Source organism: Streptomyces rubrogriseus (assembly GCF_027947575.1).
Taxonomy (GTDB): domain Bacteria; phylum Actinomycetota; class Actinomycetes; order Streptomycetales; family Streptomycetaceae; genus Streptomyces; species Streptomyces rubrogriseus.
Genome location: NZ_CP116256.1, coordinates 2,951,774 through 3,175,171 on the forward strand (window position 1 = coordinate 2,951,774; position 223,398 = coordinate 3,175,171).

Consider the following 223,398-nt stretch of genomic DNA (forward strand, 5'->3'; position numbering starts at 1 on the left):
GGGCGTCTCGTGCGGATCGTGCTCGTCCCGCACCTGGCCGACCACCTCCTCGACGATGTCCTCCAGAGTGGCCACCCCGGCCGTACCGCCGTACTCGTCGATCACCACGGCCATCGTGCGCCGCCCGGAGAGCCGGTCCAGGAGCCGGTCCACGGTCAGCGACTCGGGGACCAGCAGCGGCTCGCGCATCAGGTCGGCGACCGGCATCCCGGGCCGCCGCTCGGCCGGCACCGCCAGCACGTCCTTGACGTGCGCCGTCCCGACCACGGCGTCGAGGCTGTCCCGGTAGACCGGGAACCGGGACAGTCCCGTCGCCCGCGTCGCGTTCGCCACGTCCTCGCACGTCGCCCGGGCGTCGAGGGCCACGACCTGGACGCGCGGGGTCATCACCTGCTGCGCCGTCAGGTCGGCCAGGTTCAGGGTGCGCACGAACAACTCGGCGGTGTCGGCCTCCAGCGCGCCCTCCTTCGCCGAGTGCCGGGCGAGCGCCGCCAGCTCCTGCGGGCCGCGCGCGGACGCCAGCTCCTCGGCGGGCTCCACACCGAAGCGGCGCACGACGCGGTTGGCGGTGTTGTTCAGATGGGTGATGAAAGGCCGGAAGACCGCGCTGAACCAGCGTTGCGGCCCGCCCACCCGCTTGGCCACGGCCAGCGGCGCGGAGATCGCCCAGTTCTTCGGCACCAGCTCCCCGACGATCATCAGGAAGACCGTCGACAGGGCGGTGCCCAGCACCAGCGCCAGCGACGACGCCGCCGAACGCGACACCCCGAGGTCCTCCAGCGGCCCCGCGATCAGCGCCGCGACCGACGGCTCGGCGAGCATGCCGACCACCAGATTGGTGACCGTGATGCCGAGCTGGGCGCCGGAGAGCTGGAAGGTCAGGTTCCGTACGCCCTTGAGGGCGCTCGCCGCGCCCCGCTCGCCCCGCGCCGCGGCGCGCTCCAGTTCGCCGCGCTCGACGGTGGTCAGCGAGAACTCGGCCGCGACGAAGGCGCCGCACAAGAGCGAGAGCAGGATCGCCACCAGCAGCAGGAGCACTTCGGTCATCGGGTCACCTCGGATCCATGATCGGCCAGGACCAGGAGGTTCGCCCGATGTTCAAGCCTTCAACCTTTCGCCTCGCGGGCGCTCAGTCGGTGAGGTGCTTCACCCAGCGCCGCCACTGCTCCTGCGGCTCGTACCCGGCGGCCCGCCAGGCATGCTGGGCCCGCTCGTTGCGGACCAGCACCATCGCGTCGCCGCGGCGCCCACCGAGCCGGACGAAGCGTTCGTCGGCAGCCGTGAGCAGGGCCGAGCCGATGCCACGGCGCCGGTGGTCCGGGTGCACCGCCAGCCGGTACAGATGACAGCGCCAGCCGTCGAAGCCCGCGATCACCGTGCCGACCAGCTCCCCGGCGCGTTCGGCCAGGATCAGTGCCTCGGGGTCGCGGGCCACCAGACGCTCCACGCCGTCCCGGTCGTCGCTGATGCTCGTCCCCTCGGCGGCCGTCTTCCAGAAGGCCAGCACGGCGTCCAGGTCGTCGGCCACGGCGGGCCGTATGCGCAGATCCGTCATGCCGCGATCCCACCACGAGCGCCCGGCACCCGTGCCGGGTGTTCCGGGATGCGGACGGGCGCGGCACGCCCTTGCCGCCGCTAGCGTTCCGGCGCTAGCTTCAAGGTATGGCGAAGACCCGGAAGGCCCAGCTGAACGTGCGGGTGGACGAGGGCACCGCCCGGGCGGCCCGCGAGAAGGCCCTGGCCCGGGGGATGAGCGTCAACCGCTACATCGAGGAACTGGTCCGGCAGGACACCGGCGAGGCGGGCCACACCTTCGTGGAGGCCGCCGCGGACTTCATGCGCGAGTACGAGAAGGTGTTCGCAGAGGAGGCCGGCGAGGGCCGGCGCTGAGCCGTCGCACGCGTCCCGGATGAACGACCTCACCATCGACCTCGCCTGGCTGCTGATGCTCGCGGAGCGGCGCACCCCCGGTGACCCACAGGTCACCGACTGGGGAGCGCTCGTCGCCGCCGTCGCCCGCCACCGGGCCGAGATCTTCGACACCCCGGTCTACGACACCCCGTACGCCCGCGCCGCCGCGCTGCTCCAACTGCTGATCCACGTCCCGGCGCTGGAGCGCTCCAACGCCCTGTTCGCCTCCGCGGTCGCCTACGCCTACCTGGTCGCCAGCGGGGTCGAGGTCGTCACCACGCCGGAGCGGGTGCGGGACCTCGCGCTGCTCGTGAAGAAGGGCGCGGCGTCGGTCGAGGAGATCGCGGACGAACTGCGCGGCTGGAGCGGGTGACCGCGCCGGTCGCACCCCCTGTTCAGGACGGTCGCCAGGCCGTACCCAGGACGCAGTACGAACTCGGCAGGGCCGGCCCGTGCTCCGGCATCATCACCTGCCGGTAGGGCCCGAGGGTGAACCCCGCCTCCCGCAGCGCGGCCACCGGTTCGCGGGAGAGGTGGCAGCCGCCGGACAGCGGAGGCCACAGCGTTCGGTCCAGCGCCCGCTGGGTGAAGGTCATCGCCCGCCCGCCGCCCCGGCCGTGCTCGAAGAACCGCACCTGTCCGCCCGGCCGCAGGACGCGCCGCAGTTCCGCGAGTGCACGCGGCACGTCCCGGACACTGCACAGCACCAGCGAGACCACGGCCGCGTCGAAGGCCTCGCTCTTGACCGGCAGGGCCTCCGCCGCGCCCGGCGCCACGTCCACCGGAACCTCGGCGCGCAGCGCCGCCTCCACCGCCAACTGCCGCAGCACCCGCTCCGGTTCGATGGCGACGATCTCGGACACGGTGCCCGGATAGTGCGAGAAGTTGAGCCCGTTGCCCGCGCCGACCTCGATCACCCGCCCGGACAGTCCGGCGAGCATGCGTCGGCGCACCCGGGCCATGCCCATCCGGGTCTCGGCGCCCACACTGACGCGGGCGTAGTAGCGGGCGAACAGCGGATGGTGCACGGTGTCCCGCGGCACCCCGCGGGTCCGGGCGGATCGCAGCGGCATGGGACCTCCCTCACGAGGCGGCAGCCTTACCGCGATTCTCCCCCGCGCGGGCCCGGTGCACCCACCGCGCGGGCGACTCGCCCCGAGGCACTCGACCGACCGCATGGCCCTGGCCCCCGCGTCAGCAGCCGGGACCACTTGATCAGGGCGCGCGTGTCCACGCCGCGCCGTCGCCCGCCGGGTGCCGCCGAACGGCGCGATCCCGCACCCTCCCGGACTCTCCCGGCCCCCTCCCGCGTCCCCCGCGTCCTCCCGCGCCGCCCGTCGCGGACGGGAAACCGCCCTGGTCGGGTTGCCCGCGGCGCCCGTCCCGAATACCTGCCGGTCACGGCCCGTGCCGGTCGCCGAACGCGTCCGCGTCCCAGGTGCCGTCCAGGGGCGGCGCCAGCCAGCGCGGTGCCGCCGACCGGAAGCCGGCCGGGGTGAGGGACCCCGCCCCGGCCGGGACGGCGCCGAGGAGGGGAGCGCCGGAGACGTCCGGCAGGTCCGCGAGGTTGCAGCGGGCGGCGAGGTCCGGGGCCGCGGGCCAGCTGCCGATCACCAGCCCGGGCAGCTCCAGTCCCCGGGAGCGCAACTCGCGCGCCGTCAGCTCCGTGGTGTTCAGCGTGCCCAGCCCCGCCGACGTGACCAGCAGCACCGGTGCGCCCAGCAGACCGGCGACGTCCGCCAGCGTCCCGCCCTCCGCGTCGAAGCGTACGAGCAGTCCGCCGGCGCCCTCCACCAGCACCAGATCGTGCTCCGTGGCGAGTTTGGCCGCGGTCTCCGCCACCTCTCCCGGGTGCACCGGTGCCCGCCCGGCCCGGCGCGCGGCCGTGCCCGGCGCCAACGGCTCCGGGAACCGGGCCACTTCGGCGACCGTCGCGTTCCCGGCGAGGCGGGCCACTTCCTGGGCGTCCCCGGCCTCGTCCGGCCCGACGCCGGTCTGTGCCGCCTTGAGCACGGCCACCGTCCGGCCGCCCGCCAGGGCCGCCGCGGCCACCGCGGCGGTCACGACCGTCTTGCCGACCTCCGTGCCCGTGCCCGTGATCACCAGTACCGGCATGTCATCCCTCCCGTGCCGCCGCGCAGACCGCGCGGGCGATGCGTGCCACGTCCGCGTCGCCCGTGACGTACGGCGGCATGGTGTAGACCAGGTCGCGGAACGGGCGCAGCCACACGCCCTCGCGCACGGCCGCCTTCGTCGCCGCCCGCATGTCGACGGCGTGGTCGAGCTGTACCACTCCGATCGCGCCGAGCACCCGCACATCGCGCACGCCCGGCAGCTCGGCGGCGGGCGCGAGTCCCTCGCCGAGGCCCGTCTCGATCCGCTTGACCTCGGCGCGCCAGTCCTGGCCGAGCAGCAGCCCGATCGACGCGCAGGCCACGGCCGCGGCCAGCGGATTGCCCATGAACGTCGGCCCGTGGGCCAGCACCGGTACCTCGCCCCGGGAGATCCCGTCGGCCACCCGCGAGGTGCAGAGTGTGGCCGCCATCGTGAGGTACCCGCCGGTCAGCGCCTTGCCCACGCACATCACGTCCGGCGTCACCGCCGCGTGCTCCGCCGCGAACAGGGCGCCCGTGCGGCCGAAGCCGGTCGCGATCTCGTCGAAGACCAGCAGGACGTCGTGCGCGTCGCACGCCTCGCGCAGCACCCGCAGGTACGCGGGGGAGTGGAACCGCATCCCGCCCGCGCCCTGCACCACCGGCTCCACGATCACCGCGGCCAGTTCGCCGGCGTGCCGCTCGATCAGCGACCGCAGGTGGTCCGCGTACGTCTCCTCGTACTCCGCCGGCGGCGCGTCCGCGAAGACCTGGCGCGGCAGGGCACCGGACCACAGCTCGTGCATGCCGCCCTCGGGGTCGCACACCGACATGGGCTGCCAGGTGTCGCCGTGGTAGCCGCCGCGCCAGGTGAGCAGGCGGCGCTTGCCGGGGCGGTCGAGCGAGCGCCAGTACTGCAGGCACATCTTCACGGCGACCTCGACCGACACCGACCCGGAGTCGGCGAGGAACACGTGCTCCAGACCCTCGGGAGACATGTCGACAAGGAGCTTCGCCAGCCGTACGGCGGGCTCGTGGGTGAGCCCGCCGAACATCACGTGGCTCATCCGCTCCAGTTGCTCGCGCGCGGCCGCGTTCAGCACCGGGTGGTTGTAGCCGTGGATCGCCGACCACCAGGACGACATCCCGTCGACCAGTTCACCGGAGCCGTCGGCCGGCCGCAGCCGGACCCCGCTCGCCGACTCCACGACCAGCGGGTCCTGCCGGCCGGGCATGGGCCCGTACGGGTGCCAGACGTGCCGCCGGTCCAGGTCCAGCAGCTCGGCGACGCTCAGCGCGGGCTCAGGCATTGGGCGCGAGGTCCGTCCCGGCGCCGCGGCGGCGTACCGCCACCAGGTCCGTGCGGGGCTCCTCGGCGGGGCGCGGCGTCGTGGACGCGGGCGCGGGGGCGCACACTCCGCCACCTGCGTGCGAACCGCAACCCGCCTCGCCCTCGGCGCCGTCGTGCGAGCCGCAGCCGCCGCCACCCTCGTGCGAGCCGCAGCCCCCGCCCCGCACCGACGCGCGGTGCTCCGGCAGCGTGACCTCGCCGGCGCCCTCCACCTCGAAGCCGGCGTCGGCGATCATCTCCAGGTCCGCGTGGCCCGCCTGGCCCTCGCTGGTGAGGTAGTCGCCGAGGAAGATCGAGTTGGCCAGGTGCAGCGCGAGCGGCTGCATCGTGCGCAGATGGACCTCGCGCCCGCCGGCGATGCGCACCTCGACGTCCGGGCAGACGAACCGCGTCATCGCCAGGATGCGCAGACACCGCTGCGGGGTGAGGTGCCACTCCTTGGCGAGCGGCGTGCCCTCCATCGGGATCAGGAAGTTGACCGGCACCGAGTCCGGGTCCAGCTCGCGCAGCGAGAAGACCACGTCGACCAGGTCCTCGTCGCTCTCGCCCATGCCCGCGATGAGCCCCGAGCAGGCGGACAGCCCGGCCGCGTGCGCCTTGTTCACGGTGTCCACCCGGTCGGCGTACGTGTGCGTGGTGGTGATGTCGCCGTACGTCGACTCGGAGGTGTTGAGGTTGTGGTTGTAGGCGTCGGCCCCGGCCTCCCGCAGCCGCTCCGCCTGGCCGTCGGAGAGCAGCCCGAGGCAGGCGCAGACCTCCACGGACTCGTTCTGCTCCTTGATGGCCTTGATGGTGTCCGAGACGCGGTCCACGTCCCGGTCGGTCGGGCCGCGTCCGCTGGCCACCAGGCACACGCGCTTGGCGCCCCCGGACACTCCGGCCGCGGCGGCCGCCGAGGCCTGGTCGGGCTTGAGCCAGGTGTACTTGAGGATCTCCGCCTTGGAGCCCAGCCGCTGCGAGCAGTAGGAGCAGTCCTCGGGGCACAGGCCCGACTTGAGGTTGACGAGGTAGTTGAGTTTCACCCGTCGGCCGAACCAGTGGCGGCGCACCTTTCCGGCCGCGGCCACCACGTCGAGCAGGTCGTCGTCGGGAGTGGCGAGGACGGCGAGCGCCTCCTCGCGGGTCGGCGTCTCGCGCCGAAGCCCCTTGTCCACCAGCGTGTTCAGCAGGTCCATGAGAGCCGATCCTGTCCTAAGGGGCCGTCCGCGGCCAAGGAGACTTTGCACAACACTGACAGATCGACGTGTGGGTATTGCCACACCTCGCGGGGGTGGCCGGACCGCTAATGTCTGTTCATTGCCTACAAAACCCGGAGGACCGTGCCATGGCGTTCGGCTGGATCGAGGAACAGGACCGGGCGCGCCGCGAGGCCGGACTCGTACGGGTTCTGCGCCCCCGCCCGGCGGCGTCGTCGCTGCTGGACCTGGCGAGCAACGACTACCTGGGTCTCGCCCGGCACCCGGAGGTCGTGGAAGGGGCGGCCTCGGCCGCACGGACCTGGGGCGGCGGCGCGACCGGCTCCCGGCTGGTGACCGGCACCACCGCACTGCACGCCGAACTCGAAAGCGAACTGGCGGACTTCTGCGGCTTCGAGGCCGCGCTCGTCTTCTCCTCCGGCTACGCGGCCAACCTCGCCGCGGTCACCGCGCTGGCACCGCACGGCAGCCTCGTCGTCTCCGACGCGGGCAACCACGCCTCGCTGATCGACGGTTGCCGGCTCGCCCGCGGCACCACACAGGTCGTGGGGCACGCCGACCCGGACGCCGTGCGCAAGGCACTGGCGACGCACGACGGACCCGCCGTGGCCGTCTCCGACACCGTCTTCTCGGTCGACGGCGACGCCGCGCCCCTGGCCGCACTGGCCGACGGGTGCCGGGCGTACGGGGCGGGGCTGATCGTCGACGACGCCCACGGTCTCGGCGTCCTCGGCGACGGCGGCCGGGGCGCCCCGCAGGGCGCGGGCCTCGCGGGCCGCGACGACGTCGTCGCGACCGTCACGCTGTCCAAGTCGCTCGGCGCCCAGGGCGGCGCCGTGCTGGGCCCCGCCCGGGTCGTCGCCCACCTGGTCAACGCGGCCCGCACGTTCATCTTCGACACGGGACTCGCCCCTGCCGCGGCCGGGGCGGCCCTCGCGGCGCTCCGGCTGCTCGTCCGCGAGCCGGAGCGTGCGGCGCGGGCCCGTGCCGTCGCCGCCGAACTGCACGAACGCCTGACCACCGCGGGTCTGGACGCGGTACGTCCGGACGCCGCGGTCGTCTCGGTGCGCGCGCCCTCCCCGGAGCAGGCCGTGCGGTGGGCGGCCGACTGCCGAGCGGCCGGCCTGTCCGTGGGCTGCTTCCGCCCTCCTTCCGTGCCCGACGGCATCTCACGGCTCAGGCTGACCGCTCGCGGGGACCTCTGCCGGGAACAGATCGAGCGCGCGGTACGGGTGATCGGCGAAACGCGGCCATGAGTCGGCGGGACACGGCCGTGCGTCGTCCGGTGTCCGGTGCGGTCAGCCGCGGCCGAGGCGGGCGGTGAACGCCGTCCAGCTCCCGGGGGAGAAGAGCAGGGCGGGTCCGGCCGGGTTCTTGGAGTCGCGCACGGCGAGCAGTCCGGTGCCGGGGCCGGCCGACGGACGGGCCGTTTCCACACAGTTGTTCGCCCCGGTGCTGTAGCTGCTGCGCAGCCACCGGACACCGGGCACATCGGTGCTGACAGGGATGTTCCGGGGAAGTTCGGACATGGAGCCTGACATGGTGCCTCCTTACGCGCCAGCCGCGGTCGCGGCGATGAAGTCCAACGAGTCCTCGGGCGAAAGGGCATGGATCAGAAGGGCGTTGAAGGCCTCGGTGTAGGCCTCTAGGTCTTCTTTCCGTTCGAGGTGCAGGCTACTCGTCAAGTGGTCGAGAACCACCACGTCCAGATCAGAAGTGCTCGAAAATGAGAAGATTACGAAAGGGCCGGTGACACCGATGTGCGCCCCGGCGGCAAACGGCAGCACCTGGAGCCGGACGTGGGGGAGCTGCGCCGCCTCGACCAGCCTGGCCAGTTGACGGGACATCACCCCGGGTCCGCCCACCACCCGGCGCAGCACCGCCTCGTCCAGGACCGCGCTCAGCTCCAGCGGCGGCTCGCCCCGCAGCACGTCCTGCCGGGCCAGCCGGACCTCCACCAGCGTGTCCAGCCGTTCCGCCGGCATCCCGTCCACGGCGGCGCGCGTCACCGCGCGGGCGTACTCGGGCGTCTGGAGCAGGCCGGGCACCACCGTCGTCTCCAGCGTGCGCATCGCGCTGGCCTGCGACTCCAGACTGATGAAGTCGCGGTAGGTCGGCGGCAGCACCCCGCGGTACGCGTGCCACCAGTGGTTGCGTCCCCCCGCGTCCTCGGAGCGCGCCAGCATCACCAGCAGTTCCCGCAGCTGCTCGTCGGCCACGCCGTAGGCGTCCAGCAGTAACCGCACGTCGGCCGGTTTCGCCCCGCTCGTCCCGGTCTCGATCCGGCTGACCTTCGACTGGTGCCAGCCCACCAGCCGGGCCGCCTCGCCGCTGGTGATGCCCGCCGACGTGCGCAGGGCGCGCAGTTCCGCGCCCAGCTTCCGGCGGCGCACCACGGGACCGTGCTGCATGGGACAACTCCCTTACTCCTTATGAGTCGCCCAAATACGCTCTGCCGTCGCAGAGTTCACCGCTTCGAGCGACAGATATATGCATATCTTGGTGGATCGCCGCCCTTCGCAGGTCCGGTGATGGCAGTCTGGCGGCGAAGCACCAGTCCGGGACCGTACTCGAACCATCCGCTCCGTGTCGGGCCGCGGTCCCGTGAGAAAGGGACGGCGTCGCCATGGCAGACCATCTGGAAGCATCCGTCACTCTGCCGAGCGATCCCGCCTCGGTGGCGGCCGCGCGGACCTACGTGGTCGGCACCCTGGCGGAGTGGGGCTTGCCGGGCGACGCCGATCTGTCGGACACGGTGCGGCTCATCGTCTCCGAACTGGCGACCAACGCGGTCCAGCACACGTTCGGGCAGTCGCCCACCTTCACGGTGGACCTCGTCCTCGACCGCGACGAGCGGCTGCGCCTCGGCGTCACCGACAGCCACCCGCGCTTCCCCAAGCGCCTGCCCGCCGCCGTCCAGCAGGACAACGGCCGGGGGATGGTGATCATTCGCTGGCTGACCGCCGAGTGCGGCGGCAAGCTGAAGGTCAGGCCCACCCGCGAGGGCGGCAAGACCGTATCCATCGAACTGCCCTGGACGCCCCCGCGCGGACCGGCCGCGCCCGCGGGGGTGACGGCGGGGCAGAACGCCGTCACCCCCGCGGGCGGGCTACTTGACCCGGCCGTACCAGACGCTTGAGGTCCAGATCTTCTCCAGGCGCACCACGGCGCCGGTCTTCGGCGCGTGCCAGATCCGGCCCTTCCCGGCGTAGATGCCGACGTGGTAGACGCTGCTGCCGGAGTGGAAGAACACGAGGTCACCGGCCTTGCGGTTCCTCACGGAGACACGGCTGGTCTTGTTGTACTGCTGGGCCGCGGTGCGGGGCAGCTTCTTGCCGGCCTTCTTGAACGAGTACAGCGTCAGGCCGGAGCAGTCGAACCGGTGGGGACCGGTGGCACCCCAGCGGTACGGGGCGCCCTTCTTGGAGGCCGCGATCTTGAGGGCTTTCGTCGCATGGCTCGCCGCGGCCGCCTCGGCGGCGGCACCGGGGACCACGACGGAGCCGCCCACGGCGGCGAGGGTGAGAGCCGAGGCCGTGCCGGCACGGGCCATCAGCGACGGGACACGATTGAGCGCGGACATGCGCAACCCTTCGTCAGCCGCCTGTGAAGGATGACCTGTCGGATTCGGGCTGGCGAAGTTGCCCGGCCGCGGTGTGCGGCTTCACCCCAAGGACCGCCGGTCCCGGTGCCTCTCGCGGAGGCGGCCGTGCCGGCGACCCGTCGTGCTCGGGTCCTCCACTCCTGCCGATCCACTTCCCTTGCGACCGGTCGTCCGGACGGCGGCAGGACTCGGCGTCCGCCCGGACCGCCCCGCCGCTGCGGCGGGGGCTTGTCGTCAGTCACGGATCTTGTCCCGCCCCGAGGGGAATTCCCAACGGAACGTGCCCTTTGTGTTGTTACGTGCCACTCACCCGTTCGGGTCGACGCCCTCCTGTTCGAAGCGCCGCCGCAGGTGGTGACGGCCCCGGGACCAGCGGCGCAGCGGTGTGTCGCGCCGGTGGAGCGGACGGCTGCCGCAACTTCGACCGGTCGCGAATCGGGGGTGTTCCTACGCCGAAAGGGGGTACGTCGTTTGGTCCGTTTCGGCCCGGGGTTTCTCAGCTCTCGGAAGTGGGCGGGAGTGCGACCCGCGCCGTCCGCCGCTCACCGTCGAGCACGCGCAGCGCCCGGGCCAGGGTGGCGGCGTGCACCTCCGTCTCGCCCCGGTGGTGCATCAGCGTCAGCGCGTCACGCAGGGCCGTCGCCTTGCCGACCAGCGCCTGGGCGGCCCGCAGCCCGCGGTAGGTGTCACCGTCCCGCCCGGGGTTGATGCGTCCGAGCAGGTCGACGACGTCCAGATAGCGGTCGACGACCTCGGCCTCGGCGCGGGTCAGAGCGGGCAGCGGGGGCAACTCGGGTGGCAGCACGGGCGGATCACCTCGCGCCGGACGAGGCGGGCGGGGTCCTGCGGGCCGGCACGATCCGGTCCACCAGCCCGTACTCCAGTGCCTGCCGGGCATCCAGGACCGTGTCCCGCTCGAGGTCCGCGGTCACCTGCTCGGGAGTGCGGCCGGTGTGCCGTACGAGGATCTCCTCCAGGCGGGCGCGGGCGCGGACCAGTTCCGCGGCGTGGACGGCCAGGTCGCTCGCCTGCCCACGCACCGGTTCGGTGAGCGCCGGCTGGTGGAGCACCACCCGGGCGCCCGGCAGGGCGGCGCGCTTGCCCGGGGTGCCCGCCGCCAGCAGCACGGCGGCGGACGAACCGGCCTGGCCGAGGCAGGTGGTGGCCACGTCGCAGGCGACGTGGCGCATCGTGTCGTAGATCACGGTCATGGCGGTGAAGGAGCCGCCGGGCGAGTTGACGTAGAGCTGGATGTCCCGGTCCGGTGCCTGGTGCTCCAGGTACAGGAGCTGTGCCGTCACGTCGTTCGCGGAGGTCTCGTCGACCGCCGTCCCGAGGAAGACGATCCGCTCCTGGAGCAGCTTGGAGTACGGGTCCGAGGTCCGGGTCCCCGCACTCGTGCGCTCGGTGAACTCCGGCAGGACATGGCGGGCGGACGGTCGGGTCATGACGAACCCCTCCTCGTGGCAGAACCGACTTCGGCTGCGCAGTTTCTGTAAAAAATGTACAGGACGTACGTTCGCCGAGGGTGGATTCGGGCGGAACCGTAAGCTGGGGTCATGGCCTACGAGATTCCGGTGACGCAAGCCAGGGCCGAGCTGGCCGACCTGATCAACCGGGTGGTGTACGGCGGTGAGCGCGTCGTCGTGACGCGGCACGGCAAGCCTCTCGTCGCCCTCGTCTCCGCCGCCGACCTCGAGCGGCTGGAGGAGCTGCGCGAATCCCCTGACGCCCAGGTGGTCACCTCGGTCGCCGGGGTCCACGACGCGCCCGCCGCCTCGGTACCCCGCGAGCATCACCGCTTCGGCATCGCCGCGGAACACCGGGGACCGAACCCGTCCCAGTGAGGGCATGCCGGAAGCCGCCGACTGCATCGGTAATCAATCGGTCAAAACCGGGTGACGTGGCCGTAACACTCTAGCCCTAGTCTGCACCCCGATCCACCTGCGGTTTTCCACGGACCGGTAGGTGATTTCCGGCCGGTTCACGTGTGTTACATCTAGAGCCGTCGCGGTGGCCGCGGCAGCCGGACCGTCCGGTCCTGGCGTCATGCCCTGTGAGGTGGTAAATGCAACTGACCCCGCACGAGCAGGAGAGACTGCTCATCCATGTGGCCGCGGACGTGGCGGAGAAGCGCCGCGCACGAGGTGTCAAGCTCAATCATCCCGAGGTCGTCGCGCTGATCACCGCGCACATCCTCGAAGGCGCCCGGGACGGGCGCAGCGTCGGCGAACTCATGTCCTCCGGACGCAAGCTGATCCAGCGCGACGAGGTCATGGAGGGCATCCCCGAGATGATCCACGACGTGCAGGTCGAAGCCACCTTCCCCGACGGCACCAAGCTGGTCACCGTCCACGAACCGATCATCTGACGGGGAGACAGTCGTGATCCCCGGAGAGATCCTCTTCGCCGAAGGGCCGGTCGCCTTCAACGAAGGCCGCGAAGCCGTCCGCCTGACCGTGCTCAACACCGCCGACCGGCCCGTCCAGGTCGGTTCCCACTACCACTTCGCCGAGTCCAACCCCGGTCTCGAGTTCGACCGCGCCGCGGCGCACGGCAGGCGGCTGGACATCGCGGCCGGCACCGCCGTCCGGTTCGAGCCCGGCATCCCCGTCGACGTGCGGCTGATCCCCCTCGCGGGCGCCCGTGTCGTCGTCGGACTGCGCGGCGCGACCGGAGGTGCCCTCGATGCCTGAACTGTCCCGCACCGCCTACGCCGACCTGTTCGGCCCGACCACCGGCGACCGCGTCCGCCTCGCCGACACCGACCTCTTCGTGGAGATCGAGGAGGACCGGTCCGGCGGTCCGGGCCGCTCCGGCGACGAAGCCGTCTTCGGCGGCGGCAAGGTGCTGCGCGAGTCCATGGGGCAGGCGCGCACCACCCGCGCCCAGGGCGCTCCCGACACCGTGATCACCGGAGCCCTGATCATCGATCACTGGGGGATCGTCAAGGCCGACATCGGCATCCGCGACGGACGGATCACCGGCATCGGCAAGGCCGGGAACCCGGACACCATGGACGGCGTCCACCCCGACCTCGTCATCGGCCCCGAGACGGAGATCGTCGCGGGCAACGGCAAGATCGTCACCGCGGGCGGCATCGACACCCACGTCCACTTCATCGCGCCGGGCGCCGTCGACGAGGCCCTGGCGTCCGGCGTGACCACCCTCATCGGCGGCGGCACCGGCCCGGCCGAGGGCAGCAAGGCGACCACCGTCACGCCCGGGGCCTGGCATCTCGCGTGGATGTTCGCCGCCCTGGAGTCGAGCCCCGTCAACATCGGCTTCCTCGGCAAGGGCAGCACCATGTCGAAGGAGTCCATGCGCGACCAACTGCGCGCCGGCGTCCTCGGCTTCAAGATCCACGAGGACTGGGGCGCGACCCCCGCCGTCATCTCCGTCTGCCTGGACGTGTGCGAGGAGTCCGGCGTCCAGCTGGCCGTCCACTCCGACACCCTGAACGAGGCCGGCTTCGTCGGCGACACCTTCGACGCGGTCGCGGGCCGCACCCTGCACGCCTTCCACGTCGAGGGCGCCGGCGGCGGCCACGCACCTGACATGATCACGGCGGTATCGCTGCCCAACATGCTGCCGGCGTCCACCAACCCGACCCGGCCGCACACCGTCAACACCGTCGAGGAACACCTCGACATGCTGATGGTCTGCCACCATCTGAACCCCGCCGTCCCCGAGGACCTGGCCTTCGCCGAGTCCCGGATCCGGCCCAGCACCATCGCGGCCGAGGACATCCTGCACGACATGGGGGCGATCTCCATCATGTCGTCGGACGCCCAGGCCATGGGGCGCATCGGCGAGGTGATCCTGCGGACCTGGCAGACCGCGCACGTGATGAAGCGCAGGCGCGGCTTCCTGCCCGGCGACACCCGCGCGGACAACCTGCGGGCCCGTCGCTATGTCGCCAAGTACACCATCAACCCCGCGGTCGCCCAGGGCATCGAGCACGAGGTCGGCTCCGTCGAGACCGGCAAGCTCGCCGACCTGGTGCTCTGGGACCCCCGCTTCTTCGGCGTGAAGCCGCAGCTCGTCATCAAGGGCGGTCAGATCGCGTACGCGCAGGTGGGCGACGCCAACGCCTCCATTCCCACGCCGCAGCCGGTGCTGCCGCGCCCGATGTACGGGGCGCTCGGAACCGCTCCCGCCACCAACTCGGTCAACTTCGTCTCCGAGCAGGCCGTCGAGGACGGGCTGGCGGAACGGCTCGGACTCGGGCGGGCGTTCGTGCCCATCCGGTCCACCCGCGGCCGGACCAAGGCCGACATGCGGCAGAACGACGCGCTGCCCCGCGTGGAGGTCGCCGCGGACTCCTTCGCGGTGACCATCGACGGTGAACTCGTCGAACCCGCCCCCGTCGCCGAACTGCCGCTGGCCCAGCGGTACTTCCTCTTCTGAGCGCGGAGATGAGCCGCGCAGCACTGCTCGTCCTCGCGGACGGCCGCTTCCCCGCCGGAGGGCATGCCCACTCCGGCGGGGCGGAGGCCGCCGTCCGGGCGGGACGTATCACGGATGGCGCGAGCCTGGAGGCGTTCTGCCGGGGGCGCCTGCACACGAGCGGGGTCGTCGCGGCGTGCGTCGCGGCGGCCTCGGCCCTCGGTGCCGACCCCGGGGAACTCGACCGGGCCGCCGACGCCCGCACCCCGTCGCCCGCCCTGCGGGTGGCGGCGCGCAGACTGGGGCGGCAGCTGATGCGGGCCGCCCGCGCGACCTGGCCGAGTCCCGAACTCGACGCCCTGGCCGCGCTGTTCCCCAAGGGGGCGCATCAGCCCGTCGTGCTGGGGCTCGCCGCGCGTGCGGCCGGGCTCGGCGCGCTCGACGCGGCGTACTGCTCCCTCTACGAGGGGGTGAGCGGACCCGCGACGGCCGTCGTGCGGCTGCTCGGTCTCGATCCGTTCGACGCGACCGGGGTGCTGGCGCGGCTCGCGGACGAGGTGGACCGGGTGGCCCGGGAGGCCGTGGAGACAGCGGAGCGCGTCGTGACCGACGGGGTCGGCGCGCTTCCCGCGCGGTCGGCGCCGTTGCTGGAGATCGGGGCGGAGGCACATGCCGCCTGGCCTGTGAGGTTGTTCGCCTCGTAGGCGGGTTCGCCCCCGCCGCCCCTTCCCGTTCCCGACCCCAGGGGCGCTGCCACTTCCACCCCGCCAGGGGGCTGTGCCCCCTGGCCCCCCTTTCGGCCTGAACGGCCTCGTCCTCAAGCGCCGGACGGGCTCATTTGCCCCGACTTTGACAGGAGTTGCCGTATGCATCTTGACCACCACCTCGAATCCCCCGCCGCCGTCTCCGCCGACGCGCGTCGGCCCGACGGGTCGCGGCGGGCGCTGCGGATCGGGCTCGGCGGGCCCGTCGGGTCCGGGAAGACGGCCACCGTCGCCGCCCTGTGCCGGGCGCTGCGGGCGGAGCTGTCCCTCGCCGTGGTGACCAACGACATCTACACCCGGGAGGACGCCGAGTTCCTGCTCCGCGAGGCGGTGCTGCCGCCCGAGCGGATCACCGCCGTGGAGACCGGCGCCTGCCCGCACACCGCGATCCGGGACGACATCTCCGCCAACCTGGAGGCCGTCGAGGACCTGGAGGACGAGGTCGGCCCGCTCGATCTGGTCCTGGTGGAGTCCGGTGGGGACAATCTCACCGCCACCTTCTCCAGGGGCCTGGTCGACGCGCAGGTGTTCGTGATCGACGTGGCGGGCGGCGACGACATCCCGCGCAAGGGCGGGCCCGGAGTCGCCACCGCCGACCTGCTCATCGTCAACAAGACCGACCTCGCGCCGTACGTGGGCTCCGACCTCGCGCGCATGGCCGCCGACGCCAAGGCGGTCCGCGGTGAACTGCCCGTCGTCCTGCAGTCGCTGCGCGGCGAGGGCGGGGTGCGGGAGGTCGCCGACTGGGTGCGGGAGCGGATCGCCGCGTGGACCGCGTGACCACCGTCGCCGGCGGTGTCCGGGCGAGCGCCCGCGTCCTCGCCCGCGGTGACGGGCGCGGGGGCACCGTGCTGCCGGTCCTGGAGGGCGAGGGGCCCCTCGCCGTGCGGCGGACCCGGGGGAGCGGGGCCGAGGCCCGGGTGATGCTGGTCGGCGCGATGAGCGGGCCGCTCGGCGGCGACCACTTCGAGGTCGGGGTCCACGCCGAGAACGGCGCCCGGCTGCGGGTCGGCTCGGCCGCCGCCACCCTCGCCCTGCCGGGGCAGGACAAGGCCGGGGCCCGTTACGACGTCCGGCTCACCGTCGACGACGACGCGGCACTGTACTGGCTCCCGGAGCAGTTGATCTCCGCCGGCGGCAGCGATCTCACCGTCACCACGTCCGTCGACCTCGCCGCGGGGGCGCGGCTGCTGCTGCGCGAGGAGCAGGTGCTCGGGCGGGCCGGGGAGGAACCGGGCCGCCTGACCAGCCGTCTCACCCTGCGGATCGACGGGCGGTGCGTCCTCGACCAGGAGTTGCTGTGCGGGCCCGGTGCGCCGGGCGGCTGGGACGGACCGGCGGGGCTGGCGGGTCACCGTGCGGTCGGCCAGCTGGTCGTCGTCCGGCCCGGCTTCGCCACCGAGCCACCGGCGGCGCGCGTGTTCGAGGAGGGCGCGGCCGTCATGCCGCTCGCGGGGCCCGCGGCGCTGGTGACCGCCGTGGCGCCGGACGCGCTCCGGCTGCGACGGCTGCTGGACGGGGCGCTGGCCTCGCTGGACTGAGTCCCCGTCGACCGGCCGGCCGACGGCCCCGCCGAACGAACGCCCTTCTCCGTTTATCGGATTGGCAAAGAAGTAGCACTGGCCCTGTTCTCAGGAAACCCACAGCGGCGAGGATCCCCGTACTTGTCGCGAACACGTACGGGGAGGGCCACTTGAGGAAGAGCAGCATACGGCGGAGGGCGACCGCCTTCGGCACGGCCGGAGCGCTGGTCACCGCCACGCTGATCGCCGGCGCCGTCTCGGCACCCGCCGCGAGCGCCACTCCGGCCGACGGCCACGGGCACGGGCGGGGCTGGGACCGGGAGGCGCGCGGTGCCGCCATCGCCGCGGCCCGCGCCGCCCGGGCGGGCATCGACTGGGAGGACTGCGCCGCCGACTGGAACCTGCCCAAGCCCATCCAGTGCGGCTACGTCACGGTGCCGATGGATTACGCCAAGCCGTACGGCAAGCAGATCAAGCTCGCCGTCGACCGCATCGGCAACACCGGCACCAGGAGCGAGCGCCAGGGCGCCCTGATCTACAACCCCGGCGGTCCCGGCGGCTCCGGCCTGCGGTTCCCGGCCCGCGTCACGAGCAAGAGCGCGGTCTGGGCCAACACGGCCAAGGCCTACGACTTCGTCGGCTTCGACCCGCGCGGCGTCGGCCACTCAGCGCCCATCTCCTGCGTCGACCCGCAGGAGTTCGTCAAGGCGCCCAAGGCCGACCCCGTGCCCGGCTCCGAGGCCGACAAGCGCGCCCAGCGCAAGCTGGCCCGCGAGTACGCCGAGGGCTGCTTCGAGCGCAGCGGCGAGATGCTCCCGCACATGACCACGCCGAACACCGCGCGCGACCTCGACGTCATCCGCGCCGCCCTCGGCGAGCGGAAGCTCAACTACCTCGGCGTCTCCTACGGCACCTACCTCGGCGCCGTCTACGGCACCCTCTTCCCGGACCACGTCCGCCGCATGGTCGTCGACAGCGTCGTCAACCCGTCCCGCGACAAGATCTGGTACCAGGCCAACCTGGACCAGGACGTCGCCTTCGAGGGCCGCTGGAAGGACTGGCAGGACTGGGTCGCCGCGAACGACGCCGCCTACCACCTCGGCGACACCCGCGCCGAGGTCCAGGACCAGTGGCTGAAGCTGCGCGCCGCCGCCGCGAAGGAGCCGCTGGGCGGCGTCGTCGGACCGGCCGAGCTGATCTCCTTCTTCCAGAGCGCCCCGTACTACGACTCCGCCTGGGCGCCGACCGCGGAGATCTTCAGCAAGTACGTCGCCGGTGACACCCAGGCGCTCGTCGACGCCGCCGCACCCGACCTGTCCGACACCGCGGGCAACGCCTCCGCGGAGAACGGCAACGCCGTCTACACGGCCGTCGAGTGCACCGACGCCAAGTGGCCCGCCAACTGGCGAACCTGGGACCGGGACAACACCCGGCTCCACCGCGACCACCCGTTCATGACCTGGGCCAACGCCTGGATGAACCTGCCCTGCGCCACCTGGCCGGTCAAGCAGCAGACCCCGCTGAACGTGAAGACCGGCAAGGGACTCCCGCCGGTGCTGATCGTCCAGTCCGAGCGGGACGCCGCCACCCCGTACGAGGGCGCCGTCGAACTGCACCAGCGGTTCAGGGGTTCCCGCCTGATCACCGAGCGGGACGCCGGCTCCCACGGCGTCACCGGCCTGGTCAACCCGTGCGTCAACGACCGGGTCGACACCTACCTGCTCACCGGCAGGACGGACGCCCGCGACGTGACCTGCGCGCCGCACGCCACGCCCAAGCCGTAACCCGGGCCCAGGGCAAGCGGGGAGGGGGCGACCGGTCCGACCGGTCACCTCCTCCCTCCTCCTGTCGCTACCGTCCCTCGGCCCAGGCGTCCTCCGCCGCGTAGTCGAAGAGGTCGCCGTACGCCTTGAACATCTTCGGGTAGGCCTCCCGCCAGTCCCGCCCGGCCAGCCGCTCCTCGATGAATGCCACCGTCTCCGGCAGGGCGTCGGCGTACCGGACCACCGGGCGATAGCCCAGTTGCTCCCGGGCCGCGCCCATGTCGCACACCACCGGCGCGGGCACGCTCCACGGGGTGTCGCCCACACCGCCCACCGGCGCGCCGTCCAGCAGCGCGTCCTGCGTCTCCACGCCCATCACCGCGTCGACGGCCGCCGCGATCTCCGCCACCGTCGGGGCGTCCGGATCCACCGCGTTCAGGACGCGCGTGCCCGGTCGCGGGGCGGCCAGCCGGATCAGCTCGGCGATGTTGCGCACGCTCGCCGGGTGGAAGCGGCTCGCACCGCCGTACGCGAGCACGCGCCGGCGCCTGCCGTCGAGGTTGCGCTTGACGAAGTACAGCTCGCGCGGAGTGCGGCAGTACGGGCCGTGGATCGCGCCCGCCCGCAGCAGCGTCACCGGCAACCGGTCGCCCGCGGCGAGGAGTTCCCGCTCCAGCGCCGCCTTGCCGGTGCTGTACGAGCCGTCCCCAGGGCGGACGGTGCGCTGCGTCTCCGTGATCGGCACCGGGTACGCGGGGAACCCGTCGGGCTCGGCCTGGGTGTCGAAGTTGCGGCCCTTGTCGTCCTCGTAGACCGAGACGCTGGAGATCACCACCGCCGAGCCGACCCGTCCGGCCAGCGAGACCAACTGCCGTGCCTCCCGCTGCCCGTAGGCCACCATGTCCACCAGGACGTCGCAGCCCTCGCCGACCGCCGCCGACAGCGCCGCGTCGTCCTCCCGGTCGGCCCGGACCACCCGTACGTCCGTCGGCCACCGCGCGTCCCAATCGCCGCCCCGCGAGACGGCCGTCACCTCCCAGCCGTCCCGGGCCAGCGCGTCGACCGCCGCCCGCCCGATCTGTCCCGTCGCCCCGAGCACCACCGCATGTGTCATACGGCGACGGTAGGCGTCCGGACGCCCGCCGGGCACGTCCTTCTGCCGACGGCAGACGGAGCCTTCCCGGCTAGCGGTGCGGCAGCCGGGGGAACCTGCGGCCCTGTGCCGCCCGCTCGGCCTCCTCGGCCTTCACGTCCGCCGCGTACCGGTCGACGTACTCCTGACCGGAGAGGGAGAGGATCGCGTAGACGATCTCGTCGGTGACGGCGCGCAGTACGGCCTTCTCGCCCTCCATGCCCGCGTAGCGGGAGAAGTCGAGGGGCTCGCCGAAGCGGATGACCACCGGGTGCAGCTTCGGGATCTTCCGGCCCGGCGGCTGCGCCTCGAAGGTGCCGATCATCGCGCAGGGCACGACCGGCACCCCCGCCCTGAGCGCCATCACCGCCACGCCGACCTTGCCCTTGTACAGCCGGCCGTCGTGCGAGCGGGTGCCCTCCGGATAGATCCCGAGCAACTCGCCCCGGCCCAGCACCCCGAGCCCCTCGCGGATCGCGGCCTGCCCCGCCTCCTTGCCCGAGCGGTCCACGGGGATCTGCCCCGCGCTGCGGAAGAAGAACGCGGTCAGTCTGCCCTTGAGGCCCGGACCGGTGAAGTACTCCGCCTTGGCCAGGAAGGTGATGCGGCGCCTGAGCACCGCGGGCATGAGGAAGTGGTCCGAGAAGGAGAGGTGGTTGCCCGCGACGATGGCCGCCCCCGACCCCGGCACATGGTCGAGCCCCTCGATCCGGGGGCGGAAGACGACCCTCAGCAGCGGGCCCAGCAGTACGTACTTGAGCACGTAGTAGAACACGGTGTGTCTCCCAGTTCTCCGGGCTCCCGGCCGGTCGTCCGCGGCCGTTGATCGATCGTAGCCCGACCTCGCCGAAACCGGCCGGGACCGGTTCGGCCGCTCTTCGGTCAACTCGATTGACGCGGCACCGCCCCTCCTCTGTGCTGTCCCGTAGTGGAGGCGCGAAGCCCGGGCGGCGCACGGCCCGCGGCGGGGGCGCGACCGGGGGGAGGGCGGATGACCGGTGGATCGGCGCGGGCGGCCGGACCTGCGCGGGCGGCAGGGGCGACCGGCCCGGCAGGGGCGGCCGGGGCCCCGTGGGCCGAGTTCGGGCGGCAGTTGCGCTCGCTGCGCAGGGCGGCCGGACTCACCCAGCTGCAACTCGGCCTGCGCGTGGGCTACCACCACTCCCTCGTCAGCAGACTCGAGGCGGGCCTGCGCGAACCGCCCGTGGGGCTGGTGCGAAGACTCGACGCGGTGCTGGAGACGGGCGGTGAGCTGGCCGCGACCGTCGCCGCGCCGCGCGAGGTGCCGCCCGGGCCGGGCCGCCTCCCGGCCGACCCGGCGCTGTTCACGCCGCTGCCCGGCGCGGACGACCCCGCGGGGCAGGGCGCGCCGGACTCCCGGATGTGGCCCGCGCGGCTGCCCGCCGAAGGGCTGGCCTGCCCGCTGCACGGCACCGCGGGGTGCGCGGTGCCCGATCCGGGTGAGTTACCGGCCCTGCTCGACGGGCCGGGTCCGGCGGGCGGCCCGGCCCCGTCCTGGGGCACCGGCACCGGTGCGGCGGTCGCCGAGGCGGAGTTGCTGCACGGTCTCACCGCGGTGCTGGCCTGCCTGATCCGGGAGGCGTTCCGGCACGAGGGCCGCGTGACGGCCGTCGAGGGGCTGCTGCGGGGCCTGGCCCGCTGGGCGGGCGAGGTCAACTCCGCCGGGCGGCTGCCGTACGGGCAGTTGCGGCTCGGCGCGCAGTACGCCCAGGTGGCCGGCCGGCTGCGGATGGAACGCGGGCAGATCGGCGTGGCCATGGCCTGGTTCGGCCACGGACTGCGCTGGGCGGACGCCGTCCAGGACGCCTCGGCCCGCGCGACCCTGCTCAGCGACATGTGCACCCTGGTCCGGCTCGACGGGGACCCTTCCCTGATGCTCGGGTACGCGCAGGGCATCGGCGCGGTGGACGCGCGACGCCGGTGGATGGCCACCCTCTCGGACCTCTACCAGGCACGCGGCCACGCCCTGTCGGGCGACGCGGCGGCGTGCCGTCGGCACATCTCCCTGGCCCGGCGGGGGTTCGCCCGCCTCGGACCGCAGGACCACCTGGAAGCGCCGTGGATGGCCGGGGCCGAGGGAGCGATGCGGGTGGACTCGGCGATCGGCGGTGCCCTGCGCGACCTGGCCGTCGCGACCGGGGACCGGGCGGCGGCCCGACGCGCGGTCGACGCCACCGCACGCTCGCGCGCGCAGGTGCCGCCCCAGATGCGCGGTGCCCGGCTGCTGCTCACCCTGCGGCTGGCGGACAGCTGGGCGTGTGCGGGCGATCCGGGCGCCGCCGTCGCCCTCGCCTCGGAGGTCCTGCCGGAGGCGGTGCGCTCGCGCGAGTCGATGGTCACCGCCGAACTGCGCGGCCTGCACAGCCGGCTCACCGGGCAGTGGGCCGACCTGCCCGAGGTCAGGGCCTACCGGGAGCGGCTGCTGGACGCGGGGGAGTGAGGCGGGGGAAGGCCCCCGTTGCGCACGGGGCGTGACGGTGCGCGGCACCTCCGCGACGCGGCCGCGTACTTGCCGGATTTTGACAGGTCTGGACCAAGCTCGCGGAGCCGTTGATTCCGGTGCGGCGGGGTGTGAGGGTTCCGCCCAGCCCGCGACATGACATGCAAATGACACCTGATGGACGCGTCCCCGCACCCCAGGGTGCGCGTTCGGCATGGCACGGCCGGGTCGGCCCGCAAGGAGCCCCCCACTCTCACAAGGAGCCACGATGCTCAGACAGACCGCGGTGGCCGGGACAGTCCTGGCCATGACACTCGCAGGGGTGGTGGTACCGGCCTCCCTCGCCTCGGCCTCGGAGCGGTCCGCGCCCTCCGCGGCGGAACCCAGTCCCGTCGAGCGGGCCGTCGCAGCCGCCGACCAGGCCGTACGCAGCGGCCTGGACGCCCTCGTCGCCGGCGGCCCCGACGAGCAGTACGACCGCCACCAGGTCACCCCCTGGGACAAGGACCTGTTCTCCGTCGCCTACGAGCGCACCTACAACGGTCTGCCGGTGGTCGGCGGCGACGCCGTCGTCCTCGCCGACGGCAAGGGCAGGGTCCGCGCCGTCCGGTCCGCCACCGAGGGCGCGATGGCCGTGCCCACCGAGGCCCGGATCAAGTCCGGGCAGGCGGTGAAGACCAGCCGTGAACGGCTCGCGAACGTCGACAAGGTCGACTCCGAGCGGCTGGTGGTCCGGGTCAAGGACGACGTCCAGACCCTCGCCTGGGAGACCGTGCTCGTCGGCACGACCGAGGACCACGTGCCCAGCAAGCTGCACGTCTTCGTCGACGCCCGCACCGGCAAGGTCGTCGACAGCTACGACGACGTGAAGGCCGGCACCGGCCACAGCGAGTGGAACGGCCCCAGCCCGCTGACCATCGACACCTCCCGCTCCGGCAGCCAGTACGCCCTGCGCGACACCACCCGCCCCGGCCTGCAGTGCTCGGACTACAACGGCGGCCTGTTCACCGGACCGGACGACGACTGGGGCACCGGCAACGCCTCCAGCAAGGAGACCGGCTGCGTCGACGTCATGTACGCGGCGCAGAAAGAGTCGGACATGCTCCGCGACTGGCTCGGCCGCAACGGCCACAACGGCAACGGCGGCAGCTGGCCCGCGCTCGTCGGCCTCAACCAGCTCAACGCCTACTGGGACGGCTCCCGGGTCACCATCGGCCACAACAGCGCCAACAAGTGGATCGCCGGCATGGACGTGGTGGGCCACGAGTACGGCCACGGCCTGGACAGCTTCACCCCCGGCGGCGCCAACCACGAGAGCGGCCTGGGCGAGGCCACCGGCGACATCATGGGCGCCCTCACCGAGGCCTACGCCAACCAGCCCGCCGGGTACGACTCCCCCGACTACACCGTCGGCGAGGAGATCAACCTCCAGGGCCGCGGCCCGATCCGCAACATGTACAACCCGCAGCTGGTCAACAACGACCCCAACTGCTACTCCTCCGCCATCCCGGGGACCGAGGAGCACGCGGCCGCCGGGCCGATGAACCACTGGTTCTACCTCCTCGCCGAGGGCTCCAACCCCGGTGGCGGCAAGCCCTCCAGCCCCACCTGCGACGGCAGCCGGGTGACCGGCATCGGCATCCAGAACGCCGGAAAGATCTTCTACGGCGGCATGCTGCTCAAGACCAGCGGCATGACCTACAAGCGCTACCGCTCCGCCACCCTCACCGCGGCCAAGAGCCTGGACGCCTCCTGCGACCTGTTCGACGCCACCAGGGCGGCCTGGAACGCGATCGACATCCCGGCCCAGAGCGGCGACCCGACCTGCACCCGGCAGGAGACCGACTTCTCGCTGGCCCTCAGCCCGGCGAGCGGCAACGTCGAGGCCGGTTCCGCGGTCAACGCCACGGTCAACACGACCACCGTCACCGGCAGCGCCCAGCAGGTGTCGCTGACCGCCACCGGCACCCCGCCCGGCGTCAGCGTCTCCTTCAGCCCGTCCACGGTCACCTCCGGCTCCAGCTCGACGATGCGTGTCTCCACCACGTCGGGCACCGCCGCCGGAACCTACTCGCTCACGGTCAAGGGGACGGCGGGCAGCAAGAGCCACACCGCCCAGTACACCCTCACCGTCGGCGGCGGCAACAACCCCGGCACGCCGCCCGACGTCGACGTCGCCCAGGTCCAGGCCCACCTGGCCCAGTTCGGTTCCATCGCCGCGCAGAACGGCGGCAACCGCCGCTCCACCGGCTCCGGGTACGACGCCTCACTCGCGTACGTGAAGGGCAAGCTCCAGGCGGCCGGCTACACCGTCACCGAGCAGACCTGCACCTCCGGCTGCTCCGCGGGCGCCGGCAACAACCTGATCGCCGAGTGGCCGAAGGGCGACGCGAACAGCGTCTACATGTTCGGCGCCCACCTCGACGGCGTCTCGGCCGGCCCCGGCATCAACGACAACGGCTCCGGTTCCGCCGCGCTCCTCGAGACGGCGCTGACCCTGGCCGAGCAGAACCCGACCATGAAGAACCGCGTCCGCTTCGCCTGGTGGACCGACGAGGAGCAGGGCCTGAACGGCTCCGACTTCTACGCCCGGAACCTCTCGACGACCGACCGCTCCCGGATCAAGGCGTACTACAACTTCGACATGGTCGCCTCCGTCAACGGCGGCTACTTCATCAACAACCTGTCCTCCGCGGCCTCCGCCCCGATGCGGGAGTACTGGACCTCCCTCGGCCTCGCCCCGCAGGAGAACGTCGAGGGCCAGGGCCGCTCCGACGACTACTCCTTCCAGCAGGTCTCCATCCCCACCTCGGGCTACGCCACCGGCGCCTCCGCGATCAAGTCGTCCACGGAGGCCGCCAAGTGGGGCGGCACCGCCGGCCGGTCCTACGACCCGTGCTACCACTCCGCCTGCGACACCACCGCCAACATCAGCGCCACCGCGCTGAACCGCAGCGCCGACGGCATCGCGTACACGATCTGGAAGACCGCCGTCGGAGACGCACCGAACCCGCAGGACGACTTCTCGATCTCCGCGAACCCGTCCTCGGGCACCGTCGACCCGGGCAGCTCCGCGTCCGTCACCGTGAACACCGCCACGACCAGCGGCGACGCGCAGAACGTGCGGCTGTCGGCGTCCGGCGCGCCGACCGGTGTGAGCGTCGGCTTCAGCCCGGACTCGGTCACCTCCGGCCAGTCCTCGACCGCCACGGTCCAGGTCGCCGCGGGCACGGCCGGCGGCACCTACACGCTGACCTTCACGGGTACGGGCACCGTCACGCACACCACCACCTACACCCTCACCGTCTCCGGCGACGACGGCGGTGAGACCACCTGGCAGCTGGGAGCCACCTACGCGGCCGGTGACGTGGTGAGCTACAACGGCGTCAGCTACCGGTGCATCCAGGGCCACACCGCCTACCCCGGCTGGGAGCCGCCGAACGTCCCCGCCCTGTGGCAGCGCCTGTGACACACCGCTGAGAAGCGCCTGACACGCCGACGGGCGGTGGGGTTCGCACCGAACCCCACCGCCCCCGGCGTGCGCCCGCGACCGCGGCGTCAGAACTTCGGCGTGGGGGCCTGCGCCTCCACCATCCGGGCCGCCTCCTCCTCGGTCTGCACCGAGGGCGGGGAGCCGGCGAGCGGCTTCTGCGCCGTCTCCTTCATGCAGGCCACGGCCACCACACCGATCAGGGCCGCCGCCATCGAGTAGTAGGCGGGCATCATGTCGGAGCCGGTCACGCTGATCAGAGCGGTGATCACCAGCGGCGTGGTCCCGCCGAAGATCGACGCCGACAGGTTGTAGCCGACCGACAGGGACCCGTACCGCACGTTGGTCGGGAACATCGCCGGGAGCGCCGCCGACATCGTGCCCAGCAGACAGACCAGCGACAGGCCGAGCATCAGCATGCCGCCCGAGACCGCGAGCAGACTGCCCTCCTGCACCAGCACGAAGGCCGGTGCGGACAGCACGAAGAACCCGATCATGCCGGTCATCAGGACGGGCTTGCGCCCGAAGCGGTCGGACAGCCGGCCGACCTGGTTGATGATCAGCATCAGCAGCACCATCGTCGCCACCAGGATCATCAGGCCGTGGCTCTCGCTGTAGTCCAGCTCGTCCGACAGATACGTCGGCATGTACGACAGCAGCATGTAGTCGGTGATGTTGTACGCGCCGACCAGCGCGATGCACAGCACCAGCGCCCGCCAGTGGGTGCGGAAGATCTTGGCGAGGTCGCCCCGTGCGGTGGTCTCCACCGCCGTCGCGGCCTCCGAGACGTGGACGTTGGAGTCCTCCAGCTTCAGGTACGCGGGCGTGTCGTCGAGCCGCAGCCGCAGGTAGATACCGATCATGCCGAGCGGAAGCGCGGCGAGGAACGGGACGCGCCAGCCCCAGGAGTCCATGCCGTCGCTGCCCAGGACGGCGGTCAGGGCGGTGACCAGGCTGGCGGCGGCGGTGTACCCGGCCAGCGTCCCCAGCTCCAGGAAGCTGCCGAAGAACCCGCGCCGCTTGTCCGGCGCGTACTCGGCGATGAAGGTGGACGCGCCGCCGTACTCGCCGCCGGTGGAGAAGCCCTGGAGCAGGCGGAACAGGATCAGCAGCAGCGGCGACCAGAAGCCGATGGAGTCGTAGCTGGGGATGAACCCGATGGCGGCGGTGCCGATCGCCATGAGGATCATGGTCAGCGCCAGCACCTTCTTGCGGCCGATCTTGTCGCCCATCGGGCCGAAGACCATGCCGCCGATCGGCCGCACCAGGAACGCCACGGCGAACGTGGCGAACGAGGAGAGCAACTGCGCGGTGTCACTCCCGGAGGGGAAGAACACCCGGCCGATCGTGCCCGCCAGATAGGCGTAGATGCCGAAGTCGAACCACTCCATGGCGTTGCCGAGGGAGGCGGCCTTGACGGCTCGCTTGACCGCGGCCTCGTCCGTGACGGTGATGTCCGACCGGCGCAGCCGGGGGTTCTGCCGGCGCTTGACCGCCCGGAAGAGGGCGGGGTGGCGGCGCACCGCCGCGGCGTCGGTCTCCGGTCCGTTCTCGGTGGGGGACGTGGCGGCCTCCCTTTCCACGCGCAGACACTCCGGACGGAGCGCTGCTCGGTCGTACGTCTCTCAGGTCGTACCCGTTCCCCCGATCATGCTGGGTATGGTCGTGACTTCGGTCATGTGGTTGGGCCGATGAGGTGAGCGGTCGGTGAGTACGCTTCGCACATGCGTATCTCCGTCTCCTCCGACATGGACGAACCCGTGGCCCGGCTCCTCGTCGAGGAACTGCGCGCACGCGGTCACGAGGTGCGCGCGTACGGCGCGCTGAGCCCCGGGGCGGACCCGCGGTGGGCCGCCTGTTCCGAGCGGGCGGCGAGCGAGGTCGCCGAGGGACGGGCCGACCAGGCCGTGGTGTGCTGCTGGACCGGCACCGGCGCGTCCATCGCCGCCAACAAGGTGCCGGGCGTCCGCGCGGCCCTGTGCGCCGACGCGTACACGGCCGACGGGGCCCGGCGCTGGAACGACGCCAACGTGCTCGCCATCGGCCTGCGGCTGACGTCCGCTCCGGTGCTGCGCGAGATCCTCGACGCCTGGTTCGCGGGCGGCCCGAGCGAGGACGCCGAGGACCGGGACAACGTCGCACACGTGGAGCGGCTCGACGAGGACCGCCGAGCCGCTCGGTGAACCCCGGGGTGCGGGTCAGGAGGTGAGGACCTTCTCCAGCGTCGCCAGGGCGCCCGTCAGCTCCTCGGCCGTGACCGTCAGCGGCGGCGCGAGACGGATCGTGGAGCCGTGGGTGTCCTTGACCAGGACGCCCTCCCGCATCAGGCGCTCAGTGACCTCGCGCCCGGTGCCCAGCGCCGGGTCCACGTCCACGCCCGCCCACAGCCCCCGCGCCCGGAAGCCGACGACGCCCCTGCCGACCAGGGCGGCGAGCCCCTCGCGCAGCACCGTGCCCAGCTCGGCCGCCCGGCGCTGGAACTCGCCCGTCTCCAGCAGCTCCACCACCGCCGTGCCCACCGCGGCGGCCAGCGGATTGCCGCCGAACGTCGAACCGTGCTCGCCCGGGTGCAGCACACCCAGCACGTCACGCCGGCCGACCACCGCCGACACCGGGACGATGCCGCCGCCCAGCGCCTTGCCGAGCAGCACCACGTCCGGCACGACCGACTCGTGCTCGACGGCCAGGGTGTGCCCGGTGCGGCCCAGACCGGACTGGATCTCGTCCGCGACGAACAGGCAGCCCCTGCGCCGGGTCAGCTCCCTGACGCCCGCCAGATAGCCGTCGTCGGGGATGTTGACCCCCGCCTCGCCCTGGATCGGCTCGATCAGCACGGCCGCCGTCGTCTCGTCGACCGCCGCCTCCAGCGCCGCCAGGTCGTTGTACGGCACGATCCGGAAGCCCGGGGTGAAGGGGCCGAAGCCGGAGCGGGCACTCTCGTCGGTGGAGAAGCTCACGATCGTCGTCGTACGGCCGTGGAAGTTGTCCGCGGCGACCACGATCGTCGCCCGGTCGGCCGGGACGCCCTTGACGTCGTAGGCCCACTTGCGGGCCACCTTGATGCCGCTCTCCACCGCCTCCGCGCCGGTGTTCATGGGCAGCACCATGTCCGTGCCGGTCAGTGCGGCCAGCCGCTCGGCGAAGCCCGCGAGCCGGTCGTTGTGGAAGGCGCGCGAGGTGAGCGTGAGCCGGTCCAGCTGCCGGTGGGCGGCCTCGACCAGTGCCGGGTGGCGGTGGCCGAAGTTGAGCGCCGAGTAGCCGGCCAGCATGTCCAGGTAGCGGCGGCCCTCGACGTCCTCGACCCAGGCGCCCTCGGCGCGGGCCACGACGACGGGCAGCGGGTGGTAGTTGTGCGCGAGGACGGGCTCCTCCGCGCGGATCAGTTCCTCGGAGCCGCGGGCGGTGCGGGCGGGTGCGGTCATGAGCGGGTCTCCCGGATCTCCTGGGTGCAGCACTTGATGCCGCCACCGGCCTTGTGGAACTCGGACAGGTCGACGGGGACCGGCACGTAGCCGCGGTCGGCGAGCCGGTCGGCCAGCCCCCGGGCCCCGGGCGCGATGAACACGTGCCGTCCGTCGGACACGGAGTTGAGCCCGAACGCCATCGCGTCCTCGCGGGTGGCGAGCACCGCGTCCGGGTAGAGCCGCTCCAGCACCTCGCGGCTGCCGGGCGAGAAGGCGCCCGGGTAGTAGGCGATGTTCCCGTCGCTCCCCCCGCTCCGGCCCTCCCCGCCGGTCCCGTCGTCGAGCACGAACAGGGCCGTGTCCAGGTGGTAGAAGTACGGGTCCACCAGGGTCAGCGAGATCACCGGCACGCCGAAGAACTCCTGCACCTCGCGGTGGGCCGCACGGGTGGTGCGGAACCCCGTGCCGGCCAGGATCCAGCGGCCGGCCGGGACCAGGTCGCCCTCGCCCTCGCAGACCGACTCGGGGTGGTGGACCTCGAAGCCCTCCGTCTTGAACCACGCCTCGAACGGCACGGACTCGGGACGCCGCTCGGGCGCGTGGAAGAGGGAGCCGAAGACCCGGCCCTCGACGACGACCGCGCAGTTCGCGGCGAAGACCATGTCGGGCAGTCCGGGGACCGGCGCGACGGTGTCCACGGTGTGGCCGTGGGCACGGTAGGTGCCGACCAGCGCCTGCCACTGGTCGAGGGCGCGGACGACGTCGACGGGTCGGCCGGTGCTCATCCACGGGTTGATCGCGTACTGCACGGCGAAGTGTCTGGGTTCGCAGACCACGAAGCGCCGCCGGCGCGGCACACGGGATTCGGTCACAGAGGGGTACCTCCGCTTTTCACGGTGTGTGACGGGGTGTTGACACCACGGTAAGAAGTGGCGACCGCGCCCGACAAGCGACGAAAGCTGCGTGTTCCCGCAGGATCGCTGCGTTGTTCCCGTGGTCAGCGCACGTCCGCTGCGTCCTCGGGAGCGAGCAGGGCCGCCCCTGCCTCGGGACTCTCCGGGATCAGGTGGGACAGCACCATCACACTGATCGTCTTCCGGATGAACGGCTCCGCACGAATCCGCTCCAGCACCTCCTCGAAGTGCTCCACGTCGCGCGCCCGCACGTGCAGCAGCGCGTCCGCGCCGCCGGTCACCGTCATCGCCGCGGTGATCTCCGGGTAGCCCCGCACCACCTCCGCGAGCCGCCGCGGCGGCGCCGCCCCCTCGCAGTACACCTCCACGTACGCCTCCGTGCGCCACCCGAGCGCGGAGGGCCGCACCGTCGCCGTGAACCCGGTGATCACGTCGGTCTCGCGGAGCCGGTCCACCCGGCGCTTGACCGCCGTGGAGGACAGTCCGATCTCCGCGCCGATCTCGGCGAAGGACGTCCTGGCGTTTTCCATCAGGGCGGTGACGATCTTCCGGTCGAGTTCGTCGAACGAAGCGGGCCTGCTGTTCATGCGGGCACTGTATCCAGGGGATACCGGCACGTCGCAGGCGTGTGCAGGCGCCCGGATCGCCCCTACACTCCACGTTCATGCTGCGCGCCCTGGCTGTCGACGACGAACGCCCCACACTCGAGGAACTCGTGTACCTCCTGAACGCCGACCCCCGCATCGGCACCGCCGAGGGTGCGAGCGACGCGACCGAGGCGCTGCGCCGCATCAACCGGGCCCTGGAGTCGGGCCCCGGCGGTCCCGACGCCATCGACGTCGTCTTCCTCGACATCCAGATGCCCGGTCTCGACGGACTGGACCTCGCCCGGCTGCTCACCGGGTTCGCCCGGCCGCCGCTGGTCGTGTTCGTCACCGCGCACGAGGACTTCGCCGTGCAGGCCTTCGACCTGGACGCCGTCGACTACGTCCTCAAACCCGTGCGCCGGGAGCGGCTGGCCGAGGCGGTGCGCCGCGCCGCCGAGCAACGTGGCGCGACACTGCCCTCGCCGCGGATACCCGTGCACGGGCCCGACCCCGACCACATCACCGTGGAACTCGGCGGGGTCGCCCGCTTCGTCCCCGTGGACGACATCACCCACGTCGAGGCCCAGGGCGACTACGCCCGCCTGCACACCGTCAAGGGCAGCCACCTCGTCCGCATCCCCCTGGCCACCCTGGAGGAACGCTGGCGGGCGCGCGGCTTCGTCCGCATCCACCGCCGCCACCTCGTCGCGCTGCGCCACATCGGCGAACTCCGCCTGGACGCCGGCACCGTCAGCGTCCTGGTCGGCACCGAGGAACTCCAGGTCAGCCGTCGCCACGCCCGGGAGCTGCGGGACCTGCTCATGCGGAGGCCGTGACGGCATGCCCCAGGACCCCGCCGAACGGCGCGTCACCGTCACCGGCCCGCCCAGGCGCGCACGCCGGGCCTCCGGCTACTACCGCCCGCGCACCGAGATCGACGAGCAGACCACCCTCGGTCACACCTACGTCCGCTCCCTCATGCGCAGCCAGCTGCGCGCCGGGCTCACCGCCCTCGCGGTCCTCGGCCTCCTCATCGGACCGCTGCCCCTGCTCTTCGCGGCGCTGCCCGACGCCCGCGGCCTGGAGTGGGTCGTCCTCGGCTTCGGCCTGTACGCCCCCCTGGTCCTCCTTGCCCGCTGGTACGTGCGCCGCGCCGAGCGCAACGAACGCGACTTCGTGCGGCTCGTCGAGGACCGGTGACCATGCCGGACGAGGCCGTGAAGGCATGAAGGCACCATGAACTCCAGCTACGCCATACCCGCCGTCGCCCTCGTCGTCGTGGCCACCGTCCTCGTCGGCGCCTTCGGGCTGCGCATCTCCCGCACCACCTCCGACTTCTACGTCGCCTCCCGCACCGTCGGCCCCCGCCTCAACGCCGCCGCCATCAGCGGCGAGTACCTCTCCGCCGCGTCCTTCCTCGGCATCGCGGGACTGGTCCTCGTCCAGGGCCCCGACATGCTCTGGTACCCGGTCGGCTACACCGCCGGCTACCTCGTCCTGCTGCTGTTCGTCGCCGCCCCGCTGCGCCGCTCGGGCGCCTACACGCTGCCCGACTTCGCCGAGGCCCGGCTCGCCTCCCAGGGGGTGCGGCGGCTCGCGGGGGCCTTCGTCGTCGGGGTCGGCTGGCTGTACCTGCTGCCCCAGCTCCAGGGCGCCGGGCTGACGCTGACGGTGCTCAGCGGGGCGCCCGACTGGCTGGGCGGGGTGATCGTCGCGGTCGTTGTCGCCGCCATCGTCGCCGCCGGTGGCATGCGCAGCATCACCTTCGTCCAGGCCTTCCAGTTCTGGCTCAAACTCACCGCCCTGCTCGTCCCCGCCCTCTTCCTGGTGCTGGCCTGGCAGGGCGACGGCGCCCCCGGCCGCCCCTTCGACGAACCCGCCACCTTCCGCGAGCAGCGTTCCGTGCGGGTCGACGACAGTCTCACCCTCAAGCTGGAGGAGCCGCTGACCGTCACCGTCGACGGCACCGTGGACGGCCGCGCCCACGACGGCGACCGCGTCGCCCTGCCCGCGGGCACCCACCGCATCGAGGCCGGCGCCCGCCTCACCTTCGCCGCGCACACCCCCGTCCCGGCCGCTGGACGCGGCGCCGACGACGCCCTGTCCCCCTCCCGGGCCGAGAGCCGCACGGAACGCCCGCTGTACGCCACGTACGGCCTGATCCTCGCCACCTTCCTGGGCACCATGGGCCTGCCGCACGTCGTGGTGCGCTTCTACACCAGCCCGACCGGCGTCGCCGCCCGCCGCACCACCGTCGCCGTGCTCGGCCTCATCGGCGCCTTCTACCTGCTGCCGCCCCTCTACGGCGCCCTCGGCCGCCTCTACGCCCCCGAGCTGACCCTCACCGGGGACGCCGACGCCGCGGTCCTGCTGCTGCCCGACCGGGTGATCGGGGGAGTGGGCGGCGACCTGCTCGGCGCGCTGGTGGCGGGCGGCGCCTTCGCCGCGTTCCTGTCCACCGCGTCGGGGCTCACCATGGCCGTCGCGGGCGTCCTCACCCAGGACGTGCTGCCGTCCCGCGCCGTGCCGCACTTCCGGCTCGGCACCCTGCTCGCCATGGCCGTGCCGCTGGCGGCGAGCGCGCTGGTCGGCGGGCTGCCGGTCGCCGACGCCGTCGGCCTCGCCTTCGCCGTGTCCGCCTCCTCCTTCTGCCCGCTCCTCGTCCTCGGCATCTGGTGGCGGCGGCTGACCCCGCCGGGCGCTGCCGCCGGGATGCTGGTGGGCGGCGGTTCCGCACTGCTCGCCGTGGCTGCCACCATGGGCGGCTTCCCGGGCGGCGGGGGCTCGCTGCACGCGCTGCTGGCCTGGCCCGCCCTGTGGTCGGTGCCGCTGGGCTTCCTCACCATGGTGCTGGTGTCCCTCGCCACCCCGGGCCGGGTACCGGCCGGGACGGCGGCGATCCTGGCCCGCTTCCACCTGCCGGAGGAGCTGCACGCGGAGGAACTGCGCACGGACGACCTGCGTACGGACGACCTGCGCACGGACGACCTGGGGACGGCGGCCGACCCGCGCGAGGAGCCGACGCGGTGAGCGGCTCCGTGGGCGGCTTCCTGGCGGGTCTCGCCGTGGCCCTGCTCCCGCTGCTGGCCGCCGGATTCTGGCTGGGGCGGCGCACGGCCCGCCCGCAGCACCTCGGCGGTCTGGGCACCCCGGTCGAGCACGCCACCTTCCAGACCCTGCACACCGCGTCCCTGGCCACGCCCCCGCTGCGGGCGGGCCTGACCGAGGAGACCGCCGGGAAGTCGGCCCGCAAGCTGCGCTCCCTGCTGGGCACGGACGCGCTGTGTCTGACGGACCTCGAAGAGGTCCTGGTCTGGGACGGCGTGGGCAACCACCACCGCACCGAGATCATGGAACGCCTCGCGGGACCCCTGGGCACCGGCCGCGGCGAGGCCTTCCGGCTCTCCTGCGACACCCCGGACTGCACAGTGCGCTGGGCCGTCGTCGCCCCGCTCACCGTCGACGACCGGGTGCACGGCGCCCTCGTCGCCTGCGCGCCCCGCGAGTCGGCCGTCCTGGTCCGCGCCGCCGGGGAGGTGGCCCGCTGGGTCTCCGTCCAACTGGAGCTGGCCGACCTCGACCAGTCCCGCACCCGCCTCATCGAGGCCGAGATCAAGGCACTGCGCGCCCAGATCTCCCCGCACTTCATCTTCAACTCGCTCGCGGTCATCGCGTCCTTCGTGCGCACCGACCCCGAGCGCGCCCGCGAGCTGCTCCTGGAGTTCGCCGACTTCACCCGCTACTCGTTCCGCAGGCACGGCGACTTCACCACCCTCGCCGACGAGCTGCACGCCATCGACCACTACCTGGCGCTCGTGCGGGCCCGCTTCGGCGACCGGCTCGCCGTCACCCTCCAGGTCGCCCCCGAGGTGCTGCCGGTCGCGCTGCCGTTCCTCTGCCTCCAGCCACTGGTGGAGAACGCCGTCAAGCACGGCCTGGAGGGCAAGGCGGACCGGTGCCGCATCCAGATCACCGCCCAGGACGCGGGCGCCGAGGCCCTGGTCGTCATCGAGGACGACGGCGCCGGAATGGACCCCGACCTGCTGCGCCGCATCCTCGCGCGCGAGGTCAGCCCGTCGGGCGGCATCGGGCTGTCCAACGTCGACGACCGCCTCCGCCAGGTCTACGGAGACGACCACGGCCTGGTCATCGAGACGGCCGTCGGCGCGGGCATGAAGATCACGGTCCGGCTGCCGAAGTACCAGCCGGGCGTGCACTCGGCGGGCCGGCTCGGTCGCGACTGAGCCGGCCCGCCGAGCGGGCGGGGGCGCCCCATGTGGGGCTCAGGCGCTGCGGGTGGCCACCAGCCCCAGGGTGATCAGACCGAGCACGACCCAGCCGAACCACAGCCAGCCGTTGCTCCCGAGCGCCACCGTGTACGCCGTCACCGCGACGAGTCCGCCGATGGTGAGCGCCCCCATCGTCTTCGTCGAACTGTCCGTGGAACCGGGCATCGCAACACCCTCCTCGTGTCCGTTGCCCTCCATGGTGCCCCGTTCAGCCGCCGCGTGTGTTCAGTGAGGCCAGGTAGGCGTTGTACGCCGCCAGCTCCTTGTCGCCGTCGCGGTCGGCGGCCCGGTCGCTGCGCCGGGCCTGGCGCTCCTCCGAGGCGTACCACTGGAAGAGCAGCGCGAGCAGCACAAGGACGGACGGGACCTCGCTGAAGGCCCAGGCGATGCCGCCGGCCGCGTTCTGGTCGGAGAGCGCGTCGATGCCGAGCGAGGCGGGCGGGTTCCTGAACGTCTCGACCATCGGGGAGGAGGCCATCATCAGCGCGATGCCGAAGAACGCGTGGAACGGCATGCCCGCGAACAGCTCCAGCATCCGCATCAGGTAGCCCGGCCGGTGCGGGCCCGGGTCGACGCCCATGATCGGCCAGAAGAACACCACACCCACGGCGAGGAAGTGCACCATCATCCCGATGTGCCCGGCCTGCGAGCCCATCAGCGTGTCGAAGAGCGGCGTGAAGTACAGCGCGTACAGGCTCGCGATGAAGAGCGGAATGGTGAACGCCGGGTGCGTGATGATCCGCATGTAGCGGCTGTGCAGGAGCATCAGCAGCAGCTCGCGGGGACCCTTGCGGCCACGGCCCGCGGGGGGCAGTGCGCGCAGGGCCAGCGTGATCGGGGCGCCGAGCAGCAGCAGGATCGGCGACACCATGCTGATCACCATGTGCTGCACCATGTGCACGCTGAACATGACCATGCCGTAGTCGTTCAGCTTGGTGCACATCATCAGGGCGACGCTCAGCACACCGGCCGCGAAGGCCACGGTCCGGCCGACCGGCCACTTGTCACCGCGCCGCACCAGGCGCACGACGCCCCACCCGTACAGCGCCAGTCCCAGCAGGCAGGCGACCAGGAAGAAGGGATCCGCCGACCAGGCGAGACCCCGCCCCAGCGTGAACGGCGGCAGATCCATCGTCATGCCGTGCCCGCTGTGATCCATCCGCCCGCTCCTGTTTCGTGGGGGTTGAGCGCGGTTGAACGCCGCTTGTCCGAAGCAAGCGTAGAACCGCCCCCGGCGACATTTTTCACCGGGGGCGGTACAGCGCCCCGTCAGGGGCGCGGGGAACTGCGCGAGCAACCACGGACTACCCGCGGACGGAGTACCGCAGCAACCTCAAAGAACACACTCCGCCTCCGCGTACCGCGCGTCCGGCACCGTCTTCAAGGACTCCACCGCGTCGGCCAGCGACACCATCTCGATGTCCGTCCCGCGCAGGGCCGTCATCATCCCGAACTCCCCGCGGTGCACCGCCTCCACCGCGTGCCACCCGAACCGCGTCGCCAGCACCCGGTCGTACGCGGTCGGCGTGCCGCCGCGCTGGACGTGCCCGAGTATCACCGGCCGGGCCTCCTTGCCGAGCCGCTCCTCCAGCTCGATGGAGAGCTGGCGGGCGATCCCGGCGAAGCGCTCGTGGCCGTAGACGTCCTTGCCGCCCTCGTCGAAGTCCATGGTCCCGGCCTTCGGCTTGGCACCCTCCGCCGCCACCACGATCGCGAACCGCTTGCCCGCGGAGAAACGCTCCCCGACCTTCGCGGTCAGCTCGTCGATGTCGAAGGGCCGCTCCGGGACGACGACGGCGTGCGCACCCGCGGCCATGCCCGAGTGCAGCGCGATCCAGCCGGTGTGCCGGCCCATGACCTCGACGATCAGCACCCGCTGGTGCGACTCGGCGGTGGTCTTGAGCCGGTCCAGGGCCTCGGTGGCGACGGTCACCGCGGTGTCGAAGCCGAAGGTGACGTCGGTGACCGCTATGTCGTTGTCGATGGTCTTCGGCACGCCCACGATCGGCAGGCCGTTGTCGGACAGCAGCCGGGCCGCCTTCAGCGTGCCCTCGCCGCCGATCGGGATGATCGCGTCGAGGCCGAGTTCCGCGACGTGTCCCCGGGCCCGCTCCACGCCGTCCCGCAGGTGTTCGGGGCGGACCCGGGAGGAGCCGAGGATGGTGCCGCCGCGCGCCAGGATGCCGCTGACCGCGTCGAGGTCGAGCTTGAGGTAGTCGCACTCCAGGAGGCCCTTCCAGCCGTCCCGGAAACCGATGACCTCGTCGCCGTGGTCGACGACGGCGCGGTGCACGACGGACCGGATGACGGCGTTCAGGCCGGGGCAGTCGCCGCCGGACGTGAGGACACCAATGCGCATAGCCCGAAATACCTTCTCAACGTGGCACGGGTCCGGACCGCGCTGTCCGGCTCGATCCCCGCCACCCTAGCGGTACGAGGGGGCGGGGCCGAACCACGCGTCCGCCTACTGGACGCACCCGCTCACCTGTGCGGATGCGTCATCAGACGGGCCCCCGGGAGGGGCTCAGGCAGGCTGCTGCGCAGCTGTACCTACGCAGGCTGCTGCGCAACTGTACCTACGCGGGTGCTGCGCAACTGTACCTACGCGGGCTGCTGCGCAGCCGCGATGCGCTCGTTGCGGAGCGCCTCGTACCAGCGGTCGTCGGTCGGCGGCAGTGCGTTCACGTCGAGGGCCAGCTTGAGCAGCAGGTCCGCGATCTGCGGGTTGCGGGCCAGCACGGGGCCGTGCATGTAGGTGCCGAAGACCGTGTCGTTGTACGCGCCCTCCGTGCCGTCCCCCGTGCCGTTGCCGTTGCCGAAGCGGACCTGGGCGAGCGGGCGGGCGTTGGGCCCGACGTGGGTGACGCCCTGGTGGTTCTCGAAGCCGGTCAGCGGGGGCAGGCCGAGGCGCGGGTCGATGTCGCCGAGGACGTCGCCGACGCACCGCGCGCCCTCGCCGCGGGTGGAGACCACGTCGAGCAGGCCGAGGCCCGGCTCGCGCTGGCCGAGGTCGTTGATGAACTCGTGGCCCAGGATCTGGTAGCCGGCGCAGACCGAGAAGACGATCGCGCCGTTCTCCACCGCCCGGTACAGGCCGCCGTCACGGCGCAGCCGCTCGGCCGCGAGCCGCTGCGGCCGGTCCTCGCCGCCGCCGACGAGGTAGATGTCGCCGGAGGTCGGGATGGGCTGGTCGCTGCGCACGTCGAGCCGGGCCACGTCGAGGCCGCGCTGGCGGGCCCGGCGCTCCACGACGAGGGCGTTGCCCTGGTCGCCGTAGGTGCTGAGCAGGTCCGGGTAGATCCAGACGATCCGCAGTTGGTTGTCGCTCACGAAAATCCCCTGAAGTCTCGCGGTCAGTTGCCGACGCGGCGGCGCAGGTCCTGGAAGGCGGTGTAGTTCGCGATGACCTCGATGCGTCCCGGCGGGCACAGCTGCACCGCCTGGTCGAGGTCCTCGCACACCTGGAACTGCTGGTTCGCGACCTCCAGGCGCACCGCGAGGTCCAGCTTCCGGTCCCCGACCACGCAGATCGGATGGCCGGACAGCCGGGTGTAGTCCACGTCCCACAGCCAGGAGGTGTCGGTGCCGTCGGCGCCGCGCGCGTTCACCGACAGGATCACCGGGGCCGGCGGCGGGTCGATCAGGGAGAAGGTCTCCAGCCAGCCCGCCGGGTTCTTGGCGAGCAGCAGGCGCAGGTCGCGGCCCTGGAACTGGACGACGTCGTAGCGCCCGGCGACCGCCTGCACCTGGTACATGCGCTCCAGGGCGACCTGCGGCGGCACCCCGAAGACGGCGGCGACGGCGGCCGAGGAGGCGGCGTTGGCCTTGTTGGCGCGGCCCGGCAGCTGGAGGTGGATGGGCCAGGCGGAACCGTGCGGGTCGAGCACGTGGTCGCCGGAGAGCGCCCAGCTCGGCGTCGGGCGGCGGAAGCCGCACTCGCCGCAGAACCAGTCGTCGCCCGGGCGCTGCATCACGCCGCCGCAGGACGGGCAGGACCAGGCGTCGTCCTTCCACATCTGCCCGGCGGCGACCCAGATCACGTTCGGGGAGGAGGACGCGGCCCACACCACCAGCGGGTCGTCGGCGTTGGCGACGACCACGGCCTTCGAGCCGGCCAGGCCCTCGCGCCAGTTCTCGGCGAGCATGCGGGTCTCGGCGGCGCGGTCCAGCTGGTCGCGGGAGAGGTTGAGCAGCGCGATGCACTTCGGGTCGGTCGCCTGGGCGACGCCGACGAGGTACTTCTCGTCGACCTCGATGACCCCGTAGCGGGCGTCCGCGCCGCCCGCGAGAGCCGAGGTGATGCCGGCCGGCATGTTGGCGCCGAGCGCGTTGGAGACGACCGGTCCGGCAGCCTTGAGCGCCTCGGCGATGAGCCGGGTGGTGGTGGTCTTGCCGTTGGTCGCCGAGACCAGGGTCACGTCCAGGTGCCCGGCGAGCCGGCCGAGGAGGTCGGGGTCGAGTTTCAGCGCGACCCGGCCGCCGATCACCGAACCGCTGCCGCGCCCCGCGGCGCGGGATGCCGCAGCGACCGCCTTGCCCGCGGTCACGGCGATCTTGGCCCGCGGCGTGAGCGGGTCCGAGTTGCCTGCCATCAGTTCTCGATCCTCCTTGCCGTACGCGCCGCGCCTGAAGCCTGTGAAGCCTGACGGCCACGTGGTGTGGACCTCAGCCTATCGAGATCCATTCGCACTCCCGAATCGCGGCACCGGCCACCGGTTCCGGCGGTGGGCGCGTGCCGCCGGGGGACACAGGGACCTTACTCTGACCGCCATGCGACAAGGCTCCATCCCGGGCGCCCACGGGCGCGTCCGTCCCCTCGGCCTCCTCGGCGACCCCGTCCTGCACGCTCCCTGCGCGGAGGTGACGGACTTCGGTCCGGAACTCGCGGCGCTCGTGGAGGACTTGTTCGCGACCATGTACGCCGCCCACGGCGTGGGCCTGGCCGCGAACCAGATCGGCGAGGCGGTGCGCGTCTTCGTGTACGACTGCCCGGACGACGAGGACGAGCGGCACCTCGGGCACGTGGTGAACCCCCGGCTGGTGGAGACCGGCGGGGTGGTGGTGCGCGGTCCCGAGGGCTGTCTGTCGCTGCCGGGTCTGGAGGCGGGGACCGAGCGGCACGACGAGGCGGTGGTGACGGGCTTCACGGCGGCCGGTGAGCCGGTCACCGTACGCGGGACGGGGTTCTTCGCCCGGTGCCTCCAGCACGAGTGCGACCACCTGGAGGGGCGGATCTACGCCGATCGCCTGACCGGCCGGCGGCACCGGAAGCTGATGCGCCAGGCGGCCCGGGCGTCCTGGCACCGCTGAGCGCCCGCCCCGGCGACGGACCGGGGGCGCGCAGGGCCGGGGGTCAGAACCCGGGACCGCCCGCCTTGTCGCCGGCCTCGGCGAGGCGGCCCCACAGCAGGTCGGCCAGGGTGCGTACCAACTCCTCCCGGGGGCAGGGGCGTTCACCCAGCCACCAGTCCCCGGCGGCGTGCATCATGCCGACGATGCCGTGCCCCCAGACCCGGGCCAGCTGCTGGGTGCCCGGTCCGACGTCGAGGCGCTCCTCGATGACCTGGGCCAGTTCCTCGCCCATGCGGCGCAGCAGCGGCGCCGAGTGCCTGCCGACGTCGAAGCCCTGCTCGGACTGGTCGCCCGGGGTGCCGGCGCTCTCCGCCGGATGCATCAGGAAGCGGTACACCTGCGGGCGGGCCTCGATGGCCGCCAGATAGGTGTCCAGGGTGGCCTCCACGCGCTGCCGACGCTGGGCCGGGGCGTCCAGGGCGGCCCGCAGCGAGGCGAGGAGGGCGTCCGTGTGGCGGACGGCGAGGGCGGCGTAGAGTCCGCCCTTGTCGCCGAAGTGCCGGTACAGGATCGGCTTGGTGATGCCCGCCTCGGCGGCGATGGCGTTCATCGAGGCGTGCGGGCCGTCGCGCAGCACCACCCGGTCGGCGGCCTCGAGCAGCTCGCGCCGTCTGCGGTCGGCGGACGTCTGCTGATCGGCCCGCTGCGTGGTGTTCATGTGCTCTCCCCACCCGTGCTGTTTCGGTGACGCCTGCGCAAACTAACACTCACGGGACGAGGCCCATCGAACGGGAGGGCGAGGTGGTCCCGGGAGTTGACTTTTCCTACCCACGGGTAACAGACTCGGTGTTACCGCAAGTAACATGCACGGGCGTCACTGGAGGGGACATGGCCGAGTTCACCATGGAGCTGAGCGACGAACAGAAGGAGGTCCGGGACTGGCTGCACGGCTTCGCGGCCGACGTCATCCGCCCCGCGGCCGCCGAATGGGACGAGCGCGAGGAGACCCCCTGGCCGGTCATCCAGGAGGCCGCCAAGGTCGGCATCTACTCCCTGGACTTCTACGCCCAGCAGTACTTCGACTCCACCGGCCTCGGCATCCCCATGGCGATGGAGGAGCTGTTCTGGGGTGACGCGGGCATCGCCCTGTCGATCGTCGGCACGGGCCTCGCCGCCGTCGGCGTCCTCGCCAACGGCACCGAGGAGCAGATCGGCACCTGGATCCCGCAGATGTACGGCGACGCCAACGACGTCAAGGTCGCCGCCTTCTGCTCCTCCGAGCCCGACGCCGGCTCCGACGTCGCCTCCATGCGCACCCGTGCCGTGTACGACGAGGCCAAGGACGAGTGGGTGCTGAGCGGCACCAAGACCTGGGCGACCAACGGCGGCATCGCCAACGTCCACGTCGTCGTCGCGGTCGTCGACCCGGACCTCGGCTCCAAGGGCCACGCCTCCTTCATCGTCCCGCCGAGCACGCCGGGGCTGTCGCAGGGCCAGAAGTTCAAGAAGCACGGCATCCGCGCCTCGCACACCGCCGAGGTCGTCCTCGACAACGTGCGCGTGCCCGGCTCCTGCCTGCTCGGCGGCAAGGAGAAGCTGGACGCCCGCCTGGCCCGTGCCCGGGAGAAGGCCAAGAAGGGCGGCGAGCGCGTGAAGAACGCGGCGATGGCCACCTTCGAGGCGTCCCGCCCGGCGGTCGGCGCGATGGCGGTGGGCACCGCGCGTGCCGCTTACGAGGTGGCGCTGGAGTACGCGCAGACCCGGGAGCAGTTCGGCCGCCCCATCATCGACAACCAGGGCGTCGCCTTCCAGCTCGCCGACATGCGCACGTCCATCGACGCGGCCCGGCTGCTGGTGTGGCGGGCCTCCTGGATGGCGATCAACGGCAAGCCGTTCACGGCGGCCGAGGGCTCGATGTCCAAGCTCTTCGCCAGCGAGACCGCGAAGACGGTGACCGCCCAGGCGGTCCAGATCCTGGGCGGCAACGGCTACACGCGGGAGTACCCGGTGGAGCGGATGCACCGGGACTCCGCGATCTACACGATCTTCGAGGGCACGAGTGAGATCCAGCGGCTGGTGATCGCGCGGACGCTCGCGGGGATGCCGATTCGCTAACCGTGTCGCAGCGGCGTCAGCTGCTCGATGTCGTACTTCGCCCGCAGCGCCTCGATCGCCTCGTGGTCCGGTGGGCCGCCGTCGCCGAGGATCTCCAGCAGTTCCTCGAAGTAGCGCTCGTGGTCGGGGGGCGGGCTGGCCTGGAAGAACATCTTGGCCGGCTCGCCCGTCGGGTTCGCGAAGGCGTGAGGACAGCCGGGGGGTACGACGATGACCGTGCCCGGGGTGGCGCGCACCACCCGGTTGCCCGAGGCCGACTCCCACTTCCGCCAGCTGTCCGGCGTACGGACCCGCGGCTCGAAGGCGAGCACGTCCAGCTCGCCCTCCAGCACGTAGAACAGCTCCTCGCTGCGGGTGTGCACATGGGCGCCGACGTCGAACCCCGGCGGCACGATCACCTCGAAGGTGGACGCCATGCGCGAGTGTGAACCGGTCACCTTGAAGGTCACGTGCTGGGCCGGCGCCTGCACCACCCTGCCCTGACCGGGCGGCACCAGCAGCCCCTCGGCCGCCGCGACCAGGCCGCTCACCACGTCACCGGCAGGGCCTCGGGACCGCGGATCAGCGCACCCTTCTTGAAGGGCACGTCCTCCGGCGCCACCGCGAGCTTCAGCCCCGGCACCCGGTCCAGGACCGCGTCGACGAGCAGCTCCGACTCCAGCCGGGCCAGCATGCCGCCCGGGCAGTAGTGCGGGCCGAAGCCGAAGGACACGTGCGGGTTGGGGGAGCGCTCGAAGTCGATGGTGTCCGGGTCGGGGAACACCTCCGGGTCGCGGTTGGCCGCCAGGTACGAGACGTAGACGGCGTCGCCCGCGCGGATCCGCACCCCCTTGATCTCCACGTCCTCCAGGGCGATCCGGGACAGCCCCACGGCGTTGCGGTGCGGGATCCAGCGCAGCAGCTCGTCGATGGCCCGGGGGCGGATCTCCGGCTCGGAGCGCAGGCGTTCGGCCAGCTCCGGGCGGGTCAGCAGCAGGTGGAACATCTGCCCGCTGTTGTTGGTGACCGCCTCGCCGCCGATCTGGAGCAGCACCGCGAGCCCGACGGCCTCCGTCAGCGTGATCTCGTCCCGCCCCACGGCGGCACCCAGCAGCGAGGTGACGTCCTCGCCCGCGCTGTCGGACCGGAGCCCGATGAGATCCGAGAAGTAGGCGTTCATCTCGTTCTTGGCCCGCTCACTGACCTCGGCGCCGTGCGAGGAGGACAGGATCAGCTGGGTCCAGGTGTGCATGGAGTGCCGGTCGGTGGCCGGCACACCCATCAGCTCGCAGATCACCGCGATGGGGAACGGGCTCAGCACCGCCTCGGTGAGGTCGGCGGGCGGACCGGCCCTCAGCATGGCGTCGACCAGCTCGTCGAGCATGCCCCGGGACCGCTCGCGCACCCGCTCCACGCCCCGCGCGGTGAAGGCCGCGGCCACCGAGCGGCGCAGCCGGGTGTGGTCGGGCGGGTCCAGGAAGCCGACCGCGCCGCGCGCCGGGATGAAGTGCGGGGCCAGCCGGGTGACCTGGCGGTCCATGACGGCCTCGCGCCCGAACCGGGGGTCGTTGGTGACCAGGCGGACGTCGTCGTGGCGGGTCACGAGCCAGGCCCAGCCCTCGCCGTTGGGCAGCGAGATCCGGGTGACGGGACCCTCGCGCATCAGCTCGGTCAGCACCGGGTCGAAGTCGCTGCCGGGCAGGTCGACGGCCGGCCAGTCCCGGACGGGCGGCACGGCCTGGGAGATCGTCTCTTCGCTCATGGCTGCCTCACACTTCGCGTCACACCCTGTGCCGCGGTCCGCGTCACGTCCTGCCGCACGCTGCGCCGCACGTCCGCGGTCCGCCAGCAGCCCAGGGACATCTCGGCGGTGATGCCCGGACCGAAACCGGCCAGCAGCCCGCGCGCCCCGTCGGTGACGCCCCCTTCGTCGAACAGCCGGCGCAGCGCGTCCAGGACGACGGCGCTGGCGATGTTGCCGTACTCGGTGAGCGTCGCCCGGCTGAACCGGAAGGCGTGCGGATCCACCTGGAGGAACTTGCTGAGGTCGTCGAGGATCCGGGGGCCGCCCGCGTGCACGATGTAGAAGTCCAGGTCGGCGGCGTCCCAACCGTGGTCTCCCGCCAGCTCCTTGAGTGCCGGCGCGAGCGGCTCCATGGTGGCCGGCACCCGCTTGTCCAGCAGGAAGTGGAAACCGGTCGCCTTCACGTCGTACATGATCCAGTCCTCGGTCTCGGGGATCAGGTACGAGCCGTTGCGCTCCAGGCGTACTCCGGTGCCGCCCCGGCCGCGGACCACCGCGGCGGCGATCCCGTCGCCGAAGAGGCCGTTGCAGAGCAGGGAGCCCACGCCGAGGTCGGTGGGCTGGTAGCACAGCGAGCAGAACTCGCAGGCCACGATGAGGGCGTTGGCCTCGGGGTAGGCGGTGCAGAAGTCGTGGGCCCGGTTGATCGCCGCACCGCCGGCCGCACAGCCCAGCTGGGCGATGGGTATCTGGCGCGTGGTGCTGTCGAAACCCATCTCGTTGATCAGCCACGCCGTGAGCGAGGGCATCATGAAGCCCGTGCAGGAGACGTAGATGATCACGTCGATGTCGGTGGCGAGCAGCTCCGCGTCGTCCAGAGCGCGCTGGATCACGGCCGGGACCCGGGACTTCGCCTCCCGTTCGTAGACCTTGTTGCGGTCCTCGAAGCCGGGGTGCTCCAGGGTGTCCTCGATGGGCTGCACGATGTGCCGGGTGCGGACCCCGGTGTTCTCTATCAGCCGGAGCGCGAGCGGCAGTTGAGGATGGCCCGTGTGACGCCGACGCGCCAGCTCCAGCGTCTCCTCCATCGTGATCACGTGCTCCGGGACGGACACCGAGGGTCTGCACAAAGTCGCCATGAACCGTGCCTGCTTTCGCCTCGCGGAAGGCTTGCGGCCCCCCGGCCGGAAAGTGGTGCACCTTTCAGGGGTGCCCATCCACGATCACTCACCGGGGCAGTGATCTCTCGCCGGGTTACTCCGTCTCGGGGAGCCGGGCGGCAGGCGTCAGGAGGAGGGGCCGCTGCTGTGGGCGATGCACGCCACGTCGATCCGGTCGGCCAGCTTGGCCAGCTCGATGGTGAGGGCCGCGACGGTGTCCTCGTCCAGGCTCTCCTCGCCGGTCTCCACCAGCCGCAGCCACCGTCCGCCGACCGTGCGCAGCAGCTTGCTCACGTCGGACGCGGCGACCTGGAGCGTGCCGCGGTCGTCGACGATCAGAGGCAGGGTCACTTCGCGGTTCACAAAGGGGATCGTAGTCGCGGAAGGCTCACCCTCCGTGCCATACGGTGGTGATGTTGCAGAACTCGCGGATTCCGTGCCCGGACAGCTCACGCCCGTAGCCCGACCGCTTGACCCCGCCGAACGGGAACGCCGGGTGGGACGCCGTCATCCCGTTCACGTACACGCCGCCCGCCTCCAGGTCCCGGACGAATCGGTCCACGTCAGCGTCGTCGCGCGTCCACACGTTCGAACTGAGGCCGAAGTCGGTGTCGTTGGCGATCAGCACCGCCTCGTCCAGGTCGGCCGCCCGGTAGAGCGTGGCGACCGGTCCGAAGGCCTCCTCGCGGTGGATGCGCAGCTCGCGGGTGACGTCCGCCAGGACGGTCGGCGGGTAGTACCAGCCCGGCCCGTCCGGACGTTCGCCGCCGCACAGCACGCTCGCCCCGCCGCGCACCGCGTCGTCGACCAGCTCCACCAGGTCGTTCAGACCCTGCTCGCTGGAGAGCGGGCCGACCTCGGTCCCCTCGTCCATCGGGTCGCCGACCTTCAGCGCCCGCATCCCCTCGGTGAAGCGCTCGGCGAAGGCGTCGTAGACGTCGGTGTGCACGATGAACCGCTTGGCGGCGATGCACGACTGCCCGGCGTTCTGCGTGCGCGCGGTCACCGCCACCTCGGCGGCCCGCTCGACGTCGGCGGAGGGCATGACGACGAACGGGTCGCTGCCGCCCAGCTCGAGCACCGTCTTCTTGATCATCTCCCCGGCCGTGGCGGCCACCGCGCGGCCCGCCGGTTCGCTGCCGGTGAGGGTGGCGGCCCGCACCCGTTCGTCGCGCAGGACGTCGTCGACCTGGGCGGAACCGATGAGGAGTGTCTGGAAGCAGCCCTCGGGGAAGCCCGCCCGGTGGAACAGGTCCTCCAGGTAGAGGGCGGTCTGCGGCACGTTCGAGGCGTGCTTGAGCAGCCCGACGTTGCCCGCCATCAGCGCGGGCGCCGCGAACCTGATCACCTGCCAGAGCGGGAAGTTCCAGGGCATCACCGCGAGCACCGGGCCGAGCGGCCGGTAGCGGACCAGGGCCCGGGAGGCGCCGGAGTCCTTCACGTCGGCCTCGGCGGGCTCCTCGTCGGCCAGCAGCTCCGCCGCGTGGTCGGCGTACCAGCGCATCGCCTTGGCGCACTTGGCCGCCTCCGCGCGGGCCTGCTTCACCGGCTTGCCCATCTCCGTGGTGATGACCTTCCCGATCTCCTTCTGATCGGCCTCGAGAAGGTCGGCGGCGCGGCGCATCAGCCCGGCCCGCTCGTAGAACCCCGTGGTCCGGTAGGTGCGGAAGGTGGCCTCCGCGAGCTCGATCCGGCGCTCGATCTCCTCCTCGCCCATGGCCTCGTACGTCCTGAGCGTCTCGCCGTTCGCCGGGTTCACCGTCGCGATGGGCATGGCCGACCTCCCTGGGTGCCTTCGTGCTTCGACCTTGGCGCGCGGCGCGGAGTGCCGCAACGCGGACGGGTCCCGCAGGTGGCTCCCGCGGCCCGGCGCGCGTCCGGAAGCCGCCGTCCGTCTTCGCCTCTCGTCAGTGCGAGTGCTCAGCCAGCCGGTCGAGAAACGCGGTCTGCGCCTTCACGATCACCTCGCGGGCCCGGTCGAGGCCGAACCACGCCACCCGGTCCAGCTCGGGGAACTCCTCGGTCCGACCCGACTTCGGCGGCCACTCCATCGTGAAGGTGCCGGGGACCACGGTCGCCGGATCGAGGTCGGCCTCGACCGCCCAGACCGTGACGAACTTCCCGCCCGCCTGGCGGACCTCGCCGAGCGGGACGGCCCCGCCCTCGGGCGGCGGCAGCCCCAGCTCCTCCTCGAACTCCCGCCGGGCCGCCTCCCAGGCCGGTTCCCCGGAGTCGTACTCGCCCTTGGGCACGGTCCACGCCCCGGCGTCCCGGCGGGTGTAGAACGGGCCGCCCATGTGCCCGAGGAGCACCTGGAGCTCGCCGCCGGGAGCGCGCCGGTGCAGCAGCAGACCCGCGCTGCGCCTCACGGGGCCACCCCGGGGTGCGCGGCGAGCAGGGTGTCCACGGTGTCCGCGTCCGCGGGGCGCTTGTCCTCGCGGTAGCGGACCACGCGCGCGAAGCGGAGGGTGACGCCGGCCGGGTAGCGGGTGGAGCGCTGCAGGCCGTCGTAGGCGATCTCGACGACGAGCTCGGGGCGTACGGTCACGCCCCAGCCGTGCTCCTCGACGGCCAGCTCCCCGAGGCGCTCGGTCTGCCAGGTCAGCAGCGCGTCGGTCATGCCCTTGAAGGTCTTGCCGAGCATCGCGAAGGAGCCGTCGGCGGTGCGGGCGCCCAGGTGGAGGTTGGAGAGCTTGCCGGTGCGGCGGCCGTGGCCCCACTCGGCGGCCAGCACCACCAGGTCGAGCGTGTGGACCGGCTTGACCTTCAGCCAGGACGCGCCGCGCCGTCCCGCGCTGTAGGCGGCGTCGAGCCCCTTGACGACGACGCCCTCGTGCCCGCGCGCCAGTGTCCGGGCGAGGAACTCCTCCGCCGCACCGGTGTCCTCCGGGCCGTGTACCGGAGTGCGCCGTACCCGCAGGGGTTCGGGGACCAGCCGCGCCAGCTCCGCGTGCCGTTCGGTCAGCGGCAGGTCGAGCAGGTCGCGGCCGTCGACGGAGAGTGCGTCGAAGAAGACCGCCGAGACCGGGACCGCCCGCGCGGCCGTGGCCACGTCGGTGCGGGAGCCGACCCGGCCGGCCGTCTCCTGGAAGGAACGGGGGCGCCCGTCCGCGTCGAGGGAGATCGCCTCGCCGTCCAGGATGAACCGCTCGCCGGACAGCGCCAGGGCCGCCTCGGTGACCTCGGGGAGCCGGTCGGTGATGTCGTCCAGGGTGCGGGTGTAGATCCGCACGGTGCCGCCGTCCCGGTGCACCTGGACGCGGATGCCGTCCAGCTTCTCCTCCACCGCGGCGGCGCCCAGCTTGCCGACCGCCTCGGCGACCGAGGACGCGCTGTGCGCCAGCATCGGCAGCACGGGCCGTCCGACGGTGAGCCGGAACCGGTCGAGGGCGCCGGGTCCGTCGGCCAGCAGGGCTTCGGCCACCGTCTGGAGCGACCCCGCGAGCATCACCGCACGCCGTACGTCCGCCGGGGGAGCGTCCGTCGCCGCGGCCAGGCCCTCGACGGCGGCCGCGTCCAGGGCGCCCTGGCGGACCTCCCCGGTGAGCAGCCCGATCAGGAAGCGCTGCTCGTCCTCCGTGGCGGCGCCCATCAGCTCGCCGACCAGCCGGGTCCGCTCGGCCTGCGAACCGGCGCCGGAGACCGCGCCGAGCCGGGTGAGACGGGCGTCCACGTCACGTACGGTCAGGGTCGGTGCGTCCGCGGGCGGGACGCGGCGGCTCAGCACCTTCCAGCCGACGCCGATCCGGCCCTGCGGGAGCCGTCCCGCCAGGTACGGGATGACGACCGGCACGTCCGCCGCCTCCGCCTCACGGAACAGCTCCGCGAGCAGGACGGTCTTCCGGGACCGCGCCGACGTGGCCGCGACCTCCCGGGACACCTGGGCCAACCGGGCAAGCAGCATGCAGTCATGGTGCACCGGAGCGGGCGGGCGCACACCCCGCGGCTGCCGCGCGAGTCCGCGTACGCCCTTCCCGGCTGCTCCGGAGTGCCCTCACTCCGCGAGGGCGGCGTCCAGGTCCGACATGATCAGGTCGCCGACGATCGCCGACGCCGCGCGGTACCCGCCGCTCGCCGCGTGCACGACCTGCTCGGCGAAGCCCATCGCGTTGCCCGCGGTCCACACGCCCGGCACGCTGGTCCGGCCCGTCGGGTCCACCACCGGGTAGGCGCCGAACGGCGTCTCCTGCAGCTCCGCCCCCAGCCGCTCCATCAGGCCGGTCTGCGGGACCGCCTTCGGGGCGACGAACACCACCGTGCGGTCGTGCGCCGTGCCGTCCGCCAGCCGCACCCCGGTCAGCCGGTCGTCCTCGACCCGCAGGGCGGCCACCTCGCCGGGCACCACCTTGACCCCGGCCGCGGCGAGCCGCCGCAGGTCGTCGTCGGACAGCTCCCGCTCGGCGACCGTGTGCAGGAAGAGCGTCACGTCGTCCGACCAGCCGGACACCATCAGCGCCTGGTGCACGCTGAGCGGGCTGGTGGCGAGGACGCCGAAGCGTTCGTCCCGCACCTCCCAGCCGTGGCAGAACGGGCAGTGCAGCACGTCCCGGCCGTACCGCTCGGCGACCCCGGGCACGGCCGGCAGCTCGTCCCTGAGACCGGTGGTGACGATCAGCCGGCGGGCGTGCACGGTGTCCCCGCCGGCCAGCTCCACCGCGAAGTCTCCGTCCCTGGACACGTCCACCGCGCGGTCGCGTACCAGGTCCACCCCGTAACGGGCGATCTCCTCCCGGCCGAGGGCCAGGAACTCGGCGGGGGACATGCCGTCCCGGGTCAGGTAGCCCTGCATGTGGTCCGAGGGCGCGTTGCGCGGCTCACCGGCGTCGACCACCAGCGTGCGCAGCCGGGAGCGGCCCAGCACGAGCGCGGCGGAGAGCCCGGCCGCGCCGCCGCCGACGACCACCACGTCGTACGTTCCGGACGGGTCCTTCAGATCCTTCAGATCGTTGAGGTCCGTGTTCTGGGTCATGGTGACCACCTCCACGTAGAAGGTCGCTCGGGTCCGACGGGATTGACAAATGAGTTTGCCGGAACTGCAATAAACGCATGACGACCGCAGACGATGTCCTCGCCGGTGTCGGGCCGAGGCTCCGCCAGGTGCGCAAGGAGCGGGAGGTGACCCTGGCCGCACTGTCCGAGGCGACCGGCATCTCGGTCAGCACCCTGTCGCGGCTCGAGTCGGGCCTGCGCAGACCGAGCCTCGAACTGCTGCTGCCGATCGCCCAGGCCCACCAGGTGCCGCTGGACGAACTGGTCGGTGCGCCACCGGTCGGCGACCCCCGGGTGCGCGCCAAACCCATCGTGCGCCACGGCCGCACCCACTGGCCGCTCACCCGCCAGGCGGGCGGCCTCCAGGCGTTCAAGGTGCTGGAGCCCCAGCGCCGGGAGGAGCCGGACCCGCGCACCCACGAGGGGTACGAGTGGCTGTACGTCCTCTCGGGGCGGCTGCGGCTCGTGCTCGGCGAGCACGACGTGGTGCTGTCGGCGGGGGAGGCCGCGGAGTTCGACACGCGGGTGCCGCACTGGTTCGGGTCGACGGGGGAGGGGCCGGCCGAGTTCCTCAGCCTCTTCGGGCCGCAGGGGGAGCGGATGCACGTACGGGCGCGGCCCGCGCAGGCGTGAGCCCGCACCCTGTTCCCTGATCGGCAAGCGACCGCTTAGTATGCGGATGACCCGGTCGGACGACGCAGTCGGTGGAGGCCCCGCATGCAGGCATGGCAGGTGCACGAGAACGGCGAGCCGGGCGAGGTGATGCGCCTCGCGGACGTGGCGCCGCCGACGCCAGGCGAGGGTCAGGTCCTGCTGAGGGTCCGCGCCGCGAACATCAACTTCCCGGACGCCCTGCTGTGCCGCGGGCAGTACCAGGTCCGGCCGCCGCTGCCGTTCACGCCGGGCGTGGAGATCTGCGGCGAGACCGAGGACGGGCGACGCGTCATCGCCAACCCCGCGCTGCCGCACGGCGGCTTCGCCGAGTACGCCCTCGCCGACGCCCGCGCCCTGCTGCCCGCGCCGGACTCCCTGGACGACGCCGAGGCGGCCGCCCTGCACATCGGCTACCAGACCGGCTGGTTCGGCCTGCACCGCCGGGCCCGGCTGGAAGCCGGCGAGACCCTGCTCGTCCACGCCGCCGCGGGCGGCGTCGGCAGCGCCGCCGTGCAGCTCGGCAAGGCGGCCGGCGCCACCGTCGTCGGCGTCGTCGGCGGCCCGGAGAAGGCGGCCGTCGCCCGCGAACTCGGCTGCGACGTGGTCGTCGACCGGCATGCCGAGGACGTCGTCGCGGCCGTGAAGGAGGCCACCGGCGGCCGGGGCGCCGACGTGATCTACGACCCCGTGGGCGGCCAGGCCTACGCCCAGTCCGCCAAGGTCGTCGCCTTCGAGGGCCGGATCGTCGTCGTCGGCTTCGCGAGCGGCACGATCCCCAGCCCGGCACTCAACCACGCGCTGGTGAAGAACTACGCGATCCTCGGCCTGCACTGGGGCCTGTACAACACCAAGGACCCGCAGCTGGTCCGGCACTGCCACGAGCAGCTCACCGAGCTGGCCGCACGGGGCGCCGTCAAGCCGCTGGTGAGCGAGCGGGTCCCGCTCGACGGGGCGGCGGACGCCGTGCAGCGCGTCGCCGACGGCAGGACGACCGGCCGGGTGGCCGTCGTACCCGAGAAGGCAGTACCGCAGACCACGAACACGCAGGCCACGGAGAAGGGAGCCGTCGCATGACCGACGCAGCGGAACTGCGCCGCCGTACCCAGGAGTTGCTGGCCGCCCACCCGCCGGCGACCACCGGACGCCTGGACTTCCTGCGCGCCCGCTTCGACGCGGGACTCGCCTGGGTGCACTACCCGGAGGGCCTCGGCGGCCTCGGCGCCCCGCGCGCCCTCCAGGCCGTCGTGGACACCGAGCTGGCGGCGGAAGGCGCCCCCGACAACGACCCGCGCCGCATCGGCATCGGCCTCGGCATGGCCGCCCCGACCATCCTCCAGTACGGCACCGAGGAGCAGAAGCGCCGGCTGCTGCGCCCGCTGTGGACCGGCGAGGAGGTCTGGTGCCAGCTCTTCAGCGAGCCGGGCGCCGGATCCGACCTGGCCGCCCTCGGCACGCGCGCGGTACGGGACGGTGAGGACTGGGTCGTGGGCGGGCAGAAGGTGTGGACCTCCAGCGCGCACCTCGCCCGCTGGGCCATCCTCATCGCCCGCACCGACCCGGACGTGCCCAAACACCGGGGCATCACGTACTTCGTGTGCGACATGACCGACCCCGGCGTCGAGGTGCGGCCGCTGCGCCAGATCACCGGCGAGGCCGAGTTCAACGAGGTGTTCCTCACCGACGTCCGCATCCCCGACTCCCGCCGCCTCGGCGAGGTCGGCGACGGCTGGCGGGTCGCCCAGACCACGCTGAACAACGAACGCGTCGCCATCGGCGGCACGCCGATCCCCCGCGAGGGCGGCATGATCGGCAAGATCGCCGAGACCTGGCGGGAACGCCCCGACCTGCGCACCCACGACCTGCACCAGCGGCTGCTCGGCCTGTGGGTCGAGGCCGAGGTCGCCCGCCTCACCGGCGTACGCCTGCGCCAGCAACTGGCGGCCGGGCAGCCCGGCCCCGAGGGCGCCGGCATGAAGCTGAACTTCGCCCGGCTCAACCAGGAGATCAGCGGCCTGGAGGTGGAACTCCTCGGTGCGGAGGGCCTGCTCTACGACGACTGGACCATGCGCCGCCCCGAACTGGTCGACTTCACCGGCCGCGACGCCGGATACCGCTACCTGCGGTCCAAGGGCAACAGCATCGAGGGCGGGACCAGCGAGGTCCTGCTGAACATCGTCGCCGAGCGCGTCCTCGGCCTGCCCGCCGAGCCGCGCACCGACAAGGACGTCGCATGGAAGGACCTCGCCCGATGAGCGCACAGCCGGAACCCGCCCTGCTCCTCTCGGAGGAGGAAGAGGCGCTGCGCGCCGCCGTCCGGGACCTGCTCACCGACCACTGCGACCCGGCGGGCGTCATCACCCGCACCGAGTCGGCCGCCCGTCACGACGTGCCGCTGTGGAAGGCCCTCGCCGACTCGATGGGCCTCGCGGGCCTGCTGATCCCGGAGGAACTGGGCGGGCAGGGCGCCACCCACCGCGAAGCCGCCGTGGTCCTGGAGGAACTGGGCCGCGCGGTCGCACCGGTGCCGTACCTGACGAGCGCCGTCGTCGCCACCGAGGCGCTGCTGGCCTGCGGGGCGGACGACCTGCTCGGCGAGCTGGCGTCCGCCACCACCGTCGCCGTGCTCGCCGTCGGGCTGCACGTCGCACCGGGCGGCGACGTCCCGCGGGTCCGGCTCGAAGCAGGCGCGCTGCACGGGGAGTTGACCGGCATCGCCGACGCGTCCGTCGCCGACGTGCTGCTCGTGCCCGCGGACGACGGGGGCCTGTACGCGGTCGGCGCCTCGGACGCCGCGGTCACCGAGCAGGTGTCGCTCGACTCGACCCGGCCGCTGGCGCGCGTGACCCTCGACGGCGCCTCGGGGCGTCGCCTCGGCGACGCGGAACCGGCCGTACGCCGTGCCCTGCGGGCCGGTGCCGGGCTGCTCGCCTCCGAACAGCTGGGCCTCGCCGACTGGTTGCTGACCGAGACGGTCCGCTACCTCAAGGAACGCAAGCAGTTCAACCGCCAGGTCGGCGGTTTCCAGGCGCTCAAGCACCGGCTGTCCCGGCTCTGGCTGGAGGTGGCGGGCCTGCGCGCCGCGGCCCGGAACGCGGCCGACGCCCTGGCGACCGGCGCGGACACCGACGTGGCCGTCGCCGTGGCCCAGGCGTACGCGGCCCAGGTCGCCGTGCACGCCGCCGAGGAGGCGCTGCAACTGCACGGCGGCATCGGCATGACGTGGGAACACCCGGTCCACCTGTACCTCAAGCGGGCCAAGGCCGACTCGATCGCCTACGGAGCGGCGGGCACCCACCGCGCGGCGCTGGCCGAACTGGTCGACCTGCGGGCTCCCTGACGCACCCGCCCGCGCGCGGGTGCGCCCGGTGGGGGAAACACGCGCGGGTGAGGTGAACGACCGAAGTGAACGACCGGCGGCGGTCCGGCCAACTCGCCGCACGGCTCTGCTCCCTGGGCCGTCGGGACCCCATACTCACAGGCGTCCCGTACGGCACTTCCAGGGAGGCAGAGCATGGCCCTCACCACCCGACGCAGAGCCCTCACCACTCTCGGCGCCGCCCTCGCGGGCGCGGTCGCCCTGCCCGCCGGCTCCGCGCTGGCGTCCCAGGGCGGCCACGGACCGCGCCCGCTGTGGCGTGCGCACGCCCACAACGACTACGAGCACCCCCGGCCCCTCCTCGACGCCCTCGACCACCGCTTCGGCAGCGTCGAGGCCGACATCTACCTGGTCGGCGGCCAACTCCTGGTCGCCCACGACCCCGAGGACCTCGACCCGTCCCGCACTCTGGAGTCGCTCTACCTCGACCCGCTCGCCGCCCGCGTCCGCGCGCAGCACGGCCGGGTCTACCGACGGGACCGCGGCTCCCTGCAACTCCTGATCGACATCAAGACCGAGGGCGAGGCGACCTACCTAGAACTCGACCGCCGACTGCGCCGCTACAAGCACCTGTTCACCTCCTACGCCCACGGGCGGGTCTTCCCGGGAGCCGTCACGGCGGTCGTCTCCGGAGACCGGGCGGCCCGTGCGCCGATGGAGGCCCAGCGCAGCCGCCGCGCCTTCTACGACGGCCGCCTCACCGACCTCGGCACCTCGGCACCGGCCTCGTTCGCCCCGCTGATCAGCGACAACTGGACGCTCAACTTCACCTGGCAGGGCGTCGGCACCTTCCCGGCCGCCGAGCGGCGCAGACTGCGGGACATCGTGGGCGCGGCCCACGCGCGCGGGCAGCGGGTGCGCTTCTGGGCCACGCCCGATGTGGCGGGACCGCCGCGGGACGCAGTGTGGGGCGAACTGCTCGCCGCCGGTGTCGACCACCTCAACACGGACGACCTCGCGGGCCTCGAAGCGTTCCTCGACGCGCACCGGGAGGCGTAGGACAGCGTCTCGACACCACTCGTTCGGAGGACAGGTCAGCCGCCCGGACGAACCCTCCGCTACGCCACACTTACGGCCGAACGCCGCGAAGTGGACGTGGCGGAGGAGGTTGACGATGGCCGTTTCCATCTCTGTGGTGCTCTTGCTGTCCATCCTGGCGGTGCTCTTCCTGCGCAACGGCGGACTGAAGGTCTCGCACGCCCTGGTGTGTCTGCTGCTCGGCTTCTACCTGGCGAGCACGAGCATCGCGCCGACCATCAACAGCGGACTGACCGCCACGGCGGACATCGTGGGCAGCCTCAGACCGTAGGGCGGCGGGGATCGACGGCCTCGCCGGTCGGTGCCGTCCGGGCGGGGGGCGGGGGCTGCGGTCGGCCGGGCAGCAGCAGACACAGCGGGACGGCGAGAGCGGTGAGGGCCGCCGACCACCAGAAGGCCCGGTCGAAGGCGCCGGCCAGGGCGCTCGGGCCGTGGGCGCCGGCCGAGGCGTGCTGCAGGACGACGGCGAGCACGGCGATGCCCACGGAGCCGCCGATCTGCTGGGCGACGCGGGTGATGACACCCGCGTCCGGGATCTCCTGGTGCCGCAGCCCGACGTAGGCGGCGCCCATCGGCGCGACCATGGCGGCGCCGAGCGCGATGCCGCGGACGAACAGCGCGACCGTGAGCACGGCCCCGCCGGTGCCGGCGGTGACGAAGGCGAACGGCACCGTGGCCACGGCGACGAGGGCGAAGGCGGTGACGGCGACCCGGCGGGGGCCGACGCGGTCCAGGTACTGGCCAGGGCGGCCGTCGCCCATGTCCTGGAGGAAGCCCGCGTCGACACCCCCGACACGGGAAGCCTGCGGGGGGACCTCCTCGCCCTCATGCGGGAGATCGGCACGGCCAACGCCCAGCTCGTCATCCTCATGTACGCGCACCTGGCCGGCTACTGCCAGGAGACCGGCACCAGCCCCGGCGAGCTGCTCGACGCGGCGCGCGGGAAGTCCGCGGACGCGCTCGCCGAGGTCTACGACCGGGCCGTCGCCCGCGGCGAGGCCGGGCCGGAACGGCTCACCGGGCGCGTCAGGTCCCTCCCCTTCGACCTGCTGCGCCAGGAGATCCTCGCGACCCTCGCGCCGGTCCCCGAGGACGTCGTCGAGGAGATCGTCGACACGATCTTCCTGCCCCTCGTGCGCTGACGGCCGAAGGGGACGGGCTCTTAGACGTCCACGACGCGGGAGCGGATGAGGAAGCGCACCCCCTCGGGTGCCTCCAGGGAGAAGCCGCTGCCCCGGCCCGGGACCACGTCGACGATCAGCCGGGTGTGGCGCCACGCCTCGTACTGGCTGCGGGACATCCAGAACTCCACCGGCTCCTCGACGCCGTCGACGGCCAGCTCGCCGAGCAGGATGTCCGAGGCGCCGGTGCGGAACTCGCCGGCCGGATAGCACATGGGCGCGCTGCCGTCGCAGCAACCGCCGGACTGGTGGAACATCAGCGGGCCGTGCGCCTCGCGGAGTCGCCGCAGCAGTACGGACGCCTCGGGGGTCAGCTCGACGCGCGGGGTCTCCTCGTATGTGTCGCCCATACCGCACATGCCAGCACGGGGAACGTTGCGAGTGCGTTGCGCGGCACCCGTGGCGGGGCGGCTCCCGCCGCCTCGGCCAGAAACCTCTTTTGACATACCTATCTGACCATATCTATTGTCTCGGGGTGACCACCTCCAGCACCCCTCGCCGGGACATCGACCGCATGGCCTCCGGGCTCGCGGCGTGCCTTCCCGTGCTGCACCGGGCGCTGGACCGGCAGGTCACCGCCCGGTACCCGCACCCCAAACCCCCCGAGGGGCAGCTCGCCCTGCTGCGGTACGTCGCGCAGCACGAGGGCGTCACGGTGCGCGAGGCCGCCGAGGCCCTGCTGATGAAGCCGAACAACGTCAGTGCCCTGGTCTCCCAGCTCGTCGAGCAGGGTGACCTGGAGCGCCGGCGGGACAGCGCCGACAAGCGGGTCGCCCACCTCCACCTCACGGCCACGGCCCGTGAGCGGGTGTCCGAGGTGCGGGAACTGGAGACCGCGTTCATCCGCCACGCCCTGACCTCCCTCACCGAGGGCCAGCAGGGCGCGCTGGGCTCCGCCCTGGACGCCCTCGACGCGTTGACGCGGCACCTCCACCCCGGCGTCCGCTGACCCCTGTGCCCGCCCTCGCGGCGCGCCGTTCCCTTCCCGCACCACCCCTGAAACCGGAAGAGAAGCTCCTCCATGCCCTCCACGTCCGTGGATCACCCCGCCATGCCCGCGGCCGAGCCCGCCCCCGCGCCGGGGGCAGCCGGCCGCCTGCGGTCCAACCCGTGGCTGACCCTCCTCGCCGTCGCGTTCGGCCTGTTCATGGTCCAGCTCGACGGTTCCGTCGTCGCCATCGCCAACCCCGAGATCGGCAGCGACCTGCACGCGTCCACCGCCCAGCTCCAGTGGGTGACCAACGCCTACCTGCTGGCCCTCGCCGCCACCCTCATCCTGGGCGGCAAGCTCGGTGACCGCTTCGGCCGCCGCACCTACTACCTGGTGGGCGTCGCAGGCTTCACCCTCGCCTCGATCGCCATCGGCCTGGCCGGTTCGATCGAGGGCGTCGTCGCCTTCCGCGCCCTCCAAGGCGCCTTCGGCGGACTGCTGATGCCCAACACCCTCGGCCTGCTCCGCTCCGTCTTCCCGCCCAGGAAGTTCGGCATGGCCGTCGGTATCTGGGCCATGGTCTCCGCCGTCGCCACGGCCCTCGGGCCCATCGTCGGCGGCCTCCTCGTGGAGCACGTCGACTGGGAGTCCGTCTTCTACGTCAACGCCCCCATCGGCGTCGCCGCCATCGCCTTCGGCGCCCTCGTCCTCCCGGAGAGCCGCAACGCCGCGAGCCGCGAGCGCTTCGACATACCCGGGCTCGTCCTGCTCGCCCTCGGCCTCCTGGCCGTCGTCTTCGGTGTCGTCAAGGGCGAGACCTGGGGCTGGACCTCCGCCGGCACCCTCGGCGCCGTAGCCGCCGGTCTCCTGCTCCTCCTCGTGTTCGGCCGGTACGAGACCCGCGTGGAGCACCCGCTGCTGCCGATGCGCCTGTTCCGCAGCCGCGCGCTGACCATCGGCGCGATCGTCACCGCGCTGAACTTCTTCGTGATGCTCGGCGTGATCTTCTTCGTCATGCTCTACCTGCAGAACGTGCGCGGCTTCACGCCGGTCGAGGCGGGCGTGCGCACGCTCCCGCTCAGCCTCGCCTCGCTGGTCGCCTCGCCACTGGGCGCGGCCCTGACCCAGCGCTTCGGGCCGCGGCTGACCATGCCGCTGGGCATGCTGCTCCAGGCCGCCTCCTGCTTCGGCATGCTCACCTGGCAGACCGACTCCGCCTACGCCACGATGTGGCCGCCTTTCATCGCGCTCGGCCTCGGCGTCGGCATGGTGATGGCGGCCTCCTCCGACGCCATCGTGGGCAACGCCCCCGTCCGGGACGGCGGGGTGGCGGGCGGTCTCCAGGCGACGACCCTGCAGATCGGCGGCGCGCTCGGCACGTCCGTGCTGGTCTCCCTGATCAGCGCCGAGGTGGGCGCCACCCTCACCGGTGAGCTGACCGGCGCGGGCGTGCCCCCGGCCGTGGCCCACGGTCTCCAGGAGGCCCGGGACGCCGTGGCCATGGGCGTGGCGCCCGTCTCCGGCGAGATGCCGGCCGGGCTGCGGGCCGCCGTGGTGGAGGGCAGCGGGCAGGCGTTCATGAACGGCGTGCACGTGGCCGTGGTCGTCACCGGCGTCCTCTGCGTTCTCGGTGCTGCCCTGGCGGCGGCCGGACTCAGGCCTCCCCGGCCGCGGCCCGCGGAAGCACCGTGACCCGGTGGAAGTTGCACCCCGGGGGTGCCGACAGCGCCGTCGGCCCCGGCGGACCCGGGGCGAGGTCGGCCGGGGGCCGGGACTGATGCGCCTTCAGGGCGATGCTCACCAGGCTCAACAGCAGATCCACGTCCGCGTCGCAGTCCAGGTGCACGGTCACCCAACGGGAGCCGGGCACCAGACGGATGGCGGTGGAGCCGCCCAGGTCGTACTGGAAACGCTGGATGGCCCGGTGGGTGAGGTGGAGGTCCACGTCCCGGTCCGAGTGGAAGTGGACGATCTCGTCGCGGACGGAGCACAGTGCCCGTCCGGTTCCGCAACTGGCCGGACCCGCCGAGAGGTCGGGCCAGGCTTGCAGCCGCTCGAAGGCGCGCTGGGCCGGAGTCATGGCCCTATCGTCGCCCGCTCACCGCTTCGCAACCAGAGGTTGAGCGATTTGTAACCGGCACGTGAGGTCGGCGGGAGCCCTGGCGCCCCCGCCGACCGGGTGCCGACGCCTGCCCCGACGCCTTTCCTGGCGTGCCTCGGGGCGTGCGTCGGTGCGTGCGTCGGCTGTGCGTCAGGGTGCCACGCAGCCGATCGAGTCGACCGGGAAGTCATTGCCCGTCGACGTGGCGGTGAAGCCGAAGGTCACGCTCCCGTCCGGTGGTACGACGCGGTTGTGGTCCACGTTGCGGACCGTGACCGTACCGTCGGAGCCGCTGGTCAGCGAACCGTTCCACACCCCGCCGAGCGTGGTCCCGCCGCCCGGCCGCCACTGCACGGCCCAGCCGTTCAGCGGCTCGGTGCCGTGGTTCATCACCTCGACCGAACCCTGGAAGCCGCCGCTCCAGGAGTTCTCCACCGAGTACACGGCCATGCAGGAGCCGGTGTGCGTGGGCGGGGTGGTCGGGTCCGTCGGGGTCGGTGTCGGATCCGGGTCGGGGGTGCTGCCGGAACCGCGGATGCCGGTGACCTCTCCGTTGCCGCCGTCGAAGACCACGTCCGAGCAGGAGAAGAAGTTCTCCTGGCTGTCCGAACGCACCCACTGCATGAAGATCAGCGCGTTGCCCGAGCGGCCCGACGGCAGCGCGAGGTCCCAGTAGTAGTGGCCCCCGTCGGTGCCCGGCGAGCCCTGCTGGGGCGGGTCGGTCACCGTCTGGATCAGCTCCAGGTCGTCCCAGCCCAGCTCGGACGTGGGCGACCAGCCCGGCTTGGTCAGGTACACCCGGAAGTCACCGGGATGAGCTGCCCAGTTGCTGTATTCCACCGGGATCGTCGCACCCGACGTCAGGTGCGTGCGGGGCCAGTCCGAGCGGGCGGCGTTGTAGGCGGAGAAGTCGTACGGGGAACGGTCGCCGGCGCTGCACAGGGTGCCGTCGGGCACGTAACCGGCGCCGCGGCCGCCCGCGTTGGAGTCGAGCACGGCGAACCAGTTGTACAGGGCCGTCGCCCCGCTCTGGTCGAGGGCGGCCTGACAGGCGGGGTTCGTCGGGTCGAGGGCGCCGGTGCCGGTCTTGGCGTCCAGCTGGCACAGGTAGGTGCGGGAGCCGGGCATCATCGCCACGCCGTGCGCCTCGGCCCGCCCCTGCCCGAGCAGAAGGGTCACGCCGAGCGAGCCGAGCAGGGTGGCCAGCACCGCCGCGAGGGTGAGGAGTCTGGTGCGTCGAACCATAGGGGGTCTCCTGGTTGCGGTCCGTGAGTGGGCTGACAAGTGTCTGAACGAATGTCTGAACGAGCGCTTGGATGATCAGTTCATGACAAGATCGGGGACGGCCTGCCGTGGAACCCCCGCCCGTCCGGGGCGGGCGCTTCGACCGGACGGGCGGGGAGGCGGGGCCGTTACGCCGTGGTGCAGGCGGTGGCGTTCAGGCGGAAGCCGGTCGGCTCGGCGAACGCGCCGCCGTAGGTGCCCTGGAAGCCGAACGACAGGCTGCCGCCCGGTGCGATCCGGGAGTTGTGGCTCGCGCCGGTTGCCGTGACGGACCCAGAGGAGGGTGTCAGGGACGCGTTCCAGGCGTTGGTGATCCGCTGACCGGAGGGCAGGGTGAAGGCGAGTTGCCAGCCGTCGACGGGAGCCGTGCCCGTGTTGGTGACGGTGACGTCCGCGGTGAAGCCGTCCTGCCAGACGTTCGTGCCGTACGCCACCGCACACGCCGACGGGCCGCCCGGGCCGCCGGGGTCGGGGTCGGTGCCGCCGGGAGTGCCGGTCTCGATGGTGGAGGAGAAGGAGTTCACCGCCAGTCCGGCGCCGTTCTGCCACGGCTCGAACCCGGCCTGAACGCTCGTCAGGTACCAGTCGTTCTCGGCGAGTCCGCGCGCGACGGTCGCCCGGACGAAGTCCATGACGTCGAAGCTCCAGCCGGTGATGGCCGACGGTGCCACGAACGACAGCACGTCGTTCGAGCCGTTGCCGCCGCTCCACACCTCCCAGGTCCGACCGCCGACGGAGGCCGTGCCCACCGGTGAGCCGATGGGCTGGATCGGACCCACCCTGTTGAACCAGATCATGATCTCGGTCTGATTCACCCCGTCGGTACGGGCCGTCGGGTCCAGCCAGATGTCGTACGAGGCGTTGTAGACGGCGCTGTCGACGAAGCCGTACGAGATGCTGGACGGCGCCGCGGAGACGGTGTCGAGCCGGACGGGGAGGTCCGTGCCCGGTGAACAGGTCGTGTAGTGGCAGCCGTTGAAGACCGACGGGTACGACTTCGGCGCCCCGTTGGTCGGTGCCGAGCCGTCGGCCTGCGTGACCCGGAAGCCGGTGTCGGTGGCGGTGACGCACTGGGTGGCGGTGGAGCCCCAGCGGTTGTTCTGGACGACGTATCTGCCCTGGATCGTCGTCGTCCCGAACGGTTCGCAGATCGTGGTGTCCGCCTGGGCGGGCGCGGCGGCTGTCACCAGGGACGACACGAGGGCGAAGGCCGCGAAGGCCGCGCCCAGGGCCGCCAAGAGGCCGCGCGGGGCGCGGGCACGGGGCCGTAACGTTCGCATGGGGGCCTCTCCGGAAGGGTGGGGGAAAGAGGGGCCGGTGCGGGAGCGCTCCCAACTCCCCACTGATGGGAGCGCTCCCACTTACCGGTTGATGGGACTGTAGAAGCGGTTCATGTTCCTGACAAGACTGTGCGCGCCATAGTTGTCGAACGAATCTCGAAGCCGCAGGTGGGAGGGGTCCGCTCCGGGAGCGCTCCCGGCGGCCAGGTTCCGATCGCTCAGGCGGAGTCCCGGAGTACCAGCTCGGTACGGAGGATGACGTGCCGCCAGGCGACCGGGGCGTCCTCCATCTCCTCCAGCAGCAGCCGCACCATCGTGCGGCCGATCTCCTCCAGCGGCTGCCGGACGGTCGTCAGCGGCGGGTCCGTGGGCCGGGCCGGGTGGAAGTCGTCGAAGCCGATCACGGCGACGTCCTGCGGCACCCGCCGGCCCGCGGCCCGCAGTGCGTTGAGCGCCCCGGCGGCCAGCGTGTCCGAGGCGGCGAAGACCGCGTCCAGGTCCGGGTGCCGGGCCAGCAGGTCGGTCATCGCCCGGTGCCCGCTCTCCTCCGTGAAGTCGCTCCCCTCGACGACCAGCGACGGCCCCGCAGTCACGCCCGCCTGCTCCAGCGCCTCCCGGTAGCCGCGCAGTCGGCACTGGGCGACGTACATGTCGAGCGGTCCGCTGATGGCCCCGATCGTGCGCCGGCCGGCGTCCAGCAGATACGTCACCGCGCCGCGCGCACCACCCGCGTTGTCCGCGTCGACGTAGGTGACGCACTCCTCGCCGGAACGCCGCCCCAGCATGACGGTGGGCAGCCCCGCGTCGGCGAGCATGTCGGGCAGCGGATCCTTGGCGTGCACGGACATGAGCAGCACCCCGTCGACCCGGCCGCCGCGCGCGTACTCCACGAAACGCCGCCGCTCGGTGTCCGTGCGGACCAGGGTGAGCAGCAGCTGCAACGGGGTGTCGGTGAGGGCGTCGCCGACGGCGTGGACGATCTCCGTGAAGAACGGCTCCCCGAACAGCCGCCAGTCCGGCTCCGTCATCACCAGCGCGACGGCGTCCGCACGGTGGCCGGCCAGCGAACGGGCCGCGAGATTCGGCACGTACCCCAGCTCGGCGATGGCCCGCTGCACGGCGCGGCGCGTCGAGTCGCGCACACCGGCCGCGTTGTTGACGACCCTTGAGACGGTGCCTCGCCCCACGCCTGCGCGGGCGGCCACCTCCTCCAGCGTCGGCGTACCCGGACGCTGCCTGCCCATGTCCGCCCGCCTTCCCCCACGAGATCGTCCGATACTACGGTGACCCGCCGGGTCGCCCGCCTGCCGGGACGGCGGATCATGGAGAGGTGAGGCCGGGGAGCCTCGCGCCCCACGCGGCGGCACACAGAGCACGGTCCACCTCCTCCGTGTAGACGGCCGCGCCCAGCCACGCGCGGGCGAAGCGCCCGGTGTCGGCCGGAAGGAGCCGGCCGAAGGGGTCGCGCGTCCGTTCCGCGGCGGTGGCGTGCAACTCGGCGAGCAGCTCACCGGCGGTGCCGAGGCCGTACCGACGCAGACGCGCGGCCTCGGACCCCCGGCTCCCGGGGAAGGCCAGCACGCGGCGGCCACCGGACGCGGCCTGGTGGACCCGGCGCCGCAGCAGATGCACGGGGGCCTCGTCCGCGGCGGTCGCCGCCGGTGCGGACGGTGCGGACGGTGTGGTCGGGGTGTCGCCCGCGGGGCCCGACGCCGCTTCCGCGGGCAGGTCCGCGCGGCGGAGCCGGTCGAGACCGAGGTCGATCCGGCTGTCCGGATCGGTGGGATGGCTCGCCGCCAGCAGCAACGCGCGGGCCTGCGGGGCCGGTGTGAGCCGGGCGACCACGCGGAGCCGGGCACTGCGCGCGAACGCGAGCCGAGCGAGGAGGCGCAGGTTCTCGCGGTGGGGCAATGCGGGGTCGTCGTGGGCGGCGGCCAGTCGGACCGTCAGCCCGTCGCAGTCGGCCAGCAGACACTCGCCCGCGGCCTCGCGGACCGTGCCGACGAGCGTGACGTCGAGGAACAGCAGGTCCTGGCCGTCTCGGCCGTTCTCGCCGTCCCGCTCGGTCCGTCCGGTGGTGTGGGGAGTGCGGTGCGCGTTCGGTACGTCCAGGTCGCTCGCCAGTGCCCGGGCGACCTGCTCGGCCACCGGTACCGCCCACAGCCGGTCGAGCGGCTCGGCGTACCACGAGGCGCCGGGCGCGCGGACGGCCCGCACCCTCGTTCCCGCCCCCAGGCGGCCCGTCGGGGAGACCGTCGCCCCGGACACGGCGAGTCCCGCGCGCGAGAGTTCACGGGGCGTCAGGGAGGTGTCGCCGATGCGCACGGCACGGTCCGCCGAGCCCGTGGCCCGTTCGGCGCCGCCCGGGGCCACGTCCGGGACCGTGTAGAGCCGCCCCGCGGTATCGACGGTCCAGGTGACGGTGCCCGCGTAGCCGGTCGTCGTGAGGACCGGCTCGGCGAAGAGCCCGTACAGACGCAGCGACCCGTCCGGTGAGTACGGCTGCCGTACCCTGCCGCGCAGCCCGGCCAGCTCGGGCCCCGTGGCGTCCGGGAGGCGGTGCGCGAGGAGGAGGACGTCGCGCAGGGCCGCGCCGAGATCGCTCAGACGGTGTGCGGGGTCGGCGGCACGGGCCGCGCGCAGCGCCGTGACCACGGCGACGGCACGGCCGGAGGCGCGCGGGAGGCCGGCGAGTCGCGCGGTGTGCGCGGCCCGCAGCAGCTCCGCCTGGAGCACGGCCCCGGCACCTTCGATGCCTGCCTCCAGCACGGCGGCCGCCGCGGTGTGCAGCGCCGCCGAGGCGGCGCACTGGGCGGGGGTGGCCGATTCCGGGGCCGGGACGTCGCCGGGAGCGGCGCCGGGGGCCTGGGCGGCGGACGGGGCAGGGGCCGGGGTGAGGCCCGGGGCGGGCGCTGCGGCCGGTGCTGCGGTCGGTGGTGAGACCGGTGGTGAGGCCGCTGTTGAGGCCGGTGTTGAGGCCCCGGCCGGTCCCGGAGCGAACTCCTGCGGTGGCTCCGTGGGTGACGGCTCCCCGACCGCCGGTTCCGTGGGCGACGGCTCCCCGACCGCCGGTTCCGTGGGCTCGGCGACCGGGGCCGCCGATGCCGCGGCGGCCCGGTGAAGGCAGTCGGGCGCGAGCAGGCACCCGCAGCGGATCGCCCCGGCACTGGACACGATCCCGTCGGGAGCGTGCAGTTCGAGGTCGGTTTCGGCGTCGACCGCGATGCGCACGATGTCGCCGTCCCGGACCACCGGCCGCCCCGAGACCTTGGCGACCCCCGCGTCCAGTCGCTTGCGCAGCCGGGGCGTGAGCGCGGCGACGAGCTCGGCGGTCACCGAGGGGCTGACCGGCGGAAGGAGCGGGCTCATGCGATCTTCTCCCCTACCCAACGGGCGAGTTCGAGCGGACTGAGCGCGGCGACCGGCATGCCCGCCGCGACGAGCCGGCCGGCCACTCCGGTGGAGTAGCGCGGGCGGCCCGCGTCGTCGAGGCTGGCGCAGCCCAGCACATGGCAGCCAGCGCCGACGAGAGCGCGGACCTCGGCGAGCAGTCCGCCCAGCGGATAGCCCTCCTCGAAGTCGCTGACGACGACCACGAGGGTGCGGGACGGCACGGTGACGAGCTCCCGGGCGTGCCGCAGCCCCGCGGCGATGTGGGTGCCGCCGCCCACGCTGACCTCGAGCAGCAGGGACAGCGGATCGTCGACGTGGTCGGTGAGGTCCATGACCTCCGTGGAGAAGGCCAGGAAGTGCGTCGACAGGGTGGGCACACCCGCCAGCACCGACGCGGTCAGGGCGGCCCAGACCGTGGACGCCTCCATGGACCCCGACACGTCCGTCACCAGGACCAGCCGCCAGTCGGACGATCTCCTGGCCCGGGTGCGGAAGACGGGGTGCTCCGGAAGGACCCGGACCGTGCCGTCCGGACCGCGGTGTGCCGAGGCCAGGTTGGCCCGCAGGGTGCGGGGGAGGTCGAGGCCGCCGCCCGGCCTGCGGCTGGGGCGCGGAATCACGGTGCCGTGCAGCGCGGGGCGCAACCGGGTGGCCAACTCCCGGGTCAGCGCCTCGACCAGGTGCCGCACCAGCGGCCGGAGCGCGGCCAGCCGTGCCTCGGGCAGGCCTCCCGCATGCCGCAGCACGGTGCGCAGCAGATCGACCGAGGGCCGCACGCTGTCCGGGTCGAGTTCGGCCAGGACGTCCGGCCGGCCCGATGCGGCCGCGGCCGCCAGGACCTCCTCACGGATGCCCGGCCCGAACAACGCCGCGAGTTCCTCCGACCACTCACGCACACCCGGGTACGAAGGCTCCCGGCCGCCGCCCGAGCCGCCCCGGCCCGGACGGGTCAGGTCACCCCGGCTGCCCTCGCCGCGTCCGCTGCCGTACAGCTCGTCCAACGCGGTGGCCGGGGCGGCCGCCGCCGGGGACAGCCGGTCGGTACGGCGACCGAGCACGAGCCGCCAGCGGTCGGCGGGCGGGAGGCGGTGATCGGCGGCGCCGACGGACCCGGCGAGGGGCACGGCGCCGCCGGACGGGGCGGTCGACGGGGTGGGCGACGGGGTGCTGACGGCAGCCGTGGCGGTGCCGTGGGGCGGGTCGGCGTCGTCGGCCGGGGGCTGGAGCCGGTCCGGATTGGAGGCCGACCGCGCTTCCGTTCCAGGGCCAGGGCCAGGGCCAGGGCCAGACTCAGGACAAGGGGCAGGATCACGAGGGACCGGGGCCGGGCCCGGTCCCGGGATCGGTTCAGGGGTCGGGGGCAGCAGCCTCAACCCGTCGAGGGCGGCCCGCGCCATGAGGTCGGCGCGGGTAAACAGGGCGAGGGCCGTGGGGTCCACCCCGCCCGTGTCGGCCGGCCGGTCCACGCCGACGCGTTCCTCGACGACGGACAGCAGACGGTCGCGGGCGGCCGGGCTCAGGGTCTCGAAGCCGCCGCGCAAGGCCGGCAGCCGGTCCAGGAACTCCCGGTCGGCCAACTCCGACACCCGGTCGAGGAGCGGCTCGAGCGCCGGGGCCGCCGACTCCAGCAGCGGCCCCGCGGCCGTCAGCAGCCCGGTGAGCCTGGCCGTGAGCGCGGAGCGGGACGCGCGGTCGCGGGCCCCGTCGACCCAGGACGCGACACGTTCGCCCAGTACGTCGGGATCCTCGTGCCCGAGGAGCACTCGGACGGCTCCCGCGGCGCCGCGCATCAGGGGCGAACCCTCGCGGGCCAACCGGGTCAGCGCATCGGCCAGCCGGACACCGCCGAGCACGTCCGCGCGGTGGGCCAGTTCCAGCAGGGCGTGCGCGTCCGCCGGGTCCTCGGCACCGCTCAGCCCGTCCACCTGACGCACCGCGGCGGCGGTGAGCAGCTCGGCCACGGCGGCAGCCCGCAGCGCACGGTCCTCGTCGGCACCGAGCCCCGGGACGTGCCCCGCCCGCAACCGGTCCAACAGGCCGAGACCGGTGAGCAGTTCAGGCAGGGCGGCGGCAGCGGGCAGCACGTCGGCGCTCTCCGTGAGCCGCGCGTCCGCCAGGTCCGGCAGACCGCACTCGGCCGCCTGCCGGAGTCCTTCCAGGGTCTGCGCGGCGGTGGGACCGCCCTCGTCCCGCTCCGTCCGCCACCGCTCGCGCAGCACCCCCTCGGCGGCCTGCGCGGGCGTGACACCGTGCACGCCGACCGCGGACAGCATCGCCGCGGTGGCCGGCGTCCAGCGCACCTCCCACCGTGTCGTCAGCGTCTCGACGCCGCCCGCACCGACGGCGCCCCGCGCCTCGGCATAGGGCACGCCGCACACCGTCAGGCGGCGAAGCAACAGGTCGCGCGCGCGGTCCAACTCGGACCGCAGGGGGTCCAGCCGCAGATCCCGGGCGGTCGCCGACGCGGTGCCCCCCGGGGCGTCGCTGCCCCGTCCGGTGCCCCCGTTCCCGCCGACCCGCCGCCGTCCGACGCCGGGCCCGGCAGCCCCAGGGCCGTCAGCTCGGCCTCGACCGCCGGAGCGAGGCCGCTGCGCGGTGCGTCCGGGGCGGGGCGACCGCTGCGGGTGCCGACGAGTACCTGTTCCATCGCCCTGGCGACGGCCCGCCCCCTGCCGTACGGCTCGCCCTGCGCGAGTACGGTCTGGACCGCCTCGACCAGCTCTCCCCGGCCGGCCGCCGGCAGCCCGCGCAGCCGTGCCAGGTCCGAGGCCAACCGCACGATCTCGCGTGCGTCGGCCGGACCCGACGGATGCCCGAGGCCGCGCAGCGCCGCACACACGCGTACGGCCGCCTGCGTCAGTGCCTCCTCCAGCGCCCCCGGGTCACCGGCCGCCCGCAGCACCAGGTGCTGCCACTCGGGATCCCGGATGCCTGCGGGGTAACCGGACCGCTCGTCCAGCAGGGCGTACGTGTACGGAATGAGGGACGTGGTCCACCCGGGCCGGCCGGTCGGCCCGGCGGGGGCTCCGGAGCCGTCCTGCCCGGGTTCGGCCGCGTCGGCCGGGGAGACGAGTGCCGGCGCGTGGAAGGCGCCCACGACCAGCGCGGCCCGCGCACGGTCAGCGGTGGCGGCGGCCAGCCGGGAGCGCATCCACGCCTCGCGCCGCAGATCCAGCTCGGGTACGCCGCCGGACGCCACGGCCTCCTCGCGCAGGGCCCAGCCGGTCAGGAGCGCGGCGCGGCGCAACGCCTCCGGCCCGGACCCCGGAGCCGCGGCCTCGACGAGGCGGTCCCACAGATCCTCACCTGGACGACCGGTGAGCCGCGCCCGCAGTGCCTTGCTGAGCCCGGAACGGTCCGAGAGGTCCGGCCGCGGCTGCGATTCCGGCGCGACGGGTGCCGTGCGCGTGGTGGTGGGCGCGGTGGTGGGCATGGTGGGCGTGGCTGGGGCTCCCGAGCGCCTCCCCCCACGCCACGCCCGGTCGGCCAGCGGCAGGTCACAGGCGACGACCGGAACGCCCCGCCGGGCGGCCCAGCGCACGGCGGCCAACTCGGGGGAGAAGTCGGCGAACGGATAGAAGGCCGGTCCCGCCCCCTCCTCCCCGCCGGCCGCGGCCAGCGCGACCGGCGCCCGCGTCTCCTCGTGGCCCAGCCAGGGGAGCCACTCCTGCATCTCGGCGGGCAGCTCGACCAGCAGGACGTCCGGGGCGGCCCGGTCGAGCAGCGTCGGCACGGCCGCGGCCAGGGACGGCGCGTGATGCCGTACGCCGATCAGGAACGGCACCCCGGGACCGGTGAGCGCCGCGATCGCCTGGTCCGCGGACAGGGGCGAAGCGGGGGAGTGGCGGCCGGGCGAGGACGGGGGGCGGCCGTCGGGGGAGGACGGGGAGCGGGACACGGCGGTCAGCCCTCCAGGACCGTGCGCAGGTCCCACAGGGTGCGCCAGGTGGCGGAACCCTGCTCGGCGCGGCGCCGGACCGGCCCGTCCCAGTACCCGCGCAGCCGCGCCGCGTCCGCGGGATCGTCCTTGCGGACCACACCGAGGAGATGACCCGGCAGCAGGCCCAGCACGTCGCGGTCCCCGGGGAAGTACGCCGCGGCCAGCCCCAGCGCCCCCGCGACCGACACCGCCTCCGCGGTGCTCATGACCGTGGAGGGGCGCTCGACCTCCCAGCCCTCCGCCGACCGGCCCTCGCGCAGGTCGCGGAAGGCGACGACCAGGGCCTCCAGGACCGCCTCGTCGACCTTGAAGGGCGCGCCGGCCCGTTCGACCGAGGCCCGGGCCTGGCTGCGGACCAGGGCCGTCTCGGCGTCGAGGTCCGGAATGGGGCCGACCGTCTCGAAGTTGAAGCGCCGCTTCAGCGCGGCGGACATCTCGGAGACGCCCTTGTCGCGGAGGTTCGCGGTGGCGATGAGGTTGAAGCCGGGTGCGGCGTGCGCCAGGGCGTCGTCGGTGCCCGAGAGTTCGGGAACGGCGATGCGCCGCTCGGAGAGCAGGGAGACCAGGGCGTCCTGCACCTCCGGCAGACAGCGCGTCACCTCCTCGACGCGGGCGATGCCGCCGCGGGCCATCGCGGTCAGGACGGGGGAGGGCACGAGAGCCGTCCGGCTGGGGCCCTGGGCGAGCAGCAGGGCGTAGTTCCAGCCGTACTTCAGCTGGTCCTCGGTCGTACCCGCCGTGCCCTGCACCACTAGGCCACTGGTGCCGCACACGGCCGCCGACAGCAGTTCGGACAGCATGGACTTGGCGGTGCCGGGCTCTCCGACGAGCAGCAGTCCGCGCTCCCCGGCGAGGGTGACGACGCACCGCTCGACCAGCGACCGGTCACCCACGAACTTGCCCTCCACCGTCAGTCGGCGGGGCACACCCTCCGGCGTCTCGGCGCCCTCGGGCAGCCGCAGGGCACGGCCGTCGCTGCCCATGACGAAGGTGACCACGGCGCGGGGGGTGAGCCGCCAGGCGGGCGGGCGCGGACCGTCGTCGTAGGCGGCGAGGAAGGCCAGTTCGGCGGCGTACCGCTCCTCGGGCGGCACGATCTGGCGGGCGGTGTCGGGGGAGAGGGTGGTGGTCATCGACGGATCTTCCGGTCGGGTCGGGCGGCGGTCACTGGGGCGTCGAGCGGGGTCATCGGCGGCGGCCCCCGCGCGTGGCACGGGTGGTGAGCTCCTCGTAGGCGGGCGCGTCCCGGTCGCGCACCCGTGCCCAGGCGCGCGTGAACAGCTCGGGCACCGGGAGCAGCGGAACGGAACGGAACCCCTCGCCGACCGGGTACAGCCCCTCCTTCCACGTCTCCACCGGCAGGGCGGGCGACTTGAGGTCGCGCCAGCCGCAGGGCAGGAAGAGGGAGCGGCCGGCCCGCGGCCGTTTGGCCTCGACGACCAGGTCCGTGGCGGTCAGCTCGGCCCGGGCCTTCTTCGACCGCGCGGGCCTCCAGCCGGTCCAACGGGCGCAGTTGCGGTCGGTCGGATCGGGCAGGGCGAGCAACTGCAGGTAGAGCGCCGCCGCGTCCTCAGTCAGGCCCTGGGTCCGGGCCACCTCGGTGACGAGCGCGGGAACACTGATCGTGGGGTCCTGGGCGAATCCTTCGGCCCCCGCGGGGTCCAGCCCGGCATCGAGGCTGCGCGCCAGCTCGTCGCACAGGATCGTGCGCAGGGCTCGCACTCTGGTGCCGCGCGCGGTGCCCACGAGCCCTTCGAGCAGGCCGAACACGGCGTCGTCCGGGCCGGTGAGACCGGCCGGTCGCACCAGGACGGTCTCCCGGTCGCCGTGCCAGGGGCGCAGGACCAGGGCCTCCCCGATCCGCGTCGTGCCCTCCGCGTCGGCGCCGCCGGAGGCGGGCAGCCCGTAGGCCTTGCGGAGTTCGGCGGCGGTGGTGCCACCCTTCTCCGTCCACCCCACGTCCAGATCGAGCAGCAGTCCCGGATCGGCGAGACGGCGGCGCACGGCGGCCAGGCCCTCGGGCAGGGCCGCGCGCAACGGGTGGCCGTGAGGGAGGGCGTAGGCGAGCGAGGCGAGAGCGTCGACGGCGCCGGTCAGGGTGTAACGGTGCGGCACGGCGGCGGGATCCTCCGCGACCAGCCGGCCGTTCTCGTCCGGTCGTTGGACCGTGGTGCGGCTGAGCCAGGGGGTGCGCTCGGGATTGAGCACGGCCTCGGCGGATCCGACCGGCAGACCGTCGAGCGTGACGGCCAGCTCCTCGGGCAGGCGGACGAGGGAACCCAGACGCTCGGACCAGACCCGGCCCACGGCTTGCGTGTCCGGTCCCGCCGTCCACAACTCGGCCGGATCGTCGGGCAGCAGCGAGCCGATGAGCGCCGCCCGATCGTCGGCGAGGAGGGAGTTCAGCATGCGGTTGCCCGCGTCCAGTTGACGGGGCTTGAGCCCGGTCGTGGCGAGGGCGCCGGCTTCGAGGCGCTCCGGTTGCGCGGCAAGGAGCACGGTGGCCTGGAGCGGTCCGAGGCCATGGCCGGTGGCCGCGGCGAGGTCGGCCGGAGCCTCGGGCTGCCAGGGCGGGGCCCCCTTGTCGCGGGTCAGCCGGGCGACCGCGGGGAGCGCGCCGGCGGGGAGCGCCGGGGCGTGCCGGGTCTCCTTCTCCAGCGTGAAGTGCGCGACGGCGCCGAAGACGCCCGCCGGATCGTGTTCGAGCGCCAGCCAGTTGACGCGGTCCCGGGCGGTGTCGACGTTCTGGCAGCCTAGGACGACCACGGTGCGGCCCTCGCGTCGCAGTACCTGCCCGGCACGCTCCCGCTGCCGGTGCTTGTCGTGCGGCTCGCCCAGGACGATCTCCCGGAGGCCGTCCCCGGGTGCGGCGAGCGGTCCTTCGGCGAGCGCCTCGAACAGGAGGAGCAGCGCCTCCCGTTCCGCCGCCGGCAGCGTCGGTACGGTGGCCCGGTAGGCCAGCGGCCGCAGCGCGCCCAGCAGCTCCGGCCAGGTCATGCCCATGCGGGGGACGGTGTGCTCGTCGCTGTGCCACCCGTCGCCGAGCGAGGACCTACGGGTGCGCTCGGGCAGGCGCATGCCGTCGGCGGGCTTGCCCGAGAGCACGTGGTTCACGGCACGGATCTGCCGGAGCGCGGTCCACTGGCTCTCGCCGCCCCACGACCCCCACATGCGGGCCAGACCGTCGGCGGCCGCGCGCAGGGTGCGGTCGTCGCCGTGCTCGGGCCGGTAGTCCGCGAACATCCCCTCGGTCCGGTTCCGTTGCGGCTCCGGCTGCTCCACGGGCGGGGTGACGAAACGGGCGACCGCGTCGGCGATCTGGACCGTGGTGCGGACCAGAGCCGTCACACCGACGAGGAGCCGCTTGTCGGTGAGCGCAGGAAGCGCACGGGCCACGATCCGTCGTACCACCTCGTCGGCGGTCGGCACCACGGGCCTGTTCGCGGCGGTCGCCCCGCCGACAGTCCCGCCGGTCGCCCCGGTGGCCGCTCCGGAGTCCGCGCCGTGTTCACCGGCCGCCTCGTCCGCGGCCTTCGCCGCGTTCACCTGCGCCTGGCGCTCCGCCAGCGCCCGCACCGCCGTGCGCAGCAGGTCGGCCGCCTGCTCGTCGGTGAAAGCGCGCAGGGCGGCCGACGACCGCTCGTCGCGGGGCCGCAGCGCGTGCCAGAAGGAGACCGGCGGGACGAACGGGGTGCCGGCGGCGAATTCCCCGCCCCGCTCGTTCGGTGTCACCCGGCCGAGCACGCCCGCCTCGCTGCCGTCGTCCGGCGCGTACAGGGCGACCTGGCGTCGCGTGCGCGCCACGACGGGCGCTGCGCCTCCGGGCAGGCGCAGCGCACCGAGCGGGGTGACGCGATCGCCGCGCCCGGAGGTGCGCAGCGTGACGGTCCGGCCGTCGGGCGTTCCCGCCGTGGTCAGCGCCTCGCCCGCCGCCTCCTCGGCGCGCACCCAACGCCCGAGCACCGTGCCGTCGGTGCCGAACGGGCTCTCTTCAAGACCGGGTTGCAGCGGCAGCACCTCGCACTGGTCCTGCAGCAGTGTCGCGTCGTCGCCGATGCCGGAGCGGAGGAAGGCGGGCAGCGACGCGCGACCGTGCGTGCCGGTCGCCGGGTCGTACTCCAGCCACACGTGTTGCCGGCCCTGCCTGCCCTGCCGCCAGTACGACGTGCCGTCGCCGATGACGGGCCTGCTCGCGGGCAGTACGGCGTCGCCCGCGTGCAGGGTGCGCGCTCCGGTGGCCCGGCCGCCGTCGGGCAGCGGGATGGACGGGGCGGCCTCGTCGTTGCGCCACCAGTGGGAGATCTGCTCACCCGTGAGCGTGAGGACCTCGGACGGCCGGGTGGACCAGTAGCCGCGCTGCTTGCCGTCCTGCCACCACACCACGAGCAACTCCCCGTCGGCGTAGCGGAACTGCGGGCGCTGCCAGCGGTCCAGGTCGGCCGGGAGCCGCAGGTCGTGGTCGAGCAGAATCCCGTCCGGGCCGACGACGACCGCCTTGTGCCCGCGACTGAGGATCAGGCAGGGCCAGGCCTCGTTCACGATCAGCGCGGTGTCGCGGTCCCCGCGGGTCCCGGCCCCGTTGCCGTTGCCGTTGCCGTTGCGGGCCCGGGTCTCGGCGTCGAGCAGCCGCAGGGCCTCGTCCAGGGCGGGCCAGCCCAGCTCGTCCAGGAGGCCGGTCCGCAGGGTGCGCCCGAGTAGCGGAGCCGCCTCGTACCCGGCGGCACGGGCGACGGCCTCGGGATTGACCCGGGGGGCCACCGACCGGTAGGGGCTCAGCCGGTTCAGCGCCTCGCGGGCTCCGGGCAGGCCCACCGCGCCGCCGAGTTCACCGACGGCGCCGTCCAGCCACTCGCGCAGTACCCCGCTCAGCACGCGATGGTCGGCGAGATGGTCCAGTACCCGGCTCGACTGCCGCTCGTGCCCCGCGGTACCGACCGCCCGCAGCAGCAGGGGGCGCAGCCGCGGGTCCGCGGCGACGGCCGCCAGCTCACGCCGCTCCGGCCGGGTGTCGCGCACCCAGCGGTCCAGCCCGAGGTGGACCTCGGCGCCGGGGCCGGGCAGGGCGAGGGGGACGTCCTCCGCCGCGCACAGGTCGAGCAGGGCGATATCGACGCCCATGTGCCGACGGCCGGTGAACAGGTCGACGGCGCGGCCGTCGGCCCGCAACCGCGGCGCCATCCGTGCGACGAGGTCCAGCGTGGCCGGGGAGCTGTCGCACACCGTGGCGCCGCGCTTGCGATGGGCGGCCCAACGGCTCAGCCAGTCCGCCGCGTCGACACCGCCCGCGGCCTCGGCGGCCGAGCCGCTTCCGGCCGCCGTCCCGCCGTCCTCGCCGGTCAGCAGCCGGTCGGCACCGCACTCGGCCAGCAGCTCCAGCCAGAACTCGTCGCTCTTGGTGCCGTGGTCCAGCCCGGCCGGCATGATCTCCAGCATCCGCTCCCGGACCGCGGGCCGCCGCTCGGCGAGGACGGCGAGCGTCGCCCGGTAGGCGGTCCAGAAGGAGGCGGGCGCCCGCACGGCGGCGGGCGAGGCGACCAGGTCGGCGACGAGGTCGCACTCCGCCTCCACGCGGGGCAGCCCGGCCGCCTTGATCAGCACACGCGCGTCCTGCGGCAGCGACGCGTACGGCGGCATACCGGCCGCGCAGCGTTCCACGGCCAGCTGACGGAACTGGGCCCAGGCCTCGGCGGCGTCCAGCCGGGCGGCCAAATCCTTCACATGCTGCTTCAGCGCCTTGACCGTCAGCGCCCCGGCGAAGGCGAACTCCAGAAACACGGCGCGCTGCCGCTGCTCGTCGACGGCGAGCGCGTGCACCCGCTCCGCCTCCCGGGCCTTGCCGAAGAAGGCGGCGGCGTAGGTGGTGTTGTCGAACTGGAGGAAGATCCGTGCGGCCTGCTCGAAGAAGGTCGGCAGGAAGTGCGGCACGGCCCGGCCGAGCCGGTCGCCGAGCTTCTCGAAGCCCTCCTTGGCGGTGCCCGGCCGGGACTTGGCCTGACGGGCGAGCCGCTCGACGTCCTTGACCAGGGCCAGCGCGTGGTGCCCGTTGGCCGGGTCGTTGACCAGGGCCCAGGCGGGGAATCCGAGGGTCTCCCGCCTGACCTGCCCGACCTCGGGAGTCTCCGCGTCCCGCACGAGGCCGAGGAAGTCCAGAGCGAGGTCCTCGGCCTCCCCCAGGGTGCCCGGCACCAGCCGGACGACGCTGCGCTCGCCGAGCGCGGCATGCGTGTACGTACGGACCGTGAGGGTGTCGGCGTCCTCCCGGCCGCTGCTGCCGGGCGGCAGGAGCGCGCCGGCCTCGAGCAGTGCCGAGGCGGTGGCGCCGTCGGGGCCGGTGACCTCGCGCGCGCCGGTGGCGCCCTGGAGCGCGGTGGTGGTGTCCATGGCGTTCACGCGGCCCGCTCCTCGTCCTCGATGTCGCGACCGGCGTACAGTGCGGCCGCCATGCGCATCCCTTCCGACCAGGCGACCGGCCCGACCCGGCCCAGCTTGAGCACCCGTCCGGCGGCGTCCGTCCACATGAGGGGGCCGGTCTCCGTCTCCTCGTAGCCGTCGTAGTCGCCGACCCAGACGCGAGCCTCCACGGCCCGGCCGTCCTCCCAGGCGGAGCAGACCGCGTATCCGCCCCGCACCCGGTGGCCGAGCTGGGTGACCCGGCCGTGCAGGAAGCGCAGCTCCTTGAAGGCGCCGCCCGCGTACTCCTCCACCGAGGCGGCCTCGGCGTCGAGTCCCGCGGGGCGGTGCCACACCTCGCGGAAGAGCTGCTGAGCGCGCTGTTCGACGCCGAGCTCGACGGCGAACTCCCGCAGCTCCTCCAGGTCCTCGAGGAGCACCGGATGCGGGAGACGGACGAGGTCGGGGGAGACCCGGACCGTGTCACCGTCGAGGTCGACGAGGCCGAGGCCGCGCTCGGGGTCGGCGTCGCGCAGGAATCCCGCGACCTCGCCGTCGGCACCGGTGACCACGAGGTCGCGCAGGGCGGACCGCCAGGCCGGGTCGGGCCACACCCGGGTGAGCACGGCGAGGGGAACGGGCAGCGACCGCACCATCCACCGCTCGACGTCGCTCAGGCACTGGCGTTCGTGCCGCTCCAGCCACTCGACGAGCTGCCGCAGCCCGACCACCGCGGGATCGTCCGCGAGCTTGGCCGGCACCGATTTCAGCCGCCGTCCGGTGGCGTTGCGGCACACCACCTTCCCCTCGTCCAGGGCGACCTCGTAGTCCCCGGCCGTCACCCACCCCATGAGTGCCTCCCCGCACCGCAGTGATCAAGTGCTGACGACTGTAGGCGAGCCCACTGACAACGCCGTCGGCGCGGGGGACGCGGGACGGGGGAGGGCCACGGGGCGGGCGACCGGAGAGCCGTCAGTCGTCCAGGCGCACCGGCATCAGCACCGAGAACGCCCCCTCGTCGTCCACCCGGCGGATCGCCAGCGGCGCGGTGGCGGCGGGCCCGAACTCCAGGACGAGCCGGTCCCGGTCCGCGGCGGCGAGCGCGTCCAGCAGGTATCCGCGGTCGACACCGACGCGGTGCGCGGCCCCGTCCGTCTCCTTGTCCGGGGCGCCGTCGCCGCAGACGACCACCGTGTCGTCGTCCACCGTCGAGAGCACGCTGACGTCGCGGGCCTGCCGACCCGGCTCGAGGTCCTCGGCCACGCGGACGGGGCCGGACTCCAACGCCTCCCGGAACTCGGGCACATCGACGACGACGCGCCGCCCGGGCGGCAGCTGGACGAGACGGCGGTAGTCGGGGAAGTCGTGGGGCAGGCGCCGCCCCGACGCCTGGCGCTCCGCTGCCTCCAGCGTCACGCGGTCACCCTCCACCGCGAAACGGGCGGGCCCGTCGTCGCCCAGCAGCGCGCGCATCGCGTCGACGAGCGGCGCTGGCACGATGACCTGCTCGCGCGCTCCCCCGTGTCCGACGGCGGTCAGCCGCGCGACGGCCATCCGGTAGCGGTCGGTGGCCACGACGTGGAGCGCGTCGCCCTCGACGTCGAACAGGACGCCGCCGAGCATCGGCAGCTCGGGGTCCCGGCCCGCGGCGAAGCGGACCGCGTCGAGCGCGTCCGCAAGCGCGGGCGCGGGAAGGGACAGTCGGACGGTGCCGGTACGCGGCGAGGCGGTCATGGGATTCTCCCTGTGATCGAGTAGCGCTTCGAGCGTGGAGAACTCGCTGCGGGCCTCGGCCAGCCCCCGTTCCAGACGGCGCAGATGCGCCTGGAGCAGCCCCCGCACCAGGTCGGCGTCCGCCCCGGACCAGCCGGCCAGGACCAGCCGGATGTCGGCCAGCGGCAGGCCGGTCCGCCGCAGCCGGGCCAGCACCCTGGCCTCGTCGAGCTGGCCGGGGGCGTACCAGCGGTAGCCACTCGCCGGATCGACCCGGGCGGGGACCAGTACACCGGCACGGTCGTAGAACCGCAGGGCGCTCACGCCCAGTCCGCTCTCGCGGGCCATCTCCCCAATGCTGCGCATCTCGTTCTCCACGTCGGGGACTCTGCTCCCTGAACCAGGTCGAGGGTCAATCATGAGGGGATTCCCCGCAGGAGCGGCCGGTGTCCCCGTACGGCCGTCCGTCTGCCATCCTTGCGCCGTGCAGCAGCCCAGCGCCGTCACCCCGGACGCCCCCGCGGCGATACGGTCGCCGCTCCTCACCCAGGAGTGGCTCGACCTCGCCTTCATCCACTGGGCCGTCGAGCCCGCCGCCGTGGCGGGACTCCTGCCGCGCGGCACCGTCCCCGACACGCACGACGGACTCACCTACGTCGGGCTCGTCGCGTTCCGCATGCACCGGGTCGGATGGTTCCGGCTGCCCGGGGTCCCGTACCTGGGCTCGTTCCCGGAGACGAACGTGCGCCTGTACAGCGTGGACGCGCACGGGCGGCGCGGCGTGGTGTTCCGGTCGATGGACGCCTCGCGGCTGATCCCGGTGGTGATGGGGCGCGTCGGCTTCCGCCTGCCCTACCTGTGGTCCCGCATGACCGTCCGCTCCGCGGGCGACACCGTGACCTACACCAGCTCCCGCCGCTGGCCGGGTCCGCGCGGCGCCCACAGCCGCATCACCCTGCGGACCGGCGAACGCATCCACGAGCCCACGCCCCTGGAGCACTTCCTCACCGCCCGCTGGGGCATGCACAACGTGTTCTTCGGCGGAGCGGCCTACCTGCCCAACCACCACCCCCGCTGGCCCCTGCACCGGGCCCGGCTCCTCTCCTGCGACGAGGACCTGGTCGCGAGTGCCGGGATACCGACGACGGGAGAGGGCCCGGTCAGCGTCCTCTACTCGCCCGGGGTCCCGGTCCGTCTCGGTCGTCCCGCCCTGCCGGTCTCCGCCGTCCGTGCCGCCCCTTGACCTCAAGCGTGGTCGAGGTACGACGGTGATCCGCATGAACACACAGGGCTCACCCATGGAAGCCGGCACCCGGCACATCGACGGCATCGACGACATCAAGGCCATCGAGCGCGTCGTGGCCACCGTCGAACGCACCCAGCGGGACAAGGACGCCGAAGGGTTCCTCACCCTCTTCCGGCCCGACGCGCTCTGGACGACCGGACACGGCAAGGTGCTCCTGGGCCTCGACGCGATCGCCGAGTTCACCCGCGCGGTGCTGCCCCAGGCCGCGTGGGACGGCGACGTCACCTACGAGGTGATCCACACGCAGTTCCTGCGCCCCGACGTGGCGGCGGTCAAGGTCCGGCAGGTCTACCACTCGGCCGAGGGGGAGACGGAAGGCGCCCCGCTGTACGTCATGACCAAGCAGGAGGACGGACGCTGGCTGTTGCACGCCTGCCAGAACACCGAAGTCCGCAGCGGGTGAGGCGGGCAGCGCGGGGACGCGGCCGGCGAGGTCGTGCGGCACCGCCCGGCATTCCCCGAGACCGGGCGATCTCGTCCTCGGCGGCTTCGACGATGGCCAGTACGGTTGCCGCCGGCGTCGAGCAGCGCCCGATGGAAGGCGCTGTCGGCCTGCTTCCAGCGCGGCACCTCGCGGTCCAGGTGGTTTCAGTGCTCCGGGGACAGCACACGTGCGCCGGTGCGCGGGCGCACGTGGAGCATCCAGAGGCGCGGTGATCAACCGGGCGGTGTGACAGGCCCGTCGTTCCCGGTTGGAGCGGGTGCCGGCGGCGGACTGAGGCAGTGGCTGAGCCCTTCGAGGGCCTGGAGGAGTGAGGGGTAACGCCCCCTCCAGGCCCGACTCGGGGCTCTAGAAGAACCCGAGTTTCTTAGGACTGTAAGAACAAAGAATGTTCTTGGTCTGCTGGTAGTGCTCCAGCATCATCTTGTGGTTCTCCCGGCCGATGCCCGACTGCTTGTAGCCGCCGAAGGCGGCGTGCGCCGGGTAGGCGTGGTAGCAGTTCGTCCACACGCGTCCCGCCTGGATCGCGCGGCCCGCGCGGTAGGCGGTGTTCATGTCGCGGGTCCACACCCCGGCACCGAGGCCGTACAAGGTGTCGTTGGCGGTCTTGACGGCGTCGTCGAAGTCGTCGAAGGACGTCACCGACACCACCGGGCCGAAGATCTCCTCCTGGAAGATCCGCATGCGGTTGTGGCCCTCGAAGATCGTCGGCTGGACGTAGTAGCCGCCCTTCAACTCGCCCTCGTGCTCGATCCGCTCACCACCGGTGAGTACCTTCGCGCCCTCCTGGCGGCCGATGTCCAGGTAGGAGAGGATCTTCTCCAACTGGTCGTTGGAGGCCTGGGCGCCGATCATCGTGTCGGTGTCCAGGGGGTGACCGGGCTTGATCAACTCGGTGCGGGCGACGGCCGCCTCCATGAACTCGGCGTAGACGCCCCGCTGGACGAGCGCGCGGGACGGGCAGGTGCAGACCTCCCCCTGGTTGAGCGCGAACATGGTGAAGCCCTCGAGCGCCTTGTCGCGGAAGTCGTCGTCCCGCGCCCAGACGTCCTCGAAGAAGATGTTCGGCGACTTGCCGCCCAGCTCCAGCGTGACCGGTTTGATGTTCTCCGAGGCGTACTGCATGATCAGCCGCCCGGTGGTGGTCTCGCCGGTGAACGCCACCTTCGCCACCCGGGGGCTCGACGCGAGTGGTTTGCCCGCCTCCACACCGAAGCCGTTGACGACGTTCAGGACCCCGGGCGGCAGCAGGTCCGCCACCAGGCTCAGCCAGTAGTGGATCGAGGCCGGGGTCTGCTCCGCGGGCTTCAGGACCACGGCGTTGCCGGCGGCGAGGGCGGGCGCGAGCTTCCAGGTCGCCATCAGGATCGGGAAGTTCCACGGGATGATCTGGGCGACGACCCCCAGCGGCTCGTGGAAGTGGTACGCCACGGTGTCGTCGTCGATCTCGCCGAGTGAGCCCTCCTGGGCGCGCACCGCGCCCGCGAAGTAGCGGAAGTGGTCGATGGCGAGGGGGATGTCGGCCGCCAGCGTCTCGCGCACCGGCTTGCCGTTCTCCCAGCTCTCCGCGACCGCCAGGCGCTCCAGGTTCGCCTCCATGCGGTCGGCGATCTTCAGGAGGATGTCGGAACGCTCGGTCACCGAGGTACGGCCCCAGCCCGGAGCGGCCTCGTGCGCGGCGTCGAGCGCCCGCTCCACGTCGTCAGCCGTGCCGCGCGCGATCTCGGTGAACGGCAGGCCGTTCACCGGGGACGGGTTCTCGAAGTACTGCCCGCGCGCCGGTGGCACGTACTCGCCGCCGATGAAGTGGTCGTAGCGCGACTGATAGGAGACGATCGCGCCCTCGGTGCCGGGCGCCGCGTAACGGGTCATCCTGTCTGCCTCCCTCATCGAGCGCTGTCCGCCGTTGGACAGCTCTGCGCGCGAGGCTAGGAAGCGGGACGTTGCAGACACGTTGCGCGCGTCGCGGGCGGCGCCCGGTCTCCCGGCCCGCCGCTCGGCGGAGGGTGCTTCACCACGGGTTGGGCGCGGCCAGCTCTGACTCCAGCGCCGCGAGCCGGGAGCTCGTGGCCGCCGTGGGCCGCACCGCGGCGAGCGCACGCCACACGTCGAGATCGTCCTCCCCCCAGGGCGCGTGAGCCCAGTCGGCCAGCAGGTCGGGGTCACCGCAGGCGATCAGCGCCGCGCGCAGACCGTCGGCGAGCCGGCGCCTGAGCCGTCCGACCGCCGGAGCCTGGGAACCGGGCAGCAGCGGACCCGCGTACGCCGACGCGGCCGCCGTGATCGCACCGGCCCGCAGCCGGCGTTCGACGACGGAGGCGTCGGACTCGACGGGCATCGTGAGCCGGTACGGCCGGGAAGCCAGTCGGCCGGGTCCCAGGATGCCGCGCAGCCGGGCCAGCTCGGCCCGCAGCGTCACCGGCGGTACCGTCTCGTCCTCGTACAGGGCGCACAGCAACTCGTCGCCCGTCAGACCCTCCGGATGGTGGGCCAGCAGCACGACGATCTCGCTGTGCCGCCGGCTCAGCCGGACCCTGCGACCGTCCGCGCTCAGCAGGGCCTCGTCGCGGCCCAGCGCGGTCAGCTCGGCCGCCTCCGGCGCGGACCGCTCCGGAGTGAGCAGCGCCAGCTGGGACTCCGCGGCACGCGCCACCGCCTGCACGAAACCCAGACTGTGCGGGTGCGCCAGACCGTCCCCGCCGGTGATGTCCACGGCGCCGAGCACCCGACCGGTGCGGGGATCGTGCACCGGAGCGGCGGCGCAGGTCCACGGCTGTACCCGGCGTATGAAGTGCTCGGCCGCGAACACCTGCACCGGACGGCCGACGGCCACCGCCGTGCCCGGCGCGTTCGTCCCGACGGCCGACTCCGACCAGCGGGCCCCTGGCACGAAGTTCATCCGGCCCGCCCGGCGCCGAGTGGCGGGGTGTCCCTCGACCCACAGCAGTCTGCCGTGCGCGTCGCACACCGCGAGCAGGTGCTCGCCGTCGGCGGCGAACGTGCCCAGCAACTCACGGACCAGCGGCATCACCCGCGACAGGGGGTGTTCTGCCCGGTAGGCCCCGAGGTCTCCGTCCATCAGCTCCACGCTCGCGGTACCGTCCGGGCCGACCCCCGCCCGGACCGACCGCCGCCACGAATCCGCGACCACGGCCCGCACGGGCCGCGGCACCGTCCCCGCTTCGGTGAAGGTCTCGTGGGCGCGGCGCAGTGCCCGCGCGCGCTCGACGGGGTCGGCCCCCGGTTCCAGAGCCAGCCATGCGTCAGTCAACTCGGCCTCCCCGGACGGTGTTGCGGTGTGGGACATCGTGACCCCGCGGATACGCGCCGACAACCACTTCGACCAGCCGGACACCCGAATGTGGCGTTCCGAGTGCACCGGCGAGGAGGCCGGACGAGGGCCGGGCGTGGGGGTCAGGCGAAGTTGACCAGTCTGATGTAGCGGGTCCAGTCCCAGAACGGCCCCGGGTCGGTGTGGTCGCTGCCTGGAACCTCGTGGTGCGCGATGATGTGCGTGCGGTCCTTCGGGATGCCGTAGGCGGTGCAGATCGCCGCGGTGAGCGCGGCCGACTGCTCGTACATGGCGTTGGTGAAGTATTCGGGCCGGTCGACCCATCCCTCGTGTTCGATCCCGATGCTGCGGGTGTTGTAGTCCCAGTTGCCCGCGTGCCAGGCGATGTCCGTCTCGCGGACACACTGCGCGACGTGCCCGTCGGAGGACCGGACGACGTAGTGCGCGGACACCTGCTTCTCGGGGTCGCGGAAGATGGACAGCGTGTCCGCGTACGTCTCCTGCGTGACGTGGACGACCACGAAGTCGACGGGGTAGGCCGTGGGCCGGCTCGACCGGCTGTAGTTCGACGTGCTCGCCGGCAGCCACTCGGCGGAGGGGTAGTCGACGGCACGGACCTGCGCGGCGGCCCGTGTACCGGAGAGCAGGGTGTAGGGGACGGTGGCCAGCGCGGCGCCCTTCAGGAGCCGCCGCCTGGTCGGAACGGGTGCTGTCCTCTCCCTTTCCATGGGATTGCCCTTTCGTCGGTGGGCCCTGGGCCCGGTGGGGGGTGAGTGCTCAGCCGTTCGGTATGACGGGGCGACATGACGGAGCGACATGTCAGAGCGCACGACAGAGCGAAATGACTGCGGAGCGGAATGCCGACGCGGACGTCCGACCGCCCCGTGGGCGAGGTGCGTCCGCGTGAATCACCGTACGGGGAGCGGGGGTTGCGCAGTAGAGCGCCGCGCCGTTCCGTGGACAGCCACCGCCTTGTGGACACCGCGCTCACTCGATCGAGTGAACGCGAGCGATGGTGCGGATTGTCGGTGACCTCCCGACGGGCGAGTGTCAGGCCCGTTCCGCCACCGCGCCCGGGTCGTCCAGGACCGCCCGGACCACGGAGTGTGCGGCGCCGAGCAGCGGCCCCTGCGGACCCAGCTCCGACACCGCGACCGGGCAGGCGGGGCCCGCCGTGCGCCGGGCCAGTTCGTCCCGCAGCGACGGCAGCAGCCAGGGCGCGAGTCCGGCGAGGGCGCCGCCCAGCACCACGCCCTCGGGGTCCAGCAGGTTCACCGCACCGGTCAGGGCGATGCCGAGCGCCGTGCCCGCCTCGCGCAGGGCACGCCGTACGTCCTCGTCACCCTCCGCGGCCCGGTCGGCGAGCAGGCCGACACGGTCTTCCCCCGGCTCCACGCCCGCCGCGCGCAGGACCGCCTTCTCACCGGCGTACTGTTCCAGGCACCCGCGCCCACCGCAGGCGCACCCGGGCCCGTCGGGATGGACGGGCACATGCCCCAGCTCACCGGCGAACCCGCGGGTACCGCGCAGTAGCCGACCGTCGAACACCACGGCCGCGCCGATGCCGATCTCGGCCGAGACGTGCAGGAAGTCCCGGGGAGTGCCGTCGCCGAGCCAGAGTTCGGCGAGCGCGCCGAAATTGGCCTCGTTGTCCACGGTCGGCGGCAGATCCGCCGGCAGCAGGGCGCCGAGGTCCGCGTCGTGCCAGTCCAGGTTCGGTGCGCGGACGACGGTCCGGCCGTCCCGGGCCACCAGACCGGGCACGGCCACCGCGAGGCCGGCCGGCCACAGTCCCTCGGTCTCCGCCTGGGAGACCACCTGACGCACCAGGCCGGTGAGCTGCTCCAGTACCGGCTCCGGCGAACGGCCCCGGTTGCTGCCGTACCGCACCGCACGCGCGCGTACGCGGCCGCGGAGGTCCACGGCACAGACCGCGAGATGGTCGACGCCGACCTCCGCCCCGATGCCGGCCGGGCCCTGTCCGCTGACGGCGAGTGCGGAGCCGGGACGGCCCACGCGGCCGGGGCGCTCGGGACCCAGCTCCTCCAGCAGGCCCGAGCGGATGAGTTCGTCCACGAGGGTCGACACCGCGGCCCGCGTCAGCCCGATCCGCGAGGCCACGGCGGCCCGGGACAGCGGGCCCTCGGCGCTGACGGTGTGCATCACCCGCGACAGGTTGCGGCGGCGCATCCCCTGCTGGGTGTCCGGCAGCGCGCGCCCGGGGCGGGCCGGCTGGGCTTCGTGCGGCGGTGCGGTCATGCCTCCGTCAGTCCTTGGTCTGTCGTCGCTCGGTCCGGTCCCGGCCGACCACCACGGGCGCGGTCGGGCCGCGTGCGGGCCGTCCGAAGCCGGAGGCGACGGGAGATGCCTGAGACGCCCCTCGTCATGTCCCGGTCTGCTGTGCGACCCGTCCGCGGCGGCTCCGCGGGGAGCGGACTGTCCGCCGGTGGCCCGCGTGCGGGCGCGTCCTCAGCGGGAGGCCGTGTCCCGTTCCAGCAGCGGTGCCGCGTCGGAGAGTACCCCGGTGATCCGGTTCAGCGTCGCCTCGTCCCGTTCCACGGCGTCGAGCACCGGCCCGGCGGCCGTGTTCCAGCGTCGGGCGACCGCTGCCGCGTCCTCGCCGGTCAGCAGACCGGCCGCCTGCGCCGCGGCACCGAGCGCGACCAGCTCCCTGGCGTCCGGGATCTGGACCGGGCGCCCGGACAACCGCCGTACGGTCTGCTGCCAGGCCGTCCCCCGGGCACCGCCGCCGATCAGCAGCAGGGGCGCGGACGGGTCCGCGTCGGCGTCGAGGACGAGGTCGAGCGCGCCGAGCAGCGAGTGGACGGCGCCGTCGTACGCGGCCTGGAGCAGCTGTCCGGCGGTCGTGTCGTGGCGCAGCCCGTGCAGGAGGCCGGAGGAGTGCGGGAGGTTCGGTGTGCGCTCGCCGTCGAGGAAGGGCAGCAGGGTGACGTCGGTGCCCGGCTCGACGGCTTCCCGGTCCAGGCCCAGCAGGGACGCGACGCGGTCCACGGCGAGCGTGCAGTTGAGGGTGCAGGCCAGCGGCAGCCAGTCGCCGCGCGCGTCGGCGAAGCCCGCCACGGTTCCCGTCGGGTCGGCGGGCCGGCGCTGCGACACGGCGTACGCGGTGCCCGAGGTGCCGAGGCTCATCACCGGGACGCCGGGGCGCAGTCCGAGACCCAGCGCGGCGGCCGCGTTGTCGCCGGTGCCGGCGGCGACCAGGGTCCCCTTGGAGAACGGCAGGCCGTGGCCGTCGCGCACGGTGCCGGCCACCTCGCCGGGCCGGACGACCCGGGGCAGCAGCGCCGGATCGAGCGCTACGCGCGCGAGGATCTCCTCGTCGTAGGCCTCCGTGCCCGCCGCCCACCAACCGGTGCCGGACACGTCGCCGCGGTCGGTGGTCCCCTCGCCGGTGAGGCGCTCGGTGAGGTAGTCGTGGGGGAGCCGTACGGCCTTCACCGCGCGGGCCGCCTCCGGCTCGTGCTCGGCCAGCCAGGCCCACTTGGTGACCGTGAAGGAGGCGCTGGGCACGCTCCCCGTGCGCTCCGCCCAGGCCTTCGCCCCGCCCAGCTCGTCGATCAGCCGGCGGGCCTGCGGAGCTGAGCGCACGTCGTTCCAGAGCAGGGCGGGGCGCACCGGCTCGCCCTGGGCGTCCAGCGTGACCAGACCGTGCTGCTGCCCGCCGACGGACACGGCCGCGGCCTCGCGGGCGGCCTCGCCGCACTGGCTCAGGGCCTCGCCCAGCGCATCCCACCACTGGCGGGGATCGCTCTCGCGGCCGGCCCCTGAGGACACGGTGTGGGGCGCCTGGCCGCTCGCGACGACCCGGCCGGTGGCCGCGTCGACGACCAGCGCCTTGGTGGACTGGGTGGACGTGTCCACGCCGACGACGAGCGGACCCTCGGCTGCTGACATCGGGCTTCTCCCTCTTCCGCGGGTCCCGCGACCCGGCCTTCACTCCTTCGGGGACACCTTGTCCCTTCCCAGGACCGTGTGTGCATACTAATTTGTAAAGCGCCATGACGAAATAGTCGGCAGCGATTGATCGGCACGAGTGAGGAGCCGCGGAATGAACTACCAGCCCACTCCCGAGGACAGGTTCACGTTCGGTTTGTGGACGGTCGGCTGGCAGGGCCGTGACCCGTTCGGTGACGCCACCAGGCAGGCCCTGGACCCCGCCGAGTCGGTACGGCGTCTGTCCGAGCTGGGTGCGTACGGCGTCACGTTCCACGACGACGACCTGATCCCCTTCGGGTCGAGCGACACGGAGCGGGAGTCGCACATCAAGCGGTTCCGGCAGGCGCTGGACGCGACCGGCATGAAGGTGCCGATGGCGACGACGAACCTGTTCACGCACCCGGTGTTCAAGGACGGCGCTTTCACGGCGAACGACCGGGACGTGCGGCGGTACGCGCTGCGCAAGACGATCCGCAACATCGACCTCGCGGTCGAGCTGGGCGCGAGCGTCTACGTGGCCTGGGGTGGCCGGGAGGGCGCGGAGTCCGGCGCGGCCAAGGACGTGCGGGACGCGCTCGACCGGATGAAGGAGGCCTTCGACCTGCTGGGCGAGTACGTCACCGAGCAGGGCTACGACCTGAAGTTCGCGATCGAGCCGAAGCCCAACGAGCCGCGCGGTGACATCCTGCTCCCGACGGTCGGCCATGCCCTCGCCTTCATCGAGCGCCTCGAGCGGCCGGAGCTGTACGGCGTGAACCCGGAGGTCGGCCACGAGCAGATGGCCGGCCTGAACTTCCCCCACGGCATCGCCCAGGCGCTGTGGGCGGGCAAGCTCTTCCACATCGACCTCAACGGCCAGTCGGGCATCAAGTACGACCAGGACCTGCGGTTCGGTGCGGGCGATCTGCGGGCCGCGTTCTGGCTCGTCGACCTGCTGGAGCGGGCCGGGTACGCGGGTCCGCGGCACTTCGACTTCAAGCCGCCGCGGACCGAGGACTTCGACGGCGTGTGGGCGTCGGCGGCGGGCTGCATGCGCAACTACCTGATCCTCAAGGACCGGGCGGCGGCATTCCGCGCCGACCCGCAGGTGCAGGAAGCGCTGGCCGCTGCCCGGCTGGACGAACTGTCCCGCCCGACCGCCGAGGACGGTCTCGCCGCCCTGCTGGCCGACCGGAGCGCCTACGACACCTTCGACGTGGACGCGGCCGCCGCGCGAGGCATGGCCTTCGAGCACCTCGACCAGCTCGCCATGGACCACCTCCTCGGCGCCCGCTGACCGCTCCGGCACCCGTGAGAATGCTCCGGCCCCGTCCTTCGCGGACGGGGCCGGATCTCGTGCGGGGCGTCACCCGGCAGCGCGGGACGGGGCCGTCAGGGCTCGCAGTCGGTCGCGAGGGCCGCTGAGGCCAGCGCCGTCGCCGGGTCCTGGCTCGGTCCGCCCACGGGGACCCATCGGCCGTGCTCCCTGCGGTACGGCCACCAACGCCCCTGGCGGTCCAGGCGAAGCTGGTGAGGCGCGCCGACGACCGTCCACCGGTTGGCCCGCGCCAGCAGCGAGGGCCGCTCGTCCTCCTCCCAGGCCGACTCCAGTGCCGCACGCGCGCGTGCGAGCGTGTCGCCCTCCACCGCCCATTCCTCCTCGAGCACGGACAGGGCGGCTCCGCCTCCGAGGCGCCATGCGCGTACGGCCGCGGCCAGTGCCTCCCGCGTGCGCCCCGAACCGTCGCCGAGGCGGTCCAGTACGTCCGGTCCCGCATCCCCCGCGGCCAGGCGCACCGCATCCTGTGCCGGGGTCGGCTCCGGGGCCACTGCGTGCTCTCCGTGCCCGCCGCGCAGGGCCTCGGCGAGCAGGCGGTGGGCCTCCGCCGCCGTCCGCGAGGCGAGAAAGGACAGGCCGGAAGGGTCGACGCCCGGCGGAGGTGCCGCCTCGGTGTCCAGGGACGGCGGCACGCCCGGGCCCTCCCCGAGGCCGGGCGGCTCGGGCAACGGGGGCAGCACCTGGCCCGCCGCGTACGCCTCCGTGGCGTCCACACCCTCCGGCCGGGACGTGACGTCCTCCGCGGGCGCGGAACCGTGTGCCTGGAGGGCGTCGAGTACGGCATCCTCCGCGCGTCCCCGCATCAGCAGCAGGACGAAGGGATCCTGGTCCAGCAGCCTCGCGACCTGGTAGCAGAGCGCGGCGGTGTGCCCGCAGTGGTCCCAGGCGCCGCAGTCGCACTCCGGTTCCAGGTCGCCCATGCCCGGCAGCAGGACGATGCCGGCGGCCGCCGCGTCCTCCACGAGGTGCGGTGGCATGTCGCGGTCCAGCAGCGCCGCGACATGCCCCGACCGCTCGGTCGCCATGTCGACAAAGCGGTCCCACTGTGCGTCGGAGAGCTGCTCCAGCAGGACGTCGGCCCGGTGCGCCGTACGGTCCCGGTCCTGCACGACCGCGGTGATGCGCCCCGGCCGCACCGACACCGCCCCGACCGCTCCCGCGCGCGCCAGCCGGCGCCCCGTCTTCACCTGCGCCGCGTCCATCGCCGCGTCCTCCAGCGCCTTCAGCCAGGCGCGGCCCCACCAGGTCTGCGCGAAGCCCCGCCCCTGTGCGGGCGGCAGCGCGACGAACGTCCGCTCCGCCTGGTCGTCGTACCGGGTCATCGCGTACCCCCTCGCAGCTCGACCAGGTCGGCCAGTTCCGCGTCCGTCAGTTCCGTGAGCGCCGCCTCGCCCGAGCCCAGAACGGCGTCGGCGAGTTCCCTCTTGCGGTTCAGGAGGGCGGCGATGCGGTCTTCGATGGTCCCCTCGGCGATCAGCCGGTGCACCTGCACGGGACGGGTCTGGCCGATCCGGTAGGCACGGTCGGTGGCCTGCGCCTCGACGGCCGGGTTCCACCAGCGGTCGTAGTGAACGACGTGCTCCGCGCGCGTGAGGTTCAGTCCGGTGCCCGCGGCCTTCAGCGACAACAGGAAGACCGGGGCATCGCCGTCCTGGAAGCGTCGCACCAGCGACTCCCGGGCGGTGACGGACGTGCCGCCGTGCAGGAACAGCGACGACACGCCGCGCGCGGCCAGGTGCTGCTCCAGGAGCCGCGCCATCTGCACGTACTGCGTGAAGACCAGCACGCTCGCCTGCTCGCTGAGGATCGTGTCGAGCAACTCGTCCAGCAGTTCCAGCTTCCCCGAGCGACCGGTGATCTTCGGCCGGCTCTCTTTGAGGAACTGCGCCGGGTGGTTGCAGATCTGCTTGAGGTTCGTCAGCAGCTTCACGATCATGCCGCGCCGCGCCATGTGGTCGGCCCCGGCGATCTCCGCGAGCGCCTCGCGCACCACCGCCTCGTACAGGCCCGTCTGCTCCGCGGTCAGCGACACGGGATGGTCCGTCTCGGTCTTCGGCGGCAGTTCCGGTGCGATTCCGGGATCCGATTTGCGGCGCCGCAGCAGGAAGGGCCGTACGAGCCGGGCCAGTCGCTCCGCCGCCGCCGGGTCCTGCCCGCCCTCGACGGCCTGGGCGTAGTGCCGCCGGAAGCCGCCGAGCCGGCCCAGCAACCCGGGGGTGGTCCAGTCGAGAACGGCCCACAGCTCCGAGAGGTTGTTCTCCACCGGGGTGCCGGTGAGCGCCACGCGCGCGCGTGCGCCGATGGAGCGCAGTTGTCGCGCGGTCTCGGAGTACGGGTTCTTCACGTGCTGCGCCTCGTCCGCCACGACCATGCCCCACGACACGGCGGAGAGCCGTTCGGCGTCCAGGCGCATGGTGCCGTAGGTGGTCAGGACGAACTCGCCGTCCGCGAGGCCGTCGAGTTCGCGGCGAGGCCCGTGGAAGCGGCGCACGGGAGTGCCGGGCGCGAACCGTTCGATCTCCCGTTGCCAGTTGCCCATCAGGGAGGTCGGGCAGACCACCAGGGTGGGACCGGCGGCCTCCGCGTCCGACTGCCGGTGCAGGTGCAGGGCGATCAGCGTGATGGTCTTCCCGAGCCCCATGTCGTCGGCGAGGCAGCAGCCGAGGCCCAACGACGTCATGCGGACCAGCCAGTTGAGGCCCCGTCGCTGGTAGTCGCGCAGCGTGGCATCGAGGGCGGCCGGCTGCGCCACGGGCTCCTGCGTCTCGGGGTCGGCGAGGCGCTCCCGCAGGGACGCCAGCCATCCCGTGGGCCGCACCTCCACGCGGTGTCCGTCGACCTCCGCCGAGCCACACAGGGCCGCGGCCAGGGCGTCGACCGGCGTGACCTTGTGATCCTGACGGGCGCGGGCCCGGTGGGCCTCCTCCGGATCGACGAGCACCCACCGGTCCCGCAGGCGTACGAGAGGGCGATTCGCCTCGGCGAGCAGATCCAGCTCCTCGCGCGTGAGGGCCTTGTCGCCCAGGGCGAACGTCCAGTTGAAGGCGAGCAGCGCGTCCGCGGACAGGAACGACGGTCCGGCCTCGGGCCCAGCCGCACGCGACGCCGGGCCGCCGTCGGGCGGTCCCACCTCGGCGCGCTCGGTCAGGTCGCGGGCCAGCTCCCTCGGCCAGTGCACGTCGACTCCGGCGGCGGCGAGCGCCCGGGAGCCGGCTCCGAGCAGTTCGGTGATCTCTTCGTCGGTGAGCTCGACGGCGTCCGGTACGGTCGCCGAAAGCAGGGGCGTGAGCGAGGGCCAGGCCCGTGCCGCCCGGCGCAGGGCGAGCAGGGCGTCCATCCGCGCGCGCGTGCCGAACGCCTCTCCCACGCTGCCGCCCCACACCTGAGCGGTGTCGGCGACGAGCCCGGGATCGCTGACGCTGTGCACCTGTGGCACCGCCCGGAACACCGGCCGGGCGTCCTGCGGAGCCGCGGCCGAAAGTCCCCGCACCTCGACACGCAGCGACAGCCGGACGCCCGTGTCGTGTCCCGCGGCGACGTCCAGGGCCCACTCGCGCAGCTCGGGCGAAGGCCGGGGCGCCCGCGAGGCATAGGCGGGCCCGGCCGTCAGGAGCTCGGCGGCGGGGGAACGGGGCAGTGTGTCCGCGACGGCGTCCAGGAAGGACCGCACCAGCAGTTCCGGGTCGGGCAGCCGCAGGGGACCGGCGCCGTTCACCGGGACCGCGTGCGCCTCGGGCGGCATGGCGGCGGCGAGGTGCCGGACCCGCTCGGTCCCCTCGGCGTCCAGTGGACCCACGCGCCAGGCGTCGTGTTCGGCCGCGGACAGGCCGGGCAGCAGCAGGCCGCGCGCCACGAGGTGAAGGGCCTCGACGGCGACCGCTCCCCAGAACACCGACGCCCGGTGGCCTGTCGCGCGGGCACGCGCGCGTGTGAGCACGGGCAGGGCGGCCCGTACCGGGAGCAGTACGGCCGGCACGCTCACCGCCTCCACACCGTTGCCGTCGGGCAGAGCGACCCTCAGGCTTCCCGCGGCTCCCGTCGGTACGGTGCCGGGCGCTTCGCCGTCGGGGCGCCAGAACGCGACCGTGCCGGTGCGTGCCGGGTCGCCGGGCAGGAAGACGGCGCAGCAGTCGGCGAGTGCGGAGATCTCGGTGGGGGCGGGAGGAGTGTTCTGCGCAGCGATGACGTATTCCTCAAATTTGACTAGCCAGGATGCGGCGGCCGAGTGTACACGGAGGTCGAGGCCGTGAACTGCGGCCTGGGTGTGGCATGGGTCACTATTCAGTGGGGGAGGTGTTCTGCCGATGCCTTCCCGGACTCAGTCGCCGACGAGCTCTCAGGGGCGCGTAGGGGTCGGTCCTCAGGGTGTTCTCAGGGTCGCGCTGCGGAACCGCCACGAGCGCGGATCCGTTTTCAGGACAGAGAGCGGCAGTGGCCGCGAAGGAGGCGACATCATGTCGAAGAACGCCAAGGTCGCAGCAGGTGGCGTGGCGGCCGGGCTCATCCTGCTGATCTGGCTGCCCTGGTGGGCCGCCCTGCTGATTGTTCTGGGAGTCCCGGCCGCCGCCTACCTCACGCTCGACCCCTCACAGCGTCGCAGGCTGCGCCGTGTCTCCCGCAAGGAGATAGGCCGTTGAGGCGCTGACGCCTCCGACGGCCGGCTCCCGGCGGTGGGACGCCTCCCGTGTCCCTGGTCAGCTGGGCCGTACGGCTATTTTGTCGAGGGCCTCCAGGAGTCCGGGCAGCGACGGCCCCCGCCCCACCGGCAGCACCTCACCGGGCTCCTCGTCGAGCAGGATGAACGCGATGTCGTCGGTCCTGGCGACGAGCGACCAGCCGGGGCCGTCCGCACGCAGTGTCCGCGCGTCCCCCGGTGCGAACGACGACCGGACCCGGCCGAGCGGCGGTGGTGTGTCGACGTAGGCGCGGGCCTCCGCGAGGACCCGCCGGACACCGCCGTGCCGGGAGACCTCCGCGCCGGACCGTCCGTCCGTGGCCACGCTCCGGTCCGCGGCGTCGGCCGGTGCGCCCGCGCCAGTACCCGCGCCGTCGCCCGCGCCGCGCTCTCCGCCGTCGCCGGGGGCACCTTCCACCGAACCGGCGTCGCCGCCCGGCGTCGAGAAGTCCGCGTCGTCGATCTGCTCCCGCCACTGTGCCCACTGCAGGGCGATCTCGTCGGCTCCCAGGCGGCGCTGCGGCGGCCCCCAGACGGTGGTGTCCGGCGGGCACAGCGCGGGCTGGTCGGTGGCCTCGGGTCCCGGGTCGTGCGGCACGGGCACACCGGGTGCCGCCACGGCGACCGCGAGGGGCCAGCCGGGCAGTGCCGTGACGACCGTTCGCTCGTCAGGCGACAGGTCGTACTCCATGCCGCAGTCCCAGGACGCCACGGCGACGGCCACCAGCGAGACGTCGTCGATGACGACCGTCCACCGGGCGCCGTCACCGTCCTGCCCCAGCACCAGGCCGTAGCCGTCGGCCAGCGGGGGGAGACCGAGCGCGGCGCACGCCTCCGGATAGTCGTCGCCCAGCACACTCGGAAACTTCGCCGGCGTCAGCAGTACCGCCGTGAGCACATAGAGCGCATCATCCGCGGCGGCGACGGCGTCCTCGTCCGTCCCGGCCATCCCAGCCTCCCCATCGGTTCGTCCAATGGCGGGCACCCTAGTGCGCCCGAGAAGCCCTTGTCACGACTCCCAGACGCACCCGAGCTGCAGTTTTCCGGTTGGACGGGGGCGAATCGACCACCCGGCGCCGGGGCCGGGATCAGGTCGCCGGCAGCCCCAGGAGCGCGCGGGCCACGTCCCCCGGGGGCTCGTCCCGTTCCCGCGCGAGCGCGATCACGGCCCGGCACGCCAGTTCGTTGACCCCGAACGACAGGGCCTCCGGCGACACGCGGCCCGCCGCCTCTTCGATCCGGTCCTGGTCGTCGTCCACACACGCCGAGACGTACGCGGCCGCGGCCTCGAACAGATTGTGCGAGCGGGGCCCGCCGCCCGCCTCCCCCTGCTTGCCTTGCCTCGTGCGCCGAGCGGTGCGGGATCTGTCCCAGGCCTCGCGGATCCTGCCGAACAAGCGGACCACCCTCCCCATTCGATCACTCTGGCTGACCGTACATCTCCCGCTACTCAACGTAGAGTTGAAGTCCCGACGGCAGAAGGGGGCGGCCATGGCAGGGCGCTTCGAGCGATTGGCACGGATCCGGCGCATGGATCCCCACGAGGACGCCTCGGAGATCTATCGGCTGTGCTCGGCCTACGAGTTCCCCTGGGACTTCGCCCGCGCCCTGGAACTGGCGCTCTACCGCACCTACGCCGTGCCGAGCATCGGCCGACTGCTCGCCGAGACCGCGGAGTTCACCGACCGGCCCCAGAAGCGGTACGACGACACGGCGCTGCTGCTCGACGCCGTGGTCGAGCACGGCTTCGACAGCCGGCAAGGCCGCACGGCCATGCGGCGCATCAACCAGATGCACCGCAGCTACGACATCACCAACGACGACATGCGGTACGTCCTGTGCACGTTCGTGGTGATCCCCAAACGCTGGATCGACGCCTACGGATGGCGCAGGATGTCGCGCCACGAGACCGTTGCCTCCGCCGTGCACTACCGCACGCTGGGGCGGCACATGGGCATCAAGGACATTCCCGGGTCCTACGAGGAATTCGAGGCCTGTCTCGACGCCTACGAACAGGCCCACTTCGCCTGGGACGAAGGCGGGCGCCGCGTCTCCGACGCCACACTCGACCTCATGGCCTCCTGGTATCCGCGCCCACTCGCACCGGTCCTGCGGGCCGGGACCCTCGCCCTGCTCGACGAACCCCTGCTGCGGGCCTTCGGCTACGCCCCGCCGAGCCCCGTCACCCGCGCGGTCGTGCGTCGCGCCGTCAGGCTGCGCGGGCGCGCGGTCCGCCTGCTGCCGCCGAGGCGCGCCCCGCACCATGCCCGTCAGAACCGGGAGATCAAGGGCTATCCGAACGGCTATCGGCTGGCCGATCTGGGCACCCGCCCGGCCCCCGGCCTCCGGGGCTGCCCGGTCCGTCACATCGACACGTCAGCCGCCGAGTGAAGCGATCGTCCAACTCCCCGGCGCCCACGTAGTCGCTCTCCGTCGTAGAAGAAGCTCGTTTCCGTCCACCGGCGGCCACGCGCGCGGGGGCCGGCGGACGTCGGCCCCATGGGCGGCGACGATGCGGCTGACGGATCCCCACGCCCTGAACCGTTCCACCGCAGGGCTCCGCCGCGGATCGGACGCGGTCGTGCGCACCCTCCTCGGGGAGTTCGCGGTGGAGCGTGCCCGTCGTCGGGGCGAACTCGGCGGCGAACTGCCGGGCCGGGAGGCCCCGGAGGCGGCGGGAGTGCGCCGGAGGACCGTGCCGGGCGCCGGGGCACCGCGTCATGCTCGACCGCCCCGACGCGTTCGTGGCGGTCGCCGGGCGGGACCGACTCAGCCCGTGCGGGTCGCCAGAGCCAGGAACCGATCGTCCTCGTCGACGTAGGCAGTCATCGCCCACCCGGAACCGGCCAGCAGCGGCCGGAGGCTGGCCTCGGCACGAAGGTCGTCCGGCGTGAGCCGGCGCCCCTGCCGTGCCGCGAGCGCCGCCCGGCCGATCGGGTGGAACAGCGCCAGCACACCGCCGGGCCGCACCACACGGGCCAGCTCCCGCAGGTTTCCGGCCGGATCCGGCAGGTGCGCGACGAGACCCGCCGCGAAGACCGCGTCGAGCGTCCGGGAGCGCAGCGGCAACGCGGCCACGTCGGTCAGCAGCAGCCGTCCGTCACGGTCCCTCCCGGCCCGTACGGCGGCCCGGAGCATCTCAGGCGTCAGATCCGCCCCGACAACCAGTCCCGACGGCCCCACGGCCGCACGCAAAGGCGGCAGGGCGCGACCGGTGCCGCATCCGGCATCGAGCACCCGATCGCCCTCGCGCAGCCCCAGACCGGCGACCGCGGCGGTGTAGGCCGGCCCGTCGTCCGGGAACCGGCGGTCCCAGTCGGCGGCCCGGGAGCCGAAGAATTCCTGGACGTGCGTGTGGTCGTCGCTCATGCTTCGCATGATCCCCCAAGAGCCCGCGGAGCACGCGGAGCACAGAGAGAGCCGCAGTGCACACGTTCGAGCGTGACGCGATCGTTCCCTCTCCCCTCTGTGTCAGATAGCAACACCTTTCGAAATGCGCCCCCGTTGTGCGCCCCGTTCGGGACTAGCGTCCCGGGGCCATGGGACACCTGGACCACGCCGCTCTCGGCTGGCTGACCCCCGCGCTGTCGTACGCGATGGCCTGCACCGGCGCGGCCCTCGGGCTGCGCTGCACCGTGCGCGCCCTGGCCGCCACCGGGCGCACGCGCCGCAACTGGCTCCTGACCGCGGCCTCGGCGATCGGCACGGGCATCTGGACGATGCACTTCGTCGCCATGCTCGGCTTCCGGGTCAGCGGCACGGACATCCGGTACGACGTACCGCTCACCCTCGTGAGTCTGCTCGTCGCCGTGCTCGTCGTCTGCGCCGGCGTCTTCGCCGTCGGCTACGGCAGCAACCGGGCGCCGGCGCTCCTGCTCGGCGGACTCACCACCGGAATCGGCGTCGCGAGCATGCACTATCTCGGCATGGCGGCCATGCGCCTGCACGGCGAGGTGAACTACGACCCGGTACGCGTCGGACTCTCGGTGCTCATCGCCGTCGCCGCCGCCACAGCCGCCCTGTGGGCGGCGCTCAACACCCGTTCGCCCCTCGCCGTCGCCTCCGCCTCGTTGATCATGGGGGCGGCGGTGAGCAGCATGCACTACACCGGCATGTTCGCCGTGAGCGTGCGCGTCACGCCCTCCGGCGAGGCGCTGCCCGGGGCCACAGCGATGCAGTTCATCTTCCCCCTCGCCGTCGGCCTCGGGTCCTACCTCTTCCTGACGTCCGCCTTCGTCGCGCTGTCGCCGCCGGCCCGGGAGCGCCAGGCGCCCGCCTCGGCCCGGCAGCAACCCGCCGGGAGCACCGCCCCGTAACGGCGGACCGGGCGTCAGGACCCGGCGACCACGCACCGCACACCGTCCCGAGCGAGGAGGCCATGCGTCCACCCCGTACCACCCCCGCCCGCCCCACGGCCGAAGCCGGCGCCGAGACCCCGGCCCAGCCGTCCGTGCGCGGCCGTCGTGCGCACGCCGGACCACCCGCCGACGAGGGCCCGGCGGAGCCCGCGGGCGAGGCACCCGACCCGCCCGCCACGCGCGCGTGGCGCGGGCGCATGCAGCCCCGCACCGTGCGCGCCCGGATCATCTGCCTCCTGATGGTGCCCGTCGTCTCCCTGCTGGCCCTGTGGGCGTACGCCACCGTCACCACCGCCCAGGACATCTCCCGGCTGCGGCAGGCCCAGCGTGTGGACGCCCGTGTCCGGGCCCCCGTCAGTACCGCCGTCGCCGCCCTGCAGGCCGAGCGGCTCGCGGCAGTGCGCCACGCCACCGACCCGTCGTCGGTGCCGGGTTCCGACTTCCGGGAACTGATCGCGCGCACGGACCGCGCGGTGGGAAAGCTGCGGCTCGGCGATCGCCACACCGTGGCCGACAGTGAGGAACTGCCTTCCGGAGTGGCCCGGCGGCTCGAGGCGTTCGTCACCGGCGCCGAACGGCTGGGGTCGCTGCGTACCGCCGTCCTGGACCACCGGGCGGACTGGGAGGAGACCTATCGCCGCTACACGGCGGCCGTCTCGGCCGCCTTCCACGTGGGTGGCGCGCTGAGCGGGGTCCAGGACGTCGACCCGGGATCCGACGCGCGCGTCCTGGTCGAGTTCGCCCGCGCGGGCGAGGCACTGGCCCAGGAGGACGCCCTGCTGGGGGGTGTCCGCCCGGCCGACCGACTCGCCGGTGAGCGGCTGCGCCTGTTCACCGGCGCCGTTGCCACACGCCGGACGCTGACCGAGTCCGCCGTCGCCGATCTGGGCGGCTCCGAGCGCGCGTCATGGCAGGAGCTGGCCGGCAGCGGTGCCTACCTGACCGTGGGCGCGACGGAGGACCGACTGCTCGACAGCGGATCGCCGCAGCGGCCGGCCGAGGCCACACCCCGGGCCGCCTGGGACGGGGCCCACGCGCGCGTGCGTGACGGCATGCGGGCCATCGAGCGGGACGCCGGACGTTCGGTCGCCGACCGGGCCGACCCGTTCACCCGCGGGGTGCTCACTCCGGCCGGGGCCGCGGTCCTGTTCGGGCTCCTCGCCGTCGCCGCTTCGCTCGTCGTCTCCGTCCGCATCGGCCGCGGTCTGGTGGTCGAGCTGGTGAGCCTGCGCGACAGCGCCCTGGAGATCGCCCGGCGCAAGCTCCCCGAGGCGATGCGCAGGCTGCGCGCGGGCAACGAGATCGACATCCGGACCGAGGCACCGCCGCGTCCTCCCGCCGACGACGAGGCCGGTCAGGTCGCCGAGGCCCTGGACACCGTGCACCGGGCCGCCCTGCGCGCCGCGGTGGAACGTGCCGAACTCGCCGGCGGCATCGCCGGGGTCTTCGTCAACCTCGCCCGCCGCAGCCAGATCCTCGTCCACCGCCAGCTGAGCCTCCTGGACAGCATGGAACGCCGCTCCGACGACCCGAACGAACTCAGCGACCTCTTCCGGCTCGACCACCTCACCACCCGCATGCGGCGCCATGCCGAAAGCCTGATCATCCTCTCCGGTGCGGCACCCGGACGGGCCTGGCGCATGCCGGTCTCCCTGACCGACGTCGTCCGTGCCGCCGTCTCCGAAGTCGAGGACTACGCGCGCGTGGAGGTACGGCAGCTCCCCGAAGCGTCCGTCCAGGGCGCGGCCGTCGCCGACGTCACCCATCTCCTGGCCGAGATCATCGAGAACGCGGCCCAGTTCTCACCGCCCCACACACGCGTACGGGTCACCGGCGAACCGGTCGGCAACGGCTACGCGCTCGAGGTCGAGGACCGCGGCCTCGGCATGGGCAGGGACGCCCTCGCCGAGGCCAACCACCGCATCGCGCGGTCGGAGACGCTCGACCTGTTCGACAGCGACCGGCTCGGTCTGTTCGTCGTCAGCCGGCTCGCCGCCAGGCAGGACATCAAGGTGCACCTCAAGACATCCCCCTACGGAGGCACCACCGCGGTCGTCCTCCTGCCCACGGCACTCCTGCACAGCGAAACGGCCCCATCTGCTCCCCGGGCCGCCCACGAGACGGCCCGATCCGAGGAGCATCCGCACGCGCGCGTGCCCGGCGTCGGGCAGCAGGAAACCGTGTCCGCACCTGTCGGCCGGCCGGCGCTGACATCCGCCGTACCGGCGGCGACGCGCACCACCACATCGGACCGGTCTCCCGGAGCACCCGCACTGCGACTGCACCGGTCCTCCGACCTTCCCGATCCCGCCGAAGCCCCCGCGCAGAGCGACGTTCCCCGCCCGCAGCAGCCGACGGGGGAGCCCGACGACCTTCCCCGACGGGTACGCCAGGCGAGCCTCGCCCCCCAACTGCGTGACGGCAGGCCCCCTGAGCCGGCCCGGTCGCCCGGTCCGGCGCACGACGACGAGCAGCGCACCCCCGAGGCCGTACGGGACCGCATGACCGCCTACCGCGACGGCTGGTCGCGCGGCGGTGGCCGTCGCCCCGGCCACCCCGCACCGCCGGTGCCGCAGAGCGGCGACAGCACCGAAGGAGACCCCGCATGATCCAGAATCCCGGCACCGGGACCGCCCGGCGGGCCCGCGAACTCGACTGGCTCCTGGACGACCTCGTCGGCCGCGTACACGAGGTGCGGCACGCCGTGGTGCTGTCGAACGACGGACTCGCCGTGGGCGCCTCGCACGGACTCGCCCGCGAGGACGGCGAACACCTCGCCGCCGTCGCCTCCGGCTTCCACAGCCTGGCCAAGGGGGCGGGCCGGCACTTCGGCGCCGGGGGCGTACACCGGACGATGGTCGAAATGGACGACGGCTACCTGTTCGTGGCCGCGGCCGGAGACGGTTCCTGCCTCGCCGTCCTCACCGCCGTGACCGCGGACATCGGTCTCGTGGCCTATGAGATGGCGCGGCTGGTGCGACGCGTCGGCGAGCACCTCCGCACCGCGCCACGTGCAGCCGCACGACCACCCTTCGGCGCATGACCCGGAAGGGCCCCAAGGATGACCGACGACATCACGGGCGGCGGCCGGGAAGGGCCGGGCAGCCAGTGGTACGACAACGAGGCCGGACCTCTCGTCCGCCCCTACGCGATGACCGGCGGCCGCACCCGGCCGGGCCCCGCGGGAGTGCGGTTCGACCTGATCGCCCTCGTCACGCGCGCAGTCGGCGCCCCGGACGTCGACGACACCGTGCTCGGACCGGAACACCGCACGCTGATCGACCTGTGCCGAACGGAGACCCAGTCGGTGGCGGAACTCGCCGCCGACGCCGACCTGCCCGTGGGCGTCGTCAGAGTGCTCCTCGGCGACCTGGCGGAACTGGGGTGCGTGACCGTCAGCCGTCCGGTGCCACCGGCGCAGTTGCCGGACGAACGGATTCTGCGCGAAGTGATCGACGGACTGCGCGCTCTGTAGAGAAGGCCGAACGAACGACCGTGACCGGCACGCACGTGCACGACCAACCGCACCGAGAGAAGTGATCCATGCTCTCCGAACGCTCCGAACGCTCCGACGCCACGGACGGCGACCCGACCGCGCTGGCGTTGAAGATCCTGGTCGCCGGAGGTTTCGGCGTGGGCAAGACCACCCTGGTGGGCGCGGTCAGCGAGATCAGACCGCTGCGCACCGAGGAACTGCTCAGCGAGGCCGGACGGCTGGTGGACGACACCGACGGCATCGACCGGAAGGTCACCACGACCGTCGCCATGGACTTCGGACGCATCACCATCCGGTCCGGACTCTCCCTCTACCTCTTCGGTACACCGGGTCAGGACCGGTTCTGGTTCCTCTGGGACGAACTCGCGCAGGGGGCGCTCGGCGCCGTAGTCCTCGCGGACACCCGGCGCCTGGCGGACTGCTTCCCGGCGGTGGACTACTTCGAACACCGGCACATCCCGTTCGTGGTGGCCGTGAACTGCTTCACGGGAGCACGCCGCCACGACGAGTGCAGCGTCCTGCGCGCCCTCGACCTCGATCCGGGAACGCCGGTAGTGCTGTGCGACGCCCGGGACCGCGACTCGGGGAAGGAAGTGCTGATCCGGCTCGTCGAGTACGCCGGGCGGATGCACACCGCCCGGCTCCTCGACTCCGTCCGCTGACCGGACCGGCCCCCGGGCAGGGGGCTCTCAGTCGGCGACCGACTTCTGGGCCAGGACCTTGTCCACGGTCACCCGGACGAGGAGTTCCCCCGGGACACCGTTGCGTGCCCCGAACTCCTCGGCGCGCTCCTCACCCATGTACCGGGCGCCGATGCGCCCGGCCCAGTGCCGCAGTTCGCCGAGGTCCTCCGAGATGCGCGCACGTCCCTGCAACACCACGAAGTGGAAGGGTGGCCGGTCGTCGTCCACGCACAGGGCGATGCGGCCGTCACGGAGCAGATTGCGCCCCTTCACGGTGTCCTTGCCGGTGTTGAACACCAGATCGTCCCCGTCCAGCAGGAACCAGATGGGCGCGATGTGCGGGCTGCCGTCGGCCCGGACGGTCGAGAGTTTTCCGGTGCGGGTGCCGTCCGAGACGAACACCCGCCATTCCTCATCGGTCATCTTCTGTGCCATGCCCCCATCCTCCTTGCCCGGAGCACGGGCGTGGTGAAGGCTGGCGGACGGATCCCCCGGCCAGGGGGAGGCAACGCGTACGGGGAGACACGGGGAGATCGGATCATGGTGCAGAACCAGGGACTGGGCTGGCTGCTGGACGACCTGACCGCACGCGTCGAACACGTGCGGCACGCGTTGGTCCTGTCCAACGACGGATTGGTGACCGGGGCGAGTACGGGCCTGCGACGCGAGGACGCCGAGCACCTCGCCGCCGTATCGTCCGGACTGCACAGCCTGGCCAAGGGCTCGGGCCGCCACTTCGGCGCCGGCCAGGTACGGCAGACGATGGTCGAGTTCGACGACGCCGTCCTGTTCGTCACCGCGGCGGGTTCGGGCAGTTGCCTGTGCGTGCTCAGCGGGGCGGAGGCCGACATCGGGCAGATCGCCTACGAGATGACGCTGCTCGTGAACCGGGTGGGCGAGCACCTCGACGTCGACGCGCGGCAGCCGGGACGAATATCGCCCACCGAGCCCTGACCTGCGCTTTCGGTGTCCCTGGCAGTCGGTCGCGGAGTTATCCACAGGCTCGCCACGGACGCCGCGGTTGCGGCTACGGTTTTTGTGTCGGCGGGCGCGGACGGCGCCGGCCACACACTCCACGGGGGAGACGAACCATGTCCGGCAACACCATCACGCAAGATGTCGCAGCGGTCGGCGAGCGGACCGGGGCCACCCGGGACGCCTCGGTCACCCACCACCGCGCGGCCCGGGAGCTGGGCCTCAGGCGCAGCGAGTTCGACCTCGCCGTGCACCTCGGCCGGGTCCGCACGGTACCCGACGACGCCGGAGGCGGGCGGCGCGTCCCCCGCGACGAGATCGACCGTGTCCGGGCGGCGGACGGTTTCCCCGAGGCGCTGCGGGCCGCTGTCCGGGCCGTCGGGACCACGGAGGGCGCGGCTCTGATGGACGTGACCACGGCCCGGTTCACCCGTCTCGCACGGCTGGGTCTGCTGGTGCCGGTGAAGTTCTACGTCAATCGGTACCGCGCCGTCGTCTGGCTGTATCTGGCGGAGGAGCTACAGCAGTTCAGCACGGACGAGCGCAACACCGCACTGCTGAAGGGCCGCACGCCCGAAGGCCTGCGGGACCAGCTCGGGGAGGGGCTGGACCTGCGTCCCCGCAACTGGCGGGGAAGGCATCTGGGATTCCTGCTCCGGCAGGCGGACGACCCGTGGGCCCGGGCCGCGGCGGTGGCGTCGCTGCTCGACGCCGCCGAGATCTCGGACGTCGTCACGGACCCCTACGAGCGATCCCATCTGCGCCGGTTCCGACCCGCACGCGCCACGCACGGGTCGCCGGGCTCCCCTGCCGCGCAGCTTGCCGAGGAGATCGTCACGGCCGGTGACCCGGACGAGGTCGACTGGCTCCGCTCGGACCTGGCGGCCGCGGTGGCCACGGCCCGCCGCCATCGCCCGGCGCCCCGACCGGCCACACATGGTGTGCCGCGCCCGCCCGGTCCGGAATCCCTGCCGCGCGAGACGGCGGAACAGGTGCCGCCCGAGGCGGAGAACGCCGCACCGCGCCCGGCGCGGCAACCCGGACGGCTGAGTGGGCTGTTCGGACGGCTGTGGCGCAGAGACTCCTGACCTACAGGGCCCGGAAAAGCCCTTCCTGGACGACGGAGACCAGCATCCGTCCTTCCCTGTCGTAGATCCGTCCACGGGCCAGCCCACGCCCGCCGGTCGCGATCGGCGACTCCTGGTCGTACAGAAACCACTCGTCGGCCCGGAACGGCCGGTGGAACCACATGGCGTGGTCCAACGACGCCATGTCGAACCCCCGAGGGCCCCACAGCGGCTCCACAGGGATGCGCACGGCGTCCAGGAGCGTCATGTCGCTGGCGTAGGTCAGGGCGCAGGTGTGCACGAGGGGGTCGTCGCCCAGCGGCCCGACGGCGCGCATCCACACGGCGCTGCGGGGCTCGGCTCCCTCGACGTCCTCGGCGCTCCAGCGAAGGCGGTCGACGTAGCGGATGTCGAAGGGCTGACGGCGGGCCATCCGCTCCAGCTGCTCCGGCAGAGCGCCGAGGTGCTCCCGCACCTCGTCGGCGACCGTCGGCAGGGACTCCGGATCGGGGACCTTGCGGGCCGGTGGCAGCTGGTGCTCGAAACTGCCCGGCTCAGGCTTGTGAAAGGAGGCGGTGAGCGTGAAGATCGTGCGGCCCTGCTGCACGGCGGTGACCCTGCGGGTGGTGAACGACCTTCCGTCCCGGTCCCGTTCGACCTGGTACACGATGGGCACTCCCGGGCGCCCCGGACGCAGGAAATACGCGTGCAGCGAGTGCACCGGGCGGTCACCGTCGGTGGTGCGGCCCGCGGCGACCAGGGCCTGGCCGGCCACCTGGCCTCCGAAGACCCGCTGCAACGACTCCTCGGGGCTGCGGCCACGGAAGATGTTGACCTCGATCTGCTCCAGGTCGAGCAGGGCGACGAGGCTCTCGGCCGGATTCGTCATGAGTGGGCTTCTCCTGTGCTCACAGCTGGCCGACATCGGTGACACGGACGACCGCACGGCCCTCCGCGTCGGAGGCGGTGAGGTCGACCTCCGCACCGATGCCCCAGTCGTGGTCGTCGTTCGGGTCGTCGAAGATCTGCCGCACGCGCCACAGCCCGTCCTGCGGCTCCTCCTCGATGATGAGCAGCTTCGGACCGCGGGCGTCCGGGCCGGTGCCCAGGTCGTCGTACTCGTCCCAGTACTTGTCCATGGCCTCGCCCCACGCGTCGGCGTCCCAGCCGGCGTCGGCATCCATCTCACCCAGCTCACCGACCTGGTCCAGGGCGGCAAGCTCGACCCGGCGGAACATGGCGTTGCGGACCAGCACACGGAAGGCGCGCGCGTTGGCCGTGACCGGCCGTACCTGATCGGCCTTCTCCTGAGCCTCCTCGGCGGTCATCTCCTCCGGGTTGGCGAGCTGCTCCCACTCGTCGAGGAGACTGGAGTCGACCTGGCGCACCATCTCGCCGAGCCACTCGATCAGGTCCTGCAGGTCCTCGGACTTGAGATCGTCCGGCACGGTGTGGTCGAGGGCCTTGTAGGCGCTCGCCAGGTATCGCAGCACGATGCCCTCGGTGCGGGCCAGTTCGTAGTGGGAGACCAGCTCCGTGAAGGTCAGCGCCCGTTCGTACATGTCGCGGATGACCGACTTCGGGGACAGCGGGTGGTCACCGACCCAGGGGTGGCTCCTGCGGTACGTGTCGTAGGCGTGGAAGAGCAGCTCCTCCAAGGGCTTCGGGTACGTGATGTCCTGGAGGCGCTCCATGCGCTCCTCGTACTCGACCCCGTCCGCCTTCATCGCGGCCACGGCCTCACCGCGGGCCTTGTTCTGCTGGGCGGCGAGGATCTGCCGCGGGTCGTCCAGCGTGGACTCCACGACCGACACCATGTCCAGCGCGTACGAGGGCGACTCCGGGTCCAGCAGTTCGAAGGCGGCCAGGGCGAACGTCGACAGCGGCTGGTTCAGCGCGAAGTCCTGCTGCAGGTCGACCGTGAGACGCACGATGCGACCCTCCGCGTCCGGCTGGTCGAGCTTCTCCACGATGCCGCCGTCCAGCAGCGAGCGGTAGATGGCGATCGCCCGCCGGATGTGCCTCAGCTGCTGCCTGCGCGGCTCGTGGTTGTCCTCCAACAGGTGCCGCATCGCGGAGAAGGCGTCGCCGGGACGGGCGATCACCGACAGCAGCATGGTGTGGGTGACCCGGAAGCGGGACGTCAGCGGCTCCGGCTCCGAGCCGATGAGCTTGTCGAACGTGCTTTCCGACCAGGCGACGAACCCCTCGGGAGCCTTCTTCCGGACGACCTTCCGCCGCTTCTTCGGGTCGTCACCCGCCTTGGCGAGCGCCTTCTCGTTCTCGACGACGTGCTCGGGGGCCTGGGCGACGACGAAGCCCTCCGTGTCGAACCCGGCCCGCCCGGCCCGCCCGGCGATCTGGTGGAACTCCCTGGCCCGCAGCGTGCGGACCCGGGTGCCGTCGTACTTGGTCAACGCGGTGAACAGCACGGTCCGGATCGGGACGTTGACGCCGACGCCGAGCGTGTCCGTTCCGCAGATCACCTTCAGCAGGCCGGCCTGCGCGAGCTTCTCCACCAGCCGCCGGTACTTCGGCAGCATGCCGGCGTGGTGGACCCCGATGCCGTGCCGCACGTACCGGGAGAGATTGCGGCCGAACTTCGTGGTGAAGCGGAAGTTGCCGATCAGCTCGGCGATCCGTTCCTTCTCCTCGCGCGTGCACATGTTGATGCTCATCAGCGCCTGCGCCCGCTCCACGGCCTGCGCCTGGGTGAAATGCACGATGTACACGGGGGCCTGCCGGGCCGCCAGCAGATCGGTGAGCGTCTCGGTGAGCGGGGTGTAGCGGAATTCGTAGGACAACGGCACCGGACGGGTGGCCGAGCGGACCACCGCGGTGGGACGGCCGGTGCGGCGCGCCAGATCCTTCTCGAAGAAGGAGACGTCGCCGAGCGTCGCCGACATCAGGACGAACTGGGCCTGCGGCAGTTCCAGCAGGGGGATCTGCCAGGCCCAGCCGCGGTCCGGCTCCGCGTAGAAGTGGAACTCGTCCATGACGACCTGGCCGATGTCCGCGTGCTTGCCGTCACGCAGCGCGATGGACGCCAGGACCTCGGCGGTGCAGCAGATGACCGGGGCGTCGGAGTTCACCGAGGCGTCGCCGGTCAGCATCCCCACGTTCTCGGTGCCGAAGATCTTGCACAGCTCGAAGAACTTCTCCGACACCAGCGCCTTGATCGGAGCCGTGTAGAAGGTGACCTCGTCCCGGGCCAGGGCGGCGAAGTGCGCGCCCGCCGCGATCATGCTCTTGCCGGAACCGGTGGGAGTCGACACGATCACGTTCGCGCCGGAGACCACCTCGATCAGCGCCTCCTCCTGATGGGGGTAGAGCGTGAGACCGCGCTCCTGCGCCCACGCCTCGAAGGCTTCGTACAGGGCATCGGGGTCGGCGGTCCGCGGCAGCTGATCGATGAGGGTCACGCCACCATCTTGCCTGTCCCGGGTCGTGATGGGGGAATCGGCTGTCCGCATGAAGATCACGAACGCTACGCTGGGTCGCCGACGCGGCAACCACGGACGCGGACAACTGCACAGCGGCACACGAGGAATGGGGCGGGCAACGGCGATGATGGGACCAGCACACTCACTGTCGGGCGCCGCGGCGTGGCTCGGCGTCGGGGCGGCGACCGCCGCCGCGGGACACCCGATGCCCTGGCCGGTGCTGCTCGCCGGAGCCCTGATCTGCGCCGGAGCGGCGCTCGCCCCCGACCTCGACCACAAGGCGGCCACCATCTCCCGGGCCTTCGGACCGGTCTCACGGGGGCTGTGCGAGATCGTGGACAAGCTGTCCTACGCCGTCTACAAGGCCACGAAGAAGCGGGGCGACCCTCGCCGCACCGGCGGGCACCGCACGCTGACGCACACCTGGCTGTGGGCGGTCCTGATCGGCGGGGGCACCTCGGTCCTGGCCATCACGGGTGGCCGGTGGGCGGTCCTGGCGATCCTCTTCGTGCACATGGTGCTGGCCATCGAGGGCCTGCTCTGGCGGGCCACCCGCGGCTCCAGCAGCGACGTGCTGGTCTGGCTGCTGGCCGGGACCAGCGCATGGATCCTCGCCGGGATCCTGGACAAGCCCGACGGTGGCGCGGACTGGCTGTTCACCGCGCCGGGCCAGGAGTACCTGTGGCTGGGGCTGCCGATCGTGCTCGGCGCGCTGGTGCACGACATCGGGGACGCGCTGACCGTCTCCGGCTGCCCGATACTCTGGCCCATACCGGTGGGCCGCAAGCGGTGGTACCCCATCGGCCCGCCGAAGGCGATGCGGTTCCGGGCGGGCAGCTGGGTGGAGCTCAAGGTGCTGATGCCGGTGTTCATGCTGCTCGGGGGAGTGGGCGGCGCGGCGGCGCTCAACTTCATCTGAGCGACCTGCGGCCGGCCGGGTCAGCCGGCTTCCCCGGTGTCCTGTTCCTCGCCCGCGCCGTAACGCCGCTCGAAGCGGGCCACGCGCCCCTCCGAGTCCACGGTTCGCGCCTTGCCGGTGTAGAAGGGGTGGCTTTCCGAGGAGATCTCCACCTCCACCACCGGGTAGGTCTCGCCGTCGTCCCACACGATGGTCTGGTCGCTGGTCGCGGTGGACCGGGTGAGGAAGGCGTAACCGGCACCGCGGTCACGGAAGACGACGGGCCGGTAGTCGGGATGCTTGTCCTGCTGCATGGCTGCTCCTCGTACGGCACGGTTCATCGGGGCGACGGCAGGTGCCTGCCGTCGCGAGTGGCGTCAGCCGGGCAGGGAGTCCTCGTCGACCACGTGCATCGCGGCCTCTTCGGCGGAGGCGGCCGCGCCGTCGATGCCCACGTCCATGGCGACCAGCGCCGGCTCCTCGTCCTCGTGCACCCCTTCATCGGGTGCCACGAGCCGGCCGGAGCGGTCCGCGCCGACCTCGTTGTCCAGCAGTTCCCCGTCGGTGCCCTCGGAATCGCCCAGCCCGTCTCCGTCGGGCGCGAGCTCGTCCGGCCGCTCCTCGGCGAGCCGCTGGTCCAGCGTCTCGCCGCGGCGGCGTTCGGCGGCCGTCACACCGGTGTGCTCCACCGCCCAGGGGCGCTCGGGCGGGGACCAGCCCCGGTCGAGGGGATCGTCGACACCGTCCTCCTCAAGGGTGTCCTCACCGTCGAGCAGGCCGGTGTCCTCCCGCTGCTCGGATCCGTCGGGCTGGTAGACGTCATCTCCCCATCCGTCGACGCTGTTCACGGATACCTCCAGGGGGTGGGGACCGGCCCCTTCTCACCGTGGACGGCGGCGGGCCGCCGCTGCACGGGGCACAGGCCTCACCCGTCGGAGAACCGCGCGGTTCCCGGGCCTGCCTCGAGCCGGTGCCTTCTCCCAGCCTTCCACTCCCGTTCGGGACCGCGCAACGGCACGGACGCCGTCGGGGTAACCGCCGGGCCGGGCTCCTCTCCTCCCCTCTCGAGCAGCGTGACGTGGCTACCCGTGCCAGGACCGCCACAGTGCCGCATAGGCACCGTCCGCCGCGACGAGTTCGTCGTGGCTGCCCAGCTCACTGATCCGGCCGTTCTCGACCACGGCGATGACGTCCGCGTCGTGGGCGGTGTGCAGGCGATGGGCGATCGCGATCACCGTGCGACCGTCCAGGACCCGGGCCAGGGACCGTTCGAGATGGCGTGCGGCCCGCGGGTCGAGCAGGGACGTCGCCTCGTCCAGCACCAGGGTGTGCGGGTCAGCCAGTACCAGGCGGGCCAGCGCGATCTGCTGGGCCTGCGCCGGGGTCAGCGCGAAGCCGCCCGAGCCGACCTCGGTGTCCAGGCCCTCGTCCAGCCCACGGGACCAGTCGTCCGCGTCGACCGCGCCCAGCGCCGCCCACAGCTCGGCGTCGGTGGCGCCGGTCCTGGCCAGCCGGAGGTTGTCGCGCAGGGAACCCACGAAGACGTGGTGCTCCTGGTTGACCAGGGCGACGTGCGAGCGGACCCGTTCCGCGGACATCCGGGAGAGTTCCGCCCCGCCCAGGGTGATCCGGCCCTCCCTCGGACCGTAGATGCCCGCGAGCAGCCTGCCCAGGGTGGATTTGCCGGCGCCCGAGGGGCCGACCAGGGCGAGCCTGGTGCCCGGGGCGACCTCCAGCGACACCTTGCGCAGGACGTCCACGCCCTCGAGGTAGCCGAAGTGCACGCGGTCGGCGTGCACACGTCGTCCGTCGGGGACCAGCGTGGCGTCACCGGCGTCCGGCTCGATGTCCCGCACGCCCACCAGCCGGGCCAGGGACACCTGGGCCACCTGCAGCTCGTCGTACCAGCGCAGGATGATGCCGACCGGGTCGACGAGCATCTGCGCGATCAGGGCGGCCGTGGTCAGCTGACCGACCCCGATCCAGCCCTGGAGGACGAAGACACCGCCGATGAGCAGGACGGAGGCGAGCACGGTCACGTGGGTGACGTTGATGACGGGGAAGAGCACCGACCGCAGCCACAGGGTGTAGCGCTCCCAGGCCGTCCACTCCCCGATCCGGCGCTCGGACAGCTCGATGCGACGGGCGTCGAGGCGATGGGACTCCACGGTGCGCCCGGCGTCCACCGTCTCGGCGAGCGCGGCGGCCACCGCGGCGTACCCGGCGGCCTCCGAGCGGTATGCGGCGGGCGCCCTGCGGAAGTACCAGCGGCAGCCGATCACCAGCAGCGGCACCGCGATCAGCACCGCGGGCGCCAGCGGCGGCGCCGTCACCACCAGGCCACCGAGCAGCAGCACCACCCACACGGCGCCGATCGCGAGCTGGGGCACGGCCTCGCGCATGGCGTTGGCGAGCCGGTCGATGTCCGTGGTGATCCGGGAGAGCAGGTCGCCCGTGCCGGCCCGTTCCAGCACGCCGGGCGGCAGTCCGACCGACCGCACGAGGAAGTCCTCGCGCAGATCGGCCAGCATCCGCTCACCGAGCACGGCCCCCCGCAGCCGCACCTCGCGCACGAACACGGCCTGCACGACGAGGGCGAGCACGAAGAGCGTGGCCGTGAGGCCGAGACGCAGCTCGCGCGCGTCGTCCGCGACCCGCTCCACGAGCCCGCCCAGCAGGTAGGGGCCCGCCATCGAGGCGATCACGGCGACGGTATTGACGGTGACGAGGAAGAGGAAGGCCCGGCGGTGCCGGCGCAGCAGTTCTCCCACGTACGCGCGCACGGTCGGGCGCGCGCCGACGGGCAGGGTGTTCGCCGTCGTGGGAGCCGCCGGGTCGTAGGACGGTGGGGCGACGCCGATCATGCCGTTTCCTCGATCTCTTCCAGTCGGTGCAGTACGTCGTCGTCGCTCAGGGAGCCGTCCCGGACCTCGGCGCGGCCGTCGTCGGCCAGGGGCTTGGCCGGTTTCCCGCCGGCCGGTACGGCGTCCGGGTGCGCCACGGTCCCCTCGTCGGTCTCGCGGGTCACCACCGCCCGGTACCGGGGCTCGGTGTGCAGCAGCTCCCGGTGCGCGCCGACCGCCGCGACCTCGCCTTCGTGCAGGAACACGATCCGGTCCGCACGGTCCAGCAGCAGCGGCGAGGAGGTGAACACCACCGTGGTGCGCCCCGTGCGCAGTGCCCGTACGCCTTCCGCGATCCGCGCCTCGGTGTGCGAGTCGACCGCCGAGGTCGGTTCGTCCAGGACCAGCGCCTCCGGGTCCGTGATCAGGGACCGGGCCAGCGCCAGTCGCTGGCGCTGGCCGCCCGACAACGAACGGCCGCGCTCGGTGATGCGGGCGTCCATCGCGTCGCCGGCGCCGAGCGAGCCCTGCGCGAGCGCCGTCAGTACGTCACCGCACTGGGCGGCGGACAGCGCGTCCTCGGCGCCGACGGCACCGGACGCGGGCACGTCCAGCAGCTCCCGGAGCGTTCCGGAGAGCAGCACCGGGTCCTTGTCCTGCACCAGGACGGCGGTGCGCGCGGACTTCAGGGGAAGCTCGTCCAGCGGGACCCCGCCCAGCAGGGCCGACGTGCCCTCTTCCGACGGGTGCCCGCCGAGCCGCTCCGCCAGCCGCCCGGCCGCGTCCGGGTCACCGCACACCACGGCGGTGAACCGGCCCGCCGGAGCCAGGAGACCGGTGGCGGGGTCGTACAGGTCGCCGGTGGGGATCTCGGCTGGGCGCGAACCCTCGGTGTCCGTGGCGCGTTCCAGGGACAGCACCCGTGCCGCCCGTTTGGCCGAGGGCCGGGAGAAGGAGTACGCCATGGCGATCTCCTCGAAGTGCCGCAGCGGGTAGGTGAGGATCATGACGGAGCTGTAGACGGTGACGAGTTCGCCGACGTCGATACGGCCCTCGCGGGCCAGGTGGACGCCGTGCCACACCACGGCGATCAGCAGCAGCCCGGGCAGCAGCACCTGGATGGCGGAGATCAAGGACCACATGCGGGCGCTGCGCACGGCAGCGTGGCGCACCTCCTGGGAGGCGTCGCGGTAGCGGTCGAGGAAGAGTTCCTCGCCGCCGATGCCACGCAGCACGCGCAGTCCGGCGACGGTGTCCGAGGCGAGTTCGGTGGCGCGGCCGGCCTTGTCGCGCTGGACGTCGGCCCGCCGGGTGGCGCGGGGCAGCAGGGGCAGTACCGCGAGGGCCAGCACCGGCAGGCCCACGAGCACGACGACGCCGAGCGCGGGCTGGTAGACGACCAGCGCCACGCAGACCAGCACGATGGTGAGCGCGGCCGCGGTGAAGCGGGAGACCGCCTCCACGAACCAGCCGATCTTCTCGACGTCGCCGGTGGACACGGCCACGACCTCGCCGGCCGCGACGCGCCGGGTCAGTGCCGAGCCCAGCAGCGCCGTCCTGCGGGCCAGCAGTTGCTGGACGCGGGCGGCGGCGGTGATCCAGTTGGTGACGGCCGCGCGGTGCAGGAAGGTGTCGCCGAGCGCGTTGCCGACACAGCACAGGATCATGACGCCTCCCGCGAGGGCGAGCCGGCTGCCGGAGCGGTCGACGACCGCCTGGATGGCGAGACCGACGCAGAAGGGCAGGGCGGAGACGGAGGCGAAGTGCAGCAGGCCCCAGGCCAGTGACTTGAGTTGCCCACCGAGCTGGTTGCGGAACAGCCACCACAGGAATCGGGGGCCCGAGCGTGCGTCCGGCACACCCGGGTCGGGATACGGAAGGTCTTGGATCTGCATGACGTCCCAGTGGCTCGTGTCAGGGGGTGCCGTCGCTATGCGGCATCAAGAGGCTGCAAACCGTGAAAGGTTCGCGTCGCGACGTGCCCAAAATCAAGCGGTTTTCCGCGATGGGGCACGAATCCGGCTGCGGTCCGCCACACGGCCTCCACACCACCCGCCGCGGCGCCCGCGCTGCTTCGCGCCCGTCCTGACGGAATGTCCGAAGGGAGTGCGACCATGGACGGATGGCACGTGGTGGTGGACGGCGTACGGCGGTCGCGATGGCGGCCCTTGGAACCCTGCTGGCCGGAACGGCGCTGTCCGCCTGCGGCGGCCCGTCGGGGAACGGCGGGGACTCCCGGGCGGGCGAATCCCCCGGCGAGGCGGGCCGGAGCAGCGCCTCGGCGGACCCGACGAGGATCCCCGGTGTCGGCGACCGGCTCCAGACCCGCATCCCGGGCGACTCGCGCCAGGTGGTCGCGGTGTACGGGGACGGCAGCGATTCCGCCGACTCCACGGTCGTGCTCTACACCAAGCAGGGCTCCGCCTGGCACCGCGACCGGAGTTGGGCGGGGCACAACGGCACGAAGGGGTGGACGACCGACCACCACGAGAACGACAAGCGCAGCCCCGTCGGCGTGTTCACGCTCAGCGACGCGGGCGGCGTGCTCCCGGACCCGGATCCGGCCCCCGGCACAGGGCTGCCGTACAGCAGGTCCGCGAGCTTCGCGGCACCGCGGTGGTGGGCGAAGCCGTACTGGCACGACTTCGACTACGTCATCGCCATCGACTACAACCGCGTCAAGGGCACCCCGCCGAACGATCCGACCCGCCCCGAAGGTGCGTCCAAGGGCGGCTCGATCTGGCTGCACATGGACCACGGCAGCGGTACCTCGGCCTGCGTCAGCCTGCCCAAGCCGGCGATGGAGTACCTGCTGCGCACGCTGGACCCGGACCAGCACCCGGTGGTGGTGATGGGAGACAGGGCGCACCTCAAGGCTTGAGAGCCCGCGCGGGCCGGGGGTCACGCCGTCCGGTGGCCCTCGCCCGTGTCGGGCCCGTCGATCAGGGTGTCCAGCAGTCCGCCCAGCACCGCGCGCTGCTCGTCCGTCAGCGGGGCAAGGATCTCCTCGGCGGCGGAGCGGCGCGCACCGCGCAGTTCCCGCAGGGCGGCGCGTCCGTCGTCGGTCAGCTCGATCCGGATGACCCGGCGGTTGGCGGGGTCCGGGACACGGCGTACCTTCCCGGCCGCCTCCAGCCCGTCGACCAGGGTCGTCACCGCCCGGGGCACGACTTCCAGCCGCTCGGCCAGGTCGGCCATGCGGGGAGGCGAGCCCCAGTGCGCCAGCGTGCGCAGGAGCCGGGACTGGGCCGGGGTGATGCCGAGGTCGCGGTGCTCGAGATGGCGCTTCTGGATGCGGTGCACCCTGCGGGTGAGCCGCAGCAGCTGCTCGGCGAGCAGGCCGTCGGGATCGGGGGCGGTCATACGGGAACAATAACAGGATGATGTTCATTGTGAGTATAGGTAACAATGACCTATGATCCGTAAGGTTGGCGAAAGTCCGCCGCAGGCCCAGCAGGCCTGCCGCCCGAGGATTCCGCCGGCCCTCCTCGCCGCCTCCGAAGGAGCCCATGCACCCCGATCGCGAATCCGCCTGGACCGCACCCGCCGACGCCGTGGAACAACAGCCCCGGCAGGTGCGCCGCATCCTGAAGCTGTTCCGCCCCTACCGCGGCCGCCTCGCGGTTGTCGGCCTGCTGGTCGGTGCCGCGTCCCTGGTGTCGGTCGCCACGCCCTTCCTGCTCAAGGAGATCCTCGACGTCGCCATCCCCGAGGGGCGCACCGGCCTGCTGAGCCTGCTCGCCCTCGGCATGATCTTCGGTGCCGTCCTCACCAGCGTCTTCGGCGTGCTGCAGACCCTGATCTCCACGACCGTGGGCCAGCGCGTCATGCACGACCTGCGTACCGCCGTCTACGGCCGGCTCCAGCAGATGTCCCTCGCCTTCTTCACCCGCACCCGCACCGGCGAGGTCCAGTCCCGCATCGCCAACGACATCGGCGGCATGCAGGCCACCGTCACCTCCACGGCGACCTCACTGGTGTCCAACCTGACCAGCGTGGTCGCCACGATCGTCGCCATGGTCGTCCTCGACTGGCGCCTCACCGTCGTCTCGCTGCTCCTGCTCCCGGTTTTCGTGTGGATCAGCCGTCGCGTCGGCAGGGAACGCAGGAAGATCACCACCCGGCGCCAGAAGCAGATGGCCGCGATGGCCGCCACGGTCACCGAGTCGCTCTCCGTCAGCGGCATCCTGCTCGGCCGCACCATGGGCCGGTCCGACTCGCTCACCCGAGCCTTCGCGGACGAGTCCGAGAGCCTGGTCGACCTGGAGGTGAGGTCGAACATGGCGGGCCGGTGGCGGATGGCCGTCATCACGATCGTCATGGCCGCCATGCCGGCCGTCATCTACTGGACCGCGGGCATCGCCCTGCAACTCGGCGGCCCCGACGTCTCCCTCGGTACGATCGTCGCCTTCGTCTCGCTCCAGCAGGGGCTGTTCCGCCCGACCGTGAGCCTGCTGTCGACCGGAGTGCAGATCCAGTCCTCGCTCGCGCTCTTCCAGCGCATCTTCGAGTACCTCGACCTGCCGATCGACATCACCGAGCGAAAGGACGCCGTCCACCTCGACCACATCAAGGGCGAGATCCGTTTCGAGGGCGTCGGGTTCGGCTACGGCGGCAAGGGCGGTCCGGTCCTCGACGGCATCGACGTGACCGTTCCGGCCGGCAGCAGCCTCGCCGTGGTCGGTCCCACCGGCGCCGGCAAGTCCACGCTCGGCCATCTGGTGCCGCGGCTGTACGACGTGACGGACGGCCGGGTCACCCTCGACGGGGTCGACGTGCGCGACCTCGACTTCGACACCCTCGCCCGCGCGGTCGGCGTCGTCTCGCAGGAGACGTACCTCTTCCACGCCTCCGTCGCCGAGAACCTGCGCTTCGCCAAGCCGGACGCCACGGACGCCGAGCTGGAGGCGGCGGCGAGGGCGGCCCAGATCCACGATCACATCGCCGCCCTGCCCGACGGCTACGACACCGTGGTCGGGGAGCGCGGCCACCGCTTCTCCGGCGGCGAGAAGCAGCGTCTGGCCATCGCCCGCACCATCCTGCGCGACCCGCCCGTCCTCGTCCTGGACGAGGCGACCAGCGCCCTGGACACCCGTACCGAGGCCGCCGTGCAGGGCGCCATCGACGCCCTGTCCGCCAACCGCACCACGATCACCATCGCCCACCGCCTGTCCACCGTCCGTGACGCCGACCGGATCGTGGTCCTCGACTCCGGACGCCTGGCCGAACAGGGCACGCACGAGGCACTGCTGGCGCAGGACGGGAGGTATGCCGCGCTGGTCCGCCGGGACGCCCGACTGGAGCCGACAAGATGAAGATATGCCGGGTTTGTGTGCATACGGCGGTTACCGTGCCCGCATGCAGATGAACACTCCGTCACGGAGCGCGAGAAGCACCAGGAGTGCCAGGAGCGCCAGGAGCACCAGAGGCCCGAGAAGGAGCCTCAGGAGCCCCACAGGCCTCAGAGTCCCTGGAAGTCCCAGAAGTCCCAGAAGCCCCAGGAGAGCGGTCCGGCTGACCCGTCGGGGCCGTATCGCCCTGATCGCGGCCGGCGCCGTCGTGGCCGGTGCCGCCGTGGCGGTGCCGCTGCTGACGACGGACGACGAGGGCGAGTCCCGTCCCGCGTCCCTGGTGATCCCGGAGGGCTGGCGCGCGACCCAGGTCTACGGAGCCGTCGACAAAGCCCTCGCGCTGCCCGCGGGCACCACCAAGAAGTCCCTGGCCAAGGCCAACCTCAAACTGCCCAACGACGCCGAGGGCAACCCCGAGGGCTACCTCTTCCCGGCGACCTATCCGCTCGGCGCGGAACCGACCCCGGAGAAGCTGCTGACGGCCATGGTCGACACGGCGAACAAGAAGTTCACCGGCGCGCCGGTCGCCGCGGGCGCCCAGCGCAACGCGCTGAACGTCTATCAGGCGGTCACCATCGCCAGCATCGTGCAGGCGGAGGCCGCGGCCAACGAGGACATGGGCAAGGTGGCCCGGGTGATCTTCAACCGGCTGGAACGCGGCATGCCACTGCAGATGGACTCCACCATCAACTACGCGCTGGGCCGTAGCACCTTGAAGACCACCACCAAGGACACGAAGATCGACAGTCCCTACAACTCGTACCAGCGCATGGGGCTGCCGCCCACCCCCATCGCCAATCCGGGCGACGAGGCGATGACCGCCGCGATCAACCCGACCCCCGGTGACTGGCTGTACTTCGTCACGGTCAAGCCGGGCGACACGCGCTTCACCGCCGACTACGCCGAACACCGCCGCAACGTGGACGAGTTCAACCGCCTCCAGCAGAGCGCCTCGAAGCAGGCCGGGGGCGAGGCCGAAAAGTGACCGGTCGGGGCGTCACGCGGCGACCGGCTCCTCCTCGGCCAGCAGCCGCCTGATGTCCCGAACGGCCGCGCGTCCCGCCCGGTTGGCGCCGATGGTGCTGGCGGAGGGCCCGTAGCCGACGAGATGGATCCGCGGGTCGGCGACCGCGCGCGTCCCCTCGACCCGGATCCCGCCTCCGGCCTCCCGCAGCCGCAGCGGCCTCAGATGGTCGACGGCGGCCCGGAACCCGGTCGCCCACAGGATGACGTCCGCGGCCACCCGCCGCCCGCCGTCCCACTCCACCCCCTCGGGCGTGATCCGGTCGAACATGGGCTGCCGGTCCAGTACGCCCGACTCCAGCCCGGCCCGGACCGCGTCGTTCAGCGGCAGCCCCGTCACCGACACCACACTCTTCGGCGGCAGCCCCTGCCGCACCCGTTCCTCCACGAGCGCCACCGCGGCCCGGCCCGCCTCCTCGTCGAAAGGGCCCTCGCGAAAGACCGGGGGCCTCCTGGTCACCCACGTGGTGGCCGCGGCGTACGGTGCGATCTCCAGCAGGTGCTGCGTCCCCGAGGCGCCGCCGCCGACCACGATCACGCGCAGGCCGGTGAACTCCTCGGGCCCGGCGTACTGCGCGGTGTGCAGCTGCCGTCCGCGGAAGGTCTCCTGCCCCGGGTAGCGCGGCCAGAAGGGTCGGTCCCAGGTGCCGGTCGCGTTGATCAGCGCGCGCGTCGACCAGGACCCGGCCGACGTCTCGACGAGCAGCCGCCCGTCCGCCCCCTCGCGTACGCCCTGGACGTCCACTGGCCGCCGTACCCGCAGGTCGAAGGTCCGCTCGTACTCCGCGAAGTACCCGCTCACCACCTCGGCGGACGGCCGCGCCGGATCCGCCCCGGTCAGCTCCATGCCCGGTAGGGCGTGCATGCCGTGCACCTTGCCGTACGTCAGCGACGGCCAGCGGAACTGCCAGGCGCCGCCGGGACCGGGGGAGTGGTCGAGCACCACGAAGTCGCGCTCCGGCTCGAAGCCCGTGCGTCGCAGGTGATAGGCGGCGGCGAGTCCGGCCTGACCGGCCCCGATGACGACGACCTCGACCTCGCGTGTGTTGTTCACGCTTCTACCAACGGCGCCGCAGGCCCCGATCTTCCCCCGGTGTCAGGATGGGGTCATGCCAGATGCCTTCACCACCCGAGTCCTCAGCCTCGCCACCGGCTCGGCCGAGCGGGTCGCCGACATCACCGGTGACTGCGAGTCCTTCCTGCGCGACGTGGCGTCCGGCCGCGACGGCCTCCTCAACGTCTTCGTCCCGCACGCCACCGCCGGGATCGCGATCATCGAGACGGGCGCCGGCAGCGACGACGACCTGCTGTCCGCCCTGCACACGCTGCTCCCGGCCGACGACCGCTGGCAGCACCGCCACGGCAGCCCCGGACACGGCCGCGACCACGTCCTGCCCGCCTTCGTACCGCCGCACGCGACGCTGCCGGTGATCGCCGGCCGCCTGGAACTCGGAACCTGGCAGTCGGTGTGCCTGGTGGACACCAACCGGGACAACCCCGACCGCCGGGTCCGGCTGAGCTTCCTGGGCTGAACGGGTGGCGGTGTCCTGCGCCACCGCCACCTCGCCGTGAGCCGCGCCGCCGGAGCGGACCGGGTATCAGGCGTTCACCCGCGTCCGTCCCCGGCCCAGCAGCCGTTTCACCAGCGGCCAGGCCAGCAGCAGCACGATCACCGCGTACACCGTCACCGAGAACGGCGTGTTGACCAGGCCCGACACGCTGCCGTCGCTGATCTGCAGGGCGCGGCGCAGCTGCTGCTCGGCGTTCGGGCCGAGGATGACGCCGATCACGGCCGGCAGGATGGGCAGCCCGTAGCGCCGCATGCCGAACCCGATCAGACCGATGACCAGCAGGATCACCAGGTCGACCACCTCACCGCCGACCGCGTAGGCGCCGACCGCGGCGAAGAACATGATCCCCGCGTAGAGGTACGGCCGCGGGATCCGCAGCAGCTTCGCCCACACCGGTGCCAGCGGCAGGTTCAGGGCGAGCAGCAGCACCATGCCCACGAACAGCGAGGCGATCAGACCCCACACCAGCTCGGGCTCGCGTTCGAAGAGCAGCGGGCCCGGCTGGATGCCGTACTGCTGGAAGGCGGCCAGCATGACCGCCGCGACCGCGGTGGTCGGCAGGCCCAGCGTCAGCATGGACACCAGCGTGCCCGCGGCCGAGGCCGACGCCGCCGACTCCGGGCCGGCCACGCCCTCGATGGCGCCCTTGCCCCACTCGTCCTTGTGCTTGGAAAGCCGCTTCTCCGTGACGTACGACAGGAAGGTCGGGATCTCCGCGCCGCCCGCCGGGATCGCGCCGAACGGGAAGCCGATGAGCGGACCGCGCAGCCAGGACTTCCAGGTGCGCTTCACGTCGGCGCGGCCGAGCCAGGGACGGCCCACCGGAATCGGTTCGGCCGCCCCGCGCCGCAGATGGGCCGCCACCCACAGCGCCTCGCCGATCGCGAACAGACCGACCGCCACGATCACCACGTCCACACCGTCGGCGAGTTGCAGCGAGCCGAAGGTCAGCCGCTGTTGGCCCGTCATCTGGTCCAGGCCCACCAGCCCGATCGTCAGCCCGATCAGCAGCGAGGCCAGGCCTCTGATCCGCGACGAACCCAGCACCGACGTCACGGCGATGAACGCCAGCACCATGATGGCGAAGTAGTCCGGGGCACCGATGTCCACGGCCAGGTCGGCGACCGTCGGGGCGAGGGCCACGAGCAGGACCGTGCCGATCATGCCGCCCGCGAAGTGGCCGATGGCGGCGGCGGCCAGCGCCTGCGCGCCGCGTCCCGCCTTGGCCATCGGGTTGCCCTCCATGGCCGCGACCACGGCGGCGCTCTCGCCCGGCGTGTTGAGCAGGATGGAGGTGGTAGAACCGCCGAACATCGCGCCGTAGTAGATGCCCGCGAACATGATGAACGCCGCGACCGGGTCAAGGCCGTACGTCACCGGCAGCAGCAGTGCCACCGCCATCGCGGGGCCGATGCCGGGCAGGACGCCGATGGCCGTGCCGAGCAGCACACCGAGCGCGGCCCACAGCAGGTTGAGCGGGGTCAGGGCCGTGCCGAACCCGTCCATGAGGGAGTTGAGGGCGTTCATGTCAGAGCACTCCCATCAGCGGACCGCCGGGCAGCGGCACGCCGAGCAGCTTGTCGAAGACGACATAGGTGATCAGGGACAGCACCGCGGCGATCAGCGGATCGCGGTCCACGCGGCGGCTGCCGAGGGCGAAGGCGGCGCCCCAGAAGAGCAGCGCCCCGGCCACGGGGAAGCCGGCCGGCTCGATCAGGGCGGCGGCGCCGAGGAAGATCCCGGACAGCAGCAGCACCGTGCGCCAGTCGGCCGGTTCGGACAGGTCGACGTCCTCGCCGCCCTCGGCCTCGCCCCGGCCGCCGCGCAGCACGTCGACGGCGAGCAGCGCGGCTATCACCAGCAGGCCGACGCCCACCACGACCGGCACGGTCTTGGGGCCGACCGGGCCCCGCTGGGTGATGTCGACGTCCATGGCGAGCGCGTCGGTCAGGACGAGCACGCCGAGCGCCAGCAGCAGGACGCACACGCCCAGTTCGGAGTGGTCGCGCAGCCACGAGCGCCGGCCGGCGGCCGCTTCCCCGGGCTCCTCGGTGAGTTCGGTCCGCGTCGTCACAGCCCCAGCTCCTTCAGCACCGACACCACGCGCTCGTCCTGGGCGTCCAGGAAGTCGCCGAACTCCTCACCGGTCAGGAAGGCGTCGTCCCAGCCGTTCTGGTCCATGGACTTCTTCCACTCGGGGGAGTCGTGCAGTTCCTCGACGAGGCGGGTCAGCTTGTCGCGCTGGGCCTCGGACAGACCGGGCGGAGCGACGATGCCCCGCCAGTTGGTGAAGTTCACGTCGTAGCCGGACTCCTTGAGCGTGGGCGCGTCCTTGAGGTCGTCCACCCGCTCGGGACCGGTCACCGCGAGCACCCGCAGCTCGCCCGCCTTGATCTGGTCCAGGTACTCGCCGACGCCGGAGACCCCGAAGCCGACCTTGTTGCCGAGGATCGAGGCGAGCAGCTCGCCGCCGCCGTCGAACGGGATGTAGTTGACCGACTTCGGCTGGATCCCGGCGGCCTGCGCCATCAGCATCGGCGCGAGGTGGTCGGGTCCACCCGGGGACGAACCACCGCCCACCGGGATCTTCCCCGGATCCTGTTTCCAGGCGTCGATCAGCTCGTCGATCGTCTTGTACGGCGAGTCCTTGCCGACCACGACGACGTCCTGCTCCTCGGTCAGCCGCGCGATCGGCGTGGTGTCGGCGAGGGTCTTGGGCGCGTGGTTGGAGCGGACGGCGCCCACGACGCCGAGACCCATGGACATGGCGAGCTTGCCGTTGCCGTGCTCGCTCACCAGCCGGCTCAGGCCCACGGTGCCGCCCGCGCCGGGCAGGTTGAACACCTCGATGTTGTGGGTGAGCCCGGCGTCCTCGGCGTTCTTCGCGGCCGTGCGGGCGGTGATGTCGTAGCCGCCGCCGGGCGTGTTGGGAACCATGAAGCGCAGGCCCGGAATCTGGGTGCCGGAGTCCGAGTCGTCGCCCGAGGAGAGCAACGGCGGTCCGGCCAGCACGAGCACGGCGGCCCCTAGCAGGGCAAGGGGGGTGCGCAGGCGCACGTATGACACCACCTGTCGGTTGGGTAGTTCGTTGGGGAGGCCCTGTGGGGGAGGGTGACGTGGGCCACATGGTGCCCGCGCGCCTGTCCCGTGTCTTCCTTGCGGAACCAAGGGAGGTTGTGTTCATTGCGGTCGCCGAGACCGCGTGACCGGTTCAGGGCGTCGCATCGCTGTCGGGTCGCCGTTTCGGGGCGTCACATCGCTGTCGGGTCGCCGGTTCATTGCGAAGCAGGCACATCCCTTTCCCTCGCCGCAGGTGGGCGCCATGATGGCGACCCGGCACACCCACCGGTCAGCCCGCCGGTCACCGCAATCCCGTCCCCGCCCCCCGCCCCTCCGTGAGCCGAGAACGAGTCCGCCGTGGCCCCCACCTTCCGCCGTCAGACCCTCGCGGGCGAGATGCTGGTCCTCCAGCTCGCCATCGTCGTGGTCGTCCTGCTCGCGGTGGCCGCCGTCTCGCTCGCCCAGTCCAAGGCCACCTTCAACCGCGTCGAGGGCCGCCGGGTCACCGCCCTGGCCGAGCAGCTGGCCGCCACGCCGCTGGTGCGCAGCCAGCTGCTGCGGCCGGTGCCGCAGGAGGCCCTCGCCCCGCTGGTCAACTCCACGCAGACACAGTCCGGGGTCACCTCCGTCACGGTGGCCGACGCCCACGGCCGGGTCGTCAGCTCCACCGACCCCACGCTGATCGGCGCCCGGCTGCCGCGCGCGAAGGGCGCCGGTGCCACGAGCGGCTGGTCGGGGCCGCTGACCGTGCAGGGCAGCCGGGAACTGGTCGCCCAGGTCCCGGTGCTCGGGGCCACCCGGCAGACCCTCGGCCGCCACCTCGGCACGGTGATGGTCGGCGAGGCCGATCCCACCGTGTGGCAGCGGCTCAGCGGCGCCTCCTCCTACCTCCTCGCCTACCTCGGCGTCGCCAGCGGTCTCGGCGTGGCCGGTTCCTGGCTGCTGGCCCGGCGGGTCAAGCGGCAGACCCTCGGCCTGGAGCCGCGCGAGATCGCCGGCCTCGCCGAGCACCGGGAGGCCATGCTGTACGGCATCGCGGAGGGCGTCGTCGCCCTCGACCCGCAGCACCGGCTCACCCTGGTCAACGAGATGGGCCGGCGTCTGCTCGACCTGCCCGCCGACTGCGTGGGCCAGAGCCTGGACGGCCTCGGCATCGACGGGCGGCTGCGCGACGTCCTCGCGGGCGCCGCCCGCGAGGCGGCCGAACCGCGCGACGAGGTCGTCGTCCGCCACGGCCGGGTCCTGGTCATGAACCGTATGACCGTCACCAAGGACGGCCGCCCGCTCGGCTCGGTCACCACCCTGCGCGACCGCACCGAACTGGCACGTCTGGAGCGGGAGATCGGCTCCTTCCGCTCCACCTCCGAGCTGCTGCGCGCCCAGGCCCACGAGTTCGCCAACCAGCTGCACACCATCTCCGGCCTCATCCAGATCGGTGAGCAGGAGGAGGTGGTGCGCTACGTCCGCGGGCTCAACCAGCGCCGCCAGTCCCTGGACGTCACCCTCAGCCGCCGGGTCCGGGACACCGCCGTGGCCGCGCTGATCACGGCGAAGTCCTCCCTCGCGGCCGAGCGCAGGGTCGCGCTGCGCGTCTCGGACCGCACGGCGCTGGACCGGCTGGAGCCGGCCGACGCCGCCGACGTGGCGACCGTGGTCGGCAACCTCGTCGACAACGCCGTGGACGCCGCCGCGGCCCCGGGCGACGCGCCCGAGGCCTGGGTCGAGGTCGAGCTGCGGCAGGACGCCGCCAGCGTCGAGATCGTGGTCCGCGACTCCGGGCCCGGTGTGGCGCCCGAACTGGCCCAGGAGGTCTTCTCGCACGGCTTCACCACCAAGGCCGCCCGGCAGGGCGAGCGCGGCATCGGCCTGGCGCTGACCCGGCTGGTCTGCGAACGTCACGGCGGTGAGATCTCGGTGACCAACACCCCCGAGGGGGCGGTGTTCACCGCACGCATGACCGTCAGCCACCTCACCGACGCGGTGGCGGAAGGAGCAGCACCATGACGGCTACGAGCGGCACGCCCGACGCGACCGCCCCGACCGCCGCACCCCTGGAGACGTCCCCGGGCGCCGCCCCGATCGGCGTGCTCGTCGTCGACGACGACTTCATGGTGGCCCGCGTCCACCGCGCGTTCGTCGAACGGGTCGAGCCCTTCCGGGTGCTCGGGGTCGCGGGCACCGGGGAGCAGGCGCTGGCCGCCGTCGGGGAGCTGCGCCCCGACCTGGTGCTGCTCGACCTGTACCTGCCGGACGTCTTCGGCCTCGACGTCATCCCACGGCTGCGCGCCGCGGGCCACGACTGCGACGTCATGGTCATCAGCGCCGCCCGGGAGGCGGACGCGGTGCGCGGCGCCGTGCGGCACGGCGTGGTCGACTACCTCCTCAAACCCTTCGAGTTCGAGGACCTTCGGGTCCGGCTGCAGCGCTACGCGGTCCAGCGGGGCCGGCTGCTCGGCACGGTGGTGCGCAGCCAGGCCGACGTCGACCGGGTACTGGCCGGGGCCGCGGCACCGGCCGGGCCGGCCCCGGGGCTGCCCAAGGGCATGAGTGTGGAGACCGCCGAACTCGTCGAGCGCGCCCTCCGCGGGGCCGACGGCACCCTGTCCGCCAGCGAGTGCGCGGCGCTGACCGGCATCTCCCGGGTCAGCGCGCGCCGATACCTGGAGTACTTCCACACCGTGGGCAGCGCGGAGGTGTCCCTGCGCTACGGGGTCGCGGGACGCCCCGAACGCCGCTACCGCTTCCGGGGCGCGGTCACCGGCCCGGAGCTCCGGCGCGCAGGCCGTCCATGACGAGGTCCAGGAACCGGGTGACCCGCGGCTGCCAGTTCTCGCCGGGGTCGATCAGCCACAGCCCGCCGAGGACGAGGAAGAAGTCGTCCCCGGTCACTCCGGGCCGAATCGTGCCGGCCTCGTGGTTGGCACGGAGCAGGAGTTCGGCCGCGTCCTCCAGCGGGGTGGGGCGCGGCTTCTCCGGCGCCCCGGGTGCGCTGGTGACCAGCCGGATCGCGTCGGCCAGACCCGCCTTGGTCATCGCGAACTCGGCGAGACGGTCCATCCACTGGCGCAGGGCCAGGTCGGGTTCCCCGGCGGCCAGCATCTCGGGTGCCGCCTCGGCCACCTGCTGCATCCCGTAGCGGTAGATCTCCAGGACGAGCGCCTCGCGGTTGGGGAAGTTGCGGTAGAAGGTGCCCTGCCCGACGCCCGCCTTCTTGGCGATGGCGCTCAAGGGGGCGTTCGCGCAGTGCGTCAGCTCCTCCGTGGCCACGGCCAGGATGCGCTCGCGGTTGCGCTGGGCGTCCGAGCGCAGCGGAGTGTCCGGCTTGTCCTTCTTCGGCTGCGGCACTCGTCCTCCTTTCGGGTTCGTGGCCGAATCCCGACCTTGCTAAGCGGACAGCTGTCCGTTACGTTTTCAGTGAATGGACAGTTGTCCGGTTGTCCGCCCACTCTACCGGCGGACAGCGGCCCCCCCCACCCATGCACCCACTGCCTACAGCCAGTTTTCCCGGTATCCAGACACCAAAGAAGGCTGATCATGGCCCCAGTACCCCCGTCGACGTCCAGCGCCGTCACCCTGAACATCAACGGCGAGAAGCACCAGCTGACCGTCGACCACCGCACCACCCTGCTCGACGCCCTGCGCGAGCGTCTCGACCTCACCGGTACCAAGAAGGGCTGCGACCAGGGGCAGTGCGGCGCCTGTACCGTCCTGGTCGACGGACGTCGCGCCGTCTCCTGTCTGAACCTCGCCGTCGCCGCCGAGGGGCGTGAGATCACCACCATCGAGGGCATGGCCGAGGGCGACCGGCTGCACCCGGTCCAGCAGGCCTTCCTCGACCTCGACGGCTACCAGTGCGGCTACTGCACCCCCGGCCAGATCTGCTCGGCGATCGCGGTCATCGAGGAGCACGCGGCCGGCTGGCCCAGCGCCGCCACCGAGGACGTCCGCCCCGAGGCCGGGCCGCCACCCCTGACGCCCGACGAGATCCGCGAACGGATGAGCGGCAACCTGTGCCGCTGCGGCGCCTACGTCTCCATCGTCCAGGCCGTCACCCGCGCCGCCGAGGCCCACCAGGCCGCGGCCCAGGACGACGACCGTGCCGACCAGGACCTGACCACCGAGGAGACGGCCGCATGAGGGAGTTCGGATACCAGCGCGCCGACGACGTCTCCGGCGCGGTGGCGCTGCTCGCCGCCGACCCGGACGCCCGCTTCCTCGGCGGCGGCACCAACCTCGTGGACCTGATGAAGACCGGCGTCGAGCGTCCCGCCCGGCTCGTCGACGTCCGTGAACTCCCCCTGGACGCCATCGAGGAGACCGCGGACGGCGGACTGCGCATCGGCGCCACCGTCACCAACAGCGACCTCGCCGCCCATCCCGAAGTGCGCCGCCGCTACCCGGCACTGACCCAGGCGGTCCTGGCCGGTGCCTCCGGCCAGCTGCGCAACATGGCCACCGTCGGGGGCAACCTGCTCCAGCGCACCCGCTGCGGCTACTTCACCGACCTGAGCAAGCCCTGCAACAAGCGCGCCCCCGGCAGCGGCTGCTCCGCGGTCACCGGCGAACACCACAACCACGCCGTGCTGGGCGCCTCCGACCACTGCGTCGCCGTGCACCCCTCGGACATGGGGGTGGCCCTCACCGCCTTCGACGCCGTCGTCGGCTACGAAACCCTCGACGGCCCCGGCGAGTTGCCGCTCGCCGACTTCTACCTCCCCGTCGGGGACACCCCGCACCGGGAGACCGCACTGCCGGCCGGCGCGCTGATCACCGGAGTCACCCTGCCGCCCGCCCCGGTCGCCGCCCGCTCCCGCTACCGCAAGGTGCGCGAGCGCGCCTCGTACGCCTTCGCGATCGGCTCGGTCGCCGCCGCGCTCGACGTCGAGGACGGCGTCGTACGCGAGGCCCGGCTGGCCTTCGGCGCGGTCGCCTCGCGGCCCTGGCGGGCCCGCGCGGCCGAGGCCGTCCTCACCGGCGCACCGGCCGACGGCGACACCTTCGCCGCCGCCGCGGACGCCGAACTCGCGGCCGCCAGGCCGCTGCCCGACAACGGATACAAGGTGACCCTCATGCGCAACCTCGCGGTGGCCGTCCTGACCGAACTCGCCGAGGAGACCGCCCGATGACCACCGCCACGACCGGCCGTACGGCGCTCCGGGGCGTCGTCGGCACCGCGCACACCCGCGTCGAGGGCCGCGACAAGGTCACCGGAGCGGCCCGCTACGCGGGCGAGATCCCCTTCGCCGACCTCGCGCACGGATGGCTGGTCCTCTCCACCGTCGCGCGCGGCCGCATCCGCTCCCTCGACACCGAGGCCGTCCTCGCCATGCCCGGCGTGCTCACCGTCCTGCACCACGGCAACGCCCCGCGCGTCGACACCGACTACGTCGGCCTCCTCGGCATCCCGCCGGACCCCACCGCCGCCGTCTTCCAGCAGGACCGGGTGCACCACGTGGGCTGGCCGGTCGCCCTCGTCGTCGCCGAGACGTCCGAGCAGGCCCGGGAGGCCGCCGAGGCCCTCGTCGTCGCCTACGACGAGGAACCGCACGACACCGCCCTCACCGCCGACCACCCGGGGGCCCACCCGGCCGGCGGGGTCATGCCCGGCGAGACCGCCAAGGGCGACCTCGCGGCCGGACTCGCCGCCTCCGCAGTGGTCGTGGACGAGGAGTACACCACTCCCGAAGAGCACCACAGCATGATGGAGCCGCACGCCGCCACCGCCCGGTGGGACGGCGGCCGGCTGGAGGTCGTCGACTCCAACCAGGGCACCACCTGGATCCAGACCGAACTGGCCAGCCTGTTCTCCCTCGACGCCTCCGCGGTACGGGTGCGCTCCGAGCACATCGGCGGCGGCTTCGGCAGCAAGGGCCTGCGCGCCCACCAGGTCGCCGCCGTGATGGCCGCGACCGAACTGCAGCGGCCGGTGCGCGTGGTCATGACGAGGCGGCAGATGTTCTCGCTGGCCGGCTACCGCAGCCCCACCCTCCAGCGCGTCCGGCTCGGCGCCGACGCCGACGGCCGGCTGCGCGCCCTGGAGCACCGCTCGCTGAACCAGACGTCCACCGTCTACGAGTTCGTCGAGCCCAGCGCGGGCGTGGCCCGGGTCATGTACGACGCCGAGGCGCACCACACGGCCAACGAGGTCGCGCCCCTCGACGTGCCGTCGCCGACGTTCATGCGCGCGCCGGGCGAGGCACCGGGCTCCTTCGCCATCGAATCGGCCCTCGACGAACTCGCCGAGCGCGGCGGCATAGACCCCATCGCCCTGCGCCTGCGCAACGAACCGGAGGTCGGCCCGGTCTCCGGTCTGCCCTTCAGCAGCCGCAACCTGGACGCCTGCTTCCGCGAAGGAGCCCGGCGGTTCGGCTGGGCCGGGCGCGACCCGCGACCCGGCGTTCGCCGTGACGGGCGCTGGCTGCTGGGCACGGGCACCGCCGCCGCCTCCTTCCACTCGGGTGCCGGTCCCTCCACGGCCGTCGTGACCGCCGAGGCCGACGGCGGGTTCACGGTACGGATCGCCGCCGCCGACATCGGCACCGGCGCCCGTACGGCGCTCACCCTGGTCGCCGCCGACGCCCTCGAGGTCGCGCCCGACCGGGTCCGGGTGCGCATCGGTGACAGCGACTTCGGCCCCGCGATGATCGCGGGCGGCTCGATGGGCACGCGGTCCTGGGCCTGGGCGGTCACGGAGGCGGCCCGCGAACTGCGGGAGCGGCTGGCCCTGGGCACGACGATCCCGCCGGAGGGCATCACCGTACGGTCCGACACCACCGCCCTGCTCGGCGCCCTCGCGCAGAAGGAACGGCACTCCTTCGGCGCGCAGTTCGCCGAGGTCGCCGTGGACACCGCCACCGGCGAGGTGCGGGTGCGTCGGATGCTCGGCATCTTCGCGGCCGGCCGGATCGTCAACCCGCTCACCGCCCGCAACCAGCTCGTCGGAGGCATGGTCTGGGGCATCTCCATGGCCCTGCACGAGGAGGCGGTCCGGGACCGGACGAGCGGCGGCCTCTACGCCCCCGACCTCGCCGGCTACCACGTGGCTACCAACGCCGACGTGGGCGACATCCAGGCCGACTGGGTGGACGACCCCGACCCCGACGACCCGGTCGGCATCAAGGGCGTCGGCGAGATCGGCATCGTGGGCGCCGCGGCGGCCGTCGCCAACGCCGTCTGGCACGCGACCGGCGTACGCCACCGCAACCTGCCGATCCGGCCGGACCGGGTGCTGTCGGCGGTGCCCGCGAGCTCGGGAGCGGCGGATGCTTGACATCGCCGAGGAGCTGGACCGCTGGCTCGCCGAGGGCCGGGAGTTCGCGGTCGCCACCGTCGTCGCCGTGGGGGGCAGCGCGCCGCGCGGTCCCGGCGCCGCCCTCGCCGTCGACAGCGCGGGCACCGTGATCGGCTCGGTCTCCGGCGGTTGTGTGGAGGGCGCGGTGTACGACCTGTGCGCCGACGCCCTGCGCACCGGGGAGACGCTGCGCGAACGCTTCGGCTACAGCGACGAGGACGCCTTCGCGGTCGGACTGACCTGCGGCGGGATCGTCGACGTACTGGTCACGCCGGTCGGCGCCGACGCGCCCTCGCGCGAGGTGCTCCGGGCGGCGCTGGCCACGGCCGCCCGGAGCGGGACCGCGGCCCTCGCCCGGGTCGTCGAGGGTCCGCCCGAGCTGCTGGGCAGGGCGCTGCTCGTCCGGCCCGACGGTTCGCACGCGGGAGGCCTGGGCGGCCACCCCGACCTGGACCGCACCGCGGCCGCCGAGGCCGGTGCCCTGCTGGACGCCGGGCGCACCGGCACGGTCGGACTCTCGGAGGACGGTTCGCACTGCCCCGGCGGGCTCACCCTGCTCGTCGAGACCAGCGTGCCGCCGCCCCGCATGATCGTCTTCGGCGCGGTCGACTTCGCCGCCGCGCTGGTGCGGGCCGGGAAGTTCCTCGGGTATCACGTCACGGTGTGCGACGCCCGGCCCGTCTTCGCCACCCCGGCCCGTTTCCCCGAGGCCGACGAGGTCGTCGTCGACTGGCCGCACCGCTACCTGCGGGACACCCCGACCGACGGGCGCACGGTGCTGTGCGTGCTCACCCACGACGCCAAGTTCGACGTGCCACTGCTGGCGGAGGCGCTGCGGATGCCGGTCGCGTTCGTCGGCGCGATGGGCTCGCGCCGTACCCACGAGGACCGCGACCGCCGACTGCGCCAGGCCGGTCTGAGCGGGGACGAGCTGTCCCGGCTGCGTTCACCGATCGGCCTCGACCTCGGCGCCCGTACCCCCGAGGAGACGGCCCTGTCCATCGCGGCGGAGATCGTCGCGGCCCGCCGCGGCGGTACGGGCGTCCCGCTGACGGGCGGGGCGGCACCGATCCACCGGGAGGCGGCGGGGCGGCCCCCCGAGGAGAAGGCGAGGGAAGCGGCTGCCTGAAAAAGGGAGGGAAGCGGCTGCCTGAAGAAAGGGAGGCGGCTGCCTGAGGAATCCGGACAGGGCGGTCGCCCGAGAAGGAGGCTCAGGGCAGCGCCGACTCGCCGGCCAGGCGCACCGAGCACTCCAGCAACATGGCGTGCACGAAGGCCTGCGGGAGGTTTCCGCGGAGCTGGCGCTGGCGCACGTCGTACTCCTCGGCGAACAGCCCGGTCGGCCCGCAGGCCGCGCGGGTGCGCTCGAACCAGCGGAACGCGTTCACCCGGTCGCCGACCCGGTGCGTGGCGAGCGCCATGGCGAAGCCGCACAGCAGGAAGGCGCCCTCGGCCTCGCCCAGCGGCACCCCGGGATGTTCGAAGCGGTACAGGTACCCGTCCTCGGACAGGCGGGATTCGACGTAGGCGCGGGTGGCGGCGTCGCCGTCGTCCCCGAAGGTGCAGCCGCGGGCCATCGGCACCAGCAGCGCGGCCTCGGGCCCGTCGTCGTCCTCGGCCCGCCGCCAGCGGCCGTCCGCGTGCAGGCACCGACGCCGGGTCTCCCGCAGCACCGTGTCGGCGAGGTCGGCGCACCGGCGCCCCGCGACCCCGGGCAGCACCTCGGCCATCCGCCGCAGACCGCACACCACGCTCAGCCGGGAGTGGGTCCACCACCGGTCCTCCAGCTCCCACAGACCGGCCTCCGGCTTCAACCACTGCCGCTCGACGACGTCCACGGCGACGGCGGCGGCCCGTTCCGCCTCGTCGGTCAGGCGGTCGTGCGCGGCCGCCGCCGCGAACAACTGCAGCGCCTCGCCGAAGGTGTCCAGCTGGAACTGGGCGCCCGCGTCGTTGCCGACGTGGTCGTTGCCGCCGGGATAGCCGGGCAGCCGCAGGGAACGCTCCTTCCCGACCGGCCGCCCGTCGACGGTGTAGGCGGGCCGCACCCGGTCGCCGTCCGCGAGGATGCGCTCGGCGACGAAGCGCACGGCGTCGTCGACCAGCGGGTGCGGCCCGTGCGCGGCGACCGCGAGAGCGGCGTAGCACTGGTCGCGCAGCCACGCGTAGCGGTAGTCGTAGTTGCGCCCGCTGTTGGCACGTTCCGGCAGGGACGTGGTCGCTGCGGCCACCATCCCGCCGGAGACGCTGGTCAGCCCGTGCAGGACGGCGTACGCGTGCCGGGCGTCGCGGGGCGCGACCAGCCGGGAGCAGTCGGGCACGGCCCGCCGCCACTCCTGTTCCGTGGCTCGCCACAGCGCGTCGGCGTCGAGCGGTTCGGTCTCCCGCCCCGAGGACAGTTCGAGGACGAGGTCGTGCGTCTCGCCCTCGCGCAGCCGGAATTCGCCGCGCAGCCCCGCCTCGTCGCGCCACACCGCGTCCGGGGCCCCGGCGAGCCGCATCCGCAGCCCCTGCGCCCCGGCCGTCCACACCCCGTGTTCCCGCCGGCGGTCGCCCATCCGGACCTGCCCGAAACCGGGCCGCGGGTCCAGGTCCAGGTTGAGGCGCGCCTCGCCCCGCTCCACCCGCATGCGGCGCAGCAGCACGAGCCGGTCCGTGCGGGCCGGCAGGGCCAGCGCCTCGCGGCACTCGATCACACAGTCGGCGGTCACCCACCGGCTGATCCGGATCAACGTGCCCTCCTCGTAGGAGCCGCCCCAGACGTGCCAGGGGTCCGCGGGCTCCACCGTGAAGTGCCCGGCCCCGCCGATCAGCGCGGAGAACACCGCGTCGTCGTGCCACCGCGGGGCGCACAGCCACACGATCCGGCCCCGGGGGTCCAGGACGGCACCTCGTTCACCGTCGGCGAGCACGCCGTACTCGCGCAGGGCCCAGGGCGGACAGGACGTGTCCGGTGCCGCCGTGCGCCGATCGTCGCTGTCGTTCATGACGCTACGGCTATCCCGGCGCCGGTGACCGAAACGACGACGCCGTCCCTGCGGTCCCCGTCGCCCCTGCGGTCCCCGCCGTGCCCGCCGTCACCGTCGTCCCCGCCGCCGCTGCCGTTCCCGGCGTCCCCGTGGCCCCACCTGCGCCGTGCTCGCCCAGCGGGCCCACCGCCAGCCCCGCCTCGCGGCAGTCGCGCACGATGTCCGGCAGCGCGCCGAGCGTGGCCCGCCAGCTGCCCGGGGCGGAGGCGTGGTCGGTGTCGTGGAGGAGGACCGTGCCACCCCCGCACAGATCGGCCGCGACGGTCGCGCGTACCGAGGCGGGCGTGGCGTCGTGCCGCCAGTCCTTGCCCCACGCCGTCCACAGCACGGGGCGCAGCCCGGCCCGCCGGGCGGCCGCCCAGCGACCGGAGGTGAGGATCCCGTAGGGCGGCCGGTACCAGCGCGGCACACGTCCGGACACCTCGTCCACCACCCGGACGGCACGCAGCAGCTCGCGCGTGTCCCGCGCCGGCGACGGCCACCAGGGGCGGTCGTGCGTCCAGCCGTGGACGGCGAGTTCATGTCCGCGCCGGACCAGCTCACGGGTCAGCGCTGGGTGGCGTAGGGCGTTCTCGCCCAGGACGAAGAACGTGGCCCGTACTCCGAGTCCGTCCAGCGCGTCGAGGAACTGCGGCGTGGACGCCGGGTCCGGGCCGTCGTCGAAGGTGAGCGCGACATGGCCGGGGCTGCCCCGGCCGGCCAGGCCAGGGAACCGTCGGCGGCGCAGTTCCGGCAGCCAGGTCGCGGCCGGACCGATGTGGGCCAGCGCGGCGGCGACCGGAGCGAGGGCGTACACCGCCCGTCCGGTGGGAAACGCGTGACGCATCCGTGGTGCCTCCGGTCCGTTCACCCAGCTCCGTCCTGGTCACCGCTTCTCCGCCCGCGCGGGACCGTCCCGAGCTGCCGGGGCCGTGTCCCAGGCGCCGTGCACCGACGGTGCCCGGGCCAGCCCGACGCTGCCGATGCCGATCAGCGCCACGCCGATCAGCTCGGGCAGCACCCGCACCCCGAGCAGGATCTCCTCGCCGAACAGGGCCCAGCCCAGGGCGACGCTGGTCAGCGCGTCGCCGAGGGTCAGCGCGGGCTGTGAGGCCGCGAGGGTCCCCGCCCGCAGGGCGCTCTGCAGCAGCAGGAAGCTGGCCACGCCCAGGACGGCCGTGGCGTACGGCGGCCACTGGGTCAGCACCTCGCCCACCCCCTGGGAGAGCCGCCCGGTGAGTTCCTTGAGCAGCGCCGCCGTACCGCCGAACCCCACCGCGGACGCCGATCCGAACAGCGCCGCGCGGGGCGCGCCGTGCACCAGGCTGCCGACCGAGGCGAGGACCGTCATCAGGACGAACAGCGCCAGCCCCGCCCAGACCCAACGGCCGGCGGTGGCGGTGTCGTGACCGGGCGCCGGGGCGGCCGCGCCCAGGAACAGTGCGAGCCCCACGGCCAGCGCCACGAACGCCAGCCACGTCCGCGAGTCCGGACGCCGATGGAAGACCACACTGCCGACCACGAGGGTGAACAGCAGTTCGGTGGCCATCAGCGGCTGGACGACGGCCAGGCTGCCCACCGCCAGCGCGGCCGCCTGCAGCACCGTCGTCAGCGCGAGCAGCGCCGCCCCGCCGACCCAGTACCGGTCGCGCACCAGCCGCAGCAGTGAGCGCAGCATCGTGTGCCGGGCCCCCGCCCGGTCCTCGTCCTGCGCCGCGGCCCTGCGCTGCAGTACCGACGCCGCCGCGTTGGACAGCGCCGCGAACAGGGCTAGGACGACGGTGAGGACACTCACCGCGGCGTGCTCCCGGTCATCCGAACCGTGCGGCCAGCCGCCGGTACAGTCCCGGGGCCGCGCCCCGCACCCGGCAGGGCAGGCGCAGCCACGAGGGCACGTACACCTCGTCCCGGCCCCGCAGCACCGCGGTCCGCACCGCCTCGGCCACGCGCTCGGGAGGTACCGGGCGCGGCCTGGACCGCCGGTAGGGGGCGCCCCGGCGCTCGAAGAACGGGGTGTCGACGACGCCCGGCACCACATGGGTGACGCCGACGCCCGTGCCCCGCAACTCGTAGCGCAGCGAGTCCGCGAAGGCACCGATCGCGGCCTTGGCGGCGGAGTACACGGCCTCGTCGCGCACCGCGACACTGCCCGCCAGCGAGCCGATGAGCACCACCCGCCCCGACCCCGCCGCCACCATCCCCGGCAGCAGCAGCCGCACCAGCCGCAACGTGGCCAGCACGTTGATGTCGAGCACGTCGTCGATGGTGCGCGGGGGCATGTCCAGGAACTCCCCGGCCCAGCCGACCCCGGCTCCCGCCACCAGCAGATCCACCGGCCCCGCGGTGGCCAGCGTGAAGTCGGTGAGCTGCCGGCCGGCGCCGGGGAGGGTGAGGTCCGCGGCGAACGCGGTGGCCGACGTGTCGTCGGCGACCTGGCGCAGCCGCACCGGGTCGCGGCCCGTGAGCACCAGCCGCCAGCCGTCCTCGTCACCCAGACGGCGGGCCACGGCCGCGCCGATGCCGGAGGACGCCCCCGTCACGAGCGCCGTACGGGTCCGCGGGTCCCGGTGTCCGACGGGCTGCCGCCGGGGCCTCGCACGGTCCGCGTCGGGTGCGACGACCTGCGGTCCGGGGACGGACCGGGGACGGGAGAACGCATGGACCATGGGGACCACCTTGGCTCGGGGCGGGCACCGGGAAGCGGCCGACCTCGCGGTCGGGCTCCCGGCATCCGGCCGGACGGGCGGTCACGGAGTATCCCCCAGGGGCCGCCCGAAACGCCCGCTTGTGCGATGGTTTGGAACCCGTGGCACCGGCAACTTGGTCCGTCGTGCATCCTCGCAGCTCATCAGTGCCCCGGCGCCCCGGCACCCCGCGCGGCCCGCAGGGCGGCAGACGTCTGCTGGTGATCAGCGCGAGCATGGGTGCGGGCCACGACACGGTCGCCGCCGAACTGGTCCGGCGGGCCCGGGAACGCGGTGACACCGCCCAGACCGTCGACGTCCTCGCCCTCCTGCCGTACGGCCTGGGCACGATCCTCAGGTGCTTCTACCGCGGGTCCGTACGGCACTTTCCGTGGGCGTACGCCGCCCTCTACCGCCTCTTCCTGCGACCCGGCGCCGGACGCCGGCCGAGCGGGACGCCCCTGGCCCGGCTCGCCGGAGACCGGCTGCGACAGTTGGCCGCACGCACCGGCGCGGACGTGGTCGTGCCCGTCTTCCACCTGGGTGCCCAGCTCACCGGGCACCTACGGGACCGCGGGCTGCTGCCCGTGCCCAGCGTCGTCCTCGTGATCGACTTCGAGCTCCACCGGCAGTGGCTGCACCCCGGCAACGACCACTGCCTGTGTCTCACCGAGCAGGCGGCGCGCGAGGTGCGGGGGAGCACCGGCACTCCGGCGGGAACGTGCGGTCCCGTCGTGGCGCCCGAGTTCTCCGCCGACCACGTTCCCGGGGCGGCCCAGTGGAGGGAGACTTTCGACCGGCTCGGCCCCGGGCGGCCCGCCGTGCTGCTGTCCGCCGGTGCCTGGGGCGTCGGCTCGCACCTGGACGCCACCGTCCGGCACCTGGCCGACCACGGCTATCTGCCGGTCGTGCTCTGCGGCGACAACCGGCGGCTGCGCCGCACGCTGTCCGGCACACCCGGTGTCCTCGCCCTGGGCTGGGTGACGGACATGCCGGGCCTGCTGCACGCCGCCCGTGCCCTGATCGACAACGCGGCCGGTCAGACCGCCGTGCAGGCGCTCGCGGCCGGACTGCCGGTCGTGGGCCATCGCCCCATACCCGGTCACGGCGCGGACGGCGTCCGGCGGATGGCCGCGCTGGGCGTCTCCGAGGTCGCCGAGGACCGGACCGCGCTGCTCGAAGCCCTGGCGCGGCTCACCGCACCCGGCCGGGACCGGCGCCGGCGGATCGCCGCCGGACGCGCCCTGTTCACCGGCAACGCGGACGCCCTGACACTGGTGACCGACCTCGCCGACGCCGCACGTGCGGGCGTACGGCGGTGAGAGAGCGCCGCGAGCACGGCGGGGGAGCGAGGCGGGGGAGCGAGCGGGGAGCTTACGCCCGTTTTCCCGGACGTACACAGGGCACCCGCCCGGGGCGCGAACCGGCACAAGGAGGCGACGCCGTGCGGCTCGACGAGTTCCTCACCAGGGTCCGCGACCGCGGTGAGTTCCACGGCGACGACGAGGCCGAGCAGGTCGCCACGGCCGTGCTGTGGGTGGTCGCGTCCCGCATCCCGCCGGGGGAGGCCGCCGACCTGGCCCGCGACCTGCCCGCACCCCTGGACGACGCGCTGCGCCTGGAACGCGGGCGCCCCGAGACCTTCGGGCGCGAGGAGTTCCTCCGGCGGGTGGCCCAGCAGACCGGTGCCCGGCCGCGCACCGCCGAGTGGGACGCGGGCGCCGTGCTGTCCACCCTCGCCGAGGCCGTGCCCCGTGAACGCCTCGACCGACTGCTGGCCGACCTGCCCGCCGACTGTGCCGACCTCTTCGGCGGTCCGGCACCCCACTGAGAGCGGCCCCGGAGAGACAGGGCACCGAGACCGAGGAGACACCCATGACGGACGTTGAGCAGCGCTACGCCGACGGCGAGGAGACACCTCTCCTCGGGTACGCGGCGCTGGCCACGACCTTCGCGGCCGCTGCCGGCGCGTTCACGGTGACGGCATGGCGCCGTGGGGTCCGGCTGCCCGACTCCGTCCCCGCCTGGGACGTGGTCCTGCTGGGAACGGCGACGTTCAAGGCCTCTCGGCTGCTGACCAAGGACAAGGTCACCAGCTTCCTGCGGGCCCCCTTCACCCGCCGCGAACGGGAGGGCAACGCCAACGAGGTGATGGACGCCGGGCGCGGGACCGGTCTGCGCCGTGCCGTCGGTGACCTGATCTCCTGCCCGTTCTGCACCTCCGCCTGGGTGGCCGGCGGGCTCGTGGGCACCTACGCCGTCGCGCCCAGGGCGGGGCGGCTGGTGTGCGCGGGCCTGAGCGCGGTCGTGGTGTCGGACTGGCTGCAGTACGCGTGGAGCCTGACGGCGCAGAAGGCCGAGGAATGAGCCGAGGAAGGTGCCGGGGAACGAGCCGGGCAGGGAACGGAACGAGGCCCGGGGCCGGGCGGCCGGTCAGTCGCGCTCGGCGCGCTCCGCCCGCTCGGCGTGCAGCTTCTTCACCCGGACCGCCTCCTTGCGCACGTCGGCCTGGACCGCCTGCTCCCGCTCCAGCCACTCCGGGCGCTCCTGCTTCAGGGCGTCGATCTGCTCCGTGGTCAGCGGCTCGGTGACCCCGCCCCGGTGCAGGCCCGCGATGGAGACGCCCAGCTTCGCCGCCACCACCGGCCGCGGGTGCGGACCGTCGCGCCGCAGCTCGCGCAACCACGCGGGCGGGTCGGCCTGGAGCGCGTTCAGCTCGGCACGCGTGACGACGCCCTCCCGGAAGTCGGCGGGTGTGGCCTCGAGGTACACACCCAGCTTCTTCGCCGCGGTCGCGGGCTTCATGGTCTGGGTGTTCTGGTGCGACGTCATGCGGTCAAGGGTATCGATCGTGTGAGTGGCTCCCGACCACGACCGGTAACCTGGCCGGGTGACAGGCTCGGAAGCTCCCCCTTCGTTCCGGCTCGCGTACGTCCCGGGGGTGACGCCCGACAAATGGGTGCGCATCTGGAACGAGCGGCTGCCGGACGTCCCCCTCGCCCTGACCCAGGTCCCCGCCGCCGAAGCGGCGGGCGTGCTGCTGGGCGGCGACGCCGACGCCGGGCTCGTACGCCTGCCCGTCGACCGTACGGCGCTCAGCGCCATCCCCCTCTACACCGAGACCACGGTCGTGCTGGTCCCCAGGGACCATCTGGTCACCGCGGCCGACGAGGTGACCGTCGGGGACATCGCCGACGAGATCGTGCTGCACCCCCTGGACGACGTCCTGGACTGGGAGCGGCTGCCCGGCAGGCCCGCGCTCGAGCGCCCGGCCACCACCGCGGACGCCGTCGAACTGGTGGCGGCCGGGATCGGGGTGCTGCTCGTGCCGCTGTCGCTGGCCCGCCTGCACCACCGCAAGGACCTCACGTACCGCACGGTCGCGGACGCCCCGGAGTCGAGCGTGGCCCTGTCCTGGCCCGAGGACGCGCACACGGACCGGGTCGAGGACTTCATCGGCATCGTCCGGGGCCGGACCGTCAACAGCACCCGGGGCCGACAGCCGGAACCGGCGGGCTCCAAGGGCGGACGCACCGAAGGGGCCCCCTCCGCGCGTCGCAAACCGGCGGCCGGGAAGGCGGGCGGCAGGACGGGCGGAGCCGCGGGCGGCAAATCCGGCGGGAAGCAGACCGGGAGTGCCCGGCGCGGCACCGGCGGCAGCCACCGGGGCGCGAGCGGCGGCAAGGGCAAGGGCGGCGGACGCGGCGGCAGGCCGCGTCAGCGCTGACCCCGACGGCGGACCGGCCACCGCCGGTCCTCGGCGGACCGGCCACCGCCAGCCCTCGGTGGACCCGTCACCGGTCGTCGGCAGACCCGCCACGGCCGACCCATCCCCCCCAACACGTCAGCGGACCGTCGGGCTGGGCGTCGGTGCGGAGGTGTTGACCTCGAGCCCGGGCGGCGCGGTGAGCGAGAGCACCGGCTCGCCGGGCTGCGGGGCCGGCGGTGTGAGCTGTGCCTTGGGCAGGTTCGGTGGCGCGGTCTGCTGGAAGTTGACCTGGTCGAAGTTGACCAGCCCGGTCTTCTCCAGCACGGTGATGTGGTCGAGGACGGTGTCGTTGGCCTGGTCGGCGAGCTGCCGCACCAGGGAGTTCTTGGTGTTGGCCCGGATGTTGGCGATGGCCGGGAAGATCTGGCCGTGCGTGATCCGCATGATGTTGACCGCGGTGGTGTCGAACTGCTTGCCCGTCGTCCCGTTCACGGTCGAGACGAACTGCTGCTGCTGCGGTGAGGCCAGGTTGGGCAGGGTGATGCCCAGCTCCGGTGCGATCCTGCGGCAGGTGGCGTCCAGCCGGGAGTGGCCGACGACCAGGTGCTCACCGGCCTCCTTCATCTCCGGTGTCGTCCCCCGCTCCATGGCCATCAGCCCGAGCGGATGCTCCCACAGCCCCGCGGCACGCACCTTCACCACGAAGTCCCGGTCCTGCTCGGTGAGCGGCCCGTACCGCGTGTTGGTGACGACCCGGGCCTGGTCACTGCCCGCGTTCTGCACCCCGAGCATGGCCGGGTAGGCGAGGGCGGTGAGGGTGAGGACCAGGGCACCGGCCACGAAGGCGGTCCCTGCCGTGGTGCGCGTGATGCGCATCGTGCCTCCTGGGGCGAAGACAGGCTCGGACACCAGGAGATACGGATTCGAGAAGCGATCTGATCACCGTTTCGAGCACTTGCTCATATCGTTTCCCCCACATCGTTTCGGTCGGTCCGCAGCCAGTCGTGTGCCGCCCGCGCGGTGAACTCCTCCTGGCCACCGCGCACCAGCAGTTCCGCGGTGGCGAACTCCGGTGCGTCGGCCTGCCCCGCGACGTACGGGATCGCGATGCAGCGCATTCCGGCCGCGTGCGCGGCGGCGGCACCGGGAGCGGCGTCCTCCAGCACCACGCAGCGGGCCGGGTCCGCGCCCAGCCGGCGGGCGGCCTCCAGGAAGACGTCGGGGGCGGGTTTGCCGCGTGCCACTTCGTCGGCCGAGACGACCGTGCGCAGGTGTGCGTCCAGGCCGGTGCGCGCCAGGATCGTCGCGATGGCCTCGGGCGAGGATCCCGAAGCCACCGCCATCGGTACGCCCTCGCCCGCCAGCAGTTCGACGAACTTCCGCATCTCGGGGTACGCGCGGGCCGAGGTGCGGGCGAGCCCGAGATAGTGCCGGTTCTTCACGGCGAGCAGTTCCCCGACCGTGGCCCGCAGCCCGTACCGCCGCTTCCAGTCGGCGACCGTCTCCTGGGTGCTGATGCCCACGTACGTCTCATGATCGGCCCAGGTGAAGTCCGGGACACCGTACTCGGCGAGGGTGCGCCGACCCGCTTCGTAGTAGTTCGGCTCGCTGTCCACGAGCGTTCCGTCGAGATCGAAGATGACCGAGATGCCGCCCCGGGGGCCCATGGTGCTCATGGCGTCCAGGATGCCAAGGATCACCTGCGGGCCGAGCGCCCGATCGACTCCACCAGGGGCAGCAACCGGTGCGGCACGCGCTCGCGCAGCGCCACCTCGCTGCGGGTGCGGACCACGCCGGGCAGACTGATCAGCTTCTGCACCACGTCTTCCAGGTGCGCGTTGTCACGGGCCACGACGCGGGTCAGCAGGTCCCCGCCACCCGTGATGGAGAAGGCCTCGACGATCTCCGGCACGGCCGCCAGCGCCTCGCCCACCTCGTCCAGGTGGCCCTGGGTGACCTCGATGTGCACGAACGCGAGCACCGGATGGCCCAGGGCGGCGGGGGAGAGGGACGGAGCGGTACCGGTGATCACGCCGTCCCGCTCCAGGCGGTCGAGGCGGGCCTGGAGAGTGCCGCGGGCGATCCCGAGGAGGCGGGCGTACTCGCGCACGCTGGTGCGCGGCTGCTCCAGCAGCAGCCGCAGGATGCGGGTGTCGAGTTCGTCGACGGCCATCGCGGGTCCGGCCCCCTTCAGTCGGCCATTGGCTCTCCGGTGGCCGCAGGCATGCCGTGATCACAGTACCAATGGCCCACTCCGACGGCAGCCTGTTGAGCCACTGGCGTCCGGGATGCTCCTATAGACGTGTCGATGGCGCTGCGGACCCCGCGGCGCCTTTTGCGTGTGGTGACTTCCGGGCCGGTGGCGTGAGCGAGCGAGGGGGCGGTAATCAGTGCTGAAGAAGGTGTTCGTGAGCCCGGACCCGGGACGGTCCCGGCTGCGGTTCGCGGCCCGGGCCGTCCTCGGCATCGGGCTGGCCGTCGTGGTGTGCGGACTGGCCGGTACGTCCCTGATCGGCGCGATCATCGGGGGCCTCGCCGCCCTGCTCGCGCTCTTCACCGTCACCGACGCCACCGTGCGCGGTCAGGCCTTCACCACCGCGCTGCTGCCGGTCGCCGGGCTGCCCGTGCTCACCGCGGCCGCCGCGCTGCACGACCTCCCGGTGGCCCGGGATCTCACCTTCCTCGCCGTCGTCGGCGCCGGCGTGTACGCGCGTCGCTGGGGCCCGCGCGGGCACAGCCTCGGCGTCTTCGCCTTCATGACCTTCTTCATCGCCCAGTTCCTGCACGCCACCACGGACCGGCTGCCCGAGATGTTCGCCGCCGTCCTGCTGTCCGTGGCCACCGCCGCGGCGGTGCGGTTCGGACTGTGGTGCTACGAGCGCCGCCGGCCCGCGCCCGCCGTCCCCGCGCCGCCCGCCGGCACCGGACTGGCCCGCATCACCACCCGGCAGGCCGTGCAGGCGACCGCGGGCGCCGGTTTCGCCCTGGTCGTGGGCCAGCTGGTGTCCGGCGACCGCTGGTACTGGGCCGTCGGCGCCACCTGGTGGGTGTTCGTCAACACCACCTCGCGCGGCGAGACGCTGGTGCGCGGCTTCCGCCGGGTCCTCGGCACGGTCGTCGGCATCGGGCTGGGCTTCCTGATCGCCGTGCCGGTGGCCGGAGCGCCGGTGCCCACCGCCGTACTCGCCGCCGCCTGCGTCTTCGGCATCTTCTACACCGCCGCGGTCTCCTACACCTGGATGATGCTCTGCGTCACCCTGCTCGCCGAGCTGCTCTACGGCCTCCTGGGCGTCCTCGGCCCCGGCCTGCTCGCGCTGCGGATCGCCGAGACCGGCGTGGGTGCGCTCGGCGCCGCGCTCGCCGTGCTCTTCGTCCTGCCCGTCACCACGCACGCCGTCACCGACGTCTGGATCCAGCGCGCCCTGCGCTGCGTGCACGCCTGCACCGCGGAGGCCGCCGCCCGGCTCGCCGGAACCGAGGGCGCCGATCCGGCGCCGCGCGTGGCGGAGCTGGAGCAGCTGCTGGGCCGGGTACGGCTGTCGGTCGCCCCGCTCGTGCACCCGCTGAGCCCGATGCACGGCCGCAGGCGGCGGGCCCGCCGGGTCCTTGACCTGCTCGACGACTGCGCCCGGGAGATCCGGGGCCTGGTCGCCGTGGCCGCCGACCCCGAAGCCTCGCACGACGCACGGCTGGCCGCCGCCTGCTGGCGTGTCGAGGCCGCGGTCGAGGCACTCACCGGCGGAGGCGCAGTGCCCGCCCGTACCGGCGGACCGCGCGCCGCCGAACCCGCGCTGGCGCACCTCCACGACCTGGAACAGGCCCTCGCCGAACTCGCCACGCCCCTGCGCACCCCCTCCGGTTCGCGCCTGGCCGGCGCCTGACCCGGCTCGCCCGCCGCCCCCGCGACACCCGTTTGGTCTAGACCGCGCGTGATCGACTGCTACCGTCGCTCCCGGGCGGACGATCAGGCCGGGCGACCGGGACGGCACTCGACGCGACGCAGGACGAAGCAGGCAGTCGAAGCGGGCAGACGAAGCAGGGCGAGAGGGGCAGCGGTGACGGACGGCGGCAGGCGGCAGCGGCGGGCATACATCGGGTCGTTCACGGCGGCCGGCGGCCCCGGGATCCTGACGGCGACCGTCGCCCCCGACAGCGGCGCCCTCACGGTCGTGAGCGGTACGGACGGTCTGGCCGACCCCTCCTACCTGGCCCTGGCGCCCGACGGGGACACGCTCTACGCCGTCAGCGAGACGGCCGAGGGCGCGGTGGCCGCCTACCGGGTGAGCGGGGACCGGCCCGAGCCCGCCGGGCGGCCGGTGTCCGTCGAGGGCGACGGGCCGACCCACCTCAGCCTGTACGCCGGGCACGTGCTGACCGCCAACTACGGCTCCGGCACCGTCACCGCCGTACCGGTCCGCGCCGACGGCACCCTCGCCCGCTCCGCCTCCGGCGTGCTGCGGCACACCGGCTCCGGCCCGCACGCCCAGCGCCAGCAGGGACCGCACGCCCACCAGGTGCGGCCCGACCCCAGCGGGCGCTGGGCCGTCAGCGTGGACCTCGGCACCGACTCCGTGCGGATCTGCACCCTGACCGACGGTGCCCCCGCCGTGCACCGGGAGGTGGCGCTGCGGCCGGGGTCGGGACCGCGGCACCTGGCCTTCCATCCGGACGGTTCCCAGGCCTACGTCGTCAACGAACTGGCGCCCACCGTCACCGTCTGCCACTGGGACGCCGACGACGGCGTGCTCAAGCCCCTCACCGAGGTGCCGCTGCTGCCGGGGGCCCCGGCGGGCGACGCCTACCCGTCCGGCATCGCCGTGTCGCCCGACGGCCGCTTCGTGTGGACCGCGACCCGCGGCGAGGACGTCCTGTCCGTGTTCGTGGTGGAACCGGACGGCCTGCGGCTGTCCGCCACCGTGCCCTGCGGCGGGCACTGGCCCCGCGACATCGCCGTGTCCGGCGGCTTCCTGTACGCGGCCAACGAGCGCTCCGGAGACGTGACCTGGTTCGCCCTGGACCCGGCCACCGGCATCCCCCGCCGCACGGGCTCCCTGGCGGTCCCGGCGGCCTCCTGCGTGATCTTCGCCCCCGCGTAGCTGCCGGCAGCCGTGCCGCCCCGGCCTGCGGGCAGTCGTGCCTCCCCCAGCCCCTGGAACACCTGGGAGGCACCCCGCAAGCGCCGGGCAGCGCGCCCCACGCCGCGCCCGCACCCACGCCGGACGCCATCCCGACCGACGGCCCCGTACCCCCGCTGCCACGCCGAAGGGGCCCGCTCCTCACCAGGAGCGGGCCCCTTCACACACGCCTGGAAACGCAAGCGCACGCGCCCCTCACCGAACCGGCGCCCCCTGCGCCTGCTGCGGCGAGATACCGAGCGCCGTCGTGTACTTGGCCAGCGCCAGCTTGCCGATCGCCGGGTACGGGCCGAGCGGCTCGGCGGTGGAGCAGCCCGCCTCCTTGGCCGCCTCCTCCAGCACGGACGCCTCGATCTCCGGGCCGATCAGATACGGCGCGAGCGCCAGCTGCTGCGACCCCGAGGAACGCAGCTGCTCGGCGACGGACGCGATCGAGCCCTCCTCGTCCAGCGCCGCCGCGATCACCGGCACGGCCAGGCGCGCGGCGAGCAGCATGCCGGTGATCCCGGCCGCCTGCACGGCCTCGTCACCGCCGACGGAGGCGAGGATGATGCCGTCCGCGGCGGTCGCCACGGTGAACAGCCGGGCGCGGTCGGCCCGGGCGAGACCGGCCTCGGAGAGCCGCACGTGCAGCGCCTCGGCCAGCAGCGGGTGCGGCCCCAGAACGTCGGTCAGCTCGGCCGCGATCTTGCTGTCCATCACGGCCTGCCGGATCCGGCGCAGCAGCGCGTTGTCCGGCCCGGCGAGCAGCGGCACGACGACCGCGACGGGACCCTCCGGCTCCTTCACGTCCAGTCCGGCGGCGCGCGCCTGCTCGAAGCGGGCGGCGCGCTCCTCGGCGGCCCGGACGAGCACGGTGGTCAGGGAGGGGAACTCGGCGTCGTCCTCCCCGTCGAGGTGGCCGATCCGGGCGTCGAGCCCGGGCAGCTCGGAACGGGCGATGCTGATGACCTCGTCGGCGAGGCCCCGGGTGGCGCTGCTGGGCGTCCCCGGCACCGCGAGGACGAGCGCCGGCGCGCCCTCGGGAGCCACCAGGGGTTCGGGACGGCGGTGCCGTCCGGGCTGGCGGGGGCGCGGCATTCGTACTGGCAGGCCGGACGCGGGCCCAGTGGGGGAGCTCATGGCGCCGCATGTTACTGGTTTCCGGGGTTTCCCTGTTCGGGGAGGGTGCAGGTGAGCGGTATCCGTCCGGTTTTGTCTGATGAGTGATGTACGGATCGGCCGACATCGGCACGATTCACCTCGTCGGCGGACCGGTTCTCAGCCGTCCGGCGCGGTCGTCACCCACAGCATCCTGTCGTCACCCGGAAGCGTGAACGAACCGGTCGCCAGGGCGGTCGCGACCCGGACCGAGCCGTCCAGCGGATCGCCCTCTGCGGCCGTCCACCGGGCCTGCGGCAGGCGCTTCGCCAGCTCGTCTCCCAGCGGTACGAGGAGCGGGTCGCCCAGCCGCGTCAGCCCGCCGGTGACGGCGACGAGGGGCTCACCGGCGGCCGGACAGACCGCGGCGGCCGAGTCGGCCAGGTGCCGGGCCGCGGCCCCGAGGATCTCCGCCGCGACGGGGTCGGTGGCCGCGCACGCCGCCACCTCCGGAGCGAAGGAGGCCAGGACGGCCGGACGGTCGGGCCGCGGATACACCTGTCCGGGCAGTCCCGCCGCCGGGCCGAAACGCTCCTCGGCGCGGGCCAGCAGCGGAGCGGAACCGCCCTCCCGCCCGTCGTGGGCGCGCAGCGCCGCCTCGAGACCGGCCCGCCCGATCCAGGCACCGCCGCCGCAGTCGCCCAGCAGATGCCCCCAGCCGTCCGCCCGGCGCCAGCGGGTCAGGTCGGTGCCGACCGCGATCAGGCCGGTGCCGGCGGCCATCACCGCTCCGGCCCGTGGCCCGAGGGCGCCCACGTACGCGGTGACGGCGTCGGCGACCAGGGCGACCGTCCGCACGCCCAGCTCCCGGGCCAGCGCGCCCGGCAGCTCGGCGCGCAGCGCGTCGCCCAGCGTGGCCAGCCCGGCGGCCCCGACGACGACGGTGTCGATCCGGGTGACGCCGCCTTCGGCGGTCAACGCCCTGGCCATCGGCAGCAGTTGCCCCAAGAGGTGCCCGGGGTCGATCCCGTGCGCACCGGTGCGCACGGGATCCCGCGAAGCCCGCCGACCGAGCGGCCCGTGTCCGCCGCCGCCGTCGCCGATGGTGCCGACGACGACGCGCAGCCCCGAGCCGCCGGAGTCCACGGCCAGGAAGCCGGTGCTCACGGCAGGCGCCAGTCCACCGGCTGACCTCCCAGGCGCATCAGCAGGTCGTTGGCCCGGCTGAACGGACGGGAGCCGAAGAAGCCCCGGTCGGCCGACATCGGGGACGGGTGCGCCGACTCCACGGCCGGCAGGTCGCCGAGCAGCGGCCGCAGATTGCGGGCGTCGCGGCCCCAGAGGATGGACACCATCGGCTTGCCGCGTGCCGCCAGCGCGCGTATCGCCTGCTCGGTGACCTCCTCCCAGCCCTTGCCGCGGTGGGCCGCGGGCTTGCGCGGGGCCGTGGTGAGCGCCCTGTTGAGCAGGAGCACCCCCTGCTGGGTCCAGGGCGTGAGATCGCCGTTGGAGGGCTGTGGCAGGTTCAGGTCGGTGTTCAGCTCCCGGAAGATGTTGAGGAGGCTGCCGGGCAGCGGGCGTACCTCGGGCGCGACGGAGAACGACAGCCCGACGGCGTGCCCCGGAGTGGGGTAGGGATCCTGTCCGACGATCAGGACCCGGACGTCGTCGAAGGGCTGTTGGAAGGCCCGCAGGACGTTCGCCCCCGCCGGGAGGTAGGTGCGTCCGGCGGCGATCTCCGCGCGCAGGAACTCACCCATCGAGGTGATCCGCCCGGCGACGGGCTCCAGGGCCTTCGCCCAGCCCGCTTCGACGATTTCATTCAAGGGTCGTGGTGCCACGGGCGTCACCCTACTGCCGTACGGGTGACGCCGATCAACCGGTGGCCAAGGCCCGTCCCCCCGGTCCGGTTCACCCGACGACCGCTGCCCGCACGCACAGCACGTCCGGCAGGTGGGAGGCCAACTGCCGCCAGCTGTCGCCGTCGTCGGCCGACGCGAACACCTCGCCGTTGCGGTTGCCGAAGTACACGCCCGCCTGCTCCGCGTCATCCGTGGACAGCGCGTCGCGCAGCACCGTGCCGTAGTGGTCCTCCTGGGGCAGGCCCGCCGAGAGCGGCTCCCAGCTCTTGCCCGCGTCCGCCGTGCGGAAGACCCGGCACCGATGGTCGGCGGGCACCCGGTCGGCGTCGGCGTTGATCGGGAAGACGTACGCCGTGTCGCCGCGGTGCGGATGGGCGGCCACCGCGAAACCGAACGTGGAGGGCAGGCCCTCGCCGATGTCCGTCCAGTGCGCACCGGCGTCGTCGCTGCGGTACACCCCCCAGTGGTTCTGCAGGTACAGGCGGTCCGGGTTGGCCGCGTCCCGCGCGACCTTGTGGACGCACTGGCCGAACTCCGGGTCGGGGTCCGGCAGGAAGACGGCGGAGACACCGGAGTTCGACGGTGCCCAGCTGGCGCCGCCGTCGGCGGTGCGGAACACGCCCGCCGTCGAGACGGCGACCGTCACCGACCTGGGGTCACGGGCGTCGGTGAGGACGGTGTGCAGCCCCTCGCCGCCACCGCCCGGCACCCACTTCGACCGGGTGGGGTGCTCCCACAGCGGGCGGACCAGCTCGAAGCTCTCACCGCGGTCCTCCGAGCGGTACAGCGCCGCCGGTTCCGTGCCCGCGTACACCACGTCCGGCTCGGCGGCCGCCGGGTGCAGCTGCCACACCCGCTCCAGGGAGGCGCCGGTGTCCTTGGGGAACTTCACGGCGGGTGCGGCCGGTTCGGTCCAGGTCCGGCCCAGGTCGTCGGAGTGGAACACCGACGGCCCCCAGTGCGCGCTGTCGCCGCCGGCCAGCAGCCGCGGGGCGTCGCCGCGGGTGTCCAGGGCGACCGAGTAGACCGCCTGCGCGTTGAAGTAGGGACTCTCGTCGAACTCCCAGGTGCCACCCCGCCGGCGCCCGATGAACAGGCCCTTGCGGGTGCCCACGGCGAGCAGTACCTCGGTCATGCCGATCACCTCCGCGGCGTCCTCGTCGACGCCTTCGTCTCGGACACGGGCCAGTCTGCACCCAGCCACTGACAGTCACCCCTGGAAAGGGAGTCGTACCAGGTCAGGACGGTGATGTCGGTTCCGCGGAGGTGTCTTTCGCGCGGTCTCGCTCAGTCCTCGCCCGGCAGCGCCCGCGCCAGGATCCCGTCGAGGTCGGCCGTGTCCGGCAGCGTGCCGAACGCGTGCCCCCAGTCGCCGCCGAGCCGGGTGGCGCAGAAGGCGTCGGCGACGGCGGGCGGGGCGTGCCGGACCAGGAGGGAGGCCTGGAGGGTGAGGGCCATCAGCTCCACCAGGCGGCGGGCACCGGTCTCGGACGCCTCGGCGAGCCCCGCCCGAAGCCGGTCCGCCGCCGTGTCCAGCCGGGCGTCCGCCCCGCGTGCCAGGGAGAGTTCACCGAAGAGCGCGTGCGCGGCGGCGGGGGAGCGGCCCAGCGCCCGCAGCACGTCGAGGGCGTTGACGTTCCCCGAGCCCTCCCAGATCGACAGCAGCGGTGCCTCCCGGTAGTGGCGGGGCATGCCCGACTCCTCCACGTAGCCGTTGCCGCCCAGGCACTCCAGGGCCTCCGCGGTGAACGCCGGCCCCCGCTTGGTCACCCAGTACTTCCCGACGGCGGTGGCGATCCGCCGGAACGCCGCCTCCCCCTCGTCGCCGCGTACGGCGCGGTCGGCCGCGCCGGCCAGCCGCAGGGTGAGGGTGGTCGCGGCCTCGGACTCCAGCGCGAGGTCGGCCAGGACGTTGCGCATCAGCGGCTGGTCCACCAGCCGGGCGCCGAACGCGGTGCGGTGCCGTACGTGGTGCCCGGCCTCGACCAGGGTCTTGCGCATCAGCGTCGCCGAGGCCATCACGCAGTCCAGCCGGGTGCAGTTGACCATCTCGATGATCGTCTTGACGCCCTGCCCCTCGGGCCCGACCAGCCAGGCCACCGTCCCGTCGAACTCGGGCTCCGAGGAGGCGTTGGACCGGTTGCCGAGCTTGTCCTTGAGGCGCTGGATGCGGAAGGTGTTGCGGGTGCCGTCGGGCAGCACACGGGGCACCAGGAAGCAGGACAGGCCCCCGGCCGCCTGGGCCAGGACCAGGAACACGTCGCACATCGGCGCCGACGTGAACCACTTGTGCCCGCGCAGCGTGTAGACGCCGGGCTCGGCGGTCGCGGTGGCCGTCGTGCTGTTGGTCCGGACGTCCGATCCGCCCTGCTTCTCGGTCATCCCCATGCCGGCCAGCAGCCCGCGCTTGTCCGTGGGCGTCCGCAGCCCCGGTTCGTACTCGCGGGAGGTCAGCAGCGGTTCGTAGACCTTCGCCAGTTCGGGCTGCGCGCGCAGCGCCGGGACGGCCGCGTACGTCATCGAGGTCGGGCATCCGTGCCCCGCCTCGGTGTGACCCCAGACCAGTCCGCCGGCGGTCCGCGCCACGTGGGCGCCGTGCCGGTCGTCGGCCCACGGCGCGCCGGCCAGACCCTCGCCGACCGCGACCCGCATCAGGTGGTGCCAGCTCGGGTGGTACTCGACCTCGTCGACCCGGTTGCCGTACCGGTCGTGGGTGCGCAGCACGGGCTCGTGCCGGTTGGCGAGGTCGCCCCACTCCTGCGCCTCGGCGCTGCCCGCCCGCCGGCCCAGCCGTCGCAGACCGTCCTCGGCCCACCCGGCGCCCTCCCGCCGAACGCCCTCCAGCAGGGCGGTGTCGTCGGACGCGTCGTAGGGGGCCAGGGGAGGCGGCTGATTGGTGACGTCGTGCGTCGCGTACCCCTCGGGGCCGCCCCAGGGCTCGTCGGACAGCTCGTGGGACTCGTACGGCGGCTCCTGTGCGAGTGTCGTCATGACCCGAGTGTTGCACTCTCCCTGCGGCCGCAGCAATAGTGCAACACGATGGGCGCACGTACAGTACGTGCTCATGTGGACGAACGACACGTGCCCGCGCGGATGAGCGATTCCGGGGCCCCCGACGGGCTCGCCCTGCGTCCGCTGTCCGCGCGGTCGGTCGTCCTGAGCCTGCTGCTCGGCACCCACCCGCCGGAACTGCCGGCGCGGGACCTGGTGCGGCTCGTGGCGGGGTTCGACGTCGGCGCCTCCACCGCGCGCGCGGCGCTCAGCCGGATGGCAGCCGCCGGGGACCTGCGCCGCACGGACACCGGATACCGGCTCAGCGAGCGGCTGCTGGAGCGTCAGCGGCGCCAGGACGAGGCCCTGCGCCCGCACACGCGCGCGTGGGACGGTGACTGGGAGACGCTCGTGATCACCGCGACGGGGCGCGGTCCCGCCGCCCGTGCCGAACTGCGGACCGGGCTCACCGCCCTGCGCCTGGCCGAACTGCGCGAGGGTGTCTGGCTGCGCCCCGCCAACCTCGACCGCCCGCTGCCCGTGGGTCTCGACGGGGTGACCGAGCGGCTCGTCTCCCGCCCCGAGGCCCCGGCCCGCGAACTGGCCGCGCGCCTGTGGCCGCTGGGCGAGTGGGCGGACACGGCGCGGGTGCTGCTCGCCCATGTCCACCGGGCCCGGCGTCCGGCGGAGGGCCTCACCGCCTTCGCGGCCGTCGTGCGGCACCTGCTCGCCGACCCGGTGCTGCCCGCGGAGCTGCTCCCCGCCGGCTGGCCGGGGACGGCCCTGCGGGACGCCTACGCGCGCTACCAGCGGGAGCAGTCCGGACAGGTCCGGGCGCACGGCACCCGGACCTGACGTGTCACTTGTAGGTGATGTCGGACGAGGAGTACTTGCAGTACGTGCCGTCGGCGCCCGAGCCGTTGGAGTCCGGCTCGTCGCCGTCGTCGTTGCCGATGTACTTCTGGCACGGGACGATCTTCTTGCTGCTGTCCCCGAGGATCGTGATGCCGCGCAGGGTCGCGCTGTCGCCGTAGTTGGTGTTGATCCCGGCGATCCGGCCGCCCTTCCAGCTCACCTCGATGTTGCTGAGGTTGATGGTCCGCTTGTACTGCGTCGAGCAGTTGCCGCAGGACCGGACGAAGGTGCCGAAGTTCTTGACGGCGAAGCCGGAGACGTTCAGGGTGCCGGCGCCGTTGAACTGGAACACCTTGTCGTCGGCCTCCTTGGCGCCACCGCCCGAGACCGTGTAGACGTTCGACGACGAGGAGCCCCGGAAGGTCGCCGCGTCCTCGCCGACGTCCTCCCACCAGACGTTCTGGAGCGTGCAACTCCCCTTGCAGTGGACGCCGTCCGCGGCCGGGGCGCCGATGATCACGTTCTTGAGGACGGCGCCGGGCGCCAGTTCCAGGATGGGGCCCTGGTCCTCGTCCTGGCCGTCGGAGCCGAGGTCGCCGGTGCCGTACAGGCGCTTCATCCCGTAGTCCTTGGTGCCGGACACCGAGATGGTGGAGGAGACGCCCTCGCTGCCGTTGGGGGTCGGCCAGGTGGCGGCCTGCGCGGAGGAGGCCCCTGAGGTCATGAGCATGCCAACGGAGAGTCCGAGGGCGGCCAGCGCGCCGGTCGCCGCGCGCCGGGCGGGCGGTCGTGTCGCAACGGTCATGTTCTGATCCCTTCCATAGGGAGTGGGGGTGGAACGGAACATGTACGTGAACGATGTTCTTCAGCATGGTCATGAATGCGAACACGCGGCCCCACTTGTGGGGAAGAGTGGAGCCGCGGCATTCACGGAGGTCATGCTGATGAACGGACCGTAGAGGGCAAGCGCTTTCTAGTCAACGCCCCGCGCGGAACCCCGCCTCACATGCCCCAGCCGTACTGGTCCGGCATCCGGGCGCCCACGCCCAGCTCCCGCGCCGCATGCTGGGCCCAGGACGGGTTGCGCAGCAGCTCGCGGCCCAGCAGCACCGCGTCGGCCTCGCCGTTGGCCAGGATCTTCTCGGCCTGCTCGACCTCGGTGATCAGCCCGACGGCGGCGACCGGCAGTGCGGACCCGGCCTTCACGCGCGCGGCGAACGGCACCTGGTAGCCGGGCCCGGTGGGGATGCGGACGCGCGGGACGTTGCCGCCGGTGGACACGTCGAGCAGGTCGATGCCGTGCGCCTGGAGGTCGCCGGCGAAGCGGACGGTGTCGTCCGGCGTCCAGCCGCCCTCCTCCAGCCAGTCGGTCGCCGAGACGCGGAAGAACAGGGGCTTGTCGTCGGGCCAGACCTCCCGTACCGCGTCGACGACCTCCAGGGCGAACCGGGTGCGGTTCTCGTACGAGCCGCCGTAGGCGTCGGTGCGGTGGTTGGAGTGCGGCGACAGGAACTCGTGGATCAGGTAGCCGTGGGCACCGTGGATCTCGGCGATCTCGAAACCGGCGGCCAGCGCCCGGCGGGCGGCGTCGGCGAACTGGCCGACCACTTCCTGGATCTGCGCGGCCGTCAGCTCGGTCGGAACCGGGTGCCGCCCGTCGAACGCGAGCGCGCTCGGGGCCAGCGGCTGCCACCCGTGGGCGTCCGCTCCCACCGGCCCACCGCCCTTCCAGGGCTGCGCGGTGGACGCCTTGCGGCCGGCGTGCGCCAACTGGACCGCGGGAACCGTCCCCTGGGAGCGCACGAAGTCCGTGATCCGGCGGAACGCCTCGACCTGCGTGTCGTTCCACAGCCCGAGGTCCTGCGGGGAGATGCGGCCCTCGGGCGACACGCCGGTGGCCTCCACGACGATCAGGCCGGTGCCGCCCACCGCGCGGGCGCCGTAGTGCGCGAAGTGCCAGTCGCCGGGCACACCCGCCGACGGGCCTTCCGGTGCCGCGGAGTACTGGCACATCGGCGGCATCCAGATCCGGTTCGGGATCGTGGTGTCACGGAGCCGGAGGGGCTCGAAGAGGGCGCTCATGGCGGGCTGCTCCTGGGTCGCGGCGGGTCGGGACGACTCGTACGGTAACTCTCGTAGTACGTCGAGTGTCAAACTACGGCGTCCTTCGTACAATGGGAACCCCCTCCTGACCGGTGGGACCCCCGGAGAACTGGAGCCGCCGTGACCCCCGCCGCCACTGCCGCCGGCACCCGCGAGCTGCCGCATCCGACGCGTGCGGAGATCCGGCTGGAGGGGGTGCTGCACGCGCTCTCCGACCCGGTGCGGCTGCGGATCGTGCGGGACCTCGCCGCCGACAGCGGCGCACTCTTCTCCTGCTCGCACTTCGACCTGCCGGTCACCAAGTCCACCACCACGTACCACTTCCGGGTGCTGCGCGAGAGCGGGGTGATCCGGCAGACCTACCGGGGCACGGCGAAGATGAACGGCCTGCGCAGGGACGATCTGGACATCGTGTTCCCGGGGCTGCTCGACGCCCTGCTGGACGCGGCCGCCCGCCAGGCCGCCGCGTCCGGGCGCGACCCGCTGCGCTGACAGGGTGCTGCATCCGAGGAACGAACCCGATGAACGAAGCGTGTTCCGTTCGTATGGAATGTGATCATTCGGTTACGTTGCGTATGTGCTCGAAGCATCCTTCGTTGATCGTTCTCTTCAGCTTTCCGACCGCTGTCCGGACGACGGTGAGATGTCCGTGCGGCACGCCTGGGTGGTGAGCGAGGGCTCCACCACGACCTCGTGGTTCGACGTCCGGCTGGCCTTCGCCGACGGCGCGCGGGTGGACGCCCTCGCCGTGCTGTCCGGTGCGGACGTGCGGGTCGAGGACGTACGGGCCCGGCCGCCGCTCTCCCTCGACGACCTGGCGGTACTGGCCGAGTGGCTGGAGGATCCACTGTTCGAGGCCTGCGTCGCGACCCCCGCGCGTGGCGCGCCGGCCGTGCCGCGGCGGGCCCGGGCCGCGTGGCCGCGCGGGCGGGAGGGGCGCAGGCTCGTCGCGCAGGAGTACCGGACGGCCCGGGAAGAGGGGGGCGATCCGGTCCTCGCGGTGATGCGCGCGACCGGGCACAGCAGACGCAGGTCGCTCAGGCTGATCGGCCAGGCGCGCGACGAGGGGTTCCTGGCGCCCCGTCGCGCGCGCCGCTGAGGCGCCTCACTTCCGCGGGCGCGTCCCGGCACTGGACCCCCGCGTCGTCACAGCATCGCGCGCATGCGTGAGATCTCGCTGGTCTGCTGGGCGACCACGTCGTCCGCCATCTCCTCGATCAGCACGTTGTTGCCCCCGGACTTCACGTCCGTGGCCATGCTGATCGCCCCCTCGTGGTGAGTGATCATCAGGGTGAGGAAGAGCCGGTCGAAGGCCTTGCCCTCGGCCGCGCGCAGCTGCTTCAGCTGTGCCTCGGTCGCCATGCCCGGCATCGCGGCGTGGTCGTGACCGCCGCCCGTCACCTTCTCGCCGTGCGTCTCGAGCCAGCCCTCCATCGCCTTGATCTCCGGACCCTGCGCGGCCGAGATCCGTTCGGCCAGCTTCTTGACCTGGCCGGACTCGGCCTGTTCCGGCGCCAGTTCGGTCATCTTCAGCGCCTGGGCGTGGTGCTGGATCATCATCCGCGCATAGGAGACGTCCGCGGAGTTGGGGGAGTCGTCGTCGGCGCGCTGCTTCTCGGCGTCCTCGGCGGACAGGGTCCGGTTGCCCTCGCCCGGCTTGCCCGGCGCGATCACCGAGGGGCCGGCGGCGGCCGCCGAGCCGGTGTCCGGTCCCGAGTCGCAGGCTCCCAGCCCGAGCACGGCCAGCGCGGTCAGCGAGGCCGTGACGAGTGACGCGCGGGACATCGCGGGGCGAAAGGACACAACGACCTCCTGTGGCTGCGGGTGCCCCTCTGGGTGGAGGGAGGCGGAGCACCTTGTGGGTGCGGTGACCGTCCTAGCACGCTTCCGCGCACCACTGATCAAAAAACTTCATTGCGAGTTTGTTGCCCCCTGTTGAGATGTGCATGGCGAAGACGATACTGCGGGGTGCGTGAACCGTTCCGACGGGAACGGACGTTGGGAGGAAACAGTGACCCTGTTGAACGACCCGCGAACGCGGCGCAGACGCCTGGGAGTCGCGGCCGCCGCCGCCGGACTCCTGTCCGCGCTGCTCACCGCCGGCCCGGCCGTGGCGACCCCCGACCCCGGGGACGGTCCGGCCACGTCGAAGGAGGTGTCCAAGAGCGCGCGCGCCGAGGTGCGCGACGCCATCGAGAGCGGCGAGATACCCGGCCAGGACGAGATCGTCCACTCGGACAACATCGAGCACCTCACCAACATCCCGAAGGACGCACTGCCCGGCACCAACTCGGACCTCGCCTTCCAGGGCCGGTACGCCTTCGCCGGGAACTACGACGGCTTCCGCATCTTCGACATCAAGAACCCGAAGAAGCCGAAGACCGTCGCCCAGGTGCTGTGTCCCGGCTCGCAGAACGACATCTCCGTCTCCGGGGACCTGCTGTTCCTGTCGACCGACTCCTCGCGCAGCGACAGCAGTTGCAACAGCACCACGCAGCCCGCGACCGAGAAGTCCTCCTGGGAGGGCATGAAGGTCTTCGACATCAGCGACAAGCGGAACCCGAAGTACGTCGCCGCCGTCGAGACCGCCTGCGGCTCCCACACCCACACGCTGGTGCCCGAGCGCAAGAACGTCTACATCTACGTCTCCTCCTACTCGCCGAACGCCGCCTACCCCGACTGCCAACCGCCGCACGACGGGATCTCCGTGATCAAGGTGCCGCGCAAGGCGCCCGAGCGGGCGGCCCTCGTGGGCTTCCCCGTGCTGTTCCCCGGTGAGGGCCCCGACGGCGGCGGCAACCCGGGCGGGCCCACCAACCCGGGCGTCTCCAAGACCACCGGCTGCCACGACATCACCGTCCTGCCCTCCGAGGACCTGGCGGCGGGCGCCTGCATGGGCGACGGCATCCTGTTCTCCATCAAGGACCCCGAGCGCCCGAAGGTCATCGACCGCGTCCAGGACAACGTGAACTTCGCGTTCTGGCACTCGGCGACCTTCAACCAGAAGGCGAACAAGGTCGTGTTCACCGACGAGCTGGGCGGCGGCGGCGCCGCCACCTGCAACGCGGAGATCGGCCCGAACCGCGGCGCCGACGGAATCTACGACATCGTCGGCCGGGGCGACCACCGCAAGCTGGTCTTCCGCAGCTACTTCAAGATCCCTCGCCACCAGGCGGACACCGAGAACTGCGTGGCCCACAACGGCTCGCTGATCCCGGTCAAGGGCAAGGACATCATGGTCCAGGCCTGGTACCAGGGCGGCATCTCCGTCTGGGAGTTCACCGACTCCTCGCGGCCCAAGGAGATCGCCTACTTCGAGCGGGGTCCGCTGACCACCGACACGATGACCACCGGCGGTTCCTGGTCGGCGTACTACTACAACGGCTACATCTACTCGAACGACATCGCCAAGGGCTTCGACGTCCTCAAGCTCAGCGACCGGCGCACCGACCCGGCCAAGCGGGTCCACCTGCGGGAGCTCAACACGCAGACGCAGCCGGACTACTTCGACTGAGGACTCCGGTCCGTCCGGTCCTGCCGGTCGGGCACACCGGTCGCGAAGAACCGCGACAGGTCCGGGTCGCACATCGTCCCGCCGGGCGCTTCGGCGTCCGGCGGGACACCCAGCTTCCAGTCCAGCCGGTAGCGCTCGAACAACTCCGCGCGCAGCTCCGGCACCGGCATCGGCACCCCCGGCACGAGAGCGGCGAAGACGGCTCCCATCAGCTGGGCGCGCAGCATCGGGTAGTCGCGGTCGACGTCCCGCGAGCCGTGCCGGGCCACCGTGTCCCGCAGCAGCTCCGCCAGCCTCCGCTGCTCCGGGCACGGCACGAAGCCCACCTCCGCCTGGAGCAGGCCCGCCATGTGCTGGCGCATGAGCACCGGCCGGTCCCGGGCGAGCCCCAGGATCGCGTCGACGGCCCGCGCCAGCCGCTCACGCCCGTCGGCGGTGCGTGGCTCGCGCTCCAGGGCCTCCTCCAGGGTCCGGTGCATCAACCGGTGCACGGCGGACTGCACCAGCTGGCGCTTTCCGGGGAAGTAGTACGAGACCAGTCCCCGCGCGGAGCCCGCCCGGTCCGCGATGTCGCCCAGCGTGGTCGCCTCGTACCCGCGCTCGCCCACCAGCTCCACGGCGGCCTGCAGGAGACGCTCCTTCGAGCGCCGCCGCAATTCTTCATTGACCGAGGCGCTGCGCGGGGACATGCTGTACTCCTGCGTTGACTGGCTGCCAGCCAACTATACTCAACGCAGACGGAGGGGCCCCTTGGGGCCGCTCCGGCTACGTCTGCCTCGGGCGACACGGGGGATCGTCCGAGGCGGGCGGAACCACCCGGTGGTTGCCTCGGGCTACGTGGCCAGGTCCAGCACCGGCCGCAGTCCCGCCGGGCGCTCGGCGACCGGCAAGTGGTCGACGAAGTGCACCCCGCACCCGAGTGCCGCCGCGCCACCGTCCGCGCTCCGGTCGTCGCCGACCATCAGCGTCCGCTCCGGCTCCACGCCCAGCGCCGCGCAGGCGACGCCGAACAGCCGGGCGTCGGGCTTGCGGATGCCGTGCTCGTACGACAGGACGTACGTGTCCACGTACCGGTCGAGGCCGTGGGCGCGGAAGACCGGCCGCAGGTCCCAGCCGATGTTGCTGACCACCCCCACGGCGATTCCGCGCCCGCGCAACGCGCTCAGCACCTCGGCGGCGTCGGTGTAGGGACTCCACGCGTCCGGCGACATGTGCCGCTCGTACAGCACGTCGTGCAGGCCCGGGTCCGGCAGCGGCACCTGCCGGGAGAGCCCGGTGTACGCGGCCCGGTGCAGCGCGGAGCTGTGGTCGCGGGCCTCCCACACCTCGGCGAGTTCCTCCGGGACCCGTAGCGGCGGTGCGCCGCCGGGCAGCGCTCCCACCCGCTCGAGAGCCTCGGCCTTCTCGGCCAGCTCCGGCGCGGCGAGCTCCAGTCCGGCACCGTCGAGCGCCGCGCGCAGCCAGGCCTCGGTGGATTCGATCCGGAACAAGGTCCCGGAGAAGTCGAACAGAACGGCGGTCATGGCCGGATCCTAGGGGGCGAAGGATGCGACGGGGGCGATGCCGCGGTGCGGGCTGAAACCGGCCCGGCGGGTCGGAGCGCCGCTCACGGATGGCCGCGCCGGTGCACCAGCACCGCGAGCGCCACGACCAGACCGCCCAGGAGCCAGCCGCCGAGCACGTCCGTGGCCCAGTGGACGCCGAGCCACACCCGGGTCACGCCGACCCCGGCCACGGAGACCACGGCGACGGCCGTACCGGTGCGGCGCGGGACGCGCCCGGCGCCGTAGTGGTGGAGCAACCACACCAGCAGGCCGCACACGAACGTCGCGGTCATGGCGTGCCCGGAGGGGAAGGCCGCGTAGTGCGCGGAGTCCACGGGGTCCGGCCAGACCGGGCGGGGGCGGTCCACCGCGGCCTTGAGGACCTGCTGCAGCAGGCTGCCCAGCAGACACGTCGCTCCCAGCCACACGGCCGTCCACCGGTCCGCCCGGCGCCACCACAGCCACAGCACCACCACCGCGCACAGTAGGCGCATGGTCCAGGTGTCCCACACCCAGTCGGTGAGGATCCGCATGGCGTGGGTGAGGCCGTCCTCCTCGACGGCCCAGCGGTGGGTCGTGCCGGCGATGTCCTCGTCCAGCCGCACCAACGGACGCCATTCGACGGCCACCAGGGTGAGCAGGAGCGCGGAGCACACGGTCAGTACCCAGGTGACACGGAGGGCGGTGCGTGGCTGCGGCGGGGCGGGCGGGGAGTCGACCGGCGGCGTCTGCATGCTGCGATCCTCGCCGAACGGGTGGCTCTGGGGCCAATGCCGTGGTGGGAAGGGCCTAGCCCAACGCCCGCAGCCCCGGCGCGAACGCCAGCAGGACCGGGACCACCGGTACCAGCGCGGCCGCCGCGGTCAGCCGCAGCCTGTGGGCCGCCGTCAGCCGGTTCGGCGGGGTGAGCAGGCGGTGCACCCGCTGCGGGACGTCGGCCCGGGCGGTCGGGCACGGACCGAAGACGCCGCGGTCCTCGTTGAGTTCGACCAGCGCCAGGGCGGTCGTCAGACGGCCGAAACGGCGGGAGGCCACGTCGTCGGCGGCGAGTTCGACCAGGCGGTGCATCTCGTCGCGGAACCCGGCGAAGACCGGAACCTGCGGGAACCCGTCCGCCAGCGCGGCGGAGCAGTGCAGCAGCCAGTCGTGCCGAGCCTGCGCGTGTCCCTTCTCGTGGGCGAGCACCGCGTCCAGTTGCCGTCCCTCGAGGCGGCGCAGGGCCGCGGTGGTGACCACCAGCTGCGGGGGAGAGCCGGGCAGCCACCAGGCGTCCGGCCGCTCGCCCTCCAGTACGACGAGCCGCCCCGGGCCGGGCTCCTCGCCGGGCAGCAGCGGAGCGCGGTGCCGGAGTTCCGCGCGACGCAGCCGACGCCGGGCGCGGGCCCGTGCCACCTCCCGGACCAGCATCAGCGCGCTCCACAGTCCGCCGCAGGCCAGCGTGACGGCCGTAGTGTCCGCCCAGAGCCCGGACGTCCCCAGGGCGTAGGCCTCGACCACCGGGCCGGGAGCGGTCGCGAAGACGGGACCGCCCACCGCGTGCCAGGCCGCCGCCGCGCTCAGCGTCATCGACAGCGCGCAGCACACGATCACCGCCGCCACCGCGCACTGCCAGACCCACAGGGCGACCACCGGTTCGCGATCCGGCCAGTCGGCACGGGCGAGCAGCCTGGGGGCGAGCACGGCGGTCAGCGCACCGAGCAGCAGCAGTGCCGCGGGGAGAATCATGGGGGCAGCCTATGAGCGCCGTGCCGTCGGCAGTACGGGCCGACGCGCAAAGTGACGCAGGCAACGATTGCGCGCCGTGAACGCCGGGCAGCCCCGAGCCCGGCGGCCCGCGCCCCCGGTCTCGCCGGAGTCACAGGGGGAGCAGCATGGCCAGCATCGCGATCGCCATGGAGAGCCGGCAGGCCCGCGCCAGCTCCGGCCGGTCGCCCCACCCGGCCGCCGCACGGCCGTCGGCCCCCGCACCGCCCCCCGCCACCGCCACGACGGGTATGAGGCGGACGCCGGTCAGCAGCACGTAGCCCGTGAAGTAGAGCAGCAGCGCCCCGGTCAGCACCGGTGTGCCCGACGCGCCGTGCGCGTGCCCGTGCCCGTGCGCGGGGGCAGCGGCCATCACCACCGCCATGTAGACCATCGCCGCGGCTCCCACCGCGTGGTGCAGGTGGTGGCGCCCCGACCGGGCCGCCCACAACGCCCGCAGTCCCGCGGCGCCGAACACCACCGCGTAGGCGGGCCAGACCCAGCCAGGCGGGGAGAAGACCGCCGCGGGCACGGCCATGGCGGCCATGCCGAAGCCCATGAGGGCCTCGCCGCCCGCGGCCCCGCGCTGCTCCTCGACACCGCTGCGCATCCGCAGCAGGCAGTAGGCACCGGTCGCCGCGCACAGCGCGACCAGCAGCCATCCGGGTGACGCCGGTCCGTGCACACGCACCTCCCCGTTCGGCGGTCCACGGTCTGTCAAGAACTGCCCGGGCCGTGCGGCGCGCACGCGAGCGCAAGGGTGTACGCGGGGGCACCCGGGGGAGCGCGTGCTCCCACCGCGAGGGATCGTCGCTGGTCGATGATGTCGGACGACACATCCCCGCATTTGATTTACAGGTAAAACACTTGTTAATCTTAGGTCCATGAGCAGTGCGACCCCCACCGCCGGCACCTCCCCGGCCCGACGTCTGTCCCTGGCAGGCGTGCTGCGCCTGCGCCGGCCCTCCGAGATCTGGTTCAAGCCCGCTCTGAGTTCGGTCGCCGCCGTCGCCCCTCCCAACCTCCTCCTGCTGGCGCTCGGCCGGCTCGACCTGGCGATGTACACGATGGCCGGGTCCCTGTGCGCGCTCTACGCCCACAACCGCCCCTACGCCGCCCGGGCCCGCACCCTGGCGTGGGTCGTGCTCGGCATGCTCGGCGGCGTCGCCGTCGCCCTGGTCACCGCCTCGCTCACCCGGAACGCCGTCGTCCTCGTCACCGTCGGCGCGCTGCTGGCCGCCGTGCAGAAGGCCCTGTGCGACGCCACCCGCGTCGGTCCGCCGGGCAACGTGGTCCTGACCTTCATCAGCTCCGCCGCCCTCTTCGTCCCGCAGACCCTCGGCCAGGTCCCCGGCCACCTGGCGCTGGCCGCCGCCGCGGGCGCCTGGGCCTGGCTCGTCGGCATGGCACCCGCCCCGGTCCGTCCGCACGGCCCGGAACGCCGGGCCACCGCCCAGGCCCTGAACGCGGCGGCCGCGTACGCCGTCGCCTGCCGCGGCACCGGTGAGCGCGGCACCGGCGAGCGCGGCACCGGCGAGCGCCGCTCCGGCGAGGGCGGCCCGGGGAGGGCGACGTCCACGCCGGCGCCCGCGCCGCCGGGTACGCCGCCGTACAGGCCGCCTGGCAGACGCTGCTGGCCCTGCCGACCACGGGCGCCCGCGCCACCACCCGGCACGCCCTGGAACGCCTCGTCGTCCGCGCCGAGGTCGCCCTCGCCGCCCCCGCCGACACCGACCCGGAGCGGCTGCGTGCCTGGGCCCACGCCCTGCGCGGCGGCGGCCGGATCCCCCGCACCGGCGACGCCCCGGGTGACACCGACGAACTCCTCGGCGTGGACGCCGAACTGGTCGCCCGCCCCGCGCCCCTGTGGCGGCGGCTCGGCCCGCTGACCCCGATCGCCGCCCGCACCGCCCTCGGCTGCGCGCTGGCCGGGTACGCCTCCCTGGCCCTCGGTATCGGCCGCCCCTACTGGGCCCTGGTCACCGCCGCCGCGCTCTACCAGGCCAACGTCACCCTGACCTGGAGCCGGGCCGTGCAGCGCGTGGTCGGCAACCTCGCCGGAGTGCTGCTCTTCGCCGCCATAGCCCCGCTCGCCCACCTCGGGCAGGCGCTGCTCGTCCTGTGCTGCCTGGCCCTCAACTTCGGCGCCGAGGCCCTCATCACCCGCAACTACTGGCTCGGCAGCGTGTGCGTGACCCCGATGGCCCTGCTCGTCACCGAGTTCGCCGGGTACCAGGCCCCCGGTGACCTGATGACCGAGCGGGCCGTGGACACCCTCGTCGGCGCCCTGGTCGGATTCCTCGCCGCCGTCGTCGTCACCAACCGGCGCGCCGGGAACCGCGTCGAACAGGCGGTGACCGCGGCCGACCGGGCCCGGGAGCGCACCGCGCGCCTCCTCGCCGGGCCCGCGCCCGTCCCCGGCGCCCTGGAGGCCGCGCGCCGTGGCCTGGCCGCCGCGCTGACCGACCTGCGGGCCACCGCCGACGGGGCGGCCGGTGAATGGTGGGGACGCGCACTGCCCCAGGAGAGGGTCGTGCTCGCCGAGCAGGCCGGACACCGTACGCTCGCCGAGGCGGTGCGACGCCAGGCAACGCGTCCGGACCGGGGCGCGAGCACGAGAACGGAGGACGTACGGCCATGACCGCAACCGACGGGGGAGCGCACGAAGCGCACGACGGGGGAGCCGGGCCCGGGTCCGGTGACGGCGGGACCGGGCCGGGCGGGGACACCGTGGCCGCGGTCGTGCGTCAGTGGCGTGCCGTCCACCCGGACCTCGACACCGGGCCGATGGAGATCATCGGCCGGATCAACCGCTGCGCCGCCCTCCTCCAGCAGGCCGAGGACGCGCCGCTGCGCCGGGCGGGTCTCAGCCGAGCCGAGTTCGACCTGCTCGGCGCGCTGCGCCGCACCGGACACGAGCTGACTCCCGGGGAGCTGGCCCGGGAGACCTTCTCCTCCGGCGCGGCGGTGACCAAGCGCCTGAAGCAGCTCACCGAGCGCGGCCTGGTCGAGCGGCGCGGCGACACCCGCGACCGCCGGGTCGCCCACGTCCGCCTGACGGACACCGGACGCGACCTCGTCGACGGCATCCTGCCCGAGCAGCTCGCCTACGAGTCGGCCGTCCTGTCCGGCGTAACCGGGTCGCGGCAGGGCGAGCTGGCGGCGCTCCTCGGCGGGCTCCTCGGCCAGTTGGAGGGCCGTCTGGACGCGCTGCGGGCCTGAGCACCACCGAGGGTGGGTGCCCGGGTGCCGTTACCGGTGCGTGGCCAGGAACGGCAGGAGGACGTCGGCCATCTCGTCGGGTACTTCTTCCGCGAGATCGTGACCGGCGTCGAAGACGTGCCCGGTGACGTCATGGGCCATGAGCCGCATCCGGGACTCGTTGCGGTCGCCGATGAACGCGGATCCGCCGAGCGCCAGGACCGGGATGTCCAGCTTCTTCTGCGCGGCCCGCCGGTTCTGTTCGGCGTCCACGAGCATCGCCCGGTAGACCGCGAGCATCGCGCGGATGCCGCCGGGCATGGAGTAGCAGCGCACGTATTCGTCGATCGCGTCGGGAGTGGCGCTGTCGGGCCGGCTGCGCTCGAACTTGATCATGTAGGTGATCAGCTCACGCTCGTGACCGGCGATCAGCATCTCGGGTACGTCCGGCTGGAAGTAGAAGCCCAGGTGCCACAGGTGCATGCCGCCGGCGACGTTCTCCGGGGTGAGGGCCGTGTGGTCCTCGAAGCCGAACCCGGGGAACAGCGCCTCGGCGAACACGAGAGCCGTGACGCGGTCGCGGTGACGGGCGGCGAGCTGGTAGCCGATCACCGCTCCCCAGTCCTCGCCCACCACGGCGTACGTCTCGTGTCCGAGGTGGTTCATCAGCTCGGCGATGTCGTCGCTCATCGTCGCGGAGTCGTAGCCGTCCGAGGGGCGGGCGGAGTCGCCGAGACCGCGAAGGTCGGGGGCGACGACGGTGTAGTGGGGTGTCAGCTTCGGGACGAGGTGACGCCAGTGGTAGCTGGTCTTGGGCACGCCGTGCAGGAGCACCACGGCGGGGCCGGACCCTGCGGCGCGGTAGTGCAGACTCGTTCCGTTGACGGCGGCCCGGCCCGTGCGGACGGGCGTTCCGTCATGGTCGAGCATCATGTTCTTCCACCTTCCTGGTGTGCTTCGCGATCTGGGTGTCAGTGGGCTTGCGGAGGGTCGACGAGGGTCACCAGGCGGCTCGGTCCGCTGCCGCCGGAGGGCGTCGGAACGGCGGAACGGCCGGCGGGGCGCAGGACGACGTTCTCCGGGTAGAGCCGGCCGAGCAGGGCCAGCACGACGAGGTCGTCCTGACCGGTGGCGTCCAGGACGGCCTCGCCCGCCCGCGTCCACACCAGTCCCGGCGCGCGCAGCGCGGACCAGACGTCAACGCTGCCCGGTGCGTCGCCCGCGGCGGGATCCTCACGCCGGGCGAAGCGGTGGCCGCGCAGGGCTTGGCCGAGGTCGACGCGGGCGGTGGTGCCGTCGTGGGTGACCTCGACGCGGGCGGTGCGGGCCCCGTCGGCGACCGGCGCGGTGCGGGTACGGGCGGTGAGCGGGCCGGACGTGGCGGTGGCGGGCGGCAGGTCCTCGACGAGGGTGCGGGGTGCGGCGTAGTAGTCCGGTACCTCCGGGACATACGTGGCGGCTTCACCGACGGCCGGGTCGGGGCGCCAGGTCAGCAGGTACCGGGGTGCGGTCAGGGGTGGCCGGCCGAGGACGGCGGGCAGGGCGGTGCCGCCGCTCGCCTCGAAGCCGTAGCCGGCCGGGCCGGAGGCGCCGGTGACGGCCTCGCGGGCGAAGGCCACGACGCTGGAGTGCCGGATCTGCCGGACCAGGAGTTCGGTGAGGAACGCGTCGCGGGCCGGTTCGGTGTGCCGTAGTCCGGTCGGGGTGATCAGGAGCGGGACGTCCTGCCAGTTGGTGAAGGGCAGCAGCGCGTCGCGCAGCAGGACGATCTGGTGGAGCCACTCGTTGTAGAGCTGCATCGTGACCGGTCCACCGCGACGCCCGAGGAGCAGACCGGCCGCAGGAGGGGTGAGCAGGTGGCCGTAGCAGTGGCTGCGGACGACCAGCGGGCCGGCGGGCAGCGGTACCGGATCGGTGAGCAGCCTCTCCAGAGCCTCGGTGGCCCAGGATGCGAGCTGCCGGCCGATCGCCTCGGCCTGCGCGCCCAGTTCGCGCGCTGCCGTGGCGCTGTCCGGGCCGAGGAACAGCGGAAGGGAGGTCTCCCGGGTGCCGAGGGCGAGTGTCGCGTGGATCTGGTCCTCCAGCACCTCGCTGTCGGCGCTGGTGAGGGCGTTGTCGTCGATGATGCCCTGGAGCAGCGGCTCGGTGGCGGTGAAGAAGTGGCGGGCGGTCAGGGTGGTGCCGGCCGCGGGGAAGGTGTTCCAGCGGCTTCCGCCGAGAGCGGGGGTACTCGGGGTGGCTGCGGTGGGCATGGGTCCTCCGAAGGCTTCGATTGCAGCGCGGCGGGGTCGCCGGATCTCGTGTCCGGGCGAGCACCGCGATTTTCTGGATCGTCTGTTACAGATTCCGGGCATGAAAAATTCAGTCGAGGGCGGCCAGCGCGACCTCCACGAGGGGTTCGAGGGCTCGGGCGTCCGGCGTGATCTTCGAGGAGACCAGTAGGCCGTTGAGGAAGGTGACGAGGAAAGCGGCGAGGGTGTGCGGGTCGTGCCCATTCGCGATCTCGCCCCGCTCTGCCGCGACCCGCAGTACTTCGGCGAGCGCGTCCCGGCTGGCGTCCTGCATGTCGCGCACGGTGCGCCGGGTCGCCGCATCCTCCGGCAGGCGCTCGCAGGCGGCGTTGACCGCCAGGCAGCCCCGGCCGTCGTCGCCCACCGCGATCCGGACCCGCTCGACCAGCATGGCGCGGATCGCCGAGCGGGCGTCCGTCCCCTCCTCCAGGCTGCGCAGGGCGGCCGCCGCGAGGGTGGTGCGGTAGTGCTCCAGGGCCGCCCGGTACAGGCCGTCCTTGTCGCCGAACGCGGCGTACAAGGACCCCTGTCCGATCCCCAGGTGCCCGGTCAGGTCGCGCACCGAGGTGGCCTCGTAGCCGCGCGTCCAGAACAGCTCCATCGCGCGGCTCACCGCCGCCTCCGTGTCGAACTCCCGGGTCCTTGCCATGACCTCACCGTAACCTATCTGGATCGCCCGCTCAAGAAAGGGGTCCCGTGACCGCCCGGGATCGTGGCCGCCCGGCCGTGCTGCCCATCTGCCCGTCCAGCGGCGGCGGCACCCCGTGCCGGGCGGATCAGCGCTCGTCGCCCGCCCGGTACACGCCGAACATCGCGCCCTGCGGGTCCCGCAGCACCGCGATCCGGGGGCCGTCGGACACGGAGGTCGGCTCCATGAGCACGGTGCCGCCGCCGTCCGTCGTGTCGACCGCGACGGTGTTCACGTCCGCCACCGCGAAGTACGGCAGCCAGTGCGCCGGGACCTCGTGCGGGAACTTGTCGTCCATCGTCACCATGCCGCCGAAGTCCGCCCCGTCGATCCCCCACTGCGGATAGCGGTCCGAGGCCCCGACACTCCAGCCGAACACCGTCGTGTAGAAGTCGGCGGCCCGGTCGGGCTCCCGGGTCAGCAGCTCCACCCAGCCCAGCGAACCGGGTGCGTTGAACAGTCCGGCCCCGGGGAACGCACGCCCCTGCCACAGCTGGAACACCGCCCCGGTCGGATCGGCGGCCACCGCGAACCGGCCCGCGTCGAAGACGTCCGCGGGCCCCTGGAGGGCCACCCCGCCGGCCGCCGTCACCTGCCGTACGGCCGAGTCCGCGTCGCGCACGGCGAACGACACGTTCCACGCGACCGGCTGCCCCTGCTGGTACAGCGGAGTCAGGGCGGCGACCGGCGCGCCGTCGATCCGGGCGATCGTGTAGCCGCCCGCCCGCTGCCGCGGGTCCGTCTCGGGACGCCAGCCGAACAGCTTGGTGTAGAACCGCTTGGCCGCCTCCAGGTCGGTGGTCCCCAGCTCCGCCCAGCAGGGCCCGCCGGTCACCGGTTCGTGGAGCTTCATCGTGCTGGCGTCCTTCCGCCGGGGCCGCAGACCGTCCGTCCCCCTCCAGCACGCTAAGGCCGGGCCGGGGCCGCGGCCATCCGGCACGTACGCACCCCGGTCGCGTGGCCGTCCGTCCGCTCAGATCCCGGGCCGGTAGCGCAGCGGATGCTCCGCGGGCACCTCCACCAGCACGATCCGGGTGCCGTCCGGGTCCGCGATCCACATCTCCACCAGCCCCCACGGCTCCTCGACCGGCGGTCGAACGATCTCGACCCCCTTGGCTTCCAGTTCCTCGTGGGCCGCCGCCACGTCCTCGACCTGGATCCACAGGGCGAGCCCGGGGGCGAGGGGAGCGTCGGAGCGACCGGGGACCTCCAGGAATCCGCCGCCGAGGAAGTAGACGGTGCCCCGCTCCGGACCCGTGCCGAACTCCCGGTGGACGGCGAGGCCGAGCTGTTCGCCGTAGAAGGCGCGGGAGCGGTCGGGATCGGTGGGGCGGAGCAGGGTCCGGCTGCTGAGTACGTGCACCATGCGTCCCGACCCTAGTGGCGGCCTTCGACGGCGTTACGCTCATCGGTGCCCGCGCCGCGCCCAGAACGAACCGGAGACGCCCCATGGACACCGCCGCCAGCCCACTGACCTACCGCGACGCCACCGACGCCGACGTGGACGCGCTCGTGGCGCTCATAGAGTCCGCGTACCGGGGTGACTCCAGCCGGGCCGGATGGACCACCGAGGCCGACATCCTCCAGGGGCAGCGCACCGACCCGCAGGGTGTGCTGGAGGTCGTCAAGGCGCCGGACAGCCGGCTGCTGACGGTGGAGCGGGACGGTCGGATCGTGGCCTGCTGCCAGCTGGAGCACCGCGGGGCGCACGCCTACTTCGGGATGTTCGCCGTCAGCCCGGCGCTCCAGGGCGCGGGACTGGGCAAGGCGATCATCGCGGAGGCGGAGCGGCGGGCCCGTACGACGTGGGGCGTCACGGAGATGCACATGACCGTGATCTCGGTGCGCGAGGACCTCATCGCCTGGTACGAGCGCCGCGGCTACCGCCGCACGGGAGAGACGACACCCTTCCCGTACGGCGACGAGCGCTTCGGCATCCCGCAGCGCGACGACCTCCGGTTCGAGCTGCTGGTCAAGCCGCTGGTGTGACGCGAGTCCGCCGGATTTTGCCGCTCGGCCCGCTCGGCCCGCTCAGGCGGTGAAGCGCCCGGTGCGCTTGATCTCCGGATAGTCGGTCGTCGCGCCGTCCAGGCCCAGGGCGCGCACCAGTCGCAGGTGGTCCTGGGTGTTCACGGTCCAGCAGAAGACCCGCAGTCCCGCCTTGCGGGCCTTCCGCACGATCTCCAGCGTGACCCTGTTGATGTCCAGGCACAGGGTCTTGGCGCCCGCCTTCACGGCGCGGTCCACGACCTCGGGGCCGTAGTACTGCGCGACCAGGGCCGTCCGCACCCCCGGCACCAGTCGGGCGATCTCGACGATGGCCTCGTCGTGGAACGAGATCACCTCCACCCGGTCCACCAGGTCCCGCCGGAGCATCACGTCGGCGAGGAGGCGCGCGGCCGCCGCGTCCTTGATCTCGGCCTGCAACGGCACCGAGACCGCGTCCAGCACCTCCTCGAAGACCGGGATCCGCTCCCCGCGGCCGGCGTCCAGGGCGCGCAGTTCCTCGAGGGTCTTGTCGGCGATCGCACCGGTGCCGTCGGTGGTGCGGTCCACGTCCGCGTCGTGCATGACGACGAGCGCGCCGTCCTTGCTCAGGTGCAGGTCCAGTTCGACGACGTCGAGGCCGGCCTGCTCGGCGGCGACGAAGGAGCGCAGGGTGTTCTCGGGTTCGACACCCATCGCTCCGCGGTGACCGATGGTGAGGAAGTTCAAGGCTCGACTCGCTTCCGTCGACGTCGGCGTGGCAGGGCGGCAGCCTAACGGCCCTGCCGGACCGTTTCCCCCGTGCCGCGCCGGGTATACGAATCCGGCGTCCGACAGGAAAAAGTGCGGCGAAGCCCGGGGTGAGGCAGGATAATTTACGGAGTCTCCCCTTGATTGGAGAAACGTCGTATGCCTACGGTGTCTTGACGCAAGCTTCTCCCGTGGAGGATGGGACATGACGGAAATTCTTGTGCAGGTGGGTGTGGAGGGCGACGTTCCTCCGGCGAGCAGGGTGGTGGAACACCCGGCGTGGCCCGTGCTCAAGGATGCCGTGGAGCGGATCCGGCCATGGCAGTCCAAGGACGGGTCGATCGACTTCGACGCCGAGGGCGCCCCCGAGCGGGCCGCCGCCGAGGACGCCGTACGCCGCGTCACCGAGGCCGTGCGCGAGCTGTCCCCCCTGCTGCCGCACGACCGCGCCTACCACGAGGCCCTGGTGACCGACCTCGGCCGCTGGGCCGACGGCGGCTTCGAGGTGCCCGACTTCCTCGACTCGCTGCTGGCCTTCCAGCCGGCCGCCAACCGCGCGGACGGCCTCCAGCACCTCGTCGTCTTCCCCATGTACACGCAGAACGGCAACCCGGACCGCAACCTCGAAGCGGTCGTCCTGCGCATGGTCTGGCCCGACTGGCTGGCGGAGCTGGAGCGCACCCGTTACGACAACCCGCTGTTCTGCGGCATCACCTTCGAGGACTTCACGGCCGGGTACGACACCAACTCCGCCGTCCTCTTCCCGGAGACCATCGCCGTGCGCGAGGCCCCCGAGCGCTTCTCCTGGGGCGGCATCTTCTGCGACCGCGAGGCCGCCCGCTTCCGCCGCGTCACCGAGGCCGCCGTGGACCTGCTGGGCCTGGAGCTGCCCGAGGACGTCGCGGCGCTGGTCGACGACCAGAAGCGCTGCGAGGAGGCGTTCGTCCTGTGGGACATGGTCCACGACCGCACCCACAGCCACGGCGACCTGCCCTTCGACCCGTTCATGATCAAGCAGCGCCAGCCGTTCTGGATGTACGGCCTGGAGGAGCTGCGCTGCGACCTCACCGCCTTCAAGGAGGCCGTGAAGCTGGAGGCGGACGGCGTCCCGCAGGCCCGCGACGTGCAGTACGCGGTGCTCTTCGACCGCATGTTCCGCTTTCCGGTGACCGGCGAGCGGGTGCGCAACTACGACGGTCTCGGCGGCCAGCTTCTCTTCGCCTATCTGCACAAGCACGACGTCGTCCGCTGGACCGACAACAAGCTCTCCATCGACTGGCAGCGCGCCCCGCAGGTCACCAACCAGCTGTGCGCCGAGATCGAGAAGCTGTACAAGGACGGCATCGACCGCCCGAAGATCGTCCACTGGTTCGCCGGCTACGAGCTGGTCTCCACCTACCTCGCCCCGCACCCGGGCTCGAAGTGGGCCAAGGGCCCCGACGCCCTGGACCTGACCCTGCCGCCGCGCAAACTCGTCGACGACGTGCTTCCGGACGAGTTTCCGCTGAGCATGTTCTACGAGGCCCTGTCCAAGAAGCTGAAGAAGGTGATCGCCTCGACCCGGGGTATCACCGCGGCCGCGGACGGCGCCGAGCGGGCCGCCGCGTGAGCGACCGCGGCGACGGGCAGGAACACGCACGGCAGACACAGGCTCAGCAGGCTCGGGAGGCGAGGACCATGGGGAACGGGGCGCTCGACGGCGCGGTGATCGCGGTGGCCGGGGCGGGCGGACCCGCCGGACGGGCCGCGCTGCTGCGGCTCGCCGAGGCGGGTGCGACCGTGGTCGGCGCGGACAACGACCCGGAGCGGCTCGCGGAGGCGGTGGACGCGGCGCGCTACGCGCACGGCGGCGCCACCGTCACCGGCGAGACCGTCGACCTGCTCAACCTGGACTCCACCCGGGCCTGGGCCGACCGCACCGAGCAGGAGTTCGGCCACGTCGACGGCATGGTCCACCTCGTGGGCGGCTGGCGCGGCAGCAAGACCTTCACCAAGACCGAACTCGGCGACTGGGACCTCCTGGAGAAGCTGCTCATCCGCACCGTGCAGCACACCTCCCTCGCCTTCCACGAGGCACTCCAGCGCAGCGACCGCGGCCGCTACGTCCTGATCAGCGCCGCCGGCGCGTCCAGTCCCACCGCGGGCAACGCCGCCTACTCGGCCGCCAAGGCCGCCGCCGAGGCGTGGACGCTGGCCATGGCGGACTACTTCCGCAAGGCGGGGGGCGAGCAGGGGCCGACGTCGGCGGCTGCGATCCTGGTGGTGAAGGCGTTGGTGCACGACGCGATGCGCGCCGAGCGCCCCAACGCGAAGTTCGCGGGCTTCACGGACGTGAGTGACCTCGCCGAGGCCGTCGCCGGTGTCTGGGACAAGCCCGCCGCGGAAGTGAACGGAAACCGTCTGTGGCTGACCGAGAAGCCGTGAACCCCCCGAAGACCGACGCGCGTCGCCACCACGACCCCGAGGTCCGCGGTTTCGCCAGTGACAACTACGCCGGGGCCCACCCGGAGGTGCTCGCCGCCCTGGCCCTGGCCAACGGCGGACACCAGGTCGCGTACGGCGAGGACGACTACACCGGGAACCTCCAGCGCGTGATCCGCAGCCACTTCGGTTCCACCGCCGAGGCGTTCCCGGTCTTCAACGGCACCGGCGCCAACGTCGTCGCGCTCCAGGCGGTCACCGACCGCTGGGGCGCGGTGATCTGCGCCGAGAGCGCGCACATCAACGTCGACGAGGGCGGCGCCCCCGAGCGCATGGGCGGCCTCAAGCTGCTCACCGTCCCCACCCCCGACGGCAAGCTCACGCCCGAGCTGATCGACCGGCAGGCGTACGGCTGGGACGACGAGCACCGGGCGATGCCGCAGGTCGTCTCGATCACCCAGAGCACCGAGCTGGGCACCCTCTACACGCCCGACGAGATCCGCGCCGTCTGCGAGCACGCCCACGCGCACGGCATGAAGGTGCACCTGGACGGCTCCCGGATAGCCAACGCCGCCGCCTCGCTGGACGTGCCCATGCGCACGTTCACCAACGCGGTCGGCGTCGACCTGCTCTCGCTCGGCGGCACCAAGAACGGGGCGCTGTTCGGCGAGGCGGTCGTGGTCCTGAACCAGGACGCGGTGCGCCACATGAAGCACCTGCGCAAGCTGTCCATGCAGCTGGCCTCCAAGATGCGCTTCGTGTCCGTGCAGCTGGAGGCGCTGCTGGCCAAGGACCTGTGGCTGCGCAACGCCCGGCACTCCAACGAGATGGCCCAGCGCCTGGCCGAGGGCGTGCGCGCCGTGCACGGCGTGGAGATCCTCTACCCGGTGCAGGCCAACGCCGTCTTCGCCCGGCTGCCGCACGACGTGAGCGAGCGCCTGCAGAAGCGGTTCCGCTTCTACTTCTGGGACGAGGCCGCCGGCGACGTGCGCTGGATGTGCGCCTTCGACACCACCGAGGACGACGTCGACGCGTTCGTGGCCGCCCTGAAGGAGGAGATGGCGCGCTGACGGGGAGACCTCCCGCCATTGCATAGGTATGCGGTCATCTGAAAAGTCATTGACTGACGGATGATCGCTTTCCTATGCTCTGCGGGCATGGAGCTGATCCAGAAGACCCCCGACCTGTCCGCCTACCTGGCTGCCGACGAGGCCATCGACCATGACCATCCGCGCGTGCGGGAGGTGGCCGGCGGACTCGCCAGGCAGGCCGAGGACTCGTATGCCTATGCGCGCCTGGCCTTCGAGTTCGTGCGCGACACCATCCCGCACTCACAGGACTCCGGGGACCCGCGCGTCACCTGGCGGGCCTCCGACGTCCTGGAGCAGCGCACCGGCATCTGCTACGCCAAGGCCCACGCGCTGGCCGCGCTGCTGCGGGCGGAGGACATCCCCACAGCGCTGTGCTACCAGCGGTTCGACGTGGTGCACGGGCTGGTCGCCGTACGCCTCGACGGCGCCTGGCACCGGCAGGATCCGCGCGGGAACAAGCCCGGCGTGAACGCGCGGTTCTCCCTGGGCAGGGAACAGCTGGCCTTCACACCGGACCGCGCGGCGGGTGAGGAGGACTACCCGGAGCTGTACGCGGCGCCGCATCCCGCCGTCCTGGACGTCCTCAAGGCGGCCACCGACCGCCCGCACCTGTGGGAGACCCTCCCCACCGCGCTCTGAAACGCCCGGCTCAGTGCGCCTGGGCGGTGCGCAGCTGCTCGGGCGTCGGGGCCGTGCCGCCGAGATGGGCCGGCATCCACCAGGTGTCGTCGGCTCCCTTGGGGCGCACCGGGTAGGCGCGCTGCGCGGCCTCCAGCAGCTCCTGCACCCGCTCGCGCAGCCGCCGGGTGATGGCACCCGCGTACTGCTCGCGCGAGGCCTCCATCGCCTCGCCGACCCGGATGGTGATGGGGGTGTGGCTGCGCTTGAAGTTGCGCGGGTGGCCCTTGGTCCACAGGCGCTGGGTGCCCCACAGGGCCACGGGGACCAGGGGGACGCCCGCCTCCTGCGCGAGTCGCGCGGCACCCGACTTGAAGCTCTTCAGGGTGAACGACTCGGAGATCGTCGCCTCGGGGAAGACCCCGACGATCTCACCCGACTTCAGCGAGTCGAGGGCGTGCGCGTAGGCCGCCTCGCCCTGCTTGCGGTCGACCGGGATGTGCTTCATCCCGCGCATCAGCGGACCGGAGATCCGGTGCCGGAAGACCGACTCCTTCGCCATGAAGCGCACCAGCCGCTTCTGCGGCAGCGCGGCCAGGCCGTCGAAGATGAAGTCCAGGTAGCTGATGTGGTTGCTCACCAGCACGGCGCCGCCCGAGCGCGGGATGTTCTCCGATCCCTGGCAGTCGATCTTGAGGTCCCACGCCTTGAACAGGGTGCGGGCGAGACCGATCACCGGGCGGTAGACGAGTTCTGCCATGGGCGGGTCGAACCCTTCCTTGTCAGCCTGGGAAGGGGGCTCCCAGTCGAAAGTTACGCACCCGTAGGTTTACGGGCTTGTCGCAGATCGTGCCCCAAGAACGGCCGGTGTACCAGCCTTGGTGCCCGTGTGCGGCGAGATCCTCATCACTTGCCGGACCCTCGCGTGGCCGAAATGCGACGGTGGGCGGGAATCTCCGCGGCTCCGCGGACGCTGCAGCTTCGGAGTACCGAACCGGTGGCGTGCGGGGTACGCGCGCCCAGGAGTGCCGCGATGGCGGCGGAACGGGGGCACGCCGGTGCGCGGCCAGGACGACGACGGGCGGGCGGCGGCCGCCGCCCCGCGGCTGGATGCGGCCGACCTCGGCGCGGAACTCGGCGCCCGCGCGACGCTCGTACAGTTCTCCAGCGCCTTCTGCGCGCCCTGCCGGGCCACCCGGCGGGTACTGGGCGAGGTGGCGGGCCTGGTGCCCGGCGTCGCCCACGTCGAGATCGACGCCGAGGGCCATCTGGACCTCGTCCGTGCGCTCGACGTGCTCAAGACCCCCACGGTGCTGGTCCTGGACGCCGACGGCCGCGTCGTGCGGCGAGCCGTCGGGCAGCCGCGCAGGGCGGACGTGATCGCCGCGCTGGGCGCGGCGGTGTGACAAGCGCCACGCCACCGGTGAGGTCCTGTCCACAGCCCCCACATCCCTGGACGTAATTGACTGTGCGTGCCACCCGTCGTCAGCCCGCCCCCATGCCCCGCTCGCCGTTGCCGGGACCGAGGCGCACCGCAGAAGGGCCATCCCGTATGACGGCCACACCCGACCTGGCCGCACCCCGGCCCGCCACCGACGACCTGCTGCGGTCCGTCTTCCGGCGGCACGCTGCGGGTGTCGCCGTGATCACCGCGCGGGGCCCCGGCGGCCCGGCCGGTTTCACGGCCACCTCCCTCACCTCCGTCTCCGCCCGCCCGCCGCTGCTCTCCTTCGGCATCGGCACCGGCTCGTCGAGCTGGCCCGCGGTGTCCGAGGCGGAGCACGTCGGCGTCCATGTGCTCGGCGAGCACCAGGAGGAGCTGGCGACCACCTTCGCCCGCAGCGGCGCCGACCGTTTCGCCGCACCCACCGGCTGGCGGGAGGGGCCCGAGGGGGTGCCCGTGCTGGACGGCGTGCTCGCCTGGCTGGTGTGCCGGGTGGTCGGACGGGTGCCCGCGGGGGACCATCGGATCGTGCTGGCGGAAGTCCTCCTGGGCGACCCCGCCGGAGCCGGCGAGCCGCTGCTGTACCACCAGGGGCGTTACCGGGGTCTGCGCGACTGACCGGTCGGCGGGACGGCTTCTGCGAAGGTGTCGGGTTCCGGTTACGCTGCGTTGCGAAGGTCACAGTTCAAAGCGCTTGCTTAGCGGGCAGGAACTGGATGTACTGACGAGTAATATTCCGGGCGGAGCGCAGGTCGCCCCGACCGGGATCGGCCGCTTGGGGCGCCTATGCTGCCTGCAAGAGGCAGCACTGAAATGTCGACGCAGTAGGAGAGCCGGCGTGAGCTTGAGGATCGTTGTCACTGTGAAGTACGTGCCCGACGCCACTGGCGACCGGCACTTCGCCGATGACCTGACCGTCGACCGGGACGACGTGGACGGTCTGCTCTCCGAGCTGGACGAGTACGCGGTCGAGCAGGCGCTGCAGATCTCCGAGAATTCCGACGACGACGTCGAGGTCACCGTCCTGACGGTGGGCCCCGAGGACGCCAAGGACGCCCTGCGCAAGGCGCTGTCCATGGGCGCGGACAAGGCGATCCACGTCGAGGACGACGACCTGCACGGCACCGACGCCATCGGCACCTCCCTGGTGCTGGCCAAGGCCGTCGAGAAGGCCGGTTACGACCTGGTCGTCTCCGGCATGGCCTCCACGGACGGCACCATGGGCGTCGTCCCCGCGCTGCTCGCGGAGCGCCTGGGCGTGCCGCAGGTGACGCTGCTGTCCGAGGTCTCGGTCGAGGGCGGCGTCGTGAAGGGCCGCCGGGACGGCGACTCGGCCACGGAGCAGCTGGAGGCGTCGCTGCCGGCGGTCGTGTCGGTCACCGACCAGTCGGGCGAGGCGCGTTACCCGTCCTTCAAGGGCATCATGGCGGCCAAGAAGAAGCCGGTTCAGTCCTGGGACCTCTCCGACCTCGACATCGACGAGGACGAGGTCGGTCTGGAGAACGCCTACACGGTCGTGGAGTCGGCCGCCGAGCGTCCGGCGCGCACCGCGGGCACGATCGTCAAGGACGAGGGCGAGGGCGGCAAGCAGCTCGCCGAGTTCCTCGCGGGCCAGAAGTTCATCTGAGGCCCCGCCGCCCCAACCGCCCCTCATCTTTCGCAAGCAGGAGAGAAGAAGTCCCATGGCTGAAGTTCTCGTCTACGTCGATCACGTGGACGGTGCCGTCCGCAAGCCGACCCTGGAGCTGCTGACGCTGGCCCGCCGGGTCGGCGAGCCCGTCGCCGTCGCGCTGGGCAACGGCGCCGGTGACACCGCCGCCGCCCTCGCCGAGCACGGCGCGGTGAAGGTCCTGACCCACGAGGCCGCCGAGTACGCCGACTACCTGGTCGTGCCGAAGGTCGACGCCCTCCAGGCCGCCGTCGCCGCCGTCTCCCCGGCCGCCGTGCTGGTCCCGTCCTCCGCCGAGGGCAAGGAGATCGCCGCCCGCCTGGCGCTGCGCCTGGGCTCCGGCGTCATCACCGACGCCGTCGACCTGGAGGCCGGCGACGAGGGCCCGGTGGCCACCCAGTCGGTGTTCGCCGCCGCCTTCACCACCAAGTCCCGCGTCTCCAAGGGCACCCCGGTCATCACGGTCAAGCCGAACTCGGCCGCCGTCGAGGCCGCCCCGGCCGCCGGCGCCGTCGAGGCCCTGTCGGTCACCTTCTCCGCCGCCGCCACCGGCACCAAGGTCACCTCGCGCACGCCTCGGGAGTCGACCGGCCGCCCGGAGCTGACCGAGGCCGCGATCGTCGTCTCCGGCGGCCGCGGTGTCAACGGCGCGGAGAACTTCGCGATCATCGAGGCGCTCGCCGACTCGCTCGGCGCGGCCGTCGGCGCCTCGCGCGCCGCGGTGGACGCGGGCTGGTACCCGCACACCAACCAGGTCGGCCAGACCGGCAAGTCCGTCTCGCCGCAGCTGTACATCGCCTCCGGCATCTCGGGCGCGATCCAGCACCGCGCGGGCATGCAGACCTCGAAGACGATCGTGGCGATCAACAAGGACGCCGAGGCCCCGATCTTCGAGCTGGTCGACTACGGCGTCGTCGGCGACCTCTTCGACGTCGTCCCGCAGCTCACCGAGGAAGTCAAGACCCGCAAGGGCTGACCTCCCCGCCGCACCGCACACCGAGGCCCCCGGTGACGTCCACGGACGTCGCGGGGGCCTCGGCGTGCGCGCAGGATGGTGTTGACCGGTGAAGACTCGCCAGATAACTTCACTCTACGGATAACCGATTCCGGTCAGCGGAAAAATGAACATCAGGAGGGTGTCGAATGGGTCAGCAGGAGAAGGTGGCAACGAGCCTCGCGGGCGCCGTCGGCGAGGAGATCAGTGCCTCCCTCGCACCGGTCGACGCGGAGCTGGAGCGCCGCTACCCCGGAGACCCGGGCACCCGCCAGCCCGTCCACACCGTCTACGTCCCCGGTGACGTCTTCGCCGCCGACACGATCCGCTCCTGGGGCGACAAGGCCCTCGCCGCGCTCGACGAACACGCCCCGGACGCCGCCTCCTTCGCCGCCGTCCTCGGTCTCGCCGACGACCTCGCGGAGCCCGTGTACACCCGCGTACGCGCCAAACTGGAGCGCGAGCCGATCGAAGACCTGCGCGTCGACTTCGAGGACGGCTACGGCAACCGTACGGACGCCGAGGAGGACGAGGCCGCCGCCCGCGCCGCCCGCCTGGTCGCCGAGGCGTACGGGCAGGGCACGGCCGCCCCGTACATGGGCATCCGCATGAAGTGCATGGAGGCGCCGGTGCGCGCCCGGGGCATCCGCACCCTCGACGTCTTCCTCAGCGGTCTGATGGAGGCCGGCGGCCTGCCCGACGGGCTGGTCCTCACCCTGCCCAAGGTGACCTACCCCGAGCAGGTCACCGCCATGGTGCGGCTCCTGGAGGCCTTCGAGAAGGCGCGCGGCCTCACGCCCGGCCGGATCGGCTTCGAGATCCAGATCGAGACCAGCCAGTCGATCCTCGCCGCCGACGGCACCGCCGCCGTCGCCCGGATGATCCAGGCCGCCGAGGGCCGCGCCACCGGCCTGCACTACGGCACCTTCGACTACAGCGCCTGCCTCGGCGTCTCCGCCGCCCACCAGGCCAGTGACCACCCGGCCGCCGACCACGCCAAGGCGGTCATGCAGGTCGCCGCCGCCGGCACCGGCGTACGGGTCTCGGACGGCTCCACCAACGTCCTGCCGGTCGGCCCCACCGCGCAGGTCCACGACGCCTGGCGGCTGCACTACGGCCTCACCCGCCGCGCCCTGGCCCGCGCCTACTACCAGGGCTGGGACATGCACCCCGGCCACATCCCCACCCGGTACGCGGCCGTCTTCGCCTTCTACCGCGAGGGCTTCGAACAGGCCGCCGCCCGCCTCGCCCGCTACGCCAACCGCACCGGCGGCGACGTCATGGACGAGCCCGCCACCGCCAAGGCCCTCAGCGGCTACCTGCTGCGCGGCCTGGACTGCGGCGCCCTCGACATCGGCGAGGTCGCCCGGCTGACCGGCCTGACCCGCGCCGACCTGGAGGGCTTCTCGGGCCCGCGGCGCGGCGACCTCACGGCGTCGGCGCAGTAGGCCCGGCCGACGGCGTCCGGCTCCCGGCGAAGGGGTCCTCCGGCCCGGAGCCCACGTACCGCTCCAGGCCGGACGCCGTCACCCGCTCCTCCTCGGCGAACAGCCGCGTCCCCCGGTCGCACAGCCGCCGGTCCGCCCGCGCCCGTGCGCTGAACTCCTCGGGCGTCGTCCCGAACAGCTCCCGCAGCCGGGCCGACCCGTGCAGCAGCTCGGTGATCAGGGGCCGCTGCGCCCTCGGATGCCGTCGCGGCGCGCCGGTGCCGTCGTGCAGGACGCCGTGGCGGTTGACGTACGCGTACGCACCGCCCAGCACCGAGCCGTCGCCCGGCTCGACGCGCACGTCGGGCGCGGGCAGCCAGACGCGGTCGAAGTTGCCGCCCGCCATCGGGACGCCCTCGCTCGCGTCGATCACCGCGAGCTGCTCGGCGTCGAGCCACAGCACGAACAGCTCCCGTACGGTGCCGGGGGCGCCCACCGGCGACGCGGACACGTAGCCCATGCGGCTCACGTGCGCGGAGACGCCGATGTCCAGTCCGGTGACCCGGGACCTGACCATCGGGATCGGCGAGTCGATCCCGAACTCGGCCATCTTGTGCCGCAGCTGTGCCGGGCTCGCGTTGGACCCGATCGCCAGCACCGGGACCCGGCCGTCCTCCTCGTCGTACACCGGCCGGTCCAGCGGCAGCAACCGGTCCCCGTCCAGCAGCCCGGACTCCCGGGGCCACGCGCCCGGGTACAGCAGCGGCTCCTCGCGCGGCACCCCGGCCAGCCCGAGCGCGCGCAGCGTCCGGTCCTCGCCGGGAGGTTTCGACACGGTGTGATGCTCCTCGTGGCTGTGGCTGTGGCTGTGGCTGTGGCTGTGGCTGTGGCTGCGCGGTCAGGCCGACGGCGGCAGCTCGCCCGAGCCCCGGGTGACCAGCCTGGTCGGCAGTTCGATGCGGTCGGGGGCGAGGAGGGAGCCGTCCAGCTGCCGGAAGAGCCGCTCGGCGGCGGTGCGGCCGAGGGCGGCCGCGTCCTGCGCGACCACGGTGACGCCCGGCTGGAGCAGGTCGGCCAGCTCGATGTCGTCGAAACCGACCAGTGCGACGCCCCGGGTGTGCTCGGCCAGGACCCGGATCACGGTGACCGTCACCCGGTTGTTGCCGGTGAAGATCGCGGTGACCGGCTGCGGGTCGGCGAGCATCTCCTCGGCCGCCCGGCGCACCCGCACGGGATCGGTGACACCCAGGGACATCCAGGAGTCCTCGACCGGTATGCCCGCGTCCTCCATCGCCGCCCGGTAGCCGCGCAACCGCTCGGCGGCGGTGTGGATGCGGGGCATGTCGCCGATGAAGCCGATCCTGCGGTGCCCGTGCGCGATCAGGTGGGCCACCCCGTCGCGAGCACCACCGAAGTTGTCGGAGACCACCACGTCCGCGTCGATCTGTCCCGCCGGACGGTCCACGAACACCGTGGCGACGCCCGCCTTCAGCTCGGGCTCCAGATACCGGTGGTCGTCCCCGGCGGGGATCACCACGAGACCGTCCACGCGCCGCGCGCACAGGGCGAGCACCAGCTCCTGCTCGCGCTCCGGGTCCTCCGCGCTGGACCCGTTGATCAGCAGGGCGCCGTGGGCGCGGGCCACCTCCTCCACGGCGCGGCTGAGCGGCCCGTAGAACGGGTCCGCCAGATCCTCCAGGACCAGGCCGATGCTCGCGGTGCGGCCCTTGCGGAGCACCCGCGCGCTGTCGTTGCGGCGGAAGCCCAGCGCGTCGATGGCCTCCTGGACGCGGCGCTCGGTCTCCGGGGTGACGCCGGGCTCACCGTTGACCACCCGGGAGACGGTCTTGAGGCCGACTCCCGCCCGGGCGGCGACGTCCTTCATGGTCGGGCGGTTGCCGTAACGGTTCCCGGGGAGGCGGTCTGCGCGGCGGGTCGTGTCGGGCACGATGCGGTGTCCTGTCCTGTCGTCCACGGGATTGCGTCGGCTCCTGCTGTCCGGGGGGATGTGTCGGTCATGGGCTTGTATGAGGATGTGGCGTCGAGCATAGAGCCTGGACAACGTTGTCAGATGCGGGAGACACTGTCCAACGCACTCTCCGGCCCTCGTCCCCACCGCGGGGCCGGTCGCCGCGCGCTCTTGTGTACGGCTTTTTCGCTTTCGGTCCGACGGGGAGATCCGACTCTGATGCACACCGACCTAGTGGCAGCGCTGGACATCGGCGGCACCAAGATCGCCGGCGCGCTGGTGGACGGCGACGGCCGCATCCAGGCGCGCGCACAGCGTGCGACACCCGCCCGGGAGGACGGTGACACCGTGATGCGGGCCGTCGAGGACGTGCTCGCCGAACTGACCGCGTCGCCCCTGTGGGGGCGGGCCTCGGCGGTCGGCATCGGCAGCGCCGGCCCGGTGGACGCCTCGGCCGGCACGGTCAGCCCGGTGAACGTGCCCGGCTGGCGCGACTACCCGCTGGTCCGACGGGTCCGGTCCGCCGCCGGCGGCCTGCCGGTGGAGCTGATCGGCGACGGGGTGGCCATCACGGCGGCCGAACACTGGCAGGGCGCCGCCCGCGGACACGACAACGCGCTGTGCATGGTGGTCTCGACCGGCGTCGGCGGCGGACTGGTGCTGGGCGGCCGGCTGCACCCCGGACCGACCGGCAACGCCGGCCACATCGGCCACATCAGCGTCGACCTGGACGGCGACCCCTGCCCCTGCGGCGCGCGCGGCTGCGTGGAGCGCATAGCGAGCGGCCCCAACATCGCCCGCCGCGCGCTGGAGGCCGGCTGGCTGCCCGGACCGGACGGCGACACCTCCGCCGCCGCGGTCGCCGCCTCGGCACGCCTCGGCGACCCCGTGGCCGTCGCCTCCTTCGAACGGGCCGCGCAGGCACTGGCCGCCGGCATCGCCGCCACCGCGACCCTCGTCGAGATCGACATCGCCGTGGTGGGCGGGGGAGTGGGCAAGGCGGGGGACGTCCTCTTCGCCCCGCTGCGCAAGGCCCTCACCGACTACGCGACGCTGTCCTTCGTCCAGCGCCTCGCGGTCGTCCCCGCCCAGATGGGCACGGACGCCGGACTGGTCGGCGCGGCCGCCGCGGCCCTGGCGAGGACGGCGGACGTGACCGCCGCCCACGTCTGAGCCCCGCGCCACGGCGGCCCGGCGGACTCCGGGGCACGCGGCGACTCCCGCGGTCCTGCCCGTGACCCCGGGGCGGCGGCGTAGTTGAACGGGGCATGAAGAAGCGCAGCATCCTCGCCCTCGCGACCCTCGCCACCGGCTTCGTCGTCGCGGCCGTCAGCCCGTCCCACGCCGCCCCGGGCGACCTCCCGCTCAATCTCGGGGTGGACGACACCGTCAGTACCCTGGGGGACACCGTCGCCACCGAGAGCCTGACCCTCGACGACGACGCCCTGGGACAGCTTGGCTGACACCCCGGACCGGGCCGTCGCGCCCGGTCGGGTCCACACGGCGCCGTCGCCCCCGAGGGGGCGTCGGCGCCGCTGTCATATGCCCTTTCCCACGTCACCGGCCGGGCTGGTTTCCGTGGCGGGGTGAAGCGGGCAAGCCACAGTGGGCCAACAGAAGAGGGGGACCTGTGACCGTCGTCTGGATCAACGGCGCGTTCGGTGCGGGGAAGACCACCACCGCACGGGAACTGATCGAACTGATCCCGAACAGCACGCTCTTCGACCCCGAGGTCGTCGGCGGGGCACTCGCGCACCTGCTGCCGCCCAAACGCCTGGCCGAGGTGGGCGACTTCCAGGACCTGCCGATCTGGCGCCGGCTGGTGATCGACACGGCGGCGGCGCTGCTCGCCGACCTCGGCGGGACGCTCGTGGTCCCGATGACCCTGCTGCGCCAGGAGTACCGGGACGAGATCTTCGGCGGTCTCGCCGCTCGCCGGATCGAGGTCCGGCACATCCTGCTGGCCCCGGCCGAAACGATCCTGCGGGAGCGAATAGCGAGCCGCGAGGTGCCGCGGGACCTCCCGGACGGCGAGCTGCGGACACGGCAGTGGTCCTACGACCACATCGAGCCCTACCGCGCGGCCCTCGCCTCCTGGCTCACCGCCGACGCCCACCCCGTCGACACCGGCGCCCTCACCCCCTACGAGGCCGCCGCCCGGGTCGCCGAGGCCGTCGGCTCGGGTGCCGTGCCGGCCTGCGAGATCGTCCAGACCCCTGAGCCCACCGGCGAGACCGTCGCCGCCGGCGTCCTGCTCTTCGACGAGCGGGACCGGATCCTGCTCGTGGACCCCACCTACAAACCCGGCTGGGAGTTCCCCGGCGGCGTCGTCGAACCCGGCGAGGCGCCCGCCCGCGCCGGCATCCGCGAGGTCGCCGAGGAGACCGGCCTCAGCCTCCGGGACGTACCGGCCCTGCTGGTCGTCGACTGGGAACCCCCGGCCCCTCCCGCCTACGGCGGTCTGCGGCTGCTCTTCGACGGCGGCCGGCTCGACGCCGCGGACGCCGGCCGGGTGCTGCTGCCCGGCCCCGAGCTGCGCGGCTGGCGCTTCGCCACCGAGGACGAGGCCGCCGACCTGCTGCCCCCGGTCCGCTACGAGCGGCTGCGCTGGGCGTTGCGGGCCCGGGAACGCGGCGCCGCCCACTATCTGGAGGCGGGCACGCCGGTCGGCTGACGCCGGGGCCCCACCGGGTGGCGAGGCCCCTGTGCCGACGGCAGAACGCGGGACGGGAGCGGACTCAGCTCGCCGCGTAGTTGCGCAGGAAGTGCGCCTCCGCCACCGACAGCCGCTCCAGCTCCTTTGGGGACACGCTCTCGTTCACGGCGTGGATCTGCGCCTCCGGCTCGCTCAGGCCGATCAGCAGGATCTCCGCCTCCGGGTAGAGGGACGCCAGGGTGTTGCACAGCGGGATGGAGCCGCCCTGACCGGCGTACTGCATCTCCTCGCCGGGGTACGCCACCGCCATCGCGTCCGCCATGGCCTGGTACGCCGGGCTCGTGGTGTCGGCGCGGAACGCCTGGCCCTGGCCGATCTGCTCGACGGCGACCCGGGCGCCCCACGGCGTACGCGTCTCCAGGTGGGCCTGGAGGAGCTTGGTGGCCTCGGCCGCGTCCACGCCCGGCGGCACCCTCAGGCTCACCAGCGCCCGCGCGCCCGCCTGCACCGACGGGGTGGCGCCGACGACCGGCGGGCAGTCGATGCCGAGCACCGTGACGGCCGGCCGCGCCCAGATCCGGTCGGCGACCGAACCGGAGCCGATCAGCTCCACGCCGTCCAGCACCCGCGCGTCCCGGCGGAACTGCTCCTCGTCGTAGGCGAGCCCCTCCCAGGTGCTGTCCGCCGCCAGACCGTCGACCGTCGTCGAGCCGTCCGCCGCGCGCAGCGAGTCCAGCACGCGGATCAGGGCGGCCAGCGCGTCGGGCGCCGCGCCGCCGAACTGCCCCGAGTGCAGGTTGCCTTCGAGCGTGTCGACCTTCACGCGCAGCAGCGTCATGCCGCGCAGCGTGGAGGTGACCGTCGGCAGGCCGACCCGGAAGTTGCCTGCGTCGCCGATGACGATGGTGTCCGCGGCCAGCAGCTCGGGGTGTGCCTCGGCGTACCGCTCGAGGCCGCCCGTGCCCTGCTCCTCGGAACCCTCGGCGATGACCTTGACGTGCACCGGCACGCCCCCGTTCGCCTTCAGCGCGCGCAGCGCGAGCAGGTGCATCAGCACGCCGCCCTTGCAGTCCGCGGCGCCGCGCCCGTACCACCGGCCGTCGCGCTCGGTCAGCTCGAACGGCGGAGTGGCCCAGCCCGCCTCGTCCAGCGGCGGCTGCACGTCGTAGTGGGCGTAGAGCAGCACCGTCTTCGCGCCCTCGGGCCCCGGCAGGTACCCGTACACCGACTGCGTGCCGTCCGGCGTGTCCAGCAGGGCCACGTCCTGGAAGCCCTCGGTGCGCAGGGCCGCCGCTATCCAGTTGGCGGCACCCTCGCTCTCACTGCGCGGGAACTGGTCGAAGTCGGCCACCGACTTGAAGGCCACCAGCGCGGCCAGTTCCTCCTTCGCGCGGGGCATCAGCGAAGCGACGGTCTCGGCGACCGGATTCGACGACATGGGCACGCTCCTTGTGGGTGCGACGTTGTACCAAGGAGTACTTGGAATGACGGGCCGATCCTCCCACAGTGGCCTGCGGCGATGCCCGCCGTAGGATGCGGGGGTCAGGTGCGGCATGCGGTTTGATCGGAGCAGTAGACCATCGTGAGCAGCGAGAACTCTTCGGCGGACGACGCGCGTCAGGTCTGGGACGTGGTCGTGGTGGGCGCGGGACCGGCGGGGGCCTCGGCCGCCTACGCGGCGGCGGTCGCGGGGCGGCGCGTCCTGTTGCTGGAGAAGGCCGAGCTGCCCCGCTACAAAACATGCGGCGGCGGCATCATCGGGCCCTCGCGCGACACCCTCCCGCCCGGCTTCGAGCTGCCCTTCCAGGACCGGGTGCACGCGGTGACCTTCTCGAACAACGGGCGCTTCACCCGGACCCGGCGCTCCCGGCAGATGCTGTTCGGGCTGATCAACCGGCCCGAGTTCGACCTGCAGCTCGTCGAGCACGCCCAGAAGGCGGGCGCCGAGCTGCGCACCGGCGCGACCGTGACCCGGGTGGAGCAGCACGGCTCGGCGGTGCCGGACCGGCGTACGGTCGCCGTCGTCCTCCAGGGCGGTGAGACGCTGCTGGCCCGGGCCGTGGTCGGCGCGGACGGCAGCGCCAGCCGGATAGGCGCCCACGTCGGGGTCAAGCTGGACCAGGTCGACCTCGGCCTGGAGGCGGAGATCCCGGTGCCCGAGACGGTCGCCGAGGACTGGAAGGGCCGGGTGCTCATCGACTGGGGCCCGATCCCCGGCAGTTACGGCTGGGTCTTCCCCAAGGGCGACACGCTCACGGTCGGGGTCATCTCGGCGCGCGGCGAGGGCGCGGCGACCAAGCGGTACCTGGAGGACTTCGTCGCCCGGCTCGGGCTCGCCGGATTCGAACCGAGCGTCTCCTCCGGCCACCTGACGCGCTGCCGCGCGGACGACTCGCCGCTCTCGCGCGGCCGGGTCCTGGTGTGCGGGGACGCGGCCGGGCTCCTGGAGCCGTGGACCCGCGAGGGCATCTCCTTCGCGCTGCGCTCGGGACGGCTCGCGGGGGAGTGGGCGGTGCGCGTCTCCGAGGCCCACGACGCGGTGGACGCGCGCAAGCAGGCCCTGAACTACGCGTTCGCGATCAAGGCCGGACTGGGCGTGGAGATGAGTGTCGGCAAGCGGATGCTGACGGTGTTCGAGCGCCGGCCCGGCCTCTTCCACGCGGCCCTGACCGGTTTCCGTCCGGCCTGGAAGGCGTTCAAGGACATCACGCAGGGCTCGACCTCGCTGGGCGAGCTGGTCCGCAGCCATCCGCTGGCGCAGCGGGCGCTGGGGGCGATGGACCGCCGGTCCGAGGCGGCCGAGACGTCCACCCGGTCCGCGTCGCCCGCGGGTGAGGAGACCGGCGCCTGACCGCGGGCACCCGGCCGTCGGCGGCGGACCGTCCGAGTCCGTCCGAGTCCGGCCGTCGGCGCCCGCCCAGTCAGGACCTGACCGCGCGGCACACCGGGGCACGGGCCCGGCCGAGCCGGCACTGCCCACCGAGCCGCGGCCCATCGGACGGACGCCGGTTTCCCTCCCCCTCGACGACCTGCCGTCCGGGACCGTGACGGCCAGGGCGGCTTGCGGGGCCGAGCCGTCTGCCCCCCGGCGGGCCGCCTCGCCCGTCCGGTCGGCCCGGCGTGCCCCGAGCATCCGGCCGCGAGTCCGCGCCGTGGCGGCTCACGGGCCGTGGAGGGCCGTACTTCGCCGGGAGTACGCGTGATCACCACGCGCGGGTGACGCCGCCCGCCCGGCCCGGCGTCTAGCGTGGCGGTCATGGACGGACAGCGCGAGCGCGCGGGCCGGGTGCCGCAGTGGTGGTGGCACGGGCCCCCGTGGTGGAACCGGCGGGGCGACGAGGAACAGCGCCCCGCCTGGCCCTGGCGCTCCACCGTGCTCGTCACGGCGTTCGTGCTGGTCGGCTCCAACTTCGCCGCCCACGCCCAGGAGGCGGAGCGGGCCGCACTGGACCCCTTCGCGCGCGTGCTGCTCTTCGTGACGGGAGCCGCCCTGCTGTGGCGGCAGCGGTACCCGGTGCCGGTCGTGTTCGGCACGGCGGTCACCACCCTGGTCTACCTCGGCGCCGGATACCCGTACGGCCCGGTGTTCGCGGCCGTCGCGGTGGCCTGCTTCAGCGCCGTCGTCGCCGGGCACCGCAGGGCCGCGTGGGCGGCGATGGGAACCCTGTGGGCCGGGCACGCCCTGGTGGCGCACTGGCTCTACCGGTGGCTGCCGCCGTCCGGCGACTCGGCCGCCTCCTGGGGGCAGGAACTCGTGATCGCCACCTGGGTGGTGGCCATCGCGGCCCTGTCGGAGCTGGCCCGGGCCCGCCGTGAGCAGTGGGCGCGGGAGCGGGCGGAGCGGGCCCAGGCGGCACGCCGGCGCGCGGACGAGGAGCGGCTGCGGATCGCCCGCGAGCTGCACGACGTCCTCGCGCACAGCATCTCCGTCATCAACGTGCAGGCCGGTGTCGGACTCGCCCTCCTGGACACCGACCCGGAACAGGCCCGCACCGCACTCACCACCATCAAGGACCAGAGCAAGGAAGCGCTCGGCGAGGTGCGGCAGGTACTCGACACCCTGCGCACCCCCGGGGACGCGCCGCGCGCTCCGGCCCCCGGCCTGGACCGGCTCCCGGAACTGGTCGAGCAGGCGGCGAGCGCGGGCCTCACCGTCGAGGTGGAGGGGAAACCGCCGCGCCTGTCGCCCGGTACCGACCTCGCGGCCTTCCGCATCGTGCAGGAGGCGCTCACCAACGTCGTACGGCACTCGGGTTCGCGGCACGCACGCGTCCGTCTCGGCCGGGACGGCGGCACGCTGCTGCTGCGCGTCGACGACGACGGTCCCGCGACGGGCGCCGAGGCGGGCGGCAGCGGCAACGGGCTGGCCGGGATGCGGGAGCGCGCGGCGGCGCTGGGTGGCACCATCGAGGCGGGCCCGCGCCCCGACGGCGGCTTCCGGGTCCTGGCGGCCCTGCCGATCGACGTGAAGCACCCGAACCGTACGAAGGAGGACGACCGGTGATCCGCGTACTGCTCGCCGACGACCAGTCACTGGTACGGGCCGGTTTCCGGGCGCTGCTGGACGCGCAGTCGGACATCGAGGTGGTCGCGGAGGCCGCCGACGGTGAGGAAGCGGTGCGCTCGATCCGCGAACTGCGCCCCGACGTCGTCCTCATGGACATCCGCATGCCCCTGCTCGACGGCCTCGCCGCGACCCGCCGGATCACCGGCGACCCGGGGCTGCCCGACGTGAAGGTGGTCATGCTCACCACCTTCGAACTCGACGAGTACGTCTTCGAGGCGATCCGCTCCGGTGCCTCCGGCTTCCTGGTCAAGGACACCGAACCCGAGGAACTCCTGCGCGCCGTGCGGGCGGTGGTGGACGGCGACGCGCTGCTGTCGCCGGGGGTGACGCGGCGGCTGATCGCCGAGTTCGCGGCCCGTTCCAAGGAGCCCGCGGCGGCCGGCGAGATGGCCCGGCTGACCGAACGGGAGCGCGAGGTGATGGCCCTGGTCGGCATCGGACTGTCCAACGACGAGATCGCCCGCCGACTGGTCGTCAGCCCGCTGACCGCCAAGACCCACGTCAGCCGGACCATGGTGAAACTCGGCGCCCGCGACCGTGCCCAACTGGTCGTCCTCGCCTACGAGTCGGGACTGGTACGACCCGGCTGGCTCGGCTGACCGCCGTGCGCGAACCGGACCAGCACGCTCACCACCCGGACGGCGAACACCACCACGGCGAGTACCACGCCCGCCCCGACGAGCGCGGTGCGCGGTGTGCCCGTCAGGTCGAACAGGTACGCAGGACCCGCCAGCGCGCCGAACAGCACGGCCGCCGCGAATGCCGCGCTGCACAGCGCGTAGCCGATCTCGATCGTGATGGCGTCCCGTTCGCCCTGCGTGCGCCGTCCCCCGTGGGTCCCCATGGTGCCAAGTCTCCCAGAACGGTCGGGGTTGCGTCAGCGCGGTGACCGCCGCGAGGGGCTCTGCTACGGTGCGCGGATGGCGGCGAAGAAGGCCGAACAGGCGCTTGTGACCCGGTGGCGCTCGATCCTGGTCCTCCATGCCCGCGTCCAGTGCGAACTCGACCGTGCGCTGCATGGCCACGGCCTGTGCGGAAGCGACTTCGAGGTTCTCGACGTCCTGGCCGGCACCCGGGACGAGGACGGCTCCGGCTCCTGCGGATACCGCGTCCAGCAGATCTCCGAGCGGGTCCACCTCAGCCAGAGCGCGCTGTCGCGGCTGGTCGCCCGGCTGGAGAAGGACGGTCTCGTCGAGCGCTCCCTGTGCCCCGAGGACCGGCGGGGCGTGCGGGTGGCGCTCACGCCGAAAGGACGCGCCCGGCACGGTGCGGCGCTGCCGGTGCAGCGGGCGGTGCTGCACCGGATGCTGGCCGGCTGACCGGCCGCCGCCGGAACACCCGCCTCAACTCCAGGTGACGGCCGACCGCTCGCACCACAGCGCGGCGAGCGAGCCGTCGCCGGTCACCTCCGGGAAGGGCCGGCGGTTCCACAGCGCCGGGTAGAGCTGTGCGGCGGGGCCGGACAGTTCGCAGTCGGCGGCCCCGGCGGCCTCCCGCACGGTCACCGGTGGCTGCGCGGACAGCCGTACGGTCCACACGGCGTCCGGCGCGTCCGTCGCCCGTACCCGGAGCGTGCGGGGTTCCTCGGTGCGCACGGCGCTCTTCGGGCGGGCGTGGAAGGCGCACAGCAGTTCGTCGATGCCGTCCACCGCGAAGTCCACGCCGATGCCGGTGGCCTCACCGCCGCGCGCCGACTCGGCGTCGAGCCGGTGCACCGTCGTCTCGTGCGCCTGCCGCCTGGCCCAGAAGGCCAGCGGCGACGGCGCGGGCAGGAACTGCCAGCACCGCACGCCGGGCGCGGCGCCGCTGAGGGTGTCGACGAGCCGTGCGTGTCCGTCCCGGAACCAGCTCACCAGCCGGGCGCCGTCGAGGGTGGGCGGGTCGTCGGTGCGCCGGGGACCGGTGTGCCCCTCGGCGACGAACGCCGTCGCCCAGCGGTGCACCATCCCCGTGTGCCGCAGCAGGTCCCGCACGCGCCAGCCGGGGCAGGTGGGCACCTCGGCGTCGCTGCCCGCCGCCTCGGCGGCCGCAGCCAGCAACGTGCCTTCACGGTCCAGGGTCTCGACGTACGCCGCGGTCTTCATGGCAGGGAGTGTGCCGCATGGAGCGCACTCGACGGCAGGCCTCCCCGGCACACGTTTCCGTTCCCGGGCGGTGCCCGGCGCAGCCGGGCACCGCCGCGCGCCGCGTGGCGACCGCTACCAGCACCGCCACCGCCGCGAGCACCGCCACGCTGGTGAGCGCGGCCGGCAGGGAGAACCAGTCGGCCATGAAACCGATCGCGGGCGGACCGAGCAGCATGCCGCCGTAGCCCAGCGTGGACGCGGTCGCGACCCCGCTCGGGCCGCCGAGCGCGCCGGCCCGCTCGATCGCGACCGGGAAGATGTTGGCGAGCCCGAGGCCGGTGATCGCGAAGCCGAACAGCGCCGCCCACACGGACGGGGCGAGCGACCCGAGCAGCATGCCGGCCACCGCGGTGGTGCCGCCCGCCACCACCGTGGCCGTCCGACCCAGGCGTTCGAGCAGCGTGGTCCCCGTGAGCCGGCCCACGGTCATGGCCAGCGCGAAGCACGAGTAGCCCGCCGCCGCCAGGCCCGGGGAGGCGTCGAGGTCCTGCTCCAGGTGCAGGGCGCCCCAGTCGGCCATCGCGCCCTCGCCGTACGCCGTGCACAGGGCGATCAGGCCGAAGGTGACGACGAGGCGACGGGTACGGCGGTCCGGGCGGCGCGGGGTGCCGTCCTCCTCGGGTGTGCGGTCCGGCGGCGCGGCGGGCTCGCAGCGCAGCAGGGCTCGGCCCGCGACGAGGGTGACCAGCAGGCCGGTCACGGTGAGGGCGAGCAGGTGCCGCGTCGGCGACAGCGCCCCGGCGACGAGACCGCCGAGCCCCGCGCCGACCATGCCCCCGAGGCTGAACGCCGCGTGGAAGCTGGGCATGATCGGGCGCCCGAGTACGGCCACCAGGTCGACTGCGGCGCTGTTGAAGGCGACGTTGATCCCGCCGTACGCGCTGCCGAAGACCAGCAGGACGGCGCCGAGGGCGAGCGCGGAGTGGGTGAGCGGGGGCAGGGCGATGCTGAGGCAGAGCAGGACCGCGCAGGCGACGGTGACGGGATGGCTGCCGTAGCGGCGGACCAGCCGTCCGGTGAGCGTCATGGTGACCACGGCGCCCGCCGAGACACCGAGCAGGGCGAGCCCCAGGGCGCTGGCGGAGGCGCCGGTCTGCTCCTTGATGGCGGGGATCCGGACCACCCAGCCGGCGAAGACGAAGCCGTCGAGGGCGAAGAAGGCGGTCAGGGCGATTCGGAGACGGGTGAGGTCGTCGCGGGAGCCCGGCACCACGTTGTGCGATCGGGCTTTGTTTATTTGCGGCACAAAGTCAGGCTAGGTGCGGGACCGGGGACGCGGCAAGGGTGGCTCCGCGGAGACGCGGAGACGCGGAGGCCGGGAAACGCGGAGACGCGGAGACGCGGAGACGCGGAGGCGTGCGAGAGCCCGCGCGCCGTCAGTCGGCCGGTGCCCCTGCCGTGCTCTCCCGCACCACCAGCCGGTGCGGCGCCTTGGTCTCCGTCGGCGCGGGCGCCGAACCGTCGATCACGCCGAGCAGGGTGCTGACCGCCGTGCGCGCGATCGCGGCCTTGTCCGGGGCGACGGTGGTCAGTGACGGCGAGCTGTACCGGCCCTCCTGGATGCCGTCGACCCCGACGACGGCGATGTCCTCGGGCACCCGTACACCGGACCGCGCCAGCGCGTGCATGGCGCCGATGGCCAGCAGGTCGTTGTAGCAGAAGACCGCGTCGGGCGGCTCGGGCAGGGCGAGCAGCCGCTCCATCGCCTCGGCGCCGAGGTGGCGGTGGAAACGCGGGGTGGGGACGATCAGCTCCTCGTCCACGGTGAGTCCGGCACGTTCCAGCGCCTGGCGGTAGCCCGTCGTACGCAACTGCGCGGTCTCGCCGGTGCTGTAGGGCTGGTCGCCGATGGCGGCGATGCGCCGACGGCCGAGCCCGAGCAGATGCTCCGTCGCGTCCCGGGCCGCGGCGACGTTGTCGATCGCCACGTGGTGGAAGCTTCCGTTGAAGATGTGCTCGCCGAGGAGCACGACGGGCACCCGGTTGGTGCGCCGGCGCAGCTCGTCCGCCGAGATGGACAGCGGGCTCAGCAGCAGGCCGTCGAACATCGTGGCGCGGGACTCGCGGCCCAGCAGTTCCCGCTCGCGCTCGCCGTCGCCGTCGGTCTGGTCGAGCATGACCACGTACCCGTGGGTGCGGGCCGCGGTGATCACCTCGCGGGCCAGCTCGGCGAAGTAGGGCACGTCCAGCTCGGGGACGACCAGCGCGATCATGCCGCTGCGGCCCCGACGGAGGTTGCGGGCCACCAGGTTGGGCCGGTAGTCGAGTTCGTCGAGCGCGGCCTGCACCCGTACCCGCAATTCGTCGGAGACGGGCACCGACCCGTTGACCACGTTGGACACGGTGCGAATCGAGACTCCGGCGCGTCGGGCGACGTCGCGGAGCGTGGAGCCGGCCATCCAGTTCCCCCTCACGGCCCCCGCGGGGCCTCGGTCGGCAGCATCTCGTGTTCGCGCCGGTGTGGACCAGCGCAGATGCAGGTTGATGTTACTCAGCTATTGCATCGTTGCAAAAGGCGACGCATCATCTCTGCATCGTTGCAAAGCGTGGGCGGTGGTCGAGGCCTCGTGCCTGCCGGCGCGCCGCCGACGACGCCTGCGCGCGTCCACGTCCACCCCTGCTCAGCCACTCCCTCTCGCGTACCCCAGCCAGCATTCCCGACCGAGGAGCCGTGCTCATGTCCAGATCATTCGTCCCGCGGCGCAGCGTTCTGCGCGGCGCGCTCGGCGCCGGCGCGCTCGCCGCGGCCGCCGGTCCCCTCGCGGCGTGCGCCCCCGGCTCCTCCGGGTCCGAGCCGCGCAAGCTCACCGGGACGCCCAGCGCGTCGGCCAAGGGCGAGATCACCATCTGGAACCGCTCCGGCGACCTGTTCAAGGTCTTCGACGCGGCGATCGACGCCTTCCGCAAGGCCTACCCGGACATCAAGGTCAACCACCAGGCCGTCGACATCGACGCCAAGCTCGCCAACACCCTGATCAGCGGCACCGACCTGCCCGACGGCAGCTTCTGGGACGACGCCAAGATCGGCGGCCAGGCGGAGCACCTGTACGACCTGACGGACCTGATAGCGCCCTACCGCGACAAGACCTCGGCGTACAAGCTCTCGGTCAACACCGTCGACGGCCGGATCTACGGCGTGCCCTGGGACCTCGACCCCGGACTGCTCTGGTACCGCGAGGACCTGCTGGAGGACGCCGGTGTCGACCCGGCCGGGCTGAAGACCTACGACGACCTGCTGGCGGCGGCCCGGTCGCTGCGGGAGAAGAACCCCAAGGCCCGCCCCCTGCACATGGAGAAGGACCCCTTCCTCGGCCAGCTCTGGCTGGAGATGCTCGCGGGCCAGCAGGGCACCAGCCTCGCCGACGCCGACGGGCAGGTGCGGCTGGACTCCAAGGAGTACCGCAACATCCTCAACTGGGTCCGGGACGCCGTCGACGACGACCTGGTCACCCACGCCGAATACCTCAAGCAGGCCGACCTCGCCGCCCTGGAGAACGGACAGCAGGCCCTCGTCCCGTGGGCGGTGTGGTGGTCCTTCGCCCCCCAGCAGCTGCTGAAGAAGGGCAAGGGCAAGTGGCGGGCCGCACCCCTGCCGGCCTGGACCCCCGGCGGGGCGCGCAGCGGCGCCATGGGCGGCAGCAGCTTCATCATCCCGGCGAAGGCGAAGAACCCCGAACTCGCCTGGCTGTTGTACGAGTTCCTGTGCTTCAAGGAGCCCGGCTACAGCGCGGTGTACGGGCCGAGCGAGGTCTACCCGGGCGGTCTGACCACCTCCGTGCCGAGCTACGGCCCCGCCCGCCGCCCCGACAAGCCGCTGTTCGAACCGGTGGCCGCGCTCGGCGGACAGGACCTGTGGAAGGTGGCCGTGGACGCCGCCGACACCATCCCGTCCGCCGCGCCGATCCCCGCCTGGTGGGCCAAGTCCGTCGACTACCTCGGCAACAACCTCCAGCGGCTCATCGAGGGGAAGATGGCCCCCGACGACGTCATCGACGACTCCACCAAGAAGATCCAGCGCAACCTGGTGGACCGCGCATGACCTCCGGCACCCTCACCCCGCCCCGCAAGGAACGGGCGGCACCCGACTCGCCGCGCCCCACCCGCTCCCGCCGCAAGCCCTTCCTCGCGCCCTACCTCTTCGTCGCGCCGTTCTACATCGTCTTCGCGGCCTTCGGCCTCTACCCGCTCGTCTTCGCGCTCCAGTTGAGCTTCACCGACTGGAAGGGCGCGGGCCGGGCGAACTTCATCGGCCTGGAGAACTACACCTACCTGCTCACCAGCGAGGAGTTCTGGTCCTCGCTGGGCAACAGCGCGGTGATGTGGCTGCTGATCGTGCCCCTCCAGATCGTCGGGGGCCTGGCCGCCGCGGTGCTGCTGGCCAACGCGCGGCTGCGGCTGCGCGGCATGTTCCGGGTCGCCTTCATCGCGCCGTTCGTCACCCCGCTGGTGGCGATGGCCCAGGTGTGGATCGTCGCCTTCGACACGGACTACGGGCTGGTCAACCACCTGTTCAACCTGGTCGGTCTGCCGGACATCGACTGGCTCCAGTCGACCGTCTGGGCCAAACCGACGCTCGCGCTGCTGTTCCTGTGGAAGACGACCGGGTTCGCGATCATCATCCTGCTCGCCGGACTCCAGGCCGTGCCCGGCGACGTGTACGAGGCCGCCGCCCTCGACGGTGCCTCCCGCAAGCGGCAGTTCTGGTCGCTGACCCTGCCACTGGTCCGGCGCAGCATCGCCTTCCTTGTCGTGGTGCAGACCCTCGCGGTGTTCCAGATGTTCGCCGAACCGTTCGTCGTCACCCAGGGCGGCCCGTACGGCTCGACCACCACCGGCGGGCTGTACCTCTACAACCACATCCTGGCGTCCGACCTCGGGACCGGCGCCGCGAACTCCTTCCTGCTCGTGCTGCTGGTGTTCGCCCTGTCCCTGCTGTCCGTGCGCCTGCTCCGCTCCCGAGACGAGTGACCATGACCAGCCTCATGACCAGCCGGACCGAGAAGCCAGGCAGGAGCCTGTCCCAGCCCCGGCCGGGGCCGCTCCAGTACCTGGTGCTGGGCCTCCTCGCCCTCGTGTTCGTCTATCCCATCTGGTGGGCCGTCAGCTCCTCGCTGAAGCCGCCGACCGACATCGTCCGCGACCCGCTGTCCTTCTCGCTCGGCTCGGCCACGCTCGACAACTACCGGGCGATGTTCGACGACGTGCCGATCGGCACCGGCTTCGTCAACACCGTGCTCGTCGTCGCCGTCAAGGGCGCGATGACCATGTTCTTCTGCCCGCTGGCCGGCTACGCCTTCGCCAAGTACCGCTTCCCCGGCAAGAACCTGCTCTTCGGCGTGCTGATGCTCACGCTGATGCTGCCGACCCTCGTGCTGGTCATCCCGCTGCTGCTCGAGATGAGCCAACTGGGCTGGGTCAACACGTACCAGGCGCTGATCCTGCCCGGCAGCATCGACGCCTTCAGTATCTTCTGGATGCGGCAGACCATCGCGGCCGTGCCCGACGAACTCCTCGACGCCGGACGCGTGGACGGGGCGAGCGAGTTCGGGATCTTCGCCCGGATCGTGGTGCCGGTCATCCGGCCGGGCATCGCCGCCCTCGGCGTCCTGACCGCCATGAACATCTACAACGACTTCGTCTGGCCGGTCGTCGCCGTCAACGACGAGAGCCACCAGACGCTCCAGGTCGTGCTCTCCACCCTCGCGCAGAACGTCACCGGCAACCGCGTCGGCGCCGACTTCGCGACCGTCTGGGGCGAACTGCTCGCCGCCGGCAGCATCGCGATGCTGCCCGTGCTGGCTCTGTTCGTCCTGCTGCAACGCCACTTCATCAACGGGATCCTCGCGGGCAGCGTCAAGGGCTGACCGCCCGCCGTACACCGCTGACTCTCCCCACAGCCGCACCGAATCGGAGCACTCACGCCCATGACCACCCCCCGTCCCGAATACCCCCGGCCCCACTTCGACCGGTCCCACTCCTGGCTCACCCTCAACGGCGCCTGGGACTTCCGCGCCGACCCCGCCGAGCGGTACTCCGCCGACGCGTCCGACGGCTACGACCGCGCGATCACCGTGCCCTTCGCCTGGGAGACGCCCGCCTCCGGGATCGCCGAGCACTGGCTGCGGACCGCCTGGTACCGGCGGACGTTCACCGTGCCGGCCGACTGGGCCGGACAGCGCGTCGTCCTCCACTTCGGTGCCGTGCACCACGCCGCCACGGTCTGGGTGAACGGCACCGAAGTCGCCCACCACGAGGGCGGCTACACCCCCTTCGCCGCCGACGTCACCGACGCCCTCGGCGACGGCGGCGACCACCTGCTGACGGTCCGGGTCCACGCCCCCGCCGACAAGCGGGACATCGCCCACGGCAAGCAGCGCAGCATGCCCCGCGACGACTACGACGGCGTCTGCTTCACCCCGTCCTCCGGCATCTGGCAGAGCGTCTGGCTGGAGGCCCGACCCGCCACCCACCTCGCCGCACTCCGGCTGCGCCCGAACGACGACCTGACCGGCATCACCGTCGAAGCCGTCGTGCACGGTCCCGCGGCGGACCGCGCCGAACTCCGGCTGCGCGTACGCGACGAGGACACCGCCGTCACGGCGACCGTGGACCCCGATGGACGGCTCGCTACCGAACTCCCGCTCTCCGCGCCCAGGTTGTGGACGCCGGAGGACCCGCACCTCTACCACGTGGACGCGGAGCTGATCTCCGCCGACGGCACCGACCGGGTCGCCGCCTACACCGGACTGCGCACCATCACCGTCGACGGCGAGTCCCTGTACCTCAACGGGCGGCGGCTGTTCGTACGCGGCGTGCTCGACCAGGGCTACTGGCCCGAAACCGGCATCACCGCCCCCGACGACACCGCCCTGCGCCGCGACCTCGAACTCGCGGCCGAGGCCGGCTACAACCTCGTCCGCAAGCACCTCAAGCTGGAGGACCCCCGCTTCACCCACCACGCCGACACCCTCGGCATGCTCCTGTGGGCCGAGCCCGCCTCGCCCGGCCGTTTCTCGCCCGCCTCCACCGCCGCCTTCGCCGAGCAGATCGAGCCGATGGTCGAACGCGACGGCAACAGCCCCGCCATCGTCATCTGGGGCCTGTACAACGAGGAATGGGGCCTGGACTGGGACATCCCCGGCGACCCGGCCAAGCAGCGCGCCACCGCCGACGCCTACGACCGCCTCAAGGCCCTCGACGCCACCCGCCCGGTCGTCGACAACTCCGGCTGGACCCACGTCAAGACCGACCTGCTCGACTGGCACTACTACGACGAGAGCGCCGCCTCCTGGGCCACCACCGTCGCCGACCTGCTCTCCGGCGAACGCGACGACTTCCCCGTCAAGCTCGGCCCCGACTTCGTCGTCCACAAGAAGCTCGCCGTCCCCGGCCAGCCGCTGCGCGGCCTGCCCAACCTCAACAGCGAGTACGGCGGCGGCTTCACCGGCCTGGACCGCGCCTGGCACCTGCGCTGGCAGACCCAGGAGCTGCGCCGCCACGACCGGCTCGCCGGGTACGTGTACACGGAGCTGTACGACATCGAGCACGAGAGCGCCGGACTGCTGGACTTCGGGCGCGGCACGAAGGACCTCGCGGGCGTCGACCCGGCCCACGCCAACGCGCCGACCACCCTCGTCCTGGACGTCACGCCGGTGGCACCCGGCCGCGACCTGCTCACCTCCGACCGCGACTTCACGGTCGACGTCCACGTCTCCCACCACGGCGCCGACCCGGTCGCGGGCACCCTGCACACCACCTGGACCCCGGTGTACGCCAGGACGCCCGACGCGCCCGGCGACGCCGTCCCCGGCGGCCGCGCGGAGACCAAGCCGTACGTCCTCGGCGCCGCCGTCACCGTGCCCGCCACGCTGCCCGACGGCTGGGTCAGTGGCCGGCTGCACCTGGCGCTCGTCGTGGACGGCACCGTGGCCGCGCGGACGGCGCTGGACGTGGACACGCGGACCGACCCGTACATCGGCGACGACCCGCAGGCCCGCCCCACTGCCTGACCTCCGGCCGCCCCACCCTGCCCCACCCCGCCCACCGATCCCGCACCACCCGACATCCCCACCAACAAGGAGTCGATCCGTGCGCAACCCGTCACCCATCCTCAGACGATCACCGGCCCTGCTCGGTGTCCTGGCCCTCCTCACGGCCCTGCTGTCCCTGTGGTCGCAGCCCGCGTCGGCCGCGCCCGCCGGACAGGTCCTGGCGTCGCCCGACCTCGCGGCCCATCCGCAGGGCGACGACAGCTACCCGCGCGCCGTCCGTCTCGACCACGACGGCTCGGCCGGGCAGACCATGCTGGCCACCTACGCCCGGCGTGAACAGGGCGCCACCAACACGCTGCCCGTCCACCGCAGCACCGACGGCGGGCGCACCTGGAGCGCCGCCCCGATCTCCACCATCACCTCGCACACCCCGGGCTGGGACATCGAGGCACCCGTCCTCTACGAGGTGCCGCGCACCGCGAACGGCCTGAACCAGGGCGACCTCCTCGCCGCCGGCACCGCCTGGCAGGCCGGTGACTACACCACGCAGCGCGTCGAGGTGTTCAAGAGCACCGACCACGGTCAGAGCTGGCAGTACCTCTCCGACTGCACCCGCACCAGCGGCCTGCCCGACACCATCGGGCACGGCATCTGGGAACCCTGGTTCCTGCTGGCCCCCGACAACACGCTGGCCTGCTTCATCTCCGACGAGCGGCCCGCGGGCAGCCCCACCAACAACCAGGTCATCGGCCACTACACCTCCACCGACGGCGGCCGCACCTGGAGCGGCACGCTCACCCAGGACGTGGCCTTCCCCGCCGACAACCTCGCCCGCCCGGGCATGTCGATCGTCGTCCCGCTGCCCGACGGGCGGTTCATGATGGCCTACGAGATGTGCCGGGACGCCACCGACGCCGACCACGCCTGCGAGGTGTACACCAAGACCAGCCCCGACGGCCTGAACTGGGCGCCCGCCGACAACCCGGGCACCCTGGTGCGCACCGCCGACGGCAGGGAACTGCTGCACACCCCCTACCTCGCCTGGGTACCGGGCGGCGGCCCCGACGGCACGCTGCTGATGTCCGGCCAGCGTGTGGTGAGCGGGCCCACCGGCAACAAGACGGTGCTGTCGGAGTCCGGCAGCGTGGTCTTCGCCAACACCCGCCTCGGCGCGGGGGAGTGGACCGAGATCGAGGCCCCGGTCCTGACCGACCCCACCGGCGGCTACAACCCCGGTGAGCCCTCCTGCCCCGGCTACAGCTCACCGATCGTGCCGCGGGCCGACGGCACCTCCTTCCTCTACCTGACCGCCACCTGGCTCGGCACCGGCAACCAGTGCCAGGTCCGCTTCGGCACCGGCGGTCTCGGCGGACCGGTCGGCCAGGTCACCACGCCGTGGGTCGCGGGCAAGTGCCTGGACGTCGACACCAACACCAGCGGCAACGGCAACGCCGCCCAGCTGTGGGACTGCGGCACCGCCACCGGACAGCGCTGGTCCGTGGCCCCCGACGGCACGGTGCGCGCGTTCGGCAAGTGCCTGGACATCGACGGCAACGGCACGGCCAACTTCACCAAGGTCCAGGTGTGGGACTGCGCCCCGGGCGTCGGCGGCCAGCAGTGGCGCCACCGGGCCGACGGCTCGCTGTTCAACCCGCAGTCCGGCCGCTGCCTGGACATCCCGTCCGGCGGCACCGCCAACGGCACCAAGCTGCAGATCTACGACTGCAACGGCCTCGGCACCCAGAAGTGGAACCTGCCGGTCTAGTCGCCGGAGCACCCGGGGCCCGGTGCCCCGGGTGTCGCATACGCTCGACAGCACCATGATGAACAACCTCACCCCCCTGGAGCCGAAGGCCGACAAGGCCACGGTCAGACGGCACAACCTCAGCCTGGTCCTGAGGGCCGTGCACGACGCGGGGGAGGCGACCAGGGCCGGTGTCGCCACGCACGTCGGACTGACGCGCGCGGCCGTGTCGTCCCTGGTCGAGCAGTTGCTGGAGTACGGCGTCGTCTCCGAGTGGGGCAAGACCAGCAGCGGTCAGGCGGGCCGGCCCGGCACCGTCCTGAAGGTGTCCCGCTCGGGCCCGGCGGGGCTCGGCGTCGAGATCAACATCGACTACATCGCGGTGTGCGTCGTCGACCTCGCCGGCACCGACCGGGTGCGGCTCGTGGAGCACGTCGACAACCGAGGGGTCGAGCCCTCCGAGGTCCTGGCGGGTGCGGCCCGGCTGGCGGCGCGCGCCGTCGGCTCGGCGGCGGACCAGGAGCTCGAACCGGCCGGCGTCCATGTCGCGCTGCCCGGCCTGGTGACGGGCGGCACCGTGCGCCAGGCCCCCAACCTGGGCTGGCAGCGGGTCGCCGTCGAGGGACTGTTCGCCCAGGCGCTCCTCGCCCTGCGCCCCGCCCACCGGCCCCTGCCGGTCAGCTCCGACAACGAGGCCAACGCCGCCGCCCTCGCCGAGCTGTGGTTCGGCGCCGGCACCGAGGGCGTGCGCAGCTTCCTCTACCTGACCGGCGAGATCGGCGTCGGCGGCGCCCTGGTGCTCGGCGGCGAGCTGCTGCGCGGCGCGCACGGCTTCGCCGGGGAGATCGGGCACATGGTCGTCGACCCGGACGGCCCGCTGTGCCGGTGCGGCGCCCACGGGTGCCTGGAGCAGTACGCCGGCCAGGCCGCGCTGCTCACCGCCGCCGGCATCGACGCGGACGCGGGCGCGCGGGGCGTCGCCGAACTCGAGCGCCGTGCCCGGCAGGGCGATCCGTCCGCGCTGTCCGCCGTCGAACGGGCCGGTCGGCAACTGGGCGTGGTGCTCTCGGGCGCGGTGAACCTCTTCGACCCCGAGGCGGTGATGCTCGGCGGCGTCTACCGCGAGCTGATGGACTGGCTGGCCCCGGCCGTCGACCGCGAACTGGCGCGGCGCGTGGTCTCCGGGCTGTGGAGCGAGGACGGCAAACGGCTGCGGGCCGCGTCCTCGCTGGGCGACGCGGCCCGGGGCGCGGCCGGCGTGATCGTCCGCGAGGTGCTGGCCGACCCGGCGGCCTACGCGGAACGGGACGCGGGCTGACGCGGAGGACGGCCGCCCGGCAGCCTCCTCCGCATCGGCCCGCCCCGCTCACCCGCGGTTGGCGGCGATCATCTCCCGGTACCAGCGGTAGCTGTCCTTCGGCGTGCGCCGCTGCGTGTCGTAGTCGACCCGCACGATGCCGAAGCGCTTGTCGTAGCCGTACGCCCACTCGAAGTTGTCCAGCAGGGACCACACGTAGTACCCGCGTACGTCCACGCCCGCGTCGATCGCCGCCCGCAGCGCGGTGAGGTGGTCGCGCAGGTAGTCGACCCGGTCGGTGTCGTGGACCGTGCCGTCGGCGGCGGCCGAGTCGTCCTCCGCCGAGCCGTTCTCGGTGATGTGGACCGGCGGGAGCGCGTCGCCGTACTGCTGCTTCAGGGCGACGAGCAGGTCGGTGAAGCTGTCCGGCACGACCGGCCAGTTCATCGCCGTGTGCCGCACTCCGGGGTGCCGTACCTCCTCGTACCGGTTGTCCGTCGCCACGCGCCGCCCCGGGTCGCTCTCGCGGTGCGGGGCGTCGGCGACCACGATCGGCCGGTAGTAGTTGACGCCGAGGAAGTCCAGGGGCTGGGAGATCAGCTCCAGGTCGCCGTCCCGCCGGAAGTCCTCGCCGGTGATCAGCTCACCCCAGGTCTCCTCCTCGGTGGCCGGGTAGCGGCCCGCGAGGATCGGCTCGGTCCACACCAGGTTGTGCTGGGTGTCCGCACGGACCACCGCCGCCAGGTCGGCCGGGGAGTCGGTGGCGGGCAGGTTGCGGTCCAGGTTGAGCGTGATGCCGACCTCGCGCACCCCGGCCGCCCGCAGCGCCTTCACCGCCAGCCCGTGGCCGACCAGCAGGTGGTGGGCGGCGGCCAGCGCGCCGCGGCCCTCCTTGGCGCCGGGCGCGTGCCGGCCGATGGAGTAGCCGAGGAAGGAGCTGCACCACGGCTCGTTGAGGGTGATCCAGCGGGGCACCCGGTCGGCCAGGTGCTCCGCGACCACCGCCGTGTACTCGGCGAACCGCTCCGCCGTCTCCCGCACCCGCCAGCCGCCACGGTCTTCCAGGGCCTGCGGCAGGTCCCAGTGGTAGAGGGTGGCGGCCGGTTCGATGCCCGCCGCGAGCAGTTCGTCCACCAGCCGGGAGTAGAAGTCGAGCCCCTTCGGGTTCACCGCGCCCGAGCCGTCCGGCACGATGCGCGGCCAGGCGATCGAGAAGCGGTAGGAGTCCACGCCTAGGTCGCGCAGCAGGGCCACGTCCTCGGGGTAGCGGTGGTAGTGGTCGCAGGCCACGTCACCGGTGTCGCCGTTCACCACCAGGCCGGGAGTGTGGCTGTAGGTGTCCCAGATCGACGGTCCGCGGCCGTCCTCGGTCGCCGCGCCCTCGATCTGGTACGAGGCGGTCGCGGCGCCGAAGACGAAGCCGGGCGGGAAACCGGGGTACTCACTCATGCTGTGCTGCTCATCTCCGTGCTTGCGGGGCGTGCGGGTTCAGGGGCGTGCGGGATTCACTTGACGGAACCGCCGGTGATCCCGGCGGCGATGTACTTCTGGGCGAGGACGAGGAGGATCGCCGCGGGCACCGCGGACAGCACCGACGCGGCCATCACCGAGCCCCAGTCGCCGACGTGCGCGCCGATGTACTGGTAGATGCCCAGGGTGATGGGCTTGACCTCGTCGGTCGTGTTCAGGGTGAGGGCGAACATGAAGTCGCTCCACGAGAACAGGAACGCGAACAGTCCCGACGTGATCAGCGAGTTGCGGCTCATCGGCAGCACCACCCGTACGAAGGTGCGGACCGGACCGGCGCCGTCGATCTGCGCCGCCTCGATCACCTCGCCCGGGATGGACACCATGAAGGAGCGCATCAGCACGATCGAGAACGGGATGCCCAGCGAGGCGTCCGCCAGCATCAGGCCGAAGTAGGAGTTGACCAGGCCCAGGTCGACGTAGGAGTTGTAGAGCGCGTTGGCGATGACGATGCCCGGCACCATCTGCGTGATCAGCGTGCCGAACACGATGGTGCGCGAGCCGCGCAGCCCGAACCGCGCGAGACCGTACGCGGCCGGCGCCGAGATCGCCAGGCAGATGGCGACCGCGCCGAGCGAGACCGCCAGTGACGTCAGCAGGTGCCCGCCCTGGTCGCTGATCGCCTTGGAGAAGCCGGAGAAGTCCAGGCTGCCCGGCACCGGGTCGACCTGGAGCAGCCCCGAGTCGGGCTGGAGCGCGGTGTTGAGCATCCAGTACAGCGGGAACAGCATCACGCACAGGATGAGTACGCCGGCGACGGTGGAGCCCCAGCGGCGCCGGGAGGCGGTGGGCGTGTGGGAGGCCATGGACGTCACTTCCCCTCGGTGCGGTTGGCCCGCAGGTAGAACACCGCGAACACGGCGGAGATCAGGATGAGTACGTTGCCGACGACGGCGCCCGCGCCGAAGTCCAGCTGGACGAAGGAGTTCTGGTAGGTCAGGGTGCCCAGCGTCTGGGTGGCGTCGGCCGGGCCGCCGTCGGTCAGGGCGAGGATCAGGTCGAGGATCTTCACCGTCGACATGAAGCCCAGCACGAGGACGACCGTGACGACGGGCTTGAGCATCGGCAGGGTCACCGAACGGAAGGTCCGCCAGGCCGAGGCGCCGTCCAGGGCGGCCGCCTCGTGCAGTTCCTTCGGGATCTCCTGGAGACCGCCGTACAGGATGACCATGTTGAACGGGATGCCGATCCAGATGTTGACCAGGATGACCGAGAGCAGCGCCATCTCCGGGCTGGTCAGCCACGGCGTGTGCCCGCCGATCCCGAGCGTGTCCAGGAACGAGTTGAGCACGCCCGTGTCCTGGTCGAGGATGCGGCGCCAGACGATGCCGGACACCACCATGGGCACCAGCCAGGGCAGCAGGATCAGCGAGCGCAGCACTCCGTTCAGGGGGAAGCGGCGGCTGAAGAACACCGCGAGTGCCAGGCCGATGCAGAACTGGCCGAGCAGGGAGCCCGCCGTGAAGACGAGCGTGTGCCACAGGGCCTTGCCGAACAGGGCGTCCTGGAACACGTTGGACCAGTTGTCGGCGCCGTTGAAGGGCGACTCACCGGTGAAGAAGGTCTTCGGCGTGTAGTCCTGGAAGCTCATCACGACGTTGCGCACGAGCGGGTAGCCGAAGAACAGCAGCATGAAGACGACGGCGGGGGCGACGAACCCCCACTGGGCGAGCCGGCGGCGGCGCGCGATCCGGCCGGGGTCGGGAGCGGAGGCGGGCTCGGACGCCTTGGCGGGCGTCTGCGCGCCGACGGTGGAGGTGGTGGGCATGGGCGTGGTCATGGGGTCGTACCTCAGTTCCCGCTCGTGGCCCGCTGCTGGGCGCGCTTCAGGGCGGTCTCGCTGGACTGGCCGGTCAGGGCCGACTGGAAGGCGCTCTGCAGTGCGAGCGACACACTCGACCAGCCGGCGCCGAGCTTCGCCGTCCGGGACCGGGCGACGGCCACCTGGTCGGCGAGGGAGTCCAGCTCGGGCACCTTCTCGCGCCAGACGGCGGCGGCCTTGGCGTTGGCCGGGACCATCCAGCTGTTGAGCGCGTAGGTGAGCTGCTCCTGCTCGCTCGCCAGACACGCGACGATCTTCCCGGCCGTCTTCTCCCTGGCCTCGTCACCGGTGTTGGGCACGGTGAGCACGGCACCGCCGAGCGGGCCGACCGAGTCGTCCCCGGCCTCGGGCACCGGGATCGGCGCGATGCCCCAGTGTAGCGACTTGTCGCTGTTGAGGGTCTCGACCTGCCACGGGCCGTTGATCATCATCGCCGCGTTCCCGGCCATGAACTGGTCGTTGACGTCCGCCTGCGTCCAGTTGACCGTCGACTTCGACAGCGAACGGTCCTTCAGGAGGCCCTTCCAGTAGTCCAGGGCCTCGACCACCTTCGGGCCGTCCAGGTCGGTCTCGTCGCCGCCGTTGGACCACATGAAGGGCGTGAACTGGAAGACGCCGTCCTCCGCGCCGCCCGCGCTGAGCGCGAGGCCGTACTGCTTGCCCTGGGTGAGCTTCTTCGCCGTCGCCCGCAGTTCGGCCCAGGTGGTGGGCACCTCGACGCCCGCCTTGTCGAGGACGTCCTTGTTGTAGAAGAGGGCGAGGGTGTTCACGGAGCGGGCCGCGCCGTAGTACGTGCCCTTGTACGAGCCGAAGTCCACGATCCCGTCGGGGATGTCGTCGGTGCTCAGCCCGAGGGTCCTGAGGTCGACCAGTCCGCCCGCGTCGGCGAAGGTCGGCATCTCGGACGCGTCGAACTGCACGATGTCGGGCAGCGACTTGGACGAGGCCATGCGCAGCGCCTTCGTCATCACCTGCGCCGCCGGGACGCTCTGCTGCTCGATGGTGACGCCCAGCTCCTTGCCGCAGCGGGCCATCGCCTCCGCGTCCCAGCGGTGGTACGACTCGTCGGTCGAGGAGTTCATCACGGTGTAGGTGTCGGCGTCGCGCTGCTGTCCGCAGCCGGCCAGTGCCGCGCCGGCGACCAGCACGGACACCGCCGTGAACGGGGCGACGACTCGGCGTGAGCGTCCTCGCCCGCGGCGCGTGGCAGCCGGGGGGTGTGCTGTCAAGGCGAGCGAGGTGAAGCGCTTCGACATGGTGCGGCCCTTGCTGTCGTACCGTCCGGCTTCCTCGCCGGACTGTTTTGTTTGATGTGATGACTAATACGTCACCAACCCGCTTCCGCGCTAGAGGAAAGTGGCCCCGCTCTCTCCGTTCCGCGGGGTGAGGAGACCGTTCTCTTGCGTGATAGTGCCAGTTCAGCGTGGTGGAGGCGGTGCGAACACCTCGGCACGGGGATTTGTTTTGTGTACGATCAAAACGCTGTGAGACGGCCTCCGTGCTCCCACCCGACAGCTCCCGCCCCACCCAAGGAAGATCATGAAGTTCACCGACGGCTTCTGGCTCATCCGCGAGGGCGTGCATCTCTCGTACGCCACCGAGGTACGTGATGTACGCCCCCAATCGAAGCGCTTCACCGCCCATGCCGCCGTGAAGAAGGTGACGCGGAGGGGGGACACGCTCAACGCGCCGCTCCTCACGGTCGAGTGCTTCTCTCCCGCCGAGGGCGTCATCGGCGTCCGCGTCACCCACCACGCCGGCAAGCGCCGGCCGGGCCCCGACTTCGCGCTCACCGAGGCGGAGGACGGCGCCGGCGAGGTGCGCCGGGAGGGCACCGTCACCGAGCTGACCAGCGGCCCGCTCACCCTCCGCCTGGACCGCGAGGGCCCCTTCGGCCTCACCTTCCACGACGCGGACGGACGCGAGCTGACCCGGGCCAACGCCAAGGGCACCGCCTTCGCCACCACCGGCGACGGTGCCCACCACATGCTGAGCCGTCTCGCCCTCGGCGTCGGCGAGCAGATCTACGGCCTCGGCGAGCGCTTCACCCCGTTCGTCAAGAACGGCCAGGTCGTCGACATGTGGCAGGCCGACGGCGGCACCAGCAGCGAGCAGGCCTACAAGAACGTCCCGTTCTACCTCTCCTCGCGCGGCTACGGCGTCTTCGTCAACCACCCCGGCGCGGTCTCCTTCGAGGTCGGCTCCGAGTCCGTCGGCCAGGTGCAGTTCAGCGTCGAGGACCAGACGCTGGAGTACTACGTCGTCGCCGGGCCCACCCCCAAGGACGTCCTCACCCGCTACACCGCCCTCACCGGCCGCCCCGCCCTGCCGCCGGCCTGGTCCTTCGGCCTGTGGCTCACCACCTCCTTCACCACCTCCTACGACGAGCAGACGGTGACCTCGTTCGTGGACGGCATGGCCGAGCGCGGCATCCCGCTCTCCGTCTTCCACTTCGACTGCTTCTGGATGCGCGAGTACCAGTGGTGCGACTTCGAATGGGACCCGGACGTCTTCCCGGACCCGGACGGCATGCTCGCCCGGCTCAAGGCCAAGGGGCTGAAGGTCAGCGCCTGGATCAACCCCTACATCGCCCAGAAGTCCCCGCTCTTCGACGAGGCCGCCGCCCTCGGGCACCTGGTGCGCAGGCCGGACGGCGACATCTGGCAGTGGGACCTGTGGCAGGCAGGCATGGGCCTGGTCGACTTCACCAGCCCCGCTGCCCGCGACTGGTACGCCGGCAAGCTCAAGCCGCTGCTCGACCAGGGCGTGGACTGCTTCAAGACCGACTTCGGCGAGCGCATCCCCACCGACGTGGTCTGGCACGACGGCTCCGACCCGGAGCGCATGCACAACTACTACACGCACCTGTTCAACCGCACCGTCTTCGAACTCCTCGAGAAGGAGCGCGGCCAGGGCGAGGCCGTCCTCTTCGCCCGCTCGGCGACCGCGGGCGGCCAGCAGTACCCCGTCCACTGGGGTGGCGACTGCTGGTCGTCCTTCGAGGCGATGGCCGAGTCACTGCGGGGCGGCCTGTCCCTGTCGCTGAGTGGCTTCGGCTTCTGGAGCCACGACATCGGCGGCTTCGAGGGCACGCCCGACCCGGCGGTCTTCAAGCGCTGGCTCGCCTTCGGCCTGCTCTCCTCGCACAGCCGGCTGCACGGCTCCTCGTCGTACCGGGTGCCGTGGGAGTTCGGCGAGGAGGCCGTCGACGTCGCCCGCCGCTTCACCCTCCTCAAGCACCGCCTGATGCCCTACCTGTACGGCGTCGCCGCCGAGGCCCACCGCACCGGCGTGCCCATGATGCGGCCGATGGTCCTGGAGTTCCCGCACGACCCGGCGTGCCGGCCGCTGGACCGCCAGTACATGCTCGGCTCCGACGTCCTGGTCGCTCCGGTCTTCACCGAGGACGGCGAGGTCGAGGTCTACCTCCCCGAGGGCACCTGGACCCACCTGCTGACCGGCGAGCGCGTCACCGGCCCGGCCTGGCGCACCGAACGGCACGACTACGACAGCCTGCCGCTGTACGTCCGCGTGGGCGCCGTCCTGCCGCTGGGCTCCGACGACCAGCGTCCCGACGGAGACTGGCTGGACGCACCGACCCTGCTGGTCCACCCGTCCGCCGCCGCCGACTACGCGGCCGAGGTCACCGTGCCCGACCTGCTGGGCACGCCGGCCGCGACCTTCCGCGTGCGGCGCGACGGGGACGCCCTGCGGGTCACCGCGAGCGGCACCGACCGCCCCTTCACCGTCCGGGTCGCGGGCGGCGCGAGCGCGGAGGGCGCCGGAGAGGTGACCGTGCCGCTGACCTGACCTCGCGAGCGGGTGGACCACACGGCGAAGCGGCACGCGGGGGCGCGTGCCGCTTCGCTCCGCCGGGCATCCTGCGGGGTGTTCCGCGGGGGTGCGGGGTGTGTCTCAGCGCTCCAGGGCGCCGAGCGCCGTCAGCAGCCGGTCCACGTCCTCCGCGCTGGTGTACGGCGCGAGGCCCACGCGTACCCCGCCCTCGTCGCCGAGGCCCAGCCGGCGCGCGGCCTCCACGGCGTAGAAGGACCCGGCCGGCGCGTCGACCGCCCGCTCGGCGAGCTGCCGGTAGACGTCGGCCGGGCGCAGGCCCGCCACGGTGAACAGCAGCGTCGGGGTGCGCCGCGCGGCCCGCGAGTACACGGTGATCCCGCCGAGCTCCGCGAGCCCTCGTTCGAGCCGCTCGCGCAGCGCGTCCTCGTGCGCCTCCAGTGCCGCGAACGAGGCGACCAGCCGGTCCCGGCGGGAGCCCCCGGCCTCGGGGTCGAGCCCCGCCAGGAAGTCCACCGCCGCGCTCGCCCCGGCCAGCAACTCGTAGGGCAGGGTCCCCAGCTCGAAACGCTCGGGCACGGTGTCGGCGGACGGCAGCAGCTTGTCCGGCCGCAGCGACTCCAGCAGCTCGGCCCGGCCGGTCAGCACGCCCAGGTGCGGGCCGAGGAACTTGTACGGCGAGCACACCAGCGTGTCCGCGCCCGTCGCCGCCAGGTCCACCACGGCGTGCGAGGCGTAGTGCACCGCGTCGACGTGGAAGTGCGCGCCGTTCGCGTGGACGAGGGAGGCCAGCGCCGGCAGGTCCGGCATGGTCCCGATCAGGTTGGACGCGGCGGTGACCGCGACCAGCCTGGTGCGCGGGCCCAGCACCGCGGCGAGGTGCTCGGGCCGCAGCTCGCCGGTGGCCGGGTCGAAGTCCGCCCACCGCACGTCTGCCCCGGCCGCCTCGGCCGCCTGCACCCAGGGCCGGATGTTCGAGTCGTGGTCGAGCCGGGTGACCACCACCTCGTCGCCCGGCCCCCAGCCCTTGGCCAGGGTCCGCGACAGGTCGTAGGCGAGCTGGGTGGCGCTGCGCCCGAAGACGACCGTCCCCGGCGTGGTCCCGAGGAGGTCGGCGAGCGCGGACCGCGCCTCGTCGACGATCCGGTCCGCGTTGCGCTCGCCCTCGGTGTTGCGCCCCCGGTTGGCGAGCGGTGCGGTCAGCGCCGCCGCGATCGCGTCGATCACCGGCTGCGGGGTCTGCGTACCGCCCGGCGCGTCGAACCGCGCGGTACCGGACTTCAGGGCGGGCACGTGCGCGCGGATCGCGGCGACGTCGAGGGCCATGGGGCAACTCCAGGGTCGTGGGCCAGGCGGACGGGGGATGGTCGTCAGGCGATGCGGTCCTTCGGCCGGGGCGGCAGGTAGGTGGCACGGCTGGGTCGTACCCCGAGCCGCACCTGCGACTCCAGCCACATGATCGCAGCCCCCGTGGGGTCGACGACAGGGACGAACGGGCCCTCGGCGGCCAGGCGCTCCTGGAGTGCCGCGGCGACGCCCAGCATCCCGGTGCAGCCCAGCACGATCACGTCCGCCTCCCGCGCCGCCACCGCGGCCCGGGCCTGCTCGGTCAGCGCGTCGATCAGCCGGTCGCCGGGGTCCAGGTCGAGGACGGGGATGTCGACGACCCGGATCGGTCCGACCCGCTGCGTCAGCGCGTAGCGCCGGACCAGGCCGTGCAGCATCCCCAGCACGTTCGGCAGCACGGTGATCACCCCCGTGCGCTCGCCGAGCGCCAGGGAGGTGAGTACGGCGGGCTCGAAGCCGCCGACCACCGGGATGTCCACGATCTCCCGGGCCGCCTGCACGCCGGGGTCGCCGAAGCAGCTGACGAACACCGCGTCGGCGCCGTCCGCGGCGGCTTCGCCCACCGCGTCGAGGATGCCGGGGCCGGCGAGGGCCTCGTCGTACTCGGACTCGATGGAGGCGGTGCCCCGCGCGATGCGGCGGACCTCGACCTCCGTGCCGGGCGACACCCAGGCACCCACCTCGCGGCGGACCTCCTCGGTGAACGCGTCGGTGATGACGGGGAGCACGACCGTGAGCTTCACAGCACCTCCAGGGTGTGGGCGGGACGGTCGGCCCACCCTGTGCGGGCCCGCCGAGGGCCGCAACGTGCGACGCGCACAGCCGGGCGGCGACGACCGTGCCGACCGCACCGCCGACGCGCCCGCCCCGGTCCGTGGCCGCCGCCCGACTGTGCGGGGTGCCCTGCCGATGCCGCGAACCGGTGCCTGATGCACGGTGACCGCCCGGGGGCGGCGGCCTAGTCTCGGCGCACCGCATCCGGCGCCCCCGCCCCTCTGGAGTCCCCATGGCGTCCTCTTCAGGACACGACGACCACGCGCTGGCCCGCGTGCCGCAGACGGCCCGGTTCCACTGGTTCTCGGTGGCGACCCAGCGCTTCGGCCAGCTCTCCACCCTGGCCAGCTTCCTCATCGGCGCGACCCTCGGCTTCGGCATGACCTTCTGGAACGCCGTGCTCGCCATCACCCTCGGCGCGGTGATCCTCGAGGTCATGACGGTCTTCACCGGCATCGCCGGTCAGCGCGAAGGGCTCTCCACCTCGCTGCTGGCCCGGTGGACCGGGTTCGGCGCGGCCGGCGCCTCGCTCATCGGACTCGCCATCGGCATCAGCGCCGTCGGCTGGTTCGGCATCCAGAACGCGGTCTCCGCCGACGGCCTGGTGAACCTCGTCGGCGTCCTGCCCTCCTGGGGCTGGGCCCTGGTGGTGGGACTGCTCATCACCGCGATCGTGGTCCGCGGCGTCGGCTCCATGGCGTGGGCCGCCTACGTCACCGTCCCCGCCTTCCTGCTGATGGCGGGCTGGTCCATCACCGTCGAACTGTCCCGGCACGACCTGGGCGCGCTGACCTCCGCCCAGCCCGCGGGACCCTCACTGTCCCTGCTCCAGGGCACCACCATCGTCGCGGGCGGCTTCATCGTCGGCGCGGTCATCACCCCCGACATGAGCCGCTTCAACCGCAGCGGCAAGGACGTCGTCAAGCAGACGGTCGTCGGCATCACGGTCGGCGAGTACGTCATCGGCCTGATCGGCGTGCTCCTCGCACTCGCCCTGCGCACCAACGACGTCATCGCCATCGTCACCTCCACCTCGGGCTTCCTCGGCACACTGATCATCGTGGCCGCCACCATCAAGGTGAACGACTGGAACCTGTACGCCGCCTCCCTCGGCGTCGTCACCTTCGTCGACCAGGCCTTCGGCCGCCGCCTCCACCGGGGCGCCGTCACCGTCGGCGTCGGGGTGCTCGGCTCACTGCTGGGCGCGGCCGGGGTCCTCGACAACTTCACCGACTTCCTCGACCTGCTGGGCGTCCTCTTCCCGCCGATCGCCGGGATCATGGTCGCCGAGTACTTCGTCGCCCGCACCTGGCGCTCCGGCCTGGACGAGACCCGCGAGAGCGGCGAACTCCCCGCCGCCTCGCCCATGTGGGTGCCCGCGGGACTGATCACCTGGGCCGTCGCGGCCGTCGTGGGGAAGTACGTCGACTGGGGCCTGCCGTCGATCAACTCGATCGCCGTCGCCTTCGTGCTCTACCTCGCCGCCGCCCGCCTCGGCCTGGTCCGCGGGGTGGGCACCGCACCGACCCGCCGCGCCGTCCCCGGGACGGCGACCGGCACCCCCGGCGTCCCCGCCGCCTGACCGCGCACGCCACCGGCGTACGCGGCCACCGAAAGAGAAAGGCAGGACAACCCACATGCTCCGACTGGGCATCGACGTGGGCGGCACCAACACCGACGCCGTCCTCATCGACGGCGACCGGGTGCTGGGCGCCGTGAAGGCGTCCACCACGGCCGACGTCACCGGCGGCATCGTCACCGCCCTCGGCGACCTCCGGCAGGCCACCGGCTTCGATCCGGCCGCCGTGCAGGCGGTGATGATCGGCACCACGCACTTCATCAACGCGCTGGTGGAGGGCGAACGCCTGGCGCAGACCGCGGCCATCCGGTTCGGGCTGCCCGCCACCCGCGCCCTGCCCCCGCTGGTCGACTGGCCCGACCGCCTGGTCACCGCGATCGGCGGCCACAGCCATCTGTGCCACGGCGGACACGAGTACGACGGCAGCCCCATCGCGGACTTCGACGAGGCCGAGTTCCGCGCGGTCCTGGACCGCGCGGTCGCCGCCGGCGCCACCTCCTTCGCGCTGTCCTCCGTCTTCTCCCCGGTCAACGCGGAGTTCGAGACCCGCGCCGCCGAGATCATCGCCGAGCAACTGCCCGGCGCCCCGGTGAGCCTCTCCCACGAGATCGGCCGCATGGGCCTGCTCGGCCGGGAGAACGCCACCGTCGTCAACGCCGCCCTGCGCGGCCTCGCCGACCAGGTCGCCACCGGACTGCTCCGCACGGTCGCGGAGGCGGGCATCAACGCGCCGGTCTTCCTCAGCCAGAACGACGGCACCCTGATGGACGTCGACTACGCCCGCCGCTACCCGGTGGCGACCTTCGCGTCGGGACCGACCAACTCCATGCGCGGCGCCGCGTTCCTGTCCCGGCTGCCGTCCTGCGCCGTCGTCGACATCGGCGGCACCACCAGCGATGTCGGCATCCTCCAGCAGGGGTTCCCGCGCGAGGCGTCCACGGACGTCAACGTGGCCGGCGTGCAGACCAACTTCCGCATGCCCGACGTCCTCTCGATCGGCATCGGCGGCGGCAGCCACGTCCTGCACCAGGCGTCCGGCACGGCCGTCGGCCCCGCCAGCGTCGGCTACCGGCTCGCCCAGGAGGCCCTCGTCTTCGGCGGCACCCGCCTCACCGCCACCGACGTCGCGGTGGCCGGCGGGCGCGCCGAGGTGGGGGACGTCTCGCTCGTCGCCCATCTCGACAAGAGCGTGGTGGACGCCGCCCTGCGCTTCGTCGACGACCGGCTCGCCGAGGTCGTCGACCGGATGCGGGCCTCCGCCGAACCGGTGCCCGTCGTCGCCGTCGGCGGCGGCAGCATCCTGGTGCCCGAGGACCTCGCGGGCGCGTCCCGCGTGGTGCGCCCCGACCACTTCGCCGTGGCCAACGCCATCGGCGCGGCGATCGCGCAGGTCGGCGGCGAGGTCGACCGGGTCTACTCGGTCGTCCCGCAGCAGCGCGACACCGTGCTCGACGAGGCCCGTCAGGAAGCCGTCGACCGGGCGGTGGCCGCCGGAGCCCGGCCGGGCTCCGTCGAGATCGTCGACATCGAGGAAGTACCGCTGGCCTACCTGCCGGGCAACGCCACCCGGATCCGGGTCAAGGCCGTCGGAGAGCTGAGCCTGGGAGGCCCCCGTGCGTGAGATCACCGCCGACCACCTGCCCGACCTCGCCCGCGGGGCCGCCGTGCTCGGCACCGGGGGAGGCGGCGATCCGTTCGTCGGCCGCCTCCTCGCCGAGCAGGCGCTGAAGCGGAACGGGCCCGTCACCCTTCTCGACCTCGACGAGATCGACGACGGGGCGTTCATCGTCCCGACCGCCTTCATGGGGGCGCCCACGGTGATGCTGGAGAAGCTCCCCTCGGGCGACGAGATCATCGGCGCCATGCGGGCGCTGGAGGAACTCCTCGGCCGCAAGGCCACCCACACCGTCTCCATCGAGGCGGGCGGCCTGAACTCCATGTCGCCGTTCGTCGCCGCCGCCGAGGCGGGCGTCCCGCTGATCGACGCCGACGGCATGGGCCGCGCCTTCCCCGAACTGCAGATGCTGCTGCCGACCCTGGGCGATGTGCAGGCCTCCCCGATGGCGCTCGCCGACGAGCGCGGCAACTCCGTCACCCTGCGTACCGACGGCAACGCGTGGGCGGAACGCCTCGCCCGCGCCGCCACCGTCGAGATGGGCTGCAGCGCGGCGGTGAGCCTCTACGCCCTCACCGGCCGCCAGGCCAAGGACCATCTGGTGCCCGGCACCCTGACCCTGTGCGAGCGGGTCGGCCGGGCCATCCGCGAGGCCCGCGAGGGCCACGCGGACCCGGTGACGGCGGCGTCCGGTGTCCTCGGCGGCCGGACGGTCTTCACCGGGAAGATCAGCGACGTGCAGCGCACCACCACCGGCGGCTTCGCCCGCGGCACCGCCCGGCTCACCGGCCTCGACGCCGACACCGGGTCCGCGCTGGAGCTGTCCTTCCAGAACGAGAACCTGGTCGCCACCCGCGACGGCGAGGTCGTCGTCAGCGTCCCCGACCTGATCTGCGTCCTCGACACCGACTCCGGCGAACCGGTCACCACCGAGACGCTCCGCTACGGCCTGCGGGTCAGCGTCCTCGGCGTGCCCTGCGACCCGCGCTGGCGCACCCCCGAGGGGCTCGAGCTGGCCGGGCCGGGCTACTTCGGTTACGCGCACGAGTACGTCCCGTTCCGGGGCGCCGAAGTGTGATGATCGAAGGGTGACCCGCACGTCCGCCGAGGCCCCCTCGCCCGTGTCTCCCGCGCCGCTGACCGCCGCGCGGGTGCCGGCGCTGGCCGCCGGAGCGACCCTGCTCGGCTCCGGCGGCGGGGGAGAGGTGGCCACCGGCGCGCTGCTGCTGAGCCGTGAGCTGGCCGCGGCACCGGTACCGCTGGTCCCGGCGGCGGCGCTGGCGCCGGACACCCTGGTGGTGCACGCCGGGCTCGTCGGCGCCCCCGACGTACTGGCCGAACGGCTCGCCGACCCCGACGACTTCGCCGACGCCGTACGCACCGCCGCCGAGGTGGTGGGCGGGTCGGCCGGTGCGGTCGGGGTCATCGAGATCGGCGGCCTCAACGCCGTCGTCGCCGCGGTCGCAGCCGCCCGGCTCGGCCTGCCGCTCGTCGACGGCGACCTCATGGGGCGGGCCTTCCCCCGCATCGACCAGACCGTCGCCGCCGTGGCCGGGGTGGAGCCGGCGCCGCTCGTCCTGGTCGGCCCCGGCGGGAACACCGTCGTCGTCCGGGAGTGCTCACGCCGCCTGGCCGAACGGCTGCTGCGCGCCAACGTCCTCGCCCTCGGCGGGGCCGCCGCCCTCGCCGTCCACCCCCTGCCCGCCGCCCGGCTCGCGGCGATCGGGGTGCGCGGCTCCGTCTCCGCCTGCCTCGGACTCGGCGATCGGCTCCTCACCGCGCGGGACGCGGGCGGCACGCCCGAGGGCCTGGCCGACGCCCTCGGCGCCGAGCTGCTCGCGGCCGGCCGAGTCGAGGAGCTGGCCCCCCGCCAGGACCTCACCCCCGGGTGGGCGACCCTCACCGACGGGCGTACCGGCGCCGTGGTCCGGGTGGACCTCCTGGACGAGTACCTGGCCGTCACGGTCGACGGCGTCACCCGGGCCGCCGCCCCGCAGATCATCGCCGCCGTCGACCCCAGCGGCCGCCGCCCCCTGCGCGCCGACCAGCTCCGCACCGGCGGTCACCTGATCCTGCTCCGTCTCCCGTCCCTGCACGCATGGCCCACCGAGGCGGAACCCCTGGTCGGCCCCACCGCTTTCGGTCTCGACCTGGCGCCGCCCACCCCTCCGGTCACGGGCCCGGTCGCCATCCCGCCGTGGGGCCGGTCGTGACCGCCGCCTTGAGCACCGTCGCCCGGCGCCGCAGCGGCGGGCGCATGGTGCCGTTGCGGCTCGGGTCCTTGCCCGTGTGGTGTGCCGGGGTGGGGCCCCTGGTGGGTGTGGGTGTCGCTGCCTTCGGTCTTGGTGCGGGGGCCGTCCACCGTTCCGGTCGCGGGCTTGGTCGGTATCTCGCCGTGGGGCCGGTCGTGACCGCGGCCTTGGGCGCCGTCGCCCGGTGCCGTAGCGGCGGGCGCATGGTGCCGTTGCGGCTCGGGTCCTTGCCCGTGTGGTGTGCCGGGGTGGGGCCCCTGGTGGGTGTGGGTGTCGCTGCCTTCGGTCTTGGTGCGGGGGCCGTCCACCACTCCGGTCGCGGGCTTGGTCGCCATCTCGCCGTGGGGCCGGTCGTGACCGCGGCCTTGGGCGCCGTCGCCCGGTGCCGTAGCGGCGGGCGCATGGTGGCGTTGCGGTTCGCGTCCTTGCCCGTGTGGTGTGCCGGGGTGGGGCCCCTGGTGGGTGTGGGTGTCGCTGCCTTCGGTCTCGGCTCGGGGGCCGTCCACCGGCCCGGTCGTGGGGCTTGGTGCCGGCTCGGCGTGGGGTCGGTCGTGACCGCGGCCTTGAGTGTCGTCTCCCGGCTCCGTAGTGGCGGTCGCCTGACCGTGTTGACCCTTCCGTCTTCGCGCGGGTGGCCTGCCGGGGCGGGTCCCCTGGCTGGTGTCACCGTTTTCGGTCTGGGCTCGGGGTCGCCCACCGTTCCGGTCGCGGGCCGCCCGGGACGCGGTGCCGTCTCGGCGTGGGGGCCGTCGTGAGCGCCGTAGCGAGCGTCGCCGACCTGTTGGCCGACCCCCTGCTCGCGGGAGCCCGCACGCTGGCCGGACACGCCGGGCTGGGGCGGGCCGTGCGTGATGTCACCGTCCACCGCGGCGCCCTCGACCCGGTCGACGGCCACCTGGTGCTCTGCGCCCTGGCCGACGCCACCCCCGCCTACCGGCTCGACGCCCTCGTCCGCCGCGCCCAGGAGGCCGGAGCCGCGGCGCTGTGCGTCACCGCCGACGGTGCGGCCAGACCCCCGCTGTCCGCCGTACGACTGGCAGACCGGCTGCGGATCCCCGTGCTGTGGGCCGCCACCGACGACCCGTTCCGCCTCGCCCTCGACCTCACCCTGCGGGTCCGTGCCCCCGAGGTGACGCGGGCCCGCACCGTCGAGAACCTGCTCCGCCGGCTCGCCACCCGCACGGAGGGGCCGGAGCTGATCGCCGTGGCCCGTACCGTGCTGGCCGCCGACGTCAGCCTCGTCACCCCCGACGGCGGAGCCATCGTCGGCGATCCGGTGGTGCCGGACGCCCTGCGCCCGGAGCTGGCCGTGCCCCAGCGCACCCCCGGTCTGCTGGCCCACCCCGTGCACGCCGTCCCGTTCGCCGGGCACCTGCCGGGCGGTACGGCGCCGGTCACCGCCTGGCTGGTGTGGCCCTTCGAACGGGCCGACGAGGACCGCGCCGACACCGTCGCGCTGGGCCTCGCCCTGCTCGAACCCTTCGTGCGGTCCTGGCTCGCCGGAGCCCGCACCCGGGCCGACCACGACAGCGCCGTCCGCCGCCACCTGCTGGCGGAGGTCGTCACCGGCCGGGGCACCGTCAGCCGGGAGGTCGTCGAGCAGGCGGTCGCGCTGGGCTGGCGGCTGGAGGACTGGCACGTGGGCCTGGCCGTACGCGCCGAGAAACCGCCCGCGGCGGACCGCCCCGACACCGTCCCCGCACCGCTGCTCGCCGCCCTGTCCCGACACGGCGTCACCGCCCAGGCGGTGGCGGAGGGCGACGGCGACTGGGCGCTGTGGTCCAGCAGCGGTCCCCGGCCCGCCGACGACGAACCCCGTCAGCTGCTGCGCCGGGTACGCCGGGCGCTCGCCGAACTTCCCACCGGCTGGCGGCTGGTGGCCGGCATCGGCAGGCCCCGCCAGGGCCCCGGCGGCCTGGCCGACACCCTGACCGAGGCCCGCAACGCGGCCCGGCTCGCGGCCGCCAGGGACGTCCGGCCGTCCGTGGAACACACCGACGAACTCGGCGTGGGCAGACTGCTGGCCGCCTGGCAGCAGTCCGACATCACCCGCGCCTTCGCCGAGACCGCGCTCGCCCCGCTGGGCGGCCCCGAACACGCCCACCTGCTCACCACCTTGCGGGTCTTCCTCGAGCACGGCGGCTCCGCCGCCGCCACCGCCCGCGCCCTCGGCCTGCACCGCAACACCGTCGCCGCCCGGCTGCGTCAGGTCCGCGAACGGCTCGGCGTCCCGCTGGACGACCCCAGCAACCGGCTCGCCCTCCAGATGGCCTGCCGTGCCCTGACCTCCCCCTGAGACCGGCGGACCGTCAGGACACGGCGGCCTCCGGTTCGGCCTCCGGCGGCTCCTTCTCCCGCCCGCCGGGATGCCGGTGCCGCCAGACCCAGAAGACCGTGCAGGACAGCAGCGCCCACCCGCCCAGCACCAGGAACGGGAACGCGTGCTGGTGGCCCTGGAAGTACACCGCGGTGTGCTGCGCGTTGACCGAGGCCCCGGGCGGCAGCCACCGGCCGATCACCCCCAAGGGCGACGGCAGCAGCGGCCAGGACACCGCGCCGCCCGAGGAGGGGTTGCCGATGATCACCATCAGGCCCCAGGTCGGCAGCATCGCCCACCGGCCGAACATGGTGTTGAACATCGTGAAGACCATGCCGGACACGAACATGGTGAGCGCCAGGATCAGCCACGACTCGGCGAACGGCAGGTCCACCGCGCCCAGCAGCCAGTCCACCGTGGCCGCGATGACGAACCCGCCGAGCAGCGCGTAGGCCACCGTGAACAGGATGCGCTCCCACGGGGTGAGCGCCCGCGCGTGCACGCTGAGCTGGATCGCCCCGACGAAGCCGATGATCACGGCGGCCAGGGAGATGTAGAAGATGGCCAGCCCGCGCGGGTCGCCCCGCTGGAGGGGGTTGACGTCCCGGACGGCGACCTGGACGCCGAGCTTCTTCCCCACGGCCGGTGCCGTCTGCGCGAGCAGCTCGGCGACCGAGGCGCCGGACGCGCCGGACACGTCGAGGGCGGCGTCCCGCCCGTCGTCGCGCAGCTCGAAGACCGCGAAGACCTCCTGCTGCTCGATCGCCTCGCGGGCCGCGGCGCGGGTCTCGTAGGGATGCACCCGCACCGAGGTGTCCAGCGCCTGTTCCAGGCCGCGCAGGAAGGCCCGGCCGCCCGCCTTCTCGTAGGAGCCGACCACCGCCGTGGGGATCAGGCGCGGCGTCGGGTTGGCCATCGAGTAGGTGTACGAGCCCGCGAAGAAGCCCGCCGCGGCGGCGAGGATCAGCACCAGCACGGTGGCCGGCCAGAACGGCGACTGCCGGAACGCGGACCACCGCCCGCGCGCCGGCCCGCCGTCGTCGGTGTCCTGCGACGTGTGTGCCATGTCCGGCGAGGTCAGGCGTGGACCAGCGGCGTGTCCACGAGGTGTTCCGCCACGAACCACGCCTGGAGTTCGTTGGTCCGCAGGACCTCGGAGACCAGCAGGTCGTTGGTGCCGTCGTCCCCGTACTCCTGGGTGCGGGCCGCCGCGTCGTGACACTCGGTCAGGATCAACTCGTGCGCCTCCAGCAGCCGCGAGAGCATCGACGGCACCTCCTCCACCCCGTCCGGCGGGCGCGGCACGGTGGTGATCTCGGCGACGTGCCGGGGGTCGCCGACCGCGACGCCGCCGAGAGTCTGGACTCGTTCGGCGACGGTGTCGATCAGCTCCAGCTGCTCACCCGCGTGCTTGTCCAGCAGCAGGTGCAGTTGGTAGAACGTCGCCCCGCGCATCAGCCAGTGGTACTTCTTGTACAGATCGTGCAGGATCCGGGTGTCCGCCAGGACCTTGTTGAGCCGCTGGCAGGAGTAGAGCCGGGTGTCCATGGTCAGGGCCACGGGGAACTGCTTGACGGTGCCGAACTCCTGAATGGTCCGGCCCTTCTGGTGCAGCCAGGGCTGGCTGCCGTCCGACCGGTGCTCCGCGGACGACGGGGGTTTCGGCTTCGGGGAACTCACGCCTGGACTCCTTCCGGAGAGGACTGAAGAGCGGGCCGGCGCGATACCGCCGGTCCCGGTCCCCCCCGCGCCAGTCGACCAGCCGTACGCCCGGCCCGCAAACGGTGGGGGTTGTCCGGGCCATCCGTCCCCGCTTAGGGTCGGCCCAGCCTGAAAGCGCTTTCTAACCGACGGGCGGGTGCGACCGCGCCGCCGTCCGAGGAGGACCGCATGTCCGCACGCCCCGCCCGGCGCCGCGTCGCGGTGGTCGGCACCGGTGCCATCGTCACCGGCAGCCACCTGCCCGCCCTCGCCGCCCACGCGGACCGCACCGAACTGGTCGCCGCCGTCGACGTGGACCCCGAGCGGCTCGACGCCTTCCGCGCGCAGGCGCCCGGCGACGTCGCCGGGTACACGTCGACGGGCGCCATGCTGGACGCCGTACGCCCCGACCTCGTGCTGGTCGGCACGCCGCCGTCGCTGCACCGGGAGCAGACGGTGGCCGCGCTGAAGGCCGGCGCCTGGGTGCTGTGCGAGAAGCCGCTGTGCCTCTCCCTCGCCGAGTACGACGACATCGCGGCGGCCGAGGAGGCCTCCGGGGCGTACGCGTCCGTGATCTTCCAGCACCGGTACGGCTCCGGCGCCGCGCACGCCCGCGAACTGATCGCGAGCGGCGAGCTGGGCGCCCCGCTGTTCGCCCACTGCCAGACGACCTGGCACCGCGACGCCGCCTACTACGCGGTGCCCTGGCGCGGCCGCTGGTCCACCGAGGGCGGCGGCCCGACCATGGGCCACGGCATCCACCAGTACGACCTGCTGCTGCATCTGCTCGGCCCCTGGGCGGAGATACGGGCCATGGCCTCGCGCCTGGTGCACGACACCGAGAGCGAGGACGTCTCCACCGCCCTGGTGCGCTTCGGGAGCGGCACCCTCGCCACCGTCGTCAACAGCGTGCTCTCCCCGGACGAGGTGAGCCGGATACGCGTCGACTGCACTGACGCGACGGTCGAGTTGACGCACCTGTACGGGCATCGCAACGACGACTGGACCTACACCCCGGCCCGGCACGTCGCGCCCGCACGCGCCGCCGCCTGGCGCACCCCGGACGCCGACGTGCCCAGCTCCCACACGGCGCAGCTCGGCGCCGTACTGGACGCCTGGGACGCCGGGGCCCGCCCGCCCGGCAGCGGCCAGGAGGCGCGCGCCACGCTGGAGTTCGCCGCGGCCCTGTACAAGGCGGCGTTCACGGGGCGGCCGGTGCACGCGGGGGAGATCGGGCCCGGCGACCCTTTCTACGCGGCCATGCACGGCGGCCATCCCGACTGGGCCCCTGAAGGACGCGCGTAGCTCAAAACCGAGGTGTTCACGGCGCGTTGGGGCGAAAGAGGTGTGAACAGGGGGTCCAGGTGCGCATGATCTCGGCATGAACCTGCGGCCCGAGAGGCGGGCCGCAGCCTCATGGAGGTGTTGGGATGCACCGCAGACTCGCCACCGGACTCACCGCCGCGGCCCTGGCCGTGACCACCGTCGTCGCCACCGCCGCGGCCGCCGACGCCGCTCCCGCCGACAAGGCACAGGTCCTCGCGAGCTGGACGCAGACCAGCGCGTCCAGCTACAACACCTGGACCGCCGCACGGGCCGACAAGGCCGCCTGGTCCGCCTACGGATTCGACTGGACCACCGACTACTGCTCCTCCTCGCCGGACAACCCGTTCGGCTTCCCGTTCAGCACCTCCTGCGCGCGGCACGACTTCGGCTACCGCAACTACAAGGACGCGGGCACCTTCAACGCCAACAAGTCCCGCCTGGACAGCGCCTTCTACGAGGACCTCAAGCGGGTCTGCGCCCGCTATGGCGGCGCCACCAAGACCGCCTGCAACAGCACCGCGTGGACGTACTACCAGGCCGTGAAGGTGTTGGGCTGACGAACCCGGGCAGGAGCAGCCGCCAGCGCGGCCGCCGCACTGGCGATGCCCAGGACGGCGCCCGCGGCGACGTCACCGGGATAGTGCACGCCGGTGTGGACCCGGGAGTAGCCGACCGCGCTCGCCAGCGCGCCCAGCGGTACGGCCGCCTCGGGCAGGACGACACCGACGGCCGTGGCGAAGGCGACCGCCGCGGCCGTGTGTCCCGAGGGGAACGACGCCGACGCGGGCATGGGCACGTACCGGTCCACCGTCACCCGCGCCGCCTCCCGGTCCGGGCGCGCCCGGTGCACCAGACGCTTGCCCAGCAGGTTCGCCGAGGCCGACGCCACGGCGATCGCCCCGACGCCGACGAGGGCCGCCCGCCGCGCCCGCGCACCGCTCAGCGCGAGCGCGGCGGCGATCCCCAGCGAGACCTTCGAATGGTCCGCGGCGTGGGACAGGCGCCGCAGCGCCCGGTCGAGCGTGGGTGTGGACGTGGCGGCCACCGCCGCGTACAGCGCGCCGTCCACGGCCCGCAGATCCCGGAGTACGGCGGTGAGGACCCGCCTGCCCGCGGACCCCGGGCCGGGAGGCGGCCCGAGCGGGTCACGGGTGCCGCCGTCGGCGTCGGTCGGTTCGGTCATGGGCTCCTGCTCCGCGGGGAGACGCGACCCCGCCATCCTGGTCGTCCCCGGACCCGGCGGCGCGTGGGCGGGGCCCGTCCGGGGGACGGCGGGCAGGAAAGGCGGCTCCGGTCCGGGGGACGGCGGGCGGGGCGGTGGTTCCGGCCCGGGCGGTGCGGTGCGGCTCGGCACCACCGGGTCCACGCACCGTCGGGCCGTCGCCGGCCCCGTGGAGTCGGCCGACGGCCCGGTGCGGCGGCGGTGGGTCAGTCCGCGGCCTTGAAACCGCGCAGGCGCAGGCTGTTGCCGACGACGAAGACGGAGGAGAAGGCCATGGCCGCTCCGGCGATCATCGGGTTGAGGAGCCCGGCGGCGGCGAGCGGCAGGGCGGCGACGTTGTAGGCGAAGGCCCAGAACAGGTTGGACTTGATGGTGCCGAGTGTCCTGCGGGCCAGCCGGATGGCGTCGGCGGCGGCGCGCAGGTCGCCGCGGACGAGGGTGAGGTCGCCCGCCTCGATGGCGGCGTCGGTGCCGGTCCCCATGGCGAGGCCCAGGTCGGCCTGGGCGAGCGCGGCGGCGTCGTTGACCCCGTCGCCGACCATCGCCACCGAACGACCCTCGCCCTGGAGGCGCTTGACGACGGCGACCTTGTCCTCGGGCATGACCTCGGCGATCACGTGCTCGGGGGCGATGCCGACCTCGGCGGCCACCGCCTCGGCGACGGCCCGGTTGTCGCCGGTGAGGAGGACCGGTGTCAGGCCCAGCGCCCGCAGCCGGGTGACGGCCTCGCCGCTGGTGTCCTTGACCGCGTCGGCGACCTCCAGGACGGCCCGGGCCTCGCCGTCCCAGGCGACGGCGATCGCGGTGCGGCCGGCGGCCTCCGCCCGGGTCTTCGCGCGTCCGAGCCCGGCGGGCAGTTCCATGGCCCACTCGGCGAGCAGCTTCTCGCGGCCGACCAGGACCGCGTGGCCCTCGACGACGCCCTGCACGCCGAGACCGGGCACGTTGGCGAAGTCCTCGGGGGCGGGCAGGGTGCCGACCCGTTCGGTGGCGCCCGCGGCCACCGCCTGCGCGATCGGGTGCTCCGAGGCGTGCTCCAGTGCTCCGGCCAGCCGCAGCACGTCCGCCTCGTCGGTGCCGTCGGCGGTGTGCACGGCGAGCAGGGCCATGCGGCCGGTGGTGACGGTCCCGGTCTTGTCCAGGACGATGGTGTCGACCTTGCGGGTGGACTCCAGGACCTCGGGGCCCTTGATGAGGATGCCGAGCTGGGCGCCGCGCCCGGTGCCGACCATCAGCGCGGTCGGGGTGGCGAGGCCCAGCGCGCAGGGGCAGGCGATGATCAGGACGGCGACGGCGGCGGTGAACGCGGCGGCCGGTCCGGAGCCGTTGCCGAGCCAGAAGCCGAGGGTGGCCAGCGCGAGGGCGATCACGACGGGGACGAAGACACCGGAGATGCGGTCGGCGAGCCGCTGGGCCGCGGCCTTGCCGTCCTGCGCGTCCTCCACCAGCCTGGCCATCCGCGCCAGCTGGGTGTCCGCGCCGACCCGCGTCGCCTCGACCACCAGCCGGCCGCCCGCGTTGACGGTCGCCCCGGTGACCCCGTCGCCCGCGGCGACCTCGACCGGCACCGACTCGCCGGTGAGCATCGACGCGTCGACCGCGGAGCTGCCCTCGACGACCGTGCCGTCGGTCGCGATCTTCTCGCCGGGGCGGACCAGGAACCGGTCCCCGACCCTCAGGTCCCCCACCGGGATCTGCTCCTCACGGCCGCCCCGCACGACCGTGACGTCCTTGGCACCCAGCTCCAGCAGCGCCTTCAGCGCGGCACCGGCCTTGCGCTTGGACCGCGCCTCGAAGTAGCGCCCGGCGAGGATGAAGGCGGTCACGCCCGCCGCGGCCTCCAGGTAGATGTTCCCGGAGCCGTCGCCGCGGGCGATGGTCAGCTCGAAGGGGTGGGTCATGCCGGGCGTGCCCGCGGTGCCGAGGAACAGAGCCCACAACGACCACAGGAACGCCGCCGAGGTGCCGACCGAGATCAGGGTGTCCATGGTGGCCGCGCCGTGCCGGGCGTTGGTGAACGCCGCCTTGTGGAAGGGCCAGGCCGCGTACGTCACCACGGGCGCCGCCAGCGTCAGCGACAGCCACTGCCAGTACTCGAACTGCAGCGCGGGCACCATCGCCATCGCGATCACCGGGACCGCCAGCACCACCGACGTCACCAGCCGCTCCCGCAGCGGCCGCAGCTCGTCGACGGCCTCGGCGCCCCCCGGCCCGGACCCGGCGTCGGTACGCACCGGTTCGGGCTCGCGGGCCGTGTACCCGGTCGCCTCGACGGTGGCGATCAGCTCCGGGACGGACACGTCACCGGCATAGCTGACCTTCGCCTTCTCCGTCGCGTAGTTGACGGTCGCGGTGACCCCCTCCATCCGGTTCAGCTTCTTCTCGATCCGGGCGGCGCACGAGGCACAGGTCATGCCGCCGATGGCGAGTTCCACCTCGGCTGGTGCGCTGGTCGTACTGGTGGTCATGGCTGCTCCTGATGCGGG

At 73.1% G+C, this 223,398-nt stretch carries 204 protein-coding genes and 3 pseudogenes (1 of these 207 running past the window's edge); 96 read left to right on the forward strand and 111 right to left on the reverse strand.

The genetic code is table 11. The features are described 5' to 3' along the window. Both Sru02f_RS13520 and Sru02f_RS13525 read right to left on the reverse strand, forming a co-directional pair. A protein-coding gene (locus tag Sru02f_RS13520) for a hemolysin family protein (protein WP_109030267.1) crosses the window boundary here: on the reverse strand, positions 1-1,047 show its 5' portion. The gene continues 360 nt to the left of window position 1, outside the view; the window shows 1,047 of its 1,407 coding nt (coding positions 1-1,047); the start codon lies at positions 1,045-1,047; the stop codon falls past the left edge of the window. Between the two features lie 82 nt (positions 1,048-1,129). After that, a complete protein-coding gene (locus tag Sru02f_RS13525; protein ID WP_109030268.1) occupies positions 1,130-1,555 on the reverse strand; it encodes a GNAT family N-acetyltransferase in 426 nt (141 codons plus the stop codon). A 107-nt stretch (positions 1,556-1,662) separates the two neighbouring features. On the opposite strand from Sru02f_RS13525, the gene Sru02f_RS13530 reads away from it, so the two are divergent. Together Sru02f_RS13530 and Sru02f_RS13535 are read left to right on the forward strand one after the other, a co-directional pair. Beyond that, positions 1,663-1,890, forward strand: a complete 228-nt coding sequence (locus tag Sru02f_RS13530) for a toxin-antitoxin system HicB family antitoxin (protein WP_109030269.1) — start codon at positions 1,663-1,665, stop codon at positions 1,888-1,890. A 19-nt stretch (positions 1,891-1,909) separates the two neighbouring features. Further along, a complete protein-coding gene (locus Sru02f_RS13535) occupies positions 1,910-2,284 on the forward strand; it encodes a fic family toxin-antitoxin system, toxin component (protein ID WP_109030270.1) in 375 nt (124 codons plus the stop codon). 22 nt (positions 2,285-2,306) lie between these two features. On the opposite strand, the gene Sru02f_RS13540 is transcribed toward Sru02f_RS13535, so the two are convergent. The 4 genes from Sru02f_RS13540 to bioB all read right to left on the reverse strand — a co-directional run bounded on the left by Sru02f_RS13540 (position 2,307) and on the right by bioB (position 6,530). Beyond that, complete coding sequence (locus tag Sru02f_RS13540; RefSeq protein WP_109030271.1) at positions 2,307-2,984, reverse strand: class I SAM-dependent methyltransferase; 678 nt, start codon at positions 2,982-2,984, stop codon at positions 2,307-2,309. A gap of 325 nt (positions 2,985-3,309) precedes the next feature. Then, positions 3,310-4,026 carry a dethiobiotin synthase gene (gene bioD / locus Sru02f_RS13545; RefSeq protein ID WP_109030272.1) on the reverse strand — a complete coding sequence of 239 codons (717 nt, stop codon included), beginning with the start codon at positions 4,024-4,026 and terminating at the stop codon, positions 3,310-3,312. A gap of 1 nt (position 4,027) precedes the next feature. After that, positions 4,028-5,314, reverse strand: coding sequence for an adenosylmethionine--8-amino-7-oxononanoate transaminase (locus Sru02f_RS13550; RefSeq protein ID WP_109030273.1), 1,287 nt, complete (start codon positions 5,312-5,314; stop codon positions 4,028-4,030). Further along, positions 5,307-6,530: a biotin synthase BioB gene (gene bioB / locus Sru02f_RS13555; protein ID WP_109030274.1), complete on the reverse strand. Its 1,224-nt coding sequence runs from the start codon at positions 6,528-6,530 to the stop codon at positions 5,307-5,309. The genes Sru02f_RS13550 and bioB overlap by 8 nt, the downstream gene beginning before the upstream one ends. 149 nt (positions 6,531-6,679) lie before the next feature. Here bioB and Sru02f_RS13560 point away from each other — a divergent pair, with 149 nt between their 5' ends. Continuing rightward, positions 6,680-7,807 carry an 8-amino-7-oxononanoate synthase gene (locus Sru02f_RS13560; RefSeq protein ID WP_109030275.1) on the forward strand — a complete coding sequence of 376 codons (1,128 nt, stop codon included), beginning with the start codon at positions 6,680-6,682 and terminating at the stop codon, positions 7,805-7,807. A gap of 42 nt (positions 7,808-7,849) precedes the next feature. Here Sru02f_RS13560 and Sru02f_RS13565 read toward each other — a convergent pair whose 3' ends face one another. Beyond that, on the reverse strand, positions 7,850-8,080 hold the full coding sequence (locus Sru02f_RS13565) for a DUF397 domain-containing protein (protein WP_109030276.1): 231 nt from the start codon (positions 8,078-8,080) through the stop codon (positions 7,850-7,852). Between the two features lie 21 nt (positions 8,081-8,101). Further along, complete coding sequence (locus Sru02f_RS13570; RefSeq protein WP_109030277.1) at positions 8,102-8,962, reverse strand: helix-turn-helix domain-containing protein; 861 nt, start codon at positions 8,960-8,962, stop codon at positions 8,102-8,104. A gap of 215 nt (positions 8,963-9,177) precedes the next feature. On the opposite strand from Sru02f_RS13570, the gene Sru02f_RS13575 reads away from it, so the two are divergent. Continuing rightward, positions 9,178-9,690, forward strand: coding sequence for an ATP-binding protein (locus Sru02f_RS13575; RefSeq protein ID WP_109030278.1), 513 nt, complete (start codon positions 9,178-9,180; stop codon positions 9,688-9,690). On the opposite strand, the gene Sru02f_RS13580 is transcribed toward Sru02f_RS13575, so the two are convergent. From Sru02f_RS13580 to Sru02f_RS13590, 3 genes are all read right to left on the reverse strand, one after another. Then, complete coding sequence (locus Sru02f_RS13580; protein WP_109030279.1) at positions 9,661-10,134, reverse strand: C40 family peptidase; 474 nt, start codon at positions 10,132-10,134, stop codon at positions 9,661-9,663. The genes Sru02f_RS13575 and Sru02f_RS13580 overlap by 30 nt on opposite strands. Positions 10,135-10,651: 517 nt before the next feature. Further along, complete coding sequence (locus Sru02f_RS13585; RefSeq protein WP_109030280.1) at positions 10,652-10,960, reverse strand: hypothetical protein; 309 nt, start codon at positions 10,958-10,960, stop codon at positions 10,652-10,654. Positions 10,961-10,967: 7 nt separating this feature from the next. Then, positions 10,968-11,603, reverse strand: a complete 636-nt coding sequence (locus Sru02f_RS13590; RefSeq protein ID WP_109030281.1) for an ATP-dependent Clp protease proteolytic subunit — start codon at positions 11,601-11,603, stop codon at positions 10,968-10,970. A 111-nt stretch (positions 11,604-11,714) separates the two neighbouring features. Between Sru02f_RS13590 and Sru02f_RS13595 the strand changes: the two genes are divergently transcribed. From Sru02f_RS13595 to Sru02f_RS13630, 8 genes are all read left to right on the forward strand, one after another. Further along, positions 11,715-12,002 (forward strand): type II toxin-antitoxin system Phd/YefM family antitoxin, encoded by a 288-nt coding sequence (locus tag Sru02f_RS13595; protein ID WP_109030282.1) that lies wholly within the window; start codon positions 11,715-11,717, stop codon positions 12,000-12,002. 221 nt (positions 12,003-12,223) lie between these two features. Further along, positions 12,224-12,526, forward strand: coding sequence for an urease subunit gamma (locus Sru02f_RS13600; RefSeq protein ID WP_003977595.1), 303 nt, complete (start codon positions 12,224-12,226; stop codon positions 12,524-12,526). Between the two features lie 13 nt (positions 12,527-12,539). Next, the gene (locus Sru02f_RS13605; protein ID WP_109030283.1) at positions 12,540-12,851 is read left to right on the forward strand and encodes an urease subunit beta; all 312 of its coding nucleotides are present in this window, start codon (positions 12,540-12,542) and stop codon (positions 12,849-12,851) included. Further along, positions 12,844-14,565, forward strand: coding sequence for an urease subunit alpha (locus tag Sru02f_RS13610; RefSeq protein ID WP_109030284.1), 1,722 nt, complete (start codon positions 12,844-12,846; stop codon positions 14,563-14,565). The genes Sru02f_RS13605 and Sru02f_RS13610 overlap by 8 nt, the downstream gene beginning before the upstream one ends. Before the next feature lie 8 nt (positions 14,566-14,573). After that, positions 14,574-15,248, forward strand: coding sequence for an urease accessory protein UreF (locus tag Sru02f_RS13615; RefSeq protein WP_109030285.1), 675 nt, complete (start codon positions 14,574-14,576; stop codon positions 15,246-15,248). Between the two features lie 162 nt (positions 15,249-15,410). Continuing rightward, positions 15,411-16,088 (forward strand): urease accessory protein UreG, encoded by a 678-nt coding sequence (ureG, locus tag Sru02f_RS13620; protein ID WP_109030286.1) that lies wholly within the window; start codon positions 15,411-15,413, stop codon positions 16,086-16,088. Continuing rightward, complete coding sequence (locus tag Sru02f_RS13625) at positions 16,085-16,849, forward strand: urease accessory protein UreD (RefSeq protein WP_109031403.1); 765 nt, start codon at positions 16,085-16,087, stop codon at positions 16,847-16,849. Before ureG ends, Sru02f_RS13625 begins: the two co-directional genes overlap by 4 nt. A gap of 152 nt (positions 16,850-17,001) precedes the next feature. Further along, complete coding sequence (locus tag Sru02f_RS13630; protein ID WP_109030287.1) at positions 17,002-18,615, forward strand: alpha/beta hydrolase; 1,614 nt, start codon at positions 17,002-17,004, stop codon at positions 18,613-18,615. A 67-nt stretch (positions 18,616-18,682) separates the two neighbouring features. On the opposite strand, the gene Sru02f_RS13635 is transcribed toward Sru02f_RS13630, so the two are convergent. Together Sru02f_RS13635 and Sru02f_RS13640 are read right to left on the reverse strand one after the other, a co-directional pair. Next, positions 18,683-19,708 carry an NAD-dependent epimerase/dehydratase family protein gene (locus Sru02f_RS13635; protein ID WP_174855019.1) on the reverse strand — a complete coding sequence of 342 codons (1,026 nt, stop codon included), beginning with the start codon at positions 19,706-19,708 and terminating at the stop codon, positions 18,683-18,685. A 70-nt stretch (positions 19,709-19,778) separates the two neighbouring features. Continuing rightward, entirely contained in the window at positions 19,779-20,501 is a 723-nt protein-coding gene (locus tag Sru02f_RS13640) for a lysophospholipid acyltransferase family protein (protein ID WP_003977603.1), read from the reverse strand. A 216-nt stretch (positions 20,502-20,717) separates the two neighbouring features. Between Sru02f_RS13640 and Sru02f_RS13645 the strand changes: the two genes are divergently transcribed. Together Sru02f_RS13645 and Sru02f_RS13650 are read left to right on the forward strand one after the other, a co-directional pair. Then, positions 20,718-22,187, forward strand: a complete 1,470-nt coding sequence (locus Sru02f_RS13645; RefSeq protein ID WP_109030289.1) for a helix-turn-helix domain-containing protein — start codon at positions 20,718-20,720, stop codon at positions 22,185-22,187. Between the two features lie 268 nt (positions 22,188-22,455). Continuing rightward, positions 22,456-25,656: a M20/M25/M40 family metallo-hydrolase gene (locus tag Sru02f_RS13650; protein WP_109030290.1), complete on the forward strand. Its 3,201-nt coding sequence runs from the start codon at positions 22,456-22,458 to the stop codon at positions 25,654-25,656. 89 nt (positions 25,657-25,745) lie between these two features. On the opposite strand, the gene Sru02f_RS13655 is transcribed toward Sru02f_RS13650, so the two are convergent. Beyond that, positions 25,746-27,260 carry an MFS transporter gene (locus Sru02f_RS13655; RefSeq protein ID WP_109030291.1) on the reverse strand — a complete coding sequence of 505 codons (1,515 nt, stop codon included), beginning with the start codon at positions 27,258-27,260 and terminating at the stop codon, positions 25,746-25,748. Between the two features lie 141 nt (positions 27,261-27,401). Between Sru02f_RS13655 and Sru02f_RS13660 the strand changes: the two genes are divergently transcribed. Further along, positions 27,402-27,860 (forward strand): RpiB/LacA/LacB family sugar-phosphate isomerase, encoded by a 459-nt coding sequence (locus tag Sru02f_RS13660; protein WP_109030292.1) that lies wholly within the window; start codon positions 27,402-27,404, stop codon positions 27,858-27,860. Positions 27,861-27,875: 15 nt separating this feature from the next. Here the strand turns inward: Sru02f_RS13660 and rocD are convergent, their stop codons facing one another. From rocD to Sru02f_RS13675, 3 genes are all read right to left on the reverse strand, one after another. Then, positions 27,876-29,099, reverse strand: coding sequence for an ornithine--oxo-acid transaminase (gene rocD, locus Sru02f_RS13665; protein WP_109030293.1), 1,224 nt, complete (start codon positions 29,097-29,099; stop codon positions 27,876-27,878). Next, positions 29,096-29,953, reverse strand: a complete 858-nt coding sequence (gene ddaH, locus Sru02f_RS13670) for a dimethylargininase (RefSeq protein WP_109030294.1) — start codon at positions 29,951-29,953, stop codon at positions 29,096-29,098. The genes rocD and ddaH overlap by 4 nt, the downstream gene beginning before the upstream one ends. Positions 29,954-30,078: 125 nt before the next feature. Continuing rightward, positions 30,079-30,582 carry an Lrp/AsnC family transcriptional regulator gene (locus Sru02f_RS13675; protein ID WP_109030295.1) on the reverse strand — a complete coding sequence of 168 codons (504 nt, stop codon included), beginning with the start codon at positions 30,580-30,582 and terminating at the stop codon, positions 30,079-30,081. Between the two features lie 77 nt (positions 30,583-30,659). On the opposite strand from Sru02f_RS13675, the gene Sru02f_RS13680 reads away from it, so the two are divergent. The 4 genes from Sru02f_RS13680 to Sru02f_RS13695 are packed head-to-tail and all read left to right on the forward strand — an operon-like array spanning position 30,660 to position 34,826. After that, entirely contained in the window at positions 30,660-31,418 is a 759-nt protein-coding gene (locus Sru02f_RS13680) for a LytR/AlgR family response regulator transcription factor (protein ID WP_109030296.1), read from the forward strand. Positions 31,419-31,422: 4 nt separating this feature from the next. Continuing rightward, on the forward strand, positions 31,423-31,782 hold the full coding sequence (locus Sru02f_RS13685) for a hypothetical protein (protein WP_109030297.1): 360 nt from the start codon (positions 31,423-31,425) through the stop codon (positions 31,780-31,782). Between the two features lie 36 nt (positions 31,783-31,818). Next, positions 31,819-33,612 (forward strand): sodium/solute symporter, encoded by a 1,794-nt coding sequence (locus Sru02f_RS13690; RefSeq protein WP_109030298.1) that lies wholly within the window; start codon positions 31,819-31,821, stop codon positions 33,610-33,612. A gap of 8 nt (positions 33,613-33,620) precedes the next feature. Continuing rightward, positions 33,621-34,826, forward strand: coding sequence for a sensor histidine kinase (locus Sru02f_RS13695; RefSeq protein WP_164270815.1), 1,206 nt, complete (start codon positions 33,621-33,623; stop codon positions 34,824-34,826). Between the two features lie 39 nt (positions 34,827-34,865). On the opposite strand, the gene Sru02f_RS13700 is transcribed toward Sru02f_RS13695, so the two are convergent. The 5 genes from Sru02f_RS13700 to Sru02f_RS13720 form a co-directional block, all read right to left on the reverse strand. Continuing rightward, positions 34,866-35,036 (reverse strand): hypothetical protein, encoded by a 171-nt coding sequence (locus Sru02f_RS13700; RefSeq protein WP_016325678.1) that lies wholly within the window; start codon positions 35,034-35,036, stop codon positions 34,866-34,868. A 43-nt stretch (positions 35,037-35,079) separates the two neighbouring features. Beyond that, positions 35,080-36,030, reverse strand: a complete 951-nt coding sequence (locus Sru02f_RS13705; RefSeq protein ID WP_109030300.1) for a cytochrome c oxidase assembly protein — start codon at positions 36,028-36,030, stop codon at positions 35,080-35,082. 174 nt (positions 36,031-36,204) lie between these two features. Then, positions 36,205-37,230, reverse strand: coding sequence for a 6-phosphofructokinase (locus tag Sru02f_RS13710; RefSeq protein WP_109030301.1), 1,026 nt, complete (start codon positions 37,228-37,230; stop codon positions 36,205-36,207). A gap of 242 nt (positions 37,231-37,472) precedes the next feature. After that, a complete protein-coding gene (locus tag Sru02f_RS13715) occupies positions 37,473-38,201 on the reverse strand; it encodes a type 1 glutamine amidotransferase (protein ID WP_109030302.1) in 729 nt (242 codons plus the stop codon). 23 nt (positions 38,202-38,224) lie between these two features. Beyond that, a complete protein-coding gene (locus tag Sru02f_RS13720) occupies positions 38,225-39,463 on the reverse strand; it encodes a Mur ligase family protein (RefSeq protein ID WP_003977619.1) in 1,239 nt (412 codons plus the stop codon). Positions 39,464-39,641: 178 nt separating this feature from the next. Between Sru02f_RS13720 and def the strand changes: the two genes are divergently transcribed. Further along, positions 39,642-40,181 (forward strand): peptide deformylase, encoded by a 540-nt coding sequence (gene def / locus Sru02f_RS13725; protein ID WP_167469360.1) that lies wholly within the window; start codon positions 39,642-39,644, stop codon positions 40,179-40,181. Between the two features lie 43 nt (positions 40,182-40,224). Here def and Sru02f_RS13730 read toward each other — a convergent pair whose 3' ends face one another. Continuing rightward, on the reverse strand, positions 40,225-40,881 hold the full coding sequence (locus tag Sru02f_RS13730) for a TetR family transcriptional regulator (protein ID WP_109030303.1): 657 nt from the start codon (positions 40,879-40,881) through the stop codon (positions 40,225-40,227). Positions 40,882-41,051: 170 nt separating this feature from the next. Here Sru02f_RS13730 and Sru02f_RS13735 point away from each other — a divergent pair, with 170 nt between their 5' ends. Continuing rightward, on the forward strand, positions 41,052-42,278 hold the full coding sequence (locus Sru02f_RS13735) for an acyl-CoA dehydrogenase family protein (protein ID WP_109030304.1): 1,227 nt from the start codon (positions 41,052-41,054) through the stop codon (positions 42,276-42,278). Here Sru02f_RS13735 and Sru02f_RS13740 read toward each other — a convergent pair. The 8 genes from Sru02f_RS13740 to Sru02f_RS13775 all read right to left on the reverse strand — a co-directional run bounded on the left by Sru02f_RS13740 (position 42,275) and on the right by Sru02f_RS13775 (position 50,130). Next, positions 42,275-42,808, reverse strand: coding sequence for a cupin domain-containing protein (locus tag Sru02f_RS13740; RefSeq protein ID WP_109031405.1), 534 nt, complete (start codon positions 42,806-42,808; stop codon positions 42,275-42,277). The two genes, Sru02f_RS13735 and Sru02f_RS13740, sit on opposite strands and share 4 nt — an antisense overlap. Further along, on the reverse strand, positions 42,805-44,019 hold the full coding sequence (locus Sru02f_RS13745) for a cytochrome P450 (RefSeq protein WP_109030305.1): 1,215 nt from the start codon (positions 44,017-44,019) through the stop codon (positions 42,805-42,807). Before Sru02f_RS13745 ends, Sru02f_RS13740 begins: the two co-directional genes overlap by 4 nt. After that, positions 44,016-45,218 carry a 1,3,6,8-tetrahydroxynaphthalene synthase gene (locus Sru02f_RS13750; RefSeq protein ID WP_280524880.1) on the reverse strand — a complete coding sequence of 401 codons (1,203 nt, stop codon included), beginning with the start codon at positions 45,216-45,218 and terminating at the stop codon, positions 44,016-44,018. The genes Sru02f_RS13745 and Sru02f_RS13750 overlap by 4 nt, the downstream gene beginning before the upstream one ends. A 69-nt stretch (positions 45,219-45,287) precedes the next feature. Beyond that, positions 45,288-45,524, reverse strand: coding sequence for a DUF6213 family protein (locus tag Sru02f_RS13755; RefSeq protein WP_003977626.1), 237 nt, complete (start codon positions 45,522-45,524; stop codon positions 45,288-45,290). A 25-nt stretch (positions 45,525-45,549) separates the two neighbouring features. Continuing rightward, positions 45,550-46,935 (reverse strand): NADP-dependent succinic semialdehyde dehydrogenase, encoded by a 1,386-nt coding sequence (locus Sru02f_RS13760; protein WP_109030307.1) that lies wholly within the window; start codon positions 46,933-46,935, stop codon positions 45,550-45,552. Positions 46,936-47,068: 133 nt separating this feature from the next. Beyond that, positions 47,069-47,530 carry an NUDIX domain-containing protein gene (locus tag Sru02f_RS13765; protein ID WP_109030308.1) on the reverse strand — a complete coding sequence of 154 codons (462 nt, stop codon included), beginning with the start codon at positions 47,528-47,530 and terminating at the stop codon, positions 47,069-47,071. Beyond that, on the reverse strand, positions 47,527-49,065 hold the full coding sequence (locus Sru02f_RS13770) for an ATP-dependent DNA ligase (RefSeq protein WP_109030309.1): 1,539 nt from the start codon (positions 49,063-49,065) through the stop codon (positions 47,527-47,529). Before Sru02f_RS13770 ends, Sru02f_RS13765 begins: the two co-directional genes overlap by 4 nt. A gap of 90 nt (positions 49,066-49,155) precedes the next feature. Beyond that, positions 49,156-50,130 (reverse strand): NAD(P)/FAD-dependent oxidoreductase, encoded by a 975-nt coding sequence (locus Sru02f_RS13775; RefSeq protein WP_109031406.1) that lies wholly within the window; start codon positions 50,128-50,130, stop codon positions 49,156-49,158. Positions 50,131-50,207: 77 nt separating this feature from the next. Between Sru02f_RS13775 and Sru02f_RS13780 the strand changes: the two genes are divergently transcribed. The 6 genes from Sru02f_RS13780 to Sru02f_RS13805 all read left to right on the forward strand — a co-directional run bounded on the left by Sru02f_RS13780 (position 50,208) and on the right by Sru02f_RS13805 (position 55,489). Beyond that, entirely contained in the window at positions 50,208-50,783 is a 576-nt protein-coding gene (locus tag Sru02f_RS13780; protein WP_109030310.1) for a helix-turn-helix domain-containing protein, read from the forward strand. 84 nt (positions 50,784-50,867) lie between these two features. Then, positions 50,868-51,878, forward strand: a complete 1,011-nt coding sequence (locus tag Sru02f_RS13785; protein WP_109030311.1) for an NADPH:quinone oxidoreductase family protein — start codon at positions 50,868-50,870, stop codon at positions 51,876-51,878. Beyond that, positions 51,875-53,056 carry an acyl-CoA dehydrogenase family protein gene (locus tag Sru02f_RS13790; protein ID WP_109030312.1) on the forward strand — a complete coding sequence of 394 codons (1,182 nt, stop codon included), beginning with the start codon at positions 51,875-51,877 and terminating at the stop codon, positions 53,054-53,056. Before Sru02f_RS13785 ends, Sru02f_RS13790 begins: the two co-directional genes overlap by 4 nt. After that, on the forward strand, positions 53,053-54,141 hold the full coding sequence (locus tag Sru02f_RS13795; RefSeq protein WP_109030313.1) for an acyl-CoA dehydrogenase family protein: 1,089 nt from the start codon (positions 53,053-53,055) through the stop codon (positions 54,139-54,141). The genes Sru02f_RS13790 and Sru02f_RS13795 overlap by 4 nt, the downstream gene beginning before the upstream one ends. 174 nt (positions 54,142-54,315) lie before the next feature. Beyond that, positions 54,316-55,179 (forward strand): phosphatidylinositol-specific phospholipase C/glycerophosphodiester phosphodiesterase family protein, encoded by an 864-nt coding sequence (locus Sru02f_RS13800; protein WP_109030314.1) that lies wholly within the window; start codon positions 54,316-54,318, stop codon positions 55,177-55,179. A gap of 115 nt (positions 55,180-55,294) precedes the next feature. Further along, positions 55,295-55,489, forward strand: coding sequence for a hypothetical protein (locus Sru02f_RS13805; RefSeq protein ID WP_003977636.1), 195 nt, complete (start codon positions 55,295-55,297; stop codon positions 55,487-55,489). Here the strand turns inward: Sru02f_RS13805 and Sru02f_RS13810 are convergent. Next, positions 55,479-55,979, reverse strand: a complete 501-nt coding sequence (locus tag Sru02f_RS13810; RefSeq protein WP_244941833.1) for an MFS transporter — start codon at positions 55,977-55,979, stop codon at positions 55,479-55,481. The genes Sru02f_RS13805 and Sru02f_RS13810 overlap by 11 nt on opposite strands. Here Sru02f_RS13810 and Sru02f_RS13815 point away from each other — a divergent pair. Further along, positions 55,956-56,360: pseudogene (locus Sru02f_RS13815) on the forward strand (TetR-like C-terminal domain-containing protein); the annotation flags it as partial. The gene Sru02f_RS13810 and the pseudogene Sru02f_RS13815 sit on opposite strands and share 24 nt — an antisense overlap. 20 nt (positions 56,361-56,380) lie before the next feature. On the opposite strand, the gene Sru02f_RS13820 reads toward Sru02f_RS13815, so the two are convergent. Beyond that, positions 56,381-56,749: a DUF779 domain-containing protein gene (locus Sru02f_RS13820; RefSeq protein WP_109030315.1), complete on the reverse strand. Its 369-nt coding sequence runs from the start codon at positions 56,747-56,749 to the stop codon at positions 56,381-56,383. A gap of 125 nt (positions 56,750-56,874) precedes the next feature. On the opposite strand from Sru02f_RS13820, the gene Sru02f_RS13825 reads away from it, so the two are divergent. Beyond that, entirely contained in the window at positions 56,875-57,348 is a 474-nt protein-coding gene (locus Sru02f_RS13825) for a MarR family winged helix-turn-helix transcriptional regulator (RefSeq protein WP_109030316.1), read from the forward strand. A 72-nt stretch (positions 57,349-57,420) separates the two neighbouring features. Further along, positions 57,421-59,022, forward strand: coding sequence for an MFS transporter (locus Sru02f_RS13830; RefSeq protein WP_109030317.1), 1,602 nt, complete (start codon positions 57,421-57,423; stop codon positions 59,020-59,022). Here Sru02f_RS13830 and Sru02f_RS13835 read toward each other — a convergent pair. The 10 genes and pseudogenes from Sru02f_RS13835 to Sru02f_RS13880 form a co-directional block, all read right to left on the reverse strand. Further along, positions 58,985-59,410: a luciferase domain-containing protein gene (locus Sru02f_RS13835; protein WP_109030318.1), complete on the reverse strand. Its 426-nt coding sequence runs from the start codon at positions 59,408-59,410 to the stop codon at positions 58,985-58,987. The genes Sru02f_RS13830 and Sru02f_RS13835 overlap by 38 nt on opposite strands. Before the next feature lie 171 nt (positions 59,411-59,581). Further along, the gene (locus Sru02f_RS13840; RefSeq protein ID WP_109030319.1) at positions 59,582-60,676 is read right to left on the reverse strand and encodes a lytic polysaccharide monooxygenase; all 1,095 of its coding nucleotides are present in this window, start codon (positions 60,674-60,676) and stop codon (positions 59,582-59,584) included. Between the two features lie 167 nt (positions 60,677-60,843). Further along, positions 60,844-61,995, reverse strand: a complete 1,152-nt coding sequence (locus Sru02f_RS13845) for a GH12 family glycosyl hydrolase domain-containing protein (protein ID WP_109030320.1) — start codon at positions 61,993-61,995, stop codon at positions 60,844-60,846. Between the two features lie 218 nt (positions 61,996-62,213). Further along, positions 62,214-63,239, reverse strand: coding sequence for a LacI family DNA-binding transcriptional regulator (locus Sru02f_RS13850; protein ID WP_109030321.1), 1,026 nt, complete (start codon positions 63,237-63,239; stop codon positions 62,214-62,216). 76 nt (positions 63,240-63,315) lie between these two features. Then, positions 63,316-65,364, reverse strand: coding sequence for a hypothetical protein (locus Sru02f_RS13855; RefSeq protein ID WP_109030322.1), 2,049 nt, complete (start codon positions 65,362-65,364; stop codon positions 63,316-63,318). Further along, positions 65,361-69,286, reverse strand: a pseudogene (locus Sru02f_RS13860) (vWA domain-containing protein). Before Sru02f_RS13860 ends, Sru02f_RS13855 begins: the two are co-directional and overlap by 4 nt. 5 nt (positions 69,287-69,291) lie before the next feature. After that, entirely contained in the window at positions 69,292-70,461 is a 1,170-nt protein-coding gene (locus Sru02f_RS13865; RefSeq protein WP_109030324.1) for an ATP-binding protein, read from the reverse strand. Positions 70,462-70,513: 52 nt separating this feature from the next. Beyond that, positions 70,514-75,709: a hypothetical protein gene (locus tag Sru02f_RS13870; RefSeq protein WP_373103713.1), complete on the reverse strand. Its 5,196-nt coding sequence runs from the start codon at positions 75,707-75,709 to the stop codon at positions 70,514-70,516. A 5-nt stretch (positions 75,710-75,714) separates the two neighbouring features. Next, positions 75,715-76,569 (reverse strand): DUF4132 domain-containing protein, encoded by an 855-nt coding sequence (locus tag Sru02f_RS13875; protein WP_109030326.1) that lies wholly within the window; start codon positions 76,567-76,569, stop codon positions 75,715-75,717. 121 nt (positions 76,570-76,690) lie between these two features. Continuing rightward, entirely contained in the window at positions 76,691-77,797 is a 1,107-nt protein-coding gene (locus Sru02f_RS13880) for a DNA polymerase III subunit beta family protein (protein ID WP_167469361.1), read from the reverse strand. A 118-nt stretch (positions 77,798-77,915) separates the two neighbouring features. On the opposite strand from Sru02f_RS13880, the gene Sru02f_RS13885 reads away from it, so the two are divergent. Beyond that, complete coding sequence (locus tag Sru02f_RS13885; RefSeq protein WP_109030328.1) at positions 77,916-78,674, forward strand: YqjF family protein; 759 nt, start codon at positions 77,916-77,918, stop codon at positions 78,672-78,674. 34 nt (positions 78,675-78,708) lie between these two features. Further along, the gene (locus tag Sru02f_RS13890) at positions 78,709-79,140 is read left to right on the forward strand and encodes an SgcJ/EcaC family oxidoreductase (protein ID WP_109030329.1); all 432 of its coding nucleotides are present in this window, start codon (positions 78,709-78,711) and stop codon (positions 79,138-79,140) included. A 387-nt stretch (positions 79,141-79,527) separates the two neighbouring features. Here Sru02f_RS13890 and exaC read toward each other — a convergent pair whose 3' ends face one another. The 5 genes from exaC to xylB form a co-directional block, all read right to left on the reverse strand. Next, positions 79,528-81,051 (reverse strand): acetaldehyde dehydrogenase ExaC, encoded by a 1,524-nt coding sequence (gene exaC / locus Sru02f_RS13895; protein WP_109030330.1) that lies wholly within the window; start codon positions 81,049-81,051, stop codon positions 79,528-79,530. A gap of 139 nt (positions 81,052-81,190) precedes the next feature. After that, positions 81,191-82,450, reverse strand: a complete 1,260-nt coding sequence (locus Sru02f_RS13900; RefSeq protein WP_109030331.1) for a GAF domain-containing protein — start codon at positions 82,448-82,450, stop codon at positions 81,191-81,193. 143 nt (positions 82,451-82,593) lie between these two features. After that, the gene (locus Sru02f_RS13905) at positions 82,594-83,199 is read right to left on the reverse strand and encodes an N-acetylmuramoyl-L-alanine amidase (RefSeq protein WP_109030332.1); all 606 of its coding nucleotides are present in this window, start codon (positions 83,197-83,199) and stop codon (positions 82,594-82,596) included. A 322-nt stretch (positions 83,200-83,521) separates the two neighbouring features. Further along, positions 83,522-84,730, reverse strand: a complete 1,209-nt coding sequence (locus Sru02f_RS13910; protein WP_109030333.1) for an ROK family transcriptional regulator — start codon at positions 84,728-84,730, stop codon at positions 83,522-83,524. A gap of 210 nt (positions 84,731-84,940) precedes the next feature. Beyond that, positions 84,941-86,386: a xylulokinase gene (gene xylB, locus Sru02f_RS13915; RefSeq protein WP_109030334.1), complete on the reverse strand. Its 1,446-nt coding sequence runs from the start codon at positions 86,384-86,386 to the stop codon at positions 84,941-84,943. A 154-nt stretch (positions 86,387-86,540) separates the two neighbouring features. Here xylB and xylA point away from each other — a divergent pair, with 154 nt between their 5' ends. Further along, entirely contained in the window at positions 86,541-87,704 is a 1,164-nt protein-coding gene (gene xylA, locus Sru02f_RS13920) for a xylose isomerase (RefSeq protein WP_109030335.1), read from the forward strand. 95 nt (positions 87,705-87,799) lie between these two features. On the opposite strand, the gene Sru02f_RS13925 is transcribed toward xylA, so the two are convergent. Together Sru02f_RS13925 and Sru02f_RS13930 are read right to left on the reverse strand one after the other, a co-directional pair. Next, the gene (locus Sru02f_RS13925; protein ID WP_109030336.1) at positions 87,800-89,068 is read right to left on the reverse strand and encodes an SWF or SNF family helicase; all 1,269 of its coding nucleotides are present in this window, start codon (positions 89,066-89,068) and stop codon (positions 87,800-87,802) included. Further along, positions 89,065-91,929 carry a DEAD/DEAH box helicase gene (locus Sru02f_RS13930; protein ID WP_167469460.1) on the reverse strand — a complete coding sequence of 955 codons (2,865 nt, stop codon included), beginning with the start codon at positions 91,927-91,929 and terminating at the stop codon, positions 89,065-89,067. The genes Sru02f_RS13925 and Sru02f_RS13930 overlap by 4 nt, the downstream gene beginning before the upstream one ends. Positions 91,930-92,200: 271 nt before the next feature. On the opposite strand from Sru02f_RS13930, the gene Sru02f_RS13935 reads away from it, so the two are divergent. Beyond that, complete coding sequence (locus Sru02f_RS13935) at positions 92,201-92,383, forward strand: hypothetical protein (RefSeq protein WP_016325661.1); 183 nt, start codon at positions 92,201-92,203, stop codon at positions 92,381-92,383. Positions 92,384-92,440: 57 nt separating this feature from the next. On the opposite strand, the gene Sru02f_RS13940 is transcribed toward Sru02f_RS13935, so the two are convergent. Together Sru02f_RS13940 and Sru02f_RS13945 are read right to left on the reverse strand one after the other, a co-directional pair. Next, positions 92,441-93,370: a hypothetical protein gene (locus Sru02f_RS13940; protein ID WP_109030338.1), complete on the reverse strand. Its 930-nt coding sequence runs from the start codon at positions 93,368-93,370 to the stop codon at positions 92,441-92,443. 139 nt (positions 93,371-93,509) lie between these two features. Beyond that, on the reverse strand, positions 93,510-93,836 hold the full coding sequence (locus Sru02f_RS13945) for a hypothetical protein (RefSeq protein ID WP_109030339.1): 327 nt from the start codon (positions 93,834-93,836) through the stop codon (positions 93,510-93,512). Positions 93,837-93,912: 76 nt separating this feature from the next. Between Sru02f_RS13945 and Sru02f_RS13950 the strand changes: the two genes are divergently transcribed. Then, positions 93,913-94,812, forward strand: a complete 900-nt coding sequence (locus tag Sru02f_RS13950; protein ID WP_109030340.1) for an oxygenase MpaB family protein — start codon at positions 93,913-93,915, stop codon at positions 94,810-94,812. A gap of 378 nt (positions 94,813-95,190) precedes the next feature. On the opposite strand, the gene Sru02f_RS13955 is transcribed toward Sru02f_RS13950, so the two are convergent. After that, complete coding sequence (locus tag Sru02f_RS13955; protein WP_109030341.1) at positions 95,191-95,790, reverse strand: class I SAM-dependent methyltransferase; 600 nt, start codon at positions 95,788-95,790, stop codon at positions 95,191-95,193. A gap of 170 nt (positions 95,791-95,960) precedes the next feature. On the opposite strand from Sru02f_RS13955, the gene Sru02f_RS13960 reads away from it, so the two are divergent. From Sru02f_RS13960 to Sru02f_RS13980, 5 genes are all read left to right on the forward strand, one after another. After that, positions 95,961-96,737 (forward strand): MHYT domain-containing protein, encoded by a 777-nt coding sequence (locus Sru02f_RS13960; RefSeq protein ID WP_109030342.1) that lies wholly within the window; start codon positions 95,961-95,963, stop codon positions 96,735-96,737. Between the two features lie 62 nt (positions 96,738-96,799). Beyond that, positions 96,800-99,388, forward strand: coding sequence for a sensor histidine kinase (locus Sru02f_RS13965; protein ID WP_109030343.1), 2,589 nt, complete (start codon positions 96,800-96,802; stop codon positions 99,386-99,388). Next, positions 99,385-99,822, forward strand: coding sequence for a roadblock/LC7 domain-containing protein (locus tag Sru02f_RS13970; protein ID WP_109030344.1), 438 nt, complete (start codon positions 99,385-99,387; stop codon positions 99,820-99,822). Before Sru02f_RS13965 ends, Sru02f_RS13970 begins: the two co-directional genes overlap by 4 nt. Positions 99,823-99,840: 18 nt before the next feature. Continuing rightward, a complete protein-coding gene (locus Sru02f_RS13975) occupies positions 99,841-100,254 on the forward strand; it encodes a DUF742 domain-containing protein (RefSeq protein WP_109030345.1) in 414 nt (137 codons plus the stop codon). Positions 100,255-100,322: 68 nt separating this feature from the next. Then, entirely contained in the window at positions 100,323-100,937 is a 615-nt protein-coding gene (locus Sru02f_RS13980) for a GTP-binding protein (protein ID WP_109030346.1), read from the forward strand. A gap of 27 nt (positions 100,938-100,964) precedes the next feature. On the opposite strand, the gene Sru02f_RS13985 is transcribed toward Sru02f_RS13980, so the two are convergent. Beyond that, positions 100,965-101,393: a PPOX class F420-dependent oxidoreductase gene (locus Sru02f_RS13985; protein ID WP_109030347.1), complete on the reverse strand. Its 429-nt coding sequence runs from the start codon at positions 101,391-101,393 to the stop codon at positions 100,965-100,967. Between the two features lie 105 nt (positions 101,394-101,498). Between Sru02f_RS13985 and Sru02f_RS13990 the strand changes: the two genes are divergently transcribed. Both Sru02f_RS13990 and Sru02f_RS13995 read left to right on the forward strand, forming a co-directional pair. Beyond that, positions 101,499-101,912: a roadblock/LC7 domain-containing protein gene (locus Sru02f_RS13990; protein WP_087810698.1), complete on the forward strand. Its 414-nt coding sequence runs from the start codon at positions 101,499-101,501 to the stop codon at positions 101,910-101,912. 137 nt (positions 101,913-102,049) lie between these two features. Continuing rightward, the gene (locus tag Sru02f_RS13995; protein WP_109030348.1) at positions 102,050-103,021 is read left to right on the forward strand and encodes a DUF6397 family protein; all 972 of its coding nucleotides are present in this window, start codon (positions 102,050-102,052) and stop codon (positions 103,019-103,021) included. A gap of 1 nt (position 103,022) precedes the next feature. Here Sru02f_RS13995 and Sru02f_RS14000 read toward each other — a convergent pair whose 3' ends face one another. Further along, positions 103,023-103,889 (reverse strand): acyl-CoA thioesterase, encoded by an 867-nt coding sequence (locus Sru02f_RS14000; protein ID WP_003977678.1) that lies wholly within the window; start codon positions 103,887-103,889, stop codon positions 103,023-103,025. A 19-nt stretch (positions 103,890-103,908) separates the two neighbouring features. Further along, positions 103,909-106,422 carry a DEAD/DEAH box helicase gene (locus Sru02f_RS14005; RefSeq protein WP_174855020.1) on the reverse strand — a complete coding sequence of 838 codons (2,514 nt, stop codon included), beginning with the start codon at positions 106,420-106,422 and terminating at the stop codon, positions 103,909-103,911. A 145-nt stretch (positions 106,423-106,567) separates the two neighbouring features. On the opposite strand from Sru02f_RS14005, the gene Sru02f_RS14010 reads away from it, so the two are divergent. Next, on the forward strand, positions 106,568-107,362 hold the full coding sequence (locus Sru02f_RS14010) for a metal-dependent hydrolase (protein WP_003977680.1): 795 nt from the start codon (positions 106,568-106,570) through the stop codon (positions 107,360-107,362). Between the two features lie 20 nt (positions 107,363-107,382). Here Sru02f_RS14010 and Sru02f_RS14015 read toward each other — a convergent pair whose 3' ends face one another. From Sru02f_RS14015 to Sru02f_RS14030, 4 genes are all read right to left on the reverse strand, one after another. After that, positions 107,383-107,655, reverse strand: coding sequence for a type B 50S ribosomal protein L31 (locus tag Sru02f_RS14015; RefSeq protein WP_109030349.1), 273 nt, complete (start codon positions 107,653-107,655; stop codon positions 107,383-107,385). A 63-nt stretch (positions 107,656-107,718) separates the two neighbouring features. After that, positions 107,719-108,189: a DUF5709 domain-containing protein gene (locus Sru02f_RS14020; protein ID WP_109030350.1), complete on the reverse strand. Its 471-nt coding sequence runs from the start codon at positions 108,187-108,189 to the stop codon at positions 107,719-107,721. Positions 108,190-108,423: 234 nt separating this feature from the next. Next, complete coding sequence (locus tag Sru02f_RS14025) at positions 108,424-110,205, reverse strand: ABC transporter ATP-binding protein (protein WP_109030351.1); 1,782 nt, start codon at positions 110,203-110,205, stop codon at positions 108,424-108,426. Next, positions 110,202-112,079, reverse strand: coding sequence for an ABC transporter transmembrane domain-containing protein (locus Sru02f_RS14030; RefSeq protein WP_109030352.1), 1,878 nt, complete (start codon positions 112,077-112,079; stop codon positions 110,202-110,204). The genes Sru02f_RS14025 and Sru02f_RS14030 overlap by 4 nt, the downstream gene beginning before the upstream one ends. Before the next feature lie 227 nt (positions 112,080-112,306). Here Sru02f_RS14030 and Sru02f_RS14035 point away from each other — a divergent pair, with 227 nt between their 5' ends. Then, a complete protein-coding gene (locus Sru02f_RS14035; RefSeq protein WP_109030353.1) occupies positions 112,307-113,065 on the forward strand; it encodes a L,D-transpeptidase family protein in 759 nt (252 codons plus the stop codon). Between the two features lie 20 nt (positions 113,066-113,085). Here the strand turns inward: Sru02f_RS14035 and Sru02f_RS14040 are convergent, their stop codons facing one another. Next, positions 113,086-113,547, reverse strand: coding sequence for a MarR family winged helix-turn-helix transcriptional regulator (locus Sru02f_RS14040; RefSeq protein ID WP_109030354.1), 462 nt, complete (start codon positions 113,545-113,547; stop codon positions 113,086-113,088). 146 nt (positions 113,548-113,693) lie between these two features. On the opposite strand from Sru02f_RS14040, the gene Sru02f_RS14045 reads away from it, so the two are divergent. Both Sru02f_RS14045 and mltG read left to right on the forward strand, forming a co-directional pair. Beyond that, on the forward strand, positions 113,694-115,499 hold the full coding sequence (locus Sru02f_RS14045) for an ABC transporter ATP-binding protein (RefSeq protein ID WP_109030355.1): 1,806 nt from the start codon (positions 113,694-113,696) through the stop codon (positions 115,497-115,499). Positions 115,500-115,758: 259 nt separating this feature from the next. Next, entirely contained in the window at positions 115,759-116,520 is a 762-nt protein-coding gene (gene mltG, locus Sru02f_RS14050) for an endolytic transglycosylase MltG (RefSeq protein ID WP_109031409.1), read from the forward strand. 12 nt (positions 116,521-116,532) lie between these two features. Here the strand turns inward: mltG and Sru02f_RS14055 are convergent, their stop codons facing one another. Continuing rightward, positions 116,533-117,612, reverse strand: coding sequence for an NAD(P)-binding domain-containing protein (locus tag Sru02f_RS14055; protein ID WP_109030356.1), 1,080 nt, complete (start codon positions 117,610-117,612; stop codon positions 116,533-116,535). A gap of 55 nt (positions 117,613-117,667) precedes the next feature. Here Sru02f_RS14055 and Sru02f_RS14060 point away from each other — a divergent pair, with 55 nt between their 5' ends. Next, positions 117,668-118,090, forward strand: a complete 423-nt coding sequence (locus tag Sru02f_RS14060; protein WP_109030357.1) for a secondary thiamine-phosphate synthase enzyme YjbQ — start codon at positions 117,668-117,670, stop codon at positions 118,088-118,090. A 66-nt stretch (positions 118,091-118,156) separates the two neighbouring features. On the opposite strand, the gene Sru02f_RS14065 is transcribed toward Sru02f_RS14060, so the two are convergent. The 3 genes from Sru02f_RS14065 to Sru02f_RS14075 are packed head-to-tail and all read right to left on the reverse strand — an operon-like array spanning position 118,157 to position 121,186. After that, positions 118,157-119,656, reverse strand: coding sequence for a tripartite tricarboxylate transporter permease (locus Sru02f_RS14065; protein WP_109030358.1), 1,500 nt, complete (start codon positions 119,654-119,656; stop codon positions 118,157-118,159). Between the two features lies 1 nt (position 119,657). Beyond that, the gene (locus Sru02f_RS14070; RefSeq protein ID WP_109030359.1) at positions 119,658-120,203 is read right to left on the reverse strand and encodes a tripartite tricarboxylate transporter TctB family protein; all 546 of its coding nucleotides are present in this window, start codon (positions 120,201-120,203) and stop codon (positions 119,658-119,660) included. Next, positions 120,200-121,186, reverse strand: coding sequence for a Bug family tripartite tricarboxylate transporter substrate binding protein (locus Sru02f_RS14075; protein WP_164271625.1), 987 nt, complete (start codon positions 121,184-121,186; stop codon positions 120,200-120,202). Before Sru02f_RS14075 ends, Sru02f_RS14070 begins: the two co-directional genes overlap by 4 nt. A 360-nt stretch (positions 121,187-121,546) precedes the next feature. Here Sru02f_RS14075 and Sru02f_RS14080 point away from each other — a divergent pair, with 360 nt between their 5' ends. Continuing rightward, positions 121,547-123,193 (forward strand): sensor histidine kinase, encoded by a 1,647-nt coding sequence (locus Sru02f_RS14080; protein ID WP_109030361.1) that lies wholly within the window; start codon positions 121,547-121,549, stop codon positions 123,191-123,193. Further along, positions 123,190-123,981 carry a response regulator gene (locus Sru02f_RS14085; RefSeq protein ID WP_109030362.1) on the forward strand — a complete coding sequence of 264 codons (792 nt, stop codon included), beginning with the start codon at positions 123,190-123,192 and terminating at the stop codon, positions 123,979-123,981. Before Sru02f_RS14080 ends, Sru02f_RS14085 begins: the two co-directional genes overlap by 4 nt. On the opposite strand, the gene xdhR is transcribed toward Sru02f_RS14085, so the two are convergent. Further along, the gene (gene xdhR, locus Sru02f_RS14090) at positions 123,944-124,534 is read right to left on the reverse strand and encodes a purine salvage operon transcriptional regulator XdhR (RefSeq protein ID WP_109030363.1); all 591 of its coding nucleotides are present in this window, start codon (positions 124,532-124,534) and stop codon (positions 123,944-123,946) included. The genes Sru02f_RS14085 and xdhR overlap by 38 nt on opposite strands. Before the next feature lie 189 nt (positions 124,535-124,723). Between xdhR and Sru02f_RS14095 the strand changes: the two genes are divergently transcribed. The 4 genes from Sru02f_RS14095 to Sru02f_RS14110 are packed head-to-tail and all read left to right on the forward strand — an operon-like array spanning position 124,724 to position 129,609. Continuing rightward, positions 124,724-125,326, forward strand: a complete 603-nt coding sequence (locus tag Sru02f_RS14095; protein ID WP_109030364.1) for a 2Fe-2S iron-sulfur cluster-binding protein — start codon at positions 124,724-124,726, stop codon at positions 125,324-125,326. Beyond that, positions 125,323-126,315 (forward strand): FAD binding domain-containing protein, encoded by a 993-nt coding sequence (locus Sru02f_RS14100; protein WP_109030365.1) that lies wholly within the window; start codon positions 125,323-125,325, stop codon positions 126,313-126,315. The genes Sru02f_RS14095 and Sru02f_RS14100 overlap by 4 nt, the downstream gene beginning before the upstream one ends. Next, complete coding sequence (locus tag Sru02f_RS14105; protein ID WP_109030366.1) at positions 126,312-128,459, forward strand: xanthine dehydrogenase family protein molybdopterin-binding subunit; 2,148 nt, start codon at positions 126,312-126,314, stop codon at positions 128,457-128,459. Before Sru02f_RS14100 ends, Sru02f_RS14105 begins: the two co-directional genes overlap by 4 nt. Further along, positions 128,452-129,609, forward strand: a complete 1,158-nt coding sequence (locus Sru02f_RS14110; protein WP_109030367.1) for an XdhC family protein — start codon at positions 128,452-128,454, stop codon at positions 129,607-129,609. The genes Sru02f_RS14105 and Sru02f_RS14110 overlap by 8 nt, the downstream gene beginning before the upstream one ends. An 82-nt stretch (positions 129,610-129,691) precedes the next feature. On the opposite strand, the gene Sru02f_RS14115 is transcribed toward Sru02f_RS14110, so the two are convergent. Genes Sru02f_RS14115 through Sru02f_RS14130 form a run of 4 tightly spaced genes read right to left on the reverse strand, consistent with a single transcriptional unit; the run spans position 129,692 to position 134,154 of the window. Then, positions 129,692-131,467 (reverse strand): glycoside hydrolase family 15 protein, encoded by a 1,776-nt coding sequence (locus Sru02f_RS14115; RefSeq protein ID WP_109030368.1) that lies wholly within the window; start codon positions 131,465-131,467, stop codon positions 129,692-129,694. 10 nt (positions 131,468-131,477) lie between these two features. After that, complete coding sequence (locus tag Sru02f_RS14120; RefSeq protein ID WP_174855021.1) at positions 131,478-132,335, reverse strand: polysaccharide deacetylase family protein; 858 nt, start codon at positions 132,333-132,335, stop codon at positions 131,478-131,480. Positions 132,336-132,374: 39 nt separating this feature from the next. Continuing rightward, a complete protein-coding gene (locus Sru02f_RS14125) occupies positions 132,375-133,283 on the reverse strand; it encodes a DMT family transporter (protein ID WP_109030370.1) in 909 nt (302 codons plus the stop codon). Between the two features lie 16 nt (positions 133,284-133,299). Next, positions 133,300-134,154, reverse strand: a complete 855-nt coding sequence (locus Sru02f_RS14130) for an SDR family NAD(P)-dependent oxidoreductase (protein ID WP_109030371.1) — start codon at positions 134,152-134,154, stop codon at positions 133,300-133,302. Between the two features lie 185 nt (positions 134,155-134,339). On the opposite strand from Sru02f_RS14130, the gene Sru02f_RS14135 reads away from it, so the two are divergent. The 3 genes from Sru02f_RS14135 (at position 134,340) to Sru02f_RS14145 (ending at position 136,539) form a co-directional block, all read left to right on the forward strand. After that, entirely contained in the window at positions 134,340-135,494 is a 1,155-nt protein-coding gene (locus tag Sru02f_RS14135) for an MGDG synthase family glycosyltransferase (RefSeq protein WP_109030372.1), read from the forward strand. A gap of 122 nt (positions 135,495-135,616) precedes the next feature. Next, positions 135,617-136,003, forward strand: a complete 387-nt coding sequence (locus Sru02f_RS14140) for a DUF2267 domain-containing protein (RefSeq protein ID WP_167469362.1) — start codon at positions 135,617-135,619, stop codon at positions 136,001-136,003. A 44-nt stretch (positions 136,004-136,047) separates the two neighbouring features. Continuing rightward, the gene (locus Sru02f_RS14145; RefSeq protein ID WP_109030374.1) at positions 136,048-136,539 is read left to right on the forward strand and encodes a DUF1360 domain-containing protein; all 492 of its coding nucleotides are present in this window, start codon (positions 136,048-136,050) and stop codon (positions 136,537-136,539) included. Between the two features lie 66 nt (positions 136,540-136,605). Here Sru02f_RS14145 and Sru02f_RS14150 read toward each other — a convergent pair whose 3' ends face one another. Beyond that, positions 136,606-137,004 (reverse strand): DUF5997 family protein, encoded by a 399-nt coding sequence (locus Sru02f_RS14150; protein WP_109030375.1) that lies wholly within the window; start codon positions 137,002-137,004, stop codon positions 136,606-136,608. Between the two features lie 58 nt (positions 137,005-137,062). Between Sru02f_RS14150 and Sru02f_RS14155 the strand changes: the two genes are divergently transcribed. Continuing rightward, positions 137,063-137,899: a LysR substrate-binding domain-containing protein gene (locus Sru02f_RS14155; protein WP_109030376.1), complete on the forward strand. Its 837-nt coding sequence runs from the start codon at positions 137,063-137,065 to the stop codon at positions 137,897-137,899. Between the two features lie 117 nt (positions 137,900-138,016). Here Sru02f_RS14155 and Sru02f_RS14160 read toward each other — a convergent pair whose 3' ends face one another. The 3 genes from Sru02f_RS14160 to Sru02f_RS14170 all read right to left on the reverse strand — a co-directional run bounded on the left by Sru02f_RS14160 (position 138,017) and on the right by Sru02f_RS14170 (position 140,054). After that, positions 138,017-138,757 (reverse strand): DUF4142 domain-containing protein, encoded by a 741-nt coding sequence (locus tag Sru02f_RS14160; RefSeq protein ID WP_109030377.1) that lies wholly within the window; start codon positions 138,755-138,757, stop codon positions 138,017-138,019. An 83-nt stretch (positions 138,758-138,840) separates the two neighbouring features. Then, positions 138,841-139,548: an HAD family hydrolase gene (locus tag Sru02f_RS14165; protein WP_373103715.1), complete on the reverse strand. Its 708-nt coding sequence runs from the start codon at positions 139,546-139,548 to the stop codon at positions 138,841-138,843. A 29-nt stretch (positions 139,549-139,577) separates the two neighbouring features. Then, complete coding sequence (locus Sru02f_RS14170; RefSeq protein WP_003977712.1) at positions 139,578-140,054, reverse strand: Lrp/AsnC family transcriptional regulator; 477 nt, start codon at positions 140,052-140,054, stop codon at positions 139,578-139,580. A 217-nt stretch (positions 140,055-140,271) separates the two neighbouring features. Between Sru02f_RS14170 and Sru02f_RS14175 the strand changes: the two genes are divergently transcribed. Next, positions 140,272-141,762 (forward strand): FUSC family protein, encoded by a 1,491-nt coding sequence (locus tag Sru02f_RS14175; protein ID WP_109030378.1) that lies wholly within the window; start codon positions 140,272-140,274, stop codon positions 141,760-141,762. A 174-nt stretch (positions 141,763-141,936) separates the two neighbouring features. Beyond that, positions 141,937-142,977 carry a lactonase family protein gene (locus Sru02f_RS14180; protein ID WP_109030379.1) on the forward strand — a complete coding sequence of 347 codons (1,041 nt, stop codon included), beginning with the start codon at positions 141,937-141,939 and terminating at the stop codon, positions 142,975-142,977. A gap of 234 nt (positions 142,978-143,211) precedes the next feature. On the opposite strand, the gene Sru02f_RS14185 is transcribed toward Sru02f_RS14180, so the two are convergent. From Sru02f_RS14185 to Sru02f_RS14205, 5 genes are all read right to left on the reverse strand, one after another. After that, positions 143,212-144,138 (reverse strand): sirohydrochlorin chelatase, encoded by a 927-nt coding sequence (locus Sru02f_RS14185; protein ID WP_109030380.1) that lies wholly within the window; start codon positions 144,136-144,138, stop codon positions 143,212-143,214. Positions 144,139-144,276: 138 nt separating this feature from the next. Further along, complete coding sequence (locus Sru02f_RS14190) at positions 144,277-145,263, reverse strand: N-acetylglucosamine kinase (RefSeq protein ID WP_109030381.1); 987 nt, start codon at positions 145,261-145,263, stop codon at positions 144,277-144,279. After that, positions 145,260-145,937: a uracil-DNA glycosylase gene (locus Sru02f_RS14195; protein ID WP_109030382.1), complete on the reverse strand. Its 678-nt coding sequence runs from the start codon at positions 145,935-145,937 to the stop codon at positions 145,260-145,262. Before Sru02f_RS14195 ends, Sru02f_RS14190 begins: the two co-directional genes overlap by 4 nt. A gap of 70 nt (positions 145,938-146,007) precedes the next feature. After that, entirely contained in the window at positions 146,008-147,162 is a 1,155-nt protein-coding gene (locus tag Sru02f_RS14200; RefSeq protein ID WP_109030383.1) for a WD40/YVTN/BNR-like repeat-containing protein, read from the reverse strand. A gap of 83 nt (positions 147,163-147,245) precedes the next feature. Beyond that, entirely contained in the window at positions 147,246-148,949 is a 1,704-nt protein-coding gene (locus tag Sru02f_RS14205; RefSeq protein ID WP_109030384.1) for a DNA alkylation response protein, read from the reverse strand. Between the two features lie 102 nt (positions 148,950-149,051). Here Sru02f_RS14205 and Sru02f_RS14210 point away from each other — a divergent pair, with 102 nt between their 5' ends. After that, on the forward strand, positions 149,052-149,804 hold the full coding sequence (locus Sru02f_RS14210) for a PaaX family transcriptional regulator C-terminal domain-containing protein (protein ID WP_167469463.1): 753 nt from the start codon (positions 149,052-149,054) through the stop codon (positions 149,802-149,804). Between the two features lie 4 nt (positions 149,805-149,808). Here the strand turns inward: Sru02f_RS14210 and Sru02f_RS14215 are convergent, their stop codons facing one another. Together Sru02f_RS14215 and Sru02f_RS14220 are read right to left on the reverse strand one after the other, a co-directional pair. Next, positions 149,809-150,609 (reverse strand): pectate lyase, encoded by an 801-nt coding sequence (locus tag Sru02f_RS14215; RefSeq protein WP_109030386.1) that lies wholly within the window; start codon positions 150,607-150,609, stop codon positions 149,809-149,811. Positions 150,610-150,806: 197 nt separating this feature from the next. After that, positions 150,807-151,886, reverse strand: coding sequence for an NADH:flavin oxidoreductase/NADH oxidase (locus Sru02f_RS14220; RefSeq protein WP_109030387.1), 1,080 nt, complete (start codon positions 151,884-151,886; stop codon positions 150,807-150,809). A gap of 141 nt (positions 151,887-152,027) precedes the next feature. Between Sru02f_RS14220 and Sru02f_RS14225 the strand changes: the two genes are divergently transcribed. Together Sru02f_RS14225 and Sru02f_RS14230 are read left to right on the forward strand one after the other, a co-directional pair. After that, complete coding sequence (locus tag Sru02f_RS14225; RefSeq protein WP_109030388.1) at positions 152,028-152,399, forward strand: ArsR/SmtB family transcription factor; 372 nt, start codon at positions 152,028-152,030, stop codon at positions 152,397-152,399. A gap of 151 nt (positions 152,400-152,550) precedes the next feature. Continuing rightward, positions 152,551-153,006, forward strand: coding sequence for a DUF6214 family protein (locus tag Sru02f_RS14230; protein ID WP_109030389.1), 456 nt, complete (start codon positions 152,551-152,553; stop codon positions 153,004-153,006). A gap of 47 nt (positions 153,007-153,053) precedes the next feature. Here Sru02f_RS14230 and Sru02f_RS14235 read toward each other — a convergent pair whose 3' ends face one another. Next, entirely contained in the window at positions 153,054-153,710 is a 657-nt protein-coding gene (locus Sru02f_RS14235) for a DUF305 domain-containing protein (RefSeq protein WP_109030390.1), read from the reverse strand. Positions 153,711-153,918: 208 nt separating this feature from the next. On the opposite strand from Sru02f_RS14235, the gene Sru02f_RS14240 reads away from it, so the two are divergent. After that, positions 153,919-155,421 carry an LVIVD repeat-containing protein gene (locus Sru02f_RS14240; protein WP_109030391.1) on the forward strand — a complete coding sequence of 501 codons (1,503 nt, stop codon included), beginning with the start codon at positions 153,919-153,921 and terminating at the stop codon, positions 155,419-155,421. On the opposite strand, the gene Sru02f_RS14245 is transcribed toward Sru02f_RS14240, so the two are convergent. The 5 genes from Sru02f_RS14245 to Sru02f_RS14265 all read right to left on the reverse strand — a co-directional run bounded on the left by Sru02f_RS14245 (position 155,409) and on the right by Sru02f_RS14265 (position 159,393). Beyond that, the gene (locus tag Sru02f_RS14245; protein ID WP_109030392.1) at positions 155,409-156,110 is read right to left on the reverse strand and encodes a TetR/AcrR family transcriptional regulator; all 702 of its coding nucleotides are present in this window, start codon (positions 156,108-156,110) and stop codon (positions 155,409-155,411) included. The two genes, Sru02f_RS14240 and Sru02f_RS14245, sit on opposite strands and share 13 nt — an antisense overlap. 144 nt (positions 156,111-156,254) lie before the next feature. Next, positions 156,255-156,944 carry an HAD family hydrolase gene (locus tag Sru02f_RS14250; protein ID WP_109030393.1) on the reverse strand — a complete coding sequence of 230 codons (690 nt, stop codon included), beginning with the start codon at positions 156,942-156,944 and terminating at the stop codon, positions 156,255-156,257. Between the two features lie 83 nt (positions 156,945-157,027). Next, a complete protein-coding gene (locus Sru02f_RS14255; protein WP_109030394.1) occupies positions 157,028-157,699 on the reverse strand; it encodes a phosphatase PAP2 family protein in 672 nt (223 codons plus the stop codon). 55 nt (positions 157,700-157,754) lie between these two features. Further along, the gene (locus tag Sru02f_RS14260) at positions 157,755-158,690 is read right to left on the reverse strand and encodes a M56 family metallopeptidase (protein ID WP_109030395.1); all 936 of its coding nucleotides are present in this window, start codon (positions 158,688-158,690) and stop codon (positions 157,755-157,757) included. A 130-nt stretch (positions 158,691-158,820) separates the two neighbouring features. After that, positions 158,821-159,393 carry a DUF5134 domain-containing protein gene (locus tag Sru02f_RS14265; RefSeq protein WP_109030396.1) on the reverse strand — a complete coding sequence of 191 codons (573 nt, stop codon included), beginning with the start codon at positions 159,391-159,393 and terminating at the stop codon, positions 158,821-158,823. A 199-nt stretch (positions 159,394-159,592) separates the two neighbouring features. On the opposite strand from Sru02f_RS14265, the pseudogene Sru02f_RS14270 reads away from it, so the two are divergent. Both Sru02f_RS14270 and Sru02f_RS14275 read left to right on the forward strand, forming a co-directional pair. Beyond that, a pseudogene (locus Sru02f_RS14270) lies at positions 159,593-161,349 on the forward strand (FUSC family protein). Continuing rightward, positions 161,346-161,930, forward strand: coding sequence for a MarR family winged helix-turn-helix transcriptional regulator (locus tag Sru02f_RS14275; RefSeq protein WP_109030398.1), 585 nt, complete (start codon positions 161,346-161,348; stop codon positions 161,928-161,930). The pseudogene Sru02f_RS14270 and the gene Sru02f_RS14275 overlap by 4 nt, the downstream one beginning before the upstream one ends. A gap of 30 nt (positions 161,931-161,960) precedes the next feature. Here Sru02f_RS14275 and Sru02f_RS14280 read toward each other — a convergent pair whose 3' ends face one another. The 5 genes from Sru02f_RS14280 to Sru02f_RS14300 all read right to left on the reverse strand — a co-directional run bounded on the left by Sru02f_RS14280 (position 161,961) and on the right by Sru02f_RS14300 (position 166,254). Beyond that, the gene (locus Sru02f_RS14280; RefSeq protein ID WP_164270327.1) at positions 161,961-162,842 is read right to left on the reverse strand and encodes an alpha/beta fold hydrolase; all 882 of its coding nucleotides are present in this window, start codon (positions 162,840-162,842) and stop codon (positions 161,961-161,963) included. Positions 162,843-162,880: 38 nt separating this feature from the next. Then, positions 162,881-164,161, reverse strand: coding sequence for a hypothetical protein (locus tag Sru02f_RS14285; RefSeq protein WP_167469364.1), 1,281 nt, complete (start codon positions 164,159-164,161; stop codon positions 162,881-162,883). Positions 164,162-164,270: 109 nt separating this feature from the next. After that, on the reverse strand, positions 164,271-164,849 hold the full coding sequence (locus Sru02f_RS14290) for a TetR/AcrR family transcriptional regulator (protein ID WP_109030400.1): 579 nt from the start codon (positions 164,847-164,849) through the stop codon (positions 164,271-164,273). A gap of 127 nt (positions 164,850-164,976) precedes the next feature. After that, a complete protein-coding gene (locus Sru02f_RS14295; RefSeq protein WP_167469365.1) occupies positions 164,977-165,741 on the reverse strand; it encodes a VOC family protein in 765 nt (254 codons plus the stop codon). A gap of 120 nt (positions 165,742-165,861) precedes the next feature. Then, the gene (locus tag Sru02f_RS14300) at positions 165,862-166,254 is read right to left on the reverse strand and encodes a VOC family protein (RefSeq protein WP_109030402.1); all 393 of its coding nucleotides are present in this window, start codon (positions 166,252-166,254) and stop codon (positions 165,862-165,864) included. 83 nt (positions 166,255-166,337) lie between these two features. Between Sru02f_RS14300 and Sru02f_RS14305 the strand changes: the two genes are divergently transcribed. Then, positions 166,338-166,877, forward strand: coding sequence for a GNAT family N-acetyltransferase (locus Sru02f_RS14305; RefSeq protein WP_109030403.1), 540 nt, complete (start codon positions 166,338-166,340; stop codon positions 166,875-166,877). A gap of 42 nt (positions 166,878-166,919) precedes the next feature. Here Sru02f_RS14305 and Sru02f_RS14310 read toward each other — a convergent pair whose 3' ends face one another. Further along, complete coding sequence (locus Sru02f_RS14310; RefSeq protein WP_109030404.1) at positions 166,920-167,603, reverse strand: glycerophosphodiester phosphodiesterase; 684 nt, start codon at positions 167,601-167,603, stop codon at positions 166,920-166,922. Positions 167,604-167,829: 226 nt separating this feature from the next. Here Sru02f_RS14310 and Sru02f_RS14315 point away from each other — a divergent pair, with 226 nt between their 5' ends. The 4 genes from Sru02f_RS14315 (at position 167,830) to Sru02f_RS14330 (ending at position 171,775) form a co-directional block, all read left to right on the forward strand. Beyond that, positions 167,830-169,233: a DUF6421 family protein gene (locus Sru02f_RS14315; RefSeq protein WP_109030405.1), complete on the forward strand. Its 1,404-nt coding sequence runs from the start codon at positions 167,830-167,832 to the stop codon at positions 169,231-169,233. 68 nt (positions 169,234-169,301) lie between these two features. Further along, positions 169,302-170,048, forward strand: a complete 747-nt coding sequence (locus tag Sru02f_RS14320; protein WP_167469366.1) for an SDR family NAD(P)-dependent oxidoreductase — start codon at positions 169,302-169,304, stop codon at positions 170,046-170,048. After that, a complete protein-coding gene (locus Sru02f_RS14325) occupies positions 170,045-171,115 on the forward strand; it encodes a threonine aldolase family protein (protein ID WP_109030407.1) in 1,071 nt (356 codons plus the stop codon). Before Sru02f_RS14320 ends, Sru02f_RS14325 begins: the two co-directional genes overlap by 4 nt. Positions 171,116-171,202: 87 nt before the next feature. Continuing rightward, entirely contained in the window at positions 171,203-171,775 is a 573-nt protein-coding gene (locus Sru02f_RS14330) for a transglutaminase domain-containing protein (protein ID WP_164270321.1), read from the forward strand. 10 nt (positions 171,776-171,785) lie between these two features. Here Sru02f_RS14330 and Sru02f_RS14335 read toward each other — a convergent pair whose 3' ends face one another. Next, positions 171,786-172,514 carry a lysophospholipid acyltransferase family protein gene (locus Sru02f_RS14335; protein ID WP_052837115.1) on the reverse strand — a complete coding sequence of 243 codons (729 nt, stop codon included), beginning with the start codon at positions 172,512-172,514 and terminating at the stop codon, positions 171,786-171,788. Between the two features lie 265 nt (positions 172,515-172,779). On the opposite strand from Sru02f_RS14335, the gene Sru02f_RS14340 reads away from it, so the two are divergent. The 5 genes from Sru02f_RS14340 (at position 172,780) to Sru02f_RS14360 (ending at position 177,309) form a co-directional block, all read left to right on the forward strand. Then, positions 172,780-173,160 (forward strand): TlpA family protein disulfide reductase, encoded by a 381-nt coding sequence (locus tag Sru02f_RS14340; protein ID WP_109030409.1) that lies wholly within the window; start codon positions 172,780-172,782, stop codon positions 173,158-173,160. Between the two features lie 146 nt (positions 173,161-173,306). Continuing rightward, entirely contained in the window at positions 173,307-173,816 is a 510-nt protein-coding gene (locus tag Sru02f_RS14345; RefSeq protein ID WP_109030410.1) for a flavin reductase family protein, read from the forward strand. Between the two features lie 220 nt (positions 173,817-174,036). Beyond that, entirely contained in the window at positions 174,037-174,825 is a 789-nt protein-coding gene (locus Sru02f_RS14350) for an electron transfer flavoprotein subunit beta/FixA family protein (protein WP_109030411.1), read from the forward strand. A gap of 55 nt (positions 174,826-174,880) precedes the next feature. Continuing rightward, positions 174,881-175,843 (forward strand): electron transfer flavoprotein subunit alpha/FixB family protein, encoded by a 963-nt coding sequence (locus Sru02f_RS14355; RefSeq protein ID WP_106518687.1) that lies wholly within the window; start codon positions 174,881-174,883, stop codon positions 175,841-175,843. A 167-nt stretch (positions 175,844-176,010) separates the two neighbouring features. Beyond that, positions 176,011-177,309 carry a DUF6986 family protein gene (locus Sru02f_RS14360; RefSeq protein WP_109030412.1) on the forward strand — a complete coding sequence of 433 codons (1,299 nt, stop codon included), beginning with the start codon at positions 176,011-176,013 and terminating at the stop codon, positions 177,307-177,309. Here Sru02f_RS14360 and Sru02f_RS14365 read toward each other — a convergent pair. Next, positions 177,290-178,123 (reverse strand): hypothetical protein, encoded by an 834-nt coding sequence (locus tag Sru02f_RS14365; protein WP_109030413.1) that lies wholly within the window; start codon positions 178,121-178,123, stop codon positions 177,290-177,292. The genes Sru02f_RS14360 and Sru02f_RS14365 overlap by 20 nt on opposite strands. Before the next feature lie 63 nt (positions 178,124-178,186). Then, entirely contained in the window at positions 178,187-179,263 is a 1,077-nt protein-coding gene (locus Sru02f_RS14370) for a LacI family DNA-binding transcriptional regulator (RefSeq protein WP_164270317.1), read from the reverse strand. A gap of 213 nt (positions 179,264-179,476) precedes the next feature. Here Sru02f_RS14370 and Sru02f_RS14375 point away from each other — a divergent pair, with 213 nt between their 5' ends. The 3 genes from Sru02f_RS14375 to Sru02f_RS14385 all read left to right on the forward strand — a co-directional run bounded on the left by Sru02f_RS14375 (position 179,477) and on the right by Sru02f_RS14385 (position 181,931). Next, positions 179,477-180,430: an ROK family protein gene (locus tag Sru02f_RS14375; protein WP_109030415.1), complete on the forward strand. Its 954-nt coding sequence runs from the start codon at positions 179,477-179,479 to the stop codon at positions 180,428-180,430. Between the two features lie 95 nt (positions 180,431-180,525). Beyond that, a complete protein-coding gene (locus tag Sru02f_RS14380; RefSeq protein ID WP_109030416.1) occupies positions 180,526-180,720 on the forward strand; it encodes a hypothetical protein in 195 nt (64 codons plus the stop codon). Positions 180,721-180,887: 167 nt separating this feature from the next. After that, positions 180,888-181,931: an NUDIX hydrolase gene (locus Sru02f_RS14385; RefSeq protein ID WP_109030417.1), complete on the forward strand. Its 1,044-nt coding sequence runs from the start codon at positions 180,888-180,890 to the stop codon at positions 181,929-181,931. Positions 181,932-181,995: 64 nt separating this feature from the next. Here Sru02f_RS14385 and Sru02f_RS14390 read toward each other — a convergent pair whose 3' ends face one another. Next, the gene (locus tag Sru02f_RS14390; protein WP_109030418.1) at positions 181,996-183,351 is read right to left on the reverse strand and encodes a dipeptidase; all 1,356 of its coding nucleotides are present in this window, start codon (positions 183,349-183,351) and stop codon (positions 181,996-181,998) included. 144 nt (positions 183,352-183,495) lie between these two features. Here Sru02f_RS14390 and Sru02f_RS14395 point away from each other — a divergent pair, with 144 nt between their 5' ends. From Sru02f_RS14395 to Sru02f_RS14405, 3 genes are all read left to right on the forward strand, one after another. Further along, positions 183,496-184,764, forward strand: a complete 1,269-nt coding sequence (locus tag Sru02f_RS14395; protein WP_109030419.1) for a geranylgeranyl reductase family protein — start codon at positions 183,496-183,498, stop codon at positions 184,762-184,764. 405 nt (positions 184,765-185,169) lie between these two features. Then, complete coding sequence (locus Sru02f_RS14400) at positions 185,170-186,417, forward strand: sensor histidine kinase (RefSeq protein WP_109030420.1); 1,248 nt, start codon at positions 185,170-185,172, stop codon at positions 186,415-186,417. Next, positions 186,414-187,079, forward strand: a complete 666-nt coding sequence (locus Sru02f_RS14405; RefSeq protein ID WP_109030421.1) for a response regulator transcription factor — start codon at positions 186,414-186,416, stop codon at positions 187,077-187,079. Before Sru02f_RS14400 ends, Sru02f_RS14405 begins: the two co-directional genes overlap by 4 nt. Here the strand turns inward: Sru02f_RS14405 and Sru02f_RS14410 are convergent. Then, complete coding sequence (locus tag Sru02f_RS14410) at positions 187,040-187,324, reverse strand: DUF6332 family protein (protein ID WP_109030422.1); 285 nt, start codon at positions 187,322-187,324, stop codon at positions 187,040-187,042. The genes Sru02f_RS14405 and Sru02f_RS14410 overlap by 40 nt on opposite strands. A gap of 76 nt (positions 187,325-187,400) precedes the next feature. Here Sru02f_RS14410 and Sru02f_RS14415 point away from each other — a divergent pair, with 76 nt between their 5' ends. Beyond that, positions 187,401-187,799, forward strand: coding sequence for a MarR family winged helix-turn-helix transcriptional regulator (locus Sru02f_RS14415; RefSeq protein WP_164275938.1), 399 nt, complete (start codon positions 187,401-187,403; stop codon positions 187,797-187,799). Between the two features lie 24 nt (positions 187,800-187,823). Here the strand turns inward: Sru02f_RS14415 and Sru02f_RS14420 are convergent, their stop codons facing one another. The 3 genes from Sru02f_RS14420 to Sru02f_RS14430 all read right to left on the reverse strand — a co-directional run bounded on the left by Sru02f_RS14420 (position 187,824) and on the right by Sru02f_RS14430 (position 191,005). Continuing rightward, positions 187,824-188,564 carry a maleylpyruvate isomerase family mycothiol-dependent enzyme gene (locus Sru02f_RS14420; RefSeq protein ID WP_109030424.1) on the reverse strand — a complete coding sequence of 247 codons (741 nt, stop codon included), beginning with the start codon at positions 188,562-188,564 and terminating at the stop codon, positions 187,824-187,826. Continuing rightward, positions 188,527-189,816, reverse strand: coding sequence for an MFS transporter (locus Sru02f_RS14425; RefSeq protein ID WP_373103717.1), 1,290 nt, complete (start codon positions 189,814-189,816; stop codon positions 188,527-188,529). The genes Sru02f_RS14420 and Sru02f_RS14425 overlap by 38 nt, the downstream gene beginning before the upstream one ends. A 166-nt stretch (positions 189,817-189,982) precedes the next feature. Continuing rightward, positions 189,983-191,005 (reverse strand): LacI family DNA-binding transcriptional regulator, encoded by a 1,023-nt coding sequence (locus Sru02f_RS14430; RefSeq protein ID WP_109030425.1) that lies wholly within the window; start codon positions 191,003-191,005, stop codon positions 189,983-189,985. A gap of 278 nt (positions 191,006-191,283) precedes the next feature. Between Sru02f_RS14430 and Sru02f_RS14435 the strand changes: the two genes are divergently transcribed. The 6 genes from Sru02f_RS14435 to Sru02f_RS14460 all read left to right on the forward strand — a co-directional run bounded on the left by Sru02f_RS14435 (position 191,284) and on the right by Sru02f_RS14460 (position 199,659). Then, positions 191,284-192,645, forward strand: coding sequence for an ABC transporter substrate-binding protein (locus tag Sru02f_RS14435; protein ID WP_109030426.1), 1,362 nt, complete (start codon positions 191,284-191,286; stop codon positions 192,643-192,645). Next, on the forward strand, positions 192,642-193,574 hold the full coding sequence (locus tag Sru02f_RS14440) for a carbohydrate ABC transporter permease (protein WP_109030427.1): 933 nt from the start codon (positions 192,642-192,644) through the stop codon (positions 193,572-193,574). Before Sru02f_RS14435 ends, Sru02f_RS14440 begins: the two co-directional genes overlap by 4 nt. Before the next feature lie 2 nt (positions 193,575-193,576). Continuing rightward, entirely contained in the window at positions 193,577-194,470 is an 894-nt protein-coding gene (locus tag Sru02f_RS14445; protein WP_109030428.1) for a carbohydrate ABC transporter permease, read from the forward strand. A gap of 60 nt (positions 194,471-194,530) precedes the next feature. Next, on the forward strand, positions 194,531-196,615 hold the full coding sequence (locus Sru02f_RS14450; protein WP_109030429.1) for a glycoside hydrolase family 2 protein: 2,085 nt from the start codon (positions 194,531-194,533) through the stop codon (positions 196,613-196,615). Between the two features lie 79 nt (positions 196,616-196,694). Further along, positions 196,695-198,362, forward strand: a complete 1,668-nt coding sequence (locus tag Sru02f_RS14455; RefSeq protein WP_109030430.1) for a sialidase family protein — start codon at positions 196,695-196,697, stop codon at positions 198,360-198,362. A gap of 55 nt (positions 198,363-198,417) precedes the next feature. After that, complete coding sequence (locus tag Sru02f_RS14460) at positions 198,418-199,659, forward strand: ROK family protein (RefSeq protein ID WP_109031413.1); 1,242 nt, start codon at positions 198,418-198,420, stop codon at positions 199,657-199,659. Between the two features lie 48 nt (positions 199,660-199,707). On the opposite strand, the gene Sru02f_RS14465 is transcribed toward Sru02f_RS14460, so the two are convergent. Genes Sru02f_RS14465 through Sru02f_RS14480 form a run of 4 tightly spaced genes read right to left on the reverse strand, consistent with a single transcriptional unit; the run spans position 199,708 to position 204,243 of the window. Continuing rightward, complete coding sequence (locus Sru02f_RS14465) at positions 199,708-201,087, reverse strand: GH1 family beta-glucosidase (RefSeq protein ID WP_109030431.1); 1,380 nt, start codon at positions 201,085-201,087, stop codon at positions 199,708-199,710. Between the two features lie 56 nt (positions 201,088-201,143). Next, positions 201,144-201,971 carry a carbohydrate ABC transporter permease gene (locus Sru02f_RS14470; protein ID WP_003977772.1) on the reverse strand — a complete coding sequence of 276 codons (828 nt, stop codon included), beginning with the start codon at positions 201,969-201,971 and terminating at the stop codon, positions 201,144-201,146. A 5-nt stretch (positions 201,972-201,976) separates the two neighbouring features. Then, on the reverse strand, positions 201,977-202,945 hold the full coding sequence (locus tag Sru02f_RS14475) for a carbohydrate ABC transporter permease (RefSeq protein ID WP_109030432.1): 969 nt from the start codon (positions 202,943-202,945) through the stop codon (positions 201,977-201,979). Positions 202,946-202,956: 11 nt separating this feature from the next. Continuing rightward, positions 202,957-204,243, reverse strand: coding sequence for an ABC transporter substrate-binding protein (locus Sru02f_RS14480; RefSeq protein WP_164276651.1), 1,287 nt, complete (start codon positions 204,241-204,243; stop codon positions 202,957-202,959). Positions 204,244-204,526: 283 nt separating this feature from the next. Between Sru02f_RS14480 and yicI the strand changes: the two genes are divergently transcribed. After that, on the forward strand, positions 204,527-206,797 hold the full coding sequence (gene yicI / locus Sru02f_RS14485; RefSeq protein ID WP_109030433.1) for an alpha-xylosidase: 2,271 nt from the start codon (positions 204,527-204,529) through the stop codon (positions 206,795-206,797). Between the two features lie 105 nt (positions 206,798-206,902). Here the strand turns inward: yicI and Sru02f_RS14490 are convergent, their stop codons facing one another. After that, the gene (locus tag Sru02f_RS14490) at positions 206,903-208,105 is read right to left on the reverse strand and encodes a cysteine desulfurase-like protein (protein ID WP_109030434.1); all 1,203 of its coding nucleotides are present in this window, start codon (positions 208,103-208,105) and stop codon (positions 206,903-206,905) included. Positions 208,106-208,149: 44 nt separating this feature from the next. Then, complete coding sequence (locus Sru02f_RS14495) at positions 208,150-208,869, reverse strand: aspartate/glutamate racemase family protein (protein WP_109030435.1); 720 nt, start codon at positions 208,867-208,869, stop codon at positions 208,150-208,152. A 263-nt stretch (positions 208,870-209,132) separates the two neighbouring features. Between Sru02f_RS14495 and Sru02f_RS14500 the strand changes: the two genes are divergently transcribed. From Sru02f_RS14500 to Sru02f_RS14520, 5 genes are all read left to right on the forward strand, one after another. Then, positions 209,133-210,482, forward strand: a complete 1,350-nt coding sequence (locus tag Sru02f_RS14500; protein WP_109030436.1) for a purine-cytosine permease family protein — start codon at positions 209,133-209,135, stop codon at positions 210,480-210,482. A gap of 55 nt (positions 210,483-210,537) precedes the next feature. Beyond that, a complete protein-coding gene (locus tag Sru02f_RS14505; RefSeq protein ID WP_109030437.1) occupies positions 210,538-212,100 on the forward strand; it encodes a hydantoinase/oxoprolinase N-terminal domain-containing protein in 1,563 nt (520 codons plus the stop codon). Next, positions 212,093-213,172 (forward strand): DUF917 domain-containing protein, encoded by a 1,080-nt coding sequence (locus Sru02f_RS14510; RefSeq protein WP_109030438.1) that lies wholly within the window; start codon positions 212,093-212,095, stop codon positions 213,170-213,172. The genes Sru02f_RS14505 and Sru02f_RS14510 overlap by 8 nt, the downstream gene beginning before the upstream one ends. A gap of 10 nt (positions 213,173-213,182) precedes the next feature. Beyond that, positions 213,183-214,307 (forward strand): DUF917 domain-containing protein, encoded by a 1,125-nt coding sequence (locus Sru02f_RS14515; RefSeq protein WP_109030439.1) that lies wholly within the window; start codon positions 213,183-213,185, stop codon positions 214,305-214,307. A 790-nt stretch (positions 214,308-215,097) separates the two neighbouring features. Beyond that, on the forward strand, positions 215,098-216,642 hold the full coding sequence (locus tag Sru02f_RS14520) for a helix-turn-helix domain-containing protein (RefSeq protein WP_167469368.1): 1,545 nt from the start codon (positions 215,098-215,100) through the stop codon (positions 216,640-216,642). Between the two features lie 13 nt (positions 216,643-216,655). Here the strand turns inward: Sru02f_RS14520 and Sru02f_RS14525 are convergent, their stop codons facing one another. Then, a complete protein-coding gene (locus tag Sru02f_RS14525) occupies positions 216,656-217,729 on the reverse strand; it encodes an ABC-2 transporter permease (RefSeq protein ID WP_109030440.1) in 1,074 nt (357 codons plus the stop codon). 11 nt (positions 217,730-217,740) lie between these two features. After that, the gene (locus tag Sru02f_RS14530; protein WP_003977779.1) at positions 217,741-218,343 is read right to left on the reverse strand and encodes a Dps family protein; all 603 of its coding nucleotides are present in this window, start codon (positions 218,341-218,343) and stop codon (positions 217,741-217,743) included. A 210-nt stretch (positions 218,344-218,553) separates the two neighbouring features. On the opposite strand from Sru02f_RS14530, the gene Sru02f_RS14535 reads away from it, so the two are divergent. Both Sru02f_RS14535 and Sru02f_RS14540 read left to right on the forward strand, forming a co-directional pair. Further along, positions 218,554-219,669, forward strand: coding sequence for a Gfo/Idh/MocA family protein (locus Sru02f_RS14535; RefSeq protein WP_109030441.1), 1,116 nt, complete (start codon positions 218,554-218,556; stop codon positions 219,667-219,669). 125 nt (positions 219,670-219,794) lie between these two features. Continuing rightward, entirely contained in the window at positions 219,795-220,247 is a 453-nt protein-coding gene (locus Sru02f_RS14540; RefSeq protein ID WP_109030442.1) for a phospholipase, read from the forward strand. Here Sru02f_RS14540 and Sru02f_RS14545 read toward each other — a convergent pair. Both Sru02f_RS14545 and Sru02f_RS14550 read right to left on the reverse strand, forming a co-directional pair. Further along, a complete protein-coding gene (locus Sru02f_RS14545) occupies positions 220,220-220,873 on the reverse strand; it encodes a phosphatase PAP2 family protein (RefSeq protein WP_373103458.1) in 654 nt (217 codons plus the stop codon). The genes Sru02f_RS14540 and Sru02f_RS14545 overlap by 28 nt on opposite strands. 245 nt (positions 220,874-221,118) lie before the next feature. Beyond that, a complete protein-coding gene (locus Sru02f_RS14550; RefSeq protein ID WP_109030444.1) occupies positions 221,119-223,380 on the reverse strand; it encodes a heavy metal translocating P-type ATPase in 2,262 nt (753 codons plus the stop codon). Between the last annotated feature and the right edge of the window lie 18 nt (positions 223,381-223,398).

What these genes read in the sequence shown, in the direction of transcription:
- Sru02f_RS14320 (WP_167469366.1), top strand. Translation starts at nt 169,302, where the DNA reads ATGGGGAACGGGGCGCTCGACGGCGCGGTGATCGCGGTGGCCGGGGCG.
- exaC (WP_109030330.1), bottom strand. Translation starts at nt 81,051, where the DNA reads ATGACCCGTTACGCGGCGCCCGGCACCGAGGGCGCGATCGTCTCCTAT.
- Sru02f_RS13710 (WP_109030301.1), bottom strand. Translation starts at nt 37,230, where the DNA reads ATGCGCATTGGTGTCCTCACGTCCGGCGGCGACTGCCCCGGCCTGAAC.
- Sru02f_RS14435 (WP_109030426.1), top strand. Translation starts at nt 191,284, where the DNA reads ATGTCCAGATCATTCGTCCCGCGGCGCAGCGTTCTGCGCGGCGCGCTC.
- Sru02f_RS13570 (WP_109030277.1), bottom strand. Translation starts at nt 8,962, where the DNA reads ATGCAGCACGGTCCCGTGGTGCGCCGCCGGAAGCTGGGCGCGGAACTG.
- Sru02f_RS14505 (WP_109030437.1), top strand. Translation starts at nt 210,538, where the DNA reads ATGCTCCGACTGGGCATCGACGTGGGCGGCACCAACACCGACGCCGTC.
- Sru02f_RS13965 (WP_109030343.1), top strand. Translation starts at nt 96,800, where the DNA reads ATGCGTCCACCCCGTACCACCCCCGCCCGCCCCACGGCCGAAGCCGGC.
- Sru02f_RS14105 (WP_109030366.1), top strand. Translation starts at nt 126,312, where the DNA reads ATGACCACCGCCACGACCGGCCGTACGGCGCTCCGGGGCGTCGTCGGC.
- ureG (WP_109030286.1), top strand. Translation starts at nt 15,411, where the DNA reads ATGCATCTTGACCACCACCTCGAATCCCCCGCCGCCGTCTCCGCCGAC.
- Sru02f_RS13690 (WP_109030298.1), top strand. Translation starts at nt 31,819, where the DNA reads ATGAACTCCAGCTACGCCATACCCGCCGTCGCCCTCGTCGTCGTGGCC.
- Sru02f_RS14215 (WP_109030386.1), bottom strand. Translation starts at nt 150,609, where the DNA reads ATGACCGTTGCGACACGACCGCCCGCCCGGCGCGCGGCGACCGGCGCG.
- Sru02f_RS13985 (WP_109030347.1), bottom strand. Translation starts at nt 101,393, where the DNA reads ATGGCACAGAAGATGACCGATGAGGAATGGCGGGTGTTCGTCTCGGAC.
- Sru02f_RS13530 (WP_109030269.1), top strand. Translation starts at nt 1,663, where the DNA reads ATGGCGAAGACCCGGAAGGCCCAGCTGAACGTGCGGGTGGACGAGGGC.
- Sru02f_RS14110 (WP_109030367.1), top strand. Translation starts at nt 128,452, where the DNA reads ATGCTTGACATCGCCGAGGAGCTGGACCGCTGGCTCGCCGAGGGCCGG.
- Sru02f_RS13805 (WP_003977636.1), top strand. Translation starts at nt 55,295, where the DNA reads ATGGCCGTTTCCATCTCTGTGGTGCTCTTGCTGTCCATCCTGGCGGTG.
- Sru02f_RS14330 (WP_164270321.1), top strand. Translation starts at nt 171,203, where the DNA reads ATGGAGCTGATCCAGAAGACCCCCGACCTGTCCGCCTACCTGGCTGCC.
- Sru02f_RS14430 (WP_109030425.1), bottom strand. Translation starts at nt 191,005, where the DNA reads ATGGCCGGCTCCACGCTCCGCGACGTCGCCCGACGCGCCGGAGTCTCG.
- Sru02f_RS14420 (WP_109030424.1), bottom strand. Translation starts at nt 188,564, where the DNA reads ATGAAGACCGCGGCGTACGTCGAGACCCTGGACCGTGAAGGCACGTTG.
- Sru02f_RS14010 (WP_003977680.1), top strand. Translation starts at nt 106,568, where the DNA reads ATGATGGGACCAGCACACTCACTGTCGGGCGCCGCGGCGTGGCTCGGC.
- Sru02f_RS13760 (WP_109030307.1), bottom strand. Translation starts at nt 46,935, where the DNA reads ATGCCCATCGCGACGGTGAACCCGGCGAACGGCGAGACGCTCAGGACG.
- Sru02f_RS14165 (WP_373103715.1), bottom strand. Translation starts at nt 139,548, where the DNA reads ATGGGCCCCCGGGGCGGCATCTCGGTCATCTTCGATCTCGACGGAACG.
- Sru02f_RS14250 (WP_109030393.1), bottom strand. Translation starts at nt 156,944, where the DNA reads ATGACCGCCGTTCTGTTCGACTTCTCCGGGACCTTGTTCCGGATCGAA.
- Sru02f_RS14085 (WP_109030362.1), top strand. Translation starts at nt 123,190, where the DNA reads ATGACGGCTACGAGCGGCACGCCCGACGCGACCGCCCCGACCGCCGCA.
- Sru02f_RS14380 (WP_109030416.1), top strand. Translation starts at nt 180,526, where the DNA reads ATGAAGAAGCGCAGCATCCTCGCCCTCGCGACCCTCGCCACCGGCTTC.
- Sru02f_RS13525 (WP_109030268.1), bottom strand. Translation starts at nt 1,555, where the DNA reads ATGACGGATCTGCGCATACGGCCCGCCGTGGCCGACGACCTGGACGCC.
- Sru02f_RS13680 (WP_109030296.1), top strand. Translation starts at nt 30,660, where the DNA reads ATGCTGCGCGCCCTGGCTGTCGACGACGAACGCCCCACACTCGAGGAA.
- Sru02f_RS14345 (WP_109030410.1), top strand. Translation starts at nt 173,307, where the DNA reads ATGACGGCCACACCCGACCTGGCCGCACCCCGGCCCGCCACCGACGAC.
- Sru02f_RS14210 (WP_167469463.1), top strand. Translation starts at nt 149,052, where the DNA reads ATGAGCGATTCCGGGGCCCCCGACGGGCTCGCCCTGCGTCCGCTGTCC.
- Sru02f_RS13995 (WP_109030348.1), top strand. Translation starts at nt 102,050, where the DNA reads ATGTCCGGCAACACCATCACGCAAGATGTCGCAGCGGTCGGCGAGCGG.
- Sru02f_RS13705 (WP_109030300.1), bottom strand. Translation starts at nt 36,030, where the DNA reads ATGGATCACAGCGGGCACGGCATGACGATGGATCTGCCGCCGTTCACG.
- Sru02f_RS13745 (WP_109030305.1), bottom strand. Translation starts at nt 44,019, where the DNA reads ATGAGCGAAGAGACGATCTCCCAGGCCGTGCCGCCCGTCCGGGACTGG.
- Sru02f_RS14540 (WP_109030442.1), top strand. Translation starts at nt 219,795, where the DNA reads ATGCACCGCAGACTCGCCACCGGACTCACCGCCGCGGCCCTGGCCGTG.
- Sru02f_RS14465 (WP_109030431.1), bottom strand. Translation starts at nt 201,087, where the DNA reads ATGAGTGAGTACCCCGGTTTCCCGCCCGGCTTCGTCTTCGGCGCCGCG.
- Sru02f_RS13750 (WP_280524880.1), bottom strand. Translation starts at nt 45,218, where the DNA reads ATGGGCACCCCTGAAAGGTGCACCACTTTCCGGCCGGGGGGCCGCAAG.
- Sru02f_RS14470 (WP_003977772.1), bottom strand. Translation starts at nt 201,971, where the DNA reads ATGGCCTCCCACACGCCCACCGCCTCCCGGCGCCGCTGGGGCTCCACC.
- Sru02f_RS14460 (WP_109031413.1), top strand. Translation starts at nt 198,418, where the DNA reads ATGATGAACAACCTCACCCCCCTGGAGCCGAAGGCCGACAAGGCCACG.
- xylA (WP_109030335.1), top strand. Translation starts at nt 86,541, where the DNA reads ATGAACTACCAGCCCACTCCCGAGGACAGGTTCACGTTCGGTTTGTGG.
- Sru02f_RS14500 (WP_109030436.1), top strand. Translation starts at nt 209,133, where the DNA reads ATGGCGTCCTCTTCAGGACACGACGACCACGCGCTGGCCCGCGTGCCG.
- Sru02f_RS13720 (WP_003977619.1), bottom strand. Translation starts at nt 39,463, where the DNA reads ATGGCAGGCAACTCGGACCCGCTCACGCCGCGGGCCAAGATCGCCGTG.
- Sru02f_RS13945 (WP_109030339.1), bottom strand. Translation starts at nt 93,836, where the DNA reads ATGGGGAGGGTGGTCCGCTTGTTCGGCAGGATCCGCGAGGCCTGGGAC.
- Sru02f_RS14445 (WP_109030428.1), top strand. Translation starts at nt 193,577, where the DNA reads ATGACCAGCCTCATGACCAGCCGGACCGAGAAGCCAGGCAGGAGCCTG.
- Sru02f_RS13535 (WP_109030270.1), top strand. Translation starts at nt 1,910, where the DNA reads ATGAACGACCTCACCATCGACCTCGCCTGGCTGCTGATGCTCGCGGAG.
- Sru02f_RS13910 (WP_109030333.1), bottom strand. Translation starts at nt 84,730, where the DNA reads ATGACCGCACCGCCGCACGAAGCCCAGCCGGCCCGCCCCGGGCGCGCG.
- Sru02f_RS14295 (WP_167469365.1), bottom strand. Translation starts at nt 165,741, where the DNA reads ATGAAGCTCCACGAACCGGTGACCGGCGGGCCCTGCTGGGCGGAGCTG.
- Sru02f_RS14045 (WP_109030355.1), top strand. Translation starts at nt 113,694, where the DNA reads ATGCACCCCGATCGCGAATCCGCCTGGACCGCACCCGCCGACGCCGTG.
- Sru02f_RS13955 (WP_109030341.1), bottom strand. Translation starts at nt 95,790, where the DNA reads ATGAGCGACGACCACACGCACGTCCAGGAATTCTTCGGCTCCCGGGCC.
- Sru02f_RS13935 (WP_016325661.1), top strand. Translation starts at nt 92,201, where the DNA reads ATGTCGAAGAACGCCAAGGTCGCAGCAGGTGGCGTGGCGGCCGGGCTC.
- Sru02f_RS14415 (WP_164275938.1), top strand. Translation starts at nt 187,401, where the DNA reads ATGGCGGCGAAGAAGGCCGAACAGGCGCTTGTGACCCGGTGGCGCTCG.
- Sru02f_RS13855 (WP_109030322.1), bottom strand. Translation starts at nt 65,364, where the DNA reads ATGAGCCCGCTCCTTCCGCCGGTCAGCCCCTCGGTGACCGCCGAGCTC.
- Sru02f_RS13970 (WP_109030344.1), top strand. Translation starts at nt 99,385, where the DNA reads ATGATCCAGAATCCCGGCACCGGGACCGCCCGGCGGGCCCGCGAACTC.
- Sru02f_RS14275 (WP_109030398.1), top strand. Translation starts at nt 161,346, where the DNA reads ATGACCGCAACCGACGGGGGAGCGCACGAAGCGCACGACGGGGGAGCC.
- Sru02f_RS14130 (WP_109030371.1), bottom strand. Translation starts at nt 134,154, where the DNA reads ATGGTCCATGCGTTCTCCCGTCCCCGGTCCGTCCCCGGACCGCAGGTC.
- Sru02f_RS13940 (WP_109030338.1), bottom strand. Translation starts at nt 93,370, where the DNA reads ATGGCCGGGACGGACGAGGACGCCGTCGCCGCCGCGGATGATGCGCTC.
- Sru02f_RS14285 (WP_167469364.1), bottom strand. Translation starts at nt 164,161, where the DNA reads ATGCCCACCGCAGCCACCCCGAGTACCCCCGCTCTCGGCGGAAGCCGC.
- Sru02f_RS13775 (WP_109031406.1), bottom strand. Translation starts at nt 50,130, where the DNA reads ATGACCCAGAACACGGACCTCAACGATCTGAAGGATCTGAAGGACCCG.
- Sru02f_RS14025 (WP_109030351.1), bottom strand. Translation starts at nt 110,205, where the DNA reads ATGATCGGCGTCGCCCCACCGTCCTACGACCCGGCGGCTCCCACGACG.
- Sru02f_RS13560 (WP_109030275.1), top strand. Translation starts at nt 6,680, where the DNA reads ATGGCGTTCGGCTGGATCGAGGAACAGGACCGGGCGCGCCGCGAGGCC.
- Sru02f_RS14035 (WP_109030353.1), top strand. Translation starts at nt 112,307, where the DNA reads ATGGCACGTGGTGGTGGACGGCGTACGGCGGTCGCGATGGCGGCCCTT.
- Sru02f_RS14220 (WP_109030387.1), bottom strand. Translation starts at nt 151,886, where the DNA reads ATGAGCGCCCTCTTCGAGCCCCTCCGGCTCCGTGACACCACGATCCCG.
- Sru02f_RS14355 (WP_106518687.1), top strand. Translation starts at nt 174,881, where the DNA reads ATGGCTGAAGTTCTCGTCTACGTCGATCACGTGGACGGTGCCGTCCGC.
- Sru02f_RS14060 (WP_109030357.1), top strand. Translation starts at nt 117,668, where the DNA reads ATGCCAGATGCCTTCACCACCCGAGTCCTCAGCCTCGCCACCGGCTCG.
- Sru02f_RS13730 (WP_109030303.1), bottom strand. Translation starts at nt 40,881, where the DNA reads ATGAACACCACGCAGCGGGCCGATCAGCAGACGTCCGCCGACCGCAGA.
- Sru02f_RS14450 (WP_109030429.1), top strand. Translation starts at nt 194,531, where the DNA reads ATGACCACCCCCCGTCCCGAATACCCCCGGCCCCACTTCGACCGGTCC.
- Sru02f_RS14260 (WP_109030395.1), bottom strand. Translation starts at nt 158,690, where the DNA reads ATGATTCTCCCCGCGGCACTGCTGCTGCTCGGTGCGCTGACCGCCGTG.
- Sru02f_RS14400 (WP_109030420.1), top strand. Translation starts at nt 185,170, where the DNA reads ATGGACGGACAGCGCGAGCGCGCGGGCCGGGTGCCGCAGTGGTGGTGG.
- Sru02f_RS13830 (WP_109030317.1), top strand. Translation starts at nt 57,421, where the DNA reads ATGCCCTCCACGTCCGTGGATCACCCCGCCATGCCCGCGGCCGAGCCC.
- Sru02f_RS13870 (WP_373103713.1), bottom strand. Translation starts at nt 75,709, where the DNA reads ATGGACACCACCACCGCGCTCCAGGGCGCCACCGGCGCGCGCGAGGTC.
- Sru02f_RS13735 (WP_109030304.1), top strand. Translation starts at nt 41,052, where the DNA reads ATGGCCGAGTTCACCATGGAGCTGAGCGACGAACAGAAGGAGGTCCGG.
- Sru02f_RS13865 (WP_109030324.1), bottom strand. Translation starts at nt 70,461, where the DNA reads ATGACCACCACCCTCTCCCCCGACACCGCCCGCCAGATCGTGCCGCCC.
- def (WP_167469360.1), top strand. Translation starts at nt 39,642, where the DNA reads ATGCGACAAGGCTCCATCCCGGGCGCCCACGGGCGCGTCCGTCCCCTC.
- Sru02f_RS13845 (WP_109030320.1), bottom strand. Translation starts at nt 61,995, where the DNA reads ATGCGAACGTTACGGCCCCGTGCCCGCGCCCCGCGCGGCCTCTTGGCG.
- Sru02f_RS13890 (WP_109030329.1), top strand. Translation starts at nt 78,709, where the DNA reads ATGAACACACAGGGCTCACCCATGGAAGCCGGCACCCGGCACATCGAC.
- Sru02f_RS14480 (WP_164276651.1), bottom strand. Translation starts at nt 204,243, where the DNA reads ATGTCGAAGCGCTTCACCTCGCTCGCCTTGACAGCACACCCCCCGGCT.
- Sru02f_RS14550 (WP_109030444.1), bottom strand. Translation starts at nt 223,380, where the DNA reads ATGACCACCAGTACGACCAGCGCACCAGCCGAGGTGGAACTCGCCATC.
- Sru02f_RS14475 (WP_109030432.1), bottom strand. Translation starts at nt 202,945, where the DNA reads ATGACCACGCCCATGCCCACCACCTCCACCGTCGGCGCGCAGACGCCC.
- Sru02f_RS13905 (WP_109030332.1), bottom strand. Translation starts at nt 83,199, where the DNA reads ATGGAAAGGGAGAGGACAGCACCCGTTCCGACCAGGCGGCGGCTCCTG.
- Sru02f_RS13575 (WP_109030278.1), top strand. Translation starts at nt 9,178, where the DNA reads ATGGCAGACCATCTGGAAGCATCCGTCACTCTGCCGAGCGATCCCGCC.
- Sru02f_RS13565 (WP_109030276.1), bottom strand. Translation starts at nt 8,080, where the DNA reads ATGTCCGAACTTCCCCGGAACATCCCTGTCAGCACCGATGTGCCCGGT.
- Sru02f_RS13785 (WP_109030311.1), top strand. Translation starts at nt 50,868, where the DNA reads ATGCAGGCATGGCAGGTGCACGAGAACGGCGAGCCGGGCGAGGTGATG.
- Sru02f_RS13950 (WP_109030340.1), top strand. Translation starts at nt 93,913, where the DNA reads ATGGCAGGGCGCTTCGAGCGATTGGCACGGATCCGGCGCATGGATCCC.
- Sru02f_RS14335 (WP_052837115.1), bottom strand. Translation starts at nt 172,514, where the DNA reads ATGGCAGAACTCGTCTACCGCCCGGTGATCGGTCTCGCCCGCACCCTG.
- Sru02f_RS13635 (WP_174855019.1), bottom strand. Translation starts at nt 19,708, where the DNA reads ATGACACATGCGGTGGTGCTCGGGGCGACGGGACAGATCGGGCGGGCG.
- Sru02f_RS14205 (WP_109030384.1), bottom strand. Translation starts at nt 148,949, where the DNA reads ATGACGACACTCGCACAGGAGCCGCCGTACGAGTCCCACGAGCTGTCC.
- Sru02f_RS13650 (WP_109030290.1), top strand. Translation starts at nt 22,456, where the DNA reads ATGCTCAGACAGACCGCGGTGGCCGGGACAGTCCTGGCCATGACACTC.
- Sru02f_RS14490 (WP_109030434.1), bottom strand. Translation starts at nt 208,105, where the DNA reads ATGGCCCTCGACGTCGCCGCGATCCGCGCGCACGTGCCCGCCCTGAAG.
- Sru02f_RS14015 (WP_109030349.1), bottom strand. Translation starts at nt 107,655, where the DNA reads ATGCAGCAGGACAAGCATCCCGACTACCGGCCCGTCGTCTTCCGTGAC.
- Sru02f_RS13600 (WP_003977595.1), top strand. Translation starts at nt 12,224, where the DNA reads ATGCAACTGACCCCGCACGAGCAGGAGAGACTGCTCATCCATGTGGCC.
- Sru02f_RS13610 (WP_109030284.1), top strand. Translation starts at nt 12,844, where the DNA reads ATGCCTGAACTGTCCCGCACCGCCTACGCCGACCTGTTCGGCCCGACC.
- rocD (WP_109030293.1), bottom strand. Translation starts at nt 29,099, where the DNA reads ATGACCGCACCCGCCCGCACCGCCCGCGGCTCCGAGGAACTGATCCGC.
- Sru02f_RS14280 (WP_164270327.1), bottom strand. Translation starts at nt 162,842, where the DNA reads ATGATGCTCGACCATGACGGAACGCCCGTCCGCACGGGCCGGGCCGCC.
- xylB (WP_109030334.1), bottom strand. Translation starts at nt 86,386, where the DNA reads ATGTCAGCAGCCGAGGGTCCGCTCGTCGTCGGCGTGGACACGTCCACC.
- Sru02f_RS13540 (WP_109030271.1), bottom strand. Translation starts at nt 2,984, where the DNA reads ATGCCGCTGCGATCCGCCCGGACCCGCGGGGTGCCGCGGGACACCGTG.
- Sru02f_RS13960 (WP_109030342.1), top strand. Translation starts at nt 95,961, where the DNA reads ATGGGACACCTGGACCACGCCGCTCTCGGCTGGCTGACCCCCGCGCTG.
- Sru02f_RS13660 (WP_109030292.1), top strand. Translation starts at nt 27,402, where the DNA reads ATGCGTATCTCCGTCTCCTCCGACATGGACGAACCCGTGGCCCGGCTC.
- Sru02f_RS14290 (WP_109030400.1), bottom strand. Translation starts at nt 164,849, where the DNA reads ATGGCAAGGACCCGGGAGTTCGACACGGAGGCGGCGGTGAGCCGCGCG.
- Sru02f_RS14525 (WP_109030440.1), bottom strand. Translation starts at nt 217,729, where the DNA reads ATGGCACACACGTCGCAGGACACCGACGACGGCGGGCCGGCGCGCGGG.
- Sru02f_RS13615 (WP_109030285.1), top strand. Translation starts at nt 14,574, where the DNA reads ATGAGCCGCGCAGCACTGCTCGTCCTCGCGGACGGCCGCTTCCCCGCC.
- Sru02f_RS13980 (WP_109030346.1), top strand. Translation starts at nt 100,323, where the DNA reads ATGCTCTCCGAACGCTCCGAACGCTCCGACGCCACGGACGGCGACCCG.
- Sru02f_RS14000 (WP_003977678.1), bottom strand. Translation starts at nt 103,889, where the DNA reads ATGACGAATCCGGCCGAGAGCCTCGTCGCCCTGCTCGACCTGGAGCAG.
- Sru02f_RS14375 (WP_109030415.1), top strand. Translation starts at nt 179,477, where the DNA reads ATGCACACCGACCTAGTGGCAGCGCTGGACATCGGCGGCACCAAGATC.
- Sru02f_RS14545 (WP_373103458.1), bottom strand. Translation starts at nt 220,873, where the DNA reads ATGACCGAACCGACCGACGCCGACGGCGGCACCCGTGACCCGCTCGGG.
- Sru02f_RS14100 (WP_109030365.1), top strand. Translation starts at nt 125,323, where the DNA reads ATGAGGGAGTTCGGATACCAGCGCGCCGACGACGTCTCCGGCGCGGTG.
- Sru02f_RS14440 (WP_109030427.1), top strand. Translation starts at nt 192,642, where the DNA reads ATGACCTCCGGCACCCTCACCCCGCCCCGCAAGGAACGGGCGGCACCC.
- Sru02f_RS14315 (WP_109030405.1), top strand. Translation starts at nt 167,830, where the DNA reads ATGACGGAAATTCTTGTGCAGGTGGGTGTGGAGGGCGACGTTCCTCCG.
- Sru02f_RS13580 (WP_109030279.1), bottom strand. Translation starts at nt 10,134, where the DNA reads ATGTCCGCGCTCAATCGTGTCCCGTCGCTGATGGCCCGTGCCGGCACG.
- Sru02f_RS13790 (WP_109030312.1), top strand. Translation starts at nt 51,875, where the DNA reads ATGACCGACGCAGCGGAACTGCGCCGCCGTACCCAGGAGTTGCTGGCC.
- Sru02f_RS13675 (WP_109030295.1), bottom strand. Translation starts at nt 30,582, where the DNA reads ATGAACAGCAGGCCCGCTTCGTTCGACGAACTCGACCGGAAGATCGTC.
- bioB (WP_109030274.1), bottom strand. Translation starts at nt 6,530, where the DNA reads ATGGACCTGCTGAACACGCTGGTGGACAAGGGGCTTCGGCGCGAGACG.
- Sru02f_RS13700 (WP_016325678.1), bottom strand. Translation starts at nt 35,036, where the DNA reads ATGCCCGGTTCCACGGACAGTTCGACGAAGACGATGGGGGCGCTCACC.
- Sru02f_RS14095 (WP_109030364.1), top strand. Translation starts at nt 124,724, where the DNA reads ATGGCCCCAGTACCCCCGTCGACGTCCAGCGCCGTCACCCTGAACATC.
- Sru02f_RS13595 (WP_109030282.1), top strand. Translation starts at nt 11,715, where the DNA reads ATGGCCTACGAGATTCCGGTGACGCAAGCCAGGGCCGAGCTGGCCGAC.
- Sru02f_RS13875 (WP_109030326.1), bottom strand. Translation starts at nt 76,569, where the DNA reads ATGGGGTGGGTGACGGCCGGGGACTACGAGGTCGCCCTGGACGAGGGG.
- Sru02f_RS13780 (WP_109030310.1), top strand. Translation starts at nt 50,208, where the DNA reads ATGACGACCGCAGACGATGTCCTCGCCGGTGTCGGGCCGAGGCTCCGC.
- Sru02f_RS13590 (WP_109030281.1), bottom strand. Translation starts at nt 11,603, where the DNA reads ATGACCCGACCGTCCGCCCGCCATGTCCTGCCGGAGTTCACCGAGCGC.
- bioD (WP_109030272.1), bottom strand. Translation starts at nt 4,026, where the DNA reads ATGCCGGTACTGGTGATCACGGGCACGGGCACGGAGGTCGGCAAGACG.
- Sru02f_RS13810 (WP_244941833.1), bottom strand. Translation starts at nt 55,979, where the DNA reads ATGGGCGACGGCCGCCCTGGCCAGTACCTGGACCGCGTCGGCCCCCGC.
- Sru02f_RS13990 (WP_087810698.1), top strand. Translation starts at nt 101,499, where the DNA reads ATGGTGCAGAACCAGGGACTGGGCTGGCTGCTGGACGACCTGACCGCA.
- Sru02f_RS14150 (WP_109030375.1), bottom strand. Translation starts at nt 137,004, where the DNA reads ATGACGTCGCACCAGAACACCCAGACCATGAAGCCCGCGACCGCGGCG.
- Sru02f_RS14230 (WP_109030389.1), top strand. Translation starts at nt 152,551, where the DNA reads ATGTCCGTGCGGCACGCCTGGGTGGTGAGCGAGGGCTCCACCACGACC.
- Sru02f_RS13550 (WP_109030273.1), bottom strand. Translation starts at nt 5,314, where the DNA reads ATGCCTGAGCCCGCGCTGAGCGTCGCCGAGCTGCTGGACCTGGACCGG.
- Sru02f_RS14065 (WP_109030358.1), bottom strand. Translation starts at nt 119,656, where the DNA reads ATGAACGCCCTCAACTCCCTCATGGACGGGTTCGGCACGGCCCTGACC.
- Sru02f_RS13925 (WP_109030336.1), bottom strand. Translation starts at nt 89,068, where the DNA reads ATGACCCGGTACGACGACCAGGCGGAGCGGACGTTCGTCGCGCTGCCG.
- Sru02f_RS13645 (WP_109030289.1), top strand. Translation starts at nt 20,718, where the DNA reads ATGACCGGTGGATCGGCGCGGGCGGCCGGACCTGCGCGGGCGGCAGGG.
- Sru02f_RS14255 (WP_109030394.1), bottom strand. Translation starts at nt 157,699, where the DNA reads ATGCAGACGCCGCCGGTCGACTCCCCGCCCGCCCCGCCGCAGCCACGC.
- Sru02f_RS14360 (WP_109030412.1), top strand. Translation starts at nt 176,011, where the DNA reads ATGGGTCAGCAGGAGAAGGTGGCAACGAGCCTCGCGGGCGCCGTCGGC.
- Sru02f_RS14040 (WP_109030354.1), bottom strand. Translation starts at nt 113,547, where the DNA reads ATGACCGCCCCCGATCCCGACGGCCTGCTCGCCGAGCAGCTGCTGCGG.
- Sru02f_RS14030 (WP_109030352.1), bottom strand. Translation starts at nt 112,079, where the DNA reads ATGCAGATCCAAGACCTTCCGTATCCCGACCCGGGTGTGCCGGACGCA.
- Sru02f_RS14300 (WP_109030402.1), bottom strand. Translation starts at nt 166,254, where the DNA reads ATGGTGCACGTACTCAGCAGCCGGACCCTGCTCCGCCCCACCGATCCC.
- Sru02f_RS14170 (WP_003977712.1), bottom strand. Translation starts at nt 140,054, where the DNA reads ATGGCCGTCGACGAACTCGACACCCGCATCCTGCGGCTGCTGCTGGAG.
- Sru02f_RS14120 (WP_174855021.1), bottom strand. Translation starts at nt 132,335, where the DNA reads ATGCGTCACGCGTTTCCCACCGGACGGGCGGTGTACGCCCTCGCTCCG.
- Sru02f_RS14145 (WP_109030374.1), top strand. Translation starts at nt 136,048, where the DNA reads ATGACGGACGTTGAGCAGCGCTACGCCGACGGCGAGGAGACACCTCTC.
- Sru02f_RS13850 (WP_109030321.1), bottom strand. Translation starts at nt 63,239, where the DNA reads ATGGGCAGGCAGCGTCCGGGTACGCCGACGCTGGAGGAGGTGGCCGCC.
- Sru02f_RS13795 (WP_109030313.1), top strand. Translation starts at nt 53,053, where the DNA reads ATGAGCGCACAGCCGGAACCCGCCCTGCTCCTCTCGGAGGAGGAAGAG.
- Sru02f_RS13685 (WP_109030297.1), top strand. Translation starts at nt 31,423, where the DNA reads ATGCCCCAGGACCCCGCCGAACGGCGCGTCACCGTCACCGGCCCGCCC.
- yicI (WP_109030433.1), top strand. Translation starts at nt 204,527, where the DNA reads ATGAAGTTCACCGACGGCTTCTGGCTCATCCGCGAGGGCGTGCATCTC.
- Sru02f_RS14160 (WP_109030377.1), bottom strand. Translation starts at nt 138,757, where the DNA reads ATGCGCATCACGCGCACCACGGCAGGGACCGCCTTCGTGGCCGGTGCC.
- Sru02f_RS13800 (WP_109030314.1), top strand. Translation starts at nt 54,316, where the DNA reads ATGGCCCTCACCACCCGACGCAGAGCCCTCACCACTCTCGGCGCCGCC.
- Sru02f_RS14185 (WP_109030380.1), bottom strand. Translation starts at nt 144,138, where the DNA reads ATGAGCTCCCCCACTGGGCCCGCGTCCGGCCTGCCAGTACGAATGCCG.
- Sru02f_RS13880 (WP_167469361.1), bottom strand. Translation starts at nt 77,797, where the DNA reads ATGCGCAGCATTGGGGAGATGGCCCGCGAGAGCGGACTGGGCGTGAGC.
- Sru02f_RS14390 (WP_109030418.1), bottom strand. Translation starts at nt 183,351, where the DNA reads ATGTCGTCGAATCCGGTCGCCGAGACCGTCGCTTCGCTGATGCCCCGC.
- Sru02f_RS14305 (WP_109030403.1), top strand. Translation starts at nt 166,338, where the DNA reads ATGGACACCGCCGCCAGCCCACTGACCTACCGCGACGCCACCGACGCC.
- Sru02f_RS13835 (WP_109030318.1), bottom strand. Translation starts at nt 59,410, where the DNA reads ATGACTCCGGCCCAGCGCGCCTTCGAGCGGCTGCAAGCCTGGCCCGAC.
- Sru02f_RS14245 (WP_109030392.1), bottom strand. Translation starts at nt 156,110, where the DNA reads ATGTCCCCGCGCAGCGCCTCGGTCAATGAAGAATTGCGGCGGCGCTCG.
- Sru02f_RS13840 (WP_109030319.1), bottom strand. Translation starts at nt 60,676, where the DNA reads ATGGTTCGACGCACCAGACTCCTCACCCTCGCGGCGGTGCTGGCCACC.
- Sru02f_RS14115 (WP_109030368.1), bottom strand. Translation starts at nt 131,467, where the DNA reads ATGAACGACAGCGACGATCGGCGCACGGCGGCACCGGACACGTCCTGT.
- Sru02f_RS13820 (WP_109030315.1), bottom strand. Translation starts at nt 56,749, where the DNA reads ATGGGCGACACATACGAGGAGACCCCGCGCGTCGAGCTGACCCCCGAG.
- Sru02f_RS13975 (WP_109030345.1), top strand. Translation starts at nt 99,841, where the DNA reads ATGACCGACGACATCACGGGCGGCGGCCGGGAAGGGCCGGGCAGCCAG.
- Sru02f_RS13770 (WP_109030309.1), bottom strand. Translation starts at nt 49,065, where the DNA reads ATGCTGCTTGCCCGGTTGGCCCAGGTGTCCCGGGAGGTCGCGGCCACG.
- Sru02f_RS14410 (WP_109030422.1), bottom strand. Translation starts at nt 187,324, where the DNA reads ATGGGGACCCACGGGGGACGGCGCACGCAGGGCGAACGGGACGCCATC.
- Sru02f_RS14535 (WP_109030441.1), top strand. Translation starts at nt 218,554, where the DNA reads ATGTCCGCACGCCCCGCCCGGCGCCGCGTCGCGGTGGTCGGCACCGGT.